Origin of the sequence: Marinomonas sp. TI.3.20 (assembly GCF_038155025.1) — a bacterium.
Taxonomy (GTDB): Bacteria; Pseudomonadota; Gammaproteobacteria; order Pseudomonadales; family Marinomonadaceae; genus Marinomonas; species Marinomonas flavescens.
Window position 1 is genome coordinate 115,344 of record NZ_JBAKAS010000003.1, and the last position, 223,179, is coordinate 338,522.

The 223,179-nt window shown below is 42.4% G+C and carries 205 protein-coding genes, 3 tRNA genes, 1 pseudogene and 1 riboswitch (1 of these 210 cut by a window edge); of the genes and pseudogenes, 88 read left to right on the forward strand and 121 right to left on the reverse strand.

Annotation, left to right across the window (positions count from 1 at the left end; genetic code table 11):
• Together V6259_RS04725 and V6259_RS04730 are read right to left on the reverse strand one after the other, a co-directional pair.
• Positions 1–388, reverse strand: partial view of an alpha/beta fold hydrolase gene (locus tag V6259_RS04725; protein WP_133012069.1) — the 5' portion only. The gene continues 380 nt to the left of window position 1, outside the view; the window shows 388 of its 768 coding nt (coding positions 1–388); its start codon is at positions 386–388; the stop codon falls past the left edge of the window.
• Positions 389–889: 501 nt separating this feature from the next.
• The gene (locus V6259_RS04730) at positions 890–1,474 is read right to left on the reverse strand and encodes a hypothetical protein (RefSeq protein ID WP_341583513.1); all 585 of its coding nucleotides are present in this window, start codon (positions 1,472–1,474) and stop codon (positions 890–892) included.
• A gap of 413 nt (positions 1,475–1,887) precedes the next feature.
• Here V6259_RS04730 and V6259_RS04735 point away from each other — a divergent pair, with 413 nt between their 5' ends.
• Together V6259_RS04735 and V6259_RS04740 are read left to right on the forward strand one after the other, a co-directional pair.
• Positions 1,888–3,066, forward strand: coding sequence for an MFS transporter (locus V6259_RS04735; RefSeq protein WP_341583514.1), 1,179 nt, complete (start codon positions 1,888–1,890; stop codon positions 3,064–3,066).
• A gap of 51 nt (positions 3,067–3,117) precedes the next feature.
• On the forward strand, positions 3,118–4,083 hold the full coding sequence (locus V6259_RS04740; RefSeq protein WP_341583515.1) for an alpha/beta hydrolase: 966 nt from the start codon (positions 3,118–3,120) through the stop codon (positions 4,081–4,083).
• Here the strand turns inward: V6259_RS04740 and gss are convergent.
• Complete coding sequence (gss, locus tag V6259_RS04745) at positions 4,080–5,996, reverse strand: bifunctional glutathionylspermidine amidase/synthase (RefSeq protein WP_341583516.1); 1,917 nt, start codon at positions 5,994–5,996, stop codon at positions 4,080–4,082. The two genes, V6259_RS04740 and gss, sit on opposite strands and share 4 nt — an antisense overlap.
• A gap of 300 nt (positions 5,997–6,296) precedes the next feature.
• Between gss and V6259_RS04750 the strand changes: the two genes are divergently transcribed.
• On the forward strand, positions 6,297–7,406 hold the full coding sequence (locus V6259_RS04750; RefSeq protein WP_341583517.1) for a TQO small subunit DoxD: 1,110 nt from the start codon (positions 6,297–6,299) through the stop codon (positions 7,404–7,406).
• A gap of 84 nt (positions 7,407–7,490) precedes the next feature.
• Here the strand turns inward: V6259_RS04750 and V6259_RS04755 are convergent, their stop codons facing one another.
• The 3 genes from V6259_RS04755 to V6259_RS04765 all read right to left on the reverse strand — a co-directional run bounded on the left by V6259_RS04755 (position 7,491) and on the right by V6259_RS04765 (position 9,203).
• Positions 7,491–8,108 carry a hypothetical protein gene (locus V6259_RS04755; protein ID WP_341583518.1) on the reverse strand — a complete coding sequence of 206 codons (618 nt, stop codon included), beginning with the start codon at positions 8,106–8,108 and terminating at the stop codon, positions 7,491–7,493.
• A 53-nt stretch (positions 8,109–8,161) separates the two neighbouring features.
• Complete coding sequence (locus tag V6259_RS04760) at positions 8,162–8,554, reverse strand: SH3 domain-containing protein (protein WP_341583520.1); 393 nt, start codon at positions 8,552–8,554, stop codon at positions 8,162–8,164.
• 64 nt (positions 8,555–8,618) lie between these two features.
• Complete coding sequence (locus V6259_RS04765) at positions 8,619–9,203, reverse strand: DUF938 domain-containing protein (RefSeq protein ID WP_341583521.1); 585 nt, start codon at positions 9,201–9,203, stop codon at positions 8,619–8,621.
• A 397-nt stretch (positions 9,204–9,600) separates the two neighbouring features.
• Between V6259_RS04765 and urtA the strand changes: the two genes are divergently transcribed.
• The 14 genes from urtA to V6259_RS04835 all read left to right on the forward strand — a co-directional run bounded on the left by urtA (position 9,601) and on the right by V6259_RS04835 (position 23,779).
• Positions 9,601–10,881 carry an urea ABC transporter substrate-binding protein gene (urtA, locus tag V6259_RS04770; protein WP_341583522.1) on the forward strand — a complete coding sequence of 427 codons (1,281 nt, stop codon included), beginning with the start codon at positions 9,601–9,603 and terminating at the stop codon, positions 10,879–10,881.
• A gap of 171 nt (positions 10,882–11,052) precedes the next feature.
• Positions 11,053–12,696, forward strand: a complete 1,644-nt coding sequence (gene urtB / locus V6259_RS04775) for an urea ABC transporter permease subunit UrtB (RefSeq protein WP_341583523.1) — start codon at positions 11,053–11,055, stop codon at positions 12,694–12,696.
• A complete protein-coding gene (urtC, locus tag V6259_RS04780) occupies positions 12,693–13,826 on the forward strand; it encodes an urea ABC transporter permease subunit UrtC (RefSeq protein WP_341583524.1) in 1,134 nt (377 codons plus the stop codon). The genes urtB and urtC overlap by 4 nt, the downstream gene beginning before the upstream one ends.
• On the forward strand, positions 13,823–14,683 hold the full coding sequence (urtD, locus tag V6259_RS04785) for an urea ABC transporter ATP-binding protein UrtD (protein WP_341583525.1): 861 nt from the start codon (positions 13,823–13,825) through the stop codon (positions 14,681–14,683). Before urtC ends, urtD begins: the two co-directional genes overlap by 4 nt.
• Positions 14,680–15,387, forward strand: coding sequence for an urea ABC transporter ATP-binding subunit UrtE (urtE, locus tag V6259_RS04790; protein WP_133011991.1), 708 nt, complete (start codon positions 14,680–14,682; stop codon positions 15,385–15,387). Before urtD ends, urtE begins: the two co-directional genes overlap by 4 nt.
• A 41-nt stretch (positions 15,388–15,428) precedes the next feature.
• A complete protein-coding gene (locus tag V6259_RS04795) occupies positions 15,429–16,346 on the forward strand; it encodes an urease accessory protein UreD (RefSeq protein ID WP_341583526.1) in 918 nt (305 codons plus the stop codon).
• 55 nt (positions 16,347–16,401) lie between these two features.
• Positions 16,402–16,704, forward strand: a complete 303-nt coding sequence (locus V6259_RS04800; RefSeq protein WP_133011993.1) for an urease subunit gamma — start codon at positions 16,402–16,404, stop codon at positions 16,702–16,704.
• Positions 16,705–16,718: 14 nt separating this feature from the next.
• On the forward strand, positions 16,719–17,045 hold the full coding sequence (locus V6259_RS04805) for an urease subunit beta (RefSeq protein WP_341583527.1): 327 nt from the start codon (positions 16,719–16,721) through the stop codon (positions 17,043–17,045).
• Positions 17,042–18,778, forward strand: coding sequence for an urease subunit alpha (gene ureC / locus V6259_RS04810; protein WP_341583529.1), 1,737 nt, complete (start codon positions 17,042–17,044; stop codon positions 18,776–18,778). Before V6259_RS04805 ends, ureC begins: the two co-directional genes overlap by 4 nt.
• A 94-nt stretch (positions 18,779–18,872) precedes the next feature.
• Positions 18,873–19,319, forward strand: coding sequence for an urease accessory protein UreE (gene ureE / locus V6259_RS04815; protein WP_341583530.1), 447 nt, complete (start codon positions 18,873–18,875; stop codon positions 19,317–19,319).
• The gene (locus tag V6259_RS04820; protein WP_341583531.1) at positions 19,297–19,974 is read left to right on the forward strand and encodes an urease accessory protein UreF; all 678 of its coding nucleotides are present in this window, start codon (positions 19,297–19,299) and stop codon (positions 19,972–19,974) included. Before ureE ends, V6259_RS04820 begins: the two co-directional genes overlap by 23 nt.
• A gap of 40 nt (positions 19,975–20,014) precedes the next feature.
• On the forward strand, positions 20,015–20,662 hold the full coding sequence (ureG, locus tag V6259_RS04825) for an urease accessory protein UreG (protein ID WP_341583532.1): 648 nt from the start codon (positions 20,015–20,017) through the stop codon (positions 20,660–20,662).
• A 28-nt stretch (positions 20,663–20,690) separates the two neighbouring features.
• A complete protein-coding gene (locus V6259_RS04830; protein ID WP_341583533.1) occupies positions 20,691–21,275 on the forward strand; it encodes a HupE/UreJ family protein in 585 nt (194 codons plus the stop codon).
• A 308-nt stretch (positions 21,276–21,583) separates the two neighbouring features.
• Complete coding sequence (locus V6259_RS04835; protein WP_341583534.1) at positions 21,584–23,779, forward strand: bifunctional diguanylate cyclase/phosphodiesterase; 2,196 nt, start codon at positions 21,584–21,586, stop codon at positions 23,777–23,779.
• Positions 23,780–23,932: 153 nt separating this feature from the next.
• Here V6259_RS04835 and V6259_RS04840 read toward each other — a convergent pair whose 3' ends face one another.
• The 5 genes from V6259_RS04840 to ectA form a co-directional block, all read right to left on the reverse strand.
• Positions 23,933–25,372, reverse strand: coding sequence for an aspartate kinase (locus V6259_RS04840; protein WP_133012001.1), 1,440 nt, complete (start codon positions 25,370–25,372; stop codon positions 23,933–23,935).
• Between the two features lie 88 nt (positions 25,373–25,460).
• Positions 25,461–26,405 (reverse strand): ectoine hydroxylase, encoded by a 945-nt coding sequence (gene thpD / locus V6259_RS04845; protein WP_341583535.1) that lies wholly within the window; start codon positions 26,403–26,405, stop codon positions 25,461–25,463.
• Positions 26,406–26,463: 58 nt separating this feature from the next.
• Positions 26,464–26,853 (reverse strand): ectoine synthase, encoded by a 390-nt coding sequence (locus V6259_RS04850; RefSeq protein WP_341583536.1) that lies wholly within the window; start codon positions 26,851–26,853, stop codon positions 26,464–26,466.
• A 144-nt stretch (positions 26,854–26,997) separates the two neighbouring features.
• Positions 26,998–28,311, reverse strand: coding sequence for a diaminobutyrate--2-oxoglutarate transaminase (gene ectB, locus V6259_RS04855; RefSeq protein WP_133012003.1), 1,314 nt, complete (start codon positions 28,309–28,311; stop codon positions 26,998–27,000).
• A 64-nt stretch (positions 28,312–28,375) separates the two neighbouring features.
• Positions 28,376–28,864 (reverse strand): diaminobutyrate acetyltransferase, encoded by a 489-nt coding sequence (gene ectA, locus V6259_RS04860; RefSeq protein WP_133012004.1) that lies wholly within the window; start codon positions 28,862–28,864, stop codon positions 28,376–28,378.
• Between the two features lie 451 nt (positions 28,865–29,315).
• Between ectA and V6259_RS04865 the strand changes: the two genes are divergently transcribed.
• Positions 29,316–30,662: a sodium-dependent transporter gene (locus V6259_RS04865; protein WP_133012005.1), complete on the forward strand. Its 1,347-nt coding sequence runs from the start codon at positions 29,316–29,318 to the stop codon at positions 30,660–30,662.
• A 94-nt stretch (positions 30,663–30,756) separates the two neighbouring features.
• Here the strand turns inward: V6259_RS04865 and V6259_RS04870 are convergent, their stop codons facing one another.
• Positions 30,757–30,996: a DUF2061 domain-containing protein gene (locus V6259_RS04870; RefSeq protein ID WP_341583538.1), complete on the reverse strand. Its 240-nt coding sequence runs from the start codon at positions 30,994–30,996 to the stop codon at positions 30,757–30,759.
• An 87-nt stretch (positions 30,997–31,083) separates the two neighbouring features.
• Positions 31,084–31,983, reverse strand: coding sequence for a MerR family transcriptional regulator (locus tag V6259_RS04875; protein WP_341583539.1), 900 nt, complete (start codon positions 31,981–31,983; stop codon positions 31,084–31,086).
• A 271-nt stretch (positions 31,984–32,254) separates the two neighbouring features.
• Here V6259_RS04875 and V6259_RS04880 point away from each other — a divergent pair, with 271 nt between their 5' ends.
• The 6 genes from V6259_RS04880 to V6259_RS04905 all read left to right on the forward strand — a co-directional run bounded on the left by V6259_RS04880 (position 32,255) and on the right by V6259_RS04905 (position 38,710).
• On the forward strand, positions 32,255–33,253 hold the full coding sequence (locus tag V6259_RS04880; protein WP_341583540.1) for a YbgA family protein: 999 nt from the start codon (positions 32,255–32,257) through the stop codon (positions 33,251–33,253).
• A complete protein-coding gene (locus V6259_RS04885) occupies positions 33,243–34,664 on the forward strand; it encodes a cryptochrome/photolyase family protein (RefSeq protein WP_341583541.1) in 1,422 nt (473 codons plus the stop codon). The genes V6259_RS04880 and V6259_RS04885 overlap by 11 nt, the downstream gene beginning before the upstream one ends.
• Positions 34,665–34,865: 201 nt before the next feature.
• The gene (locus V6259_RS04890) at positions 34,866–35,345 is read left to right on the forward strand and encodes a MarR family winged helix-turn-helix transcriptional regulator (protein WP_133012008.1); all 480 of its coding nucleotides are present in this window, start codon (positions 34,866–34,868) and stop codon (positions 35,343–35,345) included.
• Between the two features lie 223 nt (positions 35,346–35,568).
• Positions 35,569–36,573 (forward strand): ABC transporter substrate-binding protein, encoded by a 1,005-nt coding sequence (locus V6259_RS04895; protein WP_341583542.1) that lies wholly within the window; start codon positions 35,569–35,571, stop codon positions 36,571–36,573.
• Between the two features lie 69 nt (positions 36,574–36,642).
• Positions 36,643–37,542 carry an ABC transporter permease gene (locus tag V6259_RS04900; RefSeq protein ID WP_133012010.1) on the forward strand — a complete coding sequence of 300 codons (900 nt, stop codon included), beginning with the start codon at positions 36,643–36,645 and terminating at the stop codon, positions 37,540–37,542.
• Positions 37,535–38,710 (forward strand): quaternary amine ABC transporter ATP-binding protein, encoded by a 1,176-nt coding sequence (locus tag V6259_RS04905; protein WP_341583544.1) that lies wholly within the window; start codon positions 37,535–37,537, stop codon positions 38,708–38,710. Before V6259_RS04900 ends, V6259_RS04905 begins: the two co-directional genes overlap by 8 nt.
• Positions 38,711–38,810: 100 nt before the next feature.
• Here V6259_RS04905 and dapB read toward each other — a convergent pair whose 3' ends face one another.
• The 7 genes from dapB to rpsF form a co-directional block, all read right to left on the reverse strand.
• The gene (gene dapB, locus V6259_RS04910) at positions 38,811–39,611 is read right to left on the reverse strand and encodes a 4-hydroxy-tetrahydrodipicolinate reductase (protein ID WP_341583545.1); all 801 of its coding nucleotides are present in this window, start codon (positions 39,609–39,611) and stop codon (positions 38,811–38,813) included.
• A gap of 155 nt (positions 39,612–39,766) precedes the next feature.
• On the reverse strand, positions 39,767–41,329 hold the full coding sequence (locus V6259_RS04915; protein WP_341583546.1) for a methyl-accepting chemotaxis protein: 1,563 nt from the start codon (positions 41,327–41,329) through the stop codon (positions 39,767–39,769).
• Positions 41,330–41,433: 104 nt separating this feature from the next.
• The gene (dnaB, locus tag V6259_RS04920) at positions 41,434–42,816 is read right to left on the reverse strand and encodes a replicative DNA helicase (RefSeq protein ID WP_133012014.1); all 1,383 of its coding nucleotides are present in this window, start codon (positions 42,814–42,816) and stop codon (positions 41,434–41,436) included.
• 123 nt (positions 42,817–42,939) lie between these two features.
• On the reverse strand, positions 42,940–43,383 hold the full coding sequence (rplI, locus tag V6259_RS04925; RefSeq protein ID WP_341583547.1) for a 50S ribosomal protein L9: 444 nt from the start codon (positions 43,381–43,383) through the stop codon (positions 42,940–42,942).
• Positions 43,384–43,412: 29 nt separating this feature from the next.
• A complete protein-coding gene (locus tag V6259_RS04930) occupies positions 43,413–44,267 on the reverse strand; it encodes a hypothetical protein (RefSeq protein WP_133012016.1) in 855 nt (284 codons plus the stop codon).
• Between the two features lie 21 nt (positions 44,268–44,288).
• Entirely contained in the window at positions 44,289–44,519 is a 231-nt protein-coding gene (gene rpsR / locus V6259_RS04935) for a 30S ribosomal protein S18 (protein WP_036161308.1), read from the reverse strand.
• A gap of 25 nt (positions 44,520–44,544) precedes the next feature.
• Entirely contained in the window at positions 44,545–44,952 is a 408-nt protein-coding gene (rpsF, locus tag V6259_RS04940; RefSeq protein ID WP_133012017.1) for a 30S ribosomal protein S6, read from the reverse strand.
• A 336-nt stretch (positions 44,953–45,288) separates the two neighbouring features.
• Here rpsF and V6259_RS04945 point away from each other — a divergent pair, with 336 nt between their 5' ends.
• Entirely contained in the window at positions 45,289–46,191 is a 903-nt protein-coding gene (locus V6259_RS04945; protein WP_341583549.1) for a DMT family transporter, read from the forward strand.
• A gap of 3 nt (positions 46,192–46,194) precedes the next feature.
• Here V6259_RS04945 and V6259_RS04950 read toward each other — a convergent pair whose 3' ends face one another.
• From V6259_RS04950 to hldE, 7 genes are all read right to left on the reverse strand, one after another.
• The gene (locus tag V6259_RS04950; protein WP_240537058.1) at positions 46,195–47,073 is read right to left on the reverse strand and encodes a DMT family transporter; all 879 of its coding nucleotides are present in this window, start codon (positions 47,071–47,073) and stop codon (positions 46,195–46,197) included.
• Between the two features lie 52 nt (positions 47,074–47,125).
• Positions 47,126–47,839 (reverse strand): thiamine ABC transporter ATP-binding protein, encoded by a 714-nt coding sequence (locus tag V6259_RS04955; RefSeq protein ID WP_341583550.1) that lies wholly within the window; start codon positions 47,837–47,839, stop codon positions 47,126–47,128.
• Positions 47,826–49,430 carry a thiamine/thiamine pyrophosphate ABC transporter permease gene (thiP, locus tag V6259_RS04960; protein WP_341583551.1) on the reverse strand — a complete coding sequence of 535 codons (1,605 nt, stop codon included), beginning with the start codon at positions 49,428–49,430 and terminating at the stop codon, positions 47,826–47,828. Before thiP ends, V6259_RS04955 begins: the two co-directional genes overlap by 14 nt.
• Positions 49,430–50,431, reverse strand: coding sequence for a thiamine ABC transporter substrate binding subunit (gene thiB / locus V6259_RS04965; RefSeq protein WP_341583552.1), 1,002 nt, complete (start codon positions 50,429–50,431; stop codon positions 49,430–49,432). Before thiB ends, thiP begins: the two co-directional genes overlap by 1 nt.
• A 44-nt stretch (positions 50,432–50,475) precedes the next feature.
• Positions 50,476–50,590: riboswitch (TPP riboswitch) on the reverse strand.
• A 23-nt stretch (positions 50,591–50,613) separates the two neighbouring features.
• Entirely contained in the window at positions 50,614–51,840 is a 1,227-nt protein-coding gene (locus tag V6259_RS04970) for a 3-deoxy-D-manno-octulosonic acid transferase (protein ID WP_341583553.1), read from the reverse strand.
• 2 nt (positions 51,841–51,842) lie between these two features.
• Entirely contained in the window at positions 51,843–53,627 is a 1,785-nt protein-coding gene (gene msbA / locus V6259_RS04975) for a lipid A export permease/ATP-binding protein MsbA (protein WP_341583555.1), read from the reverse strand.
• Entirely contained in the window at positions 53,628–55,055 is a 1,428-nt protein-coding gene (gene hldE / locus V6259_RS04980; protein WP_341583556.1) for a bifunctional D-glycero-beta-D-manno-heptose-7-phosphate kinase/D-glycero-beta-D-manno-heptose 1-phosphate adenylyltransferase HldE, read from the reverse strand.
• Positions 55,056–55,152: 97 nt separating this feature from the next.
• Between hldE and V6259_RS04985 the strand changes: the two genes are divergently transcribed.
• The 7 genes from V6259_RS04985 (at position 55,153) to V6259_RS05015 (ending at position 61,730) form a co-directional block, all read left to right on the forward strand.
• Positions 55,153–56,295 carry an AGE family epimerase/isomerase gene (locus V6259_RS04985; RefSeq protein ID WP_341583557.1) on the forward strand — a complete coding sequence of 381 codons (1,143 nt, stop codon included), beginning with the start codon at positions 55,153–55,155 and terminating at the stop codon, positions 56,293–56,295.
• 13 nt (positions 56,296–56,308) lie between these two features.
• Positions 56,309–57,256, forward strand: coding sequence for an ADP-glyceromanno-heptose 6-epimerase (rfaD, locus tag V6259_RS04990; protein ID WP_341583558.1), 948 nt, complete (start codon positions 56,309–56,311; stop codon positions 57,254–57,256).
• Positions 57,249–58,250, forward strand: coding sequence for a lipopolysaccharide heptosyltransferase II (gene waaF / locus V6259_RS04995; protein ID WP_341583559.1), 1,002 nt, complete (start codon positions 57,249–57,251; stop codon positions 58,248–58,250). Before rfaD ends, waaF begins: the two co-directional genes overlap by 8 nt.
• Positions 58,247–59,188: a glycosyltransferase family 9 protein gene (locus V6259_RS05000; RefSeq protein WP_341583561.1), complete on the forward strand. Its 942-nt coding sequence runs from the start codon at positions 58,247–58,249 to the stop codon at positions 59,186–59,188. Before waaF ends, V6259_RS05000 begins: the two co-directional genes overlap by 4 nt.
• A 10-nt stretch (positions 59,189–59,198) precedes the next feature.
• Complete coding sequence (locus V6259_RS05005) at positions 59,199–59,984, forward strand: glycosyltransferase family 2 protein (RefSeq protein WP_341583562.1); 786 nt, start codon at positions 59,199–59,201, stop codon at positions 59,982–59,984.
• 17 nt (positions 59,985–60,001) lie between these two features.
• Complete coding sequence (locus tag V6259_RS05010; protein WP_341583563.1) at positions 60,002–61,042, forward strand: glycosyltransferase family 4 protein; 1,041 nt, start codon at positions 60,002–60,004, stop codon at positions 61,040–61,042.
• A gap of 370 nt (positions 61,043–61,412) precedes the next feature.
• Complete coding sequence (locus V6259_RS05015; protein ID WP_341583564.1) at positions 61,413–61,730, forward strand: hypothetical protein; 318 nt, start codon at positions 61,413–61,415, stop codon at positions 61,728–61,730.
• Positions 61,731–61,829: 99 nt separating this feature from the next.
• On the opposite strand, the gene V6259_RS05020 is transcribed toward V6259_RS05015, so the two are convergent.
• Positions 61,830–62,669 carry a sulfurtransferase gene (locus V6259_RS05020; RefSeq protein WP_341583565.1) on the reverse strand — a complete coding sequence of 280 codons (840 nt, stop codon included), beginning with the start codon at positions 62,667–62,669 and terminating at the stop codon, positions 61,830–61,832.
• Between the two features lie 120 nt (positions 62,670–62,789).
• Between V6259_RS05020 and V6259_RS05025 the strand changes: the two genes are divergently transcribed.
• Complete coding sequence (locus V6259_RS05025) at positions 62,790–63,551, forward strand: TlyA family RNA methyltransferase (RefSeq protein ID WP_341583566.1); 762 nt, start codon at positions 62,790–62,792, stop codon at positions 63,549–63,551.
• Between the two features lie 10 nt (positions 63,552–63,561).
• Here V6259_RS05025 and V6259_RS05030 read toward each other — a convergent pair whose 3' ends face one another.
• Positions 63,562–64,941: an MATE family efflux transporter gene (locus V6259_RS05030; protein WP_341583567.1), complete on the reverse strand. Its 1,380-nt coding sequence runs from the start codon at positions 64,939–64,941 to the stop codon at positions 63,562–63,564.
• Positions 64,942–65,054: 113 nt separating this feature from the next.
• On the reverse strand, positions 65,055–67,481 hold the full coding sequence (gene lon, locus V6259_RS05035; protein WP_341583568.1) for an endopeptidase La: 2,427 nt from the start codon (positions 67,479–67,481) through the stop codon (positions 65,055–65,057).
• Between the two features lie 290 nt (positions 67,482–67,771).
• On the opposite strand from lon, the gene upp reads away from it, so the two are divergent.
• Positions 67,772–68,428 (forward strand): uracil phosphoribosyltransferase, encoded by a 657-nt coding sequence (gene upp, locus V6259_RS05040; protein WP_133012034.1) that lies wholly within the window; start codon positions 67,772–67,774, stop codon positions 68,426–68,428.
• 113 nt (positions 68,429–68,541) lie between these two features.
• On the opposite strand, the gene V6259_RS05045 is transcribed toward upp, so the two are convergent.
• The 3 genes from V6259_RS05045 to V6259_RS05055 form a co-directional block, all read right to left on the reverse strand.
• Positions 68,542–69,162, reverse strand: a complete 621-nt coding sequence (locus V6259_RS05045) for a LysE family translocator (RefSeq protein WP_341583569.1) — start codon at positions 69,160–69,162, stop codon at positions 68,542–68,544.
• The gene (locus V6259_RS05050) at positions 69,159–69,809 is read right to left on the reverse strand and encodes a TetR/AcrR family transcriptional regulator (RefSeq protein ID WP_341583570.1); all 651 of its coding nucleotides are present in this window, start codon (positions 69,807–69,809) and stop codon (positions 69,159–69,161) included. The genes V6259_RS05045 and V6259_RS05050 overlap by 4 nt, the downstream gene beginning before the upstream one ends.
• Before the next feature lie 440 nt (positions 69,810–70,249).
• The gene (locus V6259_RS05055; protein ID WP_341583571.1) at positions 70,250–71,407 is read right to left on the reverse strand and encodes a GGDEF domain-containing protein; all 1,158 of its coding nucleotides are present in this window, start codon (positions 71,405–71,407) and stop codon (positions 70,250–70,252) included.
• A 473-nt stretch (positions 71,408–71,880) separates the two neighbouring features.
• On the opposite strand from V6259_RS05055, the gene V6259_RS05060 reads away from it, so the two are divergent.
• Positions 71,881–72,762, forward strand: a complete 882-nt coding sequence (locus V6259_RS05060) for a glucosaminidase domain-containing protein (protein WP_341583572.1) — start codon at positions 71,881–71,883, stop codon at positions 72,760–72,762.
• A 144-nt stretch (positions 72,763–72,906) separates the two neighbouring features.
• Positions 72,907–74,823, forward strand: coding sequence for a beta-ketoacyl synthase (locus V6259_RS05065; protein WP_341583573.1), 1,917 nt, complete (start codon positions 72,907–72,909; stop codon positions 74,821–74,823).
• Between the two features lie 571 nt (positions 74,824–75,394).
• On the opposite strand, the gene V6259_RS05070 is transcribed toward V6259_RS05065, so the two are convergent.
• From V6259_RS05070 to V6259_RS05080, 3 genes are all read right to left on the reverse strand, one after another.
• Entirely contained in the window at positions 75,395–76,270 is an 876-nt protein-coding gene (locus tag V6259_RS05070; protein ID WP_341583574.1) for an SDR family oxidoreductase, read from the reverse strand.
• A complete protein-coding gene (locus V6259_RS05075) occupies positions 76,267–77,046 on the reverse strand; it encodes a TatD family hydrolase (RefSeq protein WP_341583684.1) in 780 nt (259 codons plus the stop codon). Before V6259_RS05075 ends, V6259_RS05070 begins: the two co-directional genes overlap by 4 nt.
• A gap of 135 nt (positions 77,047–77,181) precedes the next feature.
• A complete protein-coding gene (locus V6259_RS05080) occupies positions 77,182–77,907 on the reverse strand; it encodes an RNA methyltransferase (protein WP_133012043.1) in 726 nt (241 codons plus the stop codon).
• 282 nt (positions 77,908–78,189) lie between these two features.
• On the opposite strand from V6259_RS05080, the gene V6259_RS05085 reads away from it, so the two are divergent.
• Entirely contained in the window at positions 78,190–78,978 is a 789-nt protein-coding gene (locus V6259_RS05085) for an inositol monophosphatase family protein (protein ID WP_341583575.1), read from the forward strand.
• A 63-nt stretch (positions 78,979–79,041) separates the two neighbouring features.
• Here V6259_RS05085 and galU read toward each other — a convergent pair whose 3' ends face one another.
• Together galU and V6259_RS05095 are read right to left on the reverse strand one after the other, a co-directional pair.
• The gene (galU, locus tag V6259_RS05090) at positions 79,042–79,872 is read right to left on the reverse strand and encodes a UTP--glucose-1-phosphate uridylyltransferase GalU (RefSeq protein ID WP_133012045.1); all 831 of its coding nucleotides are present in this window, start codon (positions 79,870–79,872) and stop codon (positions 79,042–79,044) included.
• Between the two features lie 61 nt (positions 79,873–79,933).
• Positions 79,934–80,815, reverse strand: a complete 882-nt coding sequence (locus tag V6259_RS05095) for an ArgP/LysG family DNA-binding transcriptional regulator (RefSeq protein ID WP_341583576.1) — start codon at positions 80,813–80,815, stop codon at positions 79,934–79,936.
• Between the two features lie 100 nt (positions 80,816–80,915).
• Between V6259_RS05095 and V6259_RS05100 the strand changes: the two genes are divergently transcribed.
• Positions 80,916–81,527, forward strand: coding sequence for a LysE/ArgO family amino acid transporter (locus V6259_RS05100; RefSeq protein WP_133012047.1), 612 nt, complete (start codon positions 80,916–80,918; stop codon positions 81,525–81,527).
• 64 nt (positions 81,528–81,591) lie between these two features.
• Here V6259_RS05100 and V6259_RS05105 read toward each other — a convergent pair whose 3' ends face one another.
• The 5 genes from V6259_RS05105 to betI all read right to left on the reverse strand — a co-directional run bounded on the left by V6259_RS05105 (position 81,592) and on the right by betI (position 87,044).
• Positions 81,592–82,872 (reverse strand): MFS transporter, encoded by a 1,281-nt coding sequence (locus V6259_RS05105; RefSeq protein WP_133012048.1) that lies wholly within the window; start codon positions 82,870–82,872, stop codon positions 81,592–81,594.
• A 420-nt stretch (positions 82,873–83,292) separates the two neighbouring features.
• Positions 83,293–84,480: a choline ABC transporter ATP-binding protein gene (gene choV, locus V6259_RS05110; protein ID WP_341583577.1), complete on the reverse strand. Its 1,188-nt coding sequence runs from the start codon at positions 84,478–84,480 to the stop codon at positions 83,293–83,295.
• A 2-nt stretch (positions 84,481–84,482) separates the two neighbouring features.
• Complete coding sequence (choW, locus tag V6259_RS05115; RefSeq protein ID WP_133012050.1) at positions 84,483–85,328, reverse strand: choline ABC transporter permease subunit; 846 nt, start codon at positions 85,326–85,328, stop codon at positions 84,483–84,485.
• A 79-nt stretch (positions 85,329–85,407) separates the two neighbouring features.
• Positions 85,408–86,343, reverse strand: a complete 936-nt coding sequence (locus V6259_RS05120; RefSeq protein WP_341583578.1) for a choline ABC transporter substrate-binding protein — start codon at positions 86,341–86,343, stop codon at positions 85,408–85,410.
• A gap of 119 nt (positions 86,344–86,462) precedes the next feature.
• Positions 86,463–87,044: a transcriptional regulator BetI gene (gene betI / locus V6259_RS05125; RefSeq protein ID WP_133012052.1), complete on the reverse strand. Its 582-nt coding sequence runs from the start codon at positions 87,042–87,044 to the stop codon at positions 86,463–86,465.
• Positions 87,045–87,390: 346 nt separating this feature from the next.
• On the opposite strand from betI, the gene V6259_RS05130 reads away from it, so the two are divergent.
• From V6259_RS05130 to V6259_RS05150, 5 genes are all read left to right on the forward strand, one after another.
• Positions 87,391–88,545 (forward strand): MalY/PatB family protein, encoded by a 1,155-nt coding sequence (locus tag V6259_RS05130; RefSeq protein WP_341583580.1) that lies wholly within the window; start codon positions 87,391–87,393, stop codon positions 88,543–88,545.
• Positions 88,546–88,600: 55 nt separating this feature from the next.
• Positions 88,601–88,996, forward strand: coding sequence for a DUF1801 domain-containing protein (locus V6259_RS05135; RefSeq protein WP_341583582.1), 396 nt, complete (start codon positions 88,601–88,603; stop codon positions 88,994–88,996).
• A 175-nt stretch (positions 88,997–89,171) separates the two neighbouring features.
• Positions 89,172–89,441: a hypothetical protein gene (locus V6259_RS05140; RefSeq protein WP_341583583.1), complete on the forward strand. Its 270-nt coding sequence runs from the start codon at positions 89,172–89,174 to the stop codon at positions 89,439–89,441.
• Between the two features lie 79 nt (positions 89,442–89,520).
• Positions 89,521–90,177 carry a YceH family protein gene (locus tag V6259_RS05145; protein WP_341583584.1) on the forward strand — a complete coding sequence of 219 codons (657 nt, stop codon included), beginning with the start codon at positions 89,521–89,523 and terminating at the stop codon, positions 90,175–90,177.
• Between the two features lie 100 nt (positions 90,178–90,277).
• The gene (locus V6259_RS05150) at positions 90,278–91,324 is read left to right on the forward strand and encodes a Gfo/Idh/MocA family protein (RefSeq protein WP_133012056.1); all 1,047 of its coding nucleotides are present in this window, start codon (positions 90,278–90,280) and stop codon (positions 91,322–91,324) included.
• A 97-nt stretch (positions 91,325–91,421) separates the two neighbouring features.
• On the opposite strand, the gene V6259_RS05155 is transcribed toward V6259_RS05150, so the two are convergent.
• Together V6259_RS05155 and V6259_RS05160 are read right to left on the reverse strand one after the other, a co-directional pair.
• Positions 91,422–92,372: an AEC family transporter gene (locus V6259_RS05155; RefSeq protein ID WP_341583585.1), complete on the reverse strand. Its 951-nt coding sequence runs from the start codon at positions 92,370–92,372 to the stop codon at positions 91,422–91,424.
• A 26-nt stretch (positions 92,373–92,398) separates the two neighbouring features.
• Positions 92,399–93,301, reverse strand: coding sequence for a LysR substrate-binding domain-containing protein (locus V6259_RS05160; RefSeq protein ID WP_341583586.1), 903 nt, complete (start codon positions 93,299–93,301; stop codon positions 92,399–92,401).
• Positions 93,302–93,455: 154 nt separating this feature from the next.
• Here V6259_RS05160 and V6259_RS05165 point away from each other — a divergent pair, with 154 nt between their 5' ends.
• Positions 93,456–94,154 carry a pirin family protein gene (locus V6259_RS05165; protein ID WP_341583587.1) on the forward strand — a complete coding sequence of 233 codons (699 nt, stop codon included), beginning with the start codon at positions 93,456–93,458 and terminating at the stop codon, positions 94,152–94,154.
• Positions 94,155–94,521: 367 nt separating this feature from the next.
• Positions 94,522–95,718, forward strand: coding sequence for an amino acid aminotransferase (locus tag V6259_RS05170; protein WP_341583588.1), 1,197 nt, complete (start codon positions 94,522–94,524; stop codon positions 95,716–95,718).
• Positions 95,719–96,037: 319 nt separating this feature from the next.
• Here V6259_RS05170 and V6259_RS05175 read toward each other — a convergent pair whose 3' ends face one another.
• Positions 96,038–97,027, reverse strand: a complete 990-nt coding sequence (locus V6259_RS05175) for a family 16 glycosylhydrolase (RefSeq protein WP_341583589.1) — start codon at positions 97,025–97,027, stop codon at positions 96,038–96,040.
• 190 nt (positions 97,028–97,217) lie between these two features.
• Entirely contained in the window at positions 97,218–98,192 is a 975-nt protein-coding gene (locus V6259_RS05180) for a family 16 glycosylhydrolase (protein WP_341583590.1), read from the reverse strand.
• Between the two features lie 629 nt (positions 98,193–98,821).
• On the opposite strand from V6259_RS05180, the pseudogene V6259_RS05185 reads away from it, so the two are divergent.
• A pseudogene (locus tag V6259_RS05185) lies at positions 98,822–98,965 on the forward strand (IS5/IS1182 family transposase); the annotation flags it as partial.
• Positions 98,966–99,068: 103 nt separating this feature from the next.
• Here the strand turns inward: V6259_RS05185 and V6259_RS05190 are convergent.
• From V6259_RS05190 to V6259_RS05220, 7 genes are all read right to left on the reverse strand, one after another.
• Positions 99,069–101,417: a beta-galactosidase gene (locus V6259_RS05190; protein ID WP_341583591.1), complete on the reverse strand. Its 2,349-nt coding sequence runs from the start codon at positions 101,415–101,417 to the stop codon at positions 99,069–99,071.
• Positions 101,418–101,624: 207 nt separating this feature from the next.
• Positions 101,625–103,028 (reverse strand): hypothetical protein, encoded by a 1,404-nt coding sequence (locus V6259_RS05195; protein WP_341583592.1) that lies wholly within the window; start codon positions 103,026–103,028, stop codon positions 101,625–101,627.
• A gap of 359 nt (positions 103,029–103,387) precedes the next feature.
• A complete protein-coding gene (locus V6259_RS05200; RefSeq protein WP_341583593.1) occupies positions 103,388–104,008 on the reverse strand; it encodes a UPF0149 family protein in 621 nt (206 codons plus the stop codon).
• Positions 104,009–104,167: 159 nt separating this feature from the next.
• Entirely contained in the window at positions 104,168–106,069 is a 1,902-nt protein-coding gene (gene parE / locus V6259_RS05205) for a DNA topoisomerase IV subunit B (RefSeq protein WP_341583594.1), read from the reverse strand.
• A gap of 135 nt (positions 106,070–106,204) precedes the next feature.
• Entirely contained in the window at positions 106,205–106,795 is a 591-nt protein-coding gene (locus V6259_RS05210; RefSeq protein ID WP_133012716.1) for a YqiA/YcfP family alpha/beta fold hydrolase, read from the reverse strand.
• Positions 106,796–106,893: 98 nt separating this feature from the next.
• Positions 106,894–107,349, reverse strand: a complete 456-nt coding sequence (locus tag V6259_RS05215; protein ID WP_341583596.1) for a DUF1249 domain-containing protein — start codon at positions 107,347–107,349, stop codon at positions 106,894–106,896.
• Positions 107,350–107,554: 205 nt separating this feature from the next.
• Positions 107,555–108,172, reverse strand: a complete 618-nt coding sequence (locus V6259_RS05220) for an NUDIX domain-containing protein (protein WP_133012714.1) — start codon at positions 108,170–108,172, stop codon at positions 107,555–107,557.
• Between the two features lie 137 nt (positions 108,173–108,309).
• Here V6259_RS05220 and V6259_RS05225 point away from each other — a divergent pair, with 137 nt between their 5' ends.
• The 4 genes from V6259_RS05225 (at position 108,310) to pseF (ending at position 111,885) form a co-directional block, all read left to right on the forward strand.
• A complete protein-coding gene (locus tag V6259_RS05225; RefSeq protein WP_341583597.1) occupies positions 108,310–108,867 on the forward strand; it encodes a DNA-3-methyladenine glycosylase I in 558 nt (185 codons plus the stop codon).
• Between the two features lie 141 nt (positions 108,868–109,008).
• A complete protein-coding gene (gene pseB, locus V6259_RS05230) occupies positions 109,009–109,998 on the forward strand; it encodes a UDP-N-acetylglucosamine 4,6-dehydratase (inverting) (protein WP_341583599.1) in 990 nt (329 codons plus the stop codon).
• Positions 109,991–111,178, forward strand: a complete 1,188-nt coding sequence (pseC, locus tag V6259_RS05235; protein WP_341583600.1) for a UDP-4-amino-4,6-dideoxy-N-acetyl-beta-L-altrosamine transaminase — start codon at positions 109,991–109,993, stop codon at positions 111,176–111,178. Before pseB ends, pseC begins: the two co-directional genes overlap by 8 nt.
• Positions 111,175–111,885, forward strand: a complete 711-nt coding sequence (gene pseF / locus V6259_RS05240) for a pseudaminic acid cytidylyltransferase (RefSeq protein WP_341583601.1) — start codon at positions 111,175–111,177, stop codon at positions 111,883–111,885. Before pseC ends, pseF begins: the two co-directional genes overlap by 4 nt.
• Positions 111,886–111,901: 16 nt before the next feature.
• Here pseF and pseG read toward each other — a convergent pair whose 3' ends face one another.
• The 23 genes from pseG to V6259_RS05355 form a co-directional block, all read right to left on the reverse strand.
• On the reverse strand, positions 111,902–112,879 hold the full coding sequence (gene pseG / locus V6259_RS05245) for a UDP-2,4-diacetamido-2,4,6-trideoxy-beta-L-altropyranose hydrolase (RefSeq protein WP_341583602.1): 978 nt from the start codon (positions 112,877–112,879) through the stop codon (positions 111,902–111,904).
• Positions 112,876–113,895, reverse strand: coding sequence for a pseudaminic acid synthase (gene pseI, locus V6259_RS05250; protein ID WP_341583603.1), 1,020 nt, complete (start codon positions 113,893–113,895; stop codon positions 112,876–112,878). Before pseI ends, pseG begins: the two co-directional genes overlap by 4 nt.
• An 8-nt stretch (positions 113,896–113,903) precedes the next feature.
• On the reverse strand, positions 113,904–116,012 hold the full coding sequence (locus tag V6259_RS05255) for a motility associated factor glycosyltransferase family protein (protein WP_341583604.1): 2,109 nt from the start codon (positions 116,010–116,012) through the stop codon (positions 113,904–113,906).
• Positions 116,002–116,295 (reverse strand): hypothetical protein, encoded by a 294-nt coding sequence (locus V6259_RS05260; protein WP_341583605.1) that lies wholly within the window; start codon positions 116,293–116,295, stop codon positions 116,002–116,004. The genes V6259_RS05255 and V6259_RS05260 overlap by 11 nt, the downstream gene beginning before the upstream one ends.
• The gene (fliS, locus tag V6259_RS05265; protein WP_133012705.1) at positions 116,295–116,729 is read right to left on the reverse strand and encodes a flagellar export chaperone FliS; all 435 of its coding nucleotides are present in this window, start codon (positions 116,727–116,729) and stop codon (positions 116,295–116,297) included. The genes V6259_RS05260 and fliS overlap by 1 nt, the downstream gene beginning before the upstream one ends.
• Before the next feature lie 30 nt (positions 116,730–116,759).
• Entirely contained in the window at positions 116,760–118,202 is a 1,443-nt protein-coding gene (gene fliD / locus V6259_RS05270; RefSeq protein WP_341583606.1) for a flagellar filament capping protein FliD, read from the reverse strand.
• Positions 118,203–118,245: 43 nt separating this feature from the next.
• Positions 118,246–118,665, reverse strand: a complete 420-nt coding sequence (locus V6259_RS05275) for a flagellar protein FlaG (protein WP_341583607.1) — start codon at positions 118,663–118,665, stop codon at positions 118,246–118,248.
• Between the two features lie 64 nt (positions 118,666–118,729).
• Entirely contained in the window at positions 118,730–119,611 is an 882-nt protein-coding gene (locus V6259_RS05280) for a flagellin N-terminal helical domain-containing protein (RefSeq protein ID WP_341583609.1), read from the reverse strand.
• Between the two features lie 355 nt (positions 119,612–119,966).
• Positions 119,967–120,854 carry a flagellin N-terminal helical domain-containing protein gene (locus V6259_RS05285; RefSeq protein ID WP_341583610.1) on the reverse strand — a complete coding sequence of 296 codons (888 nt, stop codon included), beginning with the start codon at positions 120,852–120,854 and terminating at the stop codon, positions 119,967–119,969.
• Between the two features lie 206 nt (positions 120,855–121,060).
• On the reverse strand, positions 121,061–122,617 hold the full coding sequence (locus V6259_RS05290) for an HD-GYP domain-containing protein (RefSeq protein ID WP_341583611.1): 1,557 nt from the start codon (positions 122,615–122,617) through the stop codon (positions 121,061–121,063).
• Between the two features lie 25 nt (positions 122,618–122,642).
• Positions 122,643–123,935 carry a flagellar hook-associated protein FlgL gene (gene flgL / locus V6259_RS05295; RefSeq protein WP_341583612.1) on the reverse strand — a complete coding sequence of 431 codons (1,293 nt, stop codon included), beginning with the start codon at positions 123,933–123,935 and terminating at the stop codon, positions 122,643–122,645.
• 4 nt (positions 123,936–123,939) lie between these two features.
• Positions 123,940–125,916 (reverse strand): flagellar hook-associated protein FlgK, encoded by a 1,977-nt coding sequence (gene flgK, locus V6259_RS05300; protein WP_341583613.1) that lies wholly within the window; start codon positions 125,914–125,916, stop codon positions 123,940–123,942.
• Between the two features lie 99 nt (positions 125,917–126,015).
• The gene (gene flgJ / locus V6259_RS05305) at positions 126,016–127,014 is read right to left on the reverse strand and encodes a flagellar assembly peptidoglycan hydrolase FlgJ (protein ID WP_341583614.1); all 999 of its coding nucleotides are present in this window, start codon (positions 127,012–127,014) and stop codon (positions 126,016–126,018) included.
• A gap of 8 nt (positions 127,015–127,022) precedes the next feature.
• A complete protein-coding gene (locus tag V6259_RS05310; RefSeq protein WP_341583615.1) occupies positions 127,023–128,114 on the reverse strand; it encodes a flagellar basal body P-ring protein FlgI in 1,092 nt (363 codons plus the stop codon).
• A 48-nt stretch (positions 128,115–128,162) separates the two neighbouring features.
• Positions 128,163–129,023 carry a flagellar basal body L-ring protein FlgH gene (locus V6259_RS05315; protein ID WP_341583617.1) on the reverse strand — a complete coding sequence of 287 codons (861 nt, stop codon included), beginning with the start codon at positions 129,021–129,023 and terminating at the stop codon, positions 128,163–128,165.
• Between the two features lie 15 nt (positions 129,024–129,038).
• On the reverse strand, positions 129,039–129,824 hold the full coding sequence (gene flgG / locus V6259_RS05320; protein WP_133012694.1) for a flagellar basal-body rod protein FlgG: 786 nt from the start codon (positions 129,822–129,824) through the stop codon (positions 129,039–129,041).
• Between the two features lie 69 nt (positions 129,825–129,893).
• Positions 129,894–130,640: a flagellar basal-body rod protein FlgF gene (gene flgF, locus V6259_RS05325; protein WP_133012693.1), complete on the reverse strand. Its 747-nt coding sequence runs from the start codon at positions 130,638–130,640 to the stop codon at positions 129,894–129,896.
• Between the two features lie 148 nt (positions 130,641–130,788).
• Positions 130,789–132,486, reverse strand: a complete 1,698-nt coding sequence (locus tag V6259_RS05330) for a flagellar hook-basal body complex protein (RefSeq protein WP_341583619.1) — start codon at positions 132,484–132,486, stop codon at positions 130,789–130,791.
• Between the two features lie 12 nt (positions 132,487–132,498).
• On the reverse strand, positions 132,499–133,254 hold the full coding sequence (locus V6259_RS05335; protein ID WP_133012691.1) for a flagellar hook assembly protein FlgD: 756 nt from the start codon (positions 133,252–133,254) through the stop codon (positions 132,499–132,501).
• 9 nt (positions 133,255–133,263) lie between these two features.
• Positions 133,264–133,713, reverse strand: a complete 450-nt coding sequence (gene flgC, locus V6259_RS05340; RefSeq protein WP_133012690.1) for a flagellar basal body rod protein FlgC — start codon at positions 133,711–133,713, stop codon at positions 133,264–133,266.
• Positions 133,714–133,718: 5 nt separating this feature from the next.
• The gene (gene flgB, locus V6259_RS05345) at positions 133,719–134,111 is read right to left on the reverse strand and encodes a flagellar basal body rod protein FlgB (RefSeq protein ID WP_341583620.1); all 393 of its coding nucleotides are present in this window, start codon (positions 134,109–134,111) and stop codon (positions 133,719–133,721) included.
• A gap of 208 nt (positions 134,112–134,319) precedes the next feature.
• Positions 134,320–135,156: a CheR family methyltransferase gene (locus tag V6259_RS05350; protein ID WP_341583621.1), complete on the reverse strand. Its 837-nt coding sequence runs from the start codon at positions 135,154–135,156 to the stop codon at positions 134,320–134,322.
• 59 nt (positions 135,157–135,215) lie between these two features.
• Complete coding sequence (locus V6259_RS05355; protein WP_133012687.1) at positions 135,216–136,145, reverse strand: chemotaxis protein CheV; 930 nt, start codon at positions 136,143–136,145, stop codon at positions 135,216–135,218.
• A 128-nt stretch (positions 136,146–136,273) separates the two neighbouring features.
• On the opposite strand from V6259_RS05355, the gene flgA reads away from it, so the two are divergent.
• The 4 genes from flgA (at position 136,274) to V6259_RS05375 (ending at position 138,057) form a co-directional block, all read left to right on the forward strand.
• Positions 136,274–136,966, forward strand: coding sequence for a flagellar basal body P-ring formation chaperone FlgA (gene flgA / locus V6259_RS05360; protein WP_341583622.1), 693 nt, complete (start codon positions 136,274–136,276; stop codon positions 136,964–136,966).
• 103 nt (positions 136,967–137,069) lie between these two features.
• The gene (gene flgM / locus V6259_RS05365) at positions 137,070–137,387 is read left to right on the forward strand and encodes a flagellar biosynthesis anti-sigma factor FlgM (RefSeq protein ID WP_341583623.1); all 318 of its coding nucleotides are present in this window, start codon (positions 137,070–137,072) and stop codon (positions 137,385–137,387) included.
• A gap of 34 nt (positions 137,388–137,421) precedes the next feature.
• Positions 137,422–137,901 (forward strand): flagella synthesis protein FlgN, encoded by a 480-nt coding sequence (locus tag V6259_RS05370; protein ID WP_341583624.1) that lies wholly within the window; start codon positions 137,422–137,424, stop codon positions 137,899–137,901.
• An 80-nt stretch (positions 137,902–137,981) separates the two neighbouring features.
• A tRNA-Arg gene (locus V6259_RS05375) sits at positions 137,982–138,057 on the forward strand.
• Positions 138,058–138,114: 57 nt separating this feature from the next.
• Here V6259_RS05375 and V6259_RS05380 read toward each other — a convergent pair.
• From V6259_RS05380 to V6259_RS05395, 4 genes are read right to left on the reverse strand one after another with little or no spacing between them, the layout of a single operon-like run.
• Entirely contained in the window at positions 138,115–138,522 is a 408-nt protein-coding gene (locus tag V6259_RS05380; RefSeq protein WP_341583625.1) for an OsmC family protein, read from the reverse strand.
• Between the two features lie 21 nt (positions 138,523–138,543).
• Positions 138,544–139,356: an indole-3-glycerol phosphate synthase TrpC gene (gene trpC / locus V6259_RS05385; protein ID WP_341583626.1), complete on the reverse strand. Its 813-nt coding sequence runs from the start codon at positions 139,354–139,356 to the stop codon at positions 138,544–138,546.
• Between the two features lie 23 nt (positions 139,357–139,379).
• A complete protein-coding gene (gene trpD, locus V6259_RS05390) occupies positions 139,380–140,414 on the reverse strand; it encodes an anthranilate phosphoribosyltransferase (protein ID WP_341583627.1) in 1,035 nt (344 codons plus the stop codon).
• A gap of 9 nt (positions 140,415–140,423) precedes the next feature.
• A complete protein-coding gene (locus V6259_RS05395; protein ID WP_133012680.1) occupies positions 140,424–141,002 on the reverse strand; it encodes an anthranilate synthase component II in 579 nt (192 codons plus the stop codon).
• Between the two features lie 340 nt (positions 141,003–141,342).
• Between V6259_RS05395 and V6259_RS05400 the strand changes: the two genes are divergently transcribed.
• Entirely contained in the window at positions 141,343–142,674 is a 1,332-nt protein-coding gene (locus V6259_RS05400) for a magnesium transporter (protein WP_133012679.1), read from the forward strand.
• A gap of 52 nt (positions 142,675–142,726) precedes the next feature.
• On the forward strand, positions 142,727–143,833 hold the full coding sequence (locus V6259_RS05405; RefSeq protein WP_341583629.1) for a mechanosensitive ion channel family protein: 1,107 nt from the start codon (positions 142,727–142,729) through the stop codon (positions 143,831–143,833).
• Positions 143,834–143,956: 123 nt separating this feature from the next.
• Here the strand turns inward: V6259_RS05405 and V6259_RS05410 are convergent, their stop codons facing one another.
• Both V6259_RS05410 and rpe read right to left on the reverse strand, forming a co-directional pair.
• The gene (locus V6259_RS05410) at positions 143,957–144,637 is read right to left on the reverse strand and encodes a phosphoglycolate phosphatase (protein ID WP_341583631.1); all 681 of its coding nucleotides are present in this window, start codon (positions 144,635–144,637) and stop codon (positions 143,957–143,959) included.
• The gene (gene rpe, locus V6259_RS05415; RefSeq protein ID WP_341583632.1) at positions 144,637–145,308 is read right to left on the reverse strand and encodes a ribulose-phosphate 3-epimerase; all 672 of its coding nucleotides are present in this window, start codon (positions 145,306–145,308) and stop codon (positions 144,637–144,639) included. Before rpe ends, V6259_RS05410 begins: the two co-directional genes overlap by 1 nt.
• Before the next feature lie 84 nt (positions 145,309–145,392).
• Here rpe and V6259_RS05420 point away from each other — a divergent pair, with 84 nt between their 5' ends.
• Positions 145,393–146,391, forward strand: a complete 999-nt coding sequence (locus V6259_RS05420) for a DUF3530 family protein (protein WP_341583633.1) — start codon at positions 145,393–145,395, stop codon at positions 146,389–146,391.
• Positions 146,392–146,417: 26 nt separating this feature from the next.
• Here V6259_RS05420 and djlA read toward each other — a convergent pair whose 3' ends face one another.
• Complete coding sequence (gene djlA, locus V6259_RS05425) at positions 146,418–147,209, reverse strand: co-chaperone DjlA (RefSeq protein ID WP_133012674.1); 792 nt, start codon at positions 147,207–147,209, stop codon at positions 146,418–146,420.
• Between the two features lie 128 nt (positions 147,210–147,337).
• Here djlA and V6259_RS05430 point away from each other — a divergent pair, with 128 nt between their 5' ends.
• The 8 genes from V6259_RS05430 to V6259_RS05465 are packed head-to-tail and all read left to right on the forward strand — an operon-like array spanning position 147,338 to position 155,314.
• Positions 147,338–149,590 carry an LPS-assembly protein LptD gene (locus V6259_RS05430; RefSeq protein ID WP_341583634.1) on the forward strand — a complete coding sequence of 751 codons (2,253 nt, stop codon included), beginning with the start codon at positions 147,338–147,340 and terminating at the stop codon, positions 149,588–149,590.
• Entirely contained in the window at positions 149,590–150,846 is a 1,257-nt protein-coding gene (locus tag V6259_RS05435; RefSeq protein ID WP_341583635.1) for a peptidylprolyl isomerase, read from the forward strand. The genes V6259_RS05430 and V6259_RS05435 overlap by 1 nt, the downstream gene beginning before the upstream one ends.
• Before the next feature lie 11 nt (positions 150,847–150,857).
• Positions 150,858–151,874, forward strand: coding sequence for a 4-hydroxythreonine-4-phosphate dehydrogenase PdxA (gene pdxA, locus V6259_RS05440; RefSeq protein WP_341583685.1), 1,017 nt, complete (start codon positions 150,858–150,860; stop codon positions 151,872–151,874).
• On the forward strand, positions 151,874–152,671 hold the full coding sequence (gene rsmA, locus V6259_RS05445; RefSeq protein ID WP_133012671.1) for a 16S rRNA (adenine(1518)-N(6)/adenine(1519)-N(6))-dimethyltransferase RsmA: 798 nt from the start codon (positions 151,874–151,876) through the stop codon (positions 152,669–152,671). Before pdxA ends, rsmA begins: the two co-directional genes overlap by 1 nt.
• Complete coding sequence (gene apaG, locus V6259_RS05450; RefSeq protein ID WP_133012670.1) at positions 152,672–153,046, forward strand: Co2+/Mg2+ efflux protein ApaG; 375 nt, start codon at positions 152,672–152,674, stop codon at positions 153,044–153,046.
• Between the two features lie 9 nt (positions 153,047–153,055).
• The gene (locus V6259_RS05455; protein ID WP_341583636.1) at positions 153,056–153,883 is read left to right on the forward strand and encodes a symmetrical bis(5'-nucleosyl)-tetraphosphatase; all 828 of its coding nucleotides are present in this window, start codon (positions 153,056–153,058) and stop codon (positions 153,881–153,883) included.
• Complete coding sequence (gene glpE / locus V6259_RS05460; protein ID WP_341583637.1) at positions 153,880–154,200, forward strand: thiosulfate sulfurtransferase GlpE; 321 nt, start codon at positions 153,880–153,882, stop codon at positions 154,198–154,200. The genes V6259_RS05455 and glpE overlap by 4 nt, the downstream gene beginning before the upstream one ends.
• A 7-nt stretch (positions 154,201–154,207) precedes the next feature.
• On the forward strand, positions 154,208–155,314 hold the full coding sequence (locus tag V6259_RS05465; RefSeq protein ID WP_341583638.1) for a tRNA nucleotidyltransferase: 1,107 nt from the start codon (positions 154,208–154,210) through the stop codon (positions 155,312–155,314).
• Here V6259_RS05465 and folB read toward each other — a convergent pair.
• Together folB and tsaD are read right to left on the reverse strand one after the other, a co-directional pair.
• On the reverse strand, positions 155,308–155,673 hold the full coding sequence (gene folB / locus V6259_RS05470) for a dihydroneopterin aldolase (protein ID WP_133012666.1): 366 nt from the start codon (positions 155,671–155,673) through the stop codon (positions 155,308–155,310). The two genes, V6259_RS05465 and folB, sit on opposite strands and share 7 nt — an antisense overlap.
• A 2-nt stretch (positions 155,674–155,675) precedes the next feature.
• Entirely contained in the window at positions 155,676–156,713 is a 1,038-nt protein-coding gene (gene tsaD / locus V6259_RS05475; RefSeq protein WP_341583639.1) for a tRNA (adenosine(37)-N6)-threonylcarbamoyltransferase complex transferase subunit TsaD, read from the reverse strand.
• Positions 156,714–157,095: 382 nt separating this feature from the next.
• On the opposite strand from tsaD, the gene rpsU reads away from it, so the two are divergent.
• The 5 genes from rpsU (at position 157,096) to V6259_RS05500 (ending at position 163,611) form a co-directional block, all read left to right on the forward strand.
• Positions 157,096–157,311 carry a 30S ribosomal protein S21 gene (rpsU, locus tag V6259_RS05480; RefSeq protein WP_009835737.1) on the forward strand — a complete coding sequence of 72 codons (216 nt, stop codon included), beginning with the start codon at positions 157,096–157,098 and terminating at the stop codon, positions 157,309–157,311.
• Between the two features lie 144 nt (positions 157,312–157,455).
• Positions 157,456–157,902, forward strand: a complete 447-nt coding sequence (locus tag V6259_RS05485) for a GatB/YqeY domain-containing protein (protein ID WP_341583641.1) — start codon at positions 157,456–157,458, stop codon at positions 157,900–157,902.
• 4 nt (positions 157,903–157,906) lie between these two features.
• Positions 157,907–159,889, forward strand: a complete 1,983-nt coding sequence (gene dnaG, locus V6259_RS05490; RefSeq protein ID WP_341583642.1) for a DNA primase — start codon at positions 157,907–157,909, stop codon at positions 159,887–159,889.
• Positions 159,890–160,002: 113 nt separating this feature from the next.
• The gene (gene rpoD, locus V6259_RS05495) at positions 160,003–161,844 is read left to right on the forward strand and encodes an RNA polymerase sigma factor RpoD (RefSeq protein WP_341583643.1); all 1,842 of its coding nucleotides are present in this window, start codon (positions 160,003–160,005) and stop codon (positions 161,842–161,844) included.
• 360 nt (positions 161,845–162,204) lie between these two features.
• Entirely contained in the window at positions 162,205–163,611 is a 1,407-nt protein-coding gene (locus V6259_RS05500) for a PhoH family protein (protein ID WP_341583645.1), read from the forward strand.
• Between the two features lie 89 nt (positions 163,612–163,700).
• Here the strand turns inward: V6259_RS05500 and V6259_RS05505 are convergent, their stop codons facing one another.
• The 4 genes from V6259_RS05505 to V6259_RS05520 all read right to left on the reverse strand — a co-directional run bounded on the left by V6259_RS05505 (position 163,701) and on the right by V6259_RS05520 (position 167,984).
• Complete coding sequence (locus tag V6259_RS05505) at positions 163,701–164,327, reverse strand: bifunctional 4-hydroxy-2-oxoglutarate aldolase/2-dehydro-3-deoxy-phosphogluconate aldolase (RefSeq protein WP_133012660.1); 627 nt, start codon at positions 164,325–164,327, stop codon at positions 163,701–163,703.
• 18 nt (positions 164,328–164,345) lie between these two features.
• Positions 164,346–165,821: a glucose-6-phosphate dehydrogenase gene (zwf, locus tag V6259_RS05510; protein WP_133012659.1), complete on the reverse strand. Its 1,476-nt coding sequence runs from the start codon at positions 165,819–165,821 to the stop codon at positions 164,346–164,348.
• A gap of 21 nt (positions 165,822–165,842) precedes the next feature.
• Positions 165,843–166,817, reverse strand: a complete 975-nt coding sequence (glk, locus tag V6259_RS05515; RefSeq protein ID WP_133012658.1) for a glucokinase — start codon at positions 166,815–166,817, stop codon at positions 165,843–165,845.
• A gap of 102 nt (positions 166,818–166,919) precedes the next feature.
• Positions 166,920–167,984 carry a diguanylate cyclase gene (locus V6259_RS05520; RefSeq protein WP_133012657.1) on the reverse strand — a complete coding sequence of 355 codons (1,065 nt, stop codon included), beginning with the start codon at positions 167,982–167,984 and terminating at the stop codon, positions 166,920–166,922.
• A gap of 288 nt (positions 167,985–168,272) precedes the next feature.
• Between V6259_RS05520 and V6259_RS05525 the strand changes: the two genes are divergently transcribed.
• On the forward strand, positions 168,273–168,596 hold the full coding sequence (locus V6259_RS05525) for a hypothetical protein (protein ID WP_341583646.1): 324 nt from the start codon (positions 168,273–168,275) through the stop codon (positions 168,594–168,596).
• Between the two features lie 7 nt (positions 168,597–168,603).
• On the opposite strand, the gene V6259_RS05530 is transcribed toward V6259_RS05525, so the two are convergent.
• Positions 168,604–169,638: a DUF3080 family protein gene (locus V6259_RS05530; RefSeq protein WP_341583647.1), complete on the reverse strand. Its 1,035-nt coding sequence runs from the start codon at positions 169,636–169,638 to the stop codon at positions 168,604–168,606.
• Between V6259_RS05530 and V6259_RS05535 the strand changes: the two genes are divergently transcribed.
• A complete protein-coding gene (locus V6259_RS05535; protein WP_133012655.1) occupies positions 169,631–170,035 on the forward strand; it encodes an acyl-CoA thioesterase in 405 nt (134 codons plus the stop codon). The two genes, V6259_RS05530 and V6259_RS05535, sit on opposite strands and share 8 nt — an antisense overlap.
• A gap of 69 nt (positions 170,036–170,104) precedes the next feature.
• On the opposite strand, the gene V6259_RS05540 is transcribed toward V6259_RS05535, so the two are convergent.
• From V6259_RS05540 to rlmE, 16 genes are all read right to left on the reverse strand, one after another.
• Complete coding sequence (locus V6259_RS05540; RefSeq protein WP_341583648.1) at positions 170,105–170,698, reverse strand: LPP20 family lipoprotein; 594 nt, start codon at positions 170,696–170,698, stop codon at positions 170,105–170,107.
• A 114-nt stretch (positions 170,699–170,812) separates the two neighbouring features.
• Positions 170,813–172,921, reverse strand: coding sequence for a polyribonucleotide nucleotidyltransferase (pnp, locus tag V6259_RS05545; protein ID WP_341583649.1), 2,109 nt, complete (start codon positions 172,919–172,921; stop codon positions 170,813–170,815).
• A gap of 180 nt (positions 172,922–173,101) precedes the next feature.
• Positions 173,102–173,371: a 30S ribosomal protein S15 gene (rpsO, locus tag V6259_RS05550; RefSeq protein ID WP_133012653.1), complete on the reverse strand. Its 270-nt coding sequence runs from the start codon at positions 173,369–173,371 to the stop codon at positions 173,102–173,104.
• 108 nt (positions 173,372–173,479) lie between these two features.
• On the reverse strand, positions 173,480–174,409 hold the full coding sequence (gene truB, locus V6259_RS05555) for a tRNA pseudouridine(55) synthase TruB (protein WP_133012652.1): 930 nt from the start codon (positions 174,407–174,409) through the stop codon (positions 173,480–173,482).
• Positions 174,410–174,418: 9 nt separating this feature from the next.
• The gene (rbfA, locus tag V6259_RS05560) at positions 174,419–174,808 is read right to left on the reverse strand and encodes a 30S ribosome-binding factor RbfA (RefSeq protein WP_115896791.1); all 390 of its coding nucleotides are present in this window, start codon (positions 174,806–174,808) and stop codon (positions 174,419–174,421) included.
• Between the two features lie 12 nt (positions 174,809–174,820).
• Positions 174,821–177,391: a translation initiation factor IF-2 gene (infB, locus tag V6259_RS05565; protein WP_341583650.1), complete on the reverse strand. Its 2,571-nt coding sequence runs from the start codon at positions 177,389–177,391 to the stop codon at positions 174,821–174,823.
• A 26-nt stretch (positions 177,392–177,417) separates the two neighbouring features.
• Complete coding sequence (nusA, locus tag V6259_RS05570) at positions 177,418–178,908, reverse strand: transcription termination factor NusA (protein ID WP_341583651.1); 1,491 nt, start codon at positions 178,906–178,908, stop codon at positions 177,418–177,420.
• A gap of 28 nt (positions 178,909–178,936) precedes the next feature.
• The gene (rimP, locus tag V6259_RS05575) at positions 178,937–179,398 is read right to left on the reverse strand and encodes a ribosome maturation factor RimP (RefSeq protein ID WP_133012649.1); all 462 of its coding nucleotides are present in this window, start codon (positions 179,396–179,398) and stop codon (positions 178,937–178,939) included.
• 200 nt (positions 179,399–179,598) lie between these two features.
• Positions 179,599–179,675, reverse strand: a tRNA-Met gene (locus V6259_RS05580).
• A 45-nt stretch (positions 179,676–179,720) separates the two neighbouring features.
• Positions 179,721–179,807, reverse strand: a tRNA-Leu gene (locus tag V6259_RS05585).
• 24 nt (positions 179,808–179,831) lie between these two features.
• A complete protein-coding gene (gene secG, locus V6259_RS05590; protein ID WP_133012648.1) occupies positions 179,832–180,197 on the reverse strand; it encodes a preprotein translocase subunit SecG in 366 nt (121 codons plus the stop codon).
• A gap of 3 nt (positions 180,198–180,200) precedes the next feature.
• On the reverse strand, positions 180,201–180,953 hold the full coding sequence (gene tpiA / locus V6259_RS05595; RefSeq protein WP_341583653.1) for a triose-phosphate isomerase: 753 nt from the start codon (positions 180,951–180,953) through the stop codon (positions 180,201–180,203).
• Between the two features lie 104 nt (positions 180,954–181,057).
• Positions 181,058–182,392 (reverse strand): phosphoglucosamine mutase, encoded by a 1,335-nt coding sequence (gene glmM / locus V6259_RS05600; RefSeq protein ID WP_133012646.1) that lies wholly within the window; start codon positions 182,390–182,392, stop codon positions 181,058–181,060.
• Positions 182,392–183,225 (reverse strand): dihydropteroate synthase, encoded by an 834-nt coding sequence (gene folP, locus V6259_RS05605; protein WP_341583655.1) that lies wholly within the window; start codon positions 183,223–183,225, stop codon positions 182,392–182,394. Before folP ends, glmM begins: the two co-directional genes overlap by 1 nt.
• A gap of 28 nt (positions 183,226–183,253) precedes the next feature.
• Positions 183,254–185,224, reverse strand: a complete 1,971-nt coding sequence (gene ftsH, locus V6259_RS05610; RefSeq protein WP_341583687.1) for an ATP-dependent zinc metalloprotease FtsH — start codon at positions 185,222–185,224, stop codon at positions 183,254–183,256.
• 70 nt (positions 185,225–185,294) lie between these two features.
• On the reverse strand, positions 185,295–185,915 hold the full coding sequence (gene rlmE, locus V6259_RS05615) for a 23S rRNA (uridine(2552)-2'-O)-methyltransferase RlmE (protein WP_133012644.1): 621 nt from the start codon (positions 185,913–185,915) through the stop codon (positions 185,295–185,297).
• 99 nt (positions 185,916–186,014) lie between these two features.
• Between rlmE and V6259_RS05620 the strand changes: the two genes are divergently transcribed.
• Entirely contained in the window at positions 186,015–186,317 is a 303-nt protein-coding gene (locus V6259_RS05620) for a YhbY family RNA-binding protein (protein ID WP_133012643.1), read from the forward strand.
• A gap of 105 nt (positions 186,318–186,422) precedes the next feature.
• Positions 186,423–187,271 (forward strand): hypothetical protein, encoded by an 849-nt coding sequence (locus tag V6259_RS05625; protein WP_341583656.1) that lies wholly within the window; start codon positions 186,423–186,425, stop codon positions 187,269–187,271.
• A gap of 93 nt (positions 187,272–187,364) precedes the next feature.
• Here the strand turns inward: V6259_RS05625 and erpA are convergent, their stop codons facing one another.
• The 3 genes from erpA to V6259_RS05640 all read right to left on the reverse strand — a co-directional run bounded on the left by erpA (position 187,365) and on the right by V6259_RS05640 (position 191,803).
• Positions 187,365–187,712, reverse strand: coding sequence for an iron-sulfur cluster insertion protein ErpA (gene erpA, locus V6259_RS05630; RefSeq protein ID WP_133012641.1), 348 nt, complete (start codon positions 187,710–187,712; stop codon positions 187,365–187,367).
• 72 nt (positions 187,713–187,784) lie between these two features.
• Positions 187,785–189,371 (reverse strand): peptide chain release factor 3, encoded by a 1,587-nt coding sequence (locus V6259_RS05635; RefSeq protein ID WP_341583657.1) that lies wholly within the window; start codon positions 189,369–189,371, stop codon positions 187,785–187,787.
• 902 nt (positions 189,372–190,273) lie between these two features.
• The gene (locus V6259_RS05640; RefSeq protein WP_341583658.1) at positions 190,274–191,803 is read right to left on the reverse strand and encodes a sulfatase family protein; all 1,530 of its coding nucleotides are present in this window, start codon (positions 191,801–191,803) and stop codon (positions 190,274–190,276) included.
• 227 nt (positions 191,804–192,030) lie between these two features.
• Between V6259_RS05640 and V6259_RS05645 the strand changes: the two genes are divergently transcribed.
• The 5 genes from V6259_RS05645 to V6259_RS05665 all read left to right on the forward strand — a co-directional run bounded on the left by V6259_RS05645 (position 192,031) and on the right by V6259_RS05665 (position 196,907).
• On the forward strand, positions 192,031–193,254 hold the full coding sequence (locus V6259_RS05645; RefSeq protein WP_341583659.1) for an ABC transporter substrate-binding protein: 1,224 nt from the start codon (positions 192,031–192,033) through the stop codon (positions 193,252–193,254).
• A gap of 63 nt (positions 193,255–193,317) precedes the next feature.
• Entirely contained in the window at positions 193,318–194,187 is an 870-nt protein-coding gene (locus tag V6259_RS05650; protein ID WP_341583660.1) for a carbohydrate ABC transporter permease, read from the forward strand.
• Positions 194,184–195,065, forward strand: a complete 882-nt coding sequence (locus V6259_RS05655; protein ID WP_341583661.1) for a carbohydrate ABC transporter permease — start codon at positions 194,184–194,186, stop codon at positions 195,063–195,065. The genes V6259_RS05650 and V6259_RS05655 overlap by 4 nt, the downstream gene beginning before the upstream one ends.
• The gene (locus tag V6259_RS05660) at positions 195,062–195,829 is read left to right on the forward strand and encodes an SDR family NAD(P)-dependent oxidoreductase (RefSeq protein ID WP_341583662.1); all 768 of its coding nucleotides are present in this window, start codon (positions 195,062–195,064) and stop codon (positions 195,827–195,829) included. Before V6259_RS05655 ends, V6259_RS05660 begins: the two co-directional genes overlap by 4 nt.
• The gene (locus tag V6259_RS05665) at positions 195,822–196,907 is read left to right on the forward strand and encodes an ABC transporter ATP-binding protein (RefSeq protein WP_341583663.1); all 1,086 of its coding nucleotides are present in this window, start codon (positions 195,822–195,824) and stop codon (positions 196,905–196,907) included. Before V6259_RS05660 ends, V6259_RS05665 begins: the two co-directional genes overlap by 8 nt.
• Before the next feature lie 53 nt (positions 196,908–196,960).
• Here V6259_RS05665 and V6259_RS05670 read toward each other — a convergent pair whose 3' ends face one another.
• The gene (locus tag V6259_RS05670) at positions 196,961–197,815 is read right to left on the reverse strand and encodes an SMP-30/gluconolactonase/LRE family protein (protein ID WP_341583665.1); all 855 of its coding nucleotides are present in this window, start codon (positions 197,813–197,815) and stop codon (positions 196,961–196,963) included.
• 100 nt (positions 197,816–197,915) lie between these two features.
• On the opposite strand from V6259_RS05670, the gene V6259_RS05675 reads away from it, so the two are divergent.
• Positions 197,916–198,626, forward strand: coding sequence for a GntR family transcriptional regulator (locus V6259_RS05675; protein WP_341583666.1), 711 nt, complete (start codon positions 197,916–197,918; stop codon positions 198,624–198,626).
• Between the two features lie 314 nt (positions 198,627–198,940).
• Here the strand turns inward: V6259_RS05675 and V6259_RS05680 are convergent, their stop codons facing one another.
• Entirely contained in the window at positions 198,941–199,147 is a 207-nt protein-coding gene (locus V6259_RS05680; RefSeq protein WP_341583667.1) for a sulfatase-like hydrolase/transferase, read from the reverse strand.
• A gap of 149 nt (positions 199,148–199,296) precedes the next feature.
• Here V6259_RS05680 and V6259_RS05685 point away from each other — a divergent pair, with 149 nt between their 5' ends.
• Positions 199,297–200,511, forward strand: coding sequence for a mandelate racemase/muconate lactonizing enzyme family protein (locus V6259_RS05685; protein WP_341583668.1), 1,215 nt, complete (start codon positions 199,297–199,299; stop codon positions 200,509–200,511).
• Positions 200,512–200,800: 289 nt separating this feature from the next.
• Here V6259_RS05685 and V6259_RS05690 read toward each other — a convergent pair whose 3' ends face one another.
• Together V6259_RS05690 and V6259_RS05695 are read right to left on the reverse strand one after the other, a co-directional pair.
• A complete protein-coding gene (locus V6259_RS05690; RefSeq protein WP_341583669.1) occupies positions 200,801–203,944 on the reverse strand; it encodes an efflux RND transporter permease subunit in 3,144 nt (1,047 codons plus the stop codon).
• Positions 203,945–203,956: 12 nt separating this feature from the next.
• On the reverse strand, positions 203,957–205,144 hold the full coding sequence (locus V6259_RS05695) for an efflux RND transporter periplasmic adaptor subunit (RefSeq protein WP_341583670.1): 1,188 nt from the start codon (positions 205,142–205,144) through the stop codon (positions 203,957–203,959).
• Positions 205,145–205,237: 93 nt separating this feature from the next.
• Here V6259_RS05695 and V6259_RS05700 point away from each other — a divergent pair, with 93 nt between their 5' ends.
• Positions 205,238–205,807, forward strand: a complete 570-nt coding sequence (locus tag V6259_RS05700; protein ID WP_133012637.1) for a TetR/AcrR family transcriptional regulator — start codon at positions 205,238–205,240, stop codon at positions 205,805–205,807.
• A gap of 29 nt (positions 205,808–205,836) precedes the next feature.
• On the opposite strand, the gene V6259_RS05705 is transcribed toward V6259_RS05700, so the two are convergent.
• The 3 genes from V6259_RS05705 to V6259_RS05715 form a co-directional block, all read right to left on the reverse strand.
• Complete coding sequence (locus tag V6259_RS05705; RefSeq protein ID WP_341583671.1) at positions 205,837–206,718, reverse strand: DMT family transporter; 882 nt, start codon at positions 206,716–206,718, stop codon at positions 205,837–205,839.
• Positions 206,719–206,922: 204 nt separating this feature from the next.
• Positions 206,923–208,248 (reverse strand): Na+/H+ antiporter NhaC family protein, encoded by a 1,326-nt coding sequence (locus V6259_RS05710; RefSeq protein ID WP_341583673.1) that lies wholly within the window; start codon positions 208,246–208,248, stop codon positions 206,923–206,925.
• A gap of 255 nt (positions 208,249–208,503) precedes the next feature.
• The gene (locus tag V6259_RS05715; RefSeq protein WP_341583688.1) at positions 208,504–209,691 is read right to left on the reverse strand and encodes an FAD-dependent oxidoreductase; all 1,188 of its coding nucleotides are present in this window, start codon (positions 209,689–209,691) and stop codon (positions 208,504–208,506) included.
• Positions 209,692–210,022: 331 nt separating this feature from the next.
• Between V6259_RS05715 and V6259_RS05720 the strand changes: the two genes are divergently transcribed.
• From V6259_RS05720 to V6259_RS05730, 3 genes are all read left to right on the forward strand, one after another.
• The gene (locus V6259_RS05720) at positions 210,023–211,417 is read left to right on the forward strand and encodes a DEAD/DEAH box helicase (protein ID WP_341583675.1); all 1,395 of its coding nucleotides are present in this window, start codon (positions 210,023–210,025) and stop codon (positions 211,415–211,417) included.
• Between the two features lie 221 nt (positions 211,418–211,638).
• Positions 211,639–215,148 carry an ATP-binding protein gene (locus tag V6259_RS05725; protein ID WP_341583676.1) on the forward strand — a complete coding sequence of 1,170 codons (3,510 nt, stop codon included), beginning with the start codon at positions 211,639–211,641 and terminating at the stop codon, positions 215,146–215,148.
• Positions 215,135–216,040 carry a response regulator gene (locus tag V6259_RS05730; protein WP_133012632.1) on the forward strand — a complete coding sequence of 302 codons (906 nt, stop codon included), beginning with the start codon at positions 215,135–215,137 and terminating at the stop codon, positions 216,038–216,040. Before V6259_RS05725 ends, V6259_RS05730 begins: the two co-directional genes overlap by 14 nt.
• 113 nt (positions 216,041–216,153) lie before the next feature.
• Here V6259_RS05730 and V6259_RS05735 read toward each other — a convergent pair whose 3' ends face one another.
• On the reverse strand, positions 216,154–216,987 hold the full coding sequence (locus V6259_RS05735) for a phytanoyl-CoA dioxygenase family protein (RefSeq protein WP_341583677.1): 834 nt from the start codon (positions 216,985–216,987) through the stop codon (positions 216,154–216,156).
• A 98-nt stretch (positions 216,988–217,085) separates the two neighbouring features.
• Positions 217,086–217,958, reverse strand: coding sequence for an AraC family transcriptional regulator (locus tag V6259_RS05740; RefSeq protein WP_133012627.1), 873 nt, complete (start codon positions 217,956–217,958; stop codon positions 217,086–217,088).
• Between the two features lie 326 nt (positions 217,959–218,284).
• On the opposite strand from V6259_RS05740, the gene V6259_RS05745 reads away from it, so the two are divergent.
• Together V6259_RS05745 and V6259_RS05750 are read left to right on the forward strand one after the other, a co-directional pair.
• The gene (locus V6259_RS05745) at positions 218,285–219,106 is read left to right on the forward strand and encodes an alpha/beta hydrolase (protein ID WP_341583678.1); all 822 of its coding nucleotides are present in this window, start codon (positions 218,285–218,287) and stop codon (positions 219,104–219,106) included.
• 37 nt (positions 219,107–219,143) lie between these two features.
• Positions 219,144–220,379 carry an ABC transporter substrate-binding protein gene (locus V6259_RS05750; protein WP_133012625.1) on the forward strand — a complete coding sequence of 412 codons (1,236 nt, stop codon included), beginning with the start codon at positions 219,144–219,146 and terminating at the stop codon, positions 220,377–220,379.
• Between the two features lie 290 nt (positions 220,380–220,669).
• Here the strand turns inward: V6259_RS05750 and V6259_RS05755 are convergent, their stop codons facing one another.
• Complete coding sequence (locus V6259_RS05755; protein ID WP_445928500.1) at positions 220,670–221,773, reverse strand: hypothetical protein; 1,104 nt, start codon at positions 221,771–221,773, stop codon at positions 220,670–220,672.
• A 457-nt stretch (positions 221,774–222,230) separates the two neighbouring features.
• Here V6259_RS05755 and V6259_RS05760 point away from each other — a divergent pair, with 457 nt between their 5' ends.
• Positions 222,231–222,668: an Arm DNA-binding domain-containing protein gene (locus V6259_RS05760; protein ID WP_341583680.1), complete on the forward strand. Its 438-nt coding sequence runs from the start codon at positions 222,231–222,233 to the stop codon at positions 222,666–222,668.
• 200 nt (positions 222,669–222,868) lie between these two features.
• Here the strand turns inward: V6259_RS05760 and V6259_RS05765 are convergent.
• Positions 222,869–223,179, reverse strand: a 311-nt coding sequence (locus V6259_RS05765) for an IS66 family transposase (RefSeq protein WP_341583681.1), incomplete at its 5' end; no start/stop codon positions are given.

The following is a 223,179-nucleotide window of genomic DNA, read 5'->3' on the forward strand; positions in this document are numbered from 1 at the left end:
CATGTGCTTCATGTAAAATATCGTGCAAGTTTTGCGCGGTAGAAGGCGCAAATGCAGAAACATAAACCAGCGATTGTACTTTCTCATCCACGCCCGCTTCTGTAATAACAACGCCTCCCCAAGAGTGCCCTACTAAAACAACAGGCCCTTCTGCTTGTGCAATAGCGCGTTTAGTAAAAGCAACATCATCATCTAATGAAGTCAAAGGATTCTGTACAGAAATAACCTGCAAACCTTCTGCTCGTAATAATGGAATCACTTTATTCCATGAAGATCCATCAGCAAACGCACCATGTACCAATACAACGGTTTTCGCTTTTTGCATTTCTGCTAATGCTTGAGGAGAAGAAAATGCTAGGACAATAGCAAATAGACTAGTTAATAACATGAAGGGGGTTTTCATCTTGGGTGCTCTGGTTAGTTGATTGAAACCAGATATTAGTTCGCGCACTAATTATTAGCAAGCTATTTAATTTTATTGATTTATTTCACTCTTGTTTAATCTCCTTGAAAAAGGTTTGTTTTTTGTTCAAAAAACACTATGCGGAAGCTAAAAAAAGATCTTCAATAGGAAAAGGAGAAAGCAAAGGCTTGAAGAAAATAAAGAAAATAATCCTTTATAAACAAAGAGTTGCATATTTATAGAAGTCGCTTTGAATGGTTTTTAAGATTGGGGGATAACAACGTAGAATGCAGGATAAAGATCAGAAAATTCTTGACGTAACATCAGAGCTTTATATCGGTTCAACATACTCTAAAATGTAACCAAACAGTTTAAAATAAAAAATAGCAGACAAAAAACGTGCAATAAAATAATACTCAATGCTAGCTTCCAACAGCATAAGATCAATTTATTACACGTTTTTAAGAAAAATCAGCGTAGGTAGCGTTAAGAGCGAAAAGTCAGCAGCAGAATATCCTTTACCTTGCGATTAATATCGATATTTGCCGTATCAAAATCTTCTTTTGTCACCTTATACAAAAGTGGCTGAATGGCTCGCAATTTCTTAATCGCCTGTGGGTCTTCTGTTAACAACACTGCCACATAGGAAAAAGCATCATAATAAGTAGGCACATTTTTACGCAACGCATTTAGGTATGAATCAACAGACTCTTCACCAAACACTTGCTTGATCGCCATGATAGCGCCATAAACCACAGTACCTTCGCACAATGATGTACTTTGATGATCTTTCTCGCTCGCTGGAAATAAGCCTCGTACCATTTCTTGGATCACATCCGCCAACAACATTACGTCATTGGTAAAGCTGCGCACAGGCATCTGGATCTTGTATTGGTATGGTGCTTTATCATTCTCAAACAAGGCCATGGGCTTTGCTGAGTCTGCGTTCATTTCAAAACCAACAAACTCCGCTTCTGGTGCTGCCTCGCCAAATAAAAACTCAACCGCTGGCAACCAAGCAGTTCTTAATTTTTCTAATTTATTAACCTGTACAGATTGAGCGTCGGACACAACCTTTTCCTTCTAAATACTTTCAATAATGTCAGCACGCGACTTAGTTCGCCAGCACGCTTTAGGTAGCCGAAACCTTAACACACTGAAGAAATTTGAGCAGTGAAAAATCCACAACTAATAAGGATCAAACTCATTAATAGCCTTGATACAAATCACATTGATAGCAACTGTCAATAACGGCCACTTTCATTTACATATAGAGCATCGGGACTCACTCCCTATTGATTATTTTGAAATAAAAAACGCTAATAGAAATTCATACCAAGTAAATATAATTGACTTTGACAACATTAAGGCGTAATTAAATAACGCTCTAATAAGTACAAAAATCAACCAATCTAGCTAGTATTTTTACTCATTAGCTTCTTAGAGACCATAAATCTCTATTGCAATCCAACAAGGTCATTCACATGAAAAAGTATTTAATCGAGGGAATCTTATTCCTTACTTACGTGCTGTTTGCATTTGCATGGGCAGGCTCAAGTATAATGAGCCCAGAAATCATGAAAACGTTTGATACTGGAGGCCTAACAATGATTGCAATGGCGACCAACATGATTGCTATTGCTAAAATTGTGGGCAATATTTTCGCCGCTTGGTTTCTTGTAAAGCTAGGACCTAAAAACGTATTTACGATGGCCTCTATTTTAGTCATTCTTGGCGGTATGGGGGCGTTTGCCTCCAGCTACAATCTGTACTTACTTTCTCGCTTAATACTTGGTTTTGGTGGCGCATTGGTCTTAGTTGTTACCGCACCAATCGTAATGAACACTTTTAAAGAGCCCAAAAGCCGTATGGTTGCAAATGCGTTAAACGCAGATGCATTTAATACTGGGAATTTAATCGCCGTTTTAGGTGTTGGCGCACTTATGACTCTCGCGGGTAGTTGGCAAACCACTATGCTAACAATGGCTGGTTTAAGTGCGATAGCAATGCTTGTATGGTTATTTGTTGGCACCAATTTCGACATAACAAAAAAAGACGATGGTACATCTGCTCGTGGCTATACGATGAAAGAAGGCCTTAAAGAAAAGTTTAATTGGACAATCGCAATCGGCTATTCTGGCCTCCTTTTCTGCTACATATCAGTATTTACTCTATTTCCTAATATTCCAGGTTTTGCTATTGAATCTAAATACCTCAGCTCTATCATGATTGCGGGTGGAATGATTGGAACCACGGTTGGCGTATTTGTCGTCCCAAAATTTATCCCTCAGCGTGTTAAAGCTTTACGTTGGTTTGGCCTAGGTATTACTGCTTTTGCTGCAATAGCGGTAACAACCAGTATTCCTAGTTTAGCGATGGCGGCTGGATTAATGTGTGGCGTGTGCATGTTCTCACCAATGAGTTCTTTGCTTACCATGATGCAAGAACAATCGGACACTTTCCCTGCTCGAGTAGCCATCGCTGCTGGTATTTTTTGGTCTGCAGCCTATGTGCTTGAAATGATCTATATGACGATAGCAACCAGTATTGCAGATTCAATGAACAATCCATTAGTCGCTGCATTTATCGCCGTGGGTATGTCGAGTACTATTTTCTTATCTAGCTTCTTCCTAAAAGAAACTAACAACAAGCAAACTAATTAAAGCAAAGGATAACCCCAGGTATTCTTGGGTTTTCATTTGGAGTGATTCATTATGCGTAGAGTAAGTCCAAAATTACAATCTTGGCTCAATAATTTAAACAATATCACCATACCTACTCTGCTTGAAAATGGCTTTAAGCCAACGCCTATCAACGCCAGAGAGGGATTAGCCAACTTAACTAAAGTTTTTATCACTGATATTCAAAATGTCGCTCGCATCACAGATGATATAGTAAAAAATGATGAGTATGACGTACCAATACGAATCTATAACCCTGTTCCGGAGCACCCCCTACCCATTCTTATTTTTTGTCATGGTGGTGGTCATATGTCAGGGTCAGTCACCGTTTATGACCCTATTTGTCGAAAGCTCGCCAATGCCACCCAGCACATTGTTGTATCAATAGAATATAGACTGGCTCCAGAATGCCGTTACCCAGCAGGCATAAACGACGCCTATGCCGTCACTAAAAATATTTATGACACCTTAGACAATGCTGGTATTCAATACATCTCAACATTATCTCTAATCGGCGATTCTGGCGGCGGCGCAATGGTAGCAACCGTGGCGGCCAAAGCACAATTTGATGACCTAGTGTCTATTAACAAGCAAATTCTGATCTACCCTAGTCTAGATTACACTATGTCTTGCCCATCAATAGAGCAGAATGCGGAAGGCTATTTACTACAAAAAGATAAGATCGCTTGGTATTTTGATCACTATTTTCATAAAGTGGATAATCGTAAAAAAGCCTCCCCCTTACACTGTAACTTTACCTGTAACTTACCTAACACCTTAGTATTTACTGCCGAATTCTGTCCACTTAGAGACGAAGGAATGCAATATGTCCAAAAGGTGTTAGACAACGGAGGGCATGCTGAACACATTCATTTTAGTGACATGATCCATACTTTTCTCAATATGGAAAATCTCGTTCCTGAAGAATGCAATTCAGTTTATCGATCGATCACAACATTTTTGCATCAAAGTGATAATCAAAAAACTACAGCGAACTAAGAATTGTCGTTGGGCTCGCCCCCTAATAAATTATTATATTCCACGACTCGCAGCGGCATTAAGTCGCTGTCTTTGGTGATCACTAGCGACGGATCCACACGAATACAACTGCCGGCAAAATGTCCACCTACGGAAAAAGTACAGATCTGTGATTTATACCCTTCAATGTCTGGTAGCTTCCAAAGCGCTTGATATATTTGATCTTGGTGCGAAAACCGCCCTTCAGTTTCTTCCATTAAGATTTCACTGCCATCATATAGGCTGATGTTAAATCCACATCGACCAGCGATTGGTTTACTTACATAACCTGTTTCTTGTAGCTCTTCGGTGAGTTCGAACGAAGAATTCAACAAGTAAGGATGGTTAGGAAACAAACTCCACAGCACGGGTAAAATGGCTTTATTACTGGGGATTAAAGTCCAAAGTGGTTCATACACCATCACCCCTTCGCGCAATAACACATCCACCAAACGCGGAGCGACACTGCGAGGAACATCCGTTTTGTACTCACGTAAACGTTGCTCATCATCGTCGCATTCAGAACGAATCTGATCCAATGCGGTTTCCCACGCCCACGTTTTCCATACCCAACGAATCTTGTTTCCCTCAGGGTCAACCACATCACCATCAGTGTCCCAGGTTAAACCCGCCACTCCTTTAATTACCTTACAAACGATGCCAGCTCGCTCTATCGCTTTTTTCATAAACAACGCATGATAATTCTCTTCTAAATCAGTGTCTTGCATAATATGAAGCACACTGTCCACGTCGCTGTGTTGCCACGCATCAATCAAATTTTCTACTAATGCCGTCGCTGAGCTTTTACCATCATGACAGCCATAATGCTTGGCCCATTTATCTTGAACCAAACCAGCTTCCATATAACAAGACGCCGAATCACAATTGTATTCGTACACTTTAATACCGCGTGCCGACATACTAAAATCAAAGCGCCCAGTGATCATTTGATTCCGACGATTATCCCAAGATTGATGAATCTTCGGCCACAAGGCCTGTGGAATATTAAAATTTGCCAACAACTCATCGTTTTGCAACACATGATTCGTTGCGTGCATAAACAACGCATGCAGCTCATTCGTTGCCCGTTTCAGCTCCCGCTCTGCTGTTTCCGACATCACCATATAGCGATAATCGTCTTCTGGACGACTGGCTAACTTATGCCCGCCCATCATATCGACAAATGCCTCTTCATCTGGGTTCGCTACGTTTAACCAAGCTCTAGACGCTTGCCCTTTATTCAGAACATGCCGTAATGTCAAATCAAAGAGCGCAGGGTCGTCTGGTTCAATTCGTTCGGCATACGTATCGTCATCGGTTTGAATAACCCAACCTAAAATAGACGCATCACCATAAGAGCAACGAAGCCAATAGCCACCATCATCACTAATTCGCGCAGGCAATTCTCGAGAATAATTCTGACCTTTAGGCCATACCTGATGACCCACATTCTGCTCTACCAAGCGCAGTTTGTCTGAGTATACTTCAGTAACGATCGCCACATGCCCAGTGACTTCAAACTCTCCACCCTCGCTCCAAATCAATAACGCCCCTACTTCAGGATGACGTAAAGAACCATTACGAAACGACTTCAACGGCAAACGACTTCCATCGGCTAAAACACGCACAGACGTTAAACGAAAAATATCATACGCCATCGCCACATCATCAAAAATGTAACCGCGATTCAGATACCACCAACGCCGTACGAATTCTACGCATTGCCACTTATGCCCCATGTATACGCCATCAACATAATGACGATACGCATTTCGATTGGGCAATTCCGTTTCGTCGGCAGAATCATAATCTGAAGAATAGACAGGGACATTGCCTGGTGCCATTCCTAATAAAGTGCCAAATTTAGCCACCGAACCCGTTGAATCAAAAGTCATATTCGTCCTTAGATCAGAACAAGTAACAGCACAGAACGTGCCGAATAAAGAGAAGAAAAAAACACATAAAAACAACACTTGATCTATGCAATATAGATCAAGTGTTCAGTATCAACAACCGCTAATTCAAAGAGTTTAATTAGGTGATTTATAGATCAAAAATGACATTCAATATAAACGCAACATTAATTGACTTATTCAACAAAAATCAGAGAAATGCAAAGATATAGCATAAATTATTATTCTCATTTATGAACCTCATTATTCTTGATAACGATCAATATAAATAGTTCTAAGGTTATGTCTAATACGTCTAAATCAACTCACTTTGAAGGCTTCGGTATGGAATATGTAGATCAGAAAAAAACCGATGGGAACCTATTACTATCCCCTGCATTTTGGCAAATGGCAGGATTAATGGCCCTAGCAGTACGCCTAATCACTGGTTGGATTTATTGGGGTGGCGCTAGCCGTCGACTTATCTACGCACCGTTGAAACTCGATCCAACATCCCATGCTTATCTAGCAAATAAATTAGTACACGCAGCACCTGGAATGGCCTTTGACCTGTCCGGTGTTATGTACTGGTTATTGGCTCATGGCACGCTATTGTACATTTCTATTATCTTTTTCACCTTAGTTGAACTTGTTGTCGGTGTCGGCTTAATCATTGGTTTTGCAACACGCCTTATGTCGCTTATCAGCATTGGATTGGCCTGTACCTTAATGGTCATTTTCGGTTGGATGGGAACCACCTGCTTAGACGAATGGACAATGGCCGCCTTTGGGTTTGCAACCGCATCAGTCACTTTAATTACTGGCGGCGGAAAATACTCCGTCGATCAGTTATTTCAAAGCAAATTTGAGAAAAACAACATGAATTGGGCACGCTGGTTAACCAGTGGTCCGTTACCATTATCCATGCCTCAATTAGTAAAATTTTCGGTCATCATGGGCGGCTTATCCATCCTCTTTACCGTCGCTTTTTATGGCTACAACTTTGGCGCACTCGTTACCCCATTAGGCAAACGAATCGACAACGCAAATCATTACGTCGCGCTTTCTCAAGCTAAAATAGATGGCAATAAGATAGACGTAAACAGCTACATCAATGCGGGTCCAGACACTCAAGGGGCTTACATTACTCAAGTCACTGTGATGCAAAACAACCAAGCCATAGCAACTTACCCTGCGACGTCATTAAAAGACCCTACCGCCGTCACGATTAACAACCAATTTGCTCCTTGGTCTACCTGTAAAGCCATGCCATACGCAGTTCGCTGCCAGCTAGGTTCAAAAGCAACATGGTCATTCACACTACCTAAAGACAGCAGTCTAAACGCTGCTCAACCTATTACCTTGCAGTTTAGTAACGTAGAAGGAAAAATCTTTAAAACCACAATTAAGTAATCGCGCTATACAACGAAAATTAGACAATAAAAAGACCTTGTAGAATAATGTCTACAAGGTCTTTTTTGTCCGATTAAATAGCGACTATTCCCAACCGCTTTTAGTGGCAGTCATGTGCGCAGAAACATTAAAAGTAGAGTGATCGAAGAAGATTTTAAAGTTGACGCGCTTACTCATAGGATCAACCTGGTGGCCATTAATAAACAGGTCTCCTTTCTCACAGTAAGTTATATTGAAAGGCAGGCTTGGCACCTCTGACCCAGTAGAACCACTATTCGTTAACATTAATCGCGAAACGCCACCTAGAGATATAGTCACAGGAGCGATGTATGGATTTTCATACGTTAAATCATCGTCATCAGCAACATTGATATCACTTAGATCAACACTCGCAAAAGCATCATGCGTTTTTGTGGTTTCACGCGCCTTCATTCTCTCTAATAAAGCCATTTTCATCGCAATCAGTTTATAAATATTCGCCGCGAGCTTCTTCTTATCAGCGTCTCTCTTTCCTTTCGTGAACGCCATATAAGAGATATCTGAAGGCAAAATAGTCTGACAAGTTCGTTGATGAATTTCCGCAATCAGAGTTGCTTCAATCCTTGTTAACTCTGAGGTTTTACGCTGAAGTAAATCTTCAGCCTGAACCGAAGAAGACATCATACAAATTAGCGCAAAAGAGACCGCGGTTTTAGAAAACATGATTAGTCCTTTATATCAAATAACGCAATAAAAAGCGTTTTACACCGCCCTATTTAAAAATTCACACAACTACGAAAAGTACCTACATTATTTGGGCTAAAAGAACACAAAAGCCCACCCCATTGATAACCCACTACACCCGTTTGAGTACGAATTTTGAACCAGTGGTAACCATTTCTAAACTCCTTTACACGCTCTAAAATCTCTAACTTATCGCCTGCTTTTAAAGATAATAACCGAGGAGAATCTATCGTCGCAGCACTACGCACCACACCACCATAAGACAATCCTTTCGCATTCACTTCTTGGCGCTGGCTACTTTCTGATTCAGCCAATTTAGTTTGTAATTGCTCAACCTTGTCTTGTAGCGCTTTTACTTCTTGAGTGTTCGTCGTACAACCACTAAGAATGACAACAAAAATACTTAACCAATATTTATACTTCATCGCTGATCCTGTGCATGATAATGAAACGGGGGCTTTTGTGTTTATTGTAAAATAACAGGGGAATTTAAAGTACTTTCCAGACTAACAAAAAGTTATTGGCAGGCATTGGTATTTGTTCTATTAATGTCATACCAGCGGCCCACTCAACTAACTCTTCTACATCACGAATACCGCCACAACCACTTTGTTGCAAATGATGATCGAAATCTCGATTGCCTTCGCTGGTGTATTTTCCATTTACATTCATAGGCCCATATTGGCAAAACACACCACCTGATTTTAGCTGAGAAACGATGGTTTCCATCATCAACTTTGCCTCATCACGCTGCATAATGTGCGTCGTATTAGCCGTGAAGACCGCATCTATATCTAACTCTGGCCAGTCATTTTTACCAAAATGAAAAGTAATAGGAGCAACCAGATTGCTCAAATTAGCGTCCTCCATCCAAGCCTGAATACTGCCATGATAATCGAGCATATCACTGGTATTCCAAAGCAAATGGGGCAAATGTTTAGCAAAAAACACCGCATGTTGACCTGTACCAGAACCTATCTCAAGCACTTGGTGACTGTGCTTAAAATAGACTGAAAGCTGATCAAGAATAGGTTGCTGGTTTCTATCGCAAGATGGAGAAAAAGCTTTTGTCATATTGTTTGTCATAAAAAGTGTGTACCAAAATACTCTATGGATGAACTTAAGTCAGAAGAACCATAGGGCATTTTCCACCTGACTTCAAATGACAATACCAGAAACAAAAGCCTTGCCATAACTGGGCTCAAAAGGTGGGTGGCATTTTAACCACGTTGAAATGAAAACGCCTCCTAATCTCTTCAAAGACAAAAATGAAGCTAAATAGTCATCGACAATATCACCCGCCTATACGTCAAATGACGTACCCCTCTGGGTCATTCAGCGAATACTTTTCTTTACGGTTTCTATAGATACTGGTTTCGCTTACTCAACGGAATCAGGCGGTGTTTAACTCACCTCTCATTCTGTGATCTGGATTCTTGTTAAATACGATAACGAATAGGAAGACTCAACAATGAAGATTAAGACGTTAGTTTCTGCTATTGCATTAACCGGTGCCACGTTGGTTGCTGTGCCTTCATGGGCGGCGGATACAATTAAAGTGGGTGTGTTACATTCTCTTTCCGGCACCATGGCGATTTCTGAAAGCGCGCTGAAAGACACTGTGCTGATGCTGATCAAGGAGCAAAACGCGAAAGGCGGTTTGCTGGGCAAGCAGATTGAGCCTGTGGTAGTTGATCCTGCTTCTAATTGGCCGTTGTTTGCGGAAAAAGCTCGTGAGTTGATCAGCAAAGACAAGGTAGATGTCATTTTCGGTAGCTGGACGTCTGTGTCTCGTAAGTCGGTGCTTCCTGTTCTCCAAGAGTTGAATGGTTTGATGTTTTACCCAGTGCAATTTGAAGGGGAAGAGTCCTCTAAAAATATTTTTTACACCGGAGCAGCGCCAAACCAGCAGGCCATTCCTGCGGTCAATTACTTGATGAACGACCTAGGCGTAAAACGTTTCGTTCTTGCGGGTACGGATTATGTTTATCCTCGTACTACTAATAAAATTTTGGAAGCGTATTTAAAATCAAAAGGCGTTCCAGCAAAAGACATCATGGTGAATTACACGCCATTTGGTCAGTCCGATTGGCAGTCTATTGTCTCGCAAATCAAGAAATTCGGTAGCCAAGGTATAAAAACCGCCGTGGTATCTACCATTAATGGCGATGCTAACGTGCCTTTTTACAAGGAGTTAGCAAACCAAGGTATTTCTTCTGAAGAAATCCCTGTGGTGGCTTTCTCAGTTGGCGAGCAAGAATTATCGGGGTTAGATACTAAACCTTTGGTTGGTCATTTGGCGGCTTGGAACTATTTTGAAAGCGTCGATACGCCAGAAAATGAGAAATTCATCAAAGCATGGAAAACCTTCAAAAAAGACCCTAAAGCGGTTACGAACGATCCGATGGAAGCCACTTATATTGGTTTCAATATGTGGGTTGATGCCGTCAAAAAAGCCGGTACAACAGATGTCGATGCGGTTGAAAAAGCCATGATCGGGCAGAAGTTTCCAAACTTGACCGGTGGCATGGCGGTAATGAATAAAAACCATTATCTAAGCAAGCCTGTTTTGATCGGCGAAATCCAAGACGACGGCCAGTTTGAAACGGTTTGGGAAACCGACAGTACGGTTCCTGGGGATTCTTGGTCTGACTATTTACCAAGCTCTAAGAACGTGATTGCAGACTGGACTTCGCCAATCAATTGCGGTCATTACAACACTGTAACGAAAAAATGTTCAGGCGAAAACTAAGCGTCAATATCGTTAGAAATGCTTAATAGCGAACCTCTCAGGTTTGTATGGACTCTCTGTCACACAGAGCAGAGAGTCCCTTTTTCTGCTCGTCTCCTCTTGTTTCAACTGTCCAAGAGCAACGAACGAATCCACCAGCAAGACATCTTGCCACTATTCACTCCACGGAGTATGACCTTGAGACATTTTATAGCACTTTGCTGCTGTCTTTTTGGCCTCTTATCTTCACAGGCTTACAGCGCAGAATCTTCTACCTCGACAAGTCCGTCCGCTAATCAGCCACCCGCCGAACTTGCGCCTTTAATACTGGAACTGACCAAAGCAAAATACAGCAAACTCTTACCTGTTTTAAAGAAAATCGAAGCCAATAGCGACGAGTCTATGTTGCCGCTATTTCGCACTATGATGAATGGGGATTTGTACTTCATCAAAACCAATAAGCAACTTGTTCAACTTATTGAGGATACGAATCAAAAGACTTACCAAGGGATTTTTAGTCAGCAATTGGTCGCAGATCTTAGCAAACGAGACGTGTCTAAAATCAAGGTCAATAACCACCTACGCAGTTATTTACGTAATGCCATTGCCCGTATTCAGTTAACATCTTCCTCTGCTGAGGTACGTAAAAATGCGGTGCAAGAGTTGCTGTCTAGCCTTGATGAAGAGACAGTAACCACCTTAGAACGGCTCTATTCAAGTGAGACTAATCAGACAGTAAAAACAGAAATGGGCTTAGCCTTGGCGATTAATACCGCGCGACAAGCCAGCTTACCGAATTCCACACGTATTGCTGCTATTGAGCGCTTATCTGGCAGTTTAGAAAATACGGTTCGCAATGTACTCACACAGCTGACGAATCAAGACAACCCCGCGATTAAAGCCGCGGCAGAACACGCGCTGAAAAAGATCACTCAGCGGGTTGAGCGCTTCGGTTTTTTGAACCAATTATTTTTTGGTTTGAGCCTCGGCTCTGTGCTGTTACTGGCATCTATTGGTCTGGCCATTACCTTTGGTGTGATGGGTGTCATCAATATGGCCCATGGCGAGATGATTATGCTCGGTGCCTATACCACTTATGTGGTTCAACTAATGATGCCGAATTACATCGACTATTCTATTTGGGTTGCTATTCCAGCGGCTTTTCTTGTCTCTGGTGTCGTCGGTGTACTGATTGAGCGGTTAGTGATTCGTCACTTACATGGTCGTCCACTAGAATCCTTGCTAGCCACCTTTGGTATTAGCCTGATTTTACAACAACTGGTGCGAACCATTTTTTCACCATTAAACCGTCAAGTGTCTACACCAAGTTGGATGAGTGGTTCTTGGGAAATTAACCCAGTGTTCTCACTCACTTTAAACCGTTTGTATATTCTGGCATTTTCGCTGCTAGTATTTTTTGCCTTGGTTATGGTGCTTAAAAAGACCTCTCTGGGATTAAACGTCCGAGCGGTGTCCCAAAACCGCAATATGGCCAAAGCCATGGGTGTAAAAACGAATTGGATAGACGCTATGACGTTTGGCTTGGGGTCCGGTATAGCGGGAATTGCTGGTGTGGCACTGAGTCAACTCACTAATGTTGGACCCAATCTTGGCCAAGACTACATCATTAATTCTTTTATGGTGGTGGTCTTTGGTGGTGTGGGTAACTTGCTCGGTACTTTAGTAGCGGCGTTCAGTTTGGGCATTGCAACCAAGTTTCTTGAGCCGATGACAGGCGCGGTTTTATCCACCATTTTAGTGCTGGTATTCATTATTTTGTTTATCCAAAAACGTCCTAAAGGACTCTTTCCTCAAAAAGGCAGGGCCGCAGAATGAGCGTGATTAGTCAGTATTTTTCAGAAGGACGCACATCGGGCAAACACACTATGCCATTTGTCATTATCCTGTTAGCAGTGACGGCAATGGCGTGTTTATCGAATCTCTATTTGCCCGCCGATTCAGCACTGCATGTGAGCACTTACTCTATTACCTTATTGGGCAAGTATTTGTGCTATGCCATGCTGGCGTTAGCGGTGGATATTATTTGGGGCTATTGCGGAATTTTGAGTTTAGGACACGGTGCCTTTTTCGCTTTAGGCGGTTACGCCATGGGCATGTATTTGATGCGTCAAATTGGCGATCGCGGCGCTTATGGCAACCCAGATCTGCCTGATTTCATGGTGTTTTTAGGCTGGAAAGAGCTGCCGTGGTTTTGGCACGGTATGGATCAATTCTGGTTTGCGATGATCATGGCTGTATTGATTCCGGGATTATTGGCTTTTGTATTTGGTTGGTTAGCGTTTCGCTCGCGAGTGACTGGAGTGTATTTGTCCATCATGACGCAAGCACTCACTTACGCGCTCTTGCTTGCATTCTTTCGTAATGAGATGGGCTTTGGTGGCAATAATGGCCTAACAGATTTTAAAGACATTGTCGGCTTCAGCTTACAGTCCGATACCACACGGGTGAGTTTGTTCGCTATTACGGCGCTCATGTTGGCGGTGGTGTTTGTCATCAGTCATAACATTCTCTCGTCACGCTTTGGCAAGGTGATATTGGCCGTTCGTGATTCAGAGTCACGCGCACGTTTTATTGGCTATCGAACCGATCGCTATAAGATTTGGTTATTTGTTTTCTCAGCGGTGATCGCGGGCATTGCAGGAGCCTTGTATGTACCACAGGTCGGCATTATCAACCCTGGCGAGTTCTCCCCTATTAACTCGATCGAAATGGTGATCTGGGTGGCGGTTGGTGGACGGGGCACCTTGATCGGCGCGGTCATTGGGGCGCTGTTAGTGAATTATGCAAAAACGCGATTTACCGCGATTTTACCGGAAGCTTGGTTATTCGCTCTGGGCGGTCTGTTTGTATTAGTCACTCTGTATTTACCCAAAGGCATCGTCGGCTTATACACCCAACTACTGGAAAAACGCCGTACTCAATCCGTTAAGGAGTCTGAAGCATGAATGCGATTCAACATACCGTAGAAAGCTTACGCCACACGTTTCGCCCTGATCAGGTATGGCCTTTTCTTGCGCCTGAAAACGCTAAGGTCAACGTCGATAAAGACATCATTTTGTATGTGGAAGATTTGAATTTAAGTTTTGATGGTTTTAAAGCCCTGAATAATTTGAATCTCTATATTAATGATGGCGAGTTACGTTGCCTGATCGGTGCCAATGGAGCGGGGAAAACCACCTTAATGGACGTTATTACCGGTAAAACTCAATGCGACTCTGGCAGTGTCTTTTTTGGCCAGAACCAAAACTTACTCAATAAAGACGAAGCTGAAATAGCACAACTAGGCATTGGTCGAAAATTCCAAAAGCCAACCGTATTTGAAGAACAAACCGTGTTTGATAACTTAGAACTGTCTCTTAAAACCGACAAACGTGTCCTGCACACCCTCTTCTCACGACTGACACCGACACAGATAGATCGTATCGACGACGTGCTAAAGATTATTGGTCTGGCTAAGCACCGCTTTATGCTGGCAGGTGCCCTTTCTCATGGCCAAAAACAATGGCTCGAAATTGGCATGTTACTTGTATCAGATCCTAGACTTTTGTTGATTGATGAGCCAGTCGCTGGAATGACCCCAGATGAAACCGAGCGCACCGCTGAGCTACTCACCTCTCTGGCGGGAGATCGAACGGTGATCGTCGTCGAGCACGATATGGAATTTGTTCGTAGCATTGCACGAACCGTCACAGTGTTGCACCAAGGCTCTGTTCTTGCTGAAGGTACTATGGACCAGATTCAAAGTAACAAAGATGTTATTGAAGTCTATTTAGGAGAACAAGAAGAAGGAGCAACCTCATGATTTCCATAAAAAATGTTGATCAACTCTATGGTGGCACACAAATTCTTTGGGGTTTAGATTTAGACATAGAACCCGGCTCAATAACCTGCATTATGGGCCGTAATGGCGTCGGTAAAACAACCTTACTGAAAGCCATTATGGGATTACTGCCGATTCAAAGCGGCGAGATCACTATGAATGGCGAAATACTCAATAAACAAAGCGCTGAAAAACGCGCCTACGCAGGCATTGGCTATGTACCGCAAGGCCGAGATATTTTCCCAATGTTAACGGTAGAAGAAAACTTACGCATTGGCTTGCCAGTGCTGAACAAGAAAAGTAAGCATAAAAGCAACGAGATACCGGAGAAAATCTTTGATTTATTTCCGGTGTTAAAAGACATGCTGCATCGTCGTGGCGGCGATCTTTCCGGCGGACAGCAACAGCAATTAGCCATTGGACGCGCTCTAGTATTAGACCCAAAAGTGCTTATTTTAGACGAGCCAAATGAAGGCATACAACCCAACATCGTCAAGCAAATCGGCGATGTGATTTTGAAGTTAAACGCGGAAGAAGGCATGACGGTGATCTTAATTGAGCAGAAACTTGGTTTTGCGAGACGCGTCGGTAAAGAATTCCGTTTAATGGAAAAAGGTCGTATTGTAGCTTCAGACCGAATGGACAAACTCAACGATACCTTGATCAAGCAGTATCTAGCGGTATAGCCCTAGCACGCTGAGCAAGCTGATTTTTTAAAAAGGAAGAAATGGATAATAATCATAATCTTGCCTTGGTAACGCAGCCAGTGACACAACAAGAAAACGCGCCGTCCTTTTCTGGCGCACCTTCTCACTGGCATGCATTCCTAACCTTAGGCTTTCAAAAAACCGCTCGCGGCACTGTGCTCAAAACTTGCGAACATAAAGGGCCCCTTTACGTACAAAAGCCCTTTTATCCAGAAGGCCCTGATATCGCTCATGTCTATCTTCTTCATCCACCTGGTGGACTCGTCTCTGGAGATCGCTTAACCATCACCGCGAATCTAGCCGAAAACACTCATGTATTAATCACCACACCCGGCGCTGGTCGAGTCTATCGCGCACGCGATGACAAAGCTCTGCAGCATCAGATTACCCAACTGAATGTCCCGCAAGACAGCGTGATGGAATGGCTGCCACAAGAAGCCATTCTCTATCCCAACGCCCACACGCGCCTTGAGAATCAAATCAATCTGACGGGTAATGCCAAATTTATCGGTTGGGAAGTCACTTGCTTTGGCTTACCTGCAAGCAATGAAAGTTTCGCCAACGGTCACGCAGAACAAGGTTTTGAAATTCGTCAGGATGGCCGTCTAAAAGTCCGTGAGCGACTGGTGATTGACGACCAAAGCCGCGCTATTTTTCAAGCAAAAGCCGGTTTAGCAAACAATCCAATAAATGGCCTGATGATTGCAGGACCTTTTGACCGATCGGACAATCATGATGAGCTAATGGACACGCTGCGTGCCCATTGTACAGAACACAATTCACTTAGCGGCGCGACGCTGGTAGACGAATACCTCATTGTGCGCAGCATTCACGATGATTCCGAGCAAATGAAACAACTGTTTACTCAGTGCTGGCAAGCGATTCGCCCTGCGCTGATTAACAAAATAGCGTGCGAACCTAGAATTTGGGCGACTTAATTCTCACGATTAAGACATTAAAAGCGCCATAGAATAACGACAAAAGGGTTGAAGAATGGAATTACTACCAAGAGAAAAAGACAAATTACTCGTCTTTACCGCGGCATTATTGGCCGAACGTCGCTTAAATCGCGGTTTAAAACTGAATTATCCAGAAGCCATGGCGTACATCACCATGGAAATTATCGAAGGCGCGCGCGATGGCAAAACGGTGGCTGAACTAATGAGCTTCGGTAAAACCTTGCTTAGTGCAGAACAAGTGATGGACGGCGTGGTGGATTTGATCCACGAAGTACAAGTGGAAGCCACCTTCCCTGACGGCACTAAGTTGGTCACGGTTCATAACCCTATTAACTAACATGGAGACACACCATGATTCCAGGTGAAATTCAGGTAGCCGTAGGCGATATTGAGCTCAATGTAGGCCGTAAAACCTTAAAAATTCGTGTTGAAAACACAGGGGATCGACCTGTTCAAATCGGCTCCCATTATCATTTTTATGAAGTAAACCCTGCATTGTCTTTTGATCGAGAACCCACTAAGGGCTTTCGTTTACATATCGCATCTGGCACAGCGGTTCGCTTTGAGCCAGGCCAAGGTCGCGAAATTGAACTCGTCGAATACGCTGGCACGAAAACCATTTATGGCTTTCGTGGTGAAGTGATGGGGCCACTTGGCGATACGGAGCATTCAGCATGACTAAAAAAGACAAGACTAAAAAAGACAAGACTAAAATGGACAGACAAAGCTACGCACAAATGTTTGGACCAACCACTGGAGACCGAGTACGCCTAGGCGATACAGACATTTGGATCCAAGTGGAGAAAGACTTCACTACCTACGGTGACGAAGTGAAATTTGGCGGCGGTAAAGTGATCCGTGATGGCATGGGGCAAAGCCAAGTTACCAATGAAGTAGCGGTCGATTTAGTGATTACCAATGCCTTGGTACTCGACCATTGGGGCATCGTAAAATGCGACGTTGGCGTCAAAGAAGGGCGTATTTTTAAAGTCGGTAAAGCCGGCAATCCAGACATCCAAGACAAGGTCGACATTGTGATTGGACCGGGTACCGAAGTCATCGCGGGAGAAGGCTCTATCCTTACCGCTGGTGGCATCGATGCGCACATTCACTTTATTTGTCCGCAACAAATTGAAGAAGCACTCACCTCTGGTGTCACCACCATGATTGGCGGCGGTACTGGGCCTGCGACGGGCACCAAAGCCACGACCTGTACGCCTGGACCTTGGTACTTAGGTAAGATGCTGCAAGCAACCGACAGCATGCCAATGAACTTAGGCTTTTTAGGCAAAGGCAACGCCAGCCAACCAGAAGCCCTTGAAGAGCAGTTGGAAGCTGGCGCCTGTGGGTTGAAGCTGCATGAAGATTGGGGAACCACACCGGCATCGATCGATTGCTGTTTAAGTGTCGCAGACAAGTACGATGTGCAAGTCGCGATCCATACGGACACATTAAATGAATCCGGTTTTGTCGACAGCACATTGGCGGCGTTCAAAGATCGAGTGATTCACACCTATCACACAGAAGGCGCGGGTGGCGGTCACGCTCCCGATATTATTCGTGCGGCCGGAAAGCTCAATGTGTTGCCGTCTTCGACAAACCCTACTCGTCCGTATACTCACAACACCGTCGATGAGCATTTGGACATGTTGATGGTGTGCCATCATTTGGACAGCAACATTCCAGAAGATGTGGCATTCGCAGATTCGCGTATTCGCAAAGAAACCATCGCCGCAGAAGACATTTTTCATGACCGTGGCGCGTTCAGCATGATTTCATCGGACTCTCAAGCCATGGGACGAGTCGGTGAAGTTATCACTCGTACTTGGCAAACTGCCCATAAAATGAAACAGCAATTTGGTTTATTGCCAGAAGATCGTGAGCTCGGCGCTGACAACTTTCGGGCCCGTCGTTATATTGCTAAATACACCATCAACCCAGCGATTACTCACGGTATTAGCCATGAAGTGGGCTCAATTGAGCCGGGAAAACTAGCCGACTTGGTACTTTGGAAACCGGCATTTTTTGGCGTTAAACCGTCGATGATTATTAAAGGTGGAATGATTGCCAGTGCGCCTATGGGTGACCCAAACGCATCTATCCCAACGCCTCAGCCAGTGCATTATCGCCCTATGTTTGGTGCTTTTGGTAAAGCCGCCGCTGCAACTTCGGTGACCTTCGTATCAAAAGCCGCGCTTAATAATGGCCTTGCCGAGAAATTTGGCTTGGATCGTAAGCTGGTCGCGTGTTGTAACACTCGTAACCTTTCGAAGCTCGACATGATTCATAACAGCTGGCTGCCAGACATTACCGTAGACCCACAAACCTATGAAGTGCGTGCAGACGGCGAGCTGCTCACCTGTGAACCTGCAGAAACATTGCCATTAGCTCAGCTTTATACCTTATTTTAAAGATACCTAATTTTAAAAGCGCACTGTTTAAACCAATAAAACACCAAGCTCTATAAGGCTTAGTGTTTAAGGATAAGTCCTTAAGGAAAATAAGATGCTAGATATATATCAACGCTTAGGCACACATTGCCACGAAACCGTTTACACCACAGTCACTTTAACTCATGAGCAGCGCGATCGTGGTCGCCTTAAACTGGTTGGCGAAAACAATGAAGAGGTGCGCGTTTTCCTTGATCGTGGAAAACCGCTCCAAGTTGGGGAGTTTTTACGCAGCGAGTGCAACAAAATAGTGCAAATTAAAGGTGCAATTGAAGAAATTGCTCACGCAAGTTGCGATAATTGGGAAGCATTTTCTAAAGCTTGCTATCACTTAGGTAATCGTCACACAAAAATCCAAATAGGCGATCGCTGGTTACGCATTAAACCTGATCACGTATTAGAAGAAATGCTGCATTTGTTGGGTCTCGTTGTGACGCATGAAAATGCGGTGTTTGTCCCTGAGTCTGGAGCGTATAGCCATGGTCATCACCACCACGGATAGTAGCTTCTTACGTTTATTACAATTAAGCAGCGTCAGTTTACCAGTCGGTGGCTATGCCTTTTCTCAAGGTATGGAATACGCCATTGACCAAGGCTGGGTAACCAATAAACGCGACGTGTCTGACTGGATCAACCTGCAGATGCAACAGTCCGTGGCCCGTGTCGATTTGCCTGTATTGCGTTTGTGTATGATGGCGGCCGCTCAGCAAAACACAGCGCGCTTATTAGAGCTAAACGACTTGTCACTCGCCTGTCGAGAAACCAAAGAATTAAGGCTAAACGATACAGCAATGGGCGAAGCCTTAGCACGCCTCATGCGCAGCTTAGGCATAGAGTCGCCTTTTAAGCGCTTAGACGACATTAGTTTTGTCACCTTGTTTGCTATCACGGCGACCCATTGGTCGATCCGTTTTGATGTAGCGGCTCTTGGCTTTAGCTGGTCTTGGTTAGAAAACCAAATCGCCGCGGCCACTAAGTTGGTGCCTCTTGGTCAAACACAGGCACAAGAATTGCTCGGCGAATTACAGCCTATTATCACCGAGGCCATTAGTGCTTCGTTAACCATTGATGAAGAGCGTATTGGCGCGGGACTGCCTGCTATTGCAATTGCCAGCGCTCAGCACGAAACACAATATTCACGGCTATTTCGTTCTTGATTTTTATTAGGAATAGCCTTCAATTTTAAGAGGACATGTTATGAGTAAACCAAAACAAACATTACGTATCGGCGTCGGTGGCCCTGTCGGCTCCGGTAAAACCGCATTACTGCGATCTTTGTGTTCTGCTCTTCGCGATCATTATAATATCGCCGTTGTGACGAACGATATTTATACTCAAGAAGACGCCAAATTCCTCACTGAGCACGAAGCTCTCGATGCTGATCGTATTGTGGGGGTAGAAACAGGCGGCTGCCCACACACAGCAATTCGTGAAGATGCGTCGATGAACTTAGCCGCAATAGATCAATTACTAGAGCGTCACGGCGAACTGGATGTGGTGTTTGTCGAAAGTGGTGGCGACAATTTAAGCGCGACCTTTAGCCCGGAATTATCAGACTATACAATTTATGTAATTGATGTGTCCGCTGGGGATAAAATTCCACGCAAAGGCGGCCCAGGTATCACGAAATCGGACCTATTAATCATTAATAAAACCGACTTAGCCCCCTTGGTCGGCGCCTCTTTAGAGGTAATGGCTCGAGACGCTAAAATGATGCGTGGTGAGCGCCCTTTCGTCTTCTCCAACCTGAAAAAAGCCCAAGGCTTAGACGAAATCATTCAATTTATCATTACCGAAGGTATGTTAGAATCCAAACCTATTCCAGCCGCAAGAGCGGTGGTTTAATTCATTACTTTATTTAGGAGATTTATCTATGCGTTTTAATACGCTAAAAGTGGGATTAGCCACTCTTATTGCTGCACTACCAACCTTAGCGCTTGCTCATCCTGGTCATGATCACATTACCAGCTTTTCAACTGGGTTTATGCACCCTATGAGCGGCCTTGATCACCTGTTAGCCATGATTGCTATTGGCCTTTGGGCAGTAAGTATCGGAGGCAAAGCATTGTGGGCAGTACCTACTGCTTTTGTTGGCACCATGATTATTGGTGGCGCATTTGGCATGGCCGGCTTGCAAGTCCCTTTCGTTGAGCAAGGTATTGCACTTTCTGTCATCCTAATGGGCGTATTGCTTGTGGGATCTGTTCGCTTCTCTGTTGGTACTTGTGCCGCGATTGCTGGCGTATTCGCTTTCTTCCACGGTGCTGCACACGGTATGGAAATGCCATTGAGCGCTCATGGTGCGGAATACGCCATTGGTTTTGCCTGTGCTACAGCATTATTGCATGTCGTTGGCATGGGGCTCGGTAAAGTAATATCTCGTATCGAAGCACCTATAGTCACGCGCATCACTGGTGGTGTTATCGCCGCCGCTGGCGTGATGATGGCCATCGCTTAATAAGCCTTTTAACCGCTGTAACCTGAGACGCTAAAACCCGAAATAAAAGGGTCTAACGTGTCAGGTTACAGCGTTTATATTAGATAGTGTGGTTACTCATTCTCCCTCATCCCTAGCCTATCGAATACTCCCTCGCTATTACCCTCTACGAAAAGGCTCTTCCATTCTCAAGTATTTCATTACTAATAGTTTTTCTTATTAATAGACAACTTTGAGCTCAGCCGTCTATTATTAAAGAATAGGTACTTTATAATGACCTAACATAAAATTTTGTGGGCCTGGCTCATAGTGTATATAAGGATGTTTTTTTGATAAGAGCCGAGTTCAAACAGCCCATCGCTGCCTTTATATCCTGCATTGTATTCTTGGCTATTGCACTCGCTGGCATTTATTGGACCCAATCTTCTAATAAGGCGATTGTAAAAGAGCAAAAGTTGCTTTTGAACGGCATTTCTCGAACGCAAGCATCGGCATTGGAACGACGCTTAACTACGGCGTTTACCTCTACGCAAATATTAGCCATTGAAGTAGAGCAACATAATGGCACATTTAACGATTTTCACAGTTATGCTAAAAATCTTATAAATTCTATTGGGGGTATATCCAGTCTCCAACTCGCACCAAATGGCATTATTGAGCAAATATATCCTTTGAAAGGAAATGAGTCCGCGATCGGATTAGACATTTTTGCAGACCCCAAATATCGTGAAGCCGCGCTTATTGCTATAGAAGAACACAAAATTATCGCTATCGGCCCAATTTCTCTTGTACAAGGCGGTATAGCGATAATAAGCCGCTCACCAGCCTATTTATTTAAAGGGACTCAAAGAGAGTTATTTTGGGGCTTTATTTCTGCGGTGATTAACCTTGATGACCTTTTGGAATCCACTCGTCTTAAAGACCTTGAGAAAGATGGGTATCGATATTCTCTCTCACGTGTACACCCCGACAGCAAAAAAACGATTGTTTTTTCGCACTCAAAAAAGCCTCTTACTAACATCGTCGCAACAACGAAAATCCACTTACCTGTCGGTGTATGGGATCTTAAGATCAGCCGTGATCTAAACGATCGTCTAAAAGACAATTCGGTTTCAGGTTATTTTTTAAGTGTTCTTTCCGGCTTTTTTATTGCTTTAGCCCTCTATGGAATTTTGATACAACCTTTCCGCCTTAGAAAATTGGTCAAAGAGAAAACAACCGAACTACAAAGTCTCGCTTACAAAGACCCACTAACGAATTTACCTAATCGCCGCTATCTTAATGACTATCTTCCATCACTTTTGAGCGACAGCCAAAAGCGGCAAGAAAATGCGGCTTTCATTTACTTTGACTTAGATAACTTTAAGCGAATTAATGACACAATTGGCCATGATGTAGGCGATAAGGTTCTCGAGATTGTTGCGCAAAGACTACATAATCTGTGTCGTGAAACCGACAAAGTAGTGCGCTTAGGCGGTGATGAATTTGGTATCTTATTATGTAATATCAAAAACAAACAAGAGGCAAAAAAGCACGCTGAACGAATTTTAACTCATATTCACGCTCCTCTAGAAATTGCTTCCCGAGAGTTTATCCTCAGCACGTCTTTAGGTATTGCGATGATACCTGAACACGGTGATAGCCTTATTACTATCATGCAAAATGCAGATATTGCGCTTTACCAAGCAAAGCAGAACGGTAAAAATCGATATAGCTTCTACAATCACGAAATGAGAACTAAAGCACAAAACCTAGCAGAAGCAGAAGCAGATCTATCGAAAGCATTACAAAACAATGAATTCGAACTCTATTATCAGTCACAGTTTGATTTAAAAACAAAACAAGTTTTTGGTGCTGAAGCACTCATTCGTTGGAACCATCCTAAAAATGGATTAACCCTTCCAGATCATTTCATGGCGCTTGCCGAAAGTACTGGACACATTATTAAAATTGGCCAATGGGTACTAGAGAATGGAATTTCTTATTTAGCAAGACGAAGAGAAAAAGGGCTTCCGTACATTTTACTGCATGTGAACCTGTCTTCTTTGCAACTCGCTGATCCGAATTTTGTTTCTGTCGTAAAAACGCTACTTGATAAACACCAAGTCCCTGCACAATGGCTTGGCGTAGAAATAACGGAAACGGCCTTATTAAAAGATGTTGCTTTAGCCAAAACCACACTTCAAGCATTCAAAGACATGGGGATATGCATTGCCATTGATGATTTTGGCACCGGCTACTCTTCATTAGGACAGCTGAAGAATCTCCCTATCACTCTGCTTAAAATTGATCGTAGTTTTGTGGTAGATCTAGAAAAAGATCAAACCAATAGACAAATTGTGGAAGCGATTGTTGCGATGGCTCATAAACTGGGTATTAAAGTATTAGCCGAAGGAATAGAAACCAAAGAGCAATGGGCAATATTGGAATCTTTTCAATGCGAATTTGGACAAGGCTATTATGTAAGCAAACCAATGACGGAAAAAGATTTTGATCAAGCGGATCTTATCGTCAAAAACATCTAAGCTTTGCTAATAAAATCTACTTGATCCACTTAGCGTTAGTTTAGATAAAACAATAATACACCGCATAAAAAAACCGATCATTTAATGATCGGTTTTTGTACGAATAACCATGAATAACCATATAGTAGCGCTTGCGACTATTGAGTAATCAAATTAAGAAGCAAGGCAAATAGCACGACCATGTTCGTAGACTTCAACAAGCTCTTTATGAAGACTACAAATGGCTCTTTCGTAATCTTCTTCATCAACAACAAATTGCATATCTACTTGACGCATTGATTGGTGCATAGCGATGACGTTAACGCCTTGATCAGCAATGGCTTTTACTGCTTTTGCCAACATACCGGTCGTTTTCATATCACTGCCAATCGCTGAAACAATGGCCACTTTACGTTGAGTGATTTCCGCATCAGGAAATTGCTCATGAAGCACTCTCATCAACCGCTTTAGAATCTTCAAGTTAATGGCTAAGTAGTGAGTGATCGTATTGGCGTTAATATCCTTGGCGATAATATGAATATTAAACTGGCGTAGTACTTTCAGAATAGACACGTCAAACAGATCAATTTCGCCAGACATATCTTGATCAAATAACTCGACAGCAAACACACCACGAGAACCCGCAATAATTTCAACACATGGCTCATCACTAACATAATCGCCAGTAATCAATGTGCCTGTGTGCTCTGGTTCAAAAGTGTTTTTTACACGCAATGCGATATTGTTTTGGCGAAGGCCTTTTGCCGCTTTTGGATGGATAGCTTCCATGCCTAAATTTGCCAGCTGATCAGCCACATCGTAGTTAGTGCGTCCAATGGGAACGGCTTTATTTTCACCAACCAAACGAGGGTCCGCACTACTTAAATGAAATTCTTTATGAATAACCGCTTCACGCGCTTCTGTTAATACCGCGATACGGCTAAAGATCATTTCGCTGTAACCACGATCGAAGGTCGACATTAAGCCTGTTTCACTATGAGCGTAACCGGTTGCAATGGGTAGCTGAGTATCTAAATCGATACTTTTAAAAGTCTCTGATATACGCTCATCTAACATTACATGCTGAGTATTATTCCAGCCCGTTAGATCAACAAACACCGCATTTACACCATCACGCTGTAGCAAGGTAGCGGTATTCCAAGCACTGTGTGCTTCACCAATACTGGCTAACATTTCACGTACTGTCGATAAATGCTTACTAATCGAAAAATGGCCATGCTGACATAAGCGATGCAGATCATCTAAGCATTCGCGAGCGTCTTGTAATCGATGATGTATAAAGTCATTGGCTTTGTGCAACAACTCACCTTCGAATAAAGAGGCATTGATTGCTAGCATCGAATCGTAAACGTCTTGCAATGCAGCAGACCATGAGTCCTGCTTTCTGTCTTGAGCAAATAATGCATAAACGCCAGGTTCACCGGTTTTCTTATGCTCAAGTAGCTTATCTGTCATACCGCCATAGGCCGATACAACAAAAATGCGCTTATATAAGTCGTCCGTTTGAACGGGTTTAAAAATTATATTGTCTCGAACCGATTGGTAGTCACTCATGGACGTACCACCGATTTTTTCAACTGTATGTAGTCCCATTATTTAACCTAATAAATTAAAGGGCTGAAAAGTGACTCCAGCCATGTTCAAAATCTGACGCTAATAGTGTCACAAGGTATGTCAAAAATTAAGTACAAAAGATACTTTTTAGAGGCTTAATTGTTCCGCGCGCAGCAATGTATTCTGGTCGCTCTCGTTGTTGACCAAATGGTCGAGAAATACGATTCGATATGGCGTTATAAACTAAGAAAAGATTCGACCTAGGTGATGGTGAAATATTACCATTCGAGCCGTGCATTAGGTTGCAATCGAATAAGATTACTCTACCTGGTTGGCCGATTGCAGGTGTTATACCTGCTGCCTCTACCATATTTTGTAGAGATTGATCGTCAGGGACACCTACGTTTTGTTTTTTAAGCGAGGATCGATAATTTTCTTCTGGGGTTTCCCCCACGCAGGACACAAAAGTATGATGAGAACCTGGAATCACTAATAGCGGACCATTATTATGATCATTCGGAGTCAGTGTAATAGACATACTCAGCGCCCGCATTCTTGGCATTCCGTCTTCAACATGCCAAGTCTCAAAATCTGAGTGCCAATAAAACTCTTGACCACGAAACCCTGGCTTATAATTCAAACGAGTTTGATGTAGATACACTTGATCACCAAGTAGATACTCAGCAACGCGAATCAGGCGTGGATCTTGGGCTATTTTGTTAAAGGAATTATTGAGCTTATGCACATCAAAAACAGAGCGAATATCACCACTGCGTGCTTCGGTGATACTTTCTTCTCGATCCTTTATTCGCTTATCATCACGCAGTGTTTGCATTTGTATCTGCATCTGTGCAATTTCATCTTCATCAAAAAGATGATCTAGGAATAAAAAACCGTTTTTCTCGTAGTGATCTAAAAGCGCCTTATCTAAAGGCGCTTTTTCATGATCATGAGAATGAATAACTGGATCTTGGCGACGACATTGCTTAGGCTCTTGGTATATTCTAGATGGGTAATCATCTTTTTCTCTACCAAGTAACTCTTTATTAAAGAGACCTACCTGCTTAGTCATTTCGCTCCTCCTTTTATTATCCTCTTATTTATGACACTAGTTTTTACTTAACGAAACCTTAATCAAGAAGCTCGTAGGCGCCTTCAGAGTTGTGTACTTCATCACCAGTAATCGGCGGATTAAAAACGCACGCCAATTTAAGTTCTTTAAACGCTCGCAAGGTATGCGCATCGTGTTTATCTAGCACATAAACCACACCCGGTTTAATCTGGTGTTTTTGACCCGTTTCACGACTCTCTACTTCACCTTCACCTGAAATACAGTACACAGACTCAAGATGATTCTGGTAATGCATATCAAAATCTTTACCTTCATAAATCGTCGTAATATGAAAAGAAAAGCCCATGTTGTCTTCTTTCAATAAAAGTCGAGTACTCTCCCAATTACCATCTGGGGATACAACACGGCGATCGGTCTTTTCGCATTCTGCTAAATCACGTGCAAACATTCTGTTCTCCTTATGATCGTTAGATCAATTAAATGCAGGTAGATAAATAACTACCGAAAGAAACTTGAGGTTTCGAGCTTACTATCTGTTTCACTCAAGAGGGAGGACTCCGGCGTTATGTCGCCGATGTCTTAAGAAAAGAAACTAGACGGCGATGTCATAGTTTTCATCAAAATAGCTTTTCGCTTCTGGCATATCGTCTTCTTTAGCACAGATTTCACGAATGGCATTTTCAAGAATATCGATACCCTCTTTAAGAACGTCATCACTAATAATCAGCGGACATAAAAACTTCACAACCTGATCATCTGCGCCTGATGTTTCTATCATCAGACCATTCTGGAAGCATTTTTTAGTAATTTTACTGGCTAATTCACCACTCACACAGTTAATACCACGCATCATTCCGCGTCCTTGTAGAATGAAGTTGCCTTCACCATATTGATCAACGATGGCCTGAGTGCGGGTATGAATGTAATCGCCTTTGCGCTTAATGTCTTTTTCGAACGCATCGTCTTTCCAGAAGGTATCAATGGCCGCTTTCGCGGTAACAAACGCTAAGTTATTACCACGGAAAGTACCGTTGTGCTCACCAGGTTTCCATTCATCAAGCTCAGGCTTCATAAGAACCACGGCAAATGGCAAACCATAACCACTCAAGGATTTAGACATGGTAACAATGTCTGGGGTAATGCCAGCGTCTTCAAAACTAAAGAAAGTACCAGTTCGGCCACAGCCCGCTTGAATATCATCAACAATCATCAACACATCGTGTTTTTTACAAACGGCTTCTAAGTTTTGTAACCAACCAAAGCTAGCTGCATTGATGCCACCCTCGCCTTGTACCGTTTCAACAATGACAGCAGCTGGAAGATCAACACCACTACTGGAATCGGTTAGCACCTTATCTAAATATTCTGTGGTTTCGATACCATCACCTAGATAGCCATCAAAAGGTACGGTAGAAACACCAGCGCCAAGACTCGTCCCTGCTGCACCACGGTGATGAGAGTTACCTGTTACTGACAGCGCCCCCAAACTACAACCATGGAAACCATTAGTGAAACTAACGATGTTTTCACGGCCAGTAACATTACGCGCTAACTTCAGAGCAGCTTCTACTGCATTGGTACCTGTTGGTCCAGTAAATTGCATCATGTACTGGAGTTTACGTGGCTTCAGAATGTTTTCATTAAAGCTTTCCATGAATGCCGCTTTGGCCTTGGTGTGTAAATCTAGACCATGGGTAATACCGTCTTCCATGATGTATTCAATCAATTTTTCTTTGAATATTGGATTATTATGGCCATAGTTTAGAGTGCCAGCACCCGCCAGAAAATCGATATATTTATTGCCATCTTCATCAAATAAATGCGCGCCTTGTGCACGATGAAAAATACGTGGAAATGCTCGTGCGTAGGATTGTACTTCTGACTCAAGTTCTTCAAAAATTTTCATACTATGGCTTCTCTTAACGTTAAATTACGGTAATCAATACAAAACAGGGATCAGGACGCCTTATTTAAAAAGGACCGATACGAACCAAATATTCTGTGTCATGCTTACCTTGGAAATGCGTGTTTTCATCAAACTTAACCGATTCTTCTAATGGAGCATTTAGCTGTTTTGCTAAGCTTCTAAAAAGCGCCCATGAACCTGCATTTGATTTCGTGATTGTGGTTTCAATGTAGTGGACCTCAGCGCAGATCGAGCGCTCTAAAATAGAGGTCAACATCTTCTTCGCAAGCCCTTTTCCGCGAGCAGATTCGCCCACAGCAACCTGCCACACAAATAATGTGTCTGTTTTCAAGGGGACTAAGTAGCCGGAAATAAATCCCACCAGCACGTTATCTGCACGTGCCGCAATACTTGTGTCACTAAAATGATCACATTGAAGTAAGTTGCAATAAACCGAATTAGTATCTAGTGGGGAACAATCGGCAACCAATTGATTAACGAACATTCCATCTAGTGCACTCGGTTTTTTTAGCTCTAACTTTTCTACTGTCATACCTTTACCCATTAGACAACAAAACAATAAATCAATGTGGACGCAGCTTAAGATACAAAAAATCGCCCTAAATAAAGCGAATATGTCTGTAAAATTAGAATTGAAAGCAGTCGATTGATTTGATGTCTAAGCATTCTAGCGATTTAAAACTTTATGTCCAGAACTTATTTACAGCACTAATGTTTTGTTGTGGAATGAATTTTAACGTAATACATCTCTATACCTTGCTATCACTCGCTTAGCACGAAATATCAAGATTCTTCATTTTTGGGTAAAAAAATGTCATTTTTTGTTGCATGATGCGTTCAAAATTCGGAAAATCTCGCCCCTAAATAAAGTATCCCCTCAAAATAGACCTCTTAAATAAAGTGGGAATTATTGAAAGGTCTTAACAAGAAGAAACTTTATTCGCTGTTTATTTATTTTATTTTCAACTATTTAGAGATTTTTTATGCAAGAAAAAACATCCATCCAAGGCTCGTGGGCGAGTCGCTGGATTTTTATTATGGCCGCAACAGGGTCTGCTGTTGGTTTAGGCAATATTTGGAAATTTCCTTACATTACAGGTGAAAATGGCGGGGGAGCTTTTGTGCTCGTTTACCTTATCTGTATTTTGCTAGTAGGTATTCCAATCATGATGACAGAAGTCTTCATTGGTCGTCGAGCTCGCAAAAACCCCGTTCATGCGTTGGAAGATGTTGCTGAAGAATCTGGAAAGTCTCGCGCTTGGGGATTAATTGGCATGATGGGGATGCTTTCTGGCGCACTTATCTTTTCCTTTTACTCAGTTGTAGCTGGCTGGGTACTTCACTATATAAAAGCGATGGCAACTGGTGAATTAGCTGGCGTTAATTCCGATCAAGCCGGCGCCGCTTTCAATGCCCTGCTAGCAGACCCAATGACCTTACTTGGCTGGCATACATTGTTCACCATTATGACAATTATCGTGGTTGCCCGAGGCGTAAACAAAGGCCTTGAATTAGCCACCCGCATTATGATGCCTGCATTATTCATCCTATTATTCGTACTATTTTGCTACGCAATAACAACCGATGGTTTCTCCGCTGGTTGGCACTTCATGTTTGATTTTGACTTTAGCAAGTTAACTTGGGATTCTGTATTGGTTGCTCTTGGGCACTCCTTCTTTACCCTATCACTTGGTATGGGCACTATCATGGCTTATGGCTCTTATATGCCAAAGCAGGGTTCAATCGGCAGAACAGTACTAGCCATTGGTGCATTAGACACCTTAGTAGCATTAGTCGCTGGCCTATGTATTTTCCCTATTATTTTTGCTAACGGAATGGATCCAGCAGCAGGCCCAGGTCTGATGTTTATTTCCTTGCCTGTTGCCTTTGGGCAAATGCCAGGCGGCCAATTCTTTGGCTTCCTATTCTTTATTCTAGTGGGTGTTGCTGCTTGGACTTCTGCAATTTCTCTAATGGAACCGACTGTTGCTTACCTAGTTGAGCGCTTTAAAATGGCACGCTGGAAAGCATCTATTGCTCTAGGCGTCGTTGTTTGGGCATTGGGCATTGCGTGTCTTGGTTCTTTCAGCTTTATGAGTGGTTTCACTATCTTCGGTAAAAACACATTCGACTTCTTAGACTATGTAACAGCGAATATCATGATGCCTCTTGGCGGTATTTTGACAGCGATCTTTGCTGGTTGGTTAGTGAAGAGTCAATTTTCTAAAGAAGAGCTTAGTATTTCAGAGGTTTTTTATGCCTTTTGGCGTTTTGCGATTCGCTTCATTGCACCGATCGCTATCGCGGTTGTATTTTACTTGAATCTATAATTACACTTAATAAACGTAAAAATCCCAACTAGCATAGGTTAGTTGGGATTTTTTTTGAAAACTCATCATTGACCTTGTACATTTTTAAGAAAAGCTACATTGCTCTTAATGCATAACTTTCACTTGTTGCTTGCCAAGCGTTATTGAACGATCGCTTAGCAGGTGATTTTGCATATTTAGTCCAGATTTTCTCATGGAAATAAAACGCAACGGTATTAACGGCTGGCTCGACAATGGCAAGTATTCCACCCACCACAAAACTGCCTGTTATTAAGTAAGCAACCGTAAAAGCAATACTGAAGTGCATAGCCGCAAAGGTTAAAGTCTTAGTCATGTAAGTCTCCTAGTAATTTATTCACTAAGATTACTGGAAACCCTTTAATATAAAAAATATATTATAAATATCAGTATGATAGTTTTTTTATTTAATCAAGACCGCTTTATCAAGGATAGCAGCCACTCCCTCTAAAGCCTCTGAATGAACACTCACCTGCTTGAAACTTGTCATTTTTCTACTGTTCACCGCCAACCAAAAACTGGCACCAATAAGTGAAATAGGTTTCCCCCACTCTGCCAAAGACGCCATTAACTCAGCCGATCTTGAGGCTAACTCACTCTCACAAAAAGCCACAACACCCGCTGGATTAATTCCCTTTATTAAATCCTGCCAATCTTGATCTGACGACATATTAGGCAGCACTCGGCAAGAATAGCCATGATCACTCAAAATAGCGGATGTCATGTAACACCATAGTGTCTGCTGACCTGACAGCCCTGTTATCAGTAGTATCGGAGCAGCCGTGTGTTGATTTTTAAGCGATGACAATCTATTCGTTAAGCTACGAGTAAGAACCGCCTCACAAAAACGTCCATGAACACTTACACCTAACTGCTTTAAGCTTGGTAGTATCCAGTTTTGAATAGCAACTAAAGGAGGATATTGAGAAAAAATCTGCTGATAAAGATGTTCTATTTTATCTTCTTCAAAATGCAGAGACATATGAACTAGCGCGGCTTGCCACTCAAGCCATTCGTCCGCTGGTATTACATTTTCAATATTCTCATTTTGATCAAGTAACGCTCTTACTTTACTGACCGCTACCCCTTGGTTAATCCAACGAACAATAGCGTCAACTCGAGTCACATCCTCCTCACTATAAAGACGATGACCTTTCTCTGTGCGCTTAGGCTTAAGTAAGCCATAACGCCGCTCCCATGCCCTTAAGGTAACGGAGTTCACGCCAGTTTTGGTAGATAGTATACGGATCGGAAAATACGCTTGCTTCTCTTCCATACCCCATTCTCTTTCATCTTGGCTCACTCTCTTACTTCCTTCTTCGGTTAAGGGGCTGTCACTACTTCATCTCAATAAAAATAATTCAGCTATTTGAGATTCTTCAATTAAGACGAAAATATTGTACATTTATTTTTTTGTACAATAATGTTGCATTTATTATACAGAAGTCTATATTGTACAACAAGAAGTGATACAAGAAATTAAGATGTACAAGAATATAAACGAAATTTGCGATTAAAAGCACCACGCACCATCTAAACGTAAGCGCCACTAATAATTCGGTTTGGAGAACAACATGACAACAACAAAACACATTTCAGAAGACTCTTTCTCTGCAGACAAGTTACAGCACAAAATTCCGGTAGGAATAAGTGCCTGCTTACTTGGTGACAATGTGCGTTTCAATGGTGGTCACAGCCGATCAGATTATTGTGACGCCACTTTAAGTGATTATTTTGACTATCAGAAGTTTTGTCCTGAAGTGGCTGCTGGGTTTGGAACGCCAAGACCGACACTACGTTTAGAAGGCAATCCACAAGACCCTCGCATGACTTACTCAAACCAAAAAGGCGGAGACATTACCCACACTTTTATGGAAGCAAGCCTTCCTTACATTGATAAGCTTGCTCATTTAGATGGCTATATACTGATGAAAAATTCACCAAGCTGCGGCCTAGAACGTATTAAAGTGTATCAAGAGAATGGCCACCCTCACATGCAACGCACCTCTGGCTTATTTACGAAAGCTTTGAGAGAGCGCTATCCACTATTGCCAGTAGAAGAAGATGGTCGACTGAATGACCCGTTACTAAAAGAAAACTTTTTGATGCGTGTTTTTGCCCATCACGAATTTCGCCATTGCGTAGAAATCGCACCAAGCATGAAATCCTTGATTGAGTTTCACAGCCGCTATAAATACCTTGTCATGGCTCACTCGCAACCAGCCTACAAGATGCTAGGAAAAATGCTTTCAGGGAATGATCCTAGGTCACTTGTGGAGCTAAAAGACGCTTATTTTCACGCTTTTATGACCACGTTATCAAAGCCTGCAAAACGTAAAAATCACTGCAATGCATTGATGCATTTGGTCGGTTATTTAAAGCGTTCTGTGGATGTTTCAATTCGCAAGGACATTCTCGGTGTGATCGAGCAATACCGTCGCGGTGAAGTGAATCTAGCAACACCTATTACTTTGCTTAATCACTACTTGAGTCACTACGGCAGTCAGTACGTCAAAGAGCAACGATACTTTGCCCCTTATCCGAGCGCGCTAGGGATTCGAAATGCTATCTGAGGACGCTAAAATGGACATCAAACAATTAGTATGGCTACGTAATGACCTGCGCTGGTTAGATAATCCAGCGCTGTATTATGCGGCGTTAGAAGGCAACATTCGTGTTGTGGTAACTGCCACACCGGAACAGTGGAAAATACACAATGAATCCAGCGCTAAAACCAGTTTACGTGCAGGTTTAATTCGTACGCTTTTTAGAAAACTAGCCAGCTTTGGGATTCCCGCTGACTTAATCACGGTGGCAAGCTTTCATGACATACCAGGCGCTCTTGAATCTTATTGCTTAACTCATGAAATCAAACACGTTTGGTTTAATCAGGACATTCCGATTCATGAGCAACAAAGAGATCAGAAAGTTAGTATACAACTAGGCACCCAAGGTATTAAAACGCACCCACAAAATACCGATTTAATGGTACCAAATCCCGTTTTAAGCCAACAAGGAACACCATTCAAAATCTTTACACCGTTCTTTAAACGCTGGTTGACACTGCTGTCTGCTCAAGACTGGCAGCCACTGCCAAAACCTAAAGTCCAAAATACAGCTATTGAATATGTCGAACCAGATATTCGCTGGGCAACAACATACAGAGAAGACATTTGGGCGCCAGATCAAGAGGAAGCCCAACAAAAATTATGGCATTTTTGTTATACAAAAGAAGAGCGCTATCAAGAGCAACGTAACTACCCAGCTACTCCTGGCACAAGTTCGCTATCACCTTATCTTGCTTTAGGGGCGCTGGGGCCAAGGGAGTGTTTATTTGCTATTCAGTACGCTTGTGACAATAAAGGCGGTAATTGGAAAGACAGCATTTGGTTAAAAGAGCTCGCTTGGCGTGATTTTTATCGCCAGTTAATGGGGAACTTCCCATTTCTTGCCATGGGCAAACCTTTCAAGCCAGAAACTGATTTTATTCGGTGGAACCAAGATGAATCATTATTTCTCGCATGGACCCAAGGAAATACAGGTTTTCCAATTGTAGATGCAGCCATGAGACAGCTGAATCAAACTGGCTGGATGCACAATCGTCTGCGTATGATTGCAGCAAGCTTTTTAAGTAAATTAATATTTGCTGATTGGAGAAAAGGCGAAAAGTATTTTATGGAACACCTTATTGATGGCGAATTTTCATCCAACAATGGCGGCTGGCAATGGAGCGCATCAACTGGATGTGATGCGGCCCCTTATTTCAGAGTATTTAACCCAACTCGTCAATCAGAAACCTATGATTCAAATGGTGATTTTATCCGTCGATTTGTTCCCGAGCTAAAAGATTTGGATGCAAAATCCATTCATAATCCATCTCATTCTCAAAGATTAGAGTGCGGTTATTCGCTGCCTATCATTGATTATAAAACAACGCGTATAGCCGCTATTGCCGCATTCTCAGAGTTAAAAAACATGAGATAACGGCATTTAGATTTTCATTTTTTCCATTAAGCACTAAGAAGCGATTAACTTTCCTATTTATAAAATAACCACTATCATTAGAGCTATAAATTATTTATCTTATAAAAGCATTACTTGGCTAAAGTTATTAATTATAAAGAGTTTAATAGATGCCTTTGAAAGCATATAATCTGCAAAAATTTTAATGGAAATACAAGCAAGATGTCAGACCCTCAACACTTACACGATGTGCTGGTTCACTTAAGACGAATCATCCGCGCCACAGACTTACAATCGAAACGAGTTGTAAAGGCGTGCGGTCTTACGATCCCTCAAATTATGGTTCTTCGTTCAATAGAAGAACTGGGGGATGTCACTGTCCGCAAAATTTCAGACAGCGTTTCACTGAGCCAAGCGACAGTTACCACCATCCTAAACCGCCTAGAGGATAGGAAAGTAGTAGAGCGTGTTCGTGTACAAAAAGATAAACGCATTGTTAATGCAAGGCTCACAGAGGCTGGTCGATCAATTTTGAAAACCACCCCTCCTTTGCTACATGAAAAATTCATCGGTGAATTTGAATCTTTACAAGGATGGGAACAAACTCAAGTGCTCTCTTCATTACAAAGAATTGCGATTATGATGGATGCAGAAGGCCTTGATGCAGCCCCATTATTGGACATAAACTCCCCAAATTTATAGCTCTATTTAGCTAATAGAAAGCTCACCAACGCAAGATGGTGAGCTTTTTTTTGCTCAAAAAAAGCACAACCTAACTGAAAACAGTTCTTATTTATCCCATTTTTTCCGCATAAAGAATCCTTTTTCTCCATAAATATGACAAATATTTGATAAAATCCATTAGACGTGTAAACTAATTTTAGTTTGATGACTAATAATTAAAAATCACAACAGGAACCTAATCATGTATACCAAAAGTATTATTGCGGGAATTTTAACGCTTGCCGCTACCTCCTCATTTGCAGCAGCAGACAAATGCGGCAAGGTTCAAATTGCAGAAATGAACTGGAACTCAGCGTCGTTAATGGCGAATGTTGATAAATTTATTTTGAATAATGGCTTTGATTGTAACGCGGACTTAATTCCCGGTGACACCATGCCAACCAGTACATCCATGATTGAAAAAGGTCAACCAGATATAGCGCCTGAAATGTGGACTAACGCCGTTCAAGAACTGATTGATCGCGGAGTTAAAGAGAAACGTCTTAGCATTGCCGGCGCCTCTTTATCTGATGGCGGTGAAGAAGGTTTTTGGGTTCCTAAATACATGGTAGATAAAGACCCGTCACTGGCAACTATTCAAGGCATTATCAAGCACGCGAAAGAATTCCCTAACCCAGAAGACAGCTCTGTATCGGCATTTTATGGTTGCCCGCCAGGATGGGGCTGCCAAATATCTTCAGGTAATCTATTTAAAGCTCTTAAGCTAAAAGACGCTGGCTTCGAATTGATTAACCCAGGCTCTTCTGCCGGTTTATCTGGCTCTTTGAGTCGCGCCTATGAACGCAAAGAACCTTGGTTTGGCTATTACTGGGCACCAACTGCTATATTAGGTAAATACAAAATGGTGAAAGTAGACTTTGGCTCAGGTGTTCACCCTAAAGAATACATTAATTGTATTACCAAAGATGACTGCCTAGATCCAAAAGTAACCATGTTTCCACCCTCTCCTGTTTACAGTGTAACAACGACGGAGTTTGCTAAAAAAGATCCTAAGGCTTATGCCTATATTGCTAAGCGCTCTTTCACAAATGCACAAATGAACAAATTGTTAGCATGGATGGAAGACAACCAAGCAGACGGTCAATACGCAGCTGAAAACTTCATGTTGAACCATAAAGACATTTGGTCTAAATGGGTAAATAAGGACGTTCAAGCAAAACTTGAAAAAGCGCTCGACAAGCTATAACTGGTTGAGATTGAATGGGCTATACAAGTGTGTAGCCCATTCTTTTGTTTTACTCTTTGAGAATTCATTATGATAGACAGCTCCTGGTTAACAGAATTTCCAGACATGAGCCGACGAGACCTTCTGGCAATACGACAAACTCTCGATGGCGCCTACCGATCCTTTTCCCGCGCCTACGGTCAGTCAATCGAAGACTTTTTTAACCCACTTTTACATTTCCTCGTGTGGTTCGAACACCTTTTAATACAAACACCTTGGTGGATTGTATTAGCGGTTATTGTTGGGTTAGTTTTTGCTGCAACAAGATCATGGAAATTATGTGCCGGCGTTCTCGCCTCGTTTCTCGCCATCGGCTATTTTGGTATGTGGGAAAATACGATGCGAACCCTAAGCATCATTACTGTCTGTACGATTCTTTCTATTTGCATTGGCATACCTATTGGTATTTTGATGGCGCGATCGGATAGAGCGAGGTCAATCATCACCCCTCTCCTCGACATCATGCAAACCATGCCGGCGTTTGTGTATCTAATTCCTGTGGTTATGCTGCTGGGTATTGGTAAAATTCCTGGCGTTATCGCAGTCATCATTTATGCGATCCCTCCTGTGATTCGCTTAACAAATTTAGGCATACGCCTAGTAAACAAAGATACGTTAGAAGCGGCAACGGCTTATGGCGCTACAGCAACTCAACGACTTTTTGGCGTTCAAATCCCTTTAGCAATGCCAACTATCATGGCAGGAATAAACCAAACTATCATGATGGCACTAGCAATGGTTGTGGTTGCTTCCATGATCGGTGTTAAAGGCTTAGGACAACCTGTATTGAAATCTATCACTAACCAGTACTTCACTCTCGGGCTACTAAATGGCCTTGCGATTGTAGCACTTGCCATTATTTTCGATCGTGTTTCTCAGACCTATGCAAAACGCGCGCAAAGACATATGGAAGGAACTGAGAATGGATAATAACCGAGAAACATTAATAGAAATTGAAGGCCTTTATCAAATATTCGGTCCAACGCCTAATAACGTGCTACCTAAAGTAAAAGCGGGCGCAAGTAAAGAAGATATACTGGCTGAAACCGGTCACACGGTTGGTCTTCAAGATATTAACTTAACCGTAAAACGCGGTGAAATTTTTGTCATCATGGGACTTTCCGGATCGGGAAAATCCACGCTAATTCGCCACTTTAACCGCCTTATTGATCCTACTGCCGGTAAGATTAAAGTGAGTGGCGAAAATATCATGGAATTGTCGCCAAAAGACTTAATCACCTTCCGCCGACATAAAATGGCGATGGTTTTCCAGCATTTTGGCCTTATGCCACACCGCTGCGTGCTTGATAATGTGGGCTATGGCTTGCTAATTAAAGGTGAAAAAAGAGCTGAGTGGAAACCAAAAGCGGTTTCTTGGCTAGACGCTGTCGGCTTGTCAGGCTATGAAGATCAATACCCATCACAGCTCTCAGGTGGACAACAACAGCGCGTAGGCCTTGCCCGCGCCCTTTGTACTGACGCCGAAATCCTATTAATGGATGAAGCCTTTTCAGCACTTGATCCTTTAATCCGAAGCGACATGCAAGAACAGCTAATAGAGCTACAGGAAAACCTACAAAAGACGATTATATTTATTACCCATGACCTAGATGAAGCATTACGCTTAGGCGATAGAATTGCGGTATTAAAAGATGGCAAACTTGTGCAAATTGGCACACCTGTCGATATCATGCTCCACCCAGCTGATGACTACGTACAAGCCTTTGCTAAAGATGTTAACCGAGCAAGGGCGCTAAGCGTGCAAACCATCATGACGCCAAATACAGAGAAGCTCGTCGCTAACACAGCGGCAGAAGCCAAGGCTAATTTTCCTAAAAATAAAGAATATGCTTTTGTATTTGATAACGATGGCTACCAAGGCGTGCTGACTAGAGAGAAACTTGAGAGCCTAGAAGATGAAGCCCTCGTGAAAGGCGCTTTGCATCATATTGAATCCGTGCGTCCAACTGATTTGCTGCAGAAAGTTATTCCACTTTCTCTTAACTCTCGCTTTGATTTACCTGTTATTAATAAGTCAGGTGAATTAAAAGGCAGATTAGAGGCATCTAAATTAGCCGATGTATTATCTCCTAAGTAATGACTATCGCATTATTATATTAGCAGCGAAACATTCATAACAATGACAAATAAAAATGGCCGCAAATCGCGGCCATTTTTTTGTATCGAATAACAGTACGTTATTTTAAATTCAATACATCTTGCATGTCATACATAGCCGCCGATTTACCTGACAGCCATTTAGCTGCACGTACTGCACCTTTAGCAAAGGTCATACGACTACTGGCTTTATGAACAATCTCAATACGCTCACCTTCTGTTGCAAACCAAACACTATGCTCACCAACAACATCACCAGCACGAATCGTTTCAAAACCGATTTCTTTTTGTGTCCGTGCACCAGTCTGACCTTCTCGACCATACACTGCACACTCTTTCAGATCGCGCCCCAAGGCCTCGGCCACTACCTCACCCATACGTAGCGCCGTGCCTGACGGTGAATCCACCTTGTGTCTATGATGTGCTTCTACAATTTCAACATCGTAGTCATCACCCAGGATTTCAGCGGCCGTGGCTAACAATTTCAGCGTCAAATTCACGCCGATGCTCATATTAGGCGCAAAAACAACGGGAGCTTGTTTGGAAAAGGACGTTAATGCTGCCTTCTCTTCATCATTTAGGCCCGTAGTTCCGACTACTATGGCTTTATTATGCTGCGCGCAAAATGCGGCGTTCTTTAACGTAAGCGCAGGCGTTGTAAAATCGATCAGCACATCAAAATCCGCAACACAAGCATCTAACGATGACACTGCAGCCACCCCTAGCTTACCAATTCCTGCAATTTCACCGGCATCCGCACCAACAAGTGAACTGCCTGCTTTCACAATCGCCGCACCAAGAGAAACGCCTTCTGCTTCATTGGCTGCAATAATTAAATTCTTTCCCATGCGCCCAGACGCACCGATAACTGCTATTCGCATCTTCTTTCACCCTTAACAATAGATTACGCAAACCATAACAAATACTGACAAGTTTCTCAGCTACTAATGCCATTAAAAAAGCCCAGAAGCTCACTTAACGATAAACGCTAAGCCAGTCTTCTAGGCTTTTATCCAAAGCACTTTCCGCTTCTTATTTAAGACTTCATACGCTCAGCTAAATTTCCTTGCTCGTAAGCCTCTTCTTCAATGTGTGCAATATTCGTCACGGTGTTTTCCGCACGTTCAATACTGGCCAAACTTAGGGCATCCACTTCTTGCATCTGATCATTCAGATCTCGCGCGACACTTGACTGCTCTTCTGACGAAACATTAATTTGCGCGGTCATTTCAACAATGTGCTTAATAGCCGACTCTATTGTCCGCATCTTCTCAGCCACTTGCTCCACTCGGCTTACGCCTTCTTGTGCAACCACACTGCCTTTATCAATCGCTCGAGTCACATCAGAGGTGTTTTTCTTCAGTTCTTCAGTCATTTCATTAATACTTTGGGTAGCCGTTTGAGTTCGGATCGCAAGCGCTCGAACTTCGTCTGCAACAACGGCAAAACCACGACCCGCTTCACCCGCTCGCGCTGACTCGATCGCCGCGTTCAAAGCAAGTAAGTTAGTCTGATCAGCGATATCACTGATCGAATTCACTACGTTATTAATGTTATCGCTACGCTCTGTCAAAATGTCAACAACCGCCTTCGCCGCTGATATTTCAGCATAAACCTGTCTCATAGTATCGCCAGTATCCAGCGCTAAAGTTTGACTTTCACGAGCTGCAATAGCGACCGATTCAGTTGCTTCTGCCGCGCGACCGACGTGCTCTGCAACATCGTTCACGCTTTGTAAAAGCTGTGAGCTTGCGGCCACTACACTTCTAAATGTATCCCGCTGTTTCGTAAAGTTATCCAAGTTCGTCGCCACACTAACTTTAACGCTAGAAGCACGCTTACGTAACTGCTCAGACCCTTCAAGTAAGCGATAACGAAATGTGTTGCCCGCAGCATCTTGATGGATATGAGCGAAACGCACAGCGGCTTTATTACCAATGGTTTTACAATATAAATACTGACCGATTGGGTTCTGAGCTTCGACTGGTAGGTGCTGCAATATGACGCCTAATGATTGTTTTTGGATTAGTAAGAACCACACACCAAGAACGCCAGCTACTCCTCCTATAACCTGCAATGACAAGCTTGCTGACAATAAAGCAATCGCTGCCATCAGCACCACGACAAGCATCAAAGGCCACACACTATTAGCAAAAAATGACGCTACCTTAGTGTCTGTAGATATCGCATTTTTCCCTGCATTCAGTCGATCATAAAACATTTGTGCGTGATTAATTTCTTCGCGCGTTGCTTTGCGACGCACTGATTCATAACCAACGATTTTTCCGTTATCTAGCAAAGGACTAACATGGGCACTTACCCAATAATGATCACCGTTTGCGCAACGGTTTTTCACTAGCCCCATCCAGCTATTGCCTTTTTTCAAGTGACTCCACATATCAGCAAACACCGCTGGCGGAACATCTGGATGGCGAATGACATTATGTGCTTTACCTATTAATGACTCGCGCTCATAGCCAGCCACATCACAAAAGTGATCATTAACAAAGGTAATACGCCCTTTTGTATCCGTACTTGAGACAATCTGATAATCCGCAGGGAAATCATATTCTTTGTTCGTAACAGGCATTTTTTTCATAAATAGTTCCTGGTCTCTTTATCATATTATTGGCCACTATTCTTGTGGCTTTATTGTCAACTTTATGGAGAATTCACATAAACGGGATACTTAGCTAATGACACTTAATCGTCATCAAAATCACGGTAAGCATCGGGAGCAAGATCTTCAAATCGAGTGTATTTACCGACAAAAGCCAAACGACAAGTTCCAATCGGACCATTACGCTGCTTACCTATAATGATTTCAGCGATGCCCTTATGAGGCGAATCTTCATGATAAACTTCATCACGATAAACGAATGAAATCACATCCGCATCCTGCTCTATCGCACCAGACTCACGCAAATCCGAGTTAACCGGACGCTTATTAGGTCGGTTCTCCAAGCTACGGTTAAGCTGAGAAAGCGCCACAACTGGGCACTCCATTTCTTTAGCAAGCGCTTTCAAGGAACGAGATATTTCAGAAATTTCGTTAGTACGACCTTCTGTATAACCTGGTATTTGCATCAGTTGAAGGTAATCGATCATGATCATAGCAACAGTACCGTCACCATGCTCACGAGCAATTCGACGAACACGAGAGCGCATTTCGGTTGGGCTAATACCTGCCGTATCATCAATGAACAATTTTCGATCTTTCAGCATCTTGACCGCTGACATTAATTTATCCCAATCTTCTTGCACCAGCTGACCTGAACGCATACGCGTTTGATCTATTCGGCCCAAAGAAGACAACATACGCATCATGAGCTGCTCGGAAGGCATCTCAAGACTGAAAACAACCACTGGTTTATCCGTGATCATGGTGGCATTTTCCACCAAGTTCATCGCAAATGTCGTTTTACCCATAGATGGACGACCTGCGACAATAATCAAATCAGACTTTTGCATGCCCGCTGTCATGCCATCTAAATCGGTAAATCCTGTGCTCAGACCAGTAATAGCCCCTTCTTGATGATAAAGCTCATCAATCTTATCCACAGTCGCACTCAAAATATCAGAGACAATACGAGGGCCACCTTTTTTCTCACCGCCTTCGGCAATTTGAAAGATTCGGCGCTCGGCTTCATCTAATACTTCGGCAGCCGTCATCCCTTCAGGATGAAAAGCTCTGGCTGAGATTTCATTGGTGGTGGAAATAAGGCGGCGTAGAATCGAGCGCTCTCGAACAATATCAGCATAAGAGCCGATGTTGGATGCACTCGGTGTCGCTTCTGCCACTTCGATCAGGTAAGCCATGCCACCGATCGACTCTAAGTCCCCGCGCTTATCTAGACGCTCACCAATGGTAACCACGTCAATAGGTTCTGATTCATCCGCTAAGCGCGCAATCACAGTAAAGATAAGTTTATGCTCTGGTCGATAAAAGTCGTCGGCAATAACCAGCTCAGACACTTTTTCCCATGCTTGTGGGTCTAGCATCAAACCACCAACGACAGAGCGTTCGGCTTCGATTGAATAAGGAGGTAGTTTGATAGAAGCTATTTCAGAATCGTTTAATTGCACGTAAAAACACCCAAAGCGGAATAGTAAAATAACAGGGAGATTAGCTTATCATGCTAATAAAAAAAGGGCATCTTGCATTAAGCAAGACACCCTTTTTTATTGATCAGTTTTCGTCGAAACGAATTACTGAGCAACAACTTCCAAAGTAACAGTAACAACCACTTCTGGATGCACTTGAATATCAACTTCGAAAGAGCCTGTGTGGCGAATAGCACCTTCAGGAAGACGAATCTCCGCTTTGGCTACTGCAACTTCAGCAGAAATCAATTCAGCAATATCGCGAGTACCGATAGAACCAAAAAGCTTACCTTCATCACCAGCATTTGCTTCGATTTTGAAAGTTTTGCCAGCCAAAGTTAAAGCTCGAGCTTCAGCAGCGGTTGTACGCTCAGCAGCTTGCGCTTCAAGTTCAGCACGACGCTCTTCAAAGCTAGCCAAGTTAGCTTTAGTTGCCATTACGGCTTTTCTGTTCGGAATCAAAAAGTTACGAGCATAACCTGGTTTAACGACTGCAACGTCACCAATACCGCCTAGCTTGTTTACTTTGTCGAGTAGAATAACTTCCATCTCGATCACCTCTAATTAATCAATCACTATCACTTGATGCTGGATGATTTATCTTGGATCCGTTCTCGTATATTTACAAAACTATCAACCACACTCAGTATGATTAATATGTTTACGAAATACACATTTAGAACAAAAAATCCTACAAGATAAAACGCAATTAGCCCAACAATCCCAATTCTTTTTTTTGCTAGAATACCATGTACTAATGCAATGCCTGGCAACACTAATGCTGGAATAGCTGCTTGAGATAAAACAAGGTACGGCCCGCCTAGACTTTCACCTAGCAACACCATTGCACCTAACACCAAGCTAAACGCTAAAGGCAGTCTTAAATGATGAAACTCATCACGTAATCCACCTGGATTATAGAGCCCTGCTTGCCATTTTCTCGCTAAGAATAACGAAGTTACGGCTATCATCGCCTGAATAATGGACAAAGCCACTACCGCTTGATGAAAGATGACACCTTTATCAGGCATCTTCACCCCTTCTGATGTCATGACTCGCTGAATAAGTGAAGTCACTAAGTTCAACATGTCCGACATAAGTAAAGGCAGCAGAAAAGAGCTAATGACGGCAATAAAACTACCAGCCAATAACACCCAACTCCACGACGTTGTCACCCTAAGTAAACAGGCTAACAATGTCACGTTAATCAACACCATTAATGTTGTCGCATCACCTTGGAGTGCCCACAATACTATTGCAGGTAAACAGCCCCAAGCTAATACAGGTATTCCTTCTTTTACACCTTTACGAAGCACTACCAAACCAATAATGGCGGCAGATACCCAAAACAGTAAGGGGATGATACTGAAAACAGCAACGCCAATAACGGCATTGCGCGGACGTGTCATAACCCATTTCGCTAAAGCGCTCATTTTGGTACTTCGTTCCACCTATTAATTAAAGTGGCTATCAGTGTAAGGAAGCAAAGCAATGTAGCGAGCGCGTTTGATCGCAGTCGCTAGTTGACGCTGGTAACGTGCCTTAGTGCCAGTAATACGGCTAGGTACGATTTTACCAGTTTCAGTAACATAACCTTTCAGTGTTTCTAGATCTTTATAATCGATCTGTTTAACGCCTTCTGCTGTAAAACGGCAGAATTTACGACGACGAAAAAAACGAGCCATACGTGTCTCCTAATAAAAATATTGATTAATCTTCAGATTCTTCAGCAACAACTTCTTCAGTTGTTTCGTTGTTACGCTCTTCACGTTGAGGAGCAGAACGACGATCTTCACGACCTTCAGAAGCTTTAATAGGAGATACATCTGTAACCGCATCTTTACAACGAATCACCAAGTTACGGATGATTGCATCGTTATAACGGAAAGTATCGTTCAATTCAGCTAAAACACTGTCAGAACACTCAATGTTCATAAGAACATAGTGTGCTTTGTGAATTTTGTTGATTGGGTAAGCTAGTTGACGACGGCCCCAATCTTCTAGACGGTGAACTTGTCCACCATCTTCAGTGATTAGGTTGGTGTAACGCTCAACCATTGCTGGTACTTGTTCGCTTTGATCTGGGTGAACCAGAAAGACGATTTCATAATGACGCATTTAAGCTCTCCTTATGGATTCTAGTCTCTACGCCCCCCCTGTTATGAAGCCTTGAGACAAGGAGTATAGATTTACAGGGACGCGAATTGTATAGCATACAGAACAATAAATAAACGACTAGATTACATTGAGCGAGTATTCTTGCTGCTAAATGCATATATCTCAAGAAAAGCTTTTTAGCTTACCCGTTAGCCAATTATTCTTCGACGCGATTTAATGTCAAAAGACGTGAACTAAAAAAAGCATTCGACTTAGCTTTTATCTTATCTTCTATAGCGTTAGAGTCTCTTGATAAAACAAATCATAAAAAAGTAACGCTCTAAATAAGGATGTTATATGCCCTCTTTTGCCTACCTATTGCTACCAGTACTTTTCTGGTCTGGTAATTATGTACTTGGACGACTCACTGTATCCGAGGGAATAGATCCTTATACCATTTCATTTTTACGCTGGAGCATTGCTTGCCTAATAATCCTCCCTTTAGCGTATAAAAAAATATGGGCAGAACGGCGCATAATTGCGAAAAACTGGCCTTTACTATTACTTTTTAGCTGGTTAGGCATTTGCAACTACAATCTATTTTTATACATAGGCTTAACCTCTACCAGCGTGACTAACGCAGTATTGCTTAATGCTATTGTGCCCGTCATCATCCTCATCACAGCAAGAGTGCTGCTCGGAAACAAAACCAGCTGGGTGCAAAATACAGGGATATTTCTATCAACCATTGGCGCGATTGAAATTATCAGCCGCGGTAGCTTAGAAACACTGCTTCATTTAAAAATGTCGCAAGGTGATTTATGGATCATTGTCGCTGCGATTAGTTGGGCTGTGTATTCTGTCCTAATTGCAAAACGCCCGAAGGAAATGTCTCTTATCGGCTTTTTTACAACCACCGCTTTAATTGGTACAGCCATTCAAGCACCGCTTTTTTTCCTCTTTGGAAGCACTCAAATCAGCGACTTATCAGCAACGAACTGGGGGACACTTTTGTATATGGGGCTGTTTGCCTCTCTCGCCGCTTTTCTTTGTTGGAACTTAGGCATACAAAAACTAGGCGCGGCCACAGCAGGACAATTTATACACTTATTACCCGTGTTTAGTATTTCGCTTTCTGTATTATTCTTAGGCGAACACCTTTCTAGCTTTCACTATATTGGAATGCTATTAATTTTCTCAGGGATTTTTATCGCTACATTGCTGAATAAGAAACTGATGACATTAAAAGCGGCTAGATAGTCATCATTTATCGCGATTTCTTGCCATGCGGGTACTGATAATAATACTCAAAAAGATCAATGAAATACCCGTATAGGCAAACGCATCTGGCACATGCCCCCAAACGACCCATCCCCAAAAACCACTAAAAACCACGCCGGCGTAGCTAACAGGAGACACAATACTGGCAGGCGCGTAGGAGTACGCTTTTGTGTATAAAAACATGCCAAGGTATAAAGTCACACAAACAACCGCAACAAATGGCCAACTCGCCATAGGCAGTAACAAGCTATCTCCTTGCACTAATACAAGGAATAAAGACAAGAAAGCCGATATTAGAAAATACACTATCATGGTTTCTTGACCGCTCACTTGATGGGACAGCATACGAGTCGTCACCATAGAAAAAGCCAAGCCAATAGCCGATAGAAAACCCACTAAATACCAAGGGTTTAGATGTGTTGGGGTTGGCTGAATAATACAAGCAACGCCAATAAAACCAATTACAAGAGGGATCCATCTTGTTTTTGGAACCGCTACTCGATGCATAATAAATACCACGAGCGGAACACAGAGCGGCGCGCAATAGCGTAGTAATGTTGCTTCAACCAAGGGCACGTGATTCAACGCTAAATAATAAAATAAGAAACCAGTAAAGCCGCCCAAGCTTCGTAAAAAGTGAATTTTCCATATTGATAAGGGACGTCGTTGCCAACGTCCATGAAGCTGAGGATAAAGTACTATGACACAAAATAAGCTCTGCCAAAAAACCAGAACAGGAACGGCAATCGTTTCCTGAACCTGCTTAGCTGCAAGTCCAGTAACCGACATAATAAAAGCATAGGCAACTGTTAATATGATCCCTTTTTTTAGCATTTGACGCTCATCAACTAATAAAGCCATGCATCCCCTCCCTTTAACTTATCAAGCAAAAATCAGTGTGCTTTGTAAACCACTAATGCTCTTTTGTCGAGGGGTTAAACAACCCAAGATAATTCGAAAAAGCATCTGGAAGAGATTTAGAAGCAAGAACATCGGCCGATTCGTGAGCAACAACACGGCCGCCTGCAATCAACATAACACGCCCTCCCACCAGCAAGGCTTCACTTGGCATATGAGACACCAACACGGTAGTCAGCTGAAACTGCTCGGTAACATTATGCACCAGCGCTAACATCTCTTCTCGTAACATTGGATCGAGCGCACTAAATGGCTCATCCAATAATAAAATCGGTTTATTGCGCACTAATACTCTTGCTATTGCCACCCGCTGAGCCTGCCCACCGGACAAGGCTTGTGGTATTTGATCTCGCTTGCTCATTAGCTGAGTTTGCTCTAGTGCCCAACTTACCTTCTCTTGCTGCTGATCCGTTAACTTCAATGAAGGCTCAAGGCCTATAGCAACATTCTGCCAAACGGTTAACTGAGGAAAAAGGTTATCACTTTGAAACAAAGTAGTAACAGGCCTTTCATAAGGCGCAAGACTGGAAAAATCTTCACCCAAATAAGAAAGCGTTCCACGTCCGTTTAAGTAACCTCCAACCAGTTGAAGTAAAGTACTTTTACCTTCTCCACTAGCGCCCAATAGCGTCGTCATTCCTGGCTCGATTGATACCTGATAATCGGCTCGGAAGTTTTCCCAATTGTACTGGAGATTAATCTCTAACACCTGATTTTCCTCCGATGAGTCGCGTTGATAGATAAAATAAAATAAGACATAAAGAGATTAGTATTACGGCAATACACGCCCCTTCTTCTAAGCGGTACGATCCAACCAATTGGAAAAGATATAACGGTAAGGACACTAATCCCTGACTACCAAACAACGCAATAACGCCCATGTCTCCTAATGAGAGTAACAGCGCATAACCAACAGCCTGAGCAACACTTTTACGGATCAGAGGCCACTCAATTTTAAAACGACACCAGCCATAAACACCTAAACTCAAATACACATTACGAAAACGTTTTTCCTGCTGATACACTACCGGCATCAATACTCTCAGCACGAAGGGCAACGCCATTACCGCATTGACCCAGACAACGACCCAATAACTGGATTGCAAACTAAAGCCAAACTCGCGAAGCCATAGAAATAACCCTGTCGCCAACACCAATCCCGGCACCATAAGAATCATATTTCCTAGATGCTCTAATTTACTTGGTAGGAACGACCACCAACCTTGGTCCATCGCCTTACGAGCAAGGCCACCAAAACAGCCAGCAAGCAACAAACTTAACAGTGCTGTAGGTATCGCAATTTTTAAAGAAACCCAGACAGCATGCCACGTCGCCCTTGATAGCAGTGTAGGTAAAAACTTATCTGAAAATATAGGGTCAAAAATAGCCAAAAATGGTGGCAAGACTAATAACAAAGCAATAATCATGATGAACATATCAAAGCCGCGCGCCACCCTACTGTCTCGTACGGAATAAGATTGCACTTTCAACAAGCTGGCATCTTGTTGATTTTTAGGCACCACTTTATAAATAACCATTGCAACTACCGTACAAATGGCCACTTGAAGTAGTGATAAAAAGCTGGCTTTATCTAAATCAAAATCAAAGCGTAACGCCTGATAAATCGCTACTTCCAAGGTGCTCGATTTAGGTCCACCTCCCAAACTCAACACAACAGAAAAGCTTGAAAAACACAGCATAAACACCAGAACAAAAGCACCTGGTAGAACTTTTTTGATATAAGGCCATTCAATAAGCGAAAACGATGCTCCTCTTGAAAATCCTAATTGAGAAGCGAGCCGCCATTGCCCAGAAGGCACAAGATTGTACCCCTGTAGCAACAGCCGCACTGCCAACGGCATGTTAAAAAACACATGCGCCAACAAAATACCTAGTAACCCATAAAGAGGAACATTGATCCCTAACCCTGTCGCTAACCAACCAGATCGACCATAGACCACAACAATACCTAAAATGGCAACAATCGTTGGCACCACCATAGACACAGCAAATAACTGTAGCAGTAAATTTTTACCTTTAAATTTTCGATGACTTAAACAAGAAGCAACCGGAATCGCAATAAGCAAACTAAGTACACTACTTAATAACGCTTGCCATAATGAAAATCGAATAATTCGCCACAAATACGCATTTTGTAAATATCCCGACCACTGTGAGATATCCATATAATGCAATAGAGCCGCCAAACTGGCGGCTCCAATAAATACAAAGAGTAAAACACCGATTAATGCAGGTAACAGCCGCATAAAAAGACGAACAGATGAACGACATTGCCCCATTAGCGTGTCGTTGCTTCAAGCCATTCATTTATCCAAGCTTGACGATGCTTAGCAACCTCATCAGCTGACAGTGTTAGCACCTTCACTGGTTTAGGCAAAGTACTGAAAACCGCTGGCAATGGCTTGGCCTGCTTAACAACAGGGAACATCCAGTTCCCCGTCGCAATAGTAGACTGAAAACCTGGCGTTAGAATAAACTGCATAAATTTCTTAGCCAAAGCAGGATGTGGCGCATTTTTTAACATCGCTGCCACTTCTACTTGTGGATAAAATCCTTCACTCGCGGAGGCCGCTTTATATTGTGTTTTGCCTTCTTCAATCACATGGTAAGCAGGTGAAGTTGTATAACTTAATACCACATCCGACTCGCCTTTTAAGAAAAGACCATACGCGTCAGACCAGCTTTTTGTCACGGTTACCGTGTGCTTTGCTAGCGTGGCCCATGCGTCAGCCGCTTTATCGCCATAAACTGCTTTCATCCAAAGCAACAAACCTAACCCAGGCGTACTGGTTCTCGGATCTTGATAAATGACTCGTAGATTTTGATTTTCAACAATAGATTTCAGGCTGGTCGGCGGTGTTTTTAGCTTGTTTGCATTATAGATAAAAGCAAAATAACCTTGGTCAAATGGCACAAAAATAGGACTCGTCCAAGTATTAGGGGTAACAACATGGCTCGTATTAACACCAGAATCCGCTAACAATCCCGTCTTTTCTGCTTTTTTCATTAGGTTAAGATCGAGGCCTAGCACAACGTCTGCCGCTGAATTTTTACCTTCAAGCTGTATTCGTGATAAAAGACCAACAGAAGAATCGACGGTGACAAACTTTAATTCACAGCCACACTCTTTTTCAAAGTTGGCTTTGATTTTTGGACCTGGCCCCCAATCAGAAGCAAAAGAATCATAGGTATAAACATTCAAGGTTTCGGCAAAAGAAGCGCTCGAGAAAGACAATAACGCCCCCGTGATGGCGCCAGCGCTTAGTAAAAATTTATTCATTGTGTCGCTCCTAAAAGTGAGCGGCGTACAGGGGAAATGGCAAGAAGGGCTTGCTATCTCGATTCCTACGCCAGCATGATCTGGATCAGGTTCAATGGGTTAGCGTATCCGCTTCTCAGTGATGGCTAAAATTCAACCAAAACACCCCATGAGATAATTGTGTTGCTATTGTAATCAGTCGTCTAGCGGAAGTCTATTTCAGATAAAACTCGCGTCACTGCACCTTGATTTTGCTGAGCAAACCGCAAGGCTGCTTGCCCAAGACGATGGCACTGACTGTGCTTTCCTGCTAATGAGATCACCACTTCTTGTAGCTGTTCTGCGTTTTGACAGCGAATAGCACCACGATGCTGGATAAGCTGCTCGGTAATATCTGCAAAGTTAAAGGTAAAAGGCCCAACCAGTGTAGCTCGAGCCAACAAAGCAGGTTCAATAGGATTATGACCACCCCGCTTAATAAGACTACCACCGACAAAAGCCAAATCAGCCGCTTGATAGTACTGCATCAGCTCACCCATAGAGTCTCCGATAACAACATTCAACCCGGCCCAGTTTGCAGGTTCGATCTCGCTGCGCAACGCGACATGATCAAAATATTCGCAAGCCAGTTCATACACGCTCTGAAAGCGCTCAGGATGTCGAGGAACCAAAATCAGTAAGGCATCAGGGTATTTTTCCACTAACGCTTGATGGATTTTTAGCAAAGGTTCATCTTCGCCGTTATGCGTACTACCCGCAGTCCAGACAAACGAACTCGACATTTGCCGATGCCAGTTTTGCTCTGCAACCGAGGCCGGCACACTTAGGTCAAACTTAATACTGCCGGTAACCAACACATTGTTCGCCCCCAATGCACTGAAGCGGTCGGCATCTGCCTGAGCATGTGCCAAGAAACTCGTTGGCAATGCCATTAATCGCTTCGATAAACGGGGAAAACGCTGGTACTGCTTAAAAGAGCGCTCACTCAAGCGGGCATTGACAATATTAATACGCAAGCCTTTACGCCTCGCTTGTAGCAGAAGATTAGGCCAAAGCTCTGTTTCTACAATCAATAAGTGATCGCAGTCAATCTGCTTTAATGCGCGTTTAACCGCACACCGCCAATCCATAGGCAAATACCGGTGAGACGCAAACGGAAATGTCTTTTCAACTTGCTCAGCACCTGTCGGTGTCATCGTTGTAATAAGCATTGATCGCTCAGGGTATTTCTCTGCCCATTGAGCTACCAAAGGACGCACTGCTAGCACCTCTCCCACTGACGAACAATGAATCCAAATATCTGCTTTAACTGGCTGCCAAAAACCAAAAGCTTCCCGAGCTCGATACGCAGGATAGGTTTTTCTAAACCGCCGGATTTTAACCAGTATAAGCGGGGTTAATACCAACAACAAAAGACGATAAAGCCACATCGTTATTCAGCAACATCGCTAAATTGTTGATTATGGAGCTTGGCATAAGCGCCATTAAGAGCCAATAATTCACGATGAGAGCCTTGCTCAACTATTTCTCCATGATCCACAACCGCAATGATATCAGCGTTTTCAATAGTAGAAAGTCGATGAGCAATCGCAATGGTAGTTCGATTTTCCATCAGTTTGTCCAACGCTTGCTGAATAGCCCGTTCGGACTCAGTATCTAGCGCAGACGTTGCTTCATCTAAGATAAGAATAGGAGAGTTTTTTAGGATGGCCCTAGCAATCGCAAGTCGCTGACGTTGTCCACCAGAAAGCAACACTCCATTCTCGCCAACCAATGTGTCTAAACCTAGCTCTAGTTCTTGAATAAAGCCCCAAGCATTGGCCGCTTTTGCCGCCTCTACAACCTCTTCTCTGGACACATCTCTCAAGCCACCATAAGCAATATTGTCCTGAATCGTTCCATTAAAAAGAACCACCTGTTGATTCACTAGAGCAATATTTTTACGGAGGTCATGCAAGGTGTAGTCATTAATATTTTCATTATCTATAAACAGACAGCCATCATCCACATCGTAGAAGCGCGGAATCAAATTAGCTAAGGTCGATTTACCACTACCGGAACGCCCTACCAATGCCAACTTCTTGCCAGCCGGCAAAGTCAAGGTTACGTCGTTTAGTGCATTTTTTTCCATTTTTGGGTAACGGAAGGTTAACCCTTTCCAGCTAATATCACCCTTCAAGCGATCTGCTGTTTTGCTACCAGTGTCTTTTTCGCTGTCTAAATCCAAAAATGCAAAAATACTTTGCGCTGCGGCAATCCCTTTTTGCAAGATACTATTTACAGACGTTAACTGTCTCATAGGTTTGCTCAACATACCTGCAGCACCGATGAAGGCAACAAAATCACCGGCAGACATACTTGCTGAAATAGCAGGATCTAATGCTAACCAAATTAACAATGCCAAAGACAAGGCAATAATAAACTGAATAATAGGCACATTCAGTGCCTTGGTTAATTCCATTTTTAATTGTGAGTGACGATTTTCTTGAGCCGTCTTATGAAAACGTTGAGTTTCATATTCATTGCCGCCAAAGATCTTAATGACTTCGTGCCCTTTAATCGCCTCAGAGGCAACATCTGTCACGCTGCCCATGGCATTTTGTATTTTCAAACTTAGCTTACGAAAGCGCTTTGAAGCGTAGCGAACAACAAGCCCAATAAAGGGAATGACAAAAAGAAATAATAGAGAAAGACGCCAGTTAATAAAGAGCATATACCCTAGTAGACCAATAACACTTAACCCTTCTCGTAAAATAACCTGAATCGCCTGAGTAACTGAATCCACAACTTGCTCTGTGTCATACGTTAACTTGGCCAGTAAACGGCCACTTGGCATACTATTAAAGTAACTTGATGGCAAAGTTACCATTTTATTAAACATGCTAGTGCGAAGATCAAAAACGACATTATTAGCCACTTTTGCCATGCAATAACTGCCGAAAAAAGTACCGACACCGCGAACGAAAAAGACACCTAAAATAGCCATCGGGATCAAAGATCGCCCTTCAACGACTTTATTATTAGAAACAACGTCCACAATATGTTTAAGCAAAGCGGCCAAAGCTGGCTGCATAGAAGAATATAAAAGATAACCAAACACACTTAGCAAGAAATACCCTAGTGATGGTTTCACATAGCCTAATAACCTGAAATACAGTGACATTCCAGTTATGGTTTCTTGTTGTTTTTTTACATTCAATGTCGCTTCGTCTTGCATTTACAAATTTGCCTTTTCAATAATGGAAGTTGTTGAATAACCATCAACAAAGGTCAATACTTTTACTTCACCACCATGGGACAGCACGTGTTCGGCGCCAACAATACTTTCAATGGTGTAATCCCCGCCTTTTACCAAAACGTTCGGACTGAGTGCTTCGATTATTTCTTTTGGTGTATCTTCATCAAACCAGGTCACCCAATCGATCGCCCCAATTCCTTCCAACACCGCCATACGATGCTCTAAATTATTAATCGGTCGCTTCTCACCCTTTAGGCGCTTAACTGACGCATCGGTATTAACCGCAACGATTAATCGATCGCCCAAGGCTTTGGCCTGCTTCATATACGCGACATGACCAGGATGAAGAATATCAAAACAACCATTGGTGAAAACTACTTTTTCGCCGCTCACCTGAGCTAATTTGATTTGTTCAAGTACATCGACAGGTGATAACACCCCAAAATTAGTCGTACGGTTGCGCTGGTACATGATGGCGTCAAGCTGTTCGGCATTGATAGAAGCTGTTCCTAACTTACCTACCACATAACCTGCGGCCTGGTTTGCGTATTCTACCGCATCAATAAAGCGCTTACTGGTCACATAGACAGCGGTTAACACGGCGACAACCGTATCACCAGCACCAGTCACATCGAACACTTCTTTAGCAGCGGTCGCTAGAGAGAATGGCGGTTTGTTATTGCTCAACAATATTAAGCCATCTTCGCCACGAGTGACGAGTAACGCCTCCCAGCCAAATTGTTCACGAAGTGTTTTTGCTTTTTCTTCCAACTCTTTTACTGAGCTGCATTTGCCCACAATATTTTCAAACTCAAGTAAATTAGGCTTAACTAAAGTCGCCCCTTTATAGATAGAAAAGTCGTCGCCTTTCGGATCAATAAAACTTGGGACATTAACAGTATTCGACAGCTGAATCAGCGTTTGCACATCGGCTAAGCAACCTTTCGCGTAATCCGAGTAGATTACGGCATCCATATTAGGCAGGCAGTCTTTTACCATGGTAGCTACAGCATCATTTTGAGATAGACTGTCTTCTCGCTCTTCAAAGTCCAAACGAATCAACTGCTGATGACGACTCATCACGCGCAATTTTGTAATCGTAGGCAATGTCTCAGAATAAACAAACTGGCAGCGGACACCTTCTGCTTCTAAGCAGCGGGTCAATACTTCTGCGTTTTCGTCTTTTCCGACAACACCAACCAAGGTAACAGCCACGCCAAGTTTAGCGAGTCCAAGAGCGACGTTAGCCGCACCACCAGGTCGATCTTCAATAGTAGAGACCTTTACTACTTGCACTGGGGCTTCGGGCGAAATACGAGATGTGCCACCATGCCAGTAGCGATCTAACATCACATCACCCACAACGAGGATGTGTTTATCCTTAAAATTCAAATATGAAGAGTTCATAGTCACATAATAATCGATTTTTGAGAGCGCTCATCTTATCATACTCACTCAATAAGTTGGACACACCGACATCACAAGTAATAAGGCTAATTTACTCATGCTGAATTCCCCCCTAACCTCCTGTAAAAGCTTCCTTTTTGATCAGCTGCTCGCCAACTGGGCAAAGCATGGTATTGACCAAGATTTGGGCTTTAGCTATGAGAGCATGAATCACGATTGGAATAGAAACCAAGTAGGTCGTGTGCGCTTACTAACACAATGCCGTCAACTTTATACCTTTAGTCATGCGGTTAGTATGAGTAACAATGAAGAATGGCGTGCCAAGTTATCGCCTTTATTCAATTTTATTGTTGAGCATTATTTCCAAGACGAACGTTGGATATTCTCACTCAATGACGACCTGTCCGTAAAAGACACGCAATCCGATGCTTATGCATTAGCCTTCGTATTGCTTTCTTTTAGTCATTATTACACCATCACAAAAGACCAACGCGCCCTAGACCTGATGAAGAAAACCCATCACTTTTTGATGACGCACATGCAAGCCGCTTCAGGTGGCTTTTACGAGGCCTTCCCTGTTGATCCGGCACAATTGCGTCGCCAAAACCCTCATATGCACTTGCTTGAAGGCTATATCGCCGCTTATGAAGCAACTCAAGACGACACTTACAAAGAACAAATCAGCGCTCTGCTCACACTAGCCCTTGCGCATTTTTACGATAAAAAAACAAAGACTTTACGAGAATTTTTCACCCTTGATTGGCAGACTCACCCAGAAACAGGCCATCAAGTCGAACCTGGGCATCATTTCGAATGGGTATGGTTACTGTTTCAAGCCAATAAAATCCTCCCGAATTCAGACTACACTGAATTAGCACAACACCTTTGGCGCACGGCATCGCGCTATGGCTTGGCCAATAACGGCGGCATCTATAACCAAATAGATGGCAACGACTACCACCCCATAGACAAAGAAAAGCGCATCTGGCCGATCACAGAATACCTAAAAGCCATTACCGTCATGCCAATTGGCAAGGAAGAAAAAGAGCTACGACTCACCGAAGCCTTAAATTTCCTTCAAGATCATTATTTTATAGAAAACGGTCGTTGGAATGAGTACCTTGACGCTGACAATCAGCCTAAAGATTTCCCACTGCCCGGCACCAGCAGCTATCACATTTTTCTCGGCCTCGCCGAAGTGATAAGATTACAACAATCTCATTCCGATTTTACCCTCTGAGGAAGAATAATTTATGTATATCGTAACTGGCGGTGCTGGTTTTATTGGCAGCAATATCATTAAAGCCCTAAATAACAAGGGTATCCGCAACATTCTATTGGTCGATGACCTGACTGACGGCAAGAAGTGTCTGAACCTATCCGATCTAGATATCGCAGATTACATGGATATGTACGACTTTTTAGACGCCATTAAAAATGACACGCTAAACATTAAACCAACAGCGGTTTTCCACGAAGGTGCCTGCTCTGCCACCACTGAGTGGAATGGCAAATATGTTATGGACGTCAATTACCAATACTCGAAAGCAGTGTTGGATTTTTGCCTAAAATATGGAGCAGCGTTTTCCTATGCATCTTCGGCATCAGTTTACGGATCTGGCCCTGTTTTTGAAGAGTCTCGTGAAAACGAAAAACCGTTGAACATGTACGCTTACTCTAAGTTTCAGTTCGACCAATACATTCGTGCTGTTTTACCAACGGCAAAAAGCCAAATTGTCGGCTTTCGTTACTTTAATGTTTACGGTCCTCGTGAACAGCATAAAGGCAGCATGGCAAGCGTAGCGTTTCATTTGCGCAATCAAGTACTGGAAGGCGAAAACCCTAAATTGTTTGGTGCTTACGACGGTTATGAAGCAGGTGGCCAAAGTCGCGACTTCATTTACGTAGAAGACCTAGTGAATACTAAACTCTGGTTTATGGAGAATGGCGATAAATCTGGCATTTTCAATCTGGGTACAGGCAACGCAGAACCGTTCCGAACCATTGCAGAAACAGTCATTGAGCACTATGGTAAAGGTGAAATCGAATACATTCCTTTCCCAGAACACCTTAAAGGCGCATATCAAAGTTTTACTCAAGCCGACATTACTAAACTGCGTGACGCTGGCTACAAAGGGAACTTCCGCGGTCTTGCACAAGGCGTACAAAACTACCTGACATGGCTTGATTCTAATGGCTAAATACTTAATTGTCGGCCCTTCTTGGGTCGGCGACATGGTAATGGCTCAAAGCCTCTTTATTACGCTAAAAGAGCGTGATAAAGAGGCGATTATTGATGTCATTGGCCCAAATTGGTCATCGCCTATTTTAGCGAGAATGCCGCAAGTACGTAATGCGATCACGCTACCAACAGGCCATGGCGAATGGGGCATTAGCACCCGCAGACAGCTGGGCAAATCATTACGGAGTGAACATTATGATCACGCTATCGTTATGCCTCGTTCTTGGAAGTCAGCGCTAGTTCCCTTTTTTGCCAAAGCCAAACACCGAGTTGGGTTTACCGGTGAACAGCGCTACTTTTTATTGAATGAAAGACGCAAGCTTGATAAAAGCATATTGAATCAAACGGTTAAGCGCTTTACTTCTCTTGGCCTACCTGCGTCAGACGCTTACCCACCTGAAAACCTGCCTCATCCTGCATTACGAGTTGATCTTGATAATCAAAAAGCCTTGTTTAATACTTATCAACTAGCGGATCGTCCCGCCATTGCTTTAATGGCTGGCGCAGAATTTGGCCCATCCAAACAGTGGCCTATTGCCTACTTTCATGAACTTGCTAAGCAAGCGATTAAAGCAGGCTATCAGATATGGGTTCTAGGCGGCCCTAAAGACGCAGAAGATGGGGACAATATTACCAAAGGGCTTGGCGAGTTTGCCTTTAACCTATGTGGAAAAACCAAGTTAGTAGACGCAATCGACCTACTTTCTGCAGCAGAGAAAGCCGTCAGTAATGATTCAGGCTTAATGCATGTCGCGGCTTCGGTGGGCACAGAAGTGCACGGTATTTATGGTTCAACAAGCGAGTTATTTACACCGCCGTTAACGGAGAATAAAACCATTCACAACCTGCATTTAGAGTGTTCTCCTTGCTTCAAACGCACTTGCCCTCTTGGTCATACAAACTGTCAGAATCAACTCACTCCTGACATAATCGCAAGGTCTGTACTGCCATGACGAATATTGTATTGCTCAGAAACCGGCCTCACTTCGGCGCTCAAATCACCACACTACCAGCGTTAAGACTATTTAGCCGACGCCATTGTGGTGATGACTCCCTTATTCTTTTCTCAAGACATAAGGTCAGCTGGGTATTCCAACAATTCCCCTGGATAGAAAGAACGATACATTCTACAAATTACCTAGATGAACTCAAAGCACTCTCTAATGGCAGTAACCTCTTAAACTTAAGGCCAAGTAACCGCTTTCCAGTTTTGCTTTATAAGACCATTAAAAATGGTCAGATCTTTGATTTGGTTAATAGTGAGGCTGCAGGCTTGCCTGCTCATCAATACAGCATTCTGAATGAAGAAGAGTACCGAGCACTCAACTATCTTAAAATATTCACTCAGGATGAAACTGCGTTATCAGAAGCGCTCGCTTTGCCTTTTTGTGAGCTCGCTGAATCATCTAGTCTTACAATTAACAAGCAAGTCGTTAATGTATTGGCCATGCCAGGTAGCGGTGGTGGAGAACACAAAAAGTGGGGGCTATTAAATTACCTTAAAACAAGCAAGACAATTGCTGAGAAATCGGGGAAAAAGTGTCATCTTCACGTTCTGCTTGGTCCTGATGAAGCAGAAGAAATCCAACTGATGAATCACTTATTGGCAACCTCTGAAGACCTGTTTTTGCACACCGCACTGCCCATTAAAGATATTTGTAAACTGGTGTCGCTTTGCGACTTAACCATAGCTAACGATTGCGGGCCGTCTCATATCGCACAATGTATGCAAAGACCGTACATTGGGCTATTTAAAGAAGCTAATCCTGAATGGTTTCTAACACACCCTAAATCTATTAAAGTGACACCACAGAAAAACCAAGACATCAAAACAATCAATATTGAGCAGGTTACAGAACACGCTATTCATTTATTAACGCTTTCAGACTAAAGAGCCAAGCATGACTATTTCAGGCAACATCATCACCCTTAACGAAGAAAACAACATAGCTGCGTGTATCGAATCCATGCAAAGCGTTTGTGACGATATTGTGGTGGTAGATTCAGGAAGCACAGACAAAACTGTCGAAATTGCCCAGCGTTTAGGCGCGACGGTTGTCCATCAAGCCTACTTAGGAGATGGTATTCAAAAAAATGTGGCTCTGTCTCATACCAAACACAATTGGGTGCTCAGCCTAGATGCTGACGAACGCCTAACGCCTGAAATGTCCCGAGCCATCACTCAATTGGATTTGTCCTCGTCCTCAGTGGAAGGTTTCTCATTCCGCCGCCAGAACATGATCGGCAGCCGCTGGATTAAGCAATGTGGGTGGTACCCAGATCGCTGTATACGACTTTATAACACCGAAAAAACGCGCTTTGCCGATGTAAAACAGCATGCCAGTGTACAAGCTAAATCAGTCCAAGAGATCAATGCTGACATCGTCCATTTTTCGTTTAAAAACATTGGCGAGTTATTCGCTAAACCGGGGCGTAATTTCAGCGGCCGGGCAGCCAAAATAATGTATGCGAAAGGCAAAAAAGCCAACGCATTCTCTCCCTTTTTACACGGCCTTAATGCTTTTATTCGCAAGTATATTTTTCAACGAGGCTTCTTAGGAGGCGTTGATGGCATGACGCTCGCACTAAGCTCAGCCATTAATAGCTATTTGAAGTATGCAAAATTACTTGAATATCAACGTGATCCAAGCGTGACCAAGCAAGACGATTTCAACAACATCTGGTAATCAACTAGGCCTATATTTTGACTAATACTCTTACTGTTATGCACGTCAACCTTGCCAAAGGGTTCCGTGGTGGCGAAAGGCAAACTGAGCTGTTAATCACCGCTCTAGCTAAACATTTTGACGTAGCACAAGTCGTTGCTTGTCGAGACGACTCCCCCTTGCGAGATCGCTTAAAAGACATCCAGAAAGTAACTTTTCTCACGGCTAACCACCAGCTTGATGGGCACTTTTCAGCACCAAAAGTTGATATCGTACATGCTCATGAAGCAAAGGCGGTTCACTGGGCCTATATCCATAAGCTATTGCGTAAAACACCGTATCTTCTAACCCGCCGTGTAGATACTCCAATCAAGGGAAAATGGTCCAATAAACTGTCTTATAAAAATGCGCTTACCCGCGTAGGAATATCGACATTAATCGCCAACCACATCCGAGATAAAGGTTGGGGAAATGTAGAGCAGATACCCAGCACTCTAGCCCACCTAGAAAGCCATAAAGAAGAAGGTGAGAAATTTAGAGCTCTCTTTCCCGGTAAAGTCATTATTGGTCACGTTGGCGCATTAGTCGACCGACATAAAGGGCAAAAGGTTTTAATCGAAGCGGCTGTTAAGCTGGAGAAAACTCACCCAGAATTTCAGTTCGTTTTCTTTGGCGACGGTGTAGATAAAGACGAACTAAAAGCCTATTCAAAAAACAGTAAAAACGTCACTTGGATGGGGTTTAAGCCCAATATTGGGGATTACCTACCTTTTTTTGACCTTTTTGCGTTCCCATCAAGAAACGAAGGGTTGGGCTCCACCCTATTAGATGTTATGGACGCGGGTATACCTATCATTGCATCGGATGTAGGTGGCATTCCAGACATCGTTATTCATCAAGAAACAGGTTTATTGGTGCCTGCCAATGACAGCGAAGCGCTTAAAGGTGCAATCTTAACTCTATACAGCAACAAAGCATTGCAAGAGACTCTGGTCGCTGGTGCGACCGCTCGCCTTGAAAACTACACGCCGAAAAAAATGGCCGAGCGTTATTTAAAAATATACCAATCTGCCAAATAAAAATCATACATACTGGGCTAATCTCTATACCCAATTAGCCCAGTATATGATTTATGCATCGACACTACTTTTTACCGATTCCTACGCCCTCAACCCTCTAAACGTCAGACCAGCGACTAATAACATAAGAAGGTCTATATAACTAGGCTCCCCATTCAATACAGCATTTTCCAATTAAATTTTTTGCCAACGAAAATCAATCAAGCGTTGGAGGCATTAGAAAGCACCTTAGAAATAACTTAAGCATTAACTTGATCATTATCAATATCTCATACAACCCGCTTTTTTAGCCTGCACTTTTGATCAAAAATACATAGTCAAACGCTTCATTTAAAACTACTCTAAAATAAAACAACACGAGGAGTTCTCTATGAAGTTCGAACTGGTTGATCGTCAAGGCTATATTCCTGATCTTAACTATGGTGAAGCAGGCCAAGAATTAGCGTGCTTTGTTCCTGCTGACTATCCTTTTAAACAAGTATCCTATGATAACGGCGAAGGCGAAGTATCCATCGATAACCATATTTGGCATTTTTTCTTTACTCAAGAAGGCATCGGTGTTCGATTACTAGATGGTATTGTTTCGCTGAAGGAAGCCGAGAAATTTATACTTGCGGTTAAATCTCACATATGGGGAGACTCTAATCAGCAAGTTCAAATTTTCCTTGCTGGTATGACCCCTACGTAGACCCATTTCAGAACGGGACATACACACTAAAAAAAGCCGTCACTTCAAACGAATGAAAAGAGACGGCTTTCTTTATTTTCCACTCTTTTTAATAGCTATTTAGACCTGTACATTTGCCGCTCGTAACATGCGCTTAGACCACTGACTCCAAGAGCCGACATAAATACGCTTAGCTTCAATACCAGCATAATTCAATGCTAATACATTGTGGCAAGAGGTAATCCCTGAACCACAATAATGTACATATTCTTCATTATCCGATAACAAAGTACCCCACCCCGCTTTTAGCTCATCTTCTGTTTTAAAAAGCCCTTTAGCATTTAAATTTTCAGAGAAAGGACGATTAATTGCCCCTGGAATATGGCCTGCAACAAGATCAATCGTTTCATTTTCACCATTAAAACGATCAGAAGAACGCGCATCAATAAGTTGGAAAAGATTTAATTCAAAATTTTCCACGATCTTATTCTCTGTCACTTCCCAGGGGAAAGAGACTTCAAACCGATGATCTGAGGGCAATAAATCCGCACTCTCTGTTGATATTGGCAACCCTTGTTCTCTCCACGCAGTAATGCCTCCGTCCAAGACAAGTACATTAATACCTTGCTGAGAAAGCATCCACCAAGCACGAGCAGCAATGGCACCACTCATGTCATCATAGACCACGACTTGGGATTTCTGATTTATCCCCCAATGCTGAAGTTGATCCGCAAACACCGCCGCTTCTGGTAAGGGGTGGCGGCCTGAGCACTCCGTTTCTACACCAGCCAACTCATGATGAACATCAACAAAAATAGCCTTAGGGATGTGTTCTTTCTCGTACTCTTTTCTCCCTTTTTCATGATCCGTTAAATAAAACCGACAATCTAAAAGGATGACATTATCTTGCTTAATTATTTCATTCAAAGCCTGTGCGCTAATCAAGGTCTGTAACAACATATCTATTCCTTACTTAATGTTTTGCAACGAAAATGTATCGCGTTAATCTCATAAATCTACTTTGATTGATCACTTTTTGCTAATATTCCATATTAACTTTACTACTTCAATGAGCACCGAATGATTCGTATTGACCTATTACTTACTGAGCAAGGCTTGGCTAAATCTCGATCTCAAGCACAAACTTTTATCAGTGAGGGCCGCGTATCCTTCAAGCAAGAGGAAAAATGGGTCGCCGTCACCAAACCTAGCCTCAAGCTTGAACCTGAATGCGAATTGAAGATTGTTGCAGTTCATGCTGATCGCTACGTCTCTCGAGGCGCGTTAAAGTTAGAAGGCGCCCTCAAATACACAAAAATCGACATTTCTGGATTTAAAGTCTTGGATGTAGGCCAGTCCACCGGCGGCTTTAGCGATTGCGCTATTCAACACGGTGCAGAGCATGTTGTCGGCGTGGAAGTAGGACATGATCAACTAGACAAGCGCTTGCGCGAGGATTCTAGGGTAACGTGCTTGGAAGGTATTAATGCCAGACACCTCACCGCAGATGATCTTACCCATCATTTTCCTAGTGGCGGCTTTGACCTTGTTGTAATGGATGTTTCTTTTATTTCTCAAACAAAAATACTGCCACAGTTACCAGCTTTACTAAAACCATGCGGTGATTTAATCACACTTGTTAAACCGCAATTTGAGGTAGGTAAGGAATTCATTGGAAAAGGGGGCTTGGTAAAAAACAAACAACGAGTCAAGCAGCTTGAAGAAGACATCCAGCAATTTATAAAAAACATCGGCATGGTTGTCAAATGTTACATTGAAAGCCCAATAAAAGGTGGTGATGGCAATCAAGAATTTCTTCTTTGGGCCACAAAAAAAGAGTGATAAACGATGATTACAATATGTCGTCGTAGCCTACAGATTGCCTAGTAGAAAAAACTCTCGCTTCTTTTTCTTCAAGGCTCTTAAGGTATTTACAGGCCATATAAAAACCCAAGCAACCAAAAACTACCGAACCAACCGCTTGCCCAAACAAGACACCTTCAGCCCCCATAAATGAACCAAAAATAAAGATTAGAGGCCAGGTACCTAGCGTTGCTCGGCCAAAATTGAGCAAGGTACTATTGAATGGTTTACCCAGGTTATTAAACACGGCAATAGCAATAAACAATAAGCTTTGAAAGAAGAAACTAAAAGAGACATACGTTGCAAAAAAACGAATAAGGTCTGCGGTTCTTTGCGTTGCATTAAACACAGAAACCAGCCAATCTTGCATAAAGTACAAAGAAAAACACAAGACAAGACAGTAGCCAAAAGCATAGGTCACCGCACTATAAATAGCCCTATGCATACGATCAAAATGTCGGGCGCCATAATTCTGAGCTAAAATCGGACCTACCGCACCAGACAAGGCAAATAAGCCGCCAAATACCACAGGTATGATACGGCCAATGATAGCAATAGCAGCAACAGCATCATCCCCAAAGGTCGCGGTATGACTCATCACTATGGTGTTAGCTAATGGCGAGGACAAGCTTGTCAACATAGCTGGCAAGGCTATTTTAGAAATTGGTTTGATATCAGCAAAAAACTCCATGATATCAAACTTACCCAGCATCTTATGGACATGCACGACTCCATAATAAGACACTATCACCATAGAAAAACGGGCAATTAAAGACGCTAACGCCGCACCTTGAACCCCCATCCCCAAAGCAAAAATAAAAATAGGGTCTAGTATCGCATTGACTATCCCACCAATTAAAGTGGCATACATGGCACGCCGTGCATCGCCCAACGCGCGCATAATGCCAGATCCTATCATACCAATCATCACCGCAGGCATGCCTAAGACCAGAATATGTAAATAGCCACTGGCTAGCTCAAGTGTCCGCCCACTCGCACCAATAAAGGATAAAACTTCAGAAATATGAGGCCACAAAAACAATACGATTGCGGTAGAAAAGACAATACCGAAAGCCAACACATTCACAGCTCGTCGCTTCGCAAGCGCCACATTCCCCTCACCTATTGCCCTAGCAACCAGAGCGGTAGCAGCAATAGAGACAGCAATGCTCAAAGAGATCGTAAAGAACATAATAGTGCCAGCAAAACCCACCGCCGCCACCGCTTCTTTTTCACCCAACATAGAAAGAAAAAGCATGTCGACTAGATCAACCAAAAACATACACATCAAACCAAGAGCACTGGTAAATGACATCATCACCACATGCTTTAACGTTGAACCTTGTGTTAGTTTTGCCTGATGCGGCATTTATTTCCCCTGATATCGACTCATATGAAAAAGCCGGATGAGGTTTCACTCGTCCGGCTTAATTATTTTCTCACGTATCTTTACCAGTGAGAATGCATTCTTTGTGGATATGATCAGTGAATATCGTTACTGCATCGATTAAAGACAATTTTTTCCACATCTGTAAAACGTTCTGCGAAATGAATGGTCATTCCTTCCTTGACCGAATCGGGTAATTCCTCGAAATCTCGACGATTAGGCTCTGGTAAAATCACTTCACTTATTTTACTGCGCTTTGCCGCAATAAGTTTTTCTCGAATACCACCAACCGCTAACACTTGGCCCGTTAATGTAAGCTCACCTGTCATCGCTAACCCTCGGCGTATAGGCTCATTTCTTGCCAATGACATCAAAGCCGTTGCCATGGTAACTCCAGCACTTGGACCATCTTTGGGAGTAGCGCCTTCCGGCACATGCAAATGAATCAAACTCTTATCAAAAAACTCAGGAGCCTTTTGATAACTCTTGGCATGGGAGAAGACATAGGAATAAGCGATTTCGGCTGATTCTTTCATCACATCACCCAGCTTACCAGTGAGTTTTAAGCCACGTGTTAGTTCATGTACTTTATTAGCTTCAATCGGTAAGGTCGCTCCACCCATAGACGTCCAAGCCAAACCAGTAACCACGCCAACACCTTGTAAGGTTTTTTCTGGGCGGAAATACGGCATGCCAAGCAATGTTTCTACGTCTTTCACACCAACACTGATGCTGTCCTTTTCACCTGTCATCAAGCTTACTACTGACTTCCGCAAAATCTTTTGTAACAGTTTATCCAAGCCTCGAACCCCAGCTTCACGTGCATAATGTTCGATAATATGACGTAACGCGGCATCAGTGATATTTAACTGTTTTTTCAGCAGCTTATTTTTCTTGAGCAATTTAGGCCATAAATGCTGTTTGGCAATCGCCAGTTTTTCGTCACCAATATAACCAGACAAGCGAATCACATCCATACGGTCTAATAATGGTGCGGGAATAGTATCCAACTGGTTTGCCGTACAGATAAACAAGGTCTTAGACAAATCCACTCGCATGTCTAAATAATGATCTAAAAATTCACTGTTTTGTTCTGGGTCCAATGCTTCTAATAGAGAAGACGCGGGATCGCCTTGGAAAGAAGAGCCAATTTTATCTACTTCATCCAGCATAATGACCGGATTTTCCACCTCTACGTCTTTTAGCGCTTGAACAAATTTACCAGGCAATGCCCCAACATAAGTACGACGATGGCCTTTTATTTCTGCTTCGTCACGCATGCCACCCAAACTAAAACGATAAAACTTACGATTTAAGGATTCTGCGATGGATTTACCAATCGAGGTTTTACCAACCCCTGGCGGCCCCACCAGTAACAAAATCGAACCTCCCATTTCGCCACGATGAGCACCAAGCGCTAGAAACTCAACAATGTGATCTTTGATATCACCTAAACCTGCATGATGAGATTCCAATACATCACGCGCGATCTTAATATCAAGATTATCCTTCGAATGAACTCCCCATGGAATCGAAGTAGCCCAATCTAAGTAATTACGTGTCACTCCATATTCTGGCGAGCCAGTTTCAAGAATACTTAACTTATGAAGCTCTTCTTGAATTTTCTCGTTCACCGAATCAGGAACCGTTTTCCCTTCGAGACGAGCTTCAAAAGATTCTACATCAGATGTCCGATCGTCTTTGGATATACCCAGCTCTTTTTGAATGACTTTGAGCTGTTCTTTTAAGAAGAACTCACGCTGATGATGACTAATTTTCTCATTTACTTCCGCACTAATTTCATTCTGCAGACGAGCAATTTCAAGCTCTTTCTTAAGCAATGTCAGTGACAAATGCATTCTAGCGGGAACAGATATTGTTTCTAGAACTTCATATAATTCTTTAGCATCACCCGACGTAATTGAAGCCGCAAAGTCAGCCAACAAACCGGGCTCATTAAACGAAAAGCGACCAAGATACTGGCGAAGGTCTTCGCTGAATAGCGGGTTTAAACGAATCAGCTCTTTGATCGAATCTAAAATAGCAATCGAATATGCTTTTGATTCGTCATTGTTTACTTTTGAATCGTTGATATAACGAACCCTTGCAAGGTATGGCGCGGTTTCGCTCAACCATTCAACAACCTCAAATCGTTTAACACCTTGTGCTAAGAAGGTAATTTTATCATTTTGTTTTTCTGCTTTATGCACTCTTGCAACGCAACCGATTGTACGAAACGCTTCCACTGGAGGCGCGCCCTTTACTTTATCGGCATAAACTAAACCCACAGCCATTTGTGGGTTTTCTGCAATAAGATCTAATGTGTTTTCCCATGGATCAGCATCCACCATCACTGGCTGCACTTGTGCAGGAAAAAAAGGACGACTAGAAATAGGTAAAATATAAAGAGTATCGGGAAGGACATCGTCCGGAAGTGCTAATGCCCTAGGATCGCTGATAGCGACATCATCAGCTTCAATATCTTCTAATTGCTCATCTGTGTACTGCTCATCATTACTCATAATTTATGTCTCAATGAATCCATTTTTCATTATCAATATTGAGATTCGAAAAATTGCATCAGAATCTAATTAAGTTATGTATTTATGTAATGCCAATCCGTATGAAAACAATCCCTAAAAAAAACTTTCCCATTCTTTGTTAATTCCAACATCCATTAACTAAAAAGACAGGATTGATTATTAACCGATAAAACCATTGTGGTATCATTCCTGAAATTACTTCCGCAAGCCGCTACCTAAACAAGGTAATAAAGCGCCGCGCCCACTTTGAATTGAAAGGAACCCACACTATGACTCGCGACCAACTTCTTGATACTTACTCTGATATTTTCGTGATCAACCACCCTTTTGTTAAACATAAACTAACGAGTCTACGAGATAAAAACACCAGCACTCGTGAATTTCGCATGCTAGTGGAAGAGCTAGGAACCTTAATAGGTTATGAAGCAACTCACGATTTGGAAACGGTTGATACCGAGATAGAGACGCCTCTAGAAACAACAATGAGCCCTGTTTTGAAGGGGAAAAAACTATGCATCGTCACCATCATGCGAGCTGGTAATGGTTTAGCAGAAGGCGTACTTAAATTATCTCCTTCCGCTCGCGTTGGTCATGTTGGTATGTATCGCGATCCAGAAACTAAACAGCCTGTTGAATACTACTCAAAAATGCCACATTCAGTGGATGAAAGAACCATCATTGTTGTCGACCCTATGTTAGCCACTGGCAACTCAGCCATTGCTGCAATTGATAAAGTGAAATCAATGGGTGCAAAAGACATTCGTTTCATCTGCTTGTTCGCAGCACCTGAAGGCATCGAAGCGTTTAAAAAAGTGCACCCAGATGTATCAATGTACATAGGTTCTATTGATCGTGAACTAGATGAACATGCTTACATTCGCCCAGGTGTTGGTGATGCAGGTGACCGTATTTACGGAACTCGCTAAGTAAAAAAGGCCATCTTCCACACGGGGAGATGGCCTCTCACGATAAATTCAATAACTAGGGTTAAGCCTTTTATAACCTACGTCTTAGGCCTTTAAGCCTATCTATTTTAAACTTATCCCTTCAAGCCCAAATAACATCCAGCCAGTGCCATAATACTACCAGCAGAACGATTTAATCCTTTCATGGCTTTTTCTGATTTCATGTAGCGACGCGCCTGTGAAGCACACACAGAAATAATCGTCAAACCAAGCAATAAAGCTGAAAATGCAATCACTGCGGCCAATATGATGTCCACTCCATGCAGTGCAGTTACATCCAGAAAACTGGGTAAAAATGCGATATAAAAGACGATAACCTTAGGATTTGATGCTGAGATCATAAAACCCTGAAGAAAACTAGCAAAGCCATTCTTAGCATTCTTCGATGAGGATACTCCATCGGATTCAGAGACAGAGGCTGTCCACATTTTCCAACCAAGATAAATCAGATAGGCCGCTCCAAAGTAGCGTATCACTAAAAATACAGTTTCCCATTGTGCCGCAATTGCAGCCAACCCGTAGCAAGCCATAATGAGATAAACAATGTCGCTTAATGCCATACCGACGCACAGCATAATTGAGTTTTTCGCACCACGGACCATGCTACGACCAATGATTGCGAATACCCCTGACCCTGGTGTAATACTAAAAACAAAGATAGCAATAAAAAAAGTAATTGCACTTTGGAAGGTCATATCGAAACCTCTTTCACACCACAGCCGGCTAATACCATTCGTGTAATAAACTGCTTAGCGTCTTCATAATCGTTTTCTTCCAACATTTCTTTGTTGAGCAGCACTTTCACCTGTGCATCAAAGTCAGCATAGGTTTGCGTCATTGCCCACATACTAATAAAAAGATGCTCTGTAGAAATAGGCGCCATTAGGCCTTGGTCTATCCAGGTCTGAATCGTATTTTTTTCGCGACTTAATTCCGTTACAAAATGCTCACGAAGATAACTTAATACAAACTCATCCTCGCCGATAAGCGCCATGGAAAACACTTTAGATGCACTAACATTGAAACGAGATTGATCAATTTTCTCAGAAATATAACGCGTTAAGTTTTTTTGTGGCCCATCTTCTAATTTGAATTGACTAACCGATGCTAGCCACATCGACAAAATACGCTCCAATACTGCTTCTAATAAATCTTTCTTAGAACGGTAGTAATAATGGATATTCGCCTTAGGTAAATTGGCTTCATTCGCAATCATTTGTGTCGTTGTTTTTGCTAAGCCTTGACGAGCAAAAACACGCTCTGCCGTTTCAAGAATAAGTGCTTGATTTTGCGCACGAATGTGCGTTTTTAACTGATCTTTTGCTCTCTTTACTTCAGACAAAATAATGCCTCATTGACTGACGGATAGACGGATATTAACTAAAGGAGGAAACATTGCTTTCTGTGTCCGGCAATATTAATAGTAAAGATAACATTCTTTAATAGGAGTAAGAAGCAACAGAAAGGAAAGATAAAAATTTGCATAAAAAAAAAGGGAGCCGAAGCTCCCCATTTCCCCTCACAGCAGAGACGTTAAACGACTATAGGCATTCATCGTTACGCTAACTGCTGCACCACGTTGGCTCAGTTATTGTTAAAATCGGTCTCTTTGACTTTCCCTAACAATGTTCTTTATCAAAGCAATCACGCACTATACGTAATTCACTTGTAATAGATGCCTTTCAAAAAGACATCTATGAAGTCGTTCTAAGAATTATAAACAGCTATTTTATAAGCGCAATAGATTGAAAGAAAATATCTGACCATTTGTACAAGTTTTTTTTATGTTTTACGCGTTTTCGATGAATTCGCCTGCACAATTTGATTACGCCCTTTACGCTTTGCCTGGTAAAGCGCCTCATCAGCTCGCTTTAATACAGCATCAGGGAACTCTCCTTGACTGGCAAAAGCCACACCTAAACTGGCAGTAACGTTAACAAAAACATCTTGTTTTTTCTTAGGATCGAATACAGAAACACTTGCATGCTCAATTTGGTCACGAATGTCCTCTAGAATATCGCTCACTTCTTCAAGATGTTTATGGCGAAACACTATGGTGAACTCTTCTCCTCCATAACGAAATGCTTGTCCAGGATGAGAAAAACGCTTTAATTGGGTCGCTACATTTTTCAGAACCCTATCGCCCATGTCATGCCCATAGGTATCGTTAAATTTCTTGAAATGATCTATATCCACCATCGCTAAAGCATATTTCTTAGGTAGACCCACTAATTTTTCATTAAGTGCTCGACGCCCGGGCAGTTTAGTCAAATCGTCTAAATATGCCATACGATGGCTTTCCATTAATAAAAACCAAATCCATAACAAAAATTGTGCAGACAACAAAGCATCAAATTGACTTTGAGAAACAGAAAAATGACTTAATAGGATCAAGCTAATAATACTGACCAAGCCACAGGCACTAAAGTTATCGTTACTCACCCACCATGACGTAAAAATGAGAGAAATACTCAACAATAAGATGGTCCAAAGCAAGAAAGTAGACCAAGTAATCTGAAGATTGAAAATGGGGTGGTCTAAAAAGCCAAAGGAAATCCAGTGAGCTTCAACGGAGTAAGACCAACACAACAACATAGCCAAAAACAAAAAACGATTAATGACAAATCGATTAAAAAAGCCACGCTCTTTTACAAAAGTCAAAAGGGCAATACAAAGACAAGACACGACCAAATAAGCCGTTACCGAGGCATCACTGTCCGCACTGTGTACTTTAGGAATAAGAAGTAAACAGACTAAAATTAGCACTCGACCCTTATTGAAATGCCAAGCCAAAAGAATCCCGATGGCAAACAATATAAAAGGCAATAATGGAAGCAAATCAATCCACAGAGGAGGAAGAAAACCTACATATAAGCTGGCATACACACTGGCAAGCAAAATTAGACATGGAAATAAGAGAGACTGTAAACGCTCAACCATAAAACGCCTTAAATCATTGAATCATTGAATCATTCGATTAAATACAATCGACATTTTGCCTCGAAAGCACATAACTTTCATTAACAATAAGTAAATAAATAGTAAGCACACTAAAATTGGCTTATTAATTGAGTAGAAATAGAGGTGTAGCATTCATTCCATGAGTTTATAAAGACCCACAGCCAATCTGGACATTATTTACAGAATATTAAGAAAAGCTATTCACCCACTTTACAGCAACACAGAGGCCAGTGTTCTGTAAAATAAGACAAGCCTTTCTTTTTAATTAGCACTTTTTCGCAAAAATAGACAAATAAGGTAAAATTAGAGGAGTTAAAGGATAAAGCTATTAAAGTCTGTGTTTTTTCGAGATAATAAAAGTACTTTTTCTACTAAAATACAAACATGTGAAGAAGCGTTTTACTTACGTCATGCGCTTAAATTCACAAAAATATTGAGATTTGTGGTCATTTATGGAAAGAAAAATTCTCTGGCTTATATCCTTTGCTTTAATATTTATTCTTTGGCTCAAAATTGAGCCAGTGAAAGATGTGCAAAGTAATACGCCTAAAAGCCAAGTTTCAGAAACCACGAATGACCGCACTATCAACGAGTCAGATGAAGCAACACGTGACGAAAAAAATTACTTCAAAACACATCCCATTCAAACCAAGACACCTGACTTCAATGCTATCAAAAATATCAAGTTGCGAAAAACAACTTTTTTTAATTTTTTAACACCTTTTGTAAATCAAAAAAACACTTTATTACTTGCTGAAAGAGATCGACTTATCAGCTTAAGAAAAAAAGCCAAGAGTTTGTCAAAAAAGGATAAAAAATGGGTTATTGAGTTAATGTCTAACTATAAGCTCAATAAAGTAGATACTATTACTGCGGATGATATTGACGAGCTGTTAGCTCACATTGATATCGTACCCACCTCGTTGGTTCTCGCCCAAGCGGCTAATGAATCAGCATGGGGAACATCTCGGTTTGCAACAGAGGGAAATAACTTTTTTGGCCAATGGTGCTTTAGAAAAGGTTGTGGTCTTGTTCCAGAGTCAAGAGATGACGATGCAGACCATGAAGTACGTAAGTTTTCTAATGCTCGAGAATCTGTATTTTCCTATATTGATAATTTAAATAGCAATGCGGCTTACAAAGAATTAAGAGGCATACGCGCTGACTTACGAGAAAACGAAGCCCCTATTACTGGACTTGCTCTCGTACATGGCTTAGATCATTATTCACAACGTGGACAGGATTATGTAGACGAAATAGAAGGACTGATCCAATACAACAAGCTTTGGCGATTCAACACACTCAATCGTAACAAGCAAAAGAGCACTGAATAAAACGTCACAGCTATCTGTGCATAATTTTGTAACTTAGACCTATATATTTGAAGTGAATTTTTCGCCACAGGGTGGCTAAGCAATCCGACCTTCATTACAATAGCCTGATTATTTACCCACTCAATTAAGAACGAGGAAATTCAATTGGCCCGTTTACCTGTTATTATTGGCTTTGGCGGAATCAATTCAGCTGGTCGTTCATCTTCTCATCAAGCCTATCGACGGATTGTATTAGATCTTCTCCCAAGCTCAATTCAGCAGGATGTATTACTCGATCTTGCCACACTCACAAATGCCGCAGAATATAAGAATGGTCTTTGGCATACGGAAAGTGGAGAAGAGCTAGACGCAGCTTCTCTTATTGACAGCATTGGCGAATCATTACTTGCAAGAACATTGATTCGTAGAATACACCCTAGCTTGTTCGACGTTGATCACGTCACTCGACATAAATCTGCCGTATTAACGCCAACTGGCCAAGACGAAAAGCTGAGCTTTACGATTAAAACCCGTTCTCTACCTTCTGACCGTCCTACAAATTGGCAAGTAACTGAGATTTCAGATCACCTATCTAGAGTGACTATTGATGGTAACTTGGAAGCCTTTATCAAGGATTCTAAAGCTTTATCAGTAAAATCTGCAGGTCAATTACCAACTGGATTTGACCCTTCCAAGCTTTATCAGAGTAGAAACCACCCTCGCGGTCTACAAATGACTGTATATGGAGCCTCTGATGCGGTTCAAAGTAGCGGCATTGATTGGGAGCTTATTCGTAGTAAGGTAGCACCTGATCAAATGGCGGTTTATGCGGCCAATTCTATAGGCCAAATGGACGACCTTGGTTTTGGCGGAATGCTGAAATCTGCGCTGATAGGCAAACGAACGACCTCTAAACACTTGCCTCTTGGCTACGCCCAAATGCCAGCGGACTTTGTTAACGCCTATATTTTAGGCAGCGTCGGCAGTGTCGGTACTTCTATTGGTGCTTGTGCAACGTACTTTTTTAACCTAGAAAAAGCCGTTGAAGGGATTAAGTCTGGCAAATTGCGAGTTGCTATGGTCGGTGGCAGTGATGCACCGATTACACCAGAAATAATTGAAGGCTTTCGAACTATGGGGGCTTTAGCGGAAGACACCGCACTTCTTGCTCTTGACCAAATAAACAACCAAGAAGAACCGGATCATACTCGCAGCTGTCGTCCATTTGCTCAAAACTGCGGCTTTACCATTGCCGAGTCAAGCCAATGGACTTTGCTAATGGATGATGCGTTAGCAATGGAACTAGGCGCTGAAATCTATGGCGCTATTCCTGCTGTATTTTCTAATGCCGATGGGCATAAAAAATCTATTTCTGCACCAGGGATTGGCAATTACCTTACTATGAGTAAAGCCATGGCCTATTTACAGAATGTGATAGGAAAGGAAGGCTTAACTGAGCGAACCTTCATCCAAGCTCATGGTACTAGTACGCCTCAGAACCGAGTGACAGAATCACACGTACTTAGTAAAGTTGCAACAAGCTTTGGTGCAACGGGTATGCCTGTTACAGCGTTAAAAGCATTCCTTGGTCATTCTCAAGGAACGGCTGGCGGAGACCAATTACATCTTTCTTTAGGTGTTTGGAAAGATGGCATTCTACCCGGCATCACAACCTCGTCAGAGCTTGCTAATGACGTCTACCAAGAAGGCCTTCGCTTCCAACTTAAGCATGAATCTTACGGGAAAACGCATTTCGATGCGGCTCTTCTTAACTCAAAAGGTTTTGGTGGCAATAACGCGACGGCAATTTTATTGGCACCTCATAAAGTCATGGAAATGCTAAGCAAACGTTACTCAAAAGAAGAGTTAGACACATATAAAGTCAAAAATATAAAAGTGAAAGACACTGCCGAAGCTTATAACCAAGCCGCTATTCATGGGCAAGTGCTTCCTGTTTATAAATTTGGCTTTAACGTTCTTGGCGGCGAAGACTTAGCCATTAGCGATACAGATATTCATCTTCCTGGCTATGAAATGCCTGTTGTTTTTGATGTTAAAAACGAATTTGACGATATTTGCTAAATAAAAAAGCAGCTAGTACCACCTGAGGTATTAGCTGCTTCTTTTCTAATCTAGTTACCAATCTATAAGCCTTCGCTCTATCTCTACCCTCTTTTTATACAGCATACAATTTTTGACCAGACATGTTTAAATCGGCTCAGCCTTTAAATATAGAGCGCGACGATCGCCATAAAGGAAGAACAATTGCCGCCAATAAACAGCTAAGCGCACCATAAGACAATAAATATAATGCGTTAAAAAATTCGAGATGAAGAAAGGCACTCATGAAAATATAATTAGGTAAAACAGTACAGACCCACACGCCTAGGGTAAATATCATCATCGATACACTAGACAGTGGCTTTAGCTTCACAAGTAGCCAAGCTGTAAAATACAAATACACAAACGATGCTAAACAGAACAATAGGGTATGATTAATCGAGGGGAATCTAGACACGCTATCGCTATCATTGACCAAGGATATAGGTGCACCAGAATACCATGCAAAACCCAAAAGAATCTGCAATAAGAAGACCAGCACCACTGCTTTATGATTAATTTTATTCACGTTAAACCTTAATCCCCCTTTTCATTACGCCTTATAAAGCTCTTTAACCATATTTCGCAATACCGAGCGCCATGGTCGTTGCTTAACACCGTAATGATTAAATATTTTTCGACATGATAAAGACTGTCTTTTTATTTGTACAACCATCCCATCTTCTTCAGCAAAAGCCCCTTCTAAAGACTCTACTTCTAATTGAGCCTTAGGATCAAATTGACCAGACGTAGCCAAAATAGCCTCAACAAGGCGAACCCAACTAATTTCTTCTGCACAACAGTAGTGATAAATACCTGTATTACTCGCACCATAATAGCGCTGTTTTACTAAAGATAAAATCACTCGAGCTAAATCAGACACCGGTGTAGGACTACCAATAAGGTTATCTTTGTAAGCAAGATTAATACCATCTTGAATCAAACCTAAGGTTCGACAAACAAAATCATCACCATTACCACTAAACAACCAACCAGTTCTTAATACTATATTTTCAGGGTTATTTAACACTATAGATTCTGATTGAATTAGCATGCGAGCATAAGGATCATCGCTATCAGGTTTATCAGTTTCAAGATAAGGAACATTATTTTCACCAGAGAATACTCTGGCGCTACTCAACATAATAAGAGGAGCTTTGTGTTCACTCAACACGGTGAGTATTTTTTGGAATTTGCTGTAATCATCTTGCAAAGCATAGCGTAAACTCAATGCGTCGATGACAACATCATACTCCATAGACACCAATTCATTTGCCGCATCATCTCCTAGCAGAACGCCTTCTTGAGGAAATATCCAGTTAACATCAACCTGATCTTTTGAAAATGATAGTAATGCGGCACCTACTTCAGATTCAGCCCCCAACAGCAATATGTTAATGGGAGCATTAATCTCTTGTTTACTAGTCAAAGCGAATCCTCATACCACTTAGGGAAAATACTAAGAAGGTTCTGGTTTGTTTGCAGTGCAATTTCTTCAGCACTACTGTTTCGTATTACCGCAACACAATGGGCAATACCTGGAATAGAAAGAGGGGTATTTAACTCCCCTTGGTAACCACACAAAGGCATATCAGGTGAATCTGTCTCTAACACGAAAGAGAACGCATCGAGCTGTGCTAACACACGCTGCGCTTTTTTCGCCCTAGGATAAGTAATCGTACCACCAATTCCTAGAACAAACCCTAATGCCCGAAAACGCTCCGCTTGCTCAATACTGCCATTAAAAGCATGCACAACACCACCAAAAGTAAATCGTGTCTCACGAAGCGCCTTGAGCACTAAGTCATAACTTTTCCGAGCATGCAGAATAACAGGAAGCCCCAAATCACGAGCTACTATTAACTGTCTTGAAAAAAAAGCCTGTTGCCGTTTAAGCTCTACTGCACCAGGCCAGCAATCAAGCCCTATTTCGCCAACAGCAATAGCGCCTCTGGTTTGACACTGCTCTGCTAATAATTCAATGTCATCAAGCTTTGCACCTTCCAAAAAATATGGATGAAGCCCATAAGCGACCTGCCATTGAGAATAAACATTAGCCAATTCAGCAATTCGCATCCAACTATTTTTAGTTGTTGAAGGTACTAAAAAGCCTTCTACTTTGGCAGCACGACATGACGCCATTAAAGCATCTCTTGTGTCATCGAAAACATCAAAATCTAAGTGGCAATGGCTATCAATATACATAAACAAAGATTACATCATGAAAGGAAGTTCGACTAGAGACGGTATAACTAAGAAACGAAAAAGCCGCACATAAATGCACAGCTTTTAAGAGCGTTATACGATCAATACATTTTCAAATGCATTACTTGTTAATTATTAACCAACTTTTGTAGACTTCTCAACCGCTGAGAGCATACCACGCAACATTCCTAATTCTTGTTGATCGAGTTGAGCTCGCTGATAAAGTCGACGAAAACGCGTCATGACTTTACGCGGAGCCTTAGGATCTAAAAATTCGGTATCTACCAATACTCGCTCTAAATGCTCCAAGAGGAGATCTAATTGCTCGACGCTGGCTGCTGGCACATCCCATTTAGGTTCTACTATCGGCGCATCGGCCATTAATAGCCCTTTCATACGCAATTCGTAGGCAATTACTTGTACCGCAGCACCTAGGTTTAGCGAACTGAAACTTTCAACTGAAGGAATATGAACATGATAATGGCAACGCTGTAGCTCTTCGTTTGTTAGCCCTCGATCTTCACGACCAAAGACAAAAGCGGTTTCTAATTGCTCTTCAAATACCAAATCAGCGGCTTGCCTTGGGTCTACTAAAGGGCAAGGAATATGACGCTCTCGAGCACTTGTTCCGATAACGAGCTGACAATCAGCAATCGCTTCTTCTAGTGTATCTACAACAACGGCATTATCTAATACGTCAGTCGCCCCAGATGCTCGACTGACTGCTTCATCACTTGGATAATGTTTTGGGGCAACTAAATATAAATCCACCAGCCCCATATTTTTCATAGCCCTTGCTGCGCCACCAATATTTCCTGGATGGGAGGTATTTACAAGAACAATTCTTACTTTACTCTGCATGTTATGAACTACCAATTTCTAGCGAACGAATGATGTTGAGGATGTTAACAGATTTTTCTTTAAAATTAGCTAGGCGCTCAGTTTTTAACCAGATCTTTACTAGCCAAAAAAGTCCTTTTACGTTAGAATCCGCGCTCATATTTTGCGGTTTCCCTAATCGACTGCCCAATAAGTCGCTATTATTAGGGGAAACGCTTGCTCTTTAACACTTTAATGGCAACGGCATTGTCTTTCACTAAAAGACAATGCACGAACTCTCATTTAAAATATTGACGGTACCCCATGCAACCTAGAATCAATATCGCAATCAAAGCCGCTCGCGCTGCGGCAGAATACATCGTTCACTCCCAAGAAAAACTACTTTTCGATAAAGAGCAAGGACAAGATGCAGATCAGGTTTACCAAGTCGTTTGCTCTGGCGCTGAACGCGCTATCGTATACCACTTAGAAAAAGCCTACCCTGGCGATACCATTACCACTCGTCTTCAAGGCAGCGTTCAAAAAGGCGAAGAAGGTGAATGGATTATTGATGCTATTCAAGGTCAGCCTCTATTTACACGCGGTTTAACAGGCCACGTGATTACAATGAGCTATGTTGTTGCCGGTAAAGTGGAGCACGCACTAGTGCTAAACCCTCATACCAAAGACGAATTCTATGCAAGTAAAGGCCGTGGCGCTTACTTAAACAACACTCGAATTCGAACCAGTACTGCTCGCACCCTAGAAAAAACAACTGTTGCTGCTCAATTTCCAGTGACAGACCGCACAGCACCCTACCTATCAGGCCAACTTGCTATATTCTCTGAAATAGCTGAAAAAGGCGCTCGTGTTGTCATGCAAGATGCACCAGCATTGATGCTAGCGAATGCTGCAGCAGGTCGTTTAGACGCTGCTTGGGGAATCAAACTACAAGAATGGGAAATGCAAGCCTCGCTATTCATCGCAAAAGAAGCCGGCTGCCTATTTGCTAACTTTGATGGCTCACCAAATATCGAAAATGGTGATGTACTTTGTGCTAATGCGCGCTTATTCAAAGTATTATTACCTATTTTAAACAAGCACTTAAGCTAATTCTTATGTATAAAAAAGCCCGCTTTTATGAAGCGGGCTTTTTTGTTTTTTATAAAGCGCATCTTACGCTTTATAAATATTCTCATAGCAATAATTAGTCGCTTCTACAAAGCCATCTACACTACCGCAATCAAAGCGTCGACCTTTGAATTTATACGCCAGCACACAACCTTCTTTAGCTTGTTGTAAAATAGCGTCTGTGATTTGAACTTCACCATTACGACCTGGAGGAGTGTTGCGAATTTTATCAAAGATATCTGGCGTCAATATATAACGACCGATAATAGCAAGGTTAGAAGGTGCCTCTTCTTTAGAAGGTTTCTCAACCATGTCAGTTACACGATAAAGGCCTTCCATCATGTCATCGCCTTTGATCACACCATATTTATGCACTTCATCTTCAGGCACTTCCTCAATGGCTACAATGGTGCACCGAAATTGATTGTACAATTTCACCATTTGCGCCATTACACCATCGCCTCCTTCTTCACCAAAACAAAGGTCATCGGCCAAAACAACACCAAACGCTTCTTCACCAATCAATGGTTCACCCGTCAAAATGGCATGACCAAGACCTAACATTTGATTTTGAGGAATAAAAGAAAAAACCGCATTCGCAATTAAGTGGCGAATGCCTTCCAAATATTGCTCTTTGCTGGTACCAGAAATTTGATGTTCAAGCTCGTAGCTAATATCAAAATGATCAGCAATCGCGCGTTTACCACGGCCTGTTACGAAGGTCACATTTTTCAAACCCGCCTGCACAGCTTCTTCTACACCATACTGAACCAAAGGCTTGTTAACGATAGGAAGCATTTCCTTCGGCATCGACTTAGTGGCTGGCAAAAAACGTGTTCCATAACCTGCCACTGGGAACAAACATTTACGAATCATACTCTATCCTTAAAATAGCATTAAAGAATGGTCGCCAAAAAAAAATATGACAACCTATTAATTAGCTTAACGTATTCCGTGCTGTTGATAAAACAACGCCCGTTAAACGATCCAAAACTGGGGATTTCAACTTATACCAATGCCAATATAACGGCACATTTAATTTTGCCTTGGGAAATAATGAGATCAATCTCCCGTCTCTTATCTCTTCCACTACTTGCACAGTAGGAACCAAAGCACAGACTGTGCCAGCCATAATCATTTTTACAAAACCATGTGATGAAGGATACCAGTGACTATTGCGAATGTCCGCTTTTACTTGTAGACACTCATGCTGATAACGACGCCACAGATCATCAAATTCATCATAGATAAGCGAAGGCGCTCCTACGACAGTTTCGATACAAATATCATTTTTTAATTGCGTTTTAATGAACTCAGGAGAAGCCACCAGCTCATAGGTCATATTACCCAGAAAAACAGACTCTCCTCCAGACACAGGTGTACCAATTTGACTAATACAAGCAACAACCTCACCCGTCTGCAGAAGCTCTCTCGTTTTACCTTGATCTGCGGCTTTAATATGCAATCTCGCTTGATCAACGCCTGAGAACACACTTAATACTTGAGCAAACCAAGTTGCTAACACATCATTATTAACCGCAATAGAAAGCGGCTGATGGCTGTATCCTTCGTGTAGCAACTCAAATAAGCCATCTTCTAGCATGGTTACTTTATTCGCATGCGCCAGTAACTGCTCACCTAGGGGTGTTGCCGAAACAGGACGAGCCCTTATTAATAAAGGACCACCACACGCTTGCTCTAAACGCTTAATGCGCTGAGAAACCGCAGACTGAGTCAAGCCAAGGTGATCTGCAGCGCGCTCAAAACTCTGAAAACGCAATACCGCCACAAAGCAATTTAACGCCTTATAATCCATCATAATATTTTCTTATGTAATTTAAGCTAAATTAATTTAAATTTAATTGTAAATACACTTAGTATCAAGACCATTCAACAGACTCAGATAAGACGGAAAAGATATGATTGCATTTTTGAGTGGGGCAATTACTGGCGGTGGGCTTATTGTAGCCGTTGGCGCGCAAAACAGTTTTCTACTAGAACAAGCCCTAAAACGACACCTCGCCTTCCCTATCGCCTTTTTATTTATCATCAGCGACATTGTCGCGATTGCTCTCGGGGCGTTTGGCTTTGGCTTACTCATTCAAAGTAGTGATTGGTTATTAATGCTATTTCGATGGGGCGGGGTGGCTTTTTTAACCTGGTTTGCTTTTCAAAAATGGCGCTCATCCTTTCTCGATGAGCACCTTGTTCTCAAACATTTAAATACACGCTTAGCGGGTTGGCCGTTACTAATGATGGCCCTTGCAGTAACCTGGTTAAACCCACATTTTTACATTGATACCATGATTTTAATGGGCAGCTTATCCAATCAGTTTTTACATGATAAATGGATGTTTGTACTCGGCGGTGCCACCTCATCCATTGTCTGGTTTTTACTACTGGCGCTCATCGGTCATGCGTGTGCAAAATGGCTTAGCTCGGCCATATTCTGGCGCTGGTTTAATCGTGCCAACGCCCTATTGATATGGAGTATTGCGTTTAAAATTGCCACTCAGCCATTAGCGGGCTAAGCGCCAATGGTGGCAGCTAAAACACAATGTTTCTACAATATCGATTGAACGTAGTAATAAACGCTTATAACTTGATCTCAACCTCATGACTTTCATCTGGGGTTGAGGACGAATCGGCCTCTACCCACATTTCAGCCGTCGCAATTGGACTCACTGAAAGTGCAACCTGAATAGGATCACTTTGATCTTCAATGACCATAGGCGGCTGATAATTAATACGGTATAACGCCATCAGAGCGACTGAAAAGTTAATCGCAGCAACAAACCAAAATAAGGCATCAATACGAATCAAATCCATCAAAGACGCTGCCAATAGCGGCCCAATCATACCACCAACGCCATTAAGTAGGATCATGCCACTACTCGCGGATAATATTTGCTCAGGTCGTAACTGGTCATTCATATGGGAAGAAGCTAACGAGTACATAGGGAAGGTAAATGCCCCAACACAGAACATGCCTACCATCATCAATATCTGACTGTTGCCCATATTGCCCAGCGGTACAATAAAAGCCGCAAGCCCGCCGACCAAGCCCACCCACAACATAGTCACTCGGCGATCCTGGCGGTCCGACAGCTTTCCTATCGGCCACTGCAACAACATACCGCCGACATAACTTGCACCAATAAATAATGAAATCTGACCAATACTCATACCAATGCTTTGGGCATACAGAGCACCAAGCCCCAGCAAAGCCCCCGCGGTGACTCCGGCGGCGGTTACGCCCGTCACACCGAGTGGCGCGGTCTTAATCAACCCCATTATATTTAGTTTTTCTGGCACATTAATCGTTGGCGAAGGAGTCCGTACCAATAACAAGGGGACCAACGCCATAGAAATCAAAACGGACGTTAAAATAAACAGACCATATCCACTAGGAGAAGAAAAATTCAACAAGACCTGACCTAATGTCTGACTTGCCCATATCTCAATGGTATAAATAGAAAATAATCGGCCTCGAGTTTGGTTCGTCGCAATGTCGTTTAACCAACTTTCCGTGACAATATACAAACCCGCGTAGCACAAGCCCGTGCCCATTCTCATGAGCATCCAAAACCAAGGATTTACCACCACAGATTGCATCAATATCGTCACCGACGCCAACGACGCCACCGCGGCGAAGACTCGAATATGACCGACATTTTTGACCCAAATAGGTACTAAAATAGATCCGACGATAAAACCAAAATAGTACGATGACATGATCAAACCTGTCGCCGTCGTATCAAAAGACTCTAACGATGCACGAATACCAATTAAGGAGCTTTGCAAGGCGCTCGCCATAGAGAGAATGGCAATACCGAAAAGCAAGCTCCAAATAGGAAGCAGTAGAGTTTTAAACATGAATATCCTTCGTACTAACGTGCAGTTTTAACAAAATAGGTGGTTATAATTTCGGCAGACTATACCGACACAATTTATGAATGCAATAACTAATCATCAGGTTAAAAATTTTACTTTCATGATCGTAATTTAACTATTCAGTGTAAAGTATTCAAACCGATTAAAGTAAAAAAAACAGCACCTCTGCTACAAGATAATACACGTAAGTTCAGTACTGTATTTAATACTATCGCCCCCGGCACTGAGCTCACCGGGACATTAGTTCGAACCTGATTCTTTACTCTTAGCCATTACGACAGTCTGCCGTACTTTCATTAGAAAAGTGGCAAAAAAAAGCGAAGATAAATGGCTTATCTTCGCTTTAAGTTGAACTGTACTAAAAAGCCTGATGACTTAAAAATACCTTTTAAGAGTCTTTCACTACTTTGTCTCAGTACGACTAAAGTGCTTACCTAATAGTGCGTGGTAGAAGTTATGGTCGCTTAGAATACCAACACATTGGCCGTTATTTTCCAGCACAATGGGACGATTCGTGTGGTAACGAATCTCGACTGCATCACGCATTTTAATCGTTTCATCCACTCGGATAACGGTATTAGCTGGCATGTCTTCAATTTGCATACCGGGCGCCCATTGAGCACTCGCAACCTCTTCTTCGCTGTTGTACACGCCTTGAAATTGACCAGCATCCAACGCAAGCCAAAGATTTTCACCTACGTTAAAGCGTGCTTCTTTTTTCGGCAGCTCTGCAAGCGGGGTCATTAACGCACTACCACACAACACATTAAGGGGATTAGTATGGGCAACAAACTTCTCAACGTATTCAGTGGCTGGGTTTAAGACAATTTGCTCTGGTGCTCCTTGCTGAATGATACGAGCTGATTCCATAATGGCGATTTTAGTGCCAATCTTTAGCGCTTCATCTAAGTCATGGCTAACAAAAATAATAGTTTTGTTTAAACGCTTTTGTAGCTCGATCAATTCGTCTTGTAACTGAGAACGAATTAAAGGATCGAGCGCAGAGAAAGGCTCATCCATCAATAAAACATCAGTATCCATCGCAAAAGCTCGCGCTAGGCCAACACGTTGTCGCATCCCCCCAGACAATTCATCTGGTTTTTTGTCAGCCCATTGAGTTAAGCCAACCATATCTAGCTGTTCTTTTGCTTTAGCAAGGCGATCTTTCAGAGCCATTCCTTGCATTTCAAGACCAAATGCCACGTTTTCCAGCACAGTCAACCAAGGCATTAACGCAAAGCTTTGAAACACCATAGACACTCGGTTAGTACGCATATGACGCAATGTTTTTTCATCACATGTCGCCATATCAACCATGTCGTCGCCGTCTCGAACTAGGCAGCGCCCACGGGCAATTTTATTGAGACCATTAACGGCTCGAAGCAAGGTCGATTTACCAGAACCTGAGAGGCCCATTAAGACACAAATTTCGCCTTCGTTTACTTCGATGTTGGCGTCTTGTACCCCGACGACATCGCCAGTCAAACCAAGAATGTCGTTACGAGTGTGTCCTTTATCCATTAAAGGGAGTGTTTTTGCCAAATTATCGCCAAACACAATATCTAAATGCTCTATTGTTACAACAGCCATAATTATCCCTCTTTTCTCATCGATGGTGTTTTACAAATACGGTCCAACATAATGGCGACTAAAACAATAGCGATCCCCGCCTCAAAACCTTGAGAGATATTTACCGTATTCAATGCTCGGATTACAGGTTTGCCCAAGCCATCCGCACCAACCAATGCCGCGACAACCACCATAGATAAAGACAGCATAATACATTGTGTAATACCGGCCATTATGCTCGGCATTGCTGCAGGTAATTCTACTTTGTAAAGTAATTTTGATTTCGTACAACCAAACGCCAAACCCGCTTCGAGCAATTCGCTAGGCACTTTACTGACCCCTAAGTAGGTCAATCGTATCGGCGCAGCTATGGCAAAAATAACGGTTGAAATCAGACCAGGTACATAGCCTAGACCAAATAAAATAAGAGTGGGTATCAAATACACAAACGTAGGAATAGTTTGCATCAAATCTAAAATAGGTCGCAATATCGTGTATAGCCAAGAACGATGTGCGGCCGCAATTCCAATGGGAATACCGATTAGCACACTAAAGGCCGTCGCCGATATTACCAACACCAATGTTTGTACCGTCTCTTCCCAGTAGCCCATGTTAATAATTAACAGTAAAGACGCGGTAATGAACACTAACAACCCAATACTGTGATGTAAAAACCAAACACCAACCAAAACAATTGCAATGACAGCCAGCGGAGGAGCCCACATAATTGAGTCAACCATAGATGTGATCATGGTTTCTAATACAAAAGAAATCAGATCAAAAAAGCCAGAAGCCGAGCCCACAAGCCAGTCTATAAAGCTTTCCATCCAGGCGCCAAGAGGGATTTTATTATCCGTTAGCCAATCCATATTTTATCTCCCGATTTGTAAAAACAGGCACCAGAGGTATATCACCACTGGTGCGCTATACATTAAAAAATAACGTTTTTTATAGACCTAAGTGCGCTTTAACTGCCGCTAGACCATTACCACCTGATTTTGTATTAACGCCATCAAGCCAAGCAGTAAGAGCATCGGGATGTGCTTTTAGCCACTCTTGTGCTGCTGCCGCTGGTTTTTTGCCATCATCAAGAATGTAGCCCATGATTTGGTTTTCCATTGGCATAGTAAACTTCAGATTAGTAATCAATTTACCTACGTTAGGGCATGACTGGATGTAACCTTTACGAACGTTAGTATGTACGTTCGCACCGCCGTAATTAGGACCAAAATATTCATCACCGCCAGACAAGTAATCCATATCAAAATTTGAATTCATTGGATGCGGAGCCCAACCTAAAAACGCAATCCATTTATGACGACGGATGTTACGCTTAACTTGAGAAAGCATACCTGCTTCACTTGATTCAACTAATTGGAAATTACCTAGATTAAAGGCATTTTTATCGATCATATCTTGAATAAGACGGTTGCCATCGTTACCAGGTTCGATGCCATAGATACGTCCAGCAAACTCTTTGCGATGTTTAGCAAGATCAGAGAAATCCGTTACACCAGCATCATAAGCTTCTTTGCTGACTGCAAGTGTGTATTTAGCGCCTTTCAGATTAGGTCCTAAATCCTGAACCGTACCTGCTTTCAAATAAGGTGCTACATCGGCCTTCATGGAAGGCATCCAGTTACCTAGGAAAACATCTATATCTTTGTTCGCCATAGACGTATAAGTCACAGGCACAGACAATAGCTGTATTTTTGTATCGTAACCAAGGCCTTGCAATATTTCTGTTGCCACAGCCGTGGTAGAAGTGATGTCAGTCCAACCAACATCTGAAAAGCGTACTGTTGAACAATTCGCTGCCATTGTTAAGCCAGAAATACTGGCGATACCGACCGCGATTACGCCTTTGCTTGCCTTATTTAACATAACTCATCCTCTTTTATGGAAAACTATTGCGAACAAAGACTTTGTTCACTTAAATACATCAGAATTGCTTGGGTAAATCACTTCAGCTGTTAATAACAGCTTGCCTTAGACCCAAGCGACTAAGGTTTAAATACTAGCTCTAAATACGTTCCTATCTGCCGAGTTGAACGCACACTATCAATACCACCCGACAAACACCCTCTTAACCACATACCATCGATTAATGCTGCCACGGTTTGTGCTATTTCTCGTGCTTTCTCAATATCAAACGCTTCTTTTAGCACCACAACCAATGCAGTATGTAAACGGTGGTAATACACATTCTGCAATCTGAACAATGATGGTGTATGCATGGCCGATGCCCAAAACCCCATCCATGCCTTTACTACTTGAGGATGAGTTTGCGATTGGTTCAAGCTAGCTTGAACCAAGGCCATTACTTTTTCTTTAGAGGACTTATCTTTAGCCTGCAAAACTTCTTTGCTTAATCCTTCAAAAAACTCATGAATTAAACTCTTCATCGTTTCTTCAAGAAGACCGTTTTTTCCGCCAAAATAATGATTTATGATGGCTGGTGACACTCCAGCATTTTTACCGATAATACTAACGGTAGCGCCTGCGAAGCCATATTCATCAATGGCATTAATCGCGGCTTCGATTAACTGAGGCTTTCGTATTTCTTGCATTCCCAATTTTGGCATTACAAATCCTTTTTTATTAAACAGCCGTTTAATGAAAACTATAGTAGGCTGCTTTTACAATAATGGTCAACCCTTGACAAATCAAAAACTTAGTACTCTAAACAACTTAAGCTTATGATTTAAAAGAGTAAAATGGTAAATAAAATAAATATTAACTTTTATTAATAAACTGCTATTGTCGTGAATATAAACATTAAGGACGTTTTTTAAACAATTCTAAGGTCGCCAATCGAAATATCACTGCATCACACTTTTTTTGTTTAAAATATAGTCAATCACAAGATATAGTGAAGGTCACCCAACTCACATTAAGAATAGAGTTCAAAATACTAATAGGAATAAGGTAATGGATAGCAACGCATCTTGTTTTGATAAAGAGATAGACCGAACAAACAGCAATAGCGATAAATGGACCAAATATCCTCAAGATGTGATCCCATTGTGGGTCGCCGATATGGATTTTGAGTCGCCAGATTGCATCAAAACAGCCCTCAATGAGCGAATTGAGCACGGCGTTTTTGGTTATACACACGCTTCCAACGAACTAGAAAATACGATCGTAGAGTATGCAAAGCGTCGTTATGACTGGAGTATTTCAAGCGCACAGATTGTTCACTTACCAGGATTAGTCTGCGCTTTGCATTTAGCCGTAAGAGCTTTCTCTAGCGAAGGCGATACTATTATTGTTCCTAGCCCTATCTATCCTAATTTCAACAAGGCTGTACTTCATGCGAATCGTGAGTTATCGCATGTTGAGATGCAGATAGAAGACGGCCGTTGGGTACTTGATATGCAAGCGTTTGAAATCGCCTGTGCCCAACCCAATAGTAAAATGATTCTATTGTGTAACCCGCATAACCCAGGCGGTACGGTTTACACCAGAGCAGAACTTGAAGCAATTCATCAGCTTGCACAGCGCTATGATTTATTGGTCGTTAGCGATGAAATTCACTGTGACCTGATTCTCGATGATGTGCCTCATGTACCTTTCGCCAGCGTTAACGAAGACGCGACCAACCGTACCATCACATTAATGGCGCCTAGCAAAACCTTTAATGTTGCCGGCTTAGGCTATGCTTTCGCAGTGATTGCTAACCCAGCACTGAGGGCGACCTTTAACAATGCAAAAGCTGGGCTGGTTCCTTACCCTAATTTACTCGGTTTAATAGCGGCAAACGCAGCATTTGGAGAAGGTCAAGATTGGCACGAATCGCTACTCTCTTACCTAAAAGAAAATCGCAATATTATTGAGCGCTGGCTACCAAGCACTCCCCTAAAAATGGTTCATTTGGAAGCCACTTATTTGGCTTGGATTGATGTCTCTGCGTTACAACTTAATAGCGTTCATCAATTCTTTTTGGATGCTGGTGTAGGAATTTCTGATGGAAAAGATTTTGGCAATCCTAACTATATTCGCCTAAACTTTGGGTGTCCTAAATCACGACTCGAAGATGCGATTAAGCGAATAAATGATGCTCTAAAAAAGCATAATTATTTATAGTTCTCTTTATTAAAAAGGAATTAGGTACGCATAATCGAGCCCCTTGGAGGTTATTATGATGACGCTACCCATTAATCCCTTTGTCGATCACTATATTGAGCACGCCTCTGCAAGCATGCGTGCTGACTTGCATGAAATTCTCGCAATAATGAGACTGATAGCTCCCGAGGCGGAGCTTTCTTTTGATCTTGGCATTCCCTACTTCCAGCAAGATTCTGATCTGCTATTCGGTGTTGCGGCTAGAGAAGATCACCTGTGTATTTACTTTGATGATACAACCCAATTTTATTCTTTTGCAGAACGCTTAAATCATGCTCAATTCGGTGAAAATTGTCTCAGTTTCCATCGTCTTCACGACATCAATATTAATGTATTCGCTGAACTTCTAAGCCAGATAAAAGTTCATTCAATAAAGCAAGGCCGTGACCGTACAGCCCATTTATTACATTAAAAAACTTCTCTGGGAGCCCATTAAACACATGCTATTAAATAATCACACTTTGTGTAATCAATGACGAAATAGTCATGTCATTGGCTACCAAAGTGCTTTATTATAAAAACATTACAAATAAGAGGGTTAAAAAGTCATCTCACTTTTACATTAACCCAATAGGCAACCTAGCTTAATGAGCGATTTTTCCTTACAAATTGGTATTTGGATGTCTTTACCTTGTTCACTTATACTTTGGCAATGGAAAATACATAAGACACTACACCATCAAGTACCAAGACAATCTTCCCATAACAATAGCTTACTGTTGTTAAGCTCATTACGCCTTAGACTCACCCAAACCTCACTCACCTCCCTGATCGCTGTTATCCACACAAATCAAAACAGTGGTGGCAAAAATAAAGCCACTCTGGATAATTCTAAAAAAAAGGCCAAACCTTATTAAAGTTCTTGTTGCTAATACCCTTTCAAAAAACATTATTGTTAACTAGGTTCTATTCAAAATAAACACTTTAGGAAAGACTATGAGTTATCACGAAATTAATCAGATTGAAATGCGGATTATCGGTTGCCTCATTGAAAAAGAAATTGCTACGCCTGACCTCTATCCGCTTAGCATCAACTCACTTGTTAGCGCTTGCAATCAAAAATCCAGTCGCGACCCTGTTACCAGTTACACAGAAGTTGAAATTCAAGATGCGTTAGATACTCTTACCAAAAGAGGTTTAGTTACCAATGCTTCAGGTTCCAATGGGCGCGTAAGCAAATATCAGCACCGTTTTTGTAACACCGAATTTTCAGACCTTCAATTATCCACTGCAGAGCTTGCTGTGATTTGCTTACTTTTCGTCCGAGGCCCTCAAACTCCCGGAGAATTGCGCTCAAGAAGTGGTCGCTTACATAATTTCCAAGATAGAGAAGAAGTTGAAGACACGCTAAAATCTTTGCAAGAAAAAACCGGTGGCCCTTTTGTGAAACAACTAGCAAGAGAACCAGGAAAACGAGAGTCTCGTTATCAAGAATGCTTTTGTACAGAAAACAATATAGGCATTGAAGACATTGCTATTAGCACCTCTAATTCAACTGACGACTCACTAAAAAACAGAGTAGAAGAGTTAGAAGAATTGGTATTAAACTTGTCTGAACGACTAGAAAAGATAGAAAATGCCAGTGGACTGTAGTCAAAATTAACGGCAGACTTAATCGCTTTTTAATAATATGAATTATCAATTAAAATGCCGTTAATCTCGGACCATTTATTACTTACAAGAGGAGAATCCCATGAAACAGGTACGCTGGGGAATAATCGGCACAGGGAATATTGCCCGCCGTTTTGCAAGCGACTTTTGTTATGCAAAATCAGGCGAATTGCGCGCTATCGCTTCACGGGATAAATCCTCAGCGGATGCATTCTCTGCTGATTTCGACATCGAGCTTGCCTTTGTAGATTACTTTTCACTAATCAATAGTCACGAAGTGGATGTTGTCTATATCGCCACACCTCATACTTCTCACTATGATTTAACCAAGGCCTGCCTCTTAGCCGGCAAAGCCGTATTATGCGAAAAACCTTTGACCCTCAATGCAATCCAATCAAAAGAGCTTTATGATTTAGCAGCCGAGAAAAATATTTTCTTGATGGAAGCTATGTGGACACGCTTTAATCCTGTCATTGAACAGGTTATTGAATGGGTTGAAGAAGGCGAAATTGGCGAACTACACAGTATCCAAGCCAGTTTCAATTTCGTAGCCCCAACAGATCCAAATCATCGCTTATTGGATCCAAAATTAGGGGGTGGTGCCTTACTTGATATTGGTATTTACCCTGTTTTCCTTGCTCAATTATTTTTTGGTAAACCAGACTTTATTCAAAATCAAGCCGTTATTGGTGATACAGAGGTCGATATTTTTGAGCAAATACTCCTAGGCTGGGAAAACGGTCAGCTTGCTTCTTTGGAAGCATCGCTCATTTCTTGCAACCCAAATAGAGCCACTTTTTCTGGGTCCAAAGGGTATATTGAAATCGACTCAGAATGGTTTAAAGCCAAATCGTGCCGTATGGTAAGCAGTGAACAACAAGAACGAGTAATTGAGTTTGATTTTCCTGGAGAAGGCTACCAATTTGAGGTTGACGAAGTAAATCGATGTTTAATAGAAGGATTACAAGAAAGTCCTAACCATAGCAGACAGGACAGCCTTGAATTGATCGCCACGCTAGATGAAATACGTCAAGACATCGGATTAAGTTACCCAGGCGAAGCTGAGCATGATGATCATGAAGAGGACATTCACGATCATCACCATGAACATCACCACCACAAACACTAATTCTGTCTCTTAAGACCATGCTATTGAGGACCCGCTCATAGACATGGTCTTTATCCATTTCACAACGCTAATGTACTCTATATTGAGTACATTTAACTTAGCTAAATATCAGCTGGCTGAACCATACACTGACGGGAAGTGTGACGACACATAAGATAGTCTGTAAGGTAATAAACGCTGCCATTCGCTCCGCATCTCCCCCTAACTGACGCGCCAATGCATACGCTGAAGTGGCAGTAGGCACTACACCAAATAGAATGGCGACCAAAGCAGGCAAACCACTTATCCCCAGCCACCAGCACATCAAACCAATGGATAAAGGGAAAATAATAAACCGAGCTATAGTAGAAAAAACAAAGGTCATACCTACCGAACGGATTACCTCCAAACGCACGCTTGCCCCTACCGCTAATAAAACCATTGGCAACGCGGCTTTAGAAATTAGCTCAGCCATATCTGTCACTACTGGAATGGGGGTAAGTCCTAATAAATTCAGGCCACATCCTAGTACAATTGAGATAATTAATGGATTACGCACCAAGGCGCCGCTCAACAGCTTAGGTAATGATGGGCAAACCGCAACATTATCAGACGATGGTTTTCCGTGCATCAGCACCATACTGATCACCAAAAATACATTAATAGCAGGAATTAATACCGAGGCGCCTAGAGCTGCATAAATCAATCCATCATTACCGTACAAACTCCCCGCTAACGCTAAAACAATAAAAGTATTAAATCGGACACCCGCTTGTAACATGCTGGATGCTGTTGGCGCTTTTGCACCAATAAGCCAAACGCTCGCAAAAGTAAAAATAGCCGTCATTACTAAAGCACTAAGTAGCACTAAAGCATATTGCGGTAATAGTGGATTTGAGAAATCGATTTGGGACGTTTTATAGAAAAGTAAGGCAGGGAAAAGGAGCCAATAAGTCAACTTATCAACACCTGGCCAAAATCCCGACATAGGAAAACTCAAGCGCTGACAGAGTGCGCCAGCCATCAGTAGTAAAAAAACAGGAATAATATCCATTGAAAGTGAAAACACACTAAGTCCTTATTATGATGTAAACGTTAACGCTTCATTAAATGCCAGTTCTGCTTTACTAATTCAGTAATGAACCAGTCAAGCCCTCGCCCCACTTCTTCTTTCCGCCATGCCAAATACGCCATTTGATTTGGTCTTGGTATACTGCATTCGCGAATAACCAAATCTCCTCTTTTGAGTTCCTCACTAATGCGGTGCTTAGGTAAATACCCTACTCCTAGTCCCAAGCATTGAGCCTGTATTTTACTGCGCATCGTATCGACTCTTAGCACTTGCCTACTTTCAAAAATACCGCTATTTCGGGCTGGCAAGATTTTTGACGTATCAGCGACAACAATCGCAGGATAATCACGCAACTGCAGAGCAGTAACTGGGCCTTGCGATGAAGCTAGCGGATGCATTGGCGACACAGCAAACACAAATTCGATCTCCCCTAATAGTTGAGTATGAAAACTTCCTTTAGGGAGTTCTCCAGTCGCACCTATCACTAAATCTACTCGATCATCCTGTAGCGCGTCCCAAGCACCACCAACCGCTTCTTCTGATAAGCTGATTTCAACTGGACGGTTTTGCGATAAAAACATACCCACCACCAACATTAAAGGCTCTTCCTCTAGCACTGTATCACGGGCAATTCTTAACCTTGGCTCCCATCCGGACTCTAGCTCTTTAACGGAATCTTCCAAATGGCGAGCGGCCTCTAAAATACATTGCCCTCTCTCCAAAACAAGTTGACCCGCAGACGTCAATACGGCCTTTTGGCGCGACCGATCGAATAACGCAACACCCAAGTCTTCCTCAAGTTTCTTAACCGTATAAGTTAAGGCAGATGGCACCTTGAAGAGCACATCAGCGGCAGCAGAAAAACTACCTTGCTGATGAATCGCCTCTAATACGCGCAAAGCTTCTATTGTGATGGCGTTATTCATAGGCCGATTCCTTTGTTCAAATATTTTGAAATACTAGCTCAAAACCTTCTAATTTTCTTTCAAATCCTTCTCTCTTACACTAACTCCATACCGAAGCAATGCGAACTGAAATTATTCAGTCCGTCCTATAAAATCAACCTGAAGGTGTTAAATTATGATCACTATCCGTAAAGCAAACGACCGTGGACAAGCTGACTTTGGTTGGCTAAATAGTCATCACACTTTCTCTTTTGGTCATTATTACGATTCAAAACATATGGGGTTTTCTCACTTACGTGTTATCAACGACGACAGGGTCACTCCTGGAGCAGGTTTCGATACTCACGGCCATCGTGATATGGAAATAATCAGCTATGTGCTACAAGGGCGCATCGCTCATAAAGACAGCGCAGGTAATATAAAAGAACTTCCTGCAGGTGAATTTCAGCTAATGTCTGCTGGTAAAGGCGTAACGCACAGTGAATTCAATGCATCAGATACTGAACCGTTAAAGTTTTTACAAATTTGGATTGAGCCTAATGTCACTGGAGGTAATCCAGGCTATCAACAAAAAGATTTTGGACAAAATCATGGTTTAACCACCATCATTACTCCTGATGGTCGCAATGGTACGCTAAGCATTAAGCAAGATGCTCAATTGTCACAACTTATCTTAGATGCAGGCAAGCAGGAAAAAGTCACCGTTAATAATAAACGTAATGTTTATGTGCACCAGATAGAAGGTGAATTAACCTTGAATGATGGCACTATTCTCACCCCTGGAGATGGCGTAAAGGTATCGGATGAAGTGGCTATTACGCTTAAAAACACAGGCACTACGCAAGTCAGAGCATTAATTTTTGACTTAGTATAACTCGAAGAAAATAGGCAAAAAACGCTATAGTGATTGGTTTACTAACGCCCTTTTTGGATGGCTTTTTCTACTTTTATACGCTCCATTGTCACTTATATCGCGCTATTTTATTCAAAAAACATGAATCTAGTGGTGATACACGACGCGACAGCTGTAAGAAATGTAGAAGGAGCCAAGGAAGCGCCTTTAATAGCGGATAATAAAGTGTCCTGTTTTCTTTACAGGTTTTAAATAATTTACCTCGTTATTCCATTGTATTTTGCAATAAATGCGGCAAAATGGTTTGGAAACTTAATCAAGTAAATCATGCTATTTTGCTTCATCGCAGTAACGCTTTGAGGCATTCTAAAAGGACCCCGTAACTATCATGTTTAAGCATTTAAAAGCCGTTTCTGGCGACCCTCTTTTAGCTCTTATCGTTGCTCATAAGCAAGATTTGAATCCAAAAAAAATAGACCTGGGTGTTGGCGTCTATAAAAACGACCATGGTGATACCCCTATTTTAAATAGCGTAAAGAAAGCCGAAGCTATCTTACTTGAACAAGAAGAGTCTAAAAGCTATTTAGGCATTTACGGTGCTGCTGAATTTGAAACGGTTATTCAAAATTTAGTCTTTGGTGAAGGCAACCCTCTAATTACATCAGGTCGTATTCGCTCAACACAAACTCCAGGTGGTACCGGCGCACTTAAAGTAGCCGCTGACTTTATCAGTGCGAACTTAAAAAACGCTCGTCTATGGGTTAGTGATCCAACGTGGGGGAATCACGAATCTATTTTTAATTCCGCTGGAGTCGAAGTAAAGTCATACCCTTATTATAACCCTGAAACAAATGGTCTTCGCTTTGAAGAAATGATGGCAACATTAAGAGCTGAAGCAAAAGAAGGTGATGTCCTACTTGTCCACGCTTGTTGTCACAACCCAACAGGTATCGATTTACAGCCTGAACATTGGAACATCATTACTGACTTTATTAACGAACGTGGTTTATTGCCGCTAGTAGATGCTGCTTATCAAGGGTTTGGAGACGGCTTAGATGCCGACTTAGCTGGCCTACGCCATATGGCAGCCAATGTAAAAAGCATGCTAGTTGCAAACTCCTTCTCTAAAAACTTTGGTATTTATCGCGAACGCTGTGGCGGCTTAAGTATTCTTGCAGAAACTAAAGAAGAAGCAAATGCCGCTTTCTCTATTATTGGTCAAGCAATTCGCGCTAACTACTCAATGCCACCAGCGCATGGCGCAGCGGTTGTTTACACCATTATGAGTAGCCCTGAACTAAAAGCAGAATGGGAAGTAGAAGTCGCTGGAATGCGTAATCGAATTAATGGGTTACGCGACAAACTTGTTACTAAACTAGCCGCTTCTGGTGTTAGCAAAGACTTTAGCTTCATCAAAAATCAGCGTGGTATGTTCTCGTATTCAGGTCTAACACTTGAGCAAGTTCATACATTACGCAACGACTACTCTATTTATATTGCAGATTCTGGGCGCATGAGCATATCTGGAGTTAGCGATAACAATATTGATTATCTATGTGAAAGCATTGCAAAAGTAGTTGGCTAATTTGCTAGATAAAAACTAATTTAACCCTCTGAAAACAGTAAGACATGAAGCCCCACAATGATTGAATACGTCAATTTTGAGGGGCTTTCATGATGAGCTGACCAAGAATAACGACACGTAAAACATTCATTAATAAAAACAGGCTTATTGTTCAATAAAACAACAACATTCATCTTTATCAGAAATATGTCGAATTGACGATATTGTCACTTTCCCCCGAACTGTCGGACTTCTTCAAATATACGGTCAGCAAGCAAAACAATGTATGTTCAAATCAAAGTTTTGTACTCTGACAAGAACATACATTTAACCTTTTCACTCAAGATTTACTTTTATATACCCGCACCCAATCAACTTTCATCGTAGTTGGGTACCCTGCGGCGTCTGCTGAGCCAGGTGTTGCACAGCGACGAAGGTTATCTGGGCAATTGTTATACGTGAGATTAGGAGCTCGAAGTCCTAACGATAAAGCCAAATTCATTGGTAAATGGTTCCAATGATCGTTAGGCTGACTAATCATTTTTACACCATCAACATAATAAGTAAGTGACTTTCTGGATACCATCACGCCATAAGTATGAAACCCTTTGCTGGGATCAAAATCTACCGTCACTGGGCTATACGGCGCATCTTTTCTTCGTACAAATACGTGTTTACCATTTTTCATTATCTGATAAGGGCCATGCATATCTATTTTATGGATAGATGATCTCTCTTGCTGCATCTCAACGATGTCAACCTCGGAATATGCTGTATCCCCATCTTTCTTACCAATCAATCCCGCCGCCATATCAGATCCGACGTTGCTATACAGCCAAAATGCTGGGCTCGATCCAGGAAAAGTAGAAACGCCTTGTATTCTAGCTTCGTAATAGCCAAAGATCATTTTAGATTTCGACTTCAACATTCCTGACGTATAGTGAATTGCTGTTGTTACACGTTTCCCTTTTTTATTAGGGATTTGTACGTTACGTGTTACATGCCGCATAGTAATATCAAGGTTTCCATTGGCCACAGTGACGTTTTTAGGATCCCAGGCCCATGGGCCATCGAATTGATTTATATCAGTGGTCCACTTGGACTTCGCAATTGTCGCACCGTTAAATTCATCTGAGAGATTATTTACTAACTCCCATTCAGAAGCAGTGCCGTTTGGCACATTCGCCTGAATCTGATTTGGACTTGCTCCAACACCATCAGCCACCGCTGCTTTATGATTATTATCTGCCATCGCGGAGCAACCAGTGACTAAGAGCGCAACGCAGGTGGTTGATGCAAAAATAGATATTTTTTTTGATATTTTCGGCATTATTATCATCCTTTTTATATTTTTATAAGGCCCTATACCCACGCATTAATTATCTACTGAGTAGAGGTATTGAATATTTCACGCTAAGTTCAAACAAAAAACGTTAGGTATTGGAAATACCCAGTCTTGAGCCAAGCATTCGCGCAGATCGAAATCAATTTGATAAAGAACATTCAAGATAGCTACGTATCTATAGTGTTTTCTTTTTGTAGACACGCACCCAATCCACCAGCATAGTAGTTGGGAACCCTTTCGCATCTGCAGCTCCAGGTACTGGACAACGACGGATCGGATAATTCTTGGGGCAATTATGGTAGCTGATTAGCGGATGTCGAATACCCAATGAGAGCTTCACATTCATGGGGAGTTTATTCCAGTTGGTATTAGGTTGACTGCTCACTTCTCGACCATCAAGGTACCAAGTCAATGCCTTTTTCGAAACCATAACACCATAAGTATGAAAGTCACTTCGCGGATCAAAACCTGCGTCAATCCTACGCTGGAAGGTATAAGGATCATCTTTAGTCAGCACTCGCACAGATTTACCATGTTGCATGGTGGCATAAGGCGCGTGCATATCAATGTAGTTAACAGATTTGTCCTGCTGCATCTCGACGACGTCAATTTCAGAGTAAGTGGTGTCACCCTCTTTAGTCCCCACTAGACCAGCCGCCTTAACTTGCCGTCCATTATCGTTCATCCAGAAAGCAGGAGCCGTGCCAGGAAAAGTTGAATTGCCTTTAACTCTTGCCTCGTAATAACCAAAAATTTGAGTACCTTTGGAAGTCAATATCCCCGAACTATAATCAACATGAATCCCATTCACTACTTGAGGCTGTTTACGTGCCGTAATCTCGAGTTTGCCTTCTTTCTGCGCCAAATTTTTTGGGCTCCAAGCCCATGGAACGCCAGCTGAAGAGGTACTGTCAGTCCATTTATTAGTATCAACTTTTGCCCCATTAAACTCATCCGAGAGACTACCAACCAAAGCCCATCCAGAGGAAGTACCGTTCGGAACATTTCCTTGAATCTGATCTGGGTTCACTCCGACACCATCTGGCATTGCTGATTTGTGGCTATCAGCAGCCATTACTGGACTGGCTGCAACTAAAGCTGCAATCGATGCAGAAACAAAAATAGATATTCGCTTCGAAACTATTGGCATTATCACCATCCTTTTTTATTTTTTTATAAGATCCTATATCCATTCATTGGCTATCAAAATGAATATAGAGGGATTGAATATTTCGTACTACAAAATCAACTCTTTTAGTTAAGGGTATGCAATTCGAGTACATTTGGCTCCGATAATAGACATCTGCTGAACTGGGTATTATTTAAAGTAACAGTAGTTACGAAAAAGACCGTGAACCATTATTATTTTCTCTGCTACACAGCATGTTTTCGCCATCATCTAAAAGTAAATTGAGGAACAAGATCCATATATCACATGTTTATAAACATATCATGTTTAACATAAGGGCGTAATAATCCAAACAAAATAGAAATGTATCATTACGCTGACATATAGGCTCTGATAACCGACAGCTATTTTGAGCACGAGGATAATGTAGACTATATCAAGTTAAAATAAAAAACCTGAATTCAACCATTTACTAAAAACAGGCTTAAAAAGTCATTTAGGGAGGCTTTTTTACTTAAAACTGACAGTTTAATTGACGTGTATTTAGCTGTCTATTGGACATGGGCAGGCTTACGAAATGAATCATCTACATTAAACTATAATTCACCGGCATCTAATACAAAATAGGCGTCTTATCACTTTTCTGAGCAGAACATATGATTCGAATACGCAAATGTCAGTTTGGGTTCAGAAATGCAATCTATCGTGGCTTGGCTAAAAATGACAATAAGCTGGCGATGTTATGTACTCTTACCAATGGAGTAGATCAAATAATAGAAGCGATGAAGAAATAATCCGTTAAAAAACAACTAATTAAGCTTGTTTAACGGTCAAAATCTATAAAACGCCGAAATTGAATATCTCTTCTTGATAGCTTAGTGACAATAGATCACATTATCAACTACATTCAATACAGTTGATAAGCATCACTTTTCTTGGACTGATAGTTACTTTTTCGGCAACGGACTCGCCGGTAAATCCGTCTATCAGCTTCCATTTTTTTCCCGGGACGCGATGGGTAATGCGCACTTCCGAGGGCATCAGCCCAACCTGAACCAGCGACACAACAAACTGCCCCTCTGCCAACTGTGCAGTGCGAACACAAGTACCTTTGGGCTGAGCGCCCGCGTGGATCGTCTGCGTCACGCATACGGGCGTACCCGCTGAATGCTCGACGTAAGAAGTCACCAAGGAGGTTAGCGCCGTCAGTGAGTCGAACCGAATCAGGTGCCCTGAAAGACCATGCAGTGCCGTCTGACGCGGACGACCGTATTCGTCCAGTGACAGGCTATCGCCATCGATCACAACTCGACCACCACGATCCAGATACGCCTGCAACGCTTGCACCTCTTGGTCCGTAACATGATGGGCGCCCATGACGACGACCATATCCCAATCTAAGCGCTCGTCGGCCGCTGTCGCGCCGTAGCTGTTCAAAATGTCCTGGGTGACAAAGCCCAGCGCGACGCCTTCGAAAAAACAGGCCGCGTGAGAAAGATGGACGTCATCCATGTAGCTATATCGGTTGATCGCACTCGTTTCAGAATAGAAGATTCGCACCGCCTTGCGCTGCGCCTGCAAGGCGACTACCGCATCACCATGGGCATTGACGTCCATGTTGGTGAGGGTCATTTCGATCAATGCTTGCGGCTGATGCGAGGGGTCGACGACAAAGTCGACGCTGTCGTTCCGGTGCGACGTCGCGCCATCGGCCGCGCGCCCCCAAACCCATGTGGACGCACCGCCAAGGCCGTGAACATGGGCAAGCCAATAGATTGCTCGAAGATAGGCAGGGTCGGTATCCATCTCCGAAAAATCATTCTGCAGGAAGAAATGATTCTCGGAATCCCATAACAACTCGTCAGGCTGAATGGATGAAAAGAAATCGAAGATCATGATCAGGTTCTGCCAGTCAAACGAATACTTGTTCAACCAGGTGCCCGTACGCTTCTTCTTGATCGAGCTGTACTGCGACTGCGCATCGAAACCAATGATGTCGCACATGCGAATAAGCCGCTCGTAATTGAGGCCGTGATCGCGCAACCCCGAAGTCCACAACCACGGCATCAGCTTGATGTGATTGCGTGCATGAGAATCCAGCGATTTTATCTGCTCAACCAGGAAGGCGAACCAGTCACTGACCCGGTACTGATTGAACGCACACCAGTCATACCAAACCGGCTGACCACGTAGCGCGCCGTCAATGGGGATGGCCAATGAAACCGCCTCAAAACTAGAGAAGCCCGAACCCCACAAGCGATTAAGTACGGCCACGTCGCGATGATGAACCGCCAACCACTTGCGAAACTTGGCCATGGTATACGACGACACGGGCCCAGTATTCCATGTGTCTTTCATCGTAAAAAAACTGGGCTCATTAAACATCATGTAACCAAGCGCAGACATTCGTTTTTCTCGCACTAGTGGCACAAAAGCACGAAACAAGTCTGCAAACAAGCCGCGAGCAGCGGGATGGTCAATGTCGTAAGCACTGTAATGGCGACGTCCGACGGTGATATCAGGATATTTTTTTATGATCCACTCAGGGATCGCGTGATGATTGATAAACACCTGACCGATACGGCCATCCTCTTGTGCCGACACCGCCTTCAATTTCTTGTTGGAAACGTGCCCAGCTTCATCCTCGACAAACGTGGGGCTGAGAAATACGGAATTTAGATCACCGAAATAGCGGTTCAGCCCTGGATCTTTCGGAAGCCACGTATAAGTCAACGGAAACACCGGCCGTTCGGCCTGCACAAAGTGCCGCCCCTGGATGGAAAACGCCTTGTAATCCACCGCTATCACGGAGCGCCGTGACACCTCGCCCGCCAAGACTCGACGAAAATTCGCAGTGACGTTATCGAGCGCCGCCTCCAAGGTCATCAACTCAAGATGAGGAAGCTGCGCCGCATACGTCGCCGCTGACGCTTTGTATTGGGGGCTGTGTCGAAAGTGCTGCGTATTAAGCGCTACGTGAGCCGCGTCATAATCGATCCAGCCTTTGAAAAGCCCGGATGTATGCAAGACCATTTGTTCTCGCGTGGTATCGAACGACCCTTTCGCTGAGCCTGCCACCAACTGCCGCAAGATCTCTTCCTTACCAAGCACTCGACGCCACTTGACCGCCAGTGACTCAGTATCGAGTGGTGCCAGCAAGCTATTAGCACCCTGCGTATGCGCCTGTGCAGTGACACCCCACAAAGCCGTCACTGCTATACCAAATATAAATTCTCGCCGGTCCATCTTTTACATCCTATTTGCTCATACTCCACTCAAGAAAGTGGTGAGTAGTTTTAGCCTATCACTCACATTTTAGTGTCAGTCACCAAGGTTGCCGCACCGAATAGCCGACACATACTATCCAACCCGCCAACAGTGAGCATAGATAGTATCTTCACCTCAGGCGGACTCACGATGGTCCGGAGCGATGATAGATTTCAGTCAACGCGTTTACTTCTTATGCACAGCCTTTGGTGTGATAGTCGGTTGTCGAGCCAGCAACCCGTGCGCTGTAACATTTTTGATATGGATAGCCGACTCATAGCTGGTGCCGTCATTCAGCACGGCTGCCAAAGCTGGGCCAATATAGAACTCGCCACCATAACCTGGTTGATCGCGAATGGCCTGAGGGACGTATTTCATCATGTAAGATGGGATCAAATCCATCTTCCCCCTTCTCCGGTTAGGTAACTGTGCCTGCGCTCCGAAGCTGGCGTCCACATGGTTGACTGATACACTGGTGAACGAACCGAGAGTCAGGTTTGGATTGTGTGACTTGTGCGAAACAAAGCCAGGGCGAAACGCGACCGCAAATTCACAGCCCTTCGATGTAACACCATCAACGTCGACTGTACCGTCGTGCATCGAATGGGGCTGTAACATCAAGGTAGCGAATCCATTACGACAAGTGAGGTCGCGACCATAGATCTGATCCACTCCACCCACTTGTGCATCGTTCATCGCCTTTTCACCGGTTTCGACGCGCAGGGCAACGCCACCTTCCGTTGATAGGTTCCGAAAAAGAAGATGCTCACCGGCCTGAACTTGCACAATTCCATAACCAGCCGAGGCGTGGGTTTGATCGATATTCTCGACCACACCATCTCTTGGCGCATTTGGGCTCAAGCGCAAGTTCTTGGGCACGGTCGGCCAATTAGGTCCGGAGGTTTTCTGCCGGCCCGGCCCCATTGAAAGTGAGGCAAATTTGGTCTGTGAGTCTGTAATCGACACATTGGCAATATAGAAATTTTTGACCGCGTTGATTTGAAACACCATCACGCCAGGCTTATAAGCAGGCAGCTCAACATGAAAACGACCGCCTACGCCCTGAATGCTGACATTGGACACATGTCCATCCAAGATGAATATTTTGGCCGACTTGTGGTTAACGGGAAGCGCTGGAACGATCGTCGCGGCGTGATCGATCATCAAATGAACATTGGATTTCAGCTGGACATTGCCGAACGTATAGTGACCCGCGGGGATAGAGATAGCACCGCCACCAGAAGCAGAAACCGCGTCGATCGCCTGCTGTAATTTTTGGCTGTCCGCTGTGGTATCAGCCCCATTCGCGTTCCAGCCGGAAGCAAAGTTCGCGGGTGTCCGATCCTCCATCCGAGAGGGTTTGTAAAACTCACTCGCCTTAACGCCAATAACTGACCCTGGTGTCTGAGTAGTGTCCGCATAAGACACAGTGCCTGTTAAAATAAAGAGCACCAAAAATAAGGAACGGGGTAGTGTTTTTACTAATAGTTGAGGGTAAGCAATTCGAAGACATTTAGCACCGATAACAGCCTTCCGTTGAATCTGGGTATTCTTTAAAAAACGGTAGTAACGAAAAAGACAGTGAACCATTATTATTTTCTCCGAAACACAGCATGCCTTCGCCATCATCTAAAAGTGAATTAGGGAGCAAGATTTATAAAGGCGTCATCACACAATTAAGATAGAAATATACCGTCATGCTTTTTAAGCTATTGAGACATGGGCTCTAAAAACAGACAGCTATTTTAAGCACGAGGATAATGTAGACTACATCAAGTTAAAATCAAAAACCTGAATTCAGCCATTTACTAAAAACAGGCTTAAAAAGTCATTTGGGGAGAGTTTTTTACTTAAAACAGACAGTTGAATTGGCGTGTATTTAACTGTCTATGGGACAAATGCAAGCCTACAAAATTAATCGTCTGCATCAAACTATAATTTACCAGTATCTAATGCAAAATAGGTGGCTTATCACTTAATTGATTGGATTGAATCTCTGGGTGGTTAAATTGGACTAAACGCAAAATCGAAGGTTCGATAGTCTCGCGCCAAAAATCAACTTCTTCATCAACCATTTTTTCGAGTTTTTCCCAGCCAGCTTCTGTGCCAAACATGCGTACTGGCGCAAGCACTTCGTTGTAAAAATCATGGTTACTTTCATCAAGACCCAGACCAGTAAGGCGCGCGCCTCGCATAAAGCCGACACACCACTCTTCGACTAAAAGTTGACTCTCTCCATTGTCTATTTCTTGTTCTAGGTAAACAGGATGCAGATCACCATGAATAATGGTATTCATGGTTTCCATATAGACAATCAGTACTAGGCTAAGAAATTCGTCTTCTTCTTTTAAGGATGGCCATTTAGGCTGATCTTCCTCAGCCCCCCAAATAGCACTCAGCCAAAAATCAGGCGCAAACTCTTGAGCAGAGCAGCCTAGTGCGGTTAAAAAGCCATCTAATTCCGATACACAGAGAATAGAACGCTCGCTTCCAAACGTAGATAAATAGTGATCAAGGTGCTCGTAAAGAGCTTCTTCACTAATGACGTTAGGATCTTCATTGTCAGACATCAAATTGCATTCCACTTTATTACTGGTTTTCTAAGTGTAACCTGTCTTTAACAGATTTGCTGATGAAACTTCTAATTTTGATAAACAGAATATCGCAAGAAAAAAAGCCATTCTATTCAAAATAAAAAAGTGTATTCATCAGCAATACGTGTTTAAAAATTAGCCTTCAATAATCGCTAGATTGCCATAAGTCTCTAGCCAATGCTTACGATCCCCAGCACGCTTTTTAGCAAGTAACTTATCCAATAATTCATCTGTACCGGATGGGTCTTCCATGGTCAACTGAATCAAACGTCGAGTATCTCGCGCCATGGTTGTTTCTCGTAGTTGCGATGGATTCATTTCACCCAATCCTTTGAATCGTTGAACATTGGGCGTACCACGTTTCTTTTCCACTGCCATTTTATGCAAAATAATGTCTTTTTCTTCATCATCCAAGGCATAAGACACTTCCTTACCCAAATCAATACGATACAACGGCGGCATAGCAACAAACACATGCCCCGCCATAACCAGACTTGAAAAATGGCGAACAAACAAAGCACACAGCAAAGTGGCAATATGCAATCCATCGGAATCGGCATCGGCTAAGATGCACACTTTGCCATAGCGCAGGCCAGACAAATCGTCTTCACCTGGATCAACACCCAGTGCGACAGAAATATTGTAGATTTCTTGAGAACCAAGTACATGACTAGAATCGACTTCCCAAGCATTAAGGATTTTACCGCGCAACGGTAAAATTGCTTGAAAATCTTTATCACGAGCCTGCTTAGCAGAACCACCAGCAGAATCCCCTTCCACTAAGAAAAGTTCACTTCGAGTGGAATCTTGACCGGAACAGTCAGCTAATTTACCCGGTAACGCAGGCCCTTGGGTGATTTTTTTACGAACTACTTTCTTGCTGGCTTTCAAGCGTTTCTGGGCGCTATTAATGACCAAGTCCGCAATTTTTTTACCCTCTTCAACGTGCGTGTTTAGCCATAAGCTAAACGCATCTTTTGCCGTCGCTGAAATAAAGGGCACAATTTGACGAGATGATAAACGTTCTTTTGTTTGTCCAGAAAACTGAGGTTCTTGAATTTTTGCGGACAAAACATAACTACAGCGATCCCAAATATCCTCCGCCGTTAATTTCACGCCACGAGGTAACAAATTATGGAAATCACAAAATTCACGCATGGCTTCTAATAAGCCGGTACGTAAACCGTTAACATGCGTACCGCCTTGAGCAGTAGGAATCAAGTTTACATAACTTTCTGTGACTAACTCACCACCTTCTGGCAACCATTGAACCGACCAATCAACGCCTTGCGTCTTTTCAGTTAGGCCACCTAAGAAAGGTTCATCTGGAAGCAGTTCGAAACCTGCGTTCGCTTGAGCCAAGTAGTCTTTTAAACCGTCTTGGTAAAACCACTCTTCTCGTACTTCTTCCGTGCCACTTTGATCAATAAAAATGACATGTAAACCCGAACACAATACGGCTTTGGCTTTTAGTAAATGCTTGAGTCGAGAGACAGAATATTTAGGGCTATCAAAATATTTTCCGTCGGCCATGAATTTTACTTTTGTGCCGGTGTTTTTCTTACCAACCGTGCCAATTTCAGCCAATTCAGAGACTTTAAAGCCATCTGCGAAACCAATGTGATATTGCTTGCCATTACGTCTTACAAACACTTCTAACGATGTTGATAAAGCATTAACAACCGATACACCAACACCGTGTAGGCCACCAGAAAATTGGTAACTATCACCAGAAAATTTACCACCGGCATGAAGCTTTGTCAGGATCAATTCAACCCCAGAAACACCTTCTTCGGGATGAATATCAACAGGCATACCGCGGCCATTATCTTCTACGCTCACGGCGCCATCTTTATGAAGAATCACTTCTATGCGATCAGCATGATCTGCTAACGCTTCATCCACTGAGTTATCAATGACTTCTTGTGCCAAGTGATTAGGTCGAGTGGTGTCCGTATACATTCCTGGACGTTTTTGAACTGGCTCTAGGCCGCTTAAAACTTCTATTGAGCCGGCGTTATATTCTTTAGCAGACATGCGTGTTTATTCTTCCAAATTGAAATTGCGATACCAAAGTAAAACACAGTATCGAACTAAGATGTAAATAAGATAGTGTAGAGTCTATCACTGGATATGAACCCTGTGAAATGATCAAGTTCTAAGCCAGCCAGATTAGGGGATGATTCCAGCGAAACGTAAAATATCATCGCCAAAACGTTCAAAACCAACAAAACGGTGATTCCCTTTTTCTTCATGGGTAAGTCGAATTGTTTTTGGAAACGCCTTTAGCGCCTCTCGGTAGTCTAATACGTCATCGCCTTCTTGGAGCATCAGCCAATACAGGTCTGGTGTCGGGCATTCCACTATTAATGCGGCTAATTCATCCATATGTGCGAGGGTTAATTCATACCGCTCATCAGTATAAGGATTGTGTTGCGGGCCGATATGATCAACCAATAAACTTGAAGCTTGAACCGCAGGGTTCACCAAAATCGCTTTTATTTGAAATTTCTCGGCCAAATAACTAGCATAAAAGCCACCCAATGAACTCCCTATTAAAGTAATACTAGAGGCTCCTTCTGCTGATAAACGCGACGTTATAATATCTTCTAATAACGCAATTGCTTTAGCTGGTTGCCATGGTAATCGAGGAGATAGAAGCTCCCCACTCAGAGCATGCCTTTTCATCGCGTCACTGAGAACTGAGGCTTTATGAGACTGTTCTGAACTATTAAAACCATGGATATACAGTAAGCTATTCAATGCAACGACCTCTAGTTCGAAGGGTTATGTTTTCGTTTATAACATTAGATTAGACCAGCGAAAGTCAGAGATTAATACGCTTTATTTACATAAAAAGTCTAGGCAAACTGGAAAAGTGGCGTCTCGTAAAGTCGATGTCCGTGCTTTAAACAGAGCTCTAATATATCCGACAATTGTTGATTCAATCGAAACTTTTCATCCCTATGGTACATATCATCATTAGGATAAGGGTAGCTGCCACTAAACTGCCGATGCCCATCGGTAATTTCGGCAATTTTCACATCATGATACAAACGAATATTCATCGACAGTTTGCTTTCAAAAAGGAGCTTGTTTTTACCTTCTGGGCCAAACTCTAAAGCCATCTCTGATGTGAAGCGACTTTCTTGACCAAGCACCAAACGTAATCTGCTTTCATGATCGCCGACACTGTGAATCGAAAAATCCCATACGCTTTCCTCTTCGTATCCACGAATCAGCTTAGCCACACGACGATAATTTAACTCGCCGAGCAGCTGTAAGCTGGATAAATCAGGTACGTACTGTTTTGACATTTTTTGCATTACCTCGACCATTTTTGCGAAAAATATCCTTCTGTTAGTGTACTTTTCAACAATATTGCATTTGATTTCAATCGCATAAGAAAGATATTCATTGCCTTTATGGCACAATCATTTAGATTCCTTTATCGTGTCAGTATAGGTTAAATCAAGTAGATCGCGGCTCTAAACTCTTTTTTTTACGGTAGAACGACCTCTGTCATTCCCAACGATGCACTAATTTAGCCTTGTTTAAGGCGAACCATTGCAGACCCATAATAGTGCTGGCGTTTTCTACATCATGATCAAGCAGTGCAACCGCTTCATCCGCACTCATAAGATGAAGCCGTATGTCTTCATTTTCTTCATCCAAACCGTGAGTACGGTTCACATCCACACGACTGGAATCAAATTCGCCTGCATACATACGCAGGTATTCTACTAATCCACCTGGAGAAGGAACAAACTTAAACATATATTCAAGCCTCTTTACCGTGACTCCCGCTTCTTCAAATGATTCACGACGAGCAACGTCCTCATCGGCCTCCCCTTCTTCTACCATGCCAGCGACCAGCTCTATCAACCAAGGCGATTCACTTTTTGGTAAACTTGGGCGAAACTGCTCAATTAACAATATTTTATCTGCAACAGGATCAAATAATAAAACACAGACCGCATCACCACGCACCATCATTTCGCGTGTCATCGGCTGACTCCATTCGCCATTAAATTTCTTGTGTCTTAGTGTCAGCTTATGCATTTCAAAAAAGCCTTTATAAACGCATTCATCTTGAATGACATCTACATCTTTCTGGCTATAAATTGGTTTAAAGCTCATTGTTCTTTCTCCTATTTATGAACGATTTAACCTCTCAGGTCACACTCAGCCACCTGGCACTCTGGATAAACGTAAAATCCAGATGACGCTATCAAATCAACAAGGTATGCTAATTTCCTTATTGAGGAGATAAGTTGATGGAAACCGTTCGCTGTGATTGGTGCCTAGGTTCACCAGAGTACATTCAATATCATGATAATGAATGGGGTAAAGCCGTCTATGATGACCAAAAATTATTTGAGTTTATTGTACTAGAAAGCGCCCAAGCAGGTCTAAGTTGGATAACTATTTTACGCAAGCGCGACGGCTATCGATCCGCCTTTCATAACTTCAACCCACAACAAGTCGCTAACATGACGACACAAGATGTGGATCGCCTGGTGCTAGACCCGACCATTGTTCGTCATCGTGCTAAAATCGAAGCCACTATTTCGAATGCCAAGGCGTTTTTAGAAATCATTAAAGAACATGGCTCTTTTAGTCAGTATTATTGGGCATTTAGCGGTAACAAAGTCATCGTGAATCAGGTACTTACAATGCAGGACATTCCTGCTATCACGCCTCTTTCAACACAGATAGCTAAGGACATGAAAAAACGTGGTTTTCGATTTTTCGGTCCCACAACCTGTTACGCCTTCATGCAAGCCACTGGCATGGTCAATGATCATCTAGAAAACTGCATCGCACGTTATTAACAAAACGACATTCAGAGTCTTGATTTTATTAATGTTTTCCTTTGGCTTGCCGATAATATTTTAAACATTATGCTCGCTGCAAATAATACAAACACCATGTAGCAGACGACATTCACACTTGATTGGTTTGGTATTGATTCCATGTTTAACAACAAAAGTATTCTTATCACCGGCGGTACCGGCTCTTTTGGGCACCAGTACGTCAAAACACTGTTGGCGCTATACAATCCAAAGCGATTAATCATCTACTCGCGTGACGAGTTGAAACAATATGAAATGCAGCAAGTTTTCGATGCGCCTTGCATGCGTTATTTCATTGGGGATGTGCGTGATAAAGACCGTCTGACACAAGCCATGCGTGACGTAGATTATGTTATTCACGCAGCAGCACTCAAACAAGTACCGGCGGCTGAATACAATCCAATGGAATGCATTAAGACCAACATTCATGGTGCAGAAAATGTCATCGCCGCAGCCATTGCCAACGACGTCAATAAAGTCATTGCTCTTTCTACCGACAAAGCAGCCGCACCGATCAACCTCTACGGTGCAACCAAGCTGGCCTCAGATAAACTCTTTGTTGCGGCCAACAATATGGTCGGCCAAGGACGCACTCGCTTTTCAGTCGTTCGCTATGGCAATGTTGTCGGCTCTCGCGGTTCCGTCGTACCCTTTTTCCAAAAATTGGTTAACGAAGGGGCTGAGAGTATCCCTATAACTCATCCAGACATGACTCGATTCTGGATCACTTTGCCAATGGGCGTGGACTTTGTTTTAAACAATTTCACACGCATGCATGGCGGCGAAATTTTTATTCCCAAAATACCATCGGTACGCATTATTGACTTAGCGGCGGCGTATGCGCCCAAGGTACCAACCAAAGAAGTGGGCATTCGGCCTGGTGAAAAGCTGCATGAAGTCATGTGCCCTACTGACGATTCATTCCATACCTTTGAATTTACCGACCATTACGTAATTGCTCCCAGTATTAAGTTTTTCCAAGATGAAATTCGCTTTGATCGCAATAAAACAGGGGAACAAGGTGTATTAGTTACGCCAGGGTTCGAATACCAATCAGGCAGCAATCCTCACTTTTTAACCGTAGACGAGATCCGCACCTTCGATGAGTAATCCAGGTTTTATTCCCTATGGTCGACAATCCATCAGTGATGAAGACATTGCGGCCGTTGTTCATGTTCTAAAATCCGACTACCTTACCCAAGGCCCTGTAGTCAGTGAGTTTGAACAAGCCATTGCTGACAAAGTCCGTGCCCAATACGCTGTAGCAGCCAACAGCGCCACTTCAGCCCTGCATTTGGCTTGTCTCGCTTTAGGAGTAACCTCCGGAGATCGTGTTTGGACATCGCCAAATACCTTTATCGCTTCAGCCAATTGCGCCCGCTACTGTGGTGCAGATGTAGACTTTGTGGACATCGACCCTCAGACCTACAACCTTTGCCCAATACAACTCGCCAAGAAACTTAAACTGGCAAAAATCCAAAACACCTTGCCTAAGGTGGTTATTCCTGTTCATTTCGCGGGCCAATCTTGCGATATGCAAGCGATCCATACGCTCTCAAAGCAATATGATTTTGCTATTCTCGAAGACGCGTCCCATGCTATTGGCGGAACCTATCAAGGCCAACCTATTGGCGATGGTCGCTTCAGTGATATTTGTGTGTTTAGCTTTCATCCCGTCAAAATAATTACGTCTGGTGAAGGAGGTATGGCCGTTACGAACACCCTTTCTCTTGCTAAACATATGCGCACTCACGCACAACAAGGCATAACTAAATCATCCGAGGAACTCTCTCAAAATCCCGGCGACTGGTATTACGAGCAACAAACATTGGGCTTTAATTATCGTATGACAGAGCTCCAAGCCGCATTAGGGCTATCTCAACTGTCTCGCCTAGATGAATTTATTGAACGTCGCCATGATCAATTTCAGCATTATCAACAACTACTCAAAGATTACCCTATTACTTTGCCGTATCAGGCGGAAGGAAATTACTCATCTTTGCATTTGTTTCCAATACTGCTGCCTAACATCAGTAAAAATGCCAGGAAAATGGTCTTTGATATTTTACGACAAGCTGGCATCGGCACCCAAGTTCACTATATTCCAGTGCATACTCAACCTTATTATCAAGCTTTAGGTTTTAATGAAGGTGATTTCCCAATCGCCGAAAATTACTACGCCCGAACACTGAGTCTGCCCATTTTTGCAGAGCTCAGCAAAGAACAGCAAGAGCGAATCGCATTACTCTTGAAGCATGCATTAATTACCAGCCAAGTGATGCCGACATGAGTCAAAAAGCGGCTCCTTATCGCGTTGCTATTATTCCTGCTCGTGGCGGCTCTCAGCGTATTCCTCGTAAGAACATTCGCTTACTCAATGGCAAACCATTGATTGCTTATTCTATTGAAGCCGCCCAAGCGAGCCAGCTATTTGAACGTATTATTGTCTCGACGGATGATGAAGAAATTGCAGAAGTTGCACGCTACTATGGTGCTGAAACACCTTTTTTTCGCCCAGATGAGCTATCCGATGGTATTACTGGCACCACACCGGTAATGCAACACGCATTACGATTTTTAATCGAACAAAATCAGACACCGAGCGAAGCTTGTTTGATCTACGCTACCTGCCCACTTTTACAGGCTAGTGACATTCAAAATGGTTTTCAGGCATTAGAAGGCGCTAGTTTTTGTTTTTCTGCCACCACCTTTGATTTTCCTATTCAGCGTGCGCTGTGCTTGAACAACAACGGTAAACTAGCCGAGCTATTTCCCGAACACATAAATAAACGCTCACAAGATTTAGTGGAAGCGATTCATGATGCTGGACAATTTTATTGGGCAACAACAAAAGATTGGCTAGATGATGGTCATATCTTTGGCGAAAAATCCAAACCTATTATGCTGCCAAGACATCGAATTCAAGACCTGGATACAGAAGAAGATTGGCTGCGTTTAACTCAACTGATGACACTTTACTCTCAACAGACCAAATAGCGACCACAGAGACAAACTAGCCAACTAAGCCATTAGTAACTACATTGGCCACTCGATCAGCTCCGTTACTATCGACTAGCGACATAGCAACGCGTCTCGACTCTGTTAACCATGATAAATCAAACCATAGCTGTTGCGCCTGATATACCAATTTCTCGACCTGCTGTGCACGCTGCGCACTAGACACATTCTCCAACCTCACTGACTTACACCAACCCAGAGGGACATGCTGCTCTAAAGAACGCGTTTGATTGTCTGCCACTTGAGCAAAAATCGTTGGAACCCCCATCGATGCAAGCTCAAACAAGGTGCCACCTGCCGCAGAGATCGCTAATTTGGCTTGGCCCATCAACGGCGTAACCTCTGCTAACCCTTTGCTTATATTGACCTTATGTTCCGCTGAAAACGCTTTCACCGCTTCTGCATTCGCAGCATTTTCACCTAACAAAACGTGTATTTTTTCTAGGGGGAATTCATGACGTTGTAAGCTTTTCAAAATCGGTAACGTCAGTGTTAAAGGGTCTGTTCCACCCAATGTAATAAGAAGCTTTTCTGGCTGATAGAGTGTTTGATCAAAAGTCGAAAATTCAGGTCTCAACAGTGCAAACCTAGGTCCTGTTAATGGCTCAAGTATAAGATTTGAGTATTCTTCATGTAGAGGATTTAAGACCCATCGAGCAGGAAAAACACCACGATCATTCATATCATCTAACACCAACAAGTTAGGCTGGTGTTGATACAACCTCTGAATGTCGCTTGCTTGATATTGATAATGATCTAGTACAACAAGATCGGCCTCAGCAGCCAAAGTAAGGAAGGCTTGCTCATCATCAATGTGCACATCATTCGACTCCGAAAAAGCACAACACGAACGATGAACAACAAATTGGCATTGCCAACCAAGAGCTTGAAATGCGGAAATAAGTGCCTGACAACGCACCCGATGCCCCATGCCAATTTGGACAGAAGCATCCGCACGTATCAGTGCTTTCATTCCATAAGATCCCAAAGTAATGGCTGACCTTTTTGTACATCGGATAAAAGAACTCTACCCAACACGTCAGGCCAATGCTTTGGCGCTAAGCCGAGCGACGGTCGAATAATTTTCAAATGCTGATCAGACAAAATCGTACCGGAAGGCAAGTCTTGCGTAATATAAATAGAACGGCGATATTTTTTAGCCATTTGCTCCGCATCTGACCCACCGTAAACCACGCTACCCAATGCCGCTTTCGCACTACGACATGCCTCAACCAAAGCCTTCATTTCACTAGGCTCCATAGAGAACGCCGCATCAACACCACCCGCATTACGATCAAGAACAAAGTGCTTTTCAATCACCGTTGCACCTAATGCCGTAGCAGCAACAGAAGCACCGATTCCCTGCGTATGATCAGACAAGCCAACCAAACAGCCCGTACGCTGTGCTAAATCCGCCATAGTCGCTAAGTTAGCGTCCTCTATTCTAGCGGGGTAAGTACTGGTGCATTTTAGTAAAGTAAGAGGGTTATTTCCGATGGCACGAATTGCCGTAATAGCCTCTTCTATCTCTTCAAAGCTGGCCATGCCCGTAGACATAATCATCGGTTTGCCCGTTTTGGCGACGGCTTGAATCAAGGGAATGTCTGTCATTTCAAACGAGGCGATTTTGTACAAAGGCACATTAAGTGTTTCTAGGAAATCCACTGCGCTCAGATCAAAAGGAGAGCTAAATGCCACTAAACCTAATGAGTTAGCATAATCAAATAAAGGCTTATGCCACTCCCAAGGTGTCAAAGCCTTAGCGTATAAATCATATAGGTTTGAGCCATGCCACAAGCTATCACTCTCAGAGACCATAAACTCATCACGACGAACATCTAACGTCATAGTATCTGGCGTATAAGTTTGCAACTTAATCGCGTCGACACCAGCTTCTGCAGCGGCTTCGATCATGGACTTTGCTAAATCAAGATTCTGATCATGATTGCCAGACAATTCAGCAATAATAAAAGGAGTGTTTTCAAACATGAGTAGAGTTAACCATTGTAAAAAGTAATAAGATGATCATTTCCCTGATCAACAAAATCAGAAGCTTGCTGCACGAGACTCGGCATTTCTTCTAGAAACTCGCACCAAACAGAAAATATATTTTGTGCTCGACGTACCGCTTCTGCCTCATCGTCATACTCAAAAATAAATTTAATTATTAAAAAAGCGGAATAAGTAAATGAACCAATCAGTAAGTCTTGTAAATGTTGGTGTACGCTAGCCTTTAAGAACAAAATAGATCGATGATGAGACCACAGCAAATCACACACCGCTTTTCGTGTCGTGACATTTTCATCCCAACCTTGTTGCAATAATTGAGTGACCTTACGAAAATCATCCACTGAAAGGAGCATTTCTGGGGATTGATTTAAAATGCTATCAGGCGGTGTTGTAAAAAAAGCTTCATCCAATAAATCAATAACATGCTTATGATCAATTTTAGGGTCGCAAATCATCACATCGTCCGCTTTCAACGGCTCAACACCTTCAATTTTAGCGCCATCAGACAAATTATAGCTATTAAAGCCACGACGTTTATTAAGCTGTCGAGTTAACGATTCTAATTGAACTCGGGAGGTTTCCATTATGTTCGTGGCATAAATAACACCCCCGAAATTCCCCTCTCGCTCAATTAACGTAGCGTCTTTAAAGGTTTGAAAACCAGACTCTTTTCCATCTTTATAATAACCACTGTGGATAGAGTGATGACTGCCTTTATCCTTAAAACCATTATCCACCCCTAGATAATAGACATGGTTAAAACCAAATAATTGAGTGTAAGACAAGGCTAAATTTGCAACGACTGGGTTACAAAAATTAAGCTGCACATACTCTTTAGTATCACCTTGAGCGCGAGCTTGATTCAGAATAAGTGAGGTAATGGCCTCGCCTGGCTTCATCCCCATGCCTGATCGCTTAAAGTACTGAAAGTACTCAGGATGCATCACATCAACAGACAATCCCCAAATTTGATCGAGGTATTCTTGATCTAAAAATAAGAACTTATCAACGGTTTGCTTCATACGCTCAATATCCACATGAATATCTGGCGTAATACCTAATTTACTTAACGTATTAATCGTTGAGCCACAGCTAATCAGTAAAACTTGATCTCGAACCTCTTTAACTAGCTCTATACCTTGGTCCAATGAGGGTCCGTTCCCTAAAATAAAAACCGGGATATCAGCTACCCATTTAGGCAAAGCATCACGACCTTTAAATTCAGCTAATCGTGTATTCGGCAAGGAACGTAGCCCTTGAGCAATACCAATTAGGGCATCATCAAAAAAACCCCATCCCATCACTTGGCGAGCATAATGTTTTTGAAAGTAGGAAATAGCTTGATCATTTTCTGGGCTACTGTAAGCCACATGCAAAAACGTTTCAGGGGCCATAAAATAACCATTTTCAGCCAACTGAAGAATGTATTTTTCAGTAAACTCTTCCGGTTCTACACCAAGGAAAAAGTGAATTGTACGGCCATCGCCATTGAAGTTTTCTAGTATTGGCTGCCAATCAATGGCAAATAAAGAATAGTAAAAATAGTCTAAATCACACTCATACAAATAAAGGTGCTTTATTTCTCGTTTCGCCAAAAAGGCTTCAAGTTGATAGCCCAGTTCTATACCGAAAAAAATAGCAGAACCAACAAACGAAGATAATCCCTTTTGCTTCTCTAAACCTTGTTTCTGCTGTTCGATAACATCCATCATTTTGTTGCTATAAAATACATGACGGCTTGGATGACTATCGGTTTTATCAAGGGTTAGAAATGTTTTATTAGGCGATTGAAGTGAAGATAGTATTTTACGCTCAGATTGCGCTCTTGGCTCTTGAGAAAAAAGCGGGGAAGACACATCTTCTCGAAACAAATTTAAATCACCACACGCTTCCATGTAGATATGCTTTTTTTTCGGTCGATAGTTTATGAATTCTTCGTAAATATGAGGCATAACATTAGCAAACAACGTCATGTTCTTCAGATAGCGCTCAGTGAGAACCTGATCATGCTTTTTAATACGCTCTAAACCTTGTGAAAAAAGCGCAATGAACTCTTCAGTTTGTTCAATTGAAACCGGTGTATCCTCATTTAGCATGCTTTACGCCTTCATACTGGCTAACACCTTTACGTGTTTTTGTTGACTGGAAAAGTTGCTCTTGCATGGTTACATGCACAGCTTGAACGAGATCAATGGCTTGTTGATGAAGGGTAATAAAACGTTTGATGTATAAATCGTTTTTCTCATCACCTGATAGCTCAATAGTACGAATTAATGCATCATTTTCCTCACAAAGGCGCAGCACTTCTTCTATCTCTTTGTCAGTGACACTTCTTTCTAGCTTATCTGCCAATGCATGTAGGCAAGCTATATCTAGCATTAAACAGTACCCATCCGAACTTGGTTTTTTTCTTCATAAGCTCGCTGTTTATCCGCATCAGAAATCTGATCCCAGGCCCCTTTAATTTGTAAAATAAGACCAATTACTTCATCAAGCAGAGAGACATTTTTAGTCACACTAGCTTCATTGATTTGAACAGTCATATAGTCATAGAGAGATTCTAAATTATCTACAAGCTCTGGGTTTACCGAGCGATCTAAAGAATCTCGCAAGCTATTAATAATTTCAACTGCATTGGTTAATGCTGCCGCTTTTCCTTCCCAATCAGATCGTTCGATGCAACCTTTTCCAAGTGCTAATCGCTCTAATGCACCTTGCATTAATAGCTGAATAACTCGGTGAGGATCTGCTGACGCCAAATCAGACTTTAAAGAGTCTTTTTTATAAGCATGAATCCCTTTTTTCTCGTACATACACAAACCTCATTTTTACGGCTTAAACGCTTATTTCATTTGGCCTAACATAGTATTCAAATAGTTTCCTTGGGCCTTCATATTAGAAAGTTGAGAATCTAGATGAGAAAATTTATCGCGTAAAGAGTCTTCATATTTTTTCATACGCCCTTCATAGGCTTGTAATGTTTCTTCCGTATTATCTTTTGACTTCTGAATGGAATCTTTGAGCGCACGGCTCATTCCCTCTCTGCCGGTATAGCTATTCAGCAATCTTTCCAAAGAAGAGGCTAGGCCACCAGATCCAGTAAATAATTTAGGCAACTCATCATAATTAGTACTAACTGCTTTATCGAGTTTCGCTTCATTCAAGCTTAACGTTCCATCACGGCCCATTTTCAGGCCTAGATCAAAGACAGTACTCAGTTTCCCCGTATCAGAATGGCTCAACATAAAGCTACTCGACATAGATGATTGCAAATTACGAACCATACTATTGCCATTAAGAACAGAACCTTTAGCGGCACTCTTTCCTAAAACGCCAACGAGATCGTTATAAGAAGAGACAAAACTTTTAATCGTCTCTTTGACCGTTTTCTCGTCATAGCTAACTTCCACCTTAGTTGGCTTAGTGGTAAGCGCTAACGCATCAATAGACAAACCTGATACAGCTTTATCAAACGTATTACTGTTATTACTGATTTGGATGCCATCGACAGTAATAATTGCATCTCGCGCATTATCATTAGGCGACATCACCATACCCGCTGACAAACCTTCAGTAGATACGCTATCTAAGGATAAACCACTGCTATTTAGTGGTGCTTTTTCCACGGCATCTTTTTCATCTGCGGTTAACGTATCTGAGATTGGTAATTTAGCGAGAGGGTCTGGAGTATTCGAGATTTTTAAAGAGTTTCCATCCCCTTCTTTCGTTGAAGTAATGGTAAAAAACAAACTTCCTTTGCCATTATCAACCAAGTTTGCCGACACTCCAAAATTATTTTCGGAACTGTTAATTTGTTTTCTTAGTTGAGATAACGTTGTACCAGGAGGCACATTAATCGTAAAAGAGTCATCTCCTGCACTCAATTTTAGCTTTCCACCGCGCGCAGTTATTACCTCGTCGCTTGAGCTAAATAATCCTGGTGCGGATAAAATACGACTACCTTTTGCGGTTTGATTCACTGCAATTTCATAGGAGCCATTTGAAGAGTTACGATCCGCAGTGACATCAAGAGATTTTTTATCATCAGGTTGATCGATCAAAGCATTGCGTCCAGAAAAGAGCTTGCTGTCGTTAAGTTTTTCCACAGAAGATTTAAAAGTGTCGATTGCTGATCCAACAGATCCTAAAGCAGATAGCTTAGAATCATAACCATGAATTTTATCTTGATACAGCTTAACTTTGCTATCTCGCTGAGCGCTCACCATTTTTTTTACGAGTGAATCTAAATCAATCCCAGATCCAACACCCAATGAGCCAACCGGCATAACTACTCTCCTGATATTTCAAATCATTACTTAAACCGACAAATCAAACCTTACTGTTTACCAAGGTACCCTTAAAATCACTTAACTGATTCATAATATCATCGATTCGGTCAGACATTTTTAAAAAATCTTCTGTCGGGATTTGGCGGACAACATCTCCGGTTGATTGATCGACAACCTTAACAATATTTTTCTTGCCATCTTCCGTTGTTTCAAACGACAAATGAACATTTAATTGAGCCATTTTTTTATTCATTTCTTCAACATGGCTAGGTTCAATTTTGACAGACCCTTTTTGACCTTGAGAAGTATTACTATCCATCTTATTGGTATCGGATAAAGTTTGGATAACTTTAGATTCGGTTTGCTGACGAGTACGGAAGTTATCTGATGTTCGTTGTTCTTGCCTAATAGGCACACTATTAAAAGCTTGTTTAGAAATATCACTAGAACTAATTGACATACTTCAAGTCTCCTATAAACATACAAAGCTGAGGCATCACCTCAGCTTCGTATCTATGCCAAAACTATTTCAGTAAAGACAGCGCTGTTTGAGGGCGCTGATTCGCTTGTGACAAAATAGATGAACTAGCTTGTTGCAAGATCTGTGCACTTGTTAATGAAGCCGTTTCTTTAGCGAAATCTGCATCTTTTACTCGTGAACGAGCGGCTGATACATTTTCCGTAATGTTGCTCAAGTTATTGATTGTTGAACCAAAACGGTTTTGGATCGCACCCAATTCAGCACGCTTACTATCAACTGCTGAAATCATGCTATCCAGAACACCGATCATGCTTTGAGCATTCGCCATTGAGGTAACAGATGCAGTAGATACGCTTACCTGAGAGGTTGCTTGGCTAGACAAACCAGACATTGTAAAACCATTGTTACCAGCGAAATCAATAGAACCTGTTGCGCCGGCTGTTTTCATGTTGAAGCTGATTGTTTGGTTAGCATCCGCCCCTACTTGGAATACACCATCGTAAGTACCATCCAACAAGTTACGACCACCGAAAGTAGTGTCTGACGCTACACGGTTGATTTCTTTAGACAATTGAGACATCTCTTGCTGCAAAGCAGAACGATCTTTATCTGTATTAGAACCGTTTGCAGACTGCAAAGACAAAGTACGCATACGCTGTAGCATATTTGTTGTTTCGTCCAATGCACCTTCCGCAGTTTGTGACAAAGAAATACCATCGTTCGCGTTACGAACCGATTGATTCAAGCCATTAACCTGAGAAGTCAAACGATCCGAGATTTGCAAACCTGCAGCATCATCGGCAGCACTGTTAATGCGCTGACCAGAAGACAAACGCTGGTAAGCCGTGTCTAACGTTTTTCCTGAGTTCATCAATTGACGCTGAGCGTTAAGTGATGAGGTATTCGTATTTACGTAAAGAGCCATATATAGCCTCCAAAGGTTTCAGCAATTCCTGCAAAAAAGCAGTACTCGTCCTTCATATCGACGAACATCTGAAAGTCTTTAGTATTTTATGGCAAATATTTACCTTAAGCTGGCAATAAGCTGCCAGAAAAAAGGATTAAAATCACCTAAAACATTGAAAAGCATGAACTTTATTTTATTTTTTAATGTTTTATTATTGTGTAATCTTATGAATTTTAGGTATAAAAAAACCAGACGATAGATACCTCATCTGGCTTAAGGCCGCCTCTAGGAGCGAGAAGTGGCTAAGTTTCAAAATAACATTCGAAACAAATAAATAGAGCAACACAGAACATGCCGCTCTAATTGTATTTAATTAGTTACCCAACAGTGATAAAGCCGCTTGAGGACGTTTATTCGCTTGAGCAAGAATACTACTGCTGGCTTGCTGAAGAATTTGGGCACTGGTTAGTGATGCTGTTTCTTTTGCAAAGTCTGCATCTTTGACTCGAGAACGAGCTGCTGACACGTTTTCTGTTATATTACTCAAGTTATTAATTGTAGAGCTAAAACGGTTCTGCACCGCACCTAACTCAGCACGCTTAGAATCTACCGCTGCAATCATAGTATCCAACACTGAGATCATACTCTGAGCATTGTTTACACTTGAGACAGATGCGGTTGAAACAGATACTTGAGCTGTTGATGCATTTGCAGACAAGCCCGACATAGTAAAGCCGTTATTAGTCGAGAAATCGATAGAGTTGGCTTTACCACCAGACTCCATAGTAAAACTAATTGTTTGATTGGCATCGGCACCCACTTGGAAGACACCTTGATAAGTACCATCCAGTAAATTACGACCACCAAACGTAGTAGTATCCGCTACACGGTTTATCTCTTTAGATAACTGAGACATCTCTTGTTGAAGAGCTGAACGATCTTTATCTGAGTTAGATCCGTTTGCAGATTGAATAGATAAAGTACGCATACGCTGTAACATGTTGGTTGTTTCATCCAACGCACCTTCTGCTGTTTGCGCGAGAGAAATACCATCGTTTGCATTTCGTACAGACTGGTTTAAGCCATTAACTTGTGATGTCAAACGATCACTGATTTGTAAACCTGCTGCGTCATCCGCCGCACTATTGATACGGTGACCAGATGACAAACGCTGATAAGCTGTGTCTAATGTTTTACCAGATTGCATCAACTGACGTTGAGCATTCAAAGAAGATACATTTGTGTTTACGTATAAAGCCATTTTTTCTCTCCTAAAGCATAAAAATTTGGAAAACAACCATTTGATTTAATTAGTTATTTGGTTGCTTTGCCTCTATGATTAATTTATCGGCACAGCCTCTCACAGCTTTAATTTTTTTTGGAATTATTTTGATTTTTTACAACAACAAGAAAGGCAGCAAAGAAAGATAGAAGAAGAATAAAAAAACGATAGAGAAAAATTCTTTATTAAACAAGGTGATTGATAAATTGTAACCCAAACTCTTGGGCATCGACCTCTTTTTCAACAACAACACTCACACTCGCTTTAGAAACATCAATATCTGTAGATGCAATAAAAGCTTTGTTATTTAGACTGTATACTTGACGTATTAATGCAGGCTGAAAGTCGCCATTAAGCGTCAAAACGAAACCAACCCGCCCATTAGATAAAGCGACGCAGGAACCAACAGGAATCTTGCCAAGACTTTTCAAGAAAACGGCCAGTAAATTTTTATCAAACGCCAAACCTGCCTCATATATGAGCTGACGCCTCGCTTTAATAGGACCCATGGATCCTTTATGCACCTGTTCAGAGGTCATTGCATCATAAGCATCTATAATAGCTGCAACCTTACCATAGGTCGAAATTTCATCACCCTGTTTACCTTTAGGATAACCAGCGCCATCCACTCGTTCATGGTGATCTAACAACATATGATAAATAACTTTAGGAATATCATTCGAACGCCTAATTATTTGCTCACCCAATTGGATATGCTTACGAAATAAATCAAATTCGCCAGATGTCATTTTTGATGTTTTATTAATAAGGGGGGTAGGCAGACGAAAGCGACCTAAATCAAATATCAAAGCACCTAGTGCAATCACTACTATATAAGAATCAGATAATTTCATAGCTTTGGCAAAATGCAAACCAAGAACAGCCATTCCCATCGAATGCTGCTCTAAATAAGAAGAAGCGTCCTTAATATGCCGAATAGCCATCAAGGCGTGAGGATTTCTTGTATAGGATTCAACAAGGAGAGTACAGAACCTTGTTAATCCTACGATATCAAGCGCATCTCCTTGCTTAAAACGCACAACTTGCTCAAGCAGTAACAAATGCCCTTCTTCAAATAACCTAAGAGCGGTTAATACTTCATCATTAAATGAGACCGGCTCCTTATTTATATCTAATATAGGTTTATTCTTAACGACTCCCTTGGCAGAAACAGAGTGCGCAAGAGATTGCCTCTCTATATTTTCAGATGACGAATTAGCGGGTGCTTTTTCTATATTCCCAAGCTCAAATTGTTCCATCCTCGCTTTATAAGACAAAATATAGTCTCGAGTATTGTCGTTTAACTCTTGTCTAAAATATTGAAATAAATTTTGCCCACTAATCGACTTTTCTCGCCACTCCTTGGAAGTAAGCCCTTTGTGCAATGCCTTTAAGCTGCGAACAGGCTTGCCAGCGGCAATAGAAAAACACAACAAAAGAAAGCGTTCTTGAGCATCGTACAAACGTTCATGCCGAGTATTTAATAGTTGATCATCATTGAAATAAGGATCGAATGGAAGCATTTCACTTTCAAGGACGGTACGCACTTCATCAAGCGCTAGCTGACGTAAGGCGATACCAACAATACGTTCTTTTCTACCGTAATTACGAATAAGTTTTTTAGCACGTGGGTGATCAATAACGGCGTCTTTTATCTTGAAGCTTTCGAGTATTTCATCTATATCAAAATACCCTGAGCTAATATTAACGCCAAAACATGATTCTATTTGAAATGATGACATTTCTGATCACCTTGAGAGTTCAGCATTAGATTTTATTAAACAAAGATAAATTACTAACCCGAGTAAAAAGTTTTTGCGAAGACGTTAACGCCGTCTCTGCCATTGAAAGCTTAGTGGCCGCTGACCCCATATCCAATCCAGCCACTCTATCCTGGGCCATTACATTAGATAATTGATTTGCAGAACTAAATTCGCCTCGTTCAGACAAGGTATTTAATCGCGACCCGACCTCAGAACGCCCTTCACCGATAGATGCTTGAGTATTAACAATACTCACTTGAGCATTATGAAAGGCCGCTTCTTTTTCATCTGCTGTCGTCGTTTTGTCACGCAACACAGAAATAGCATCTTTAAGTTGGTTTAATACGTTGTCTCTTTTAGGTGGGTTTAAAGACACACCTATTGTAGCGCCTGGCGCACCCTTAATAACAAATGACATGCCATCGACTATCAACGGCTGCCCTGGATCATAAGAACCTGAGGCAATCACCTTACCTGACGTGTCGATTAACGAATACTTTCCTGGAGGACCTGAATAAAATGGTATTTTAGAATCACTTTCTAAATTCTTTTCTATCGTTGCTTGCGGATCCGTTGTCCCCGTTAAAGGCGTGGTAGTAAGGACGAAATTATTAGCAACACCGTTTGTCGCGCTGTAATTTTTACTAAGAAAATCAGTAAAATCTCCCTCGTCATGTACTTTTGCACTTAAAGAAACATTCCCAGTCAGCAAGGTTGCTTTAAAATTATTACGAGCCCAAACATCTTGAAAAAGATGTTTGCCGGTATCGTTTATTGGGATTTTTCTATTCTCTGAAATTTGAGAAAATTTCTGCCCTTCATTCCCCGTCCAATCGTAATGTCCATCAGGCTTTAACGTAAACGCAGGATTTTTAATATCTGTTCCCGCAAAAATATAACTACCATCAGCGCTTTTTGAATTCATCAAATCAGCCATTGAATCCACCATTTTTGACACCTGTTCGGTGATGGCATTCAAATCTTCTTGCGTATTGGCCGTATTTTCTGCCTGGATAAACAACGTTCTAGTGTCATCCAACAATCCATTTAAGCTGTCTAAGGCCACTTCCTCATACTCAAGATGACTTTTGGCCATTTTCATATTGCCATCGTATTGCTTGAGCTGACTATTGCTATTCTCATACTGTAAAACCTGCCCAGTACCTACTGGATTATCGCTAGGCTTTACAATACTTGTCTGCTCAGAAATTTTGTTCTGAATATCGAGATAACGATCATTCGCTTTTGAAATCGCCCTACTAGACTGTCCATAAATTAAGTTATTTGTGACTCTCATAAACCTACCTCACAGCCCCTAACAATGTATCGAAGGTTGTTCTTGCTGCTGTAATAACTTGCGCTGCTGCAGAATAAGATTGCTGGTATTTCAATAAGTTCACCGCTTCCTCATCTAAACTAACACCTGATATTTCATCACGCCTTGCAACACTCTGATTCATGACAACTTCGCTAGATTTTTTATTCGTATCCAGAGTCGCTGTCTTACTACCAACAGAGGTAACTAGGTCAGAAAAAGACTCCGCTAGAGTGGATTTACCGCCCACTAAAGAGCGATTTTGCAAATCAGCCAACTGCAAACCATTAAAGTTATCGGCAGGACCAAGATCTCCCATACTCATACTAAATTCATCACCTGCTTTAGGAGCAGATGTAATAGAGACATCAAAACCTGCTTCTTTTGCTAGGCCAGCCTTCCCTAATAGATCTTTGAAATCTTGCGCACCATTAACCGAAGAAAGCACGTTACCTTGACCATCACGCACTTCGTAAGCATCATCGGATGTAAAATAAATACTATGAGGAGCAATCGGATAGAGTTCACCGTTTCCTGAAAAAGCAGAGCTATTCGGGTCCGTATTTGTAACCGATGTAACACTCAATGTGGCATTCGATAAATTACTTGGGTTCGTTTTAACACCCACCGGAGCACTCAACGCAATACCATCACCATTTTTAGCTGCAAGTTTTAAACTGCCAGCAGCGCCATCCGTTGGTGAGAAGCGATAAACATCCTGTAACTTATAATCACTTAAATCCCCCAACCGAACACTCATGCCAAGGCCGTCGAGCTGAAAATAACCATTTTTATCTGGTTGAGCAGTACTTGTATCTAAAATAGCAGACTTACTAGTCAGCTTTCCGTTCAAGTCAAATACCTTTACCATAAAATGGTTATCATCCGTTTTAGATAACTCATAATCCCCTAAAGAGAGATCTGCAGACTCACCACTTGTGACGCGGACAGCAATGTTACTGGCCTTACCGACATTTTCAGAACCTGCATGAACCTTAATTTCGCCAAGCTGAAATAAACCTTTACCAAAACTGCCATTAGCATCCAAACCCAATGAATTTTGTTTATTCATTGCATCAGCAATCGAAATAGCGCTCTGCCCTAAAGTCCGATCACTTTTTTTCGCAAACTCTGACTGATAATCAACCAATCCACCAATAGATCCACCTAAATGTTCGGTTTTAACGCCGACAGTGTACTTTCCAAAATCAATAAAAAGTTTTTTCTGATTTGGGTCATTCGGATCTGGAATTGTTTTAAGTACAGTCGATGTTTTGTCCATAACAAGCGGCTGACCATTCGCCAAATGAACCGTCATGACACCGTTATCTGCATACTGAACTTTAACATTCACATAACTTGAAATTTTCTTTGCTAAGACTTCTTGCTGATCTCGTAACTCACTCGCTGGTGAGTTTGAGCCGGCTTCTTCCTGAAGGATGTCATCATTCATACTGGCAACTTGAGAAGTCAAATTATTCAACTCACCAAGCGACGTTTCCATCTTCTTATCTGCAATGGTTTTTTGATCACCCACTAATTTTGCCAACGTATGATAATGACTAGTAAGGCTTTTTAGGCTTGAGTGAGCCAGCTCTCTCAATGATGAGGATGTAGGGTCATTGTTGACATCTTGCAATGCTTTAAAGGTTTTATTTAGATAGCTATTTAGAGAGACACTACTCTCTCCTAACAAGCCATCAGAAACAGACATCATTGAATGATAAGTATCGTAATAAGAGTGATCTGAAGTGTCCGTTCTCACTTGATCGTTAACAAATTTGTCTACGATACGTGACGTGTCTTTAACACGAACAGCGCCAGTTGGAGAGCTAACCGTCGTAGTTCTTTGACGACTATAGCCTTCAGTATCCACATTGGCTGTGTTTTGACCAGTCGTGTTGATACGAGCATTACTGCTTTGCAACCCTGACAAACCAATTGAATATAAACCTGAGCCCATTGCTCACACCTCTAAATCATGAAAAAGCATTTTACTTAGAAGACTATCGGCAATTATTGCAAATACTTTACCAAGCTGAAGAACCAAAGCAGACAAGAACTATAAAGACTTAAACCATTTGCTAGAAAGAATATGATTAATTTTATCCGAATAGTCTGGATCCGTCGCATAGCCTCCCTTTTGCAGCAAAGAAGCAAACATTGATGGGTCATCTCCTGAATTCAAGGCATCCTTGTAGCGTTCACTAGAATTTAGAAAGTCAGCATAATCGTTAAAACTTTGTGAAAATGAATCATAGGCACGAAAAGCCGCTTTTTCACGCTTAGCAATCCCACCTCGATACTCTAATGTATTAACAACAGCACGATCACCTTGCCAGCGACTATCCGCTTTAATACCAAATAAATTAAAGCTCGCCGAACCATCTTCTTTAGCAATGGGATATTTTCCCCACCCCGTCTCTAATGCCGCTTGAGCCAAAATAGCTTTAGGATTAACGCCTAATTTCTCAGCGGCCTCTTTTGCGTGCGGCCATAATGCTTTTACAAAAGATGCTGGCGAGTCAAAAGCCACAGAAAGAGCGGATGGTTTAGCCACACTCTCAGATGCAGACATATCACCTGCTAAATTATTTTTAGCAGAATTAACCGCCGCTTTTTCAGCCACTTCTTTTTGTACCGCTTGCACAAACTCAGTAGACGCTTTATGCGCTAATGCCTGAACTCTGACCAAATCTTGATGAGAAACTTTCTGCAGTAAATCAGCATCACTAGACTCTTTCGAAGAGTGACTTCCTTTTCCCTGATATTCTCTCATCAGCGCATTAGCAATCCCAAAACTCCCCGATTTCGAGAGAGACTGAGACATCTGAGTATCCATCATGCCTTGATATTGCTTAGTCTGAGAACTGGAGAAAAGCCCACCACCAATAGACTCACTGCTTGTTCTCATGTTTTTAAGCAACATATTGATAAAAATGGCTTCAAATTTTTGAGCCACTTCTTTTAACGCAGCATCAGGATCTTTCTGTGCTTTTGTTTTCAAAGCCGAAAGCGCAGAAAAGTTACCAAAAAAATCTTGAGAAGAAACAGTGTTCATAAAGTCACCTATATCACGACAAAATCAGCATTGATCGCGCCGGCTTCTTTAAGCCCTTCTAAAATAGCCATAACATCACCAGGCGCCGCGCCTACTTGATTTACAGCTCGAACAATATCATTGAGCGAAGTACCTGGATCAAAAACAAACATATGTCCGCTATTTTTATCCACCTGAACACCGTTATTTCTTGGTGACAGAATTGTCTTACCGCCGGTTAAAGTGCCATCTTGCCCAGCGATAGGAGGGGCTGCTGTTATAGTGACCGTAAGGCTGCCATGCGTAATGGCAGCAGGCGAGACTTTTACATGCTGACCAATAACTATCGTACCAGTTCGAGAATTAATCACTACACGAGCCCTTTCTTCGCCTACTTTAACGTCGAGATTCTCTAGAATAGACAAAAAGGTGACTCGCTGACTTGAGTCTCGCGGCGCAGTAACACGAATTGACGTAGCATCTAATGTTTTTGCAACACCTGGACCGAGCAAGCCATTAATCTTATCCGTTACCTGTCTTGCCGTCGTAAAGTCAGGGCGATTTAAATTAAATGTGAGTGTGTCACCATTATCAAAGCTATTAGGCACCGAGCGCTCAACACTGGCACCATTAGGAATAAGCCCTACTGTTGGTATACTTAATGAATTACGGGAACCATCAGAGCCACCGGTCCCTAATCCACCGACAATAAGATTACCTTGGGCAACCGCATACACTTGACCATCAGCACCTTTGAGTGTGGAGAGTAGTAATGTACCGCCTCGCAAGGAAGCAGCATTGCCAATAGAAGAGGCCGTAATGTCAATTTTTTGGCCAGGCTTTGAGAACGGAGGCAAAGTCGCTGTTAACGAAACTGCGGCAACATTTTTAGATGTCGCGGTCACCCCTGCCGGCAAGGTAACGCCAAAACGTGACAACATACTGGCAAAACTTTGGTTGGTAAAAGGGGTGCTATCCCCTGTGCCATTTAATCCAATGACCAAACCATAACCAAATAATTGGTTATCTCGCACACCTTGAACGCTGGAAATGTCTTTCAAACGATCAGCTTGCACCCCAAACGAGACACAAAACATCAAGATTAATGCTACATACTTCATGCTTACCATCCATATTGAAACAAAGAGTTCCAATCGTTATCTGCCTAATTAATTTGGCATTTCTCTAGAGTTTAATAGTCGACTAACCCAACCTTGCTCACTTCCAGAAGCCACTTCTCCTGTTCCAGAGTAAGTAATACGGGCATCAGCAATACGTGCAGACTCAACCGTATTATCCGGCGAAATGTCACGCTTTCTAACCACACCAGAGAAACGTAAATATTCGTTCCCTTGATTTAACTTAAGCCACTTCTCACCACGTACAGCAAGTAGACCATTTGGATATACTTTATATACGGTTACTGTGATTGTGCCTGCCAAACTGTTGTTCTGATTTGCTGAGGCATTGCCTGTGAAGTTTGTTGTTTGTGCTGGCACATCCGTATCCATATTCAACGTCTGTCCTAGCACTTTTGGATTAGGAATAGATGCCGAAGAAGTTTTTGATATGGCGGCGGTATTTGCCTTCGTTGATGTGGTATTTTCATTAAGATTAATCGTTAATACATCACCCACTTTACTCGCGGTTTGATCTCCAAAAAACACATCCCCCATACTGGTCTTATAAATACCACCTGTTGGCGCTTGGGAAGGCTTAATGCCATCAGGATAAACAGGTGCGTAAGCAGGATCATCAGATTGAATATGCTCAGACACTCTTGGCCCAGACATTGGGTTATCAGGATCAGGTACATAGCCTTTACGAGGCGCCTCCTTCTTCGGAGCATCATCGGCAGACTTATCGGCAGCTTTACCATCATCTGTCACCGCATCTGCAACAGCATTTACCGCCGCTGCGCCCGCGCCAGCCGCCGCCGCATTAGCGACAGCCTGTTTATCGATATCCCAAGACAAACAGCCGCTTAAACAGGTTGTTAATAACACCAAAAGCGCTAACTTAATATTCATACCTATTTACCAATCCTAGAGCTGCTGTATCGCAAAACTCATCATACCATCAGCAGAAGCAATCACTTTAGAGTTCATTTCATAAGCCCGTTGAGTCGTGATCATGTTCACTAATTCTTCAATGGAATTAACATTCGAAGCCTCTAGCATGCCTTGACCAAGCGTACCGAGAGAATCTGTTCCTGGCGCACCAACTATTGGTGGCCCACTGGCATTTGTCTCTGTGTATAAATTTGCACCGATAGAGTCAAGGCCTGTTGGGTTAACAAATCCTGCAAGACTGATAGCCCCCACTTGCTGCATATCTGTTTGCCCTGCCTTCTTAACAGAAACCACACCATCTTGCGCAATATCGATCGATGTTACATCCGGGTCAATTTGAATCGCTGGGTTAATCAATAAGCCATTCGAAGTAACAAGATTACCGTCACTGTTTAGCTGCAAGCTGCCATTTCTAGTGTAAGCCATAGTACCGTCCGGCTGAATAACTTGTAGAAAGCCCTTACCTTGAATAGCGACATCTAATTTTCGGTCTGTTACATTAAAATCACCGTCAGAAAAATCTTTCTGCGTTGCTCCGACCTTAACACCTGTACCCAACTGCAAACCTGAAGGTAATTCGGCATTTTGGGCACTAAGAGCACCTGGCGCACGAACGGTCTTATACATAAGATCCTCAAACACTGCTCGATCTTTTTTGAAGGCCGTTGTTGATACGTTTGCCAAGTTATTGGCTACAACGTTAAGCTGTTTATCCATGGCGCTTAAACCAGTTTTACTTACCCAAAGCGCTGAATTCATAAAAGCCTCTATCGTAATAAATACTAAAAAAATTAATGTTTAAAAAATCATGTCATTTACAAGTGACCACTAACCATTACGCTGTAAAATTCTAGCCGATGCGGCGCTGTCTTCGCGTATTGTGTCCATCATTTTAATGTTCATTTCAAAGCGTCTAGAAAGATCCATAATGTGGGTCATTTCTTCTACTGCGTTAACATTACTGCCTTCAATATAACCTGATGCTAGTTGAACGTTTTGATTTGCTCCAAGCACTTGCCCTGCCGTCTTAGAATGAATTAAACCGTCTTCTCCTTTGCGAATTGAATCAGTATCTGGATCAACCAACTTAATTTGATCAATAACCGCGACTTCATTAGCCGCGCCGCCTTGAGGAACAATAGAAATAGAGCCATCAGAAGTAATGGTAATACTTTGTAAAGGGGGTAAAAAAATCGGACCGTTATTTCCGGCTACCGGTAACCCTCTGCCTGTTACTAGCTGACCTGCTGCGTTGATCTGGAGATCTCCTGCACGGGTATAAGCTTCCTGACCTTCGCTATCATAAACGGCAATAAAACCTTTTCCTTTTACCGCAACATCTAAATTTCTACCGGTTTGGATCATATCTCCCTGAGAGTATCGCGTTGCTGGATTCTCCGTCATGGCATAGACACGGCTAGGGTAGTAATCACCGTTCACCTGCATGGAACGAGCTTGCTCAAAATCTGCTCTAAAGCCAGTTGTATTAACGTTCGCTAAATTATTGGCATGTATCGTCTGAGCATTCATTGTTTGAACACCCCCACTCATTGCAAGATATAAAGCTCTATCCATTACCGTTTCCTTCAAAAATAGCTAACTATATATTCCTCTATCAAGAACCGTACCAACTAAGAAAAAATCACTCTAGCAAAGAATTTAAGGCAAAAAAAAGCTGAAACACATTGAGTGTCCCAGCCTTTTTTACAGAAAAGAAACGAAATTAACGCAGATTAATGATTGTCTGCGTAACGGTATTCTCTGTTTCTAATGTTTTACTGTTTGCTTGATAGTTACGTTGCGCCTCGATTAATGCGACTAGTTCTGATGTCAGGTCAACATTAGACTCTTCCAACGCCCCGCCCTGAATACTGCCTAATGTGCCACTATTTGGTCGACCCACATTCGCAGCACCAGAATCTTTACCTGCAACCCAAGCCGTATCACCATCAGGAACTAAACCGTCGGTATTATCGAAAGTGGCCAACGCCAACTGGCCAAGTGTTGCCGTTTGTTGGTTGGTATAAGTGGCAATTAGATTACCATCTTCATCAAAAGACACACCTTGAAGTTCGCCGGCCGCAAAACCATCTTGTTTTAGCTCATCCGTACTATTCAAAGCAAACTGAGTTGAACCAGTCAAATCTACTGGAATAATAGCGTTTCGGTTGGTTGGATCAAAACCTTGAATTTGCAACTGAATAGGCTGAGACGACTCAAATGGTGGAATCCCTTTATAGGTACCAGATAAATTACCTGCTGGATCAAAAGTTACCACAGTCCCTTTATCTAAATAACGCTTATCTTCCCCTGTTGTTGGATCAATATAAGATTCCTTACCATCAACAGTCGCACGTAGCTCATAAGTATTATCTTCGCCTTGCTGAATAAAATAATAACCTAACGTATGTGTTTCACCCAACGCATCATAAACATTCTTAGTGTTGCCGTAACTATAAGAAGTAGGATCTTTAGGATCAAATGCTGGGCGCGCAATATTATCAGGCGTACGGACATTAGCCGGATCTAGAGTGCCCGCAATCGCGACACCACCTAACGTACCACCCGCCGCAATAGGCGCTTTTGTTAAGTTAGCGATGTCCGTAACCGTTGGCTCAGTCGCTCCCGAATATAAAAGCGCAAATGGCGGCTCATCAGTACCATCCGCATTATAGTCTTTTGCTTCAGGGCCGTTAAAAGTCGCGTAAGTCGGCTGCATAAAAGCGGCACCAGTATCATCAGTAGATTTGCCATCAACTGTTGCATAAACTTCATAGGTGTTTGGCATCTTACTTTTAGCATAATAATAACTAATAAGATGATTGTTACCGTTGCCATCCGCTACCGTTTGAGTTTGGGTATAGTCATAGGTATCAGGGTTTGCTGGATCAAAGTCGGCGCGGATATAAGGAGGTACATCTTCACCCTCAGAATTGAGGTTCACCTTCAAATCAACACTGGAAGTTGCTTTAGGAGGTATACGAGCAGTAGGCACCACCATATCTTCCAAATTCCCGCCAATAATACCATCCACGGCATTATAGCCTTGGACCTTAGATCCTGAATTAGTAACTAGATTCCCCGATGCATCCAGCTTAAATTCACCCGCACGAGTAAATGCTTGGGTACCCGCACCCGCATCAAGAACAAAGAAACCAGAACCATTAACAGCCAAATCTAAATTATTATCGGTATAAGCCAAGTTGCCAGATGAAAACTCTTGTGCCACATTCGCCACACTAACACCAGAACCGATGACGTTACTGCTTCCTGCACCTAGCACATTACTATTGTAGAGATCGTTAAACTCAATCCGAGACTTTTTAAAGCCAGTGGTGTCCGCGTTAGCAATGTTATTACCTGTCACACTTAAATAATCCGCAGACGCTTTAATACCTGATAATGCTGTATTGAATCCCATATTTCGCTCCAGTTACCCTAATATTTCTAATTCATTCGTTAGCTTGACCTTGCCGTGATTTTCCACGTTCAAAACCGTACCGTCTGCACCATTAATTGTGACACCCTGAATACGACTAGGCAGCTGCGTTGGTAATGCAGACACTTCGCCCTTGTCATTTACCGTAGTAGCGGCAAAGTGATATTCACCAGGCGGCAAAACCTTTCCTGCTTCATCTTTCTTATCCCAATCATAGCTACCATCTTCAAGCTTAGCCGTGCGCACCAATTGATTATTAGCATCATAGATTTTCAATGTAGCTGAATGAGAGTCTTTAGGGATCACTGTTTTCAATGCAACATCTTCTTGAGAAGCCGTTACCATTGTCTTATCAGCTTTCATCATTAAAGACTTGCCAACCAAGCTAGAAGCACTCACCGCTTGATTCGAAGTCAAAGACGTCGTCATATTTTTCAGCTCGTCAGAAATACCCGATAGCTTCTCAAGGGAGCTAAATTGAGACATTTGAGCCACCATGTCATTCGTATCTTGAGGCGCGGTTGGATCTTGGTTTTTAAGCTGCTGAATGTACAACTTTAGAAATACATTTTTATCAGCTAAACCTTTTGACGGATCTTTTTTAGGATCAGGCACACCGTTCGCACCAACAGCCGCCGGAGAAACCGCTCCATCTTTCTCAGCAGACTTTTTCAAACCTGCTTTGGCACCATCGGTACCATACTGAGATATCAAGCTTTTTAAGCCATTATTATCGGATATATTTGCCATATCACACCTCTACGACTGACCTAGCGTAAGCATCTTTTGCATCATGCTTTTCGCAGAATTCATAATCTCTACGTTTGTTTGAAATGATCGAGAAGCTGACATCATATCGGCCATTTCTTCGATTGGATTTACATTAGGGTAATAAACATAACCGTCTTCATTCGCCATCGGATTGCCAGGCTCATACCGCGGCTTTAACGGCGCATCAGACTCAACAATGCCATCTACTTTTACACCGATTCCTGCCCCCGTCTCATCGACACCCGATCCATTCCAGCCGTTTTTTTGCATCTCACTATTCATCATTTGAGAAAAAACCGGCTTACGAGCTCGGTAAGTCTGATCAGCAGAACTTGCAACGCTGTCCACGTTTGCCATGTTACTTGCAATAGTATTTAAACGAATGGTTTGAGCACTCATTGCAGAACCGGAAATTGTAAAAATATTACTTAAAGACATAACGGTTAATTCCCTGTCAGCGCTTTTTTCAAGCCACTAATTTTTCTGTCTAAAAACATAAAACTTGTATCGAATTGCATTGAGTTCTGGGCATATTCTGCCTGCTCACGCTGCATATCCACAGTATTGCCGTCCAATGACGGTTGGCTTGGATTACGGAATAACAACCCACTGTCGTCATCAGCAGAACTGCCACCTTGGATATGACGATCATTATCACTTGCCAAACGCAACTTGCTTTTTGCCTCATTAAACATTGAGCCAAACGTGATATCTCTAGCCTTATAATTTGGCGTATCTGCATTAGCAATATTGTTAGCCAGCACAGAAGCGCGAGCACTTCTGAATTCCAGCATTTTGTCATGTCCTGCAAACGCTTGATTAAATGATATGGCCACGCTATCTCCTAACGACAAATACTTTAAACTTAGTTTTATTTAAGCAATATCAATGCCAAATAAAAAAGCCTTTTATTTCAACAACATAGATAAATCACATTTCAAATCGGCAAAAGTCGGCAACAAGCAACTTACCGCCCTATAAATACCAACAAAAAAGCCCGCATATTGAACAAGCAATATGCGGGCCTTCGATAAAAATTTTTTCCTACTGCGGCTTGGCTTTGTAAACAATACCAGGATGACACTGAACGATCTCAAACAAAGAAGACAAACCACTCAATGCTTCAGATCCTCCCAAAAATAAATATCCACCAGGATTAAGCGAATCATGCATGCGCCGTAAAATATCCAACTTAAGCTCAGCATTAAAATAAATAAGAACATTACGACAAAATATAATGTCAAACTTCCCCAATGAAGAAAACGAGTCAATCAAATTCAAATATCTAAAATCCACTCGAGCGCTTATATGCGGCTTCACCTTCCACGTAGAATCATCAACTTTATCGAAATACTTGCGCTGCATATCAGCGCCTAACCCGCGGGCAATCGCCAAACTATCATATTCACCCTGCTTTGCATGCTGAAGAATATTAGTGCAAATGTCCGTTGCAATAATTCTTTCACCTGCTTTAAGCACACCCGGCCTAAGCGCTTTAAACTCATCAATAACCATACTAATTGAATAAGCTTCTTGACCTGTAGAAGACGCTGACGACCATATTTTTAATGGTGTATTGACCATTTCTGGTAATATTTTAGTTTTTAAGATCGTAAATGGATGAGAGTCACGAAACCATAACGTTTCATTCGTTGTCATCGCATTAATTACTTCTTCTTTTAACTTAGCACTCCTGGCACTTTCCAAAGCATCAACCAGCTGCTCAATTTGAGTAAAACCCTCTCTCTCCAGGGTTTTACCTAAGCGGCTGGCAACAAGATATTGTTTATTATCACTAAGTGATATACCACAAGCCTTCTGTAGAAAATTTCTAAACCTAAGATAACCATTAGGTGTAATTCCATTTGCACTACTGAGCATTAAAACTCCTCAAAAAGCAGGTTCGAAGCATTATTTGGGAGTAATCCGATAATATCGTATTAATCCTCCTGTACCTGAACCGTTTCAATGGCCAACCGAGCCAATTCGTCAGGTTGAAACTTAGCCAAAAAACCATCCGCGCCAACTTTCTTCACCATGGCCTCATTAAAAACGCCACTTAATGAGGTATGAAGTAAAATAAACAAATCTTGTAAACGACTGTCATTACGAATGGCTGTTGTTAGCGTATAACCATCCATTTCTGGCATTTCGATATCAGAAATCACCATAGCAAACTCTTTGGTTACATCGGCACCATCAGCCACCATACCCTGAAGGTACTCTAATGCTTCACGCCCATCATTCAACACCGTGGTAGCAAAACCCACTTGCTCCATGCAACGTTTAATTTGCTTACGCGCAACCGATGAATCATCCACAATAAGAATGTGATGTTTCTTGGCATTATGATGTACACCTTCACTGACAATACCATCTGAAATATCCTGACGCATCGGAGCAACTTCAGAAAGAATTTGCTCTACATCAATAATTTCAACCATCTCTTTATCAACCTGACAAACAGCGGTTAAATAATTGTCATTTAAAAGCCCTCTTGGCGGTGGCTGAATATCACTCCAATTCATATTGACAATTCGCTCAACACCACGAACCAAAAAGCCCTGCACTCGGCGATTGTATTCTGTGATAATCACAAAACACTGAGAGATATTTTCCATTGGCGTTGCCCCCGTCGCCAAGCCAAGATCTAAAATGGGGATGGTACCGCCACGAATATGAGCAACACCACGCACAACCGGACTACTTCGCGGTATTGTTGTCAGTTTAGGGCACTGCAACACTTCCTTTACTTTAAAAACGTTGATCCCATATATCTGCTTACCATTTAAGCGAAAAAGCAGTAACTCCAGGCGGTTCTCCCCAACTAACTGGGTACGCTGATTAACGCTATCGAGAACACTAGCCATAAATATCTCCTAAAGAGGTATATGTAAATTGAGTATTAAGTCAGACTCAGTAATATTAAAATATAAAGCTCATGATAAAGTGATTTTTGCTATTTTACTAATAACTTAACCATTAGAGAGAGTGAACCATGACCTTAATAAGGCTACTAATAGCCTTTGCTTGCCTTCAAGCTAGTTATAGCTACGCCTCTTCAATTACGGAGCAAATTCATAACTACATTGACCGTGTTGAAATTCCGAGACTCTCCGACATTTATCCCGCAGCAGACATTGAAATCTCACTAAATAACCAAGCAGCTTTAAGCTATTTACCAACCTGCCAAAACCCAGCAATCAGCATTGAAAACCAAAGACCTAATGCAACTAAACGTACAACCTACGCAATAAGCTGCACATCACCTGAGTGGAAATCTTTTGTCCCTGTTACGCAGTCCATACTAATTTCTGCGATAAAAGTAGTTTCTCCTATAAATAGAGGACAGACTATCAACCAAAATAACACTGGAATTGGTCAAGTTGATATCACAAGCTTGAGAGGCCAGGTATTCACAAAAAAAAATCCGCCATATGGACTCGTTGCCTCACGCAATCTACGCATCAATACATTCCTCACTGATAACCTCACCAAGCAACCTACTTTAGTAAAAAAAGGAAACCAAATCTTAATCACAGCAAGAACAGGTAACATCATTGTAAAAATGAATGGCAAAGCATTAGAAGATGGCGTCAAAGGACAACAAATACGAGTAAAAAATACCAGTTCTGGTCGAATTATCTACGCCAAAGTTGTAACGGACAGTGAGGTTCTTGTAAACTACTGAATAATACTAGGTGGCAGTATATAAATATCGATTTTTCTACTAAAGTTCTCGTAGAAGAAGCCGTTAATGAAAGTAGGCAAAACATTCGAGGCGGAATAACCCAATGGCAATAAACTTCACAGGGATCTTAAATCAGAGCAACGTAGCTAAAAATAGCCGCGCTCTCAAAGAAGAAACCAACACACCAAATGATGCTGTAGGCAATAATCAGTCTAACAGCGGTGGCACTATGGCTGAAGATACCGTTAAGCTAAGTGGAGCCGCCCAAACATTGCAAAATCACGAGTCTAAAATCAATGGTTTATCTGATATTGATCAGAAGAAAGTTGACCAAATCAAACAAGCTATTGCATCAGGCAACTACAAAATTGACTCGCAAAAACTGGCCAACAATATGGCTTCTATAGATTCATTATTCTAGACTGAGATACTCACCATCTTAATTGGTTTGCCCTATGCTCCCCATTGCGCCAGTATTTTCAAGAAGCAAAGAAATACTTTGCCAACTTTCATCCCTTCTTGATAGTGAAAGAATCGCACTTGGTGAATTGAATAGTGAAAACATCATCAATATCGCTTCCCAAAAAAGCACGCTTCTTGATGAAATGAACCTCCTTAATGAGCGAAGAGTTAACTTACTCATTAAATTCAATATTGTTGACCCTAAAAAACCATCCGAAGACGCTTTCAAAGCGTGGCTTTTAGAACAAGACAGCTCAATGGATGAAACCCGCCAACTAATGACAGAATGCGAAGCCCTCCTAACCGTCTGTAAAACAAAAAACACTACTAACGCCCATATTCTTAGTACACTTCAAAAACGCAACAAGCATCTTTTTGAGTTATTACAAGGGCACAATGATAAAAGCAAAGTCTATACAGCCAGAGGCGCCACACGCCCGATAAGCAGCAAACACACATTAGGAAGAGCTTAAAATCCTCATATAAATCAATTATTTCAACATTCAAAATTTGAGTTGATCGACGAAATCAGGTATAAACTCTCCTATTAATTGTCCCCTTAGTTCAGCCGGATAGAACAAGGACCTCCTAAGTCTTAGACGTGAGTTCGAATCTCGCAGGGGACACCACTTTTTACAGCGCAAAAAAAAGAGCCTAATGGCTCTTTTCTAGTGTTACGCAAAAAATCATTCCACTTCTATCACTTCGAAACTGTGAACAATATTTACGCCACCTCGCTCAAGCATCAACGAGGCAGAGCAATACTCTTCTGCTGACAGTTTAACAGCACGTTCGACAACCTTATCTTTTAAACCGCGCCCTGTTACTACAAAATGAATTCGAATTTCAGTAAACACAGCCGGAACAGCATCAGCACGATCCGCATCAATTTTAGCCACACAAGACACAACGTCTTGACGAGACTTCTTCAGAATATTAACCACATCATAAGAAGCACAACCGCCTAAGCCAGCTAAGAGCAATTCCATAGGCCGTGAGCCAACACGCTGATTACCATCAATTTCAATTTTGAAACCTGATCCCGTTTCAGCAGTGAAATGAACATCCTCTTGCCACGTTACATCTGTTTTCATGATTCAATCCTCTCTAGACTTTTAGTCAAAAAGCTCAGCTAATTTCTCACCAGGGTTCTGCGCTTTCATAAAAGCTTCCCCAACAAGAAAGGCATTTATATTGTTTTGACGCATAAGAGCAACATCATCACGAGAATGTATACCACTTTCGGTCACAATAAGACGATTATCAGGGACACCTTTCATTAACTCGAAGGTATGATCTAAACTTAAATCGAACGTATGTAAATCTCGATTATTAATCCCTAATAGCTCTGTGTCGGTATTTTCTAAAGCAAGGTCTAGCTCTGCTTTATTATGAACTTCTACCAGTACATCCATTCCTAGATCACGCGCTAGAGCATCAAATTTTCTCAGCTGCAGGCCATCTAAACAAGCCGCTATTAGCAGTATGCAATCAGCCCCAATAGCTCGAGCTTCCATAATTTGATATTCATCAACCATAAAATCCTTGCGAATGACAGGTAACTTGCACGCATTACGAGCTTCGACTAAATAGTCTTCATGACCCATAAAAAAATCTTGATCCGTCAATACCGATAAACAAGCTGCACCATGTTGCTCGTAAGATTTAGCTATCTGAGCAGGCGAAAAACTTTCGCGTAAAACCCCCTTACTAGGCGAGGCTTTTTTGACTTCAGCAATCACTCCAGACTTTCCCAGAGCAATTTTATTTCGTAAAGCTTGAGCAAAACCTCTTGGCGCGTTGTGTACATTCGCCACAGTAACGGCAACTTCTAAATTCGCGTAAGAATTCTTCGTTTTGCGTTCTTCTATTTCTTCAAATTTTCGCGCTACGATTTTTTTTAAAATTGTTGGAATTTCTACTTGCATAACAACGATGTCCTTCGCTTTGCTTACTCAGCGTTTTTATAGTAACGAGTGAAGCTCGCTAATTCAGAAAGCTTCACTTTCGCCAACCCACTGCCAATCATATCTTCTGCCATTTCCACACCCTGTTTTAGAGTGCCTGCAATTCCGCAAACATAAATGGCCGCACCGGCATTCAGAGCAACAATATCACGAGCTGGATTATCAACCCCTTTCCCCTCAAGCGCCTTTTTAACCAGCGCTAGGCTATCGGTCGCATCCTTCGCTTGAATCAACTCAAGTGACTGAAGAGGAATACCAAAATCTTCTGGAGAGACGGTATATTCTGTAATTTCACCGTTCTTCAACTCAGCAACATAGGTCAGTGCACCGATACTAATTTCATCCAAGCCGTCTTTAGAATGCACAACCATAACGTGCTCACTGCCTAAGGCTTTAAGAACCTCAGCAATAGGACGAACCCATTCTTTTGAAAACACGCCCATCACTTGGCTTTTTGCATTTGCAGGATTGGTTAACGGACCAAGCAAATTGAAAATAGTCCGTGTTGCCATCTCTTTTCGAGGCCCCACAGCGTACTTCATTGCCGAGTGATGATGAGGCGCAAACATAAAACCTAAGCCAATTTCTTCGACACAACGACAAACTTGCTCAGCGCTTAGATCAAGAAAAATACCAGCTTCTTCCAATACATCTGCACTTCCTGACTTTGACGATACTGAACGACCACCGTGCTTAGCCACTTTACCGCCAGCTGCGGCAACGACAAACGCCGCCGCTGTTGAGACATTAAATAAGTTACCGCCATCGCCTCCTGTACCACAAGTGTCAACCACATGATCTAATGACAATTCTACTTTCATAGATAATTCACGCATTACCTGCGCTGCTGCTGTGATTTCATCTACGGTTTCGCCTTTCATTCTTAGGCCAATTAAAAAACCGCCAATTTGAGCAGGAGTGGCTTTTCCCGTCATTATATCGCTCATCACAAGGCGCATTTGATCACTTGTCAAATCTTGGCGATCTGCTACAGCCGCAATTGCTTGTTGGATATCCACCCTTTTCTCCTATCGCGTCAAAAAATTTGCTAACAAGGCATGTCCCGCCTCAGTTAAAATAGATTCGGGGTGAAATTGCACCCCTTCTATGGGTAAGGACCTATGTCGCATCCCCATAATTTCATCTCGTTTACCATCTTGGCTCTTTGTCCAAGCTGTCACTTCAAAACAATCCGGCAATGTCGCTTCAGCAACAACGAGAGAATGATAACGAGTCGCTCGATGAGGGTTTGGCACCCCTTGAAACACAGACGTCTCATTATGATAAATAAGAGAGGTTTTTCCATGCATGACATTTTTAGCACGAATTACATCCCCACCAAAGACTTGCCCAATACTTTGATGACCTAAGCAAATACCTAGAATAGGAATTCTTCCTGCAAATACGCGAATCGCATCCATTGAAATACCAGCCTCATTGGGTGTGCAAGGGCCGGGAGAAATAACCAAATGAGAAGGCGCAAGTCGCTCAATGTCCTCAATGGTGATTTTATCATTTCGATAGACGCTAACGTCTGCGCCTAATTCGCGAAAATATTGCACCAAGTTATAAGTAAAAGAGTCGTAGTTATCGATCATTAGCAGCATATTATGTCTAACTCTTTGATACTCATATAATTATTAATCGATAGTAAATACAACGCATCCTCGTTAACGCCCACCTCACTTAAAGGTACACGAGAAGCAACAGACAAGGGACGATTTTAAAGGATTTAAGTAACGAAGACTAATACCTTTGATTGGTTTTGAACCTATTGCTTATTTATACAAATAAAAACGTAATACCATGTTATGAAAAGTAAAGATTACTTTATTTTTTGATCAAAAACATCGTAAAAACAAAGCCTTGTTTGAAACTGTTACCATTATACTTCAAACTAACAACTCGCCACTATTCTCTCTATTTTTCGGTTGTAAAGGATATCCTGTGCATAGCCAAGTTGCAGACCTTATTGAAGCGTTAATTCAAGATGAACACTCTTCTGAGTCCATCAGCAAAGCCATGTCCGAATTGACTCCTGACGATGTCGCTCTTGCATTAGAATCAATCCCTCTCGTACAACGAACAAAAGCTTGGCAAAACATCAAACAAGCCAATCGTCTCGATATTTTGGTTGAAATGCGTGGCGAATCTAGGCGACTTTTATTAAAAGAACTCGATGAGTCTGATATAGAAGCCTTGTTTGCCGATGTAGAGGCAGAAGATCTGCTGGAAATAGCCGATTCATTACCAGATAAAATGGTTGATCTCGCTCTTAACCAAATGGATCACAAGCAACGTGAATATTACCAAAAAGGCATTATCTACGATGATGATTTAGTTGGTCGCTGGATGGATCACGAGCTATTAATTACGTCGCAAAGCATTCGCGCATCGGAAGCGTTACGCCTGCTTAAAAAAAACACACCGAGCTACACAGACATGATCTATCTGGTAAATCGTACCGGACGATGGGTTGGTTGTGTAAAATTCGACGCACTGTTTAAAGTTCAAGACCACGATCCCATTTCTAGCCTAATCGATGAGGATTGCCCTTTTATTTTGGCGACGACAGAACTCACTAAAGCAGCGGAACAACTTGAGAGGGCGGAACTATCTGCTCTTCCGGTCGTTGATGAAAATCACATTTTACTAGGCCGTTTTCATGCTGGCCTAGCCCTAGAGAGTCTTCGCTTAGCGAATGAAACTCAACAAATGTCAACAGCAGGTTTAAATGAAGAATCCGACTTATTTGCGCCGGTAAAACGCAGTGCGGCAACTCGAGGAATTTGGCTTGGCATCAACCTTTTAACGGCCTTTCTTGCTTCTTCTTTCATAGGCCTTTTTGAAGCAACATTACAGCAAGTTGTTGCCTTGGCCGTATTGATGCCCATTGTCGCTTCTATGGGAGGGATAGCAGGCAGTCAAACTCTGACTCTTATTGTACGCGGCTTAGCACTCGGACAAATCACCCGCAGCAACCTAAAATCTTTACTCAAAAAAGAGTTAAAAGTAGGGATTTTAAACGGCATTTTATGGGCTATTGTTATCGGAGTTGTCACCCTATGGTGGTTTGACAGCCCCATGCTAGGCGCCGTAATTGCAATGGCGATTATTGTCAATATCATTATGGCGGCCTTCTCTGGCGTCATTATTCCAGTAATATTAGACAAACTAAAAATAGACCCAGCTTTATCTGGCTCTGTTATTTTAACGACAGTCACTGACATTGCAGGCTTTGTTGCCTTTTTGGGATTAGGCACCCTCTTTCTTCTTTAAACGATTTACTCTGATTTTTTTAGCAAAACACTAAAAAAGGAAAAGACACATAATGACCTGGGAAACGATACAAACATACTTAGGATTAGGTGATTCAAAAATGCACTGGGTAGTACGTGTATTTTTGACTGTACTACTGACACTCTTTATCAACTTCATCGTAATGAAAGTATTAGAGCGTATTAATCATCAGCTGGATAAAACAAAAACACCTTGGGACAACATACTTATTGAAGCCGCCCAAAAACCCATTGGTATGTTTATTTGGTTAATTGGCATTACGATTGCGGCTGAAATTTCAGGAACAGAACTGGATCCTAAATTCATATCGTTAGTTAATGTTATTCGTGAAGTTGGCGTCATTGTCCTACTTGTTTGGTTCGTCCTTAGATGCATTAAAGAAGCCGAAAGAACACTAACTACATCTGAAAAAATAAAGACTAAGGTAGATTATACGACCGCCAGTGCAATCAGTAAGCTGCTAAGAGTGTCTGTCATTATCACTGCGTTGCTCGTTATTCTTCAAACCTTGGGCTACAGTATTTCCGGAGTTTTAGCGTTTGGCGGTGTAGGTGGCATTGCTGTGGGTTTTGCTGCTAAAGATCTATTGGCCAACTTTTTCGGCGGCTTGGTTGTCTATTTAGACAGACCGTTTGTGGTCGGCGACTGGATTCGTTCTCCAGACAAAAATATCGAAGGAACAGTAGAAAACATCGGCTGGCGTCAGACTCGAATTAGAACCTTCGACAAGCGTCCTTTATATGTCCCAAACTCTACCTTTTCAATAATTTCTGTCGAAAATCCTTCACGGATGAGCCACCGTCGAATCAATGAGACAATCGGTGTTCGTTATGATGACTTTAGCAAACTTCCCGACATAATTGCCGAAGTGAAAAACATGATTGCAGCCCATGAAGACTTAGATACGGATCAAACTTACATGGTGAATTTCACCCAGTTTGGCCCTTCTTCATTAGACTTTTTTATCTATACTTTCACCAAAACGGTCGACTGGGGAACCTTCCATAACGTCAAGCAAGACGTACTATTCAAGATTATGACTATTATCGAATCGCATGGCGCTGAAGTGGCCTTCCCAACTCACACTGTCCACATGGCACCCGACAGCCAAATTCAATTAAATAGTAGAAAGACATAATTCAACAGCGATAGAAAAAGGGAATTTAACCGTGTCCTTTTAACGTAATAACAAAGCCTATTGTCTCGCCCTAAATACATTAACGATTTTAAGGCGAGACAAATAATGGCCCACTCATAATGACTAAATCAATAACTCGGCTAAATCATCCATCACAGCATCGGCACCAAGAGACAGTAGATCCACCCCTTGATTGTAACCGTAGGTCACAAGAGCACATTTAAAGCCCGCGTTATTCGCGGCACGAAAATCTGTGATTGAATCACCGATCATCAAGCATTTTTCTGGTTCAGCTTCAATCGCCTCACTGCAGTGCAACAACGGAAGAGCAGACGGCTTCCTCTCTTCAAGAGTATCAGCCCCTAAAAACCAACCAAAGTGTTCGGTAATCTCAAAATAATCTAAAATAGGTTTAATAAAAACACTTGGCTTATTGGTAATCAAAGCAACAGGAACGCCTTGGTGTTTAAAGGCTTTTAACAACTCTTTTACATTAGGGTACAGCGTCGTTCTATCAGAGAGGTGTTCAAAGTAATATTTCAAGAAGGTTCGATAGCACTCTTCGTGTTTATTTGGGTCAATATTTGCCCACGCCATTGCCTGTTCAATCAACTTAGCTGAACCAAAACCAACCCAGCTCCGCACCAACACTTCACCCGCTAATGGAGCACCCTGCTCAGCAAGAAAAGCATCCACTGATAACGCGATATCTGGAACGCTATCCACCAAGGTGCCGTCTAAATCGAAACAAACGAGTTCAGGCCAACCATCAAACCATTTTTTAAAATGTCGTGGTGTTTTCATTAACGCACACTCGCTAATTCTTGGCGCATCATGTCAATCACCGCTTTATAGTCTTTTTTACCAAAGATAGCCGAGCCCGCAACAAAAGTGTCCGCTCCGGCTCTCGCTACATCAGCGATATTTTTCTCACTGACACCACCATCAACTTCTAAGCGAATATTACGGCCAGTAGAATCAATCAATTCTCTTGCTTCACGTAATTTATCAAGGGTTTTTGGAATAAAAGTTTGCCCACCAAAGCCAGGGTTCACAGACATTAGCAACACCATGTCGATCTTATCTAAGACATATTTCAAATGATGCAGTGTTGTCGCAGGGTTAAAAACCAAACCAGCTCGACACCCACCATCCTTTATCATCTGCAACGATCTATCTATGTGCTCACTCGCTTCAGGGTGAAAAGTAATACTTGTTGCACCCGCATCAATAAACTCGCTTATCATACGATCTACTGGCTTTACCATAAGGTGAACATCAATATCTGCTGTCACACCATGTTTACGTAATGCTTTACAGACCATAGGCCCTATCGTTAGATTAGGGACATAGTGATTATCCATGACATCGAAGTGAATCATGTCGGCTCCCGCTTCCAAGACCTTATCGACTTCTTCCCCTAATCGGGCAAAATCCGCAGAAAGAATCGAAGGGGCGATAATAAAATCATTCATATCTGGCTCCAGCAGTGACAAAATAGAAAATATCGTGGTATTTCGTCCATTTTAACAAGGCACACTTAATAAGTATTGGTAACAATGAAGAAAAATAACGGACCATTTATTAATACCATTATCTTCGGCTTTGCGCTGTTAATGTCACCGCACGCCATCTCTGCCGATGACGAAGTAGCGCCCACACAAGCCGCGAACACAACGCCGAGTGCACCGTCCACGACAGAAAACAAAGCTGCCGAAAAACAAAACAACAAACGAGTTATCCCAACACCTCAAAAAGCACGTTTACAAGCGTTAGAAACAAACTTAAAACAAAACCACCTAGATTATCAAATCAAGATTCTTCAAGCAGAAGGATCCGATTTCCTAACCCTGCATAGGAAGGCATTAACGGGGGATCAACAAGGTTGCGCTATCCTTCTTCACTCTGATAATGAACACCCTAACTGGCCAACAGTCATTTCTCCTTTACGAAATGCACTTCCAAAATACAGTTGGTGCACTCTGTCGATTGAAATTCCTGATATTACAAAACGCGCTAAAGCGGTAGAAACACACTCAGCCAATAGCACAGCACCGACACAAACAGAGCCATTGCTGCCCAATCAAAACGTCGTTTTTGCTCGCATACAAGCCACGATTTCAAGCGCTAAAGCTGAAGGTAATAAACAATTTGTTTTTATCGGTTACGGCACTGGCGCTGCTTACGCAATGCATTTTCTCGCACAGAATAAAACGATGGGAGACGCTCTCATCTTAATTGACATAAAATCTCCACGCACAGTCAGTGACTATTTTTTAGCGCAAGATCTCTCGTTAATAGAACAACCGGTATTAGATACTTATTTTGACCGCTCTGCTGAAGCCCATCGATTTTCTGTGTGGCGTAAACAAGCCGCCAATCAACGTAAAGGCGATACAGGGGAATTTATTCAACTAGATACCACTGGAAGCGGAGCGGAGAGTAAACAACAAAACATTCAACTAGTTCGTGGGTTCTTAAAACAAAATACCACTCAAATTGATCAACTAAAATCTCTCCCTGAATATAAAAAAGGGCTTTTCTATAAAAGCCCTTAATCATAACGCGACGAAAAACACTCTTTTTATTTACGAGATTTTTTGATCATCTCATACGCCGACTGTATTTCTTGAGTACGCTCTTTTGCGTGCTCAATCATTTCATCTGGCAAACCTTTTGCACTAAGTTTATCAGGGTGATGTTGGCTCATTAATTTACGGTACGCTTTCTTAATATCACCATCACTCATATCAGAACTCACGCCAAGCGCATCGTATGCCGCTTTCAACAGGTCCTTTGAATCCGCACTGTTAGGAGATGACTGATACCCTTGTCTAAAATGTGCCTGTTGTTTAATTTGCACATGAAGACTTTCAAACTCGGCAACAGAAACACCCAAGTAAGCACAAACTTGTGAAACTAAAGATTTCTCTTCAACGCTGAAGTGGCCATCGGCATAAGCAGATACCAATAGTATTTCAAGCAAAGTGCGCGTTAAATCTCCGGGCCCCACTACCTCTTTAAACTGACTTAATACAGTAACAAGATCGAAATTAGCCGACTTACCTTCATTAAATAACTGGCGCGCTTGTTGCTGAGCCGCTGGCGAAAGACGCAATCGCTGCATGACCGCTTCAGCTAATTGGATCTCTGCAGCCGATACTTGGCCATCAGACTTGGCTAAACGCCCCATTAATAAAAATAATGTACGGAAAAAAGTTTCCTGTTGTTGACGTACATTTGCGCGCCCACGTAAACCGACAAAAGCACCACCACGCTGCGCATTATCTAGCATAGAGCCGATAAATAAGCCTAGTAGTCCTCCCCAGAACCCCATCAAGATGGTGCCTAAAATTGCACCAATCAACTTCCACATAAAGATATTTCTCCAGAATCGGTAGCCCGTAGTGGCCTGCTTAGATTATCATTTGTCTCACACAAGGACCCAACTAGGGGCAGAGTCCAATTTGGGACAATCATCATTTGGCGACAAGTATACCCTGCATGGTTAAGCATTCACGCATTTACGCTTTAATTTTTCAAAGTCTTTTCATCATACCTTTGGCTCATGCGAATCAATGGGATTGGGTTCCGAGAGAATCTTTACCTGCCGATCAGCAAGCTCAACTTGGACGATACTGCCGTGGGTCTTATATAGATCAGTGGAAAAGCCCTAATTCACAAGATACCAACCTCAAGGCAGATCTAATTTATCGAGACAAAGAAGGTGTCGTTCACCTCAATGGAGCCGCTGAAATTATTCAACCTAACTCTACTTTACAAGCAGATAAGATTGAAGGCGTTCCTGACAAGTATTATAAAACTGATGGCAATGTTGTTCTAAGACAAAAAAGTCAAATGATTCGTGGTTCCAGTGGCTACCTCTCAAGCACTGATGATTCACCTACAGAGTTTGTAGACGCGAAATTTGTCAGCCTAGATACCGGCGCTCGTGGTGCTGCCAAATCGTTACTTCGCAGTAAAAACGGCATTATCTTCATTCATCAAGGGTACTACACGACTTGTGAGCCAACAGAAGAAAGCTGGCAACTTTATGGTACCGCTATTGAGCTTAATCCTAGCGAAGGTTTTGGTACCGCTGAAAATGTCCAAATCCGCATTCATGATGTGCCTGTTTTTTACTTTCCTTGGCTAAGATTCCCGTTAAATAACGCTCGCCAAACTGGTTTTCTATTCCCTAGCTTTGGCCTATCTGGCAGCAAGGGATTAAGTGTTTCCGCGCCTTTCTATTGGAATATTGCTCCTAATTACGATGCAACAATCACCCCCAATTACGTCCAACAAGAAGGGGCAGGCTTTGACCTTGAGCTTAGACATTTAGGTAAATATGGCCAAACAACCTACGAACAATCTACCTTTGATGATAATGCTGAAGGTGAGCAAACGCTGAGAAAACTAAAAACAGATCAGCAACTGAATAAATATTTCTCCACTGGATTGTTATTAGAAGACAATCCAACTGAAGACAAATTTCCTGATACCAATACTACGTCTTTAGGCGAACAAGATAATTATGAAAGGAGCGGATACCTTTCTTTTAATAATGGAAATTTTAGCAGTACAGCAAAAGTTCGGCGCTATCAAACACCAGACCCTTCAAACGACAAACCTTTTGATTGGTTACCTCGCCTTGATGCCTCTTATCGCTATGCGACTGATCTTATAGATTACAGTATAGAAGGCCAATACACTGACTTTTACGATCCTGACGAAAATGATTTTGATGGTCAGCGTACTGTGGCTAACCAGGATATAAAACTCAATTTAAGTAACGCGTGGGGCAGCTTTACTCCTGGTATTTTACTGCAAAATCGTCAGTACTCTATTCATAAATACACCACAAACTCAGATTACGATACAAGCCTGAACCATGTATCTACATACTTTGATTCAAGTGCTACCTTTGAACGCAGCATCTTGAACAATGACAAAACATGGCGTCAGACACTGACTCCAAAATTAAGCTTCCTAAACTCACCTTATGAAGATCAAAGCCTTATTCCTGATTTTGATGCCAGCACACCGGTACTAAACTATTCGCAGGCATTCAGTCATGAGAGGTTAAGCGGCAATGATCGCGTCGGTGATACACAACAGTTTACCTTAGGGATTGAAAGTCGTTTATATGATGAGAACAACAACGAACGCTGGGCCTTTAAACTGGGACAAATCCAATACCTAAAAGATCGTTTCGTTTCTGTCAGTGGTACCACTAGCAGCAACACCCCAATAGCAGATTCAAGCACAAGCCCATTACTGGCATCCGTAACCTACACAGGTAGCGATCGATTCAGCCTAACGGCTAATGCTAACTATGACATAGGGGATGGTAATTCGACCCTTACTCAAGTTATTGTAAAATTGAAACCAGTTGACGAAGTTAAGATTGATTTAAGTTATCTTTATACCATTGATAACGAAGATTCTGATGACGACGCCAACCAGACAAATATCGGAACTATATTCCCACTTAATCAAAACTGGTCAATGTTTTTACAACACACCTATGACTTTATGGGAAATAGAACCACGAAAGAAGTCGCAGGCTTAGGCTACGAAAACTGCTGTCTAAAAGTCTCTGCAAGCTATCAACGCTGGCTTAATGACGACAGCGTCTTTGAAAACGGCTTCTTCCTACAATTTAGTTTACGCAGCTTAAGCAGTGTTGGTGCTAAAGATAATAGTACTTCTAGCATCGCTGACGATTATTGGAACAAAGGGAAAACTGGATACTAATGATGAAAATCTTTTCTTTAATATTAAGCTTGGCTCTATTTATAGCGCCTTTTCAAAGCCTACAAGCAGCACCTCAAAAACTGGACGGCATTGCTGCTATCGTTGACTCTCAACCTATTTTAGACAGCGATATTCAAGCGCGATTTAATGTTGTGAAAAGTCGAATTCCAGGTGGTCAAATGACACCTAATATTCACCGTCAAATATTAAACCAACTTATTGATGAAACCCTAGAAGCCAATTATGCCCGCAGTGTTGGTATGCAAATTTCTAGCGACACGGTTGATAAAGCAATTCTAGGCGTTGCTCAACGAATGAATCTTGATCTTAATGGACTAAAGCAAGTTCTTGCTAAACAAGGTGTCGATTACAGTCGCTATCGTGATCAGATTGAAAAAGAAATCCTCATTAGTAACATTAAAAAAGAAATCATTAACAAACGAATTTCTATTAGTCAGCAAGAAATTAATGACTACTTAAGTTCTGATACCAGCTTGAGTAAGGACAAAGATGAAGTCCATTTAAGACATCTTCTGATTCGCTCTAGCAACCCTGATGAAGCTAAAGCCAAAATTGAAGCCATCGCTAAAAAAATCCATAGCGAAGATGACTTTATAAACCAAGCCATTGCCAATTCAGATGGCCAATTCGCTATTGAAGGCGGGGATTTAGGCTGGCGCCCATTAAATCAACTTCCTCCACTATTTGTTAGAGCACTTGATGATAGCAAGACAGGCGCCCTAGTAGGCCCGATACAGAGTAATGCTGGTTTTCACTTACTATGGTTAATTGCTAAACGTTCACCGTCTACAACGATCCAACAGCAAACCAAAGCTCGACATATTTTAGTTCGACCAAACGAAATTCGAGATATGCAACAAACCAAAGCGCTCGCTGAAAATATCTATCAGCAACTAAAGAAAGGCGCAAACTTTGGTGATTTAGCAAGAAAATACAGTGAAGATCAAGGCTCTACTTTACAAGGTGGAGAGCTAGGTTGGACATCACCTGGAACCATGGTTCCAGAATTTGAAAAAGTGATGGATGAAACACCGATAGGCGGCTTCAGCCAACCATTCCAAACGAAATTTGGCTGGCACATCGTTGAAGTAGAAGGCCGTCGCAAAGCAGATATTAGTAAAAAGGTTCAAGATGCTAAAGCCGAGCAAGCCTTAGTGGCACAGAAAAAAGACGTGGTACTAAGTAACTGGTTAGGCGAATTGAAAGCGGATGCTTTTATCGATATAAAGGAATAAGTACGTAGATGATGCAACAAGACGAGAAGAAAGAAATGCCTATTATTGCCATTACCTCCGGTGAACCTGCCGGCATTGGCCCTGATATTATCCTCAGCGCATTGATGACTACATCATTCGATGCTCGTCTTGTTGTTCTCGCAGACCCGACACTACTGAAAGCAAGAGCAAAGTGCTTAAATCTTGAGCCTACTCTGATAACAATCGATTCTCCCGAACAAGTAATAGCACATCAGAAAGGGGCGATTTACATACTTCCCGTTGAATTAAACAAGCCAAGCCAGGCGGGATTTCTTGATGTTACCAATGCGCCCTATGTTCTAAAAACACTAGAAATCGCAGGACAAGGTTGCCTAGAGGGAAGATTTGACGCCGTCGTTACCCCACCCGTTCATAAAGGCATCTTGTGCGAAACCGGAACACATTTCTCTGGACATACTGAGTTTTTTCAACACCTCTGCCACTCTAAACACGTTGTTATGATGCTCGCCACTGATGCAATGAAGGTCGCATTAGCCACCACACATTTGCCATTAAAGAATGTCTCAGAAGCCATTACCGACGAAACCCTAACGCTGGTCATTCATGCTCTTAATCACGACCTTAAGACAAAATTTGGTATCGAGTCTCCCAGCATTCTCGTCTGCGGCTTAAACCCGCATGCTGGTGAAGATGGACATCTAGGCATGGAAGAAATAGATGTCATCATCCCAACGCTCTCGCGATTAAGAAATGAAGGCCTAAATTTAATTGGTCCATTACCTGCTGACACTCTTTTCACACCTAAATACTTAGATCAAGCTGACTGCGTTTTAGCTATGTATCACGATCAAGGCTTACCTGTGTTAAAATACTCAGGATTTGGTAATGCCGTAAATATTACGTTAGGCTTACCCATTATTCGAACCTCGGTGGATCATGGCACAGCCATTGATTTAGCAGGAACAGGCGCAGCCAATGACGGCAGTTTAAAAGTCGCCATTCAACACGCCATCAATATGGCCAATAACGCGAAAAAACATTCCTAATGAGCAAACCACAATCCCATAAAGCACGTAAACGCTTCGGCCAGAACTTCTTACACGACCACGGTGTGATCCGTCGTATTGTTGCTTGTATTGGCCCTAGAAAAGGCCAAAAAATTGTTGAAATTGGCCCCGGTAAAGGTGCCTTAACAGAAGGCATTATCAGCGTTACCGAACGCATGGACGTTGTCGAGCTAGACCGCGACCTAATCCCTATACTAAAAGTAAATTTGTTTCGATTTCCTGAATTGACCGTTCATGAAGCAGACGCAATGAAATTCGATTTTGCTTCACTTGCGACAGAACAACGAATTCGTGTCGTTGGTAATTTACCTTATAACATTTCAACACCGCTTATTTTCCATTTACTAAGCCAAGCAAGCGCAATTGAAGACATGCACTTCATGCTACAAAAAGAAGTAGTAGATCGCCTAGCCGCTCGCCCTGGTGACAGTTTATATGGCCGCTTAAGCGTCATGGCACAATATTACTGCGATGTGGAATCACTCTTTATTGTTGGCCCAGAATCCTTTGATCCAGCACCAAAAGTAGACTCTGCCATTGTTCGAATGACACCCCATAAAATCCTTCCGTTTCCTGTCGTAGACATTAAAACACTTGAGGATACGGTCAGAATTGGCTTCCATCAACGTCGAAAAACGTTACGTAATAACTATAAAGGCGTATTGGATAACGAAGATTTTGAGTTGCTAGAAATAGACCCTAGCCTGCGCCCAGAAAGATTAGATGTTGCAGACTTTGTACGCATTGCTAACCTCGTTCATAACAAGGAAGCCTAGATGTTAAAGCACGATGTTGCCATCTCAGTGCAAACAGAATATCTAGCACAGCAATCAACCCCCTCTGAATCCAGGTTTGTATTCGCTTATCACATTACCATCACAAACTGTGGCACCGAGTCCGCAAAGCTTGAATCCAGACATTGGGTAATTACCAATGGCAACGAAAAAGTTCAGGAAATCAAAGGTAGCGGCGTAGTGGGAGAATACCCTCACCTAGCCGCTGGCGAGTCATTTCAATACACCAGCGGAACGGTTATGGATACCGTTGTTGGCTGCATGCATGGCAGCTATCGTTTTATCGCGGATGATGGCACTGAGTTCGATGCGCCAGTTCGTCCATTCACTCTGTCTGTTCCAAATAAGGTACACTGAGGTTTTATTATGGCAACGTATGCCATTGGCGACTTACAAGGCTGTTTGACGCCTCTCTTTGATTTACTTGAAAAAATCAACTATAAACAAAATCAAGACCAACTATGGTTTGCCGGCGATCTCATTAATCGCGGCCCTGAATCGCTTGAAACATTGCGTTTCATAAAGTCACTTGGTGATAACGCCAAAGTCATTCTTGGCAATCACGATCTCCACTTAATCGCGGTAGCACACGGCCATAGCACGCTAAAACGAAACGACACCCTATTTAATATTCTGACAGCGAGTGATCGAGACGAGTTAATTTCATGGTTAAAACAACAACCACTTTGCCACTATGATGCGTCATTAAATACCATAATGACACATGCGGGCATACCGCCTTGTTGGACACTCACGCAGACTCAAAGACTAGCCAAAGAAGTAGAAAATCAACTTAATGGGGATCACATAGATGACTTCCTCGCCGTTATGTATGGTAACAAACCCAGATTATGGGACGAAAATTTAGTAGGTATGGATAGACTCAGAGCCATTACTAATTATTTAACACGAATGCGCTTTTGTGATGAAAACAGTAAGCTTGATCTTAAAAGTAAAGAAGGTCCCGCGACCGCGCAGAAAGGTTACGCTCCATGGTTTACCTACCCCAACAAACTACCTGAAGATTGCCATATTGTGTTCGGCCATTGGGCGGCGCTAGAAGGCATTACAAATATAGACAGAATACATGCTTTAGACACTGGCTGTGTCTGGGGCGGGAGCTTAACAGCCCTTCGCTTAGAAGATAAACAAAGCTTTAGTACCCCTTGTTCAACAAATCGGAAAACAATATGACCTATACCTGCATTGACGTCTCTGACGCGCTTCCAATCATAGAAAACGATGCTCTCATTGTGGATATCCGCGACGCAACTAGCTATCAAAATAGCCACATTATTAATGCGGTTAGCCTCGACAATGACAATGTACAAACCTTCATCGAAACCAGTAATAAATCTCGTCCAATCATTGTTTGCTGTTATCACGGCAATAGCAGTAAAGGGGCAGCTGAATACCTTGCAGCCCAAGGCTTTAGTGAAGTGTACTCACTAAACGGCGGCTATAGCCAATGGAGCGCAATGTTTCCAGAACAATGCGAATTAGGTAGTTAATTAAAACATGGCTCAGTATCAGGTATATCTAGTTGGTGGCGCAGTTCGAGATAAATTACTTGGGCTAGACGTTAAAGATCGTGATTGGGTCGTGACTGGCGCAACCCCTGAGGAGCTAGAAAAGCAAGGCTATCAACAAGTTGGCAAACAATTCCCTGTTTTCTTGCACCCAAGAAACAAAGAAGAATACGCGCTGGCACGCAAAGAGAAAAAACAAGGTCAAGGCTACACAGGCTTCATATGTGACTTCTCACCAGATATCACATTAGAAGAGGATTTAGAGCGCCGCGATCTCACCATCAACGCCATTGCCCAAGATACAGACGGAAAACTAATCGACCCTTTCCATGGTCAAGAAGACATTAAAAAACGCCTTTTTCGACATGTTTCTAGTGCTTTTATCGAAGACCCATTGCGAGTATTGCGCATCGCACGTTTTGCCGCACGCTTTGCCGACTTTGACTTTAATATTGCCCCAGAAACACTCAGCTTAATGCAGACGATCAGCTTATCAGGAGAGCTTTCTAGCCTAAGTCCTGAGCGCGTATGGAAAGAACTAGAAAAGTCGCTTTCAACCCCTAATGCTTATGTATTTTTTGATGTTCTTGAAAAAGCAAACGCATTAGATGCCTTGTTTCCAGGTTTTGTTTGGCAACCCAGCCAGCGTATTCGATGCCAACTAGAAGAAGCCCATTTAACCGCACCACAACGGTGGTCGTTACTGTGCCAACACACTCAAATAAGCGCATTAGAAAGCCTGCAAAAACAACTAAAATGCCCAAATCAATTCAAAGTGTTAGCAGAGCAAGTTCGCCATTTTAGAGAAAATCAAAAAATCCCAATGCCTGCCGAGCAATGGGAAAGCTGGCTAACCAGTGTCAGCGCCATAAAAAAACCTCAACCATACCAACGTCTGATTGAGGTTTTAAGCCTACTAACGAATACTCACCAAGATCAATGGCTAGATTTGCGCAACAGCATCGCCAAAATAAATGCAGCAAGTTTAATGAAACAAGGGTTTAGTGGCGCTGAGCTTGGCCTAGCACTCAAAGCAACCAGAATAACCACACTAAATGAACAAGCTAACTCTTTTATCGAGCATACCGATCAGTAAGCGCTTACTTTTTTTCTCGCTATTTTAACGCCAACAGCCTTCGCCGCTTTTACCGCACCCGGTTTACGTAACGTCATAACCAACGCATTCATCTGAAAAGTTTTAATCAGCTCATCACTCAAATGCTCAGCTAAGGTTTCAATTAGCTCAAAACGGCGTTCAGCACAAAATGCGATAATGAAATTTGAAATAGCCTCATAATCAAGCGTTTTAGATAAATCATCGGCTTGTGCAGGATCTCGGTTGTCATGCTCCATTTCAAGATCGAACACCAACTCTTGCTCAATGGTTTTTTCCCAATCATATACACCGATAACAGCCTTAACATTCAGACCTTCAATAAAAACGATATCATTCATAACTAGCACTCCTCAATAGGGGGCAATTCAGATAATGGCCATCTAGCTCTTATAGAAAGATCAAGCGGAGAAGACTGCCCATTGGCCAAACGTTGCGCACCAGCGTAAGCAATCATGGCCCCATTATCTGTACAAAACTCAGGGCGAGCATAGAAAACACTCGCTTTAACTTTTTTAAGTTGTGATTCCAGCTGTTCTCTTAAGCGCTGATTTGCGCTCACACCGCCGGCAATAATTAATTGTTTCAAGCCTTCCGCTTCAAGTGCACGACGACACTTAATAACTAAGGTATCGACCACGGCCACTTCAAATGACAAAGCTGCATCTGCTTTAAATTGCTCATCACAACGGTCGTCATCTAACGCACTATGAATAGCGGTTAAAAACGCCGTTTTCAAACCACTAAAACTAAAATCCAACCCCGGACGATCGGTCATAGGCCGTGGGAATTTAAGCCCACTATTAGGATTTCCTTGCTTCGCCAACGCTGCGATTTGAGGGCCGCCAGGATAAGGTAGGCCAATCATTTTAGCCGCTTTATCAAAGGCCTCCCCCGCCGCATCATCTAAAGATTGACCAAGTAGACGGTACTTACCTATGCCATCGACTCGAACCAATTGTGTGTGCCCACCTGAGACAAGCAGAGCAATAAAAGGCATAGAAGGTTGGCTTTCTTCCAACATTGGCGCTAACAAGTGCCCCTCCATGTGATGCACGCCTAGTGCTGGAATATTCAGTGCAAAAGCCAAAGAACGTCCAATCGTCGCCCCAGCCATCAATGCACCGACCAAACCTGGACCGCTGGTATAAGCGATAGCATCCAACTCTTTTTTCGTCATGCCTGCTTCAAGCAATACCTCATCGATCAATGGTAAGGTTTTACGCACATGATCACGAGACGCCAATTCAGGCACCACACCACCGTATTCCGCATGCTGCGCAATTTGAGAGTAAATTTTATGAGCTAATAAACCACTCTCTGTGTCATAAATAGCAATGCCAGTCTCATCACAGGACGTTTCTAAACCCAGTACTTTCATCTACACCATCTCATTAATCTGTTTGTCCATATTGTAACTCATCTAGTCTGACGGCGGCAGACTGTAAAACAGATTAGACAGGCGCAGTCAAAACATTTACAATACGCGCGTTTTCAATGTTTAAATTAAAAGGCAGGTGATTTTTCTCGTTTGGCACATAGCTTCAAAGCAAGCAATATGGCGGACCAAACACAACTCTTGGTAAAAAATTAACAGTTACAGACGCGACATCAGTCTGCTCAGAGTTAGAAAAATCGATCATCTTGATGGATGGTCTGCTCTGTTCAACAAAAGCGCGCTTTGAAAGCCCATTAAATACGGGTATGATTCACGCCGTTTTTGTGAATACTTAAACTTAAAAAACATTATTAAAGGTAAAAACATGCCAGCAGTAAAAGTAAAAGATAACGAACCATTTGACATCGCTCTACGTCGCTTCAAGCGCTCTTGTGAAAAAGCAGGTGTTTTGGCAGAAGTTCGTCGTCGTGAATGCTACGAAAAACCAACAACTCTTCGCAAACGTGCTGCAGCAGCAGCTGTAAAACGTCACGCTAAGAAAGTTTCTCGTGAGCAGAAAAAATTCCAACGTTTGTACTAGGCCTCTATGCCGTTTGGCAATTTGCTTAAAACAAATGTTTACCTAGACGCTTCTTGCATTTAGGTTTATAAAAAAACGGCTAGTTAACAAACTAGCCGTTTTTTTTGCGTATATATTTGCCTACTAGAAAGTAAAGAGGAACTCATGTCAGCATTAAAAAAATTCATATCAGAAACCATTAAAGATGCCATGCGCGCTAAAGATAAACTGCGCGTCACAACCATCCGAACTATTCTTTCTGAGTGTAAAAAAATTGAAATTGACGAACGTATCGAGCTAGACGATGCTCGAGTCCTAGCCGTTCTAGATAAAATGAACAAGCAGCGTAAAGATTCTCACCAACAGTTTTTAGCAGCTGGCCGCGAAGATCTAGCTGAAATAGAGCATAACGAAATAAAAATCATCAGTGAGTTTTTACCTGCTCCACTAACTGACGACGAAGTTGGTGAAATAGTAAAAGCAGCTATCGCAGAAACTGGCGCTAGCTCAATGCAGCAAATGGGCGCAGTAATGGCCATTGTAAAACCGCAAGTGCAAGGCCGCGCAGACATGGCAACCATTAGTAAACAAGTAAAAGCACAACTAGGTTAATTCTATGGCGGGACGCATACCAGATCAGTTTATTGACGAGTTACTCGCTCGAACCGACTTAACCGATGTCGTTGCGTCCCGTATTAGCCTAAAAAAAACAGGGCAAAATTACAGCGCCCTCTGCCCTTTTCATAACGAGAAAAGCCCTTCATTTAGCCTCAATCCAAATAAACAATTTTATTATTGCTTTGGCTGTGGAGCAGGCGGCAACGCCATTTCCTTCGTAATGGAACACGACCACCTAGATTTTGTTGATGCCATTGAAATGCTAGCCAAAGATGCTGGCATGGAAGTACCACGAGATCAAGGTGCCCCAGATCGCTATGAGCAAAATGCCGAACTCCTTAAGCGCCTTTCTGAAAGCTCGCAATTCTACCAAGAGCAGCTAACTCAGAGCACGGAAAAGAAAAAGGCGACAGACTACCTATCAAAAGACAGAGGACTATCAGGGCAAATAGCCAAAATATTTGGCTTAGGTTTTGCCCCTCCTGGATGGGACAACTTACTTAAACGCATCGGAACTCGAGCCGAAAGCCAAGAGCAACTTCTCCACGGCGGCATGCTAATCGAGAAAAAAGATCAACCAGGTCACTATTATGACCGCTTTCGTGATCGCATTATTTTTCCCATTCGAGACTCTCGAGGCCGCGTCATTGCATTCGGTGGACGAGCTTTTGGCGACGAGAAACCGAAATATTTAAACTCCCCAGAAACCCCTGTTTTTCAAAAAAGCCAAGAACTCTATGGGCTTTTTGAGGCGAAACAAAATACCCCCATACTCGATCAAATCATCGTTGTAGAAGGCTATATGGACGTTATCGTCCTTGCTCAGCATGGTATCACCAATGCCGTTGCGACCCTAGGTACCTCCGTTAATAGCCAACATATCCGCAAACTTTTTAAGTTAGTTAGCAAAGTAGTGCTCTGCTTTGATGGCGATAAAGCCGGACGTGCCGCAGCAATACGAGGCCTAGAAGCCGCCTTACCGGTCATGCAGGATGAAAAACAAATTCGCTTTCTTTTTTTACCCGAAGGTGAAGACCCTGATTCACTAGTAAGAAAAGAAGGCAAAGAAGCATTTAACAACCGGCTTACCGATGCGTCCTCACTTTCTCATGTACTTTTTGATCATGCGAGAAATCAAGTGACTCTGGGTGACGAAGAAGGTGAAGCACAATTCACACGCAATGCCATGGGTCTAATCCAACAAATACCCAAAGAATTAACCTTTCGCTCCGTACTCATTCGCCAACTTAGCGAACAATCTGGTATCGACAGCGAGACCTTAAGCAATACAAGCATAAAAACTAGGCCCCACAGTGCAGCGTACTCCAACACCACTCCAGTCAACACAAACAATACAAATGCGTCAGCTCTTGAATCTTATAGCTACGATACCGACACTCCAGATTTAAGCCATTATGATATGGCTCCACCATTCAATGAATATGATGGATACCAACATTCTGAACCCCAAACAGACTATGGCAGCGAAAGAAAATCCACATTTAAGAAACCCTTTAAAAAAGGTAAGTTTCAAAAAGATGAACCTAACCTGCCACCTGCACCACCTAGCCTAAACAGCCTATCTAAGGCCTCCCTATGTCTTTTATTACACCCTCACATTGCTAAAGAAATCGACATCCCAGATCCCATTGTGAATAGAGCAGAAGGCGACTTACAGGTGTTATGCAAGATCTGGCGCTATTTCTACAAACAGCCAAGTAAAAATATTGGACACTTCTTAATTGACTTAAATGACCCCGCAATATCATCGGCTATTTATCGCCTGCTCAACCATAAAGATGCCCCTATTCAGCTCAAATTACCTCACCCGCAACAAGAGGTAATTGATGTTATTACCAAGCTTGAAAAAAATCTTGGCATGGAGTCCTTGAAAAACACGACAAGTGATTCCATAAATACAGAACAAGACAAGCAAGATTGGCGAAATCGAATAGAGCAAATACGACGTAAAAAGTCGTAACTATTACCCAAAATTCGTTCAAAAAAAGACGAATATCTGGATAAAAGCGATTGATTTTGTTATAATCCGCTGCTTGAAAACTCCCAAACGAATTTCTAACGATAGGTTGTCGAATGCCAGACACTCAACAGTCACGTCTCAAAGAGCTGATCGCTAAAGGTAAAGAACAAGGTTACTTAACCTTTGCAGAAGTAAACGATCACCTTCCTGATGACCTTTCTGACCCAGAGCAAGTAGAAGAAATCATCGCCATGATCAATGACATGGGGATCACTGTTTCGGAAGTTGCTCCAGATAAAGATAGCCTTCTGATGGAAGAAGGCGATTCGACCGATGAAGCCGCCGCTGAAGAAGCTGCGGCAGCATTGGCCGCTGTAGAAGGCGATGTCACTCGCACTACAGATCCTGTCCGAATGTATATGCGCGAAATGGGAACAGTTGAACTACTGACCCGCGCAGGTGAAATCGCCATAGCAAAACGTATCGAAGAAGGTACGCGCGAAGTCATGTCTGCAATTTCTTATTTCCCTGGTGCTGTCGATGTATTACTCGACACCTACGCCAGAGTGAAAGAAGAAGAAGGACGTTTAAGTGATATCTTTAGCGGCTTTATTGATGGGGATGGCGAAGAGCCTGTCTTCGAAGAATTACTCGAAGAAGCACCTGTCGAAGAAGAAAAAGATAACGCTGATGATGATTCTGATGATGACTCTGACGACGAGGAAGAAGAAGAAACGGATAACGGCCCAGATCCAGAAGAAACGGCGCTTCGTTTTAACGACATCTCTCGCATTTATGAAGAATTAAAAGTATTGCTTGAAACTCGCGACAGACATGATCCTGTTGTACAAAGCAAGCAAGAAGAACTCAGCATTAGTTTTGCGCCAATCAAACTGGTTCCAAAAATATTCGATGAGTTGGTTAATCGCGTTCGATCTCGCATGGATAAAGTACGCGATCAAGAACGATTAATTATGCAAGTGTGTGTCCGTAAAGCCGGCATGCCTCGAACTGAGTTCTTGAAACGCTTCCCAAGTAATGAAACCAACCCTACTTGGTTACAAGAGCAAATTGACTCAGGTGCAGGATACGCTGCAGGTCTTGAAGAAAACGAAGCTGAATTTATGCGCAGCCAGCGTAAACTTCGTACTGTTTCAAAAGAAACAGGCCTAACGATTGCTCAGCTAAAAGAAATCAATCGCCGTATTTCTATCGGTGAAACTCGCTCTCGCCGTGCCAAGAAAGAAATGGTAGAAGCCAATCTACGCTTGGTTATCTCGATTGCGAAAAAATACACGAACCGTGGTTTACAATTCTTGGACCTTATCCAAGAAGGCAACATTGGCTTAATGAAAGCCGTTGATAAGTTCGAATATCGTCGTGGCTATAAGTTCTCTACTTATGCGACATGGTGGATTCGACAAGCAATCACGCGCTCAATTGCTGACCAAGCACGAACTATTCGTATTCCAGTACACATGATCGAAACCATTAATAAACTGAATCGCATCTCTCGTCAGATGCTTCAGGAAATGGGTCGAGAGGCCACACCAGAAGAGCTTGCTGCTCGCATGGATATGCCAGAAGACAAGATCCGTAAAGTGTTAAAAATTGCGAAAGAACCTATTTCAATGGAAACACCAATAGGTGATGATGAAGATTCTCATCTAGGTGATTTCATTCAAGATGATGGCGCAGAGTCACCAATTGATACAGCAACAATCGAAGGGTTACGTGAATCTACCACCATGGTACTAGCAGGCTTAACCGCTCGCGAAGCCAAGGTATTACGTATGCGCTTCGGTATCGATATGAACACTGACCACACCCTTGAAGAAGTTGGTAAGCAATTTGATGTAACTCGTGAACGAATTCGTCAAATTGAAGCAAAAGCATTACGTAAACTTCGTCACCCTAGCCGTTCAGAGCACCTAAGAAGCTTCTTAGACGAATAATTCATTGTTCTAAATTTTGCTATTAAAAGGCTATTGATCTTATCAATAGCCTTTTTTTATCTTCAATTAATCATAAGAAAAGAAAGCATCTTCTATCAAGCTGTCATAAACTAAAAATATAATCGAGCAAAAGACAGTGAGATTCAGCTTGAATAAACTTTATCGTGATAACAGACACGACAATTTTCTGAACGTTTTTCAGCAAGAAAAACGCTCAACAAAACCTCAACCAAGTGCCTCTAATACAAGCACTCGACATTTTTTACGCCTAAATATTTTTTCAAACCCACCAATCAAACACGTACTTTCTAACCAATCAAAACTTCATAACAATTTTTTTGTTCCAAGGAGTAATGCTGTATGGAAAAAATTTACGTTCTAGATACCAATGTACTGCTTCACGACCCTTTAGCAATTTATGCATTTGCAGAGCATAAAGTTGTTATCCCTATGACAGTTCTAGAAGAACTAGACGTCATAAAAGATAGACGTGATAAGGATGTCAGCAGAGAAGCACGACTCGCTATTAATATTATTGATAAGATGGTGGGTGATGCCTCACCTAAAGAACTACAAAGTGGCGTCCCTATCAAACAAGCGAATCACGCAGGAGACGACGTTTCTGATAAAACCACCGAAGGCTCACTCGCGGTTTTTCCAGATCAGCAAATCACCCACACCGACAACGTTCCCTTTCTTAATGGAAACCATGATCACGCTAATGACAATAGAATAATAAATGTTGCCCTAAGCTTACAAGCAACCAGCCCAAGGGCCGCAGTCTGTCTTGTTACCAAAGACATCAACATGAGAATTAAAGCCAAAGGATCAGGTCTAGAGCGTGTTGAAGACTATAGAAAAGACAAAGTGCTTGATGATGTCGACCTAATGAGCAAAGGCTATATTCAATTTCCCAATAGCTTCTGGTCTACCGTTAACAACGTACGAACCGAATCTCATGGACTTCATACAATTCATTTAATTGAAAAATCCAGTATGCCAACCCTTTATCTCAATATGTTTATCATTGACGATGAAGACTTCGTCGGCTTTGTCGTCAACATTGATAAAGACTTCCTCTATATCTTAGACATCAACAAACAAAGTATCATGCACCAAAGCTTTTGGGGGATTAAACCTCGCAACTTAGAGCAAGCCATGGCTTTTTATCTACTACGCCATGACAATTCAGATCTAATGATCATGACTGGCCCGGCCGGATCAGGTAAAACATTACTAGCGCTTGCTTACGGCCTACAAGTCACGATGGAGGAAAAACGCTTTAATAAAATAATTGTGGCCCGCTCAACACCTCCGATGGCGGAAGATATTGGGTTCTTACCAGGTACCGAAGAAGAAAAAATGGCACCATGGCTTGCCGCTTTTGATGATAACCTAGAAATTTTACACGGCGCAGATGAGCATGCCTTTAGCAGCATTGATTACGTCAAACAAAAAGCCAATATCCAGTTTAAATCTCTTAACTTTATGCGCGGACGCTCTTTTAATAATGCACTAATCATTATTGATGAAGCTCAAGGCTTAACCCAGTTTCAATTAAAGTCGATTGTTACTAGAGTAGGCAGCAATTCTAAAATCATTGTCCTAGGTAATCTTGCACAAATCGACAACAAATACATCAACCCACTAACATCGGGATTAACCTACCTTGTTGAAAAATGTAAGTCCTTTAAATACGCTAGCGTTATGCACGTTAATGGCATAGAGCGAAGCCGATTGGCAGAGTTTGCCGAAGAAAATCTTTAAACTTGCACTTCATGAAAAATCCTAAGCGATAAAAAAAGGGAAGGCTAATCGCCTTCCCTTTTCTACACTTTCTACTTACAAAACGCTGCCTACTGACTAACCGATTTAGCTAATTCAGTAATTTCTGCCCATTTACCCGCTTTTACTAAATCTGCTGGAACAATCCAAGAACCTCCAACACAAAGCACATTTGGTAAAGCAAGGTATTCACGGAAATTATTTGCACCGATACCACCCGTTGGGCAAAATTTAATTTGCGACAAAGGTCCGCCGAATGCTTTCAGCGCTTTCACACCACCATTCACTTCTGCTGGGAAAAACTTGAAGTGGTCATAGCCATACTCCATACCCAAAAGAATATCTGAAATAGTCGCTACAGCAGGTAAGTAAGGAACATCATATTCTTTACCTACTGCTAGTAAATCAGCCGTCATACCTGGGCTGATTATAAATTGCGAACCAGCCTCAACCGCTTGAATATACTGTGCACGTGAGCACACAGTACCAGCTCCAACAATGGCCTCAGGCACTTCTTTTCGCAACGCAGTGATCGCTTCAAGAGCAACAGGAGTACGCAAAGTCACTTCTAAAACCGGAACGCCACCTGCAACCAAAGCCTTACCAAGCGCAACGGCTTGCTCTACACTGTCTACTACAATAACAGGCACTACTGGTGTCGCTGTCATAACCTCAGCTGAAGTTAATGAAGTCGTCATAATCTATTCCTTCTAAACTTAATAGTCGTGCCAGTTACGGCCATCTTTAATCGGTAATGCCATAGAAGCCGCAGGGCCCCAAGAACCTGAAGCGTATTCTTTTGGACGCTCACTGGTTTGGTTCCACGCTGACATAATGCCATCAACCCACTTCCAAGCGGCTTCCACTTCGTCATAGCGCATAAACAATGTCGCATCATTACGCATTACATCTAAAAGCAAACGCTCATACGCCTCTGGGCTACGTTTATTATGAAAGGCTTCAGTCAAACTTAAGTTCAAATCAACGGGCTGAAGGTTCATCCCTTCACTCGCGCCAGGCACTTTATTCATGACCGTCAAAGATATTTTTTCTTCTGGCTGAAGACGAATAATAAGCTCGTTGCGTTGCAGCTGACGATTACTTTCATCACTAAAAATACTGTGCGGTACCGTTTTATATTGAATAACAATTTCAGAATAACGCTGACCAAGGCGCTTACCCGTTCTTAGGTAGAAAGGTACGCCAGCCCAACGCCAATTATCAATATCGGCACGTAGAGCAACAAAAGTTTCCGTACGAGATTCTGGGTTACTTCCTTCTTCATCAAAGTAACCAGTTACCTCTTTACCATTCACAACACCTTTAGCGTATTGGCCACGAACGGTTTTCGTGTAAGCATTTGCTCCCTCAATAGGACGCAATGCCTTCAATACTTTAATTTTTTCATCACGAACAGAATCCGCATCCATTCGTCCTGGAGGCTCCATAGCCACAAGGCACAACAACTGGATAATATGGTTTTGTACCATATCTCGCATCGCACCAGCGTCATCGTAATATCCCCAACGCCCTTCGACACCAACCGTTTCAGACACAGTGATTTGCACGTTATCTATGTGCGCACTATCCCAAAGCGGTTCGAATAAGGTATTGCCAAAACGAATCGCCAACAGGTTCTGTACTGTTTCTTTGCCAAGATAATGGTCAATACGGAACACCTGTTGCTCCGTGAAGTTTTCCATTACTTCGTTGTTGATGGCTCTAGATGAGGCTAGATCACGCCCTAAAGGCTTTTCTAACACAACACGCATACGCTCTTTATTTAAACCATGCGTTGCCAATGAGGAACAAATAGAACCGAATAAACTAGGAGATGTTGCCAAATAGAAAACAACATCACGGTCATCACCACCTACTTTATCGTCATTTAAACGCGAGAAGTCAGATTCTTTCTGCGCATCGACAGACACATAACTTAAACGCGTTTTAAATTGAGACCAGGTCTTATCATCGCCCACGCTTGTAGGAACAAACTCGTCCAGCGCTCCGCGTACTTTATCTTGATAATCTTCTGCACTCATTTCTCGTCGAGAGGCGCCAATAATGCGTGTTGTTGGTGCTAACAATCCATCCATTTCAAGATGGTACAACGCGGGTAACAACTTGCGCATAGCAAGATCACCACCGCCACCGAAGATCACTACATCACAGGCTTTCAAACTTGCCTTCATATTCTTCATTCTCCAACTAGTCTAGGCTTTCGATACAAGATGAGACGCGTAACAAGCGCATCCCATCAGCCCTGGGTATTCAGACAGAACAACAAAGGTCGGAATCGGTGACACAAATTCTTTCATACGACCTTTTTCTTGCATGGCATTACGAAAGCCACTTTTTAGAATTTCATTCACATAACGCGGCACAATCCCGCCGGCAATATACACACCGCCACGAGACTCCACCGATAGCACAAGATCACCAATCACTCGACCTAAGAACACAAAAAACTGCTCTAATGCCGCTTCTGCAATAGGATCATTACCTGCTTTGAGCGCGGCGCCGATTTCTGGCGCTGTTAATCTACGATCGATACTTTGTTTAGCCGCTAACGCCTCGTAGATATTTTCTAACCCCATCCCCGATAAAACACGCTCTGCCGACACTCGCTTATGACGAGTTCGCAAAAAGCGCAAAATATCATCTTCTTGCTCATTACATGTGGCCAAATCAACATGACCACCTTCACCAGAAAGTACGATATTAGGTCCCACATCCTGCGGCACCACACAAGCAACACCGAGACCGGTTCCAGCCCCTACAACCCAAGATGCTTCTTTTGAATCGACCGTAGACGACTCACCAACAACCACCAAATCGTCCGGCGTAAGCACCTCTAAACAGTGTCCTACCGCATCAAAGTCATTTAATAGCGCCACGGCTTTATGTTCGCCGAAGTAAGATTGCACTTCTGCTCGCGTAAACTGCCAAGAATTATTAGAAAAGCGAATAATAGGTAGGTCCACTGGACCTGCAATCGCGAGCACGATGGCGTCAATATTATCCATATCGACACTACAGCTATTGATGTAATCAGACGCAGCGTCAAAAAAAGTGTTGTAGTCTTTACAGGCAAATACACGAACTTCCTGAGGAATATATTCGTGTATTGGAACAAGAGCAAATCGAGCATTGGTGCCGCCTAAATCGGCGATCAAAGCGTGGGACATAAATGGACCCTATCTGATTTTTTTGAAATTTTATAACAAAATAACACTGAAAAATACCGAAAACTGGAATTCTGGTGGAATAAAATGTAATAAAATTACATTTTATTTGATTCTATTTAGAAATTTAAAGACTTTTGTTGGCACCAGCCGCTTACGATTATTTTTATAATCATACAATCGTTCATCTGCCAGCTTCAACAGATGCTTATAGCTTGTAGGCGAATCACTGATCACACTAGCACCGCCGTAGCTGATGGTAATAGGTACTAAATTAGACTTATATTTTAGCGGATTAGATTGTAGGTATTCATGAATTGAATCAGCAATCAATAGCGCCTGATCGTAACTCTTTCCTGGCGTCACAAAAACAAATTCATCACCAGCAAAACGAAATGCTAAACCCTGCTTATGCACATATTTTAGCAAACGTTTGGCTATGTATTCCAATACCTCATCACCACAATTGTGGCCTAGCGTATCATTGATTGACTTAAAGGCATCACAGTCGATAAAAACAACGGTCAAATCTCTTTGTTGTTGCTTCGATCGAGAAAATTCACGATCCAACATAAGCTCCAACTGACGACGATTTAACAGTCCAGTCAAAGGGTCTCGCGTGGCCAAATATTCTAGTTTTTCGCGGGCTGTCACATTGCTTAAACAGATAGAGATTTTAATCGCCAACTGATCCAACAAGAAAGTATCTTTCGTCTCGGCATCATAACGAGTAATGTCGGAATCGGCCTGACAAAATAAACCAACCAACTCTCCGTCAATCGTTAATGGAGAAACCGCCATTGACGATATGATATCTCGATAGACAGGAGGAATAATCTCATGACATCCCGCAAGATCGTTATTAACCAATACGGTTTTGTTACTGGACTTAATGATATCAATCATCACATGACGACGAGTAAAAAGCACACGATCTCTCAAATCCGGCGTTTTCTCTAAGGCTTCAATGAGATGAGATAAAGGGGCTTCATTGATTAAATTCACCCAAACGTAAGGCACGTTAAATTGCTTTTGAACTTCTCGAGTAAGTGTGGAAACAAACTGATCACAACGACCAATAGACAAAATACAACGCTCAATCTCAAAAAACTTAAGCGCAATTCTTTCATTGTGCCTTACATTGTCTATCAGCTCATTAATATCATGCATGTATCAAATGTCCCGACCGCCCTGTGGCGACATATAAAAGTCATAGCCATATTCAAAAAAGCAATTGATCTATATGCATTATAGTACGACGCTTCTAGCTTTTGAGCTATAAATAACATTAAAACAATATCAACCCATTCCAATTATATTCGCCAACCTCAACTTTTCACGAAGATAAAATAAATCGCTAAAGAGTTGTCACTTGAGCAATAAATATTTATTCACTTTTCTCTAACCTAATCACTTAAACGGCCGATAGCGTTAGCAACAGCAGCATGAGAGCGTAACATGAACATTAGAGACGTCGTCCAGACACAGTTAACCCAGAGCAATACGGCTGGCAAACCTGTATCTGGTAATGCTCAATTTGCTTTATTAATGAGCCTATTCAGCCAACCCGGCCCTGCTATCATGGATGCATCTGACACTCGTAGTATTCACGAGCCTCACGCGATTATTCGTCCAATCCAGTTTTCTAGCGGCATTATTGACAATCCATCTGCCAATATCGCTTTGCTCAAGGCATTAAATGAAGAACCCTTAGCGCAAGGTATGCCTTATCAATACAACACAGTAGAAGCACTAGAAAGCCAAATAAATACCCGTATTTAATATCTATCTAACGACCCGTGGTTAAAGCCATATCACAACGATGAAATAACCGACTCCAAGCCTGTGCATGATGCTGAGAAGCAAGTTGATAACGCCCCCAGAGACTTCCCTGTTGCCCCAACGACACTCTAGACAGGTACGAATTCAGTGCGACTGGTAAGGGCTTACCCACTGCTGCTGCTTGCTCAATTAAAGGCAATATTTGATAAGCACTGCCATTTATTTTTGCCATATATGGCTGTATGACCTTAATGTAATGCCGCTCAAACTGTTGTTTAAGGAATACCACTGGAGGCCCACAAACATCAGGCGACAGATTATTTATTGCATTTGATACGGCTTCCAAGAATCGACTCAGTTGCGCCACACTGTAAATCAATTGCCCAGCGTATTCACTGTCGCTTAGTGCTTTAAGATCCCCCTCAAACACCTTGCCCTTTATTCTGGGTAAAGACGATAACTGCTCACCAACAGCATTAATATCACGCAATGAAGCAAGCAAGGTTTGGTAATGAGATAAGTCATTGTTAAGTGGTATAAAGCCATTAGACAAACTAAAAAAAGTTTGTCCTTCTGCACTATTAAACAGTGCATTAGTAAAAGCCATTGGCAGCTCTTTTCGCTTAATCTCAGCAACACTCTTAAGCTTATTTGCCAATTGAGTATTTTCAATAGGGCATGACTCAATCGCTCGAATGATATTAATCTCATATAAAAAACGCTGACTGGTAGGCATGACTCGACCTAGCACGCTATTTTTCTCACCGACTAAAAAACCCACGTCACACTGCTGTAATGAGAGAAAATCAAGTATGCTAACGTCAAATTGAGTTAAGGCTTGCTGTCTCTGCTGTAAAGGCGGATACAAATCAGGTGAAACAAAGTCTGGCACGGTAATTTGTATGTATTTCGAGCGGGATAGATCATTTACGTAAGCCATTAACAATGACTCTGGCTGATACCGAGAAGTACAGCCATTGAGCATCAGCAAGCAACCCACTGCCAATACGACTTGAGGAAATATACGAATTAATATGAACAAGCTACTAATCCAAAAACGTGAAGAAATTTCTGAAACCCGCGTCGCAAAAATGGTTTTTCCTGGAACCACCAACCACTATGACACACTGTTTGGCGGAATCGCCTTACAATGGATGGACGAAGTTGCTTATATTGCCGCAACCCGTTTTGCGAGGAAACCTGTTGTTACTATCTCTACTGAACAAATAAATTTCACACAACCTATTCCTTCAGGTATTTTAATTGAACTGGTTGCTCGTGTTGTTAATGTCGGTAGGACATCTTTAAAAGTAGAAGTCTCTATATTTCTGGAGGCATTAGACAGCGATAAACGTACCAGAGCAATTACCGGGCATTTCAACTTTGTCGCAATTGACGCAAATAAAAAACCCACTCCAATTTTCCCTGAAGACGAGTAAACGCAATCTTGCATCTAAAGATAAGTAAGAAGAAAGCTTATGCTTCCTCCTTACTTATCGCTTATGACGTTACTGAACTTTTTGTTTCGCTATCTCTGTTGCTAGCTCATCAAAGCTCTTTTTTGCTTGTAATTTCTGATAAATAGCCTGGTTATTTTTCATTGAAGTTCGCAAAATATCTGCTGATATATTTTCTGTTTGTTTAGGATCTAAACCAACTAATACCACCAAGCCGCCACTTGGCGTTGGCAACTGACGCAATACACGCGACCCTACAAGCGTTTGTTCTGTCACTTGTTTAGTCACAACACTGTTTACACGGTCAACGCTTTCAGCATCGCCAGCTCCCGTCGTTTCTACGTATTGTTTTACCATGTTTTGCAAATTTAAACTCAACACTTGAGCCAACTCAACACGCGCAGCGGTTGCCGCCATTTGTTTCATATAATTTGGACCAGCGGCTGATTTTTCACTATATCCGACAGCAGAGAGCTCAACACCTTCAACTGGCGCACCACAAACCCACTGAGGCGCGGCTTTATTGGAACCATCTGCAAACACACAGTCAGGCACAGGCTCAGCTTGAGTAAGCACTTCTTTTGAACTACATGCGACCAATAACAACGCCACTGCTGCAACACCAAGTAACTTAAGCTTCATCATAACTTCACTCTCATATAAATAGTTTAGATTCTTTGTATAGTAGACGAATTCATATTATAAAAACAAAAAAAGGTGCCAGAAGGCACCTTTTTTAAACGTTATTACCAAACTAACTTATTCAGTAAAGTTCGCTTTTTCTTCTTCAGTAACGTCTTTCATAGACAATTTAATACGACCGCGCGCATCAACATCTAGTACTTTAACAATGACGTCTTGGCCTTCAGACAAAAAGTCTGAAACAGCGCGAATACGCTCTTCTGCGATTTGAGAAATATGAACCAAACCATCTTTGCCAGGAAGAATGTTCACGAACGCACCGAATTCAGCAAGACGAACCACTTTACCTTTGTAAAGCTTTTCGATTTCTGCTTCTGCAGTGATTTCATGGATCTTCAATAAAGCCGCATCAGACGCCGCTTTATCCGCAGCATAAATACGTACTGTACCATCATCATCTAGATCGATAGAGGCGCCCGTTTGTTCAGTAATGGAACGAATCATCGCACCACCTTTACCGATTACATCACGGATTTTTTCTGGATCAATTTTGATCGTTGCCATAGATGGCGCATTTGGAGAAACTTCAGGACGCGCATAACCAATAACAACAGCCATTTCACGCAAAATGTGTTTACGCGCTTCCATTGCTTGAGTTAATGCGATATCCATGATTTCTTCATTGATACCTTCGATTTTAATGTCCATTTGAAGTGCAGTAATACCTTCTTCGGTACCCGCTACTTTAAAGTCCATATCGCCAAGATGATCTTCATCACCTAAGATATCAGTCAATACTGCAAAGCCGTCGTCTTCTTTAATAAGACCCATTGCAATACCAGCAACCGGTGCTTTAAGAGGAACACCAGCGTCCATCATAGACAAAGACGCACCACAAACAGAAGCCATTGAGCTTGAACCGTTTGATTCAGTGATCTCAGACACGATACGAATTGTGTATGGGAATTCATCTTCAGAAGGCAATACCGCTTGAACACCACGACGTGCTAGACGACCGTGACCGATTTCACGACGACCAACGCCGCCCATACGACCACATTCACCTACAGAGTATGGAGGGAAGTTGTAATGCAACATGAAGCTGTCTTTGTTTTCGCCAGCTAGACCATCAGACATTTGAGCATCACGGCTAGTACCTAGAGTACAAGTCGCAATCGCCTGAGTTTCACCACGTGTAAACAAAGCAGAACCGTGAGTTTTGCTCAACAAACCAACTTCAACGTTGATTGGGCGAACAGTTTTGTTGTCACGACCATCGATACGAGGCTGACCGTCAATAACACGACGACGAACAGTGCGTTTCTCAAGTTTAGAGAAAGCGCCTGTCACATCAGATTCAGAGAACTCGCCTTCTTCAGTAACCAAGGCAGCGACTGCAGCAGCACGAACTTCACCAAGTTTAGCGTAGCGTGCCATTTTTTCACTGATGCCGTAAGCTTCTTCGATTTGTGCCGCATAGCCTGTTGCTAATGCATCAGTCAAAGTAGCGTTAACCGTTTCCGCTTCCCATTCCCAACGAGGTTTAGCACACTCAGCAGCGAATTCGGTGATAGCAGAAATAGCAGATTGCATTTCTTTATGAGCATAAAGCACCGCACCTAACATTTCGTCTTCTGTTAGCTCTTGAGCTTCAGATTCAACCATTAGGACAGCGTCTTTTGTACCCGCAACAACCATGTCTAGTAAAGAACCATCTAGATCAGAGTAGCTTGGGTTAAGGATGTAACCAGACTCATCGTTAAAACCAACGCGCGCTGCACCGATAGGACCATTGAATGGAATACCAGAAATTGTCAATGCGGCAGACGTTGCCAACATAGCCGCGATGTCAGCGTCTAAGTTAGTGTTTGTTGACATAACCATACAAACAACCTGAACTTCGTTCATGTAACCTTTTGGAAACAATGGACGAATTGGACGGTCGATCAGACGAGAAGTCAGTGTTTCTTTTTCAGAAGGACGACCTTCACGTTTTAGGAAACCACCTGGAATTTTACCAACTGCGTAAGCACGCTCTTGGTAATGAACAGACAATGGGAAAAAGTCTTGACCTGGTTTAGCTGTTTTTGAACCAACAACAGTGGCTAAAACTTGCGCATCACCGATAGTACAAAGAACAGCACCGGTTGCTTGACGAGCAATGCGGCCTGTTTCTAGCGTTACGGTATCGTTACCGAACTGGAAAGTTTTTGTCGTAATACTCACACGTATTCCTTTTCATTAAAAAAATTACTTTCTCCCAAAGATCTTCTTTTAAAGCCAGTACTCATATGCACTCTTGTCGCCTTGTTTTCTCGTAACAAGAAAAACACATATGAAGTACAGGCTGTCCCTTGGGAGACCAATAAAAAAAGGGCCATAATAACTTATGGCCCTTTCTCAGTCTTAGCGACGCAGACCTAGTTTTTTGATCAAACTAGTGTAACGTGCAGCGTCTTTACGCTTAAGGTAATCCAACAATTTACGACGTTGGTTTACCATGCGAATTAGACCGCGACGAGAATGGTGGTCATGGATATGAGTTTTAAAGTGACCTTGAAGACCTTCGATGTTCTTAGTCAACAATGCTACTTGAACTTCAGGAGAACCAGTGTCGCCTTCCGCTACTTGAAACTCTTTAACCAATGCTGCTTTTGATACTGCAGTTAATGCCATAATCTATAACTCCAAATTAATATGCTATAAAAAATAAAGGGAAGCCGAGCATATTTTCAGTCACCCTATAGCCAGCAAGTTTAACACTCTTTTTAGCAGAACTCACTGCTATTTATTCGCGCTCTCGCTGGTATTTAATAGACGCTGTGGGCGAATATTTGTCTCTTTGATTTTACCCAATCCAAGGAAATCTTGACTGTCCTGATCGTAGAGTCTCACCAAGCAGCCTTCCTCTAATGAGATAGGGCTAGAAACAGTACGACCGAACAACATATCCTTCGTATCAAGGGTAGGTAGTTCTATGCGTTCTAAGTACTCAACCGCCGAATCCATTGGCATTAAGTAAGCATCAAGCGCGGCTTCACCCTGCTCTGCAATCGCCTCAAACTCTTCAAGGGTTAACATTCCTTCTGGGGAATATCCCGCCGTTGAGATACGATGCAAAGACTTCAAGTGCGCACCGCAACCTAACGCTTCACCAATATCTTCGCCAATCGTTCTAATATAGGTTCCTTTAGAACACTGAATATCCAAGGTCAGCGAATCTTCCGTTCTTGACACTAAAGTCAGATCAGAAATAGTCACTTTCCTACGTTTGCGTTCGATGACAATGCCTTTGCGAGCGTATTCATACAAAGGTTTGCCTTCGTGCTTTAGCGCAGAATACATTGGGGGAATTTGTTCTATGTCACCACGAAAACGATCCAGTACAGACTCAATCGCCTCTTCCGTTAAATCCGGAATGGGCTCCTCGGTCAGCACGTCGCCTTCACGATCTCCCGTTGTGGTTCTTTTGCCAAGTTGGATGCAGGTTAGATAACGCTTATTAGCGTCTAAAAGGAACTGCGAAAATTTCGTCGCCTCTCCCAGACACAAAGGCAACATTCCTGTTGCCAATGGATCTAAAGCGCCTGTATGGCCTGCTTTAGCTGCCCGGTACAAACGACGAACTCGCTGTAACGCCTGATTTGAACTTAAACCGATAGGCTTGTTCAGTAGTACAATACCGTCTACTGAACGCCATTTTGTTTTAGACATACCGACCAATTACTCGCTTTCGTTACCGTTTTTTGCTTCATCATCACGAATTACTTCGTCAATCAGAGCAGACATTCGTGAACCATTGACCACACTCTGGTCATAATGGAAGCGCAAATGTGGCATCACTCGAAGTTTTACTTCTTTTGCCAAACGGCCTCGTAAGAAACCTTTTGCACTGTCTAGCGCTTCTTGATTTTCAGCCAACACTTCTGGCTGATCGTCTTTGCCTAAAACAGTGTAATAAATGTCCGCATAGCCCAAATCTTTGGCTACACGCACTTCGTTGATAGTAACCAACCCTAAACGTGGGTCTTTTACTTCAAACTGGATCAAGGACGCCAGCTCCTTTTGGAGCTGGTCACCAATCCGACTAGTACGACTAAATTCGCCTGCCATGATTTTGCCCTATTAAAGAGTACGCGCAACTTCGACGGTTTCAAAAACCTCGATTTTATCGCCTACCTTAACATCGTTGTAGTTCTTCACACCGATACCACATTCCATGCCTTTGCTGACTTCGTTAACCACATCTTTGAAGCGGCGAAGAGACTCAAGTTCCCCTTCGTAAATAACAACATCATCACGCAATACACGAATTTGCTTGTTACGGTATACCGTACCTTCGACAACCATACAGCCAGCAATCAAGCCGAACTTAGGCGAGCGGAATACATCACGCACTTCCGCAGTACCTTGGATATCTTCACGAAGATCAGGAGACAACATGCCAGACAAAGCTGATTTCACATCATCGATAATATTATAGATAATGCTGTAATAACGAAGATCAATGCTTTCACGTTCAATGAACTGTTTAGCAGATGTATCTGCACGAACGTTGAAACCAAAGATAACCGCATCAGAAGCAAGTGCTAATGTTGCATCTGTTTCAGTAATACCACCAACGCCGCTAGAAACAACGTTTACTTGCACTTCATCTGTATTCAAATCAGTCAATGACTTGATCAAGGCTTCCAAAGAACCACGCACATCGGCTTTAAGCACAACGTTAAGCGTACGAACTTCGTCTTTACCCATTTCAGAGAACAAGTTCTCTAATTTCGCAGAATACTGACGAGCAAAGCGAACTTCGCGGTATTTGCCTTGACGGAAGTTAGCGACTTCACGCGCTTTACGCTCATCCGCAACAACGATGAATTCTTCACCGGCTTCTGGCGTGCCGTCTAGACCCAATATTTCAACAGGAATAGAAGGACCCGCACTTTCAATTGCTTCGCCATTTTCGTCCAACAAGGCACGAACACGTCCCATTTGTAGACCAGCTAAAACAACATCGCCTTTGCGTAAAGTACCGTTCTGAACCAACAAAGTAGCAACAGAACCGCGACCGCGATCAAGACGAGACTCAACCACAACACCTTTACCAGGAGAACTAGGTACGGCTGTTAATTCAAGTACTTCAGCTTGTAATAGAACCGCTTCTAAAAGCGCTTCAATACCTTCACCAGACTTAGCAGATACACCGATAAATTGAACGTCACCGCCCCATTCTTCAGGAACCACTTCTTGCGCAACTAATTCGTTCTTAACACGATCGATGTCAACGCCTTCTTTATCGATCTTAGTCATAGCGACAACCATAGGAACGTTAGCAGCACGAGCATGCTGAATCGCTTCAATAGTTTGTGGCATAACACCATCGTCAGCGGCACAAACTAGGATAACGATATCCGTAGATTTCGCACCACGTGCACGCATGGAAGTAAATGCAGCGTGTCCAGGTGTATCTAGAAAACTGATCATGCCATGTGGTGTTTCAACGTGGTAAGCACCGATATGCTGTGTAATACCACCAGATTCGCCTGCCGCAACACGAGTTGTACGAATGTAATCAAGTAGAGACGTTTTACCGTGATCTACGTGACCCATTACCGTCACAACTGGCGCACGCTTGATCGCTTCACCTTCGTAATCGATCGCTTCAATCATGTCGTTTTCAACGGCATTTTCATCGATGTACTTAACGGTGTGACCCATTTCTTCAACGATCAATGTTGCTGTATCGCGGTCAATAGTTTGATTTATAGTCGCCATAGCGCCCATTTTAAACAAAACCTTGATCACTTCAGCCGCTTTAACTGTCATTTTTTCAGCAAGCTCTGCAACCGTAATACTTTCCGGTAGAGCAACTTCATGGATTTTAGCAACTGTCGGTCGTTGGAAACCGTGCTCTTGTTTAGAAGGTTTTTTCCCCTTACGACCAAGCTTGCCACGACGCGCATAGTCATCGTCGCCATTCACATTCACATTCACACGTGAGCGCTTATTGTCTGAGGCGTTACGGCCTCGAGGTTTGTTTTCACCCTCTTGACGAGGTGCTCCTTTTTTACCTTTAGGCGCAACTGGCGATTTTTTATTATCCATCGCTGGTTGAGACGTTTTTTTCGTCACTTTAGGCTGTTTTGGTGCTTCCACGGGTTCTGCCGCTCCTATACCGGAGTTTTTCTGCTCCGTATCGTTTTGCACATCAGCATTTGAAGGTGTATTTTTTACAGCCTCCTGACGTGCTTTTTCTTCGGCTTCAGCGTTAGCTTTTGCCGCCTTCTCTGCTTCAAGTTTACGTTCAGCTTCGAGACGAGCTTGTTCTTCGGCCTCTATACGCGCCTGCTCTGCCGCCTGACTTTGCGCTAGAACTTCTTGTTGCTTCTGAAGCTCTTCATCGCCGTCGCTGCGTTTCACATAAGTACGCTTTTTCTTAACTGCAACATTTACTGCTTTACCACCGTCATTACGAGATAAAGTGCTGGTTTTTTTGCGCTGCAATGTAATGCGCTGCGCCCCATCATCTTCGTCACCATGTTGGCGTTTTAAGTAGTTTAACAGTATTTGCTTTTCAACATCAGAGACTTCTTGACTTTCACTCTTTTGAGGAAGGCCAGCGTCTTTCATCTGAGCTAGTAGCTTATCGATTGGCGTTTTCACCAATTCGGATAGTATCTTTACGGTTTGAACTGTCATTAAGTTCCCCCTTATGTACTCAGATTTTATTCAGATTCAGCAAACCAAGGTGCTCGAGCGGTTAAGATCAAAGTCCCTGCTCGTTCTGCTGTCATGTCGTCAATGTCCAATAGTTCATCAACAGATTGCTCAGCAAGATCTTCCATTGTGATCACGCCTTTAGACGCAAGCACAAGAGCAAGATGGTTATCCATACCGTCCATCTCCAACAAGTCAGCTGCTGGCTTAGCACCATCCAACTGTTCTTGCGCTTGAAGCGCTTTGTTTAACAAGGCTTCTTTTGCTCGAGATCGCAGTTCGTTCACTAAATCTTCATCAAATCCGTCGATGTCTAACATTTCTTCCATTGGGACGTACGCAACTTCCTCTAAGGAAGTAAATCCCTCTTCAACCATTTGAATCGCCAAATCGTCGTCAATTTCCAAGCTTTCAACAAACAAGTCGATCAACTTCTGCGATTCTTCCTGCTGTTTCGCCTCAGCATCTTCGCTGGTCATCACATTCAAAGACCAACCAGTCAATGTAGACGCTAGACGAACATTTTGGCCATTTCGGCCAATGGCTTGCGCAAGATTGTCACTTTTAACAGCAACATCCATAGAATGCGCATCTTCATCAATGACAATAGAATCAACTTCAGCAGGTGACATAGCATTGATGACTAATTGAGCTGGATTATCATCCCAAAGAACAATATCAACTCTTTCTCCATTCATTTCATTTGATACCGCTTGCACTCGAGCGCCACGCATACCAACACAAGCACCAATAGGATCAATACGGCGATCATTGGTTTTTACTGCAATTTTTGCACGTAGACCTGGGTCACGAGCAGCGCCGCGAATTTCAATCATTTCTTCAGAAATTTCTGGTACTTCTAAGCGAAACAACTCAATCATGAACGCTGGTGAATTACGCGACAAAATCAATTGAGGGCCGCGACTATCTTCGCGAATCTCAAGTAATAATGCACGAACCCGATCATTCATACGGAAAGTTTCACGCGAAATAAGCTGATCTTTTGGCAACGCCGCTTCCGCATTTTCACCAAGATCAATAATCAAACTTTCACGAGTCACTTTCTTCACTTGACCATGAACAAGCTTGCCTACTTTCTCAGCATAACGAGCGACGACTTTAGCGCGCTCAGCTTCGCGTACTTTTTGCACGATCACTTGTTTTGCTGTTTGCGCAGCAATACGTCCAAACTCTTCGGACTCTACTTCTTCTTCGTAGATTTCACCAATGCCAACTCCAAGATTTTGCTCTTCAGAGTCGTCTATTGTTAATTCTAAAGCCGGTGTTGAATAGTCTTCATCAGCAACAATATTCCATTGACGGTATGTTTTATAATCACCTGTACGTTGATCAATAGAAACACGAATAACGGCGTCTTCTTCAAAACGACGTTTGGCAGCACTAGCTAAAGCAATTTCAACGGCTTCGAAAATAACTTGTTTCGGAACGTCTTTCTCGTTGGAAACTGCTTCTACTACCAAAAGAATCTCTTTGCTCATCCTTTTAGCCTCTCTTCAAGGTTAATTTTTAAAATTGTGGAACAACATTTGCCTTTTCGATCAAGTCGATTGGCAATAGGTATTCTTCTTGGTCAACACGGATAACGATATCGTCATTTTCGATACCCATTAACTGTCCTTTAAATTTACGTCGTCCATCAAAAGGGACACGCAAACGCAGAGAAACAATCGATCCGACATAAGCCTGATATTGAATTAGATCAAACAAGGGACGATCTAAACCAGGTGAAGATACTTCTAAGTTATATTCCCCTGTTATTGGGTCCTCAACGTCTAGGATAGAGCTGACTTGTCGGCTGACTTGAGCACAATCCTCTACATCTATCCCTTTCTCGGCTTCGGTTTCGATAAAAATGCGTAGCACAGAATCTTTACCCTGCGATAAATATTCCATCCCCCAAAATTGAAACCCCAAACCTTCTACAACAGGTCGGATTAGTTCTTCTAAAATCGTATATTTCGCTGACAATCGCTCTCTCCGAAACGGTATATTCTTAATTATGCAGAAACAAAAAACGGGCTCGAGGCCCATTTCCATTTATAACCAGTCACAGTCCAGATAACAAAAAACCCCATATAGGGGTCCTTAACGCTCGACTTAATAGGATCTTAAGAGAGCAACCATCCGTAAATGGTTTGTTATTCCTAAACACAATACTGAATAAAAATTGGTTGCGGAGGCTGGATTCGAACCAACGACCTTCGGGTTATGAGCCCGACGAGCTACCAGACTGCTCCACCCCGCGACAAACTAACGACACTATACAGGAATTATAGCATCAACTCAATATTGGTACCGATGGCCGGACTCGAACCGGCACAGCCTACAGGCCACCACCCCCTCAAGGTGGCGTGTCTACCAATTCCACCACATCGGCATAAACACACTACTTTCTAATTTACTATTTAGTACTTGGTAAATCAGAATTAGTATTTGAGGTTTTTTTCGTATCATCGCCTAATTTAGGCATATCAACTGCATCATGAACTTGAGCTGCTACTGGAGCCAGGTCAAGTGCACCTGAAACACCCTTTGCTTTTTCACTAGCAAAATAAGCTAAGCCAAAACTTGTTAAGAAAAATACTAACGCAAACACAGCTGTCATACGACCAAAGAAACTACTATTACCTTGGCTACCAAATACGGTTTGAGAAGCGCCGCCACCAAAAGAGGCGCCAGCATCCGCACCTTTACCTTGTTGCAACAATACTAGGGCGATAATGATAACCGCAGCCAATACATGCAAAACTAAAACAAGTGCTTCCATTAATTAACCTGCCGCTTTTACTATTTCTAAAAATTCTTCTGCATCAAGCGATGCACCACCAACCAACGCACCATCTATATCCGGCATAGCAAACAAAGCATGGCTAGTTGATGCTTTTACACTGCCGCCATATAAAATCTGAACACGCTGAGCAATAGACTCTGAGGACTTAGCTATAAAAGACCTAATCCCACAATGCACTTCTTGCGCCTGTTCCGGTGTCGCTGATAATCCTGTTCCAATCGCCCATACTGGTTCATAAGCAATTACGATATTATTAAACGCCTCGATACCGACCAAATCTAAAACTGCCTGAATTTGCTTTTCGCAAACTGACAATGTTTGGCCAGACTCACGCTCTTCCAATGTTTCGCCGATGCAAAGCATTGGAGTAAAATCTTTCTTTAGCAAGGATTGCACTTTTAACGCTACGATACTGTCCGTTTCACCATAAATGGAACGACGTTCGGAGTGCCCAACTAGTACATACTTAACATCGAAATCCTGCAACATAGACGCAGACACTTCACCAGTAAAAGCACCGCTTTCCTTTTCACTGACATTTTGCGCAGCAAGTTTGATTAAATCACTATTCCCGCACAAAGTAGAAAATAAATGCAAATAAGGAAATGAAGGGAATACAACCATTTCTGAGTTAGATTGATCTGCCTTAAGTAGACCGTCTACAAGATTTTTAATTGACTCAGCTGAGCCATTCATCTTCCAGTTACCAGCAACTATTTTTTGGCGAATCATAACCTAACCCTTAAATTCGAGGCGCCCATTCTATGGAATGGAGCGCATTGTTTCAAGCATTTATTTTTACCATAGAAAAAAACACAACAGATAAGCAAACTACACTACTGAGAGACGACCGCATTCACTTCCGCCACCAAATAGTCTATTAGCTCATCAACTGTTTCATCATCACGCCCTTCGACCATTACTCGAATCAAAGGCTCAGTGCCAGATGCCCTAAGCAGCACTCGACCTAGACCATTTAAGCGCTCATTCGCAACAGCAACAGCTTTTTGCAAAGATGGAATTTCAGTGGGTACAAAACGCTTTTCTACTCGTATATTTTTCAGTTTTTGAGGAAACTTCACCAACCCCTTCAATAACTGCTCAAGCGTTTTCTCTTCTTCAATCATTGCTCTAAGCACTTGCAGTGCCGCAATAATACCATCGCCTGTTGTCGTGATAGACCGACAAACAATGTGCCCTGATGGCTCCCCACCTAACACCCAGCCATGTTGAACCAGCTTTTCATTAACATAACGATCGCCAACAGCAGCCCGACTAAAGCCTATGCCACTTTCCGAAAAAGCCAATTCAAGACCAAAGTTACTCATCAAGGTGCCAACAACACCGCCACTGAAACGGCCAGTTTGCATTAAATGATTAGCGATAACATACAAAATATCATCACCATCGCGAACCACACCGTTATGGTCAACCAAAATCAATCGATCGCCATCACCATCCAGTGCAATACCAATATCTGCTTTCTCAGCCAATACAGTTTCACGCAGAAGCTCAGGCTTAGTTGCGCCACTCACTTCATTAATATTAAGCCCATCGGGACTAATACCAATAGCCACAACATCCGCGCCTAGCTCAGAAAATACGCGTGGTGCAACGTGGTATGTTGCGCCATCCGCACAATCAACCACAATTTTTAAGCCACTAAGCTGAAGACCAATTGGAAAAGTGCCTTTACAATATTCAATGTATCGCCCAGCCGCATCTTCAATGCGTCTAGCTCGACCAATTAAACTAGACTCAACCACTTCCATTGGCTGTTCTAGAAAGTACTCAATCCGTTCTTCTATCTCATCAGAAATTTTTCCACCTTCAGCAGAAAAAAACTTGATACCATTATCTGTATAAGGATTATGAGAAGCACTGATAACAATCCCAGCACTGGCACGAAAAGTTCGTGTTAAATAAGCAATCGCCGGCGTAGGCATAGGACCAACCAAACGAACATCCGCACCAGCAGCAACAATGCCAGCCTCCAATGCAGATTCAAACATATAGCCAGAAATACGAGTGTCTTTACCGATAAGGATTTTCTTATCATTCTCTTTAAATACTTGACCTGCAGCCCAGCCAAGTTTCAACATAAATTCAGGTGTAATCGGCGCTTTGCCTACTTTACCTCGAATACCATCTGTACCAAAATACTTACGCATTAGCTCTCCCTCTCTATTCTGTACATCAATTCCAACATTTCGACATGAGGCTTCACATCATGAACCCTAAAAATACGAGCACCTTGCGAGTAAGTTGAAGCATTCGCCCCCATAGACCCATAAAGGCGATTTTCAACAGAGGCACCCAGCACATCCCCTATCATGGTTTTTCGAGATAGTCCTATCAATACTGGGAACCCTTTCCTTGTAAAATCAACGGTATGATTCAATAACGTGAGATTGTGCTCCAAAGACTTTCCAAAACCAACACCTGGATCTAGGATAAGCTTATCTCGATGAATACCAGCAACCTCACACGCAGCAACGCGAGCCATTAAATACGCAGTAACTTCATCGACCACGGAGTCATACACAAGGTCATTCTGCATAGTTCCTGGACTGCCTTTCATATGCATGAGGCAGACAGGCAAACCCGTTTGAGCAGCAGCGTCAATAGCTCCCTCTCGCTCTAATGCACGAACATCATTAATAAGACCCGCACCTAAACGCGCAGAACAAGTCATCACACTTGGCGTACTAGTATCAACCGAAACAACAACATCAAAACGTTGCTTTATAGCCTCGACAACAGGAAGTACACGATCCATTTCCTCCTGAATAGAAATGGGAGTTGCACCGGGACGTGTAGACTCGCCACCCACATCAATAAAGCTGGCACCCTCGGAGATCATCTTACTAGTTTGCTGCAATGCTAAATCTAAGGAATTATAAGAACCGCCATCCGAAAAGGAGTCGGGTGTTACATTAAGTATCCCCATCACATGAGGAAGAGACAGGTCGAGAGACCTGCCTCCAAAGTTCATAACAGACATGAATTATCCGAAGAAGATAACGAGTAAGTTAAGACTCACCCGTTGTTTTAGGAGAAACTTCATTTGCTTGGTTTAGTGAAGCATCTAAATCATCACTTTTTTCAGCGTCATCAGCTTCTGCTACCGGCTCTTTTTTATCTGAATCTTTATCTGGTGAATTACCACTAGAGTCAGACCAACCTTCCGGTGGAGACGGTTTTTTACCATCCATTATTTCTTTAATTTGCTTCGCATCAATTGTTTCATAATGCATCAAAGCTTCAGCCATCACTTCCAATTTATCGCGATTATCATTCAGTATTTGCGTTGATTTAGAATAACAGCGAGTAATAATATCTTGAACTTCAGCGTCAATTATTTTGCCCGTTTCAGGAGAAAAGTAATTAGCTTTGCTTCCTGTAGGACCTGAAATATAGCCACCACTGTTATCATCTTCTTCGTATGCGAATGGACCCAGCTTTTCAGATAAGCCCCATTTCGTAACCATATTTCGCGCAATGCTTGTTGCCCGCTCAATATCGTTCGACGCACCAGTAGAAACACCATCAAAACCATGGATAATTTCTTCCGCAATACGACCGCCATACAAACTACAAACTTGGCTTTCAAGACCTGTTTTACTCACGCTGTATTTGTCTTCTTCTGGCAAATACATAGTCACACCTAAGGCGCGACCACGAGGAATAATGGACACTTTATAGACAGGATCATGCTCAGGCATTAAATAACCAATAATGGTATGACCTGCTTCATGATAAGCCGTATTTAGCTTCTCTTTCTCATTCATCACCATGGTTTTACGCTCTGCGCCCATGAGGATTTTATCTTTCGCCAATTCCAGCTGCTCCATATTCACCAAACGGCGATTAGAACGGGCTGCAAACAACGCCGCTTCATTGACTAAGTTTGCCAAATCCGCACCAGAGAAACCTGGCGTACCACGTGCAATATTTTTTGGCTCAACATCATCATCACAAGGCACTTTACGCAAATGCACTTTAAGGATTTGTTCACGACCACGAATATCAGGTAAGCCCACTTGCACCTGGCGATCAAAACGACCAGGACGAAGCAACGCAGGGTCTAGCACGTCAGGGCGGTTAGTCGCCGCAATAACGATAATACCCTCATTACCTTCAAAACCATCCATTTCAACCAATAGTTGGTTCAATGTTTGTTCGCGCTCATCGTTACCGCCGCCCATACCGGAACCACGATTTCGACCCACCGCATCAATTTCATCTATAAAGATGATGCAAGGAGCATGTTTCTTCGCTTGTTCAAACATGTCACGCACACGAGATGCACCAACACCAACAAACATTTCAACAAAGTCAGAACCAGAAATAGTAAAGAAAGGTACTTTTGCTTCACCCGCAATGGCTTTAGCAAGCAATGTTTTACCCGTACCTGGAGGACCACTCATCAAGATACCACGAGGAATTTTACCCCCCAAACGCTGGAACTTGCTTGGCTCTCTCAAGAAATCAACCAATTCTTCGGTGTCTTCTTTTGCTTCATCACAACCTGCGACATCCGCAAATGTTGTTTTAATTTGGTCTTCTGGTAATAAGCGCGCCTTTGACTTACCAAAGGACATCGGGCCGCCTTTTCCACCGCCGCCGCCTTGCATTTGGCGCATAAAGAACATGAAAATAGCCAAAATCAACAAAATAGGAAAACTAGCAATCAACAATTGAGTCCAAATGCTTCGGCTTTCAGGCATTTTACCTTCAACAACAACCTTATTGCTTAACATGTCATCCATGATTTTAGGATCTGACGCCGCTGGGCGAACAGTTTCATAAGTATCACCGCTAGTTCGTGTTCCGCTGATGGTGTAACCATCAACTACCGCTTTTGCAATACGGCCATCATGAACTTCTTTAACAAATTCAGAATAAGCAATTCGTTTTGTATCAGATTTCGTATCAAAATTGTTGAATACGGTTAACAGCACAGCTGCAATAACCAACCACAACAGTATATTTTTTAGCATATCGTTCAAGAGCACACCTCTAAACGGTTATATTTGATGTTTCTAGTATACAGTACCAGAACACGCTTAATTAACCTTTGTATTGTCTTCCTAGTAAATAAACTTCGCGGCTACGAGCTCGCGATGCTTCCGGTTTTCGTGTTACAACGCTCGCAAACTGCGCACGCATAGCCTTGAGATATTCATCAAAACCCTCTCCTTGAAACACTTTCACCAAGAAGTTCCCGCCGGGACGCAACACTTGCCCCGCCATATCCAAAGCCAGTTCAACAAGATACATGGCTTGAGGCTGATCAGACGCACTATTACCACTCATATTGGGGGCCATATCTGAAATTACAAGATCTGCTTTCTCATCCCCCATTTCAGCCAAAATTGCTTCGTAAACCTCTTGCTCAGTAAAATCTCCCTGTATAAAGGTAACACCTGGTAAAGGTGACATTTCTAAAATATCAGACGCCACCACAGTACCGTTATCTCCAACTAACTTCGCTGCGACTTGAGACCAGCCACCAGGCGCCGCACCTAAATCAACCACTCGGATAGCCGAACGAAATAACTTGTCTTTATCGTTTATCTCTATCAGCTTATAACTTGCTCTAGAGCGATAACCATCTTGTTGGGATTTTTTGACATACGGATCGTCAAAATGTTCCTTCATCCAATTATTGCTACTTTTTGATCTTGCCACGTTTTCATCATACCTAAATCAGTCAATATTCCGCTATAATATCGCTTAACCTCTAAAGCCTCCAATAAAGAGGGTTAACTAATATGAGAAAATTTTACTATGAGTCTGACAAACGCACAAAAAAAGCAATATCGCTTAATTGGTCACGCCCTTAACCCTGTTGTCATGATTGCAGGAAATGGCTTAACGGAATCTGTATTAACCGAGATAGACCGCGCCCTAGAAGATCACGAGCTGATCAAAATACGCATTAGCGTCATGGATCGTGAAGTAAGAACAGCACTGATTGCCGAAATCAGCAAAATCATGAAATGTGAAGTAGTTCAAACGATTGGTAAAGTGGCACTTTTTTACCGAGCGGCTTTAGAAGCAAATCCAAAACTCTCCAACTTGCTTCGTTAAGACAATATAGTGAAATAGCCGAACTGTTTAAAAAATAGGCTATTTCACTAAACTCTTCTTAAAACGAGCCGATATCCTTTTACACCTTAGTAAAGGATACATTCCATGCTATTTATAGAAGCTTTAAATAGAGCTGGCGCTCAACCTACTACAGCAAAACATCCAAGCAAGGTGAAAAGCCGTCCTTTTACTGCGTCTAATGACTCCGTGGATTTAAGCCCTGAAGCTCATGAAGTAAAAGAAATCCACCTAGACAGCCATCAAAAATCACCCTTAACAGCGTCGTCCAGTATTTTCGCCAACCTTATTGAACACATTCTCAACCACATTTTAAATGAAAAACTTCTCATTCTATCGCCTGAAGAACTTAATATAGAGCACAAAGAATGGCAGATATTTTTACAAGTCCCACCGAGCAAAATCCAAACGGACAGTGCGCAACCAGACACAAGCAGCTATCAAGAACCTGAAATCAAAAAACAGCCTCCACCTAAGCAATTGAAATTCCATATCCCCGTTAAGCCTACCTATGGAAACACTGTCGATATGACTGTGGTGCTATCTGCACACCAAGGCTCACCAGAAGTCCCTGCTATATTTTTTCTCTTACCAAAAGAAAACACATTGCCATTACTTAGAACGCCCTACACTCCTGAGTTCATTAGCCAACAGGTGACTTACTACCACATCCTATTGGATCAAGATGGCGAACCAGATCAATTATCAAGCTTATACCCTCTTCTCACGCCACCACCCTCTGAAGAAGACATAAAAACACCTAACATCTTTGGATTAAGACTATGGAGAGTTCAAGGTGCAACACTTAAACCCGTTGTACTTGGTGATAAAAAAATAGGGCTTTTATACACTGGCCATTACCATCCGCTAGACGGCAATTCTGATGCTTTACAAGATAACGGTAAAAAAGCAAATTACCTCTACACAAAAGCATAGTTTTCTTAAAAACAGAACGGTTAACTCAGAACAAAAAAAACCAATAAAAAAGGCCCTTCAAATGAAGAGCCTTTTTAAAATTCCAACATCAGTCTAGATGCTAAAACTTGCGCCACAACCACAAGTCGATGTCGCATTAGGGTTCTGAACGGTAAATCGAGAACCTTCTAGATTTTCTTTATAATCGACTTCTGAGCCAACTAGATATTGAAAGCTCAATGGGTCCACCACTAAGCTCACACCATCACGCTTAACTTCCGTATCGTCTTCTTGATGCTCTTCATCAAACGTAAAACCATACTGAAAGCCAGAACAACCTCCACCCGTCACGTAAACCCGCAACATAAGTCGATCATTTTCTTCTTCTTCAATCAGAGTTTGCAACTTAGCTGCCGCCGCCGAAGTAAACTCGATGGGATTTGCTGATTCAACAACACTCATTTTGATACCACTAAACCTAATTTAAGAATAATCAAATTATCCTCTTATCCTAGTAAAATAGTCAAGTATTGATCAATGCTCTCGCGTTGCACGGAACGACACATCTGGCCACTTCTCTTCGGCCATCATTAAATTCACCCGCGTTGGCGCTAAATACGTAAGGTGGCCACCGCCATCTATCGCCAAATTGTCTCGACATTTATTTTTAAATTCTTCAAATTTCTTTGGATCTTCACAATCAACCCAGCGTGCACTGTTTACGTTTACCGCTTCGTAGATACATTCAACTTTATATTCATCTTTCAAACGATAAGCCACTACTTCATATTGCAGCTGACCTACCGCACCTACGATCAGTTCATTATTTCGCTGTGGCATAAACAACTGAGTAGAACCTTCTTCTGAAAGCTGCTGCAAACCTTTCTGTAAGGCTTTCATTTTCATCGGATCTTTTAATCGAACACGACGGAAAAGTTCTGGGGCAAAGTGCGGAATACCAGTGAATTTAAGATCTTCACCTTCCGTAAAAGTATCACCGATCTGAATCGTACCGTGGTTATGTAAACCAATAATATCGCCAGAAAAGGCTTCTTCAACCCCTTCCCGATCGCCCGCTGTAAAAGATACGGCATCGGTAATTTTAATGTCTTTGCCCAAGCGACAATGACGCATTTTCATGCCACGACTATAAGTACCCGAACAGACTCGCATAAACGCAATACGGTCACGATGCTTCGGGTCCATATTGGCTTGGATTTTAAAGATAAACCCTGAGAACTTTTCGTCCAATGCATCAACATTACGTGAATTAGTATCACGACCAATTGGAGATGGCGCCCACTCGACAAAGCCATCTAACATTTCACGAACGCCAAAGTTAGACAAAGCCGTACCAAAAAATACAGGGGTGAGCTCACCATCTAAATAGGCTTGCTGATCGAATTCATGGCTAGCACCGCGAACTAATTCCACTTCATCAACATAAGCAGCCCACTCATCACCAAGTAGCTCTTTCGCTTCGTCAGACTGCAAACCCTTGATTTGAATATCATCAGTTAACGTATGACCACGGCCACGAACAAAAACATGAATAGTATCGGTATAGAGGTTATAAACCCCCTTAAAGAAAGTACTCATACCAATTGGCCAAGTAATCGGTGCCGCGGCAATTTTTAGTACCGCTTCAACTTCATCAAGCAAATCAATTGGATCACGAATATCACGGTCCATTTTATTGATAAAGGTTAAAATAGGCGTGTCGCGCAGACGACAAACATCCATCAACTTAATTGTCCGATCCTCAACACCTTTTGCGCCATCAATGATCATCAATACAGAGTCAACAGCGGTTAACGTACGGTAAGTATCTTCCGAAAAGTCTTCGTGTCCAGGCGTGTCTAATAAATTAACAATACGGTCTTTGTAAGGAAACTGCATAACAGATGAGGTAATGGAAATACCACGCTGTTGCTCCATCGCCATCCAGTCAGAGGTGGCATGCTTATCGCCCTTACGACCCTTGACCGAGCCTGCTGTTTGAATAAGCTGACCAAGCAAAAGTAACTTTTCTGTGATCGTCGTTTTACCAGCATCAGGGTGAGAGATGATAGCGAAAGTTCTTCGCTTATTGATTTCATTAAGAAATTCTTGGTTTGCCATGTATAAATTCTTTTAGTTTGTACACGGATTTGTACACATTTTTGGAAGCACTTTCTTTTTAGCTCTTCGCTTTCAAATCCGTTGCGTTAATTGTAAGTGGCCGCTATTTTCGCTGATCTTGACTTCATAAACAATCAATGGTTTTGAAATCGGTCTGCATTTTCTCTCAATGTGCACTAATGGTCAGTTGTAACTGCTTATACCTCTTACATCTTCAGATCATTAGCAAGAGTGGCTATACCACAAACACCTTCGTCACCAAAAATAGCGGATAAATGTCTATTTTTTAGAAATCACATACAAGAACACCTTTCAGTTTTTTAGAGCTTGTGTATGTTTTTTTTTCGGCATTTTTGCCTGATTAATTTGTTTCCGTTTGATGACAGAAAGCTCATGAACTCCATTCAAGCCAGCTAGCGACCAGCTCGATAAACAAGCGAGTAATGCCTTACGAATTTCATCGGTTAACCCTTCATTCTCCAAAACCACTTCACATCAAATAAGCCAGTAGCTAACACGCCATAAGGTATAAGGTATAAGCGCTTTAAAAGACCGTTTTACTGTTTCATACTGGGAATGACTGGCCATTTGCTAAACACCACGCCCTTTCTCTAGTTTATACACTTAGTATTTTACGGCGAATATCTTCGCATCATAAACACTTACTAAACCCTGTAACCACAAGGTCTACTTCCAAATTTCGTCATAAATTTCTCTTCAAATTTCTAGTAACTTAGTTCGTGTAAGACAGTTTCGATATTGCTCTCGTCTATCATGATCATAAGCAACAATATGAAAAAAATTTCCCTAATCGATTACTATGACTTCAACATTAAATACAATGGTTCGCCTCTTTTTTAGCCTACCTTAAGCTTAGCTCAGGGGGCTTTTTAAATATTTGCTTAGTGCCATCCAACGCGCGGCGACACAGGTACCCTGTCATCGGGACGGGAACGAATCATATCCATATGCTCAGAGCGGACGCCCTTTCGCTCAGGCTCATCAAACAAATTAACCATTTCATCAGGGTCTTCCTGTAGGTCATACAGTTCGCCCGTATTAGTTCGCAAATCTACTGACATCCGATAGCGCTTACTTCTAACTGTCATGAGATCCATGTCAACCGCCGAACGAATCGAATCAACTTCATACTCAGCCAGTGCGAAGTTACGAGTTTCAGAACCGTCCCACAGGCCACGCCACGATCGCCCGTGTGTCTCTGACAACGGAATATCCGCTAGATCAGCCGCCGTTGCTAATACGTCGATAGTACTAACTGGGTCTTGGATAACTTTCCCTGAAGGAATGCCCGGCCCTTGAATCAAGCACGGCACTCTTAACAAGCCGTCATAAAGCATTGGGCCTTTTAACAGAAGCCCGTGATCACCCAACCATTCACCGTGATCACTGGTAAAGATAATATAAGTATTATCTAGTTCACCTTTAGCTTCAAGCGCATCGAGAATACGGCCAACTTGATGATCAACCGCTGAAATCATTCCAAAATAGATTGCGGTGATATCACGCAAAGCAGCCTCATTTAGTTCACCTTTCTGTCCCCAATCAATTCCGCCAGCGTTATGTTCCGCACCCTGCTTGATTGGCTTGGCGCGGTCTTCAACGAAAGCCTTATGCCACCAAGGGCGTTGATCAAGATCTAACGCTGAGTGCTTCGCGATGGTAACATCGTCTCGCCCATACATATCACACCAGGGTTTTGGCGCAAGAAAGGGAGGATGAGGGTCAGGAAACGACACCCATGCCATCAAAGGTTTATCACCCTTATTTTCAATCATCTCAACAGCTCGATCACCAACCCACGGCGAAGAATGCCATTCTTCACCCAGTGCCGAGCGCCATGTTTGGAAGTGTGCGGTATCAGGCTTTAAATGCTCTTTCGCCAAACCCCATCGATCACGACCTTGCCCATTTTGGTCAAGCCAGTATTCATAGTGTAAGCCTTCTGGTATTTCGCTCCATTGTGTGTGGTGATGAGGACGAAGCATCAACTGCACATCATCAAACCCCATATAACCACCCCTCCATTCTGGAGGATAGTTTTTTGCACTTTTATAACACTCTGGTCGCCCTGACGGTTTAAAGGTCTGCTGACTCGATAGATGGGCCTTTCCAATAAAAAAGGTTTCGTAGCCCGCTTTAGCAAACGAACCTCCCAACCCTTCTCCACCTAAAGCCTCCTCTAAGTCACGACCATTATCACGAACACCATGACTATAAGGTAACTTTCCCGTCAACATCGAAGCACGCGCTGGTTGGCACATAGGGTTCGGCGTTATACATGTGGAAAACCGAACACCATTACTTCCGATTCGGTCAATATTAGGCGTGCGCACACCACGTCCCTCTGGTCCAATACAGTCACCACGCTGTTGATCTGTGGTGATCAGGATGACATTCGGCTTCTTTCTCATGTTCATCTTATGCCTTTTTTAACTTAGGTTTTTAAGCATCTTAAATCATGATTTAAATATGCACCATATACTGGTTATGTATGGTTTGTGAAAAATAATGTATTATTTTTCAATTTAATTATGTACACCCTTGTATGCATAATATAGGATTTGATTTGACCTAATTATGTACCGCTTTAAATACATAATGTACGATTTGGTGTAATTTAATTGAGGGGTGATCAATAATGAAACGCACTATATCCACAGCCATCTTTCTTACGCTCTGTTTAACGACAACGGCGCAAGCTCAGGTTGTTTTAGATGTCGTCGCTTGGAAAGGTAACGACGCAGAACCTGCAGGACTTCCCGAACTAATTAAAAAATTTGAAACAGAAAACCCTGACATCGATGTCGAGTTAACCTATGTTGCACGAAAAGACGTAGATAAAGTTATTCCGCCACGCTTACAAGGCGGCAACCCTCCTGATGTAACCATGGTCGATAGCTCCTTAGTTGATCTGTGGGGAGGCGCCGGCCTTCTCTCTGACCTCGGCACCAACAACAGCTGGTATAAACAAATGCTTCCGTCGGTTCGCAACATTATGACAAAAGATGGAAAGATCATGGTGATGCCACTTGAAATTATCGGTATGGGTAATTTCGTCAATATGGACCTGCTCGCCAAAGCCGGCATTAACAAGGCACCTGTTACACTGGACGAATTGAAAACAGCCTGTACAGCACTTGCAGCCAAAGGCATTTCTCCAATGATCTTCTCTGGTGGCTTCTCTGCCATGTTGTACGTAGGTGCAAACGGTCTCGATCCAAAAGGAATCCCTGCCGGAGATTATGGTTCAGGTAAGCGTAAATTTGTTGGTGATAAAAATTTCAACGCCGCTCTTGATGGTGTTCGCGACCTAGTAAAAGCAAAATGCTTCGATCCTAAACTACAAGCAGGCCTTGATCCTTGGGCAACTGCACCACAAGAATTTCGCGCAGGTAAGGTAGCGATTTTGCCACAAGGCGCATGGAATATAGGTAGTTTTTCAGCAGTTAAAGGTCTTAATTACCAGTTCGCTCCTATGCCTTCAGCTTTCACTAAGCACGGTTTAGCACTTGATCTTATCGGTCCTGGTTGGTCAATTCCGAAAAATGCCAAGCACGCCGATGCAGCGGCTAAATGGGTAAATTTCTTTACTAAGGAAGAAAACCTAAACGTGTTCCTTAAAGTTGAAGGTGCTTATAGCCCCTATACTAATGAAAAGAGCAATATGCCTGAGCTTGCAACGCTTTACACTCAAGCACGTAACAAGGGTAGCCTGATTATATGGCCATTCTCTAGTTTGGAGTTTCCAAAGCCTCTGCAATCTGAGTGGGAAGACAGCCTAACAGGATTCCTCCTTAACTTAGACGCTCCAAACAAGAAAACACTACAACGTTGGGACGAAACGATCGAAGACGACTTCTGACCTCAAGTCCCAGCGCATTAGTGCTGGGTTTTTAACCCTTGATTCTTGGAGAAAACAATAACAATGTCTACAAGATTTTCTTTATATTTATTTACAATACCAGCTCTTTTAGTGCTCGGTGTTTTTTTCATTCATCCAATCTTTCTAACCCTGGATATGAGTTTCACTCACTTCCAAGGTATAGGTGAGGCCAAAGAAGTCGGCTGGAGGAACTACGAGCGTATTTTTTCAAGAGATCGTTACCTAAGAGAGTTATGGATAACCCTCTGGTACACAGTAGTAGTAGTGACGTCTCTAACCATAACCGGACTGTTTTTCGCCGCAGTCCTACATAGAATGCCTTCGATTAGAAACTTCAGTCGTGCCGCGTTATACACTCCTGCGATGATGTCTTTTGTCGTGGTTGGCTACGTATGGCAGTTCCTCTACTCACCAATTAACGGCGGCATCAACACTGCTCTACGTGATATCGGCCTTGGTGCTTGGGAGCAGAACTGGTTGGGGGATCCGTCTCTTGCCTTGTACTCTGTCGCCTTCACACAAATTTGGATGTTTACTGGTTTTACTTGCGCCATTTTTCTCGCAGGGTTTGCTGGAATTCCTGAAGAAATTGGAGAAGCTGCAAAACTAGAAGGTGCCTCAACGTGGCAAATTTTTCGTGACATTGAGTTACCACTACTTGCACCCTCAATCACAGTTTCTGTGGTTTTAACAACTATTGGTACACTCCAAACATTCGAGCTGCCTTTCATCCTCACAAAAGGTGGGCCTGATGGTGCGACACGTATGCTATCCCTCGAAATTATTGACAACCTCTTCGGTCAGTACAAATTTGGTTTTGCTTCAGCGCTATCTATCGTCATGCTGATCCTTGTCCTTGCATTTGCCTTCGTACAAAACAAAATACTACGCAACCGGGAGAACGTCACATGAGCAAATCCACTATCACCCCCCCAAAGCCTAGTGCGACGTTGCCAAATTGGGATCTTATCCGATTGCGTGGAAAGTCAGCTATTGCGCACGGCTTAGTATTACTAATTGTGTTCATCATGCTACTTCCTTTGATTTACATGGTGATGATGTCTTTCAAAACAACAACTGAGATCGCGCAAAACCCATTAGGTCTACCTTCCAGTCTTTATTGGGGCAACTACATAACAGCACTGTCATCCATGGGTTATGTACGATCAGTATTAAACTCCCTTGGCATTACCGTATCAGTAATTATCATTGTGGTATTCGCAGGGGCAATGGCAGCCTATCCACTGGCGCGCATTCAGAACAGACTTAGTCGAACAATCGTTATGATCATGGCATTAGGACTTGCTACGCCCGGTTTTGTAACGATCACTCCTATCTACGTCATCTTCCGTGACATTGGCCTTTTGGATAGCTACTTTGGGGTGATACTCGCCTTTGCTGCGCTGAAACTGCCTTTAGCCGTGTTCTTTTACACCAGCTTTATCGCCGCAATACCGATCGAGCTGGAAGAAGCCGCCCGACTTGATGGCTGTACTAATTGGCAAGTCTTCTGGCATGTTATTCGACCACTTCTTGCCCCAGTGACAGCAACCCTATCACTATTCGTCATGATTATGGTCTGGAATGATCTCATCTACCCGTTATTACTTTTAACAGATAAGGACAAGCTAACCGTAATGATCGCAGTATATAAATTTGTAGGAAACACAGGTATCGATCCGACAAAATTATTCCCAGCTGCCGTACTCGGATCATTACCACTACTACTCATGTTTGCTGTTTTCCAACGCAAAATCATGGCTGGAGCAACAGCAGGAGGCGTAAAATGACGCTGTCAGGGAAGCACATTTTTGTGACTGGCGCTGGTGCAGGCATCGGACTTGGAATCGCCCGACAATGTAGAGAAGCGGGAGCCGACGTTACTGGTATTGATATACACACTGCAGGAGAACCAAAGCTCCAAGAGATCGGCGCCCGATTTGCACAGGTAGATGTTGCAGATCTAGATGCTTTTGAAGCAGCAATTAATGAGTCATACAAACACTTTGGCCGACTTGATGGCCTTGTTAATAATGTCGGTGTGACAATTGAAGTTCCGTTTTTTGACATGACCAAAGAGCAAATGGAAACACTTTGGACAGTTAACCAGCGATCAACACTATTTGGCGCTCAGATTGCTGGACGAATCATGGCTGACGCAGGAAGCGGATCGATCGTTAATATTGCATCAAACCATGCCGATGCAACCAATTCTGGCCATGAAGGCTACTCGGGAACCAAAGGCGCTATCGTTTCCATGACGCGAGCGATGGCGTGGTCTCTTGGAACACATGGGATTCGCGTTAATTCACTATGCCCTGGCTTAACGCAAACAGAAACGGTTCTCGAGGCGATGAAAGACCCTAATAACACTGAAAAATTCCGCTCGTGGACCGCAGACAACGAGATTAACACCGTCAAAGAAATCGGCGATATAGCAGTATTTCTGCTATCTGAATCTTCGAGCGCACTGAATGGCGCCAACATTGTAGCAGATAGAGCGATGTCAACTTTACTGGGTATGGGCGATAAGAGGGAAAAACGAAATGGCTAAGCTAGAAATCAACAATGTCATCAAACGCTTTGGCAAAATTGAAGTAATCAAAGGTGTTGATCTAACCGTAGCTGATGGTGAGTTCTGTGTATTTGTTGGACCGTCAGGATGTGGCAAGTCTACACTATTACGTATGATTGCAGGCCTTGAAGCGATAAGCGACGGTAATATGACTATCGGTGATCGTGACATTACTCACACTGATGCATCGAAGCGTGGTGTATCAATGGTCTTTCAGACGTATGCGCTGTACCCACATATGACCGTGCGCGAAAATATGAGCTTCGGACTGAAGATCAGTGGCGCTGAAAAATCAGCCATCAAAGAAAAGGTAGATACCGCAGCACGCATATTAAAACTCGATGCCTTAATGGATCGAAAACCCAAAGCCCTCTCTGGCGGGCAACGTCAGCGTGTTGCCATTGGCCGTGCTATCGTAAGACAGCCAGATGTATTTCTCTTTGACGAGCCACTATCGAACCTAGATGCTGAGCTTCGTGTTGAAATGCGTGTCGAGATTGCTCGTCTACACAAAAAGCTAGGCGCCACTATGATTTATGTGACACACGATCAGGTCGAAGCAATGACGATGGCTGATAAGATCGTTGTTCTTAAAGATGGCATAATTGAACAAATCGGATCCCCCTTGAATCTTTATGAGGATCCCGACAATCTATTTGTTGCTGGCTTTATCGGCAGTCCGCGAATGAACCTCTTCAACGGGATTGTTACCGATGTTGTTGATGCTAAAACCATCGTAAGATTGCCGAGTCTTAATAATATAGAAGTCCCAATCTCAGTTGTCGCTTCAACGTCACCTGGCGATGCCGTTACCGTTGGTATACGTCCCGAACACTTTGACCCTGAAGGTGACATTCAGATTGAACTAGTCGTCGATGTTGTCGAGAATCTAGGCGGTGTATCTTATATCTATGCGGAACCTCATGAAGACGAGCTGCCAGTCATCGTCGAATGGCGTAGTAAAGAAAACCCTAAGGAAAGTGGGTCAATATCTGTTGGTATCGATGCGACTTCATTGCTGTTGTTTGATTCTCATTCCGGCAACCGCATTCGTTAAAAAGTAACGGTCAGGGCGGTCAGCTGCACCGCCCTAGACATTTTCAGAATGTACTATTGCGCAGGCCAATCTAACAAATACGGAACTTTTCCCTCCTTATCCATTGCCACTGCAAATAAACCTCCTGCCAATGGGTTAGCCACTTTCTCTGCATCACTCATACTGAATATTCCAGTCGTCACAAACAGCGTCTTCAAGTCAGCTCCTCCAAAAGCGCAATTGGTAACGATGCTACAAGGAAATTCAATTCTTTCTATAATTTTACCATCAGGCGTCATTCCAATAACCTGCCCCCGATCGCAAAGGGCAATCCAGATCGTTCCAGCAGCATCAACGCACAAGCCATCAGGCCTTTCAATAGCGCCATCAAAGCGATATAAAACTTGCCATGCCTCATATTGAAACACGTAAAGGATACCTGGTACGCTATCAACGAAATAAAGTTTCGTCCCGTCCGGACTCCAATCAATACCATTTGAAATGGTAGTATTGCTCATCATGATATCAATACCCTTGCGACCGACACGATACAAAGCTCCGGTTGCGCTTTTTGCATCTTCAGACATAGTACCGGCCAATAGTGTGCCATCAGGTGCAGCAACGATGTCATTGAGACGATTACCAGGCTTTTCCTCAGGATTAATCACAATCTCAATATCTCCGTTCACCTCGTCAACAACCCCAAGGCCTTGAGCCGTTGCAATGATCAATCGACCATCTTGATGTAAAGCAAGTGCGCTAATGAGAAATGGTAGCTGTACCCTTGTCGCTCTTTTCGATTCTGGCTCAAAACGATGCAATGTTTCTCCTGGAATATCAACCCACCAAATACAAGCTCTTGCCGCATCCCAAAGTAACCCTTCAGCGCAACCCGCTTTTGCATCATCCACACAAATTGCTTTTTTCATTACTTATAACCCGTTAAAATAATGCATTACCATAACAAAATAAGGTATTAAGGCTATTGAAACAGCTTTATATCAGCATAAAAAAACGGATAATTCTTATATGAAGAATAGTAGTTCATTTTCTCTCTCTATTGAAAAAGAAGAAACTGGTACTCCATCAGATTCAGTCTATGAGCGAATCAGACACGACATCCTCTCTGATGTTTTTAAAGCAAATTCGCGCCTGAAAGTATCTGAATTAGCTAGACTGTATGAGACCTCAACAAACCCTATTCGTGAAGCGTTGCAACAGCTTCGAGGTGAAGGTTTAGTTATTTTCGCACCTAATCAAGGTGCTCGCGTTCGCCCTATCGATATGGACTATGTTCGCAATGTGGCGGAAGTTGGTTATCTGTTAGAGCCTTATCTAATGCTCCACTTCATCGAGACCGCAAGCACTGATGATATCCGTAAACTTGAAACGATTCAGGAGCAAATTGAAGCGTTGAACTTCACTGATGTACATTTGCATACCAATCTCAACCATCAATTTCATGAATTCATGTACGAGCATCATTACAACCAAGTTGCATTCAAACTCTGGAAACAACATAGGGAAATCATTGGCTCTATCAGCGCTCGCATTCCCATTGCACTTAGCAGACGAGAAGCTATTTTAAATGAACATCGTGCTTTAATAGCGGCGATACATTCACAAGATACCGAAGGCGCGCTTAACGTTCTTAAGCTTCATATTGGCGATGCTGGACAATACCTTGTTGATCAGTTACGGATCAAGCAGGCACGAGATGCCCGCAATCGATCCAACTAAATTTTATTGAAGAAGGCCTCTCGCTACGAAATATAATTTGCGACTACTGGTCTTAATAAATCATACCTCTGGGTGTATGTGTTGCTCTGTACGATCACGACCATCAATATAACTACCGATAGACTGATGATGACCAGGCCCTGCTAGCCAATCCCCTTCGTCTTCCATCCATTATTTTTAAACCCTCCTGAATCTGGCTAAACACTGGCTCACCAGCACGATTTACACGCTTACCAGAGTCTGTTTCAAGATCATAAAGCTCTTCATTATCATGCGAACTCCAGACATATTTATAGCGTTTACCACGTACTCCTCTAAAACGGAATTGTCGCCCTTGATGGGAATAGACTACCACGTGCGGGCGTGCATAACGGCACTGTGGTAAATGCATTAGTGAATGTCGTCGCCTCGCAGGTAGATGCGCGCAGATTAGGCAGTTTTGCTGGATGAGCGGCGAGGCTTAGAGTATCCCAACGCCATTGATCAGTAACAAAAAGCTGCATATTTTTTCGGGCGTTCATTTTCAATCTCCTAACCAAATTTTAAGCGAAAAACTCAGAAATTTCTTTTAAGCGAACAGAAATCGTACATTATAATTATGGTATAGCGTACAATTACAGCATCAATCCTACAACTAAAGTGATAAAACACGTAATAGGGGAGTTCTTCAGTGCCAGAAAATCATACAGACACCAACCAAGCCCCAGTAAAGGGGTTACATAAATTGAAGTCTGCTGAAATAACGTCAATTGAAGCTATCCCTGCTAAAGTTGGCTTAAGAAATCAATTAATCATACGTATTGAAACAAGAGACGGTCTTGTTGGCTGGGGAGAGTCTGGCCTATCGACTCGAGAAAATGCTGTTGTGGCGACAGTAGACCATTACGCAAAATTCCTTATTGGTAAGGATTCACGTCAAATTGGTCGTATCTGGCAAGAGTGTTACCGAAGTCAGTACTTCGAAGGTGGCCGAGTCTTAACCGCAGCAATATCGGCAATCGACATCGCTTTATACGACCTGCTGGGTAAACGTTTAGGAGTGCCTGTTTATCAGCTGCTTGGTGGTAAACAAAGAGATACTATTCCTACCTTTGCCAGCTTTATGGCTGAGTCCATCGATCAGTCTCTTGCCAACACACAAACTCTGGTCGATGCTGGTTGGGATTGCATTCGTATTTACCCTAGCGGCTTTGATGGAGGTACAACGTTCAACCCTCGCGCTTTACTAGGCGATACAGCAAAGCACCTAATAGCTATACGTAAAGAGTTCGGGCCTAACCTTTGTATTGGTATCGACCTTCATCATCGCTACACACCCACTGAAATTGCAAGCTTTTGTAATATGATGCCTGAAGGAACGCTGGATTTTCTGGAAGAGCCTATTCGTTCCGAGAACCCAAAAGCCTATGCCACACTTAGAGAGTTAACGAACATTCCTTTTGCAGTTGGTGAGGAATTCTCTTCAAAATGGCAAGCAGCGCCATTTTTGGAGCAGGGCTTAACGCAGTTTATGCGCTTCGATGTGGCTAATGTTGGAGGATTCACCGAGGCAATGAAAATAGCCGGTTGGAGCGAACAGCACTATATTGATCTAATGCCCCATAATCCACTAGGACCAATCTGCACTGCTGCCAGCGTGCATTTGTGTGCTGCGGTACCAAACTTATCTTGGTTAGAAACACGACAATCTCCAGTCGAGAACCTTGGCTTTCACGATACCAACATATTCCCAGTCCAAGCTGAGCTGAAAGGCGCCATGTATATTGTTCCTAATGCTCCAGGCTTAGGGATAGAAGTCGATGAGGAAGCATTACGAGCTTCTGTACCCGATCAGTATGAATGCCCTCATCTAGTTAAACCAGATGGCTCAGTAACAAACTGGTAAAACCAAACTGGCATTTGAGATCTAGAAGAAATATTCTACTTTTGCTCGGATGCTCGTTTTGACGCATGCCGTTCAGATCAATTATTTTTTTCTAGGGTGCTTGCTCCAAGTCTATATTTGTCCCGGTATTTCAACAACCAACCTCTTTGTATCGATAAAAAACTTTCTTTCCAAACAAACGTACCCGTGCGTATCCAAGGCTTGCTGTAATTTTTTTAAACAATCACGCCAACACAAAGAAGGAGCCTTAAGGCCCCTTCTATAAATAACCAATCAATTTAATCGTTAATTAATGTTGATCTGAGGATTCAGCTACCTCCGAAACGTCTGTTAATTCACCCTTTCTTTTTGAAAAAACACGACGAACCAAAACGAAAAACAATGGTACGAAGAAAATAGCCAGAATAGTAGCCGTTAAGGTACCACCAACAATACCCGAACCAATTGATACTCGACTGTTCGCACCTGCTCCAGAAGAGACAGCCAACGGTAAGGTACCGACAATAAAGGCCATGGACGTCATAATGATGGGACGCAAACGCAAACGAGCACCCTCTTTTGCTGCCTCCCAAACTGTCGCACCACGCATATAAGCCGCCTCAGCAAACTCAACAATCAATATGGCATTTTTGGACGATAACCCTATTGTTGTTAGCAACGCGACCTGAAAGTAAACATCATTTTCCAGTCCTCTAAAGTGCGCAGCAAGCACGGCACCGATTACACCTAAAGGTATAACCAAGATCACAGAGAACGGTACCGTCCAACTTTCATACAGAGCAGCCAAACATAGGAATACAACCAGAATAGAGATGCTATACAAAGCCAGTGATTGACCACTCGATTGCTGCTCTTGGAAGGACAAACCACTCCATGACCCTGACGTTCCCGGCAATTGACTCGCGATTTTTTGAATTTCATCCATCGCTTGTCCAGAACTCACACCTGGCGAACCACTACCTTGAATCTCATAGGAAGCAAGACCATTAAATCGTGACAAACTTTTCGCACCGTACGTCCATTGTGAGGTAGAGAAAGCAGAGAAGGGTGTCATTGTGTTATCAGCACCACGGACATACCAACTATTTAGATCGTCAGGTGAAGAACGGTATTTAGCATCGCCTTCAACATAAACCTTTTTCACTCGACCACGATCAATAAAGTCATTCACATAACTCCCCGCCCAGGCGGAGCTTAATGTTGCACTAATATCAGCAAGTGATAACCCAAGTGCAGAAGCTTTATCTTTATCTACATCAATATACAGTTGTGGCGCTTCAGATTGACCACCTAGACGAACGCCTGATAATAGCTTACTAGCATTCCCGTCTTGCAGTAATTTATCTCGCATTTTCAACAAAGTAGCGCGATCAGTATTGCCCGACGCCTGTAATTGAAAAGTGAAACCGTTGCTTTGTCCAAGGCCTCGAATCGAAGGAGGTAACAAAGAAAAGATTCGCGCATCACGAATTTTACCTAATGCAGCATACGAACGACCAACAATAGCGCTGGCACTATCTGCAGGATTCTGACGCTCAGACCAATCTTTCAAAGCAACAAAAGCAAGACCTGCATTTTGCCCCGTTCCCATGAAGTTGAATCCAGAAATAGTAAAGACGTGTTTCACATCTTTTTTCTCTGTCACCATGAAGTGATGCTCAACATCGCGCATCACTACGTTAGTACGATTCAGTGACGCGCCTTCTGGTAAGGACACCATGACTATTACATAACCTTGGTCTTCAACTGGTAAAAAGCCCGTCGGCATTTTAGCCATCAAAAAGCCTAGACCAGCAACAAGAATTGCATAAGCAATCATCCAACGAACTGGACGATTAATAAGACGCCCTACGTGGTGTGTGTATGAATTTGTCACTCGGTCAAAGTTGCGGTTAAAGAACCCTGCTAACCCTTTGGTACTAGCGGAGTGCTTAGGCTTCAGCAAACTTGCACATAGAGCAGGTGTTAACGTTAAAGCCACTAGCACAGACAGAGCCATTGACGACACTATCGTAATAGAGAACTGACGATAAATAACCCCTGTCGAACCACTAAAGAAAGCCATTGGAAGAAATACGGCCGCCAATACGATCGCAATACCAATTAGTGCACTGGTAATTTCTTTCATCGACTTAATCGTCGCTTCCTTGGGCGAGAGTCCATCCTCTTCCATCACCCTCTCTACGTTTTCCACGACCACAATGGCATCATCCACCAGCAATCCGATCGAGAGCACCATACCGAACATCGTCAGTACGTTTATCGAATAGCCAAATAGATTTAAAACACCAAATGTCCCCAATAGAACAACAGGAACCGCGATCGCAGGAATAAGAGTTGCGCGCCAATTTTGCAGGAACACAAACATGATGATAACAACAAGAACTATGGCTTCAAATAAGGTCTTAACAACCTCTTCAATAGAGTCCTCGATGAAGGTTGTGGTATCTACTGGATAAGCCAGCTTGTAGCCTGCAGGAAGTGTGTCTTCAAGATCACTCATCACCTTCTTAACACCTTCTGAAGTAGAAAGTGCATTCGCTCCAGGCGACAACATAACAGCAATACCTGAGGCAGGATGGCCGTCTAGACGAGGAATAAAGTTATAAGATTCGCTTCCTATCTCAACTTTAGCAACGTCTTTCAAGCGCACGGTTGCACCTGTTGATTGATGCGTTAGGATGATGTTTTGAAACTCTTTAACCGTCTGCATTTTAGATTGTGCAGTTACCGTAACATTTAGCTCTTGCCCACTGACTGAAGGGCGACTACCAATATTACCACCAGCAATCTGTGTATTCTGAGCTTTAATTGCGCTAACAATATCGCTTGGCATCAACTTATAAGAAGCCAATTTTAAAGGATCCAGCCAAACTCTCATCGCATACTGAGAGCCAAATACTTGAATATCACCAACACCATTTGCTCGAGAAACAGGGTCTTGAACAGTCGATGCTAAATAGTCAGATATGTCGCTTGCAGTATGCTTGTCTGTTTGGTCATAAATCGCTACAACCATTAAGAAATCAGAGTTCGCCTTCCTGACAGTCACGCCATTATCTTGCACCGATTGAGGCAAACGAGAGATAACTTCCTGAACTTTATTTTGCACTTGCACTTGTGCAATATCAGCATCCGTACCTTGCTTGAAGGTGACGGTAATTTTGGTAGTACCATTAGAATCACTAGAGGAAGAAAAGTATAACAAGCCATCTAGACCTGTTAGCTTTTCCTCAATCACTTGCGTAACACTGTTTTCTACCGCTTGCGCAGACGCTCCGCTGTACTTTGTTGAGATATTAATTGAAGGTGGTGCGACGTTAGGATACTGAGCAACTGGGAGCGTCATGATAGACGCTATCCCTGCCAGCATTATCACAATAGAAATTACCCAAGCAAAAACAGGGCGATTGACGAAAAAACGAGCCAACATAGACAGTTACCCTTAATTTGAAGACGATGTTTCTGAAGTGTTCATTTCTTTCATCGTGTCTGTTTTAGTATCAAACTGAAGCTGTGTGACAGATACCATACTACCCGGACGAATTTTAGAAGAACCTTCAACAATCACCTTGTCACCTTCTTTTAGTCCAGAAGTAACAAGCCATTGATTCCCAATAGCTCGACTTGTTTTCAATTGATGCTCTTCAACTTTGCCTTCTTTATTGACCACATAAGCAATAGGAAGACCTTTAACGTCGCGTAACACTCCTTGCTGTGGCACGAGCAAAGCAGCACTGTCTACGGCCTCATTCACCTCACCGCGAACAAACATGCCCGGCAGCAACTTATTATCTGGATTAGGGAATTCAGCGCGAAGCGTGACACTACCGGTAGATTCATCTACATTCAATTCTCGCGTTTTGAGAATGCCTTGATGGCCATAAGTAGAACCATCTTCTAATATCAACGATACTTTCCCATCGCCCTCTGTGATATTTGGCGTGGTTAGCAAATTACGCTGTTTAAGCTGATCTAGACTGGTTTGAGATAAATCCACATAGACAGGGTTCAAGGAACGTACTGTGGTCAAAGCATTTGCCTGACTTGCCGTAACCAAAGCCCCTACCGTGACTTTAGAAATACCGATACGTCCCGCTATTGGAGAACGTATTTTTGTATAATCCAAGTTGATTTTAGCGCTCTCTACAGAGGCTTCCGCTTTTTTCTTGCCAGCAGCCGCTTCTAAATAGGTAGCGTAAACATTGTCCAGATCCGATTGAGAAACATTGTTTTGTTTACGCAATGCTTTATAACGATCATAGGTCAACTGCGCAGACTTAAGACTGGCTTTTGCCGAATCTAAACCCGCTTGCGCTTGGTTATAAGTAGATACGTAAGTTGAATCATCTAATTGGTAAAGAGGCTCACCCTCTTTCACATCCTGCCCTTCTTTAAAGAGGCGTTTTTTAATAATCCCGCTCACTTGAGGGCGAATTTCGGCAACAAGACTCGATGCTGCTCTACCAGGTAACTCTGTAGTAAGCACCACTTTTTGAGGTTTAATAACAACAACACCAACAGCCACTTTTGGCGCTGGAGCAGAAGCTGAAGCAGTAGGTGCCTGCTTCTCACAGCCAGCAAGAAGCATGATCAAAATTACGCCTGAGGCATATTTGAATTTAGACAACATCGAGGATTTATCCTTTAAGTACATTGAGAATGATCGTTCATTATCACTATAATCGAACACAAGAAACCGTTATACCAACAAAAGTGCAAATAAATGAGAACTAACTGCATCCAGAAAAATATGGAATATCGCCAGCGCATTATTGATGCACTGAAAAAACACGCTATCGAAAAAGGCTTCCATAAAGCCAGCATGAATGAAATTGCAAAATCTGCTGAGCTCAGTGTTGGCCAGATCTACCGCTATTTTGCACACAAAGATGACATTATTTGTGCCGTGGTTGAACAAACTACATTGCGCCATATCGAGTGCATGTCTAACTTCTTGAATAAAGACAATTGGCTTGCTCGTCATTTCTCGGAAAACGATCGAGAACAGCACGACATATTCATCATCAATATGGAAGTCCAAGCCGAAGCCGCTCGCAATAGCGTCATTGCAGATATATGCCATAAATCACATCAAGAATTACAAGGCAAAGCGGTTGATATCATGCAAGAACGATACCCAAATATGAGCAAAGAAGAAATTATTGCTCGCATCGAAATGCTCGTCACAATAGCTGAAGGGCTTTTCGTAAGATGGGACTATCAAAAACGCCCTTTTTCGAAAGTCACTATTGAACTCTACGACACTATACTAGAGAACATCTTACCTGATTAGAAAAGGATCCACATACAAGATATAACTTTTTAAGATGGCGTAAAAATCGCCCTAATCTGTGTCCATCGGCTGATTAACATCGCAAGAAAAATCAAACCACAGCCCACAAACTGAAATAATGACATGGCCTCAGAAAACCAAAGCGCAGCAAAAAAAGCAGTCCAAACAGGCTCAAGATTCATGATTACTGCTGCATGACTCGTAGGCGTTAGACTTTGCCCATAGGTTTGTAATAAAAAACGCAAACTCGTGGCAATCAAAGTGCTTGCTAAAAACCATCCAGCAACACCGATTGATACACTCACTGGCAAGCTTTCAGTAAATAGAGATAAGGCAAGCAAAAAAGCGCCTGCTACCATCAGCTGAATTGCCGTCAGAACCAAAACGTGAATACGCGTAGAGAGTTTAGAAAGTAGATTAAACTGCAAAGCAAATGTTAAGGCTGACCCTAGAAACAACAGCTGCGCGACTTCGTAACTCACACCATTGCCTAATGCCAAAAAACCCAACCCTAATATAGCGACAGGCAGAGCAACCCAAATGCTTTTTGGGGGATGATCTTTGAAAATAAACCGACCAAATACTGGTACTAACACCACACCTAAACTAGTGATAAAGGCTCCTACGCCTAAATTAGACGCCTTATCCAGTCCACTAATCCAGAACGCCATGGCGACCCCCATCACCACACCAACAAGTATCGCCTTTTTGACATCATGCCAAGCTAAACCACTAAAAAAGCGACGCCCTGCCAGAACTAAAACAAAGCCTGCAATTAAAAAGCGCGCGCCCATGAAAAAAAGCGGAGGCAACCCCGCCAATGCTTCTTTAGAAAAAATCCAACCTAATCCAGCTAAGACAGTGACAGATACCAATATTAATTCGGCTTTTAAGTGCGTTCCTTGTTTCAATTTAAGTCCTTTATGGCTAATTTTTAGCGATCAAAATCTATGCTTTGACTTACCTCATCAGCAGTCATTTTCTTTAGAGCAAAAGCATAACGAATAACGATACACCTATACATCCCCCTTCCCTTCAAATAAACAATAAAAAGCCCACTTTGAAAAATACACAAAGTGGGCTGTTAAACCTGTAATGCTCCAGTTATGAGTGTATTACTTTGCCAATTTCGCTCCAACTTTAGGCCAACGGAATAAAATAGACAGCAATGCAAAAACGCCTAATAACCAACTGTATTGCACATACCCCACCAATGACAAAGGAGACACCTTAGCCAATGAAGAAGCCAATAGAATTTGTGCGCCGTATGGTAAAACACCTTGCGTCACACATGAAAATATATCCAATAAACTAGCACTACGGCGAGGGTCTACGTTATAACGAGTGGAAATATCTTTTGCCACCGAACCATTAATCAAAATGGATACCGTATTATTAGCCGTGCATAAGTTAGTTAATGCTACAGAAGCACTAATACTCAACTCACCAGCCCGAGTCGAACCCGGTTTCGCACCAAAAAAGTGACTGATTTTTTCAATGGCAGAAACCAGCCAATCTAATCCACCTTGGGCTTTCATCAAAGCACCTAGACCACCAATGAACAAAGACAGGATTAAGATTTCTTGCATGCTGCTATAGCCGGAGTAAATATCTTTTGACCAGGTTGCAAGCGTATAACCGTCTTGCATCGTCAAACCAATACCACCCGCTAGAATAATGCCACTAAACAAAACCAGCATGACATTTACGCCGGCCACGGCCAAACCTAACACCGCAACATAAGGCAAAACTCGAATCAAATCATAATCAAGTGGACCGGTAATTTGAGCAGAACTGCTTTGAAAATACAGCCAAAGCAATGTCAAAATAGCGGCCGGCAACGCAATCTTAAAATTCATTTTGAATTTATCGCGCATATCACAGCCCTGAGTACGGGTCGCTGCAATAGTAGTATCAGAAATAATCGACAAGTTATCACCAAACATAGCACCACCAATCACAGTACCGACAGTGAGTAGCATAGGTAAGTCCGCCGTTTCTGCTACACCAATAGCAATTGGAGCAATGGCTGCAATGGTCCCCATGGACGTTCCCATAGACGTCGCAACAAAGGCTGCAATAACGAAAATACCAGGCAATACCAACGATGGCGGAACAACACTCAAACCAAAGTTCACCGTCGCATCAACACCGCCGACGGCTTTCGCAACACTGGCAAAAGCACCCGCCAGCAAATAAATCAAAACCATGGTGGTAATCGTGTTATCTCCAACACCATTAATAAATGTTTCTATGCGTTTATTAAGAACACCTTTACCTAACAAAATAGCGAGCGCAATCGCAGGTAAAATGGCGACGGGCGCCGAAATTTGATAAAAAGCATAATCTACATCATGCGATTGATACCAAAGGCCGCTACCAACGAAAAGCACGAGAAAAAGCACTAGAGGCAAAAGCGCTAGTGGGGTTTTAGAAGTCATAATGTCTGTTGTTTCCAGATTAGATAATGTCCTCACAGCATTGACCGTGAGGTTAAGATTAGAAAGGCGGCGATGATAATGAATATTGTTACAAGAGGCCAATAACCATTTGTACTTTATTTGCTACAAAACATTATAACTGGCAGCAAATAAGCATAAGATTTTTATGATAAATAGTTATTAAAAGCTTGGGGAGCAATAACCTTATCGCTAATCCTGGGCATAGATACTTGGTTAAATACTGAACTGGTGACGCTAAATTAACACCTTAGTAATATCGTACCCATAGACAGGATCCAATTTAGCCTGAATGATACGCGGTGAAAGTCGTGAGGCTATTTTTACTGCGTTGAGTTTCATTCGCCCAAATACACCACCATGCATATGATATAAGGCGGCATTGTCTTTAGACATCTTTTGGATGTTCGTGGCTCTTGGCTTACGCAACAACTCATAACGATCTAACGCGTCTAAGACACTGTATTTAACAAGCAGTTGGCTTAATGCATAAGCATCTTCAATCGCCATAGCCGCCCCTTGCGCCATAAATGGCAACATAGGGTGACAAGCATCCCCCAACAACACAACTCGCCCTTGATGCCAGGCAGGCAGTTCATCGCGACCATTCAAAGCCCAAAGAAAAGTACTTTTTGCATGGTCAAGCAACTGACTTACTTCAGGGTGCCAGCCAGCAAATGCCGCTTTCAGCTCCTCTACATCGCCCTCTTCACGCCAAGACTCTTGGTGCCAATCTTCTCGCTCTTCTACTGCGACAAAATTCACCAACTCACCGCCACGTAAATAGTAAGTAACAAAATGACGATTCGGACCAACCCAAACACACGCATCCGGTTGAATATGAACATCGTTAAGCTCACTCGCAGGAATAACGCCGCGCCACGCCACCTGTTTCATAAAAGTGGGGGATTCTTTACCTAACATCTGCTCTCGTATAACAGAACGAATGCCATCGGCGCCTATCAATAAGTCTGCACTGTGTTCTGATTTATCCGCCAAGGTCAGCGTCACTTGGTCACCGTTCTCTGTATAACGCTCTACACTGGCATCCAGTAATACTTCAACACCAAGATCTTCACAGGCCAAAATTAATACCTTGTGTAAGTCAGCTCGATGTAAATGCCAATAAGGTGCGCTATATCGTGCTTCTGACGTCTTGCCCAATGGACTTTTTAAATAATACTCACCCGTTTTAAAATCTCGCATACAAGCATGTTGTGGCACAAAGGCATAAGGACGTAACTTGTCTTCTAAACCAAACTGTCGCAACACCTTCATGGCATTAGGACTCATTTGTAAACCGGCGCCCACTTCACCAATTTTCTTCGCCTGTTCAAACACAGTAACCTTGAAACCCGCAGTAGCAAGCGCCAATGCAGCACTCAATCCACCAATCCCTGCCCCAACAATGGCGATATGATTCATTCTATTCACTCAGTTTGTCCTATGCTTGTATAAATCGCGCTGCCTATAATAACCAAGATACTAGCGACTTTCAGAGAAAATGCCTTGCGTCTGATCATAGCAAGACTTAAGAAGTCAAAATAACGATAGCGATAGCCACATTGTGATGATGCCATTACTTCTTCGCACAGCACGCCTTGCGGTTAATGCTTTGCGTTTTTTTACACGCATAAGACGTTCTAAACGCCTACAACATAGCATGTACTGGGGATATAAGGTAAGCTCCACATTATATACGCACAGCCTGATTTACTCGCTTCGCACCCCCCTTTTTTAATAAATGAGAACACCTATGAGTTTCAACGCCCTTGGGCTATCTGCCCCCATCCTAAAAGCCATTGAAGAGCAAGGTTATACCACGCCTTCAGCTATTCAAGCTCAAGCCATTCCAGCCATATTGGACGGCCAAGATGTGATGGCCGCAGCCCAAACGGGTACGGGTAAAACGGCCGGTTTTACCTTGCCTTTACTCGAGCGCTTAAGCCAAGGCGAACCAGCAACAGGTAATCAAGTACGTACGCTTATCTTAACGCCTACACGAGAATTGGCCGCTCAAGTAGCTGCCAGCGTTCAGGACTACGGCAAACACCTTCCTCTTAAATCTACCGTTGTTTTTGGTGGCGTTAAAATCAATCCACAAATGATGGCACTGCGCCGTGGAGCAGACATTCTGATCGCGACGCCGGGCCGTCTGATGGATTTATTCAATCAACGAGCAGTGAGATTCGACAAACTAGAAATCTTAGTCTTAGACGAAGCTGACCGCATGTTGGACATGGGCTTTATCCATGACATCAAAAAAATCTTGGCCGTGTTACCTAAAAAACGCCAAAACCTGCTTTTCTCAGCGACGTTCTCTCCAGAGATCCGCCAACTGGCTAAAGGTCTGGTAAACAATCCCGTTGAGATTTCAGTGACGCCAAGAAACGCAACTGCCGTTTCTGTTGAACAGTGGCTTCACCCAGTCGATAAAAAACGTAAAACTGAATTATTGATTGAGCTAATAAACGAGGGTAAATGGGAACAAGTATTAGTTTTCTCTCGTACCAAACACGGCGCAAACAAAATAACAAAACTGCTTGAAGCCAGTGGCATTCGCGCTAGCGCTATTCACGGCAATAAGAGTCAAGGCGCACGTACTCGCGCGCTATCTGACTTTAAAAATGGCCGTGTAAGAGCCCTAGTTGCAACAGACATTGCCGCTCGTGGTCTTGATATCGAACAGCTTCCTCACGTCGTCAACTTTGACTTACCAGATGTGGCTGAAGATTACGTGCATCGTATCGGTCGTACTGGCCGTGCAGGTGCAACAGGTAAAGCTATTTCTTTGGTTGCAGCAGATGAGCTAGATCAACTTAGAGCCATTGAGCGTCTAACACAAAAACTGATCGAACGTCGTTATGTGGATGATTTCATGCCAACACACATGTTGCCTGACACGACACTGGACAATCGACCAATTAAATCAAACAAGCCTAAAAGATCAAGCTCACCTCGTGGCGATCAGCGTTCAGGTCAAGCAGCAAAACCAAAGCAACATACGGCTGGATCTGCTAAATTTTCTGGCGCTCGTCGTACTAGCAACACTAACGCACCAAAAGCAGACGTAACACAGGGTCAAGGAATGCGCAGTAAGCCATTAGCGCCTGCTCGTCGTAACCGTAAGCCAAAACCAGCTCAAGACTAACTGCTCTAAATCGTGTCACCATGAGAAAAATGGTGGCACGATGTCTGCAAGATTCCCTCATATCTACCGTTTTTACGGGTCTATCAGTGTGTTTACATTAAAACATTGTCTTTAATGTCGCTTTCTCACCACTAGAGACACTGCATTGGTGCGTCCAAAATACCATTCGCACCTTTTTAATGCGTAGGGTTAACACCATTCACAGTCCTGTCGAGATACGTATGCCTGTTTCACAAAAGATTTTTAAAGTTCGCCGTCATTACAATAAGTGGGTTGCCGACCAGACTCTCGAAGACTTTGCATTACGCTATACCTCAAAACAAACACACACCATGAGTATTGAGCGTGTCGCTAATACCGCCCTAGGAGCCACCGCCTTTCTGGCATTAGAAGGGTTAGCCGCAGTAATAACACTTAACTACGGTTTTACTAATTCAATCGCGGCTATCTTTGCCGTTTTACTGGTGTTTTTTGTGACGGGTTTTCCGATCGCATACTACTCTGCCAAACACGGTCTAGACATTGATCTACTGACTCGCGGCGCTGGCTTTGGTTATTTAGGCTCCACGATAACCTCTTTGATTTATGCCACCTTTACCTTCATCTTTTTTGCTATTGAAGCGGCGATTCTTGCCTCTGCACTCGAAGTCCTTTTCAATATTCCTTTAGGCATTGGGTATGCCCTTTCCGCGGTGTTTGTCATACCAATTGTGACCCATGGTATTCGTGCAATCAGCCGCTTCCAATGGATCACTCAATATATTTGGCTGGCGCTGCAATTAACCGCCTTGCTCGTGGTGGTACTGAATGAATACGATCACTTCCAAGCTTGGACGGAATATACCGTCCCAGACTTACCCAGCAGTGGTAATTTTAATGTCATGTTATTTGGTGCCGCGGCTTCTATGCTCTTTGCCTTGATGGGACAAATAGGCGAACAAGTCGATTACCTTCGATTTATGCCTGAAAAAACAGAGGAAAATAAAAAACGCTGGTGGTTTTGGCTTATTGTGGCAGGACCGGGCTGGGTTTTTATGGGCGGTATCAAAATGCTACTGGGGTCGTTTCTCGCGTTTCTCGCGTTTTCAAATGGCGCACCCTTTGAGCTGGCAGCAGACCCAACTCATATGTACCAAGGCGTATTTGAATTTTTAACAAATTCCCCCATTCTTGCCCTAACCATGGCCGCCATCATGGTATTTATCTGCCAAATGAAAATAAACCTAACCAATGCTTATGCAGGCTCTATTGCTTGGTCGAACTTTTTTTCACGACTGACCCATAGCCACCCCGGCCGAGTCGTCTGGTTAGTGTTTAATGTCACCATTGCTCTGCTATTAATGGAACTCGGTATTTACCGAGCGCTAGAAGCTGTGCTGGGGGTCTTTGCTATTGCGGCCGTAAGCTGGCTAGGCTGCTTATCTGCCGACTTATTAATAAACAAACCGTTAAAGCTAAGCCCGGATTATGTCGAGTTCAAACGCGCCCATCTTTACGACATTAACCCTGTCGGCACGGGTTCAATGCTGATTGCAACAATTCTAGGTTTAATCAGTTATTTAGGTGTTTTTGGCGAAGAGATGAAAGCCCTCTGCCATTTTGTCAGCCTAGCAACGTGTTTTGTTTGCGTACCGTTAATCGCATGGCTCACCAAAGGAAAATATTACTTAGCAAGGCAGTCTCCTGAGCTAGTCCCCCTTATTGACCTTGAGGCCTGCCAACACCCTACCATCACTTATAAAGTGTTAACCTGCGGCATTTGTGAAAATACCTTTGAAGTCGCAGACATGAGCTACTGCCCCGCTTACCAACAACCCATTTGCTCCTTATGCTGCTCGTTGGATGTACGATGCCTAGACAGCTGCAAACCCCACGCTCGTATTAGCCAGCAAAGCATCTCGTTTCAAAGGATGTTCTTGCCGAAAAAAGCAGTACGTTTGATCAACTCTCGCTTAGGTCGATTCATAACCTTGCTGGCGGTTATTAATGTCATCAACGCTGCTTTAATGGCGCTTATTTATCGGCAAATGGCACCACAAACTACCTCTGAAATAGCCCTGCTAAATCAAACCATGTGGACGCTGTTTTTTACTCTACTCATCGTCTCTGGAGTACTTTCTTGGCTATTTTTACTCGCCCATGAAAGTCGCGTCGTGGCGCAAAAAGAATCCAACCGCCAAACACGAAAGCTCACCCGTGAAATTGACGCTCACCAAGAAACCGACAAAGCACTGCAATCTGCAAAGGAGTTAGCGGAGCGCTCTAATGCCGCTAAAAGCCGTTATTTAACTGGCATTAGCCACGAATTAAGAACCCCATTACAATCTATTATTGGCTACGCTCAGCTGCTATCCGATAAAGACGAAATGCCACCTCAACACAAACACGGCTTGGATATTATCCAGCGCAGTGGAGAATATTTAGCGGATTTAATTGAAGGGTTATTGGATATTTCAAAAATCGAAGCGGGGCGTTTAGACCTTTATCGCAACACCGTAGATTTGCCAGCTTTAATAGAACAGCTTTGTAATATGTTCTCTATGCAAGCAACCAGCAAAGGCATTCAATTTCAGAGCCACATTCTGGACCCGCTACCACAATCCGTTATGACTGACGAAAAGCGGCTACGACAAATCCTGATCAACGTATTATCTAATGCGATTAAATACACCAAAACAGGCCGTGTCGATTTCTCAATCCGTTACCGAAATCAAGTCGCTGAATTTGTGATTAAAGACTCAGGCCCTGGTATACCGGAGAATCAGATGGCTCGAATCTTTGACCCATTTGAACGCGTTCGTAATGCTGATACAGCTAATTTACCCGGCACAGGATTAGGCCTCACCATCGTAAAATTACTCACCGAAATAATGGGAGGAGATTTACAGGCAAACAGCGTCGTGGGTGAAGGCAGTGAATTTAAAGTGAGTCTCATGCTTCCTTGGGTCAATAAAGAAACCAAAAGAGAAAGTACGCTACAACGAGTGATTGGGTATCATGGCTTCCAAAGAAAGCTCTTTGTCGTAGACGATGACCCTGTGGTGCGAGGTCTACTGTCAGACATACTAGTCCCTCTTAATTTCATCACCTATGAAGCCTATGATGCTCAGCATTGCTTGTCGCAATTAGCCGATGTGACACCTGACCTTTTTATACTGGATATTTCCATGCCAGGAATGAACGGCTTAGAACTGGCAAAAACCTTGCGACAACGAGGCATTAAAGCACCGATTATCATGCTATCTGCTGATGCCCAAGAACAGCATCGCCAACCGGATGAAAAAGCCGCCTTTGACGATTATTTAGTAAAACCCGTGAACAATCAGATTCTATTAGAAAAAATTGCGGCCAATATCGATGTCGATTGGGTGTATCAATCACACAAACAGCACACCAGCACGCCAATAGAACAGCCTACAAAAATAGTACAGATATTTACGCCAGAACAAACAGCACCCGCCGCAAGCGATAAATTCATTGTGCCAGACCATGAGCTATTACGTGAATTAATGGCCTTTGCCGAAATGGGGTATAAAAAAGGCGTCGGCGCTACATTGCAGAAAATATCAGAACTCAAACTACTGCCTGATAAAAACCAACAGACACTAGAGCAATTTTACAAAGCATTCCAGTTCGACTTACTGGCAGAATACCTAGAAAAAAACAGCACAAGCGCAGCAATGAAAAACGCTCAATTGCTGAAGGAGAATAACAATTATGATTCAAACTAAAAACGATATTGTATTAGTTGTGGACGATTCTGCTGATGCATTGAGTCTTATTAACGATACACTAGAAGCCGCGAACATGGATGTATTAGTGGCTTTGGAAGGTAAACAAGCCCTAACCATTGCTAAACGTATTCGCCCAGACATCATCTTACTCGATGCCATCATGCCTAATATGGACGGTTTTGAAACCTGCAAAGCCTTAAAAGCAGACGCAAACCTTGCCTCTATTCCTGTGATTTTTATGACCGGACTAAGCGATACCGATGATGTGGTGCGTGGCCTAGAGGTCGGTGGTGTGGATTACCTCACTAAACCCATTAAGCCCAGCGAATTACTCGCCCGCATGAAAGTACACCTGAACAATGCTCGCCTCACCAGCAGCGCACACTTGGCGCTCGACAGTACTGGCCAACACTTAATGACCGTCTCTGACGATGGGGACATTATGTGGGCCACACCGCAAACATATGCACTGTTAGCCAAAGCCCGAGCCTCTACCGAATGGCAGCACCAAGAACTAACACAACAACTTAAACAATGGCTTGCACGGCTACCTGAAATAGAAAGCGGCCTACCGTTAACCGGTTTAGATTATCCTCTGTCGGTAAAAATAGTCAGTGCGAAACAAGGACAAGAGCGATTGCTCAAGCTAGAGGATGGACGACGCCCTACCGGTCCCAACTTGTTAAAACAAGAATTGAAACTCACAGAACGCGAGTCAGAAGTATTGAACTGGTTAGCGAATGGCAAAACTAACAGAGACATTGCCCAAATATTGGAAATGAGCCCTAGAACAGTCAACAAACATCTGGAACAAATTTTTCCCAAATTAGGCGTAGAAAACCGTACAGCCGCAGCGGGAGTGGCATTAAAAATACTGGCTAATGCCTAAAACCGCCACCAGCCAGCTCACTTATTATTTGACTCTAAGAAGCACAAAAAAAGAGCGATGGTTTAGTAAACCATCGCTCTTGAAACAGACCTAACGACTGATAAAATAACTTATTAAATAAAAGGTTCTATTAAAGGATTAAACTTACCATCAGCCATTTCTCCCGGCTGTCTATCAGGAAGCCAACGCGCCATATCATCTCGACGGCCTTTATTCCAGCGGCCTTGGCTATCGGGATCTTCTATAATTTGGGTTTCATCGGCATACCAAATAATTGTCATGGCTTCCCGCATCACACTAGATTGATTTTCATTGGCTCCATGTAAGCACCAACCAGAGTGAAAAGTGGCATCACCAGCTTTCATATCACCATGATTAACTATTTCAAACCCTTTCTCTTGGCACATTTCACTGAGTATTTTTTCCGATTCATCTGATATAGGAATGTCCCCTAAATACCCAACCTTGCCCGTACCACTAGCAAAGTTAAGCGTTCCCATGTTCTTAGTAACGTCCACCAAGGGCATCCACATAGTGAGTATTTTATCGGTCTCTAATGGCCAATAATATTGATCTTGATGCCAAGGTGTTAGACCACCATTCGGTTCTTTATATAACGCTTGATCGTGGTAAATTCGAACTTTTTCCGTCTTCAATAGCTGTGCAGCAACGCTCGCAAATCGTTTTGCCATTACAAATTTAGCGACATCTGGATAATCTGGCCATAAATTCATAATTTGCAGAAAGGCTTTACCGTAGGTGTCTCTTTCTTGAAGTGGTTTTAAAGCAATTCGACTCTTACGATCCTCTACAGCCGAACGTATTGATTGACGACTTAATTCAACCTGAGAGGCATTACAAACATCATTGATTCGCACATGACCATTCTTATTAAACTCAGCGATCACGTCTTCTGATAGGTTAAGTGTTTGATCAAAACTAGTCATAATTGGCTTCTCCAAATGGTCATAAATATGCAATTAGAGTACAAAACCAATCCTTTAATAAAAACATCAGAATGACTAAAAAATATCAGATATTTGTACTAACCTGCTTTATTAACAGAACGCCCGACAAGATCATTCCGGTACTGTTTTGGCGTTACAGAGAATTGTTTTTTAAACACAGCAATAAAATGAGAAGGATTTGAAAAGTCTAGCTCATAGCTAATTTCAGTGATTGATTTATTACTCTGCGTCAACATACGAGCAGAGCTATAGAGTTTATGTCTAACCGTATATTCAGAAAAATTAAAGCGGAAAACACTCTTAAACAAACGAGAAAAATAAGACGTAGAAATATGACATAACTCAGCGGCTTCAACTAAAGAGAGCTCAACATAAGCATTATGACGAAACAAATCTATGACTGGCTCAAGACGCTCATAACCTTTGCTTGTGGTAATAGGTTGGGCATGCAAATAACTAACTGGCTTGGCATGTTCAACAACCCAAATAATTAATAATTTAAGCAAGGTTAAACTCATATTACTATGAGGGTCTTCTTCATAACTCTTTTTCAGCCATGTTAACTGTTGCTGAACATTCTGTAATTGTTCTTTATCTAAGCGTAAATGAATGCCAAATTGTAAAAAATCCGCTTCTTTAGTGAGATTATTATCTTCTAAAAATGCAGGTAAAAACTGCACTATCGTCCAAGACTTTTGCTCTGAGCTCAATTCGAAGTCGTGAGTTTCAAGCGCGGGTGTAAACACAATATCGTGATCTTTGAGCTGAGATTCTCCTTGAGAATAGAAGTACGAGCCATCTATTTCATCAAAAATAATAAATTCATGAACTTCATGAAAATGCATAAAACATGAGTAGCTCTCATTTTTTTCATACGCCACGCTGTGTACTTCAAATTGATAACCTTCTTGGATGCAGAAAGGCTCACAATAGGTTTGTGTTTTTATCATTATTTTATTCCAACCTAGACAAAAGTATTCAAAACATCAGATATCGATCATTATTCGAACAACAAGAGAGATAACAAAAACCGCAAATTCATGTCATTACGAGACAATCATTTAGCAGAATATCACATTCTTTACATGTTTTAATCTAGGCTAATAAGTGACATCACGCTATGCCACGAAAATTAGATGAATATTATTTTATATAACAAGGGTCAAGCTTGAGGGCTCTCACAAGTCTGATCGTAATATCCAAGCATTCGTAATCTACTCCATAGTCGCATTGCGAAAAGCGTTATGGTTTCTCACTGAGGCTAAGCGAGGCAATAATGACGATCAAGCGTTTAGAAGTGTCTAACCCAGCTTACACACCAAACAACACACAGTTTTTGACCATACACTCATCATATTTAGAGCGTCGTCACGATGTTTCAATTTATAACGTTAACGCTCAAGAAAAAGACGTTCCCATCATCGTTTTATTGCATGGCGTCTACGGAAATCACTGGGTATGGATGCACTTAGGTGGGGTGCATTTGGTTTACGAAAAATTGAAAAAGGCTAACAACCTTGGCGAATTTGTTTTAGTTATGCCCTCCGATGGCGGCCTGCAAGACGGCTCCGCGTACTTACCTACAAGTAATCACGGTAACTATGAACAATGGATCATAGAAGATGTTTTAGATGCCGTTATAGACAATGTCGCTTGTGTTTCAAGTAACAGTCACATTTACCTAACAGGTTTATCCATGGGAGGTTACGGGGCATTACGCTTAGGTGCAAAATACGCAGATCGTATAAGTGGCATTTCGGCTCACTCCGCAATCACCAAACTCGAACAAATATGCCTATTTACCGATACACCGCTAGATCAATATGCCTGCCTTAACATAGAACAAGACAACCTTATATTTTGGATAACCGAAAATGCAGCAACGCTTCCGCCGCTGCGCTTTGATTGCGGAGAAGATGATTTATTGTACGAAGCCAATGTCGAACTACATAACACATTAGACACACTCAACATAAAACATCAATTTGAACACTTTACGGGGGAACATAGCTGGCCATATTGGCATCAGCATATTGAACAAACATTCCAATTTTTTAATCTCATTGAGTCAGAACAACAAGTCATAAAACACGATTAATGCCACTCTAAATAAAAAGAATAAAGAGGCTATAACCATGAAAAAACTAAAATCCTTATTAACCCCACTCCTACTGGCAACGGCGCTCATTAGCTCAGCCCACGCAAGCACACTCGTTATCAATTCAGACCAAGCCGATCCAGCGCCAAAAGCTGCTTTTCAAAAGATCATGGCGAAATTTGAGGCAGAAAACCCTGAGATCAATGTTGAATTCAATATATACGATAAAGAAGCTTATAAAACGGCTATTCGTAACTGGCTAGCCACCTCGCCTCCGGATGTTGTCTTTTGGTATGCCGGCAATCGAATGAAAACCTTTGTCGATCGGAAATTATTTACCGATGTCAGTGATATTTGGAAAGAGCTAGACCTCAAAAAGAGCATGCCATCTTCTGTTTCCTCCATGACTGTCGACGGTAAACAATGGGGTATCCCTTACACTTATTACCAAGTAGGCGTGTATTACCGTAAAGATATATTTGAAAAATATGGCCTTTCTGCTCCAAAAACTTGGCAAGATCTATTAAAAGTAAGTGCGACGCTCAAATCCAATAACGTAGAGCCTATTGCGATTGGAACTAAATTTTTATGGCCTGCAGCCGCTTGGTTCGACTATATAGATTTACGACTAAATGGACTTAAATTTCATATGGACCTAATGGACGGCCGTATCGCTTATACTGACGAGCGAGTTCGTAATGTCTTCAAATATTGGAAAGAGCTGGTTGAACCAGGTTACTTCTTACAAAATCATGCTTCGTACTCTTGGCAGGAAGCGCAGCCATTCTTATATAATGGTTCTGCCGCTATGTATTTGATTGGTAACTATATTGCTCCTAACTTCCCAAAAAACTTAGACGGAAAAATAGGCTTTTTTCAATTCCCAATCATAGATCCTACAGTACCCGTTGCAGAAGATGCTCCTACCGATACGATCCATATCCCAGCCAAAGCAAAAAACAAAAAAGACGCGCGTAAGTTTCTTAAATTTATGGCTAGAGCAGATAACCAAACGCTCGTTAATGCCGCATTACTGCAAATACCAACGAATAAAAATGCGTCTATCGTAGACAATTATTTCTTAAATAAAGGCGTCGAAGTTCTAAATAACGCCAGTGGTACCGCTCAGTTTTATGACCGCGACACACCACCTAATATGGCTAAAGAAGGAATGAAAGGCTTCCAAGAGTTTATGGTTAAACCCGAACGACTGGACAGCATACTCAAACGTCTAGAAAAAGTTCGCCAACATACCTTTAAAGTAAAAGAATAAAGCAACAATAAATAAGCCCCTAGAAAGTTAGCACTCACTAACTCTCTAGGGGCTTTTTATATGATGAGTCTGTCTCGACTTGAACGATGGACCTGCCGATTATGGGCTTTAATACCTATTAATTGATGTAGTTTGATCTAGATTCATGAAATATATTTAATCATAAAAGACTACACATTCAAGACGCTAAGGCCGATGACTTAGTCATAGAAGTACAGCTTTCTAGTAGGAAATTCTTTCGCGTCTAAAAGCATCTCAAAGAGCATTTTATGATAGGCAGCTACACAAAATTAGTTACAGCCTTTTAACATTAGATTTACTTTTAGCAAAGTCAGGTTTCTTTCATCATTTTCACTGAATTTAAACTTCCCTTTAGTAACAGCATTGAATCGCTCAAAGTAGTAGTCCAGAAGCGGATCATATCTACCCGTATAGATCCAAGTATAGAGCTTTGGTAGTTCATAACTTAACTCTCTACCAAGATCTGAACTATTATTCACATCAGAATCAGTTTCCAAATCAACGATGTTCATTGATTGTAGATTGGCCTTGATCTCCTCAATAGTAGGTAGTAGCGACTCTTTATAAGTATCAGCTAGAAGCTCAAGCGCAGCATCAGTCACATTTGCTTGAAATATCATAATCAGGTCATCAATCTCACCGTTGTAATAGTCATTATCCAACCGCTTTTCTGATTCGATTTTTAGAACGTATAGCTGTTCTAATGGATCAGATTTAGTCTCAATAGACTGCTTAGAAAAGTTTGTCTGGTACTCTTTAAACAAGCTCTGAATCTTTTCAGCAATTACTTCAAGATAGTCATATCGAGTTGTTAGAAATTTCAATAACTCACTTATGTAGAGGTCCAGAGTTAAGTCTTCTTCACCAATTTCTCTACTGTATAAGTGAACAGTTAAATCAGCATTGTTTAAATAGCTCTTGAACGGCCAACTTGCAAAGCGTTTTGAGTTAGATTGATTCAACTCTACAGGATGAGCACCAAAGCAAGCTCTTAGAGTTTTAAAGTATGTATTGTCATCTTCTCGCTCAATTAGGCGATTGTGAAAACACTTCTTCTCACCTTTAAATGGAACTGTTTTTTCATTCACAAAAACTCTGTGCAGTTGGGTTACTGATGCCGAGATTAGGTCAATAGATGATATGAGGGAGTAAATCTGCATACACTTTACGTCTATGTTTGAATCGAACTTAGGTGCATTATCTAAGTGCCGCACTGAAACACTGATCCAATCCATACAAGAGCAAACGAGGTGAAAAAGATTCTTACCACCTTTATCTTTGTAAATTTGATAAACGAACTTTGAATTAGAATTAACTAAATCTCTAAAATCTGAAATTTTTTCATCAGTCACAATACCTTTCATTTCAACCACACACATCAATCCTAGAATTAGCCTAAATTACCACCAAAATATCGATAGTTCATTAGCTATCTGTGCCGAAGCATCCGTCTGTTCGTGTCCTGAACATGGAAAAAATAAGAGGGTATTAGAGAAATATACGTGTTTAGCTGAGTGTTAAAACTCGTTTTAGCAACGCCCGTAATTGACTATATTTCACAGGCAATAAAAAAGCCCCTAGAAGGTTAGTTTTCACTAACGCTCTAGAGGCTTATTTTATATGGTGGGCCTGCCCCGACTTGAACGGGGGACCTGCCGATTATGAGTTTTAATCCCTATTGATTGATGTAGCTTTACACAGATTGATGAAAATATATTAAACCATATAAATCAAAAACTTAAATTCAAAACAGTTTTATTAAGCTTTACTTAACAATACCTATATTGATAGATTATGTAGCACATCTGTAGCACGTAATTTAGGTATAGTATGAAACTGAAGTTCACTAAAGAGATCATTTCCGCCATAGAGCCGTCAGATAAAAGACAGCGCATTCAAGACGCCAAGGTCGATGGACTAGTGATAGAAGTGCTTCCTTCTGGTAGGAAATCGTTTCGTGTCTACAAACGCCTCAAAGGACATACCTCCCCTGTAAGCATTACATTAGGCCAATTCCCTTCTTTAACCATTGAGAACGCTCGAAAAAAAGCACTAGAGGAATTATCTAAGCTTGCACATGGCATCAACCCAAATGAACAAGCCAAAGCCGATGCAAAGTCAAAAATTACATTAATAGAAGTTTATGATGACTACATATTACAAAAGGAGCTATCTGAGTCGAGCTTACGAGGCTATAACCAAATAATGCGATCATATCTTGCTGACTGGCATAAATCGGCTCTTGCAGACATTACAGAGAGTATGTGAGCGTCCGGGCATCACCACCTAGGCAAGCTCAAATTATTATCTATTACTTTTTTTCATTTCTGAGTGGCGTAAAACGACAAGTGGATCTAAGGTTATAGATAGACAGAGAGCAAGGGATTGTTCAAGCCTCCAGGACGGAGGCTCTGTCTTCTTTCAGGATGATTCCTTGCAGCAAGGAGGCTGCAAAAAAGTCTCTTCACTTACCTCTTCTTAATGTTCCACGGCAGTAACCGGTCGATCTCATCGTAGTCACTTTTATCGTTTAATAATGGCAGTGTTTCAAACAGCGTGGTCAGGTAATCGTACGGGATTAATCCATTAGCTTTGGCGGTTTCGATAATACTGTAAAGTATCGCGCTCGACTTGGCTCCCTTGCCTGTATTAGCAAACAACCAGTTTTTACGACCAATAACGAAGGGTTTGATCGCCCGTTCGGCTCGGTTGTTATCAATGTTGATTCGCCCATCGGTTAGGTAAACGGTGAGTTTGTCCCATTGATTGAGGTTATATT

Coding starts and splice junctions, on each gene's coding strand:
- V6259_RS04735 (WP_341583514.1), top strand. CDS start 1,888: ATGAAAAAGTATTTAATCGAGGGAATCTTATTCCTTACTTACGTGCTG.
- V6259_RS04740 (WP_341583515.1), top strand. CDS start 3,118: ATGCGTAGAGTAAGTCCAAAATTACAATCTTGGCTCAATAATTTAAAC.
- gss (WP_341583516.1), bottom strand. CDS start 5,996: ATGACTTTTGATTCAACGGGTTCGGTGGCTAAATTTGGCACTTTATTA.
- V6259_RS04750 (WP_341583517.1), top strand. CDS start 6,297: ATGTCTAATACGTCTAAATCAACTCACTTTGAAGGCTTCGGTATGGAA.
- V6259_RS04755 (WP_341583518.1), bottom strand. CDS start 8,108: ATGTTTTCTAAAACCGCGGTCTCTTTTGCGCTAATTTGTATGATGTCT.
- V6259_RS04760 (WP_341583520.1), bottom strand. CDS start 8,554: ATGAAGTATAAATATTGGTTAAGTATTTTTGTTGTCATTCTTAGTGGT.
- V6259_RS04765 (WP_341583521.1), bottom strand. CDS start 9,203: ATGACAAAAGCTTTTTCTCCATCTTGCGATAGAAACCAGCAACCTATT.
- urtA (WP_341583522.1), top strand. CDS start 9,601: ATGAAGATTAAGACGTTAGTTTCTGCTATTGCATTAACCGGTGCCACG.
- urtB (WP_341583523.1), top strand. CDS start 11,053: ATGACCTTGAGACATTTTATAGCACTTTGCTGCTGTCTTTTTGGCCTC.
- urtC (WP_341583524.1), top strand. CDS start 12,693: ATGAGCGTGATTAGTCAGTATTTTTCAGAAGGACGCACATCGGGCAAA.
- urtD (WP_341583525.1), top strand. CDS start 13,823: ATGAATGCGATTCAACATACCGTAGAAAGCTTACGCCACACGTTTCGC.
- urtE (WP_133011991.1), top strand. CDS start 14,680: ATGATTTCCATAAAAAATGTTGATCAACTCTATGGTGGCACACAAATT.
- V6259_RS04795 (WP_341583526.1), top strand. CDS start 15,429: ATGGATAATAATCATAATCTTGCCTTGGTAACGCAGCCAGTGACACAA.
- V6259_RS04800 (WP_133011993.1), top strand. CDS start 16,402: ATGGAATTACTACCAAGAGAAAAAGACAAATTACTCGTCTTTACCGCG.
- V6259_RS04805 (WP_341583527.1), top strand. CDS start 16,719: ATGATTCCAGGTGAAATTCAGGTAGCCGTAGGCGATATTGAGCTCAAT.
- ureC (WP_341583529.1), top strand. CDS start 17,042: ATGACTAAAAAAGACAAGACTAAAAAAGACAAGACTAAAATGGACAGA.
- ureE (WP_341583530.1), top strand. CDS start 18,873: ATGCTAGATATATATCAACGCTTAGGCACACATTGCCACGAAACCGTT.
- V6259_RS04820 (WP_341583531.1), top strand. CDS start 19,297: ATGGTCATCACCACCACGGATAGTAGCTTCTTACGTTTATTACAATTA.
- ureG (WP_341583532.1), top strand. CDS start 20,015: ATGAGTAAACCAAAACAAACATTACGTATCGGCGTCGGTGGCCCTGTC.
- V6259_RS04830 (WP_341583533.1), top strand. CDS start 20,691: ATGCGTTTTAATACGCTAAAAGTGGGATTAGCCACTCTTATTGCTGCA.
- V6259_RS04840 (WP_133012001.1), bottom strand. CDS start 25,372: ATGGGACTACATACAGTTGAAAAAATCGGTGGTACGTCCATGAGTGAC.
- thpD (WP_341583535.1), bottom strand. CDS start 26,405: ATGACTAAGCAGGTAGGTCTCTTTAATAAAGAGTTACTTGGTAGAGAA.
- V6259_RS04850 (WP_341583536.1), bottom strand. CDS start 26,853: ATGTTTGCACGTGATTTAGCAGAATGCGAAAAGACCGATCGCCGTGTT.
- ectB (WP_133012003.1), bottom strand. CDS start 28,311: ATGAAAATTTTTGAAGAACTTGAGTCAGAAGTACAATCCTACGCACGA.
- ectA (WP_133012004.1), bottom strand. CDS start 28,864: ATGACAGTAGAAAAGTTAGAGCTAAAAAAACCGAGTGCACTAGATGGA.
- V6259_RS04865 (WP_133012005.1), top strand. CDS start 29,316: ATGCAAGAAAAAACATCCATCCAAGGCTCGTGGGCGAGTCGCTGGATT.
- V6259_RS04870 (WP_341583538.1), bottom strand. CDS start 30,996: ATGACTAAGACTTTAACCTTTGCGGCTATGCACTTCAGTATTGCTTTT.
- V6259_RS04880 (WP_341583540.1), top strand. CDS start 32,255: ATGACAACAACAAAACACATTTCAGAAGACTCTTTCTCTGCAGACAAG.
- V6259_RS04885 (WP_341583541.1), top strand. CDS start 33,243: ATGCTATCTGAGGACGCTAAAATGGACATCAAACAATTAGTATGGCTA.
- V6259_RS04890 (WP_133012008.1), top strand. CDS start 34,866: ATGTCAGACCCTCAACACTTACACGATGTGCTGGTTCACTTAAGACGA.
- V6259_RS04895 (WP_341583542.1), top strand. CDS start 35,569: ATGTATACCAAAAGTATTATTGCGGGAATTTTAACGCTTGCCGCTACC.
- V6259_RS04900 (WP_133012010.1), top strand. CDS start 36,643: ATGATAGACAGCTCCTGGTTAACAGAATTTCCAGACATGAGCCGACGA.
- V6259_RS04905 (WP_341583544.1), top strand. CDS start 37,535: ATGGATAATAACCGAGAAACATTAATAGAAATTGAAGGCCTTTATCAA.
- dapB (WP_341583545.1), bottom strand. CDS start 39,611: ATGCGAATAGCAGTTATCGGTGCGTCTGGGCGCATGGGAAAGAATTTA.
- V6259_RS04915 (WP_341583546.1), bottom strand. CDS start 41,329: ATGAAAAAAATGCCTGTTACGAACAAAGAATATGATTTCCCTGCGGAT.
- rplI (WP_341583547.1), bottom strand. CDS start 43,383: ATGGAAGTTATTCTACTCGACAAAGTAAACAAGCTAGGCGGTATTGGT.
- V6259_RS04930 (WP_133012016.1), bottom strand. CDS start 44,267: ATGAGCGCTTTAGCGAAATGGGTTATGACACGTCCGCGCAATGCCGTT.
- rpsR (WP_036161308.1), bottom strand. CDS start 44,519: ATGGCTCGTTTTTTTCGTCGTCGTAAATTCTGCCGTTTTACAGCAGAA.
- rpsF (WP_133012017.1), bottom strand. CDS start 44,952: ATGCGTCATTATGAAATCGTCTTTCTGGTTCACCCAGATCAAAGCGAA.
- V6259_RS04945 (WP_341583549.1), top strand. CDS start 45,289: ATGCCCTCTTTTGCCTACCTATTGCTACCAGTACTTTTCTGGTCTGGT.
- V6259_RS04950 (WP_240537058.1), bottom strand. CDS start 47,073: ATGGCTTTATTAGTTGATGAGCGTCAAATGCTAAAAAAAGGGATCATA.
- thiP (WP_341583551.1), bottom strand. CDS start 49,430: ATGGGGCAATGTCGTTCATCTGTTCGTCTTTTTATGCGGCTGTTACCT.
- thiB (WP_341583552.1), bottom strand. CDS start 50,431: ATGAATAAATTTTTACTAAGCGCTGGCGCCATCACGGGGGCGTTATTG.
- V6259_RS04970 (WP_341583553.1), bottom strand. CDS start 51,840: ATGTGGCTTTATCGTCTTTTGTTGTTGGTATTAACCCCGCTTATACTG.
- msbA (WP_341583555.1), bottom strand. CDS start 53,627: ATGCAAGACGAAGCGACATTGAATGTAAAAAAACAACAAGAAACCATA.
- hldE (WP_341583556.1), bottom strand. CDS start 55,055: ATGAACTCTTCATATTTGAATTTTAAGGATAAACACATCCTCGTTGTG.
- V6259_RS04985 (WP_341583557.1), top strand. CDS start 55,153: ATGCTGAATTCCCCCCTAACCTCCTGTAAAAGCTTCCTTTTTGATCAG.
- rfaD (WP_341583558.1), top strand. CDS start 56,309: ATGTATATCGTAACTGGCGGTGCTGGTTTTATTGGCAGCAATATCATT.
- waaF (WP_341583559.1), top strand. CDS start 57,249: ATGGCTAAATACTTAATTGTCGGCCCTTCTTGGGTCGGCGACATGGTA.
- V6259_RS05000 (WP_341583561.1), top strand. CDS start 58,247: ATGACGAATATTGTATTGCTCAGAAACCGGCCTCACTTCGGCGCTCAA.
- V6259_RS05005 (WP_341583562.1), top strand. CDS start 59,199: ATGACTATTTCAGGCAACATCATCACCCTTAACGAAGAAAACAACATA.
- V6259_RS05015 (WP_341583564.1), top strand. CDS start 61,413: ATGAAGTTCGAACTGGTTGATCGTCAAGGCTATATTCCTGATCTTAAC.
- V6259_RS05020 (WP_341583565.1), bottom strand. CDS start 62,669: ATGTTGTTACAGACCTTGATTAGCGCACAGGCTTTGAATGAAATAATT.
- V6259_RS05025 (WP_341583566.1), top strand. CDS start 62,790: ATGATTCGTATTGACCTATTACTTACTGAGCAAGGCTTGGCTAAATCT.
- V6259_RS05030 (WP_341583567.1), bottom strand. CDS start 64,941: ATGCCGCATCAGGCAAAACTAACACAAGGTTCAACGTTAAAGCATGTG.
- lon (WP_341583568.1), bottom strand. CDS start 67,481: ATGAGTAATGATGAGCAGTACACAGATGAGCAATTAGAAGATATTGAA.
- upp (WP_133012034.1), top strand. CDS start 67,772: ATGACTCGCGACCAACTTCTTGATACTTACTCTGATATTTTCGTGATC.
- V6259_RS05045 (WP_341583569.1), bottom strand. CDS start 69,162: ATGACCTTCCAAAGTGCAATTACTTTTTTTATTGCTATCTTTGTTTTT.
- V6259_RS05055 (WP_341583571.1), bottom strand. CDS start 71,407: ATGGTTGAGCGTTTACAGTCTCTCTTATTTCCATGTCTAATTTTGCTT.
- V6259_RS05060 (WP_341583572.1), top strand. CDS start 71,881: ATGGAAAGAAAAATTCTCTGGCTTATATCCTTTGCTTTAATATTTATT.
- V6259_RS05075 (WP_341583684.1), bottom strand. CDS start 77,046: ATGTATATTGATAGCCATTGCCACTTAGATTTTGATGTTTTCGATGAC.
- V6259_RS05080 (WP_133012043.1), bottom strand. CDS start 77,907: ATGCAGAGTAAAGTAAGAATTGTTCTTGTAAATACCTCCCATCCAGGA.
- V6259_RS05085 (WP_341583575.1), top strand. CDS start 78,190: ATGCAACCTAGAATCAATATCGCAATCAAAGCCGCTCGCGCTGCGGCA.
- galU (WP_133012045.1), bottom strand. CDS start 79,872: ATGATTCGTAAATGTTTGTTCCCAGTGGCAGGTTATGGAACACGTTTT.
- V6259_RS05095 (WP_341583576.1), bottom strand. CDS start 80,815: ATGATGGATTATAAGGCGTTAAATTGCTTTGTGGCGGTATTGCGTTTT.
- V6259_RS05100 (WP_133012047.1), top strand. CDS start 80,916: ATGATTGCATTTTTGAGTGGGGCAATTACTGGCGGTGGGCTTATTGTA.
- V6259_RS05105 (WP_133012048.1), bottom strand. CDS start 82,872: ATGTTTAAAACTCTACTGCTTCCTATTTGGAGCTTGCTTTTCGGTATT.
- choV (WP_341583577.1), bottom strand. CDS start 84,480: ATGGCTGTTGTAACAATAGAGCATTTAGATATTGTGTTTGGCGATAAT.
- choW (WP_133012050.1), bottom strand. CDS start 85,328: ATGGATTGGCTAACGGATAATAAAATCCCTCTTGGCGCCTGGATGGAA.
- V6259_RS05120 (WP_341583578.1), bottom strand. CDS start 86,343: ATGTTAAATAAGGCAAGCAAAGGCGTAATCGCGGTCGGTATCGCCAGT.
- betI (WP_133012052.1), bottom strand. CDS start 87,044: ATGCCAAAATTGGGAATGCAAGAAATACGAAAGCCTCAGTTAATCGAA.
- V6259_RS05130 (WP_341583580.1), top strand. CDS start 87,391: ATGGATAGCAACGCATCTTGTTTTGATAAAGAGATAGACCGAACAAAC.
- V6259_RS05135 (WP_341583582.1), top strand. CDS start 88,601: ATGATGACGCTACCCATTAATCCCTTTGTCGATCACTATATTGAGCAC.
- V6259_RS05140 (WP_341583583.1), top strand. CDS start 89,172: ATGAGCGATTTTTCCTTACAAATTGGTATTTGGATGTCTTTACCTTGT.
- V6259_RS05145 (WP_341583584.1), top strand. CDS start 89,521: ATGAGTTATCACGAAATTAATCAGATTGAAATGCGGATTATCGGTTGC.
- V6259_RS05150 (WP_133012056.1), top strand. CDS start 90,278: ATGAAACAGGTACGCTGGGGAATAATCGGCACAGGGAATATTGCCCGC.
- V6259_RS05160 (WP_341583586.1), bottom strand. CDS start 93,301: ATGAATAACGCCATCACAATAGAAGCTTTGCGCGTATTAGAGGCGATT.
- V6259_RS05165 (WP_341583587.1), top strand. CDS start 93,456: ATGATCACTATCCGTAAAGCAAACGACCGTGGACAAGCTGACTTTGGT.
- V6259_RS05170 (WP_341583588.1), top strand. CDS start 94,522: ATGTTTAAGCATTTAAAAGCCGTTTCTGGCGACCCTCTTTTAGCTCTT.
- V6259_RS05175 (WP_341583589.1), bottom strand. CDS start 97,027: ATGCCGAAAATATCAAAAAAAATATCTATTTTTGCATCAACCACCTGC.
- V6259_RS05180 (WP_341583590.1), bottom strand. CDS start 98,192: ATGCCAATAGTTTCGAAGCGAATATCTATTTTTGTTTCTGCATCGATT.
- V6259_RS05190 (WP_341583591.1), bottom strand. CDS start 101,417: ATGGACCGGCGAGAATTTATATTTGGTATAGCAGTGACGGCTTTGTGG.
- V6259_RS05195 (WP_341583592.1), bottom strand. CDS start 103,028: ATGGTTCACTGTCTTTTTCGTTACTACCGTTTTTTAAAGAATACCCAG.
- V6259_RS05200 (WP_341583593.1), bottom strand. CDS start 104,008: ATGTCTGACAATGAAGATCCTAACGTCATTAGTGAAGAAGCTCTTTAC.
- parE (WP_341583594.1), bottom strand. CDS start 106,069: ATGTCTGCTAAAGAATATAACGCCGGCTCAATAGAAGTTTTAAGCGGC.
- V6259_RS05215 (WP_341583596.1), bottom strand. CDS start 107,349: ATGTCAAAACAGTACGTACCTGATTTATCCAGCTTACAGCTGCTCGGC.
- V6259_RS05220 (WP_133012714.1), bottom strand. CDS start 108,172: ATGAGCTTTAAACCAATTTATAGCCAGAAAGATGTAGATGTCATTCAA.
- V6259_RS05225 (WP_341583597.1), top strand. CDS start 108,310: ATGGAAACCGTTCGCTGTGATTGGTGCCTAGGTTCACCAGAGTACATT.
- pseB (WP_341583599.1), top strand. CDS start 109,009: ATGTTTAACAACAAAAGTATTCTTATCACCGGCGGTACCGGCTCTTTT.
- pseC (WP_341583600.1), top strand. CDS start 109,991: ATGAGTAATCCAGGTTTTATTCCCTATGGTCGACAATCCATCAGTGAT.
- pseF (WP_341583601.1), top strand. CDS start 111,175: ATGAGTCAAAAAGCGGCTCCTTATCGCGTTGCTATTATTCCTGCTCGT.
- pseG (WP_341583602.1), bottom strand. CDS start 112,879: ATGAAAGCACTGATACGTGCGGATGCTTCTGTCCAAATTGGCATGGGG.
- pseI (WP_341583603.1), bottom strand. CDS start 113,895: ATGTTTGAAAACACTCCTTTTATTATTGCTGAATTGTCTGGCAATCAT.
- V6259_RS05255 (WP_341583604.1), bottom strand. CDS start 116,012: ATGCTAAATGAGGATACACCGGTTTCAATTGAACAAACTGAAGAGTTC.
- V6259_RS05260 (WP_341583605.1), bottom strand. CDS start 116,295: ATGCTAGATATAGCTTGCCTACATGCATTGGCAGATAAGCTAGAAAGA.
- fliS (WP_133012705.1), bottom strand. CDS start 116,729: ATGTACGAGAAAAAAGGGATTCATGCTTATAAAAAAGACTCTTTAAAG.
- fliD (WP_341583606.1), bottom strand. CDS start 118,202: ATGCCGGTTGGCTCATTGGGTGTTGGATCTGGGATTGATTTAGATTCA.
- V6259_RS05275 (WP_341583607.1), bottom strand. CDS start 118,665: ATGTCAATTAGTTCTAGTGATATTTCTAAACAAGCTTTTAATAGTGTG.
- V6259_RS05280 (WP_341583609.1), bottom strand. CDS start 119,611: ATGGCTCTTTACGTAAATACGAATACCTCATCACTTAACGCTCAGCGT.
- V6259_RS05285 (WP_341583610.1), bottom strand. CDS start 120,854: ATGGCTTTATACGTAAACACAAATGTATCTTCTTTGAATGCTCAACGT.
- V6259_RS05290 (WP_341583611.1), bottom strand. CDS start 122,617: ATGTCATCATTTCAAATAGAATCATGTTTTGGCGTTAATATTAGCTCA.
- flgL (WP_341583612.1), bottom strand. CDS start 123,935: ATGAGAGTCACAAATAACTTAATTTATGGACAGTCTAGTAGGGCGATT.
- flgK (WP_341583613.1), bottom strand. CDS start 125,916: ATGGGCTCAGGTTTATATTCAATTGGTTTGTCAGGGTTGCAAAGCAGT.
- flgJ (WP_341583614.1), bottom strand. CDS start 127,014: ATGAACACTGTTTCTTCTCAAGATTTTTTTGGTAACTTTTCTGCGCTT.
- V6259_RS05310 (WP_341583615.1), bottom strand. CDS start 128,114: ATGAAGTATGTAGCATTAATCTTGATGTTTTGTGTCTCGTTTGGGGTG.
- V6259_RS05315 (WP_341583617.1), bottom strand. CDS start 129,023: ATGAATATTAAGTTAGCGCTTTTGGTGTTATTAACAACCTGTTTAAGC.
- flgG (WP_133012694.1), bottom strand. CDS start 129,824: ATGAATTCAGCGCTTTGGGTAAGTAAAACTGGTTTAAGCGCCATGGAT.
- flgF (WP_133012693.1), bottom strand. CDS start 130,640: ATGGATAGAGCTTTATATCTTGCAATGAGTGGGGGTGTTCAAACAATG.
- V6259_RS05330 (WP_341583619.1), bottom strand. CDS start 132,486: ATGGGATTCAATACAGCATTATCAGGTATTAAAGCGTCTGCGGATTAT.
- V6259_RS05335 (WP_133012691.1), bottom strand. CDS start 133,254: ATGGCAAATATATCCGATAATAATGGCTTAAAAAGCTTGATATCTCAG.
- flgC (WP_133012690.1), bottom strand. CDS start 133,713: ATGTCTTTAAGTAATATTTTTACAATTTCCGGTTCTGCAATGAGTGCT.
- V6259_RS05350 (WP_341583621.1), bottom strand. CDS start 135,156: ATGCTCAGTAGTGCAAATGGAATTACACCTAATGGTTATCTTAGGTTT.
- V6259_RS05355 (WP_133012687.1), bottom strand. CDS start 136,145: ATGGCTAGTGTTCTCGATAGCGTTAATCAGCGTACCCAGTTAGTTGGG.
- flgA (WP_341583622.1), top strand. CDS start 136,274: ATGACCTTAATAAGGCTACTAATAGCCTTTGCTTGCCTTCAAGCTAGT.
- flgM (WP_341583623.1), top strand. CDS start 137,070: ATGGCAATAAACTTCACAGGGATCTTAAATCAGAGCAACGTAGCTAAA.
- V6259_RS05370 (WP_341583624.1), top strand. CDS start 137,422: ATGCTCCCCATTGCGCCAGTATTTTCAAGAAGCAAAGAAATACTTTGC.
- V6259_RS05380 (WP_341583625.1), bottom strand. CDS start 138,522: ATGAAAACAGATGTAACGTGGCAAGAGGATGTTCATTTCACTGCTGAA.
- trpC (WP_341583626.1), bottom strand. CDS start 139,356: ATGCAAGTAGAAATTCCAACAATTTTAAAAAAAATCGTAGCGCGAAAA.
- V6259_RS05395 (WP_133012680.1), bottom strand. CDS start 141,002: ATGCTGCTAATGATCGATAACTACGACTCTTTTACTTATAACTTGGTG.
- V6259_RS05405 (WP_341583629.1), top strand. CDS start 142,727: ATGACCTGGGAAACGATACAAACATACTTAGGATTAGGTGATTCAAAA.
- V6259_RS05410 (WP_341583631.1), bottom strand. CDS start 144,637: ATGAAAACACCACGACATTTTAAAAAATGGTTTGATGGTTGGCCTGAA.
- rpe (WP_341583632.1), bottom strand. CDS start 145,308: ATGAATGATTTTATTATCGCCCCTTCGATTCTTTCTGCGGATTTTGCC.
- V6259_RS05420 (WP_341583633.1), top strand. CDS start 145,393: ATGAAGAAAAATAACGGACCATTTATTAATACCATTATCTTCGGCTTT.
- djlA (WP_133012674.1), bottom strand. CDS start 147,209: ATGTGGAAGTTGATTGGTGCAATTTTAGGCACCATCTTGATGGGGTTC.
- V6259_RS05430 (WP_341583634.1), top strand. CDS start 147,338: ATGGTTAAGCATTCACGCATTTACGCTTTAATTTTTCAAAGTCTTTTC.
- V6259_RS05435 (WP_341583635.1), top strand. CDS start 149,590: ATGATGAAAATCTTTTCTTTAATATTAAGCTTGGCTCTATTTATAGCG.
- pdxA (WP_341583685.1), top strand. CDS start 150,858: ATGCAACAAGACGAGAAGAAAGAAATGCCTATTATTGCCATTACCTCC.
- rsmA (WP_133012671.1), top strand. CDS start 151,874: ATGAGCAAACCACAATCCCATAAAGCACGTAAACGCTTCGGCCAGAAC.
- apaG (WP_133012670.1), top strand. CDS start 152,672: ATGTTAAAGCACGATGTTGCCATCTCAGTGCAAACAGAATATCTAGCA.
- V6259_RS05455 (WP_341583636.1), top strand. CDS start 153,056: ATGGCAACGTATGCCATTGGCGACTTACAAGGCTGTTTGACGCCTCTC.
- glpE (WP_341583637.1), top strand. CDS start 153,880: ATGACCTATACCTGCATTGACGTCTCTGACGCGCTTCCAATCATAGAA.
- V6259_RS05465 (WP_341583638.1), top strand. CDS start 154,208: ATGGCTCAGTATCAGGTATATCTAGTTGGTGGCGCAGTTCGAGATAAA.
- folB (WP_133012666.1), bottom strand. CDS start 155,673: ATGAATGATATCGTTTTTATTGAAGGTCTGAATGTTAAGGCTGTTATC.
- tsaD (WP_341583639.1), bottom strand. CDS start 156,713: ATGAAAGTACTGGGTTTAGAAACGTCCTGTGATGAGACTGGCATTGCT.
- rpsU (WP_009835737.1), top strand. CDS start 157,096: ATGCCAGCAGTAAAAGTAAAAGATAACGAACCATTTGACATCGCTCTA.
- V6259_RS05485 (WP_341583641.1), top strand. CDS start 157,456: ATGTCAGCATTAAAAAAATTCATATCAGAAACCATTAAAGATGCCATG.
- dnaG (WP_341583642.1), top strand. CDS start 157,907: ATGGCGGGACGCATACCAGATCAGTTTATTGACGAGTTACTCGCTCGA.
- rpoD (WP_341583643.1), top strand. CDS start 160,003: ATGCCAGACACTCAACAGTCACGTCTCAAAGAGCTGATCGCTAAAGGT.
- V6259_RS05500 (WP_341583645.1), top strand. CDS start 162,205: ATGGAAAAAATTTACGTTCTAGATACCAATGTACTGCTTCACGACCCT.
- V6259_RS05505 (WP_133012660.1), bottom strand. CDS start 164,327: ATGACGACTTCATTAACTTCAGCTGAGGTTATGACAGCGACACCAGTA.
- zwf (WP_133012659.1), bottom strand. CDS start 165,821: ATGAAGGCAAGTTTGAAAGCCTGTGATGTAGTGATCTTCGGTGGCGGT.
- glk (WP_133012658.1), bottom strand. CDS start 166,817: ATGTCCCACGCTTTGATCGCCGATTTAGGCGGCACCAATGCTCGATTT.
- V6259_RS05520 (WP_133012657.1), bottom strand. CDS start 167,984: ATGCATGATATTAATGAGCTGATAGACAATGTAAGGCACAATGAAAGA.
- V6259_RS05525 (WP_341583646.1), top strand. CDS start 168,273: ATGAACATTAGAGACGTCGTCCAGACACAGTTAACCCAGAGCAATACG.
- V6259_RS05535 (WP_133012655.1), top strand. CDS start 169,631: ATGAACAAGCTACTAATCCAAAAACGTGAAGAAATTTCTGAAACCCGC.
- V6259_RS05540 (WP_341583648.1), bottom strand. CDS start 170,698: ATGATGAAGCTTAAGTTACTTGGTGTTGCAGCAGTGGCGTTGTTATTG.
- rpsO (WP_133012653.1), bottom strand. CDS start 173,371: ATGGCATTAACTGCAGTATCAAAAGCAGCATTGGTTAAAGAGTTTCAA.
- truB (WP_133012652.1), bottom strand. CDS start 174,409: ATGTCTAAAACAAAATGGCGTTCAGTAGACGGTATTGTACTACTGAAC.
- rbfA (WP_115896791.1), bottom strand. CDS start 174,808: ATGGCAGGCGAATTTAGTCGTACTAGTCGGATTGGTGACCAGCTCCAA.
- infB (WP_341583650.1), bottom strand. CDS start 177,391: ATGACAGTTCAAACCGTAAAGATACTATCCGAATTGGTGAAAACGCCA.
- nusA (WP_341583651.1), bottom strand. CDS start 178,908: ATGAGCAAAGAGATTCTTTTGGTAGTAGAAGCAGTTTCCAACGAGAAA.
- secG (WP_133012648.1), bottom strand. CDS start 180,197: ATGGAAGCACTTGTTTTAGTTTTGCATGTATTGGCTGCGGTTATCATT.
- tpiA (WP_341583653.1), bottom strand. CDS start 180,953: ATGATTCGCCAAAAAATAGTTGCTGGTAACTGGAAGATGAATGGCTCA.
- glmM (WP_133012646.1), bottom strand. CDS start 182,392: ATGCGTAAGTATTTTGGTACAGATGGTATTCGAGGTAAAGTAGGCAAA.
- folP (WP_341583655.1), bottom strand. CDS start 183,225: ATGTCTGTTATGAACTTTGGAGGCAGGTCTCTCGACCTGTCTCTTCCT.
- ftsH (WP_341583687.1), bottom strand. CDS start 185,224: ATGCTAAAAAATATACTGTTGTGGTTGGTTATTGCAGCTGTGCTGTTA.
- V6259_RS05620 (WP_133012643.1), top strand. CDS start 186,015: ATGAGTCTGACAAACGCACAAAAAAAGCAATATCGCTTAATTGGTCAC.
- V6259_RS05625 (WP_341583656.1), top strand. CDS start 186,423: ATGCTATTTATAGAAGCTTTAAATAGAGCTGGCGCTCAACCTACTACA.
- erpA (WP_133012641.1), bottom strand. CDS start 187,712: ATGAGTGTTGTTGAATCAGCAAATCCCATCGAGTTTACTTCGGCGGCG.
- V6259_RS05635 (WP_341583657.1), bottom strand. CDS start 189,371: ATGGCAAACCAAGAATTTCTTAATGAAATCAATAAGCGAAGAACTTTC.
- V6259_RS05640 (WP_341583658.1), bottom strand. CDS start 191,803: ATGAGAAAGAAGCCGAATGTCATCCTGATCACCACAGATCAACAGCGT.
- V6259_RS05645 (WP_341583659.1), top strand. CDS start 192,031: ATGAAACGCACTATATCCACAGCCATCTTTCTTACGCTCTGTTTAACG.
- V6259_RS05650 (WP_341583660.1), top strand. CDS start 193,318: ATGTCTACAAGATTTTCTTTATATTTATTTACAATACCAGCTCTTTTA.
- V6259_RS05655 (WP_341583661.1), top strand. CDS start 194,184: ATGAGCAAATCCACTATCACCCCCCCAAAGCCTAGTGCGACGTTGCCA.
- V6259_RS05660 (WP_341583662.1), top strand. CDS start 195,062: ATGACGCTGTCAGGGAAGCACATTTTTGTGACTGGCGCTGGTGCAGGC.
- V6259_RS05665 (WP_341583663.1), top strand. CDS start 195,822: ATGGCTAAGCTAGAAATCAACAATGTCATCAAACGCTTTGGCAAAATT.
- V6259_RS05670 (WP_341583665.1), bottom strand. CDS start 197,815: ATGAAAAAAGCAATTTGTGTGGATGATGCAAAAGCGGGTTGCGCTGAA.
- V6259_RS05675 (WP_341583666.1), top strand. CDS start 197,916: ATGAAGAATAGTAGTTCATTTTCTCTCTCTATTGAAAAAGAAGAAACT.
- V6259_RS05680 (WP_341583667.1), bottom strand. CDS start 199,147: ATGAACGCCCGAAAAAATATGCAGCTTTTTGTTACTGATCAATGGCGT.
- V6259_RS05690 (WP_341583669.1), bottom strand. CDS start 203,944: ATGTTGGCTCGTTTTTTCGTCAATCGCCCTGTTTTTGCTTGGGTAATT.
- V6259_RS05695 (WP_341583670.1), bottom strand. CDS start 205,144: ATGTTGTCTAAATTCAAATATGCCTCAGGCGTAATTTTGATCATGCTT.
- V6259_RS05700 (WP_133012637.1), top strand. CDS start 205,238: ATGAGAACTAACTGCATCCAGAAAAATATGGAATATCGCCAGCGCATT.
- V6259_RS05710 (WP_341583673.1), bottom strand. CDS start 208,248: ATGACTTCTAAAACCCCACTAGCGCTTTTGCCTCTAGTGCTTTTTCTC.
- V6259_RS05715 (WP_341583688.1), bottom strand. CDS start 209,691: ATGAATCATATCGCCATTGTTGGGGCAGGGATTGGTGGATTGAGTGCT.
- V6259_RS05720 (WP_341583675.1), top strand. CDS start 210,023: ATGAGTTTCAACGCCCTTGGGCTATCTGCCCCCATCCTAAAAGCCATT.
- V6259_RS05725 (WP_341583676.1), top strand. CDS start 211,639: ATGCCTGTTTCACAAAAGATTTTTAAAGTTCGCCGTCATTACAATAAG.
- V6259_RS05730 (WP_133012632.1), top strand. CDS start 215,135: ATGATTCAAACTAAAAACGATATTGTATTAGTTGTGGACGATTCTGCT.
- V6259_RS05735 (WP_341583677.1), bottom strand. CDS start 216,987: ATGACTAGTTTTGATCAAACACTTAACCTATCAGAAGACGTGATCGCT.
- V6259_RS05740 (WP_133012627.1), bottom strand. CDS start 217,958: ATGATAAAAACACAAACCTATTGTGAGCCTTTCTGCATCCAAGAAGGT.
- V6259_RS05745 (WP_341583678.1), top strand. CDS start 218,285: ATGACGATCAAGCGTTTAGAAGTGTCTAACCCAGCTTACACACCAAAC.
- V6259_RS05750 (WP_133012625.1), top strand. CDS start 219,144: ATGAAAAAACTAAAATCCTTATTAACCCCACTCCTACTGGCAACGGCG.
- V6259_RS05760 (WP_341583680.1), top strand. CDS start 222,231: ATGAAACTGAAGTTCACTAAAGAGATCATTTCCGCCATAGAGCCGTCA.